The sequence below is a fragment of the Amycolatopsis sp. NPDC034160 genome, assembly GCF_055575355.1.
The window spans coordinates 1-223,124 of record NZ_JBVISU010000008.1 but is presented as its reverse complement, the minus strand read 5'-3'; the positions used below and the strand labels follow the sequence as shown (position 1 = coordinate 223,124).

The following is a 223,124-nucleotide window of genomic DNA, read 5'->3' as shown; positions in this document are numbered from 1 at the left end:
CTCCTGCGCGAAGGTGATCGCGCCCTTGACCTGATCCAGCAGGCCCTGCATCTCGGCGACCGCCGCCTGATGCGCCTTGGTGAGGGAGCCCGCCTCCCCGAACTCGCCGAACAACAGCGGCTGTTCGCTCAGGGTCAGCAGGAAGTCGTTCGGCTTCGACATCGCGTGGATCTGGGTCTCCAGTTCCCGCACGAAGTCCTTCAGAGATTCCAAATGGACGTAGTACGACTGGTCTTGCATTGATCCCGGCTCTCTCGTGATCGGCCATGCCATCGAAGGACGACTACGCGCGAAGCCGGCCGGCCGGTGCCGAGGGGGGTGAAAGCACCGGCCGGCCGACGGATGGGGATCAGCCGGCGAACAGGCCCTGGTTGCGGTTCTCCAGGCTGTGCTGGAGATCGTGGGCGTCGCCGACCTTGCCGCCGAACTGCGCGATGATCGCCACGATGTCCGCGGTGGCCTGACGCAGGCGGGTTTCGGACGCGCGGGCCGCCTCACCGGCGGAGCTGCCGGAGGCGTACCAGGTCTGGGTGATCGGCTGCAGGTTCGTGTGCAGCTGTTCGAGCTGTGAGGTGAGCGCCTTGGCCTTGGCGGCCAGCGAGGCCGAGCTGTGCTGCAGCGCGGCGAAGTTGATTTCGACGACGTCAGCCATGATTGGTGGTCCTCTCGCGGATCAGGGGTTCAGCCGGTGGATCACGGTCTGGTCGACGGTTCCGCTGACCCCGGTCAGGCTTTCCCGGACCTGCTCGTCACCCGAGTTGTAGTTCCGGTTGCTTTCGTGGACAAGGCGCGACATCGTGTTGAGCTCGTTCACGGCGATGGTCATCTTCTCCTGCAGACGGCGCTGCAGATCCCAGAACGCGACCGCCTGGTCACCCTTGTAGTTGTGCAGGGTCTGGGTCAGCTCGCTCTCCAAGCTGGCCATCGTGGTCTTGGCGTTCGACGCGGTTTCCTCGAACCCCTGGACGGCGCGCGCCATCGCAGCTGCGTCTGCCTGATATCCCGTACCGGTCATTGATGGGCCACCTCCTCTCATCTCGCTGGAAATCCCGGTGAGCACCAGGGCGCCCCTGTCTGCTCTTGTGAAGGACACGCTAGAAAAGAGGGGAGTGCGGTCAAACGGCACAACTGCCGGTCGGGGTGACGGCACTATTACCCACAGGTCGGCGGTAGGGCTTTCCCCACCCCCGATCCGGGGGAGTACGCCAGTGTCTCCGGAAGGGCCCACCGGCACCCTCGAATCCATGGTGGACAAGGGATCCAGGACAGTACTGCACCGGCCGCTGATGATCTTGGCGACGGCGATGGCGGTACTCGGGGTGATCGCGCTCGGCGGCCTCGTTTTCGACGATCGCAGCCTCGTCAACGCGCCCATCTGGCTCAAGCCGCTCAAGTTCACGATTTCCGTGGGCCTCTACGCGGTGACACTGGCCTGGCTGATCGGGCAGCTGACCCGCGGTCGCCGGATCGGCTGGTGGCTCGGCACGGTGTTCGCGGTCGGCCTCGGCCTGGACATGGTGTTGCTGTTCTGGCAGATCATCGTCCGCGGCCGGACATTGCACTTCAACCAGGCGACACCGACCGACCAGTGGATCAACAACATGGTCGCGAACGGCGCCTTCATCGGCTGGGGAGCGACCGCGGCGATCGCGATTCTCCTGTTGTTCCAGCGTCTTCCCGACCGGGCGATGAACACCGCGTTACGCGCGGGTGCCGCGTTGTCGGTGGTGGGTATCGGGATCGCGCTGCTGATGTTCGGCCCGAACGAGCAGCAGAAGGCTCAGTTCCGGGCAGGGGAGCGGCCGTCGATCGTCGGCGCCCACGCGGTCGGGGTACCCGATGGCGGGCCAGGACTGCCGGTGGTCGGCTGGAGCACCGTGGGCGGGGACATGCGGATCCCGCATTTCTTCGGGATCCACGCGATCCAGGTACTGCCTCTGGTCGCTTTCGGACTGCTCGTGCTCGCCCGGAGGCATCCGGTGCTCGAATCGGACTTCGTGCGACGGAATCTGGTTCGGACCGCGTCCGTGGGGTTCGCCGGACTGCTGGCACTGCTCACCTGGCAGGCGCAGCGGGGGCAGTCCATCGTGCACCCCGACTTCTGGACGCTGGTCGCGGGCGCCGGGATCGTGGCCGTCGTGGCGGCCGGTTCGATGCTTTCGCTCCGGGCGCGGCGGCCTATGCACCAGCTGGCGTGATCTTCACCGTACCTCCACGAAATCCACTCGGGACTTCCATCGGGATCGGATAGCTTTCGGGGCGATAAAGGGGGTATACGTGCGCAAGACACGTACTTTTCGGCGAATTCCGGGCAGACGCGCGGGCATCGTGCTCACCGCCGCGGCGGTGCTGACCGGCGGGGTGGCGTGCTCGTCGGCTTCGCCTGAAGCGAATGGCACGGCGGGTGCTTCAGCGGCTACCTCAGCGGCGCCCGAGGTGTTCGGCCCGGCGGGATATCGCGGCCTCACCCCGGGGATGGCCAAGGACGCCGCGCTGGCGGGTGGAAAGCTCGCCTCGGCACCGACGTCCACTTTGGATGGTTGTGTCGACTTCTCCTACGCCGGAGGCCCGGCACCCGACCCGGCGCGGATGAAGGCGGAGGCCGACGTCGAGGCGAAGGCCAAGGAGCTGAACAAAAAAGCCGACGAGTTGCAGGCGAATCCGGACCAAAAGCCGGTCTCGTCCGCGGCGGACAGTGCCAAGGCCGCGGAGAAGGACGCCGCAGACGCCAAGCTGTACGCCGACGCCGCGATGGCGTCGGCGGATCTCGCGACCAAGCGGGAAGAACGCGACAAGTTGTTCGTCACCGCCGGGGGTGCGTCGTTCGGCAAGGACGGGTTGCGCGAACTCGCGGCTCCTTCGGATACCAAGACGGCCGAAGGGATCGGCGCAGGTTCGTCGTTGAACGAACTGAAGACCGCTTACGACACCGAGGGGATGAAGGCGGGCGACGACGGCCGGTTCCAGGTCCCTGTCGACGGGAAACCGGACTGGGTCTACGAGTTCACCGTCAACGGTGACAAGGTCGGCTCGGTGTCGCTGGTCAACCCGAAGTCGAAGTGCGCCTGAACTTCGTGCGCGAGGAAAGGGCCGTTCGTTCGTTCTTGAACGGCCCTCTCCCGTGTTTCAGGCTGCTCGTGTTTCAGGCCCTGTGGTGTCAGACTCCCGCGGTGGTGCGGATCCAGCTGCGGCTGGCCGCGACGCTGGCGTAGTTCTGGGTGCCCTGCGGGTTCGTGCCGGAGTTGCTGCCGGTGGAGCAGACGCCGACCTGGACCCCGCCCGAGAGCTGCGGGCCGCCCGAGTCGCCGTGCCAAGCCGAACCGTTGACGCCGACGCTCGCGATGGCCTGGCCACCGTAGGCGTCGCTGCTGGTTCCGGTGATGCGGACATTGGCCGTCTTCAAGACACTCGACGGCGGGTTGGTGCCCTGCGTGCGACCCCAGCCGTAGATCTGGTTGGTGGTGCCGGTGGCCGGGTTCGCGGTGCCGAGCTTCATGTACGTCGTGTTGACCGCCGTCGTGAGGTGCAGCAGCGCGATGTCACCGCTCGGGGCGGCCTTCTGCTGGTCGACGTCGGCCTCGGTGCCCTGGCCCAGGTTGACGTTTCCGACCTTGACGTGCATGCCCGGCTTGTTGAGGCAGTGCTTCGCGGTGAGGACCCACTGCGGGGCGATGATGGTGCCGGAGCAGTTGAAACCGCCGAACGCGGTGGCGTCGTCCCAGTAGATCTGGGCGCCCCACGGCGCGGAACTCACGGTGCCGCCCCCGATGATGTCCTGGCCCGCGTTCGCGGCAGGGGTTACGGCAAGGGTCAAGGCCGCGGCGGCACCGACCACCGCTGCGACGATCTTGGACATACGCATGAATACGCCCTTCGGCCTGCTTCGGGGAGTCCGTTTCGACTTGAAACGGTTTCACCAAGTTAGGCGGCGGTAAGGGTTTTCGTAACCTACCGAAGTCGGTAACCGTTGCGAGGAAAGTAGTGGGCCGTCCGAGTGGGACAGCCGCTTCGGCGGCGGAATCTCAAGAATGGCCGGTCCCGGGGCTTTTGACGTGGACGTCCGTTGTATCCGTTTCATTGTGACCCGCCCATTCCGTGCTTCGGGGTTCGGAAGGGGTTGTCGCTCTAGGGTGTCCGGGTGACGACTCGGGTGATCGTGCTGAACGGTGGGTCCAGTTCGGGTAAGTCCGGGATCGCCCGGTGCCTGCAGAAGGTGCTGCCGGATCCTTGGCTCACGCTCGGGGTGGACACCCTGATCGACGCGATGCCTCCTTTGTCCGATGGGATCTCCTTCGCCGCGGATGGCGGGGTGGGGGTCGGCGCTGGTTTCCGGCGTCTCGAGGACGCGTGGATGGCCGGTGTCGCGGCCATGGTGCGGGCGGGTGCGCGGGTCATCATCGATGACGCGTTCCTGGGTGGTGCGGAGTCGCAGCGCCGGTGGCGGCTGGCGTTGGACGGGCTCGAGGTGCTCTGGGTCGGCGTCCGGTGCGACGGTGCGGTGGCCGCCGGCCGGGAGGTGGCGCGAGGGGATCGGGTCGAGGGTATGGCCGAGTCGCAGGCCGAGGTGGTGCACCGCGGTGTGGTTTATGACCTCGAGGTGGACACAGGGACGGCTGAGGCGTTGGTCTGCGCTCGGAAGATCGCCTCGCGGGTGAGTGAGGACGACGGCGGGAACCCGGCCACGACCACCGACGCCGGCGGTCGTCCCGCCGAACCGGTTGCCGAGGAAGGTTTCTGACGCGCGACGGGGCTTACTCGATGGCCGTAGCGCTTGGCTCATCGCCGGGTCAGGCGGCTGCTTCGGCTGGACTGTTCTCGCCGACGGGGGTCACGGTCTACCTCCGTCGCTATGTCGTCCGCTGAGTCCTTTTTGGACGTCGCGCCCGCGGAAAGCCGAGTCAGTCCGATGTGTCGTCGTCTTCGGATGGCCGGCGCGGATCGTGAAGCGGTTCCGGCGCCGCTTCGTAGGTGTGTCCGCAGGGGGTGGTGATGGTCATGCCGCCGTTGCCGGTGGGGTTGATCGACCAGCCGGGTTCTTCTTTGAGCATGTTGTGGATCTTGCAGGCGCTGTGGCAGTTGTGGCGATCGGTCTTCCCGCCGCGAGCCCAGTTGACGAGGTGGTCGATTTCGGAGAACTCGGCGGGACGGTGGCAGCCGGGGTGGGTGCATTCCCGATCCCGTGCCTTGATCAACCGCGCCAGCGAGGCCGGTGATCGATACCGGTCAGCGCCTGCTTCGAGGAGTTGCCCGGAGGCGGGGTTGGTGATCAGGCGCGACCAGGTCGAGTCCGGGTCTGAGGCGATCTCCCGCACCAGCCAGTCCGGGACCGGCCCGTACCCGGCCAGGTGTGCGGGATCCTTACGCGCGCCGATCAAGGTCAGGAAATCCACGTAGACGTGGATGTGCGCACGAGGCTTTCCGCGGCCGTCTTCGGCGAGCAGTCGCTCGGCGAACACATCGGCACGATGCTGCTCAAGGGTGCGGGACTTGTCCTGCGCCCGGCGTTCTCGGGCAGCGCGGACCAACGAGGCGTAAATGGAACTGGCGACCTCGACGGGGAGATGGCCGGACAGGGTGGACATGGTCTCGTCGTCATGTTTCAGCGAGACATGTCTCAAGGCGCGTTTCTTCGCCGCTCGTTCCCGATAGCCGTCGGGGTCGAACTTCTGCACCGCGTAACTCACCGAACTGCGAATCGCCGTCGGATCGCGATCGGCCAGCCGCTTGACCAACCATTCGTCCACCTGCGCGGCGACCTCGTCCGACACTTCCCTGGTCAGCTGCGTGACCTTGGAAGCCTTGTACAGGTCGATATCGCCTTTCTCCAGTGCTGCCAACGTGTTCGGCAATCGCGCTACCAGGGCGCACGAGGTTTCGACGAGCAGGAACGCTTGATTGCGGGAGACCGAGAAGCATAACGCCACCTCCTCGGTCACCGATCTTCGCGAACCGCCCACTGCGGCGAAATCGGCTAACGCGCGCACTTGGCGGCCCTGCGCCTGACGAAGCAGAACCTCTTCGTCGAACGCGGTGCCAAGAAGGCGAGCGGCTTTCGGATTATAAACAAGAGTTTGGGTCATGCCGATGATCATACTCGAACGTGAGTTCGATCACCACCGAGTTCGGTGACCGGATTTACGCGGAGAGTGAACGGTGAAAAATCACGCTATCTGCCACTTCGGGAGGGTCGAAGGTTCCGCGGTCGATGGCGTGTTCGAGCCGAAGCGGAGAAGGTGACGAGATTCAATCCACTGGTAGCAGCTTCGGCTTGACCCCTACAAAGGTGCAGGTACGAGGGTGGTCACAGGACGACCTCGTACCCTTGCGCGACATGGTGCGTGACGCGAGTCTTGTCGCGCTCGGTGCCTCGACCCGTTACACGCACGAGCCTTCGTCATTTCCCATCGAATACCGAGGTTCCTCGTCGAGGAGCCGGGCTTCCCCTCCTTAGTGCTCGAAGGTGACGACGCGACGAGCGTTGCCGGCCAACGCAAGGTCATTCGGGCGGCCCGCGGAACTCCTCGATGTCGTTGGCCGGATGCGTCGCCACAACCAGCGGTATCCGGCCTATCCGGTCAGCGTCGCCAACACGGCCGAGGGTGTCCGGCACATCGAGCCCCAGCTTGAAGTCTCGGTGACGGCGAAAAACACTTGGCTCAGAACGCGATTCGGTGGCACAAGCACGCCGGACACAAGATCGTCCACCGGGGTGGCATGACGCCTATGGTCAACGGCGCGTCACGCACCATCCCCGGGAGGCCGCCGGCCGTCCACCGCAGTGCAGTGCCGGTAGTCACCTGCGTGAGCACTTCGGCTCCGGCTACTTTCCTGTGGGGCTGACCTTCCATCACGGCTTGACGTCTGCTGCTGGATCTGCGTGTCGCGAGTCCGGCCGGCGAAGCGCCGGTTGGTCGGCCCCGGCGATGATGCCGCTCACCACCTGACCGGCAGTCTCGGCGAATGGGTCGATGTCAACGCCCACTGCCAGGAAGTGACGCGGCCGAACATGCTGGACGGTGCTGCCGGTCCCGGCATCCTCGATGAGCGCACCCCACTTTTGGTCTCACAGCGGCAGGACACGACCCGACCCGCACCCCGCACGCCGCAAATCGATGACGCTTTCCCAAACAGGCACTGAGCTGTGTCGTTCTCCCGCCAGTGAAGCGCCTGTGCGCGGGCTGAACCCTAGGGCAACCAATCCTCCCCTTCGGGCGTGTACGTCCTGCATGCAACAAGGGAGGCCCAGCATGACCTTACGAAGATCACTGACGTTGCTCACCGTCGCGCTCGCCGTCGCGCAAACCGTCACAGGTGGCGCGACGGCGACGGCGGAAACCGCTGGTCGACAGCGTTCCGAGGTGACGCTGTCCGCGACGTCCTGGGGGCACGTCGACTCGGCGACACCGACCACCGCCTACTTCAAGCCATCCGGCAACTCGCCGATCGGCACCTGGGACAACACGCCGCACCGCCAACGCTCGTACGTGAATTTCGACCTGAGCTCGTTGCGGGGTGCGCCGTTCACGACGGTGCTGCTGTCGGCCGGCGAGACGCACTACGTCGGCTGCGACAGCCGCGCCACCGAGGTGTGGCGGACCTCCGCCTACACCAAGCAGTCGACCTGGCAGAACCGTCCGGCGGAGCGGACACGGGTAGCGTCCAGAGGCGCCGACGGCACCTGTATCGACAACGACGCCACGTTCGACGTCACCAGTGCGGTGCGGGACGCGGTCGACCACAAGGTCCGTAACCTCACGCTGGGCTTCCGCGTCGCCGAAGCCCACGAGGCGGACCCGGCGTTCTATCGGCTGATCGAGGCCCCGGCAACGCTGCGGGTGGTCAACAACGCGCCGCCCGCGACGCCGACCGACCTCCGCACCAACGACGAACCCTGTGCCAAGGACGGCACCGGAGCGCTGGTGAGCCGTCAGCTGAAGCTGAGCGCACAGGTGTCCGACCCGGACGGTGACTCCACGTCCGGGCAGTTCACCTGGTGGCCGGTGGCGAACCCGTCGCAACGCCACACGGGTACCGGGCCGGGCAACCCCGCCGCGGTGTACCCGGACACCTCGGCCCTCGCCGACGGCACCTACGCGTGGGAGGTGTACGCACAGGACAGCTGGGGTTCGAAGTCGTCCACCGCGGCCCCGTGCCGGTTCACCGTCGACCGCACGGATCCGAACGCACCTGCCGTCGTCTCCGCGACGTACCCGGAGGGCAACGAGGGCGGCGGAGTCGGTGTGGCGGGCGAGTTCACCTTTTCTCCCAACGGTTCCACCGACGTCGTGCGGTACGACTACAACTTCGGCGCGGACACGCGGGAGATCGCCGCAGGCCCCGACGGCACGGCCACCGTCAGCTTCACGCCAACGGCCAACGGCTGGCAGTCGGTGGTCGTACGGGCTTGGGACCGGGCGGGCAACCTCTCGCTCAGCACCTTCTACTCGTTCATCGTCAAGGAGACGCGGCCGACGGTCACGTCCGGCCGCTACCCGCCGCAGGGCGGCCCGGACGGCGGCATCGGCGTGCCGGGCGTGTTCCGGTTCGCGCCGGGGATGCCGAACGTCGTGGGGTACGACTACCGGCTGGACGGCGGCGCGTCCGCCACGGTCATGGCCGGCGAGGACGGCGTCGCCGAGGTGACGATCACGCCGGCCACCGGTGGTGAGCACGTGCTGTTCGTGCGCAGCACCGACACCTCGGGCGTGAAATCGCCGGAACGGGAATACCGATTCCTCGTCGATGCGTCACCGGTGGTGAGCGGGCCCGAAAACGTCGACCTGGGCACGTCGGCCACGTATACGGCAAAACCGAGAATGCCGAACGTCGTCGAGTACGACTACTGGTTCGCGAGTGCCGAGAGTACGAAGTGGACGGTCAAGGCGAACGCCGACGGAACCGCCACGCTGCCGGTCGAATTCACCTCAGCCGACCAGAACCTGCTGCGGGTCCAGGCCCGCGACGCGTCCGGCGGGCTGACCCCGGTGACGGAGAAACGGTTGTCGCTCAACACCTGGCGACCGGCGATCGGCCACGTCGGCGACATCGGGACGGAGGGCAAAGGCGCCACGTTCACCTTCACCACCCCCATGCCGAACGCCGTGGAGTTCGAGTACTGGCTGACGGCGGACCCGGCGACCAGGTGGACCGCGCCGGTCAGCGGGAACACCGCGACGGTGAGCTACACCCCACCGAAGATCGGCGACTACGAGATGGTGGTGCGCGCGAGGAACACGGCGGGCGTGTGGTCGTCGACGGGCAACATCACGTGGAGGGTGACGAACGATCCGACGGTGACCTCGAAGGAGTTCCAGGCGAACGGGCGGGTGTTCCCCGGCAGCTTCACGTTCGAAGCCCGCCAGCCGGGCGCGATGGCGTTCGAGTACTCGTTCGACTGGGGTCCGTTCCAGCGGACAGCCGCTCAGAACGGGCGCGCCGAGCTGGCGTGGACTCCACCGCTGCCACCGGAAGGCTCGGCCTATCACAACCTGCGGGTGCGTACGGTGACCGCCGACAACGTCTCCTCGCAGGAGAACATGTACTACTTCAACATATTGAGCGCGCCGTACGTGTCGTCCAAGGAATACCCGGAAAGCACCTGGTCGGGCGGCGCCGGTGTGCCGGGGACGTTCACCTTCACGCCGGGTATGCCGGGCATCGTCTCGTACACCTACTCCGTCCGGAACGACCGGGGTGCCGTGACAGAGGACCTCACGGTGCCGGCGGATAGTGCGGGTGCGGGGACGATGACGTGGACTCCACCGAACCGAGGTATCTACTCGGTTCACGTGCGGGGCAACACGGCCGACGGCACCAGGTCGGGTGGCATCGGCTACTCGGTGTACGTCAACTGACCGCGTGACCGGCGGCCCCGCTCCCACCAGGGAACGGGGCCGCCTGCTGGCATCCCACGCGGCGACGCTATCGGGCGAGTCGAACCGCCCGAATGGGAGTCCGGCGGGCAAGCTGGCGAGGTGAACATGGAAGAAGTCAGCGCGAGGTTAGTGAGTCGCTTCGGTCCCGACGCCGAGGGTTGGCTCGCCGAAGTCCCCGATCTCGGCGCGAAACTGGCTTCTCGATGGGGTTTCGCGCTCGGGGAGATGTTCGACAGTGGAGCTTCCTCCGTCGTCCTGCGCTGTCGATGGCCGGACGGGACCCCGGCTGTCCTCAAGCTCAGTCTGGATCGGGAAGTGGTGGCCAGGCAGGAGGAGATGCTGCGGATCTTCGCGTCCTCGCGACGGACGCCCGCCGTCTTGGCCGCGGACGCGGAGGCCGGGGCGATGGTGCTGGAGGAGGTGCTGCCCGGCACCATCGCCGAAGACCTGCCGCGAGAGTCCCTGCCACAGCGCTGGGGCGAGTTGCTGACCGCGCTGCACACCGTGCCCCTGCCCGAGGAGTGGCCGTGGGATTTGCGTGGCCGGTTCGACGAGGCCTTCGCCCGGATCGGCGGAAGGCTGTCCGATCCGGTCATCGGTGCCCGGATCGGCCAAGCCGACTGGCGACGGTCGATCCAGCGCTGCGAGCGCTTGCTGGACACGCAAACGACACGGGTGTTGCTGCACGGCGACCTACACCTCGGCAACGTGCTGGACGGCGGCCCGGAACGCGGACTGATCGCGATCGATCCCAAGGCCTGCGTGGGCGATCCGTGCTTCGACGCCGTCGACTACGTGGTCGCCGGTGCCGGGCACGAAGGTGTCGAGACCCGTTGTCAGCAGGTGGCGGCAGCGTGCGGGCTCGACGGCGACCGGTTGTTCGCCTGGAGCCGGGTGATCGCCCCGATGTTCGCCATCGCGCACCTCACCTACGGCGGTCCAGAACAGGCGCTCGACGAACTACTCGCCCTGACCCGGTGAACTCAATCCTCCACCGGCTTCGTCCAAGCCACCTGGACCAGCCCCGTCCCGTGCCGCCGTGAGACCAGCACCCCGCGCCCGGCGGGCTGCGGTTCCGGCTTCACGTCCCCGAGCAGCGCGCCTTCCTCACGCGACCCGGACATCACGATCCCCGGCGATCCCAGCTCGCGGATCCGTTGCAGCACAGGCTCGAACAGCGAACGTCCGGCGCCGCCGCTGCCGCGCGCGACGACGAGGTGAAGCCCGATGTCGCGTGCCTGCGGCAGGAACTCCAGCAGCGGCTGCAGCGGGTTCCGGCCCACGGTCGCGACCATTTCGTAGTCGTCGACGAGGACGAACAGCTCCGGTCCCCGCCACCACGATCGGTTCCGCAACTGCTCCGGCGTGACGTCCGCGCCGGGAAGCCGGTTCCGCATGGCCTGCTGGCACTGGTCGATCAACCCGGTCAACGCGGTCTCGGAACCCGCGTAGCCCAGCAGGTGCGATTCCGCCACCGCGCCGAGCATCCCTCGCCGGTAGTCGGCGACCACGATCGCCGCCTCCTCCGGCGAATACTTCGCGGTGATGCCGTGCGCGATCGCGCGCAGGAGCGAACTCTTGCCGGATTCCACGTCGCCGAACGCCACGAAGTGCGGTTCCGTCGCGAAATCGAGGTACACCGGCCGCAGATTCGATTCCGCGATGCCGAGGGTGACCTGTTTGCGTGGCCCCGCCTCCAGCGAGTCGAGCGGGATCTCGGGCGGAAGCAGCCGCACGGACGGCGCGGGCTGTCCTTTCCAGGCAGCGGAAATCCGCCGGTTCAGGTCCAGCCCGCCTGCGCCGACGGTCTCCGGTCGCTGATCCGAATCGATCCGCGGGAGCGCCGCGAGAAAGTGCAGTCTGTCCGCCGTCAGCCCGCGGCCCGGCTTGTCCGCCGGGACGTTCTGCGCGATCTTGCGGTCGATCAGCGAATCCGCGGGTTCGCCGAGCCGCAGTTCGAACTTGGTGCCGATGGCGTCACGCAGCGGCGCCCGCATGCCCATCCACTGGTTGATCGAGACGACGACGTGGATCCCGAAACCGAGCCCTCGTGACGCCAGGCTGGTGATCTGCTCCTCCAGCTGTTCGTATTCCTGCCGGATCGTGGTCCAGTTGTCCACGAACAGGAAAACGTCGCCGAATTCCCTGCCTTCGGTGCTTTCGCGGAATTCCGAGCGCCGCTGGCGGAACGCGGTGATCGACTCGATCCCGTTGGCGGAGAAGAACTCCTCACGCTGTTCGAGCAAGGTCGTCAGTTCCGCGACGACCCGGCGGCAGCGCTGGGGGTCGCGCCGCGTCGCGTAGCCGGACACGTGCGGCAGCCCGGCGATCGGTGCCAGCGCGCCACCGCCCATGTCCAGGACGAACAGCTGGACTTCTTCCGGAGTATGGGTGAGCGCGAGCATCGCGGCGATGTCACGCATCAGGGTGCTCTTGCCGCTCTGCGGCGCCCCGACGATCAGCGCGTGCCCGGCGGCACCGGAGAAATCGGCCCACAGCATGTCGCGCCGCTGTTCGAACGGCTTGTCCACCAAGGCGACCGGGATCATCAGCTTGCCGTTGCCGCCCCAGCCCAGCGGACACAGACCGCGTGCGGGATCCTCGCCGAGCGGCGGCAGCAACTGGTCCAGCGTGGGTGGCTCGGCCAGCGGCGGAAGCCAGATCTGATGCGCTTCCGGGCCTTTGCCTTCGAGACGCGAGAGCATCGCCCCGATGATCGTTTCGCCGGTGCCTTTTTCCACCGGTTCTTCCGCCTCGACGGTCACCGGGATCTCCACCGGCGCCAGCGTGAACGGCATCAAGCCCAGGGTCTGCCCGTCCTTGCGTACGATCTTGCTGCGCGGCGGAAGCTCACCCGACACGTACGCGGCCTTGAGCCGGATGAGAGTGTCGTTGTCGGACTTCAGATACGCCGAACCCGGCACGGGCGGAAGCTGGTAGGCGTCCGCGACACCGAGCACCGCGCGGCTTTCCGACGCGGAGAACGTCCGCAGGCCGATGCGGTACGACAGGTGGGAATCCAGTCCGCGCAGCCGTCCCTCCTCCAGTCGCTGCGACGCCAGCAGCAGATGGATCCCGAGACTCCGCCCCAGCCGCCCGATCGCGACGAAGAGATCGATGAATTCCGGCCGCGAGGACAGCAGTTCGCTGAATTCGTCGATGATCACCAGCAACGACGGCAGCGGCCGCAGGTTGACGCCGGATTCCCTGGCCTTTTCGTAATCCCGCACCGACGCGTAGTTCCCCGCCGCGTGCAGGAGCTCCTGACGCCGCAGCAGTTCGCCGTTCAGCGCGTCCGCCATGCGGTCGACCAGCGCGAGATCGTCGGACAGGTTGGTGATGACGGCGCAGGTGTGGGGCAGTCCGGTCATCCCCGCGAACGTCGCACCGCCCTTGAAGTCGATGAGCGCGAGGTTGAGCTTCTCCGAGGAATGCGTGACGGCGAGCGCGGTGACCAGTGTCCGCAGCAGTTCGCTCTTCCCGGATCCGGTCGCGCCGATGACCAGCCCGTGCGGGCCCATCCCGCCTTCCGCCGACTCCTTGAGGTCCAGGTCGACGGGCCTGCCTTCGGGGTTGACACCGAGCGGGATCCGCAACCGGTCACGGGCCGAACGCGGTGCCCAGGTGACCGCGGTGTCGGTGTCACGCGGGTCGCCGATGCCGAGGAGCCCGGCCAGCCCGAAAGTCGCCGACATCGGCGCTTCGCTGACCACCGCCGCCCCTTGGAACAGCGGGGTGAGCATCCGGGCGAGCGCTTCGGCGGCCCCGCGGTCCAAGGTGTCCGGTGTGCCGAGGAAACCGAGCCGCTGCTCGGTGCCGTCACCGACGACCATCCCGAGTTGTTCCGGGCTCGTGTGCAGGCTGAGTATCCGTTCGGACGACGCCGAGCGCGGCTGCTCCGTGCCGATCTCCACCACCGTGACACCGAGCCTGCCCTCCTCGGCGACGAGCCGGGAGTCCCCGAGGGTGTGCCCGCCGTCCACGATCACGACGACCTGCGGCAGGTCCAGCCGGGATTCCGGCCGCCGGGTGAACGCGGGCCGGTCACCGAGGTCGGGGCCGAGCAGGTCGGCGAGCTTGCCGGAGTCGGCGTCGACGAGCCGCCGCGGACCGGCGGCGTCGGCGGCGGTGGAGGCGACGTGCGGCAGCCACTTCGCCCATTCCCAGTCGTGCAACCGGTCGTCCTTGACGCACAGCGCGATCCGCAGGTCGCCGGGTGAGTGGAAGGTCGCGAGCTGGGTCAGCAGCGCCCGCGCGGTCCCGAGCGTGTCCGGGCGGCGGCCGGAGAGCATGACCCGCGCGAACGACCGCAGCGAGACCGCGACCGGGAGTCCGTCGACCGTCGAGTAAGTGCGGATGAAGTGCTTGAGGTTCGTCGAACACACCGGGTCGAGGTCTTCGAGCGGCACGGTCTGCGGCGCCTTCAACGGCGTCGCGAGCCGCTGCGGCCCCGTCCCGATACGCACCTGCCCGAACTGCGAGTCGGATCGGCGGCGATCCCACAGCCTGCCGGTTTCGATGTACGCCCACAGATCGGCCGGATCCGGCTGCAACGCCGTCATGGCCGCGCGCTGGTTGTCCGCGATGTCGCGGACCTGGCCGCGCAGACCGGTCAGATACCGTTGGTAGTCCCGGCGTTCCTCGTTGATCTGCGCCTTCTTCGCCGCGCCGCCGCGACCGAGCGACATCACGACCATGCCCGCCATCGCGGTGAGGAACAACGCGCCGAAGATGTAGGTCATCACGCCGCCGTCGCGTCCGATGTAGACGAACGACATGGCACCCATGCCGAGCATCATCGGCATGAACATCAGCAGCTGCATGGCTCCGCCGCCAGCGCCTTTCGGCAGCATCGGCGGGGACTGCAGGACGATTTCACCGGGCTGCTCGCCCAGGGCCGGCAGGCGGTCGCGAGTGGTGCTCATCAGGGTCTTTCTGGCCGCTTGTGGGTAATCCTGCCGATCATTCTGGCCACTCGTGCCGCCCTCGCGGTGGGTACTTTTGCCGTCCGCTCGCGTCTGGTGACGAACTTACGCTGCTGGCACAGGCGCAGACGTGGGGGAACGAGAGAAGGAGAACCATGGTCGGCACGGGCGAGTACCGGGCGGAGCCCGAGGCCATGCGCTCGGCGGTCGGGAACCTGGGCGGCATCATCATGCAGGGCATCAACGTCGTCGCCGACCTCGAGCGCACCGTACTGCAGCCGACGTCGTTCGCCACGTTCGGCAGCGCGGTGGCGGCGGCCAACGCGGCCATGCAGAGCCAGCAGGTGGTCGCCGTCCGCACCCTCCTGCAACTGCTGCAGCAGATCAACGGCTTCATCAAGAGCAGCGCCGACGCCTACCAGGCCGCCGACGAGGCGGTCGCGGGTGGGTACGGCGGCCGTCCGGCGGGCGGGGCCGGGTCGGGGTCGTCGATCTGGGGGAATTCGCACGCTTCCGAACTCGCGACGCTGGCCATCAACGACAGCGCCGGCGCGAACGGGGAGCCGTCGTCGGTCGGCAACGTCCTGCGCTACCTGGGGGACGCGCGGCTCGGGCAGCTCGGTGACCACCCGATCACCGACGCGCGGTTCCAGGGTGTGTCGGACTTCAACGACTGGCTGGCCGGCGACGCCGACAACCAGGCGCGAGTCGGGGTCATCGAGGTGTACGCGGGTACGGCGCGCAACTTCGGCGACGTTCCCGGTGGGGTGCACAGCGGTGACGTCGTCGTGGTCGAACCGCTCCTGTTCTCCGACAGCAAGCCGATCATCGCCATCGCCGGAGAAGGCGGGCTGCTCTACAACCACGGAATCGTCGAAGCGGACATCAACGGCCTGGCGAAGGTCAGCGTGTACCGCCCGGCGTCCGTCTGAACTTCCGGCCTGAGGAGCGAGGTTCCATGCTGACTTACCCGAATTCCAGCGCGATGGACGCCACGGCGTCCTCGGGCGGGCCGATCACCATCCTGCCGCAGATCCTCACCGGGCAGCCGGAGCAGATCGCGAAGCACGTGCTCGAGGTGCTCAAGAAGGCCAACGAGTTCCTCACCATGTACAACGAGGTGACGAAGGCCGCCGAACAGCTGGGCAAGGTCTGGTCCGGTGGCGCGTCCGACTCGGCGCTGAAGAAGATCACCGACTCCCTGAACTCGCTCAACAAGATCATCCAGGTCGTGCAGAAGGGCGCCGAACTGCTCGGCGTCGCCGGGACGCTGATCAAGACCGCCCAGGCGGCCTACAAAGCGGTGGTCTCGGCGGTGAACCCGACGGTCGCGGGCCTGATGTCGAATCCGTGGACCTATGGTGCGGCCGTCGCGCTTTCCACCGCCACCAGTGCCTCGCTGCGCGCGTTCATCACCGCGATCGGCGCGCTGCTGAAGGCGCTCGGCGTCGTCGACCTCGCGAACCAGATCACCCAGATCGCCACCATCATCGGCGAAGTCCAGAAACTGTTCGGACACAACGACTCCGGCAATCCTTCCGCGGGCAACGCGGCCGTCTCCGGTACGCCGGTCACCAGCCCGCAGGCGCCGGGTTCGGTCGCCAGCGGTGCGGGGCAGGCCGCGATCGGCGGCACCGGTGGCGGCGCGGGCGGCGCTTCCGGTGGTGGTTCGGGCGGTGGTTCGACGCCGGGGGAGACGCCGCCGTTCACCCAGTACCGGCCGCCCGCCTTGGGCGGCAACGGCTCCCAGGGCAACTGGCCGGGTGGCGCGGACGCCTGGATTCCGGTGGACAGACCCTCCGGCGGCGGCGCGGGTTCCGGTTCCACCGGCGGATCGCTGCCGGGCGCGGGCAACGGCAACCAGGTCACCATCACCACCGATCTGAGCACCGGTCGCTCCACGGTGCAGGCGCCGGGCGGGCAGGACATCGATATCGACATCGACATGAATTACGGCGGCAAGCACTTCGAGCAGCACATCGACATCGATGCGGGAGCTGACTCACCGGCGAAGGGCAGGTAGCCGTGTGGGGGAGCGGTGTGGTCGACGCGTCGGGTGTCGTCGGTTCGATCCTGTCGAATTACCGGCGGCTCGTGGTCGAGTACCAGCAGCGGGTCACCGGTGATCCGTCGGCGCTGAACGCGTCGGCGCAGCGTTGCGGTGAGCGGGCCTCGACGGTTTCAGGCCGGGCGGACGAGATCGGCAAGGCGGCCAAGGCGCTGAACGCGTCCTGGGAGGGAGACGCCTACCTCGCCTTCGCCACTTCGGCGGCGAAACTGAGCCAAGAACTCGCCGAACTCGGCGCCAAACTGAGCGACCAGTCGAGCAGGCTCCGCGCGGGTGCGCGGGCGCTGCAGGGCGCCCGGTCCTGTGTGGACTCGATCCTCGCGCAGTTCGACCAGTACGCCGCCCAGCTCACCAGCCAGGCGCGGACGGCGAACGCGGGCGCGGTCGACGCGTTCATTTCCGCCGCCCGGCAGCTCGGTGAACGCGCCGCGCAGGCGGCGCAGGAGATCGCCGACGAACTGAGCGACGAACTCGCGCGGCTGTTCCCGCCGGAAGGCGTCGGCCGGATCGAGCACGAACTCGGCAAATGGGGCCGCGGCCCGCTGTACTGGCTCAACGGCGAAACCCTCGACGGGCGCAAACGGCCGCGTTCGCATCCGTCCTGGTTCGGCAATTCCGGCTGGAAGAAGCTCACCTGGGATGGCCTCGAAGGCACACGCGCCCCGCGTGCCGCCGACACCCCGTTCGGCAGGCCGAAGCCGGAAGGCCTGCGCGACAAAGCCTGGAACAGCACCGAGATCACCTATCTCAAGTGGAAGCAGGAACAGGACGGCCTTTCTCCGGGCTGGGACGCCAAGGTCTCTTCGCAGGGCTGGGACGTCAAGGCGTCCGGGCACGCCGAACTGGCGGCGTTCAAGGAAGAACTCGAAGAAAAGAAGCACTGGGGTGTCGCTTCGGGGAGTGCCAAGGGGACCGCGTTCGTCGGTGGTGAGGTGAACGGTTCGCTCCAGGCGGGAGCGCACGGTGTCGGCTTGCACGCCAACGCGTTCGTCGGCGGCAAGGTCGAAGGCGAGCTCGCGGGGGACGTGGCCGGTATCGGGATCGGGGGAAGCGGCACCCTCCAATATGGACTCGGGGCGCAGCTCGACGGCCAGGCCGTCTACGACGCCGGGCACCTCAAGGTCAACTTCAAGGCTGGTGTCGCGCTCGGCCTCGGCGCCGGGCTCGGCGCGAAGATCGACATCGACCTGCCGAAGATCGCGGACACCGTCGGCGAGTACGGCGGCGCGGCCGTCGACGCGGTGAGCGGCGCCGCGGGCCAGGCGGCGGACGCCGTCGGCGAGGCGTGGGACGACGCGATCACCTACGTGGGCACGTGGTGAGCGGGATGACCACGCAGGACCGGGTTTCCCTCCCACTGGGCTTCGACATCCCCGAAGGCTGGGTGCCGGTCGAGCCCGCGTCGGTCGGCGCCGACGGCGCGGTCTTCGTGGCCGTGCACTCCGGATCCGACGGAGAGTTCACCCCGAACATAACCCTGAGCGTCGGGCAACGGCCGGATCCGGCGCAGATCACCGACATCGCCGACGAGGCCGTCGAACGCCTCGGCCGGTCCATGGCCGCGCTCGAAGTGGTGCGGCGCAAGGTTATCGGTACCCCGGCCGCCCCCGGTGTGACGCAGGTGCTGCGCATCCGCACCGGTGAGGGACAGGACCTCGTGCAGACCCAGGTTCAGCTCACCGTGCCCGGCGCGCGCCCGGCCGAACGGTTGATCCTCCAGATCGTCTGCACCGCAACACCCGAGACGGCACGCCGGCTCGGCGACGACTTCCGCCGGTTCGTGGGCAGTGTCCACGTACGGCGGGATTTCCCCGTGGATGAAGGAGAAGACTCGTGACCACCGACCCCTACGCCATGCCGGACATGGACGAGTTGCTGGACCAGGTCCGCAGGCAGACCGAAGAGGTGCAGCGCATCCAGCGGTCGGTCGAGGCGATGGAGGTCAAGGCGCACTCGCGGCAGAACGAGGTCACCGTCGTGCTGCGTGGTGACGGCCGGTTCACCTCGATCGACATCGACCCACGCGCGTTGCGGCAGTACGACGCGCGCAACCTTTCGGAGATCGTGCTGGAGGCGGTCAACAGCGGGCTGCAGAAACTGGCCGAGGCCAGCAGCGCCAAATTCGCGCCCGTCATCGAGTCCGCCAAGTCGATCGAAGCATGACGGCCGCGATCGCGGGCTCCACCCGGCGCGTCACGGTGGTGACACCGAGGGCGCGTGTCGACGTGGCGCTGCCGCAGCAGAGCACGTTCGCCGAGCTGGTCCCGCAGCTCGTCCGGCTCGCGGGTGCGTCCGGGCAGGCGTCGGCCGAGCATCCGGGCTGGGTGCTGTCGCGGCTCGGCGGCGCCCCGCTGGCACTCGGGCTCACGGTCGCCGCGGCACAGGTGCGTGACGGCGAAGTGCTGCATCTGACCCCGCGGGAACGCCCGCGGGGTCCGCTGCTGTTCGACGACGTCGTCGACTCGATCGCCAGCGTCGCCGAGTCGGGTCCCGGCCGCTGGGGTCCGGCGGTGGCGCGCAAGGCGGGCATCGTCGCGTCGGTGGTGCTGCTGCTCGCCGGTGGCCTGCTGGTGCAGGCGGCCGCGTCCGGCAGTGTGCTGGCGCCGATCGGGACCGGGCTGCTCGCGCTGGTCCTCGTGCTCGGCGGTGGCGCGCTGAGCCGCGCGTACGGTGACGCGGAAGCCGGTGCCGCCGGCGCGCTCGCCGGGGTCGGTGCCGCGCTGCTGGCCGGGATGTCGATCCTGCCGCCGCATCCGCTGTTCTCGCTGTCTGCCGGGCCACTGGCCGCCGGACTCGCCGTCGTGACCGTGTACGGCGTGATCGCGGCCGTTTCGGTGGCGGACCGGCTGCCGTGGTTCGTCGCGGTGACGGTTTCCGCCGGGCTCGGCGCGATCACCACCGCCATCACCCTGCTGGCCGACGTCCGCCCGGTTTCGGCGGCCGCGGTGGTCGCCGTCGTGGCGACGGCGCTGGCCGCGGTGGCGCCGATGCTGGCGCTGCGGCTCGGCAGGCTGCCGTTGCCCCGGGTGCCTGACGACATGGACGCGTTCCGCGCCGACGAGAACCCCTCGCTCGGCGAGGACATGGTCGGCGGGACGACTTACGCGCAGGCGTTGCTGACCGGGCTGCTCGTCGCGCTCGGGCTCGTCGTGGTCTCGGCTTCGGTGGTGCTGTCCTCTTCCGGCGGGGCTTGGGAAGCGGGCTTGTGCGCGCTGCTGGGACTGGCGCTGATGTTGCGCTCGCGCGCGTTCGCCGGTCGTTCGCAGCGGGTCGTGCTCATCGGTTTCGGCGCGGCGGCCTTGGCGACCGCCGGTCTCTGGCTCGCCGCGGGCGGGCCGCGTTCCTTCGTGTTCGGCGCGGGCTGCGCCGTCGTCGTCGCGGCGGGCGTCTGCCTCACCTACGCGACGCGTGTCGCGAAAGGCCGCCGTTCTCCTTACTGGGCAAGGACTCTCGACATCATCGAGTTCCTGGTGCTGCTCTCGCTGATCCCGTTCGTCGGCATGATCGCCGGGGTCTACGAGGCCGTGCGCGGCTGACCGCCCACGTCCCGCGTTTCGTCCTCTGAATGCGGTACTTGCGACGCGCAACTACCGCATTCAGAGGACGAAACGCGGTGGTTTTACGTCCGTGGAGGGCTCCTTCCCTACCCTCAGAGAGGAAAGGAGCCCTCCGCGAACCGTCCCCTCAGTCCTCCAGCGCCAGCGGCAGGGTCCGCCGGACCGCCGCCGCGTGCCGTCCGTGCAGCGGGGTCACCGCGACCCCGCCCGGCCGCACCGGCTCCGCTCCCGGCCGTCCGCCGACCCGGATGGTCACCTCGGACTTCTCACGCCCGCCGGGAGAACGGTGCAGCGTGTAGGAAGTCGCGGTGAAGGCCGAGCCCGGTACGTGAAGATCCAGTGTGCGCGCGAGATCCCGCTCCGACCTCGGCCGGTAGCAGACCTGCGAAGCGCCGCCCCAGTCCCAGGACCGCCAGCCGTGCACCGGCGCGTCCTGACCGCTGCCGAGCGCCACGCGCAGTTCCCGCGCCACCTCGCCGGCTTCGAGCACGGTGCTCTCGAATCCGGCCTCCGCCAACGAGCCCATCAGCGCCAGCGCCGCGCAGGCGGTGCTCCGCAGCGCGCCGAGTTCGCCGCCGCCGCGCGCGAGCGCCGCGATCGGTGCGTTCTCGGGCCGGTACCGGACGGCGAGCCAGCGGACCCGGAGCACCGACTGTCCATTGGGGACGGTCCAGGTCAGCAGTTGCGCGCTGGACAACGGGATCCCGGTGCTCGCATAGGCCTCGCGCAGGATGCCGACCAGGGTGTCCGGTCCGGGTGACACCACGCCGGGGGTGAGCCGCACGATGGCAGTCCAGCCGTCGCCGACCTCGGCGACGCCGAACCGGTTGCCCGCGCGGTCGACATGCTGGCGCACCCGGACAGGTCCGGCGAGCCGGTGCAGCGGATCGGGGATCTCGCTCTTTTCACGACGCTTCAGCCGGTAACCGGCCCAGGTGAACAGCCAGCCCGCGGCGTGGCGTCCGGCGAAGCGGACCGACGTCGTCAGCACGAGGATTCCGGCCGCGACAGTGATGCTGATCCGTGCGGACTGCGGGATCCCGTCGACGGTGCAGGCCAGCAGGACGGCGATCCCGGCGATCTCCCAGAGCGCCGCCTGCAACGGACGGATCGGGAGCAGCCAGGGCAGCGGCGCCGTGCCCGCGGTGCCGCGAGCGGGCGCCTGTTCCTGGGCCGGGCGGGCCGGGGCTTCAACCGACAACGAATTCCCCTCCTCCGTGCACGAGCCCCGACGGTAGTGCCCGCTCGCGCGCGGGAGGGCGTAAAAATTACCCTCACCGCGAATCGCGGTCGGAACCTAACGTGAACACCCTCGATCGGGGCGGGTACGAACGGCGGGGGACGGGAGCGTGTGGACGCAGCGGGACCAGATCCAGGCCTACCAATTCCTTCGCAGGAGACTGGTTTCGGCATTGGTCTCGGCGGACGCCAACCATCCCGTCGCCCCGAGCCGCAGGCTGGTCATCGGGACGTTGTGCGGCCTCGGCGTCGCCCTCCTGGTCACCGCCGTGTTCGGCGTGATCGGCCTGCTGAACCCCTCCGGCGGTAAGGACTGGCTGGCGGGCGGCAAGGTGATCGTCGAGGAGGAAACCGGCGCGCGGTACATCCTCGGCCAGGACGGCGCGCTGCATCCGGTGCTCAATTACGCCTCCGCGCGGCTGATGGCGGGCGGCAACGGCGAGGCCACCGTCACCGTCCCTTCGGAAAAACTCGCGAAGGCGCCGCGCGGTGCGCAGGTCGGCATCCCCGGCGCCCCCGACTCGCTGCCCGCGACCGGCGCGCTGGTGAACACACCGTGGACGAGCTGCTCGCGCACGACGCAGGACGCGCCCGCGTCGGCCGAACCGGCGACGACGGTGCTCCTCGGCGCGCCCGCCGCCGGAATCGACCTTCCGAGGGATCAGGCCGTCGTGGTCCGCGTCCCCGAGGGCGAGCGCTATCTCGTGACGGCGGGGCGGCGCTACAAGCTCACCCCGGAAGCCGCCGCGACGCTGCAGTTCGACACCTATCCGGCGATCGCGGTGTCCTCCCGGTGGATCGGCACCGTCGCCGCCGGCCGCGATCTGGCCTACCGCGCGGTCGAGGACGCCGGGCGGACCGGCCCCCGGGTCGGCGACACCGCGACGAAGGTCGGCTCGGTGCTCGGCGTGATCGACGCGATGGCGTCGCCGGGCGACGCGACTTCGTACTACCTCGTCCACGCCGACGGCCTCGAACCGATCGGCCAGACCGCGGCGAGCCTGCTGATCAACACCCCGCAGAACGCCGGCGCCTACACCGGCGTCCCGGCGCCCGTCGAGGTCCGCGCGGCCGACGTCGCCCCGGTGCCGAAGGTCGGCACGGCGAGGGCGGGCGGGGCCGATCCCGCGGAGTATCCGGACCGGATCCCGCGAAAAGCGCCCGTTACCGGACAGTCCGTGACCTTATGCGCGCAGGGTTCTCGAATCGTTATCTCCGCACAGGTCCCGTTGCCGCAAGGTGCGAAGGCGATCCCGGTGACGGCGCGTACGGACGCGTTGGTCGCCGATGAGGTTTTCGTGCCTCCGTCGGGAGGTGCGGTGGTGACGGAATCCGGTTCCGGCACGGTGTACGTCGTGACCGACACAGGGTCGAAGTACCCGGTGGCGAGTACCGAGGCACTCGCTTCGCTCGGTTACGGCCAAGCCGAACGGCAACCGGTTCCGAATGGATTGCTGGCACTGGTGCCGCGAGGACCCGCGCTGGATCCGGCGCGGGCGGGCCGCACGGTGTCCTCGGCAGGTGGGACGGGGTGAGCGGGAACGTGCAGATGACTGAAGACAGGCCGGAGACCGACCGGGTCGACGTCGCGGTGATCGAAGACCATCCGTTGTACCGGCATGCCGTGGTCCGGGTCCTCACCGAGGCCGACGGGATCGAACTCGGCGCGGTGGTCGATTCGGTCGCCAAGTTCCACGTGCACCCGCAGCCGCCCGGCAGCGTGGTGCTGCTCGACCTCGGCCTGCCGGGGATCGCCGGGGCGGCCGCCGTGCTGCAGGTGTGCGAACTGGGGCATCACGTGCTCGTGGTGTCCGCGCAGGCGGAAGCCGAACAGGTGCTCGGCGCGATCGCCGCCGGTGCCAAGGGATTCCTGTCCAAGGACGTCGACGTCGACGAACTGCTGATCGCGATCAGGACGGTCGCGCAGGGCCGTGCCTACGTTTCCGCGGTGGTGGCCGGAATGATCATCAAGGACAACGCCGACCGGCCCGTGCCGGCCCCGGACGTCGCGCTCTCCGCGCGGGAGAAGCAGGTGCTGCGGCTGGTCGCCGCGGGCGAACGCGACGTCGACATCGCCCGCATCCTGGGTATCGGAGTCCGGACGGTCCGGGGTTATCTGGACCGGATCCGTGACAAACTCGGAGAAAGAAGGCGGGCCGGTCTGGTCCGCAAGGCCATCCAGCTCGGGCTCGCGTCTCCGTCGGAGGTGCCCGGCCCGTCGCGGCCGATCGCGCCCCGCGACGACGCGGGCGGATTCGAAGGACGCCGGTGAACGCAGACGAGCAGCAGCCGAAACGCACCACACCGATCAACGTCGGGGTGATCGAAGACCATCCGCTGTACCGGGACGCCGTCGCACGTGTCCTCACCGAAGCGCCCGACATCGCGCTGGGCGCCGTCGCCGACTCGGTCGCGCGGTTCGCCGTCCAGCAACAGCCTCCGGGCAGCGTCGTCGTCCTCGACCTGAAGCTGCGCGGTGTCCAGGACGCCGCGGCGGTCCTCGAAGTGGGCCAGATGGGGCACAAGGTGCTCGTGGTGTCCGCGCACGCCGAACAGCCCGAAGTGCTGGGCGCCATGCAGGCCGGGGCGAAGGGCTTCCTCTCCAAGGACGTCGACGGCGACGAACTCCTGCGCGCCATCCGTACCATCGCCGACGACAACGCGTACGTGTCGCCGACGCTGGCCGGAATGATCATCCAGGACAGCGAAGACCGGCACGCCGGTCCGAAGATCGTGCTGTCCGAACGGGAGAAGCAGGTCCTGCGGCTGGTCGCGGCCGGTGAACGGGATGTCGACGTGGCGGAGATCCTGAACATCAGCGTGCGGACGGTGCGGTCCTATCTCGACCGGATCCGGGACAAGACCGGGGAACGGCGGCGGGCCGGGTTCGTGCGAGTGGCGATCCGGGAAGGCCTGCTGCGCTAAAATCGCGGCCCGGAGAAGTTCACCCGCAGCGTGTAGACCGAACCGGACGCGGTGATGAACAGGTCGTTCCGTCGCGGCCCGCCGAAGGTCAGGTTCGAGCACACCTCGGGGACGAGCAGCTTCCCGATGCGCGTGCCGTCGGGCGCGAAGCAGTGCAGACCGTCGTGCGCGGCGGCCCACACCCGCCCGGTGGCGTCCACGCGAACGCCGTCGAAGCCACCGGCGTCGCAGGTCGCGAAGATTCCGCCGCCGGAAAGCCGTCCCTTGTCCACTGAGAAAACCCTGATGTGACTGGGTTTCTGTCGCGTATCCACGATGTAGAGCCGCGATTCGTCCAACGAGAACGCGAGCCCGTTCGGCCGCGAGAAGTCGTCCGCGACGATGCGCACCGAGCCGTCCGCCGGGTCGGCACGGTAGACGTGGCAGGCGCCGATCTCGCTTTCGGCCTGATGACCTTCGTAGTCGCTGTCGATCCCGTAACTGGGGTCGGTGAACCAGATCGCGCCGTCCGAGGCCACGACGACATCGTTGGGACTGTTGAACTTCTTGCCCTGATACGTCTCCGCGAGCACGGTCGTGGTGCCGTCGTGCTCGGTGCGCGTCACCCGGCGGTTGCCCTGTTCGCAGCTGACGAGCCTGCCCTGCCGGTCGACCGTGTGCCCATTGTGGAACCCGGCCGGTTCGCGGAACACGCCGACCGCGCCCGTCGTCTCGTCCCAGCGCAGCACACGGTCGTTCGGGACGTCGCTGAAGACCAGGTACCGGCCGGCGGGGAAGTAGGCGGGCCCCTCGGCCCACCGGCAGCCCGTGTGCAGACGTCGCATCCACTCGTCTCCGTTGACGCGGGCGAACCGCTCGTCGAGAACCTCGAAGTGTGCCTTGACCATGTCCATGAAGACCCCAGTGTTCGAATGAAATACTGTGATTATCATGAACCGCCGAACTTGATATGGTCAACACATGGATGACGTAGATCGCATGCTGTTGACCGAACTGCAGCGGGACGCGACTCAGGCGTACGCCACGCTCGGGAAGACGGTCGGATTGTCCGCGGGCGCCGCGCACGAACGGGTCCGCAAACTGCGGGAGCAGGGCGTCATCCGGCGCACCACCGTCGACGTCGACCCGGCCGCGGTCGGCCGAGGGGTGATGGCGTTCGTGCTGGTCGAGGCCAACTCGTGGATGGGCGATTCGCCGACCAAGGCCGCGCTGGAGGCGCTGCCGGAGGTGGTGGAGGCGCACGTCATCGCGGGTCCGGCTTCGGTGCTGGTGAAGGTGCGCACGCCGACCACCGAGGAACTGCAGGCGTCACTGCGCCGGCTGTACGCCATCGAAGGCGTCACCGGCACACAGACGATCGTGGTGCTCGAAACCTTCTTCGAGCGATCAGTCGACGCTAAAGGCGACGGTTCGCCAGCGCCCCTGTCGCCGCCCTCGCCTTCCCGCTGACCGCCGGATCGATGTCGACGACCACCATCTCCGGTCCGGCCCCCAGTTGCGCATGGACGCGCCCGAAACCGTCGGACACCGTCGAGTAGCCGATCCCGGTCGGCGCCTTCGGGTTCACCCGGGTCCCGCTCGCGGCCGGATCGGCCTGCCCGCAGCCGAGGACCCAGCAGCCGGAGTCGAGCGCGCGGGCGCGCACCAGTACTTCCCACTGCTCGCGTTTGCCTTCGCCCGCGCCCCAGGACGTCGGCACGAGGACGATGTCGGCCCCGTCGTCGGCCAGCTTCCGGAACAGCTCGGGGAAGCGGATGTCGTAGCAGGTCGCGACGCCGAACGTGACCCCGTCGACGGCGAACGTGACCGGCGCCGTCCCCGGCGCGACCGTGTCGGACTCGGCGAACCCGAACGCGTCGTAGAGGTGGATCTTCTCGTAGCCGAAGTGATGTCCGCCGCCGGTGACGAGCAGCGTGTTGCTCACGCGCCCGTCAAGCGATGGCGTGAACATGCCCGCCACGAGCACCACACCGTGCTCTCCGGCGATGGCTGCCACAGTGGACGCCCACGGTCCGTCCAGCGGCTCGGCCAGTGGTTTCAACGGGACGCCGAAGCGCGCCATCGTCGCTTCGGGGAAGACCACGATCCGAGCGCCGTCGGCCTTCGCGGCCGCCACGCCTTCGCGAATCAGCTTCAGGTTCGATTCGGGATCCTCGGCCGCGGTGAGCTGGCACAACGCGATCCGCGGCACGGCGATCTCCCTCATCGTGGGATCACTGGTCACCACCCCAGTGTGCCTGCTCGGGGCGATCCGGCCACCTCGTACCCTTGACCCATGTTGAACCGTACCGACCTGCGTGGACTCCTCCCGTCCGTTGCCGAGCTCAGGAGCACGCTCCCGCGTGCCGAGTACGACGTGGACGCGGCGCTGCATCACGTCCGGCCGGTGGTCGAGGCCGTCCGCGACCGCGGCGTCGAGGCGGTGCTCGACTACACGGAGAAGTTCGACAAGGTCCGCCCCGGCGGTGTCCGGGTGGCCGCCGGGGAGCTCACCCGCGCACTGGAAAACCTGGATCCGGCCGTCCGCGAGGCGCTGGAGGAGTCCATCGTCCGCGCCAGGAAGGTCCACGGCGATCAGCGCCGTCGGGACGTCACGACGGAGGTCGTCGACGGCGGCACCGTCACCGAGCGCTGGATCCCGGTCGAGCGTGTCGGGCTGTACGCGCCGGGCGGGCTCGCGGTGTACCCCTCGACCGTGGTGATGAACGTCGTCCCGGCGCAGATCGCCGGGGTCGGCACCCTCGTGCTGTGCTCGCCGCCGCAGGCCGCGTTCGGCGGTCTCCCGCACCCCACGATCCTCGCGGCCGCGGAGCTGCTGGGTGTCGACGAGGTGTGGGCCGTCGGCGGGGCGCAGGCCGTCGCGCTGCTGGCCTACGGCGGTACCGACACCGACGGCACGACGCTGGAGCCGGTCGACATCGTCACTGGGCCCGGCAACATCTACCTCACCGCGGCCAAGCGGCTGCTGCGCGGGATCATCGGCATCGACTCCGAGGCGGGGCCGACCGAGATCGCGATCCTGGCCGACGAGACCGCCGATCCGGTGCACGTCGCCGCCGACCTGATCAGCCAGGCCGAACACGACCCGCTCGCCGCGAGCGTGCTGGTCACCACGTCCGAGGAACTCGCGGACGCGGTCGACAAGGAACTGACCGGGCGCGTCGCCGCGACCAAGCACGCCGAGCGGGTGACGGAGGCGTTGAACGGCAAGCAGTCCGGCATCATCCTGGTGTCCACTATGGACGAGGGCATCCGCGTCGTGGACGCCTACGCGGCCGAGCACCTGGAGATCCAGACCGCGAACGCCCGGCAGGTCGCCGCCCGCGTGCGCAACGCGGGCGCGATCTTCGTCGGGGCGTACGCGCCGGTCTCGCTCGGTGACTACTGCGCCGGGTCGAACCACGTCCTGCCCACCGGTGGGTTCGCGCGGCACTCGTCCGGGCTTTCGGTGCAGAGCTTCCTCAAGGGCGTGCACGTCGTCGACTACAGCCAGGACGCGCTGCGCGAGATCGCCGGCCGCGTCGTCGCGCTGGCCAACGCCGAGGACCTGCCCGCGCACGGCGAGGCGATCACGGCGCGGTTCGAGGGGGAGCAGGCATGACCGTCGGCGAGGAGATCACGCTCGACTCGCTCCCGTTGCGGGAGGACCTGCGGGGCAAGACCCCGTACGGCGCGCCGCAGCTGGACGTGCCGATCCGGCTCAACACCAACGAAAACCCGTACCCGCCGCCGGACGCGCTGGTGGAAGACGTCGCCGAGGCCGTCCGCGCCGAGGCCGCTTCACTGCACCGCTACCCCGATCGCGACGCCGTCGCGCTGCGGCAGGACCTGGCGGATTACCTCGCCGTCTCCACGCGCGTGCTGCTCTCGGAGTCGAACGTGTGGGCCGCCAACGGTTCCAACGAGATCCTGCAGCAGATCCTGCAGGCCTTCGGCGGCCCCGGCCGGTCGGCGCTGGGCTTCGAGCCGTCGTACTCGATGCACCCGATCATCTCGGCGGGCACCCGCACCGACTGGCTCCCGGTGCCGCGCCGCGACGATTTCACCCTCGACACCGAGAAGGCGGCCGCGCTGGTGCGCGAACGTCGTCCGGACATCCTCTTCGTGACCAGTCCGAACAATCCCACGGGCGGGTCGATCCCGTTCGGAGAGCTGCGCGGGCTGCTCGAAGCGGCACCGGGCATCGTCGTGGTCGACGAGGCGTACGCGGAGTTCTCGTCGCAGCCGAGCGCCGTCGAGCTGATCGAGGAGTACCCGGCGAAGCTGATCGTGTCGCGGACGATGAGCAAGGCGTTCGCCTTCGCGGGCGGACGGCTCGGTTATCTCGCGGCCGCGCCCGCGATCGTCGACGCCTTGCAGTTGGTGCGCCTGCCGTATCACCTCTCGAAGCTCACGCAGGCCGCGGCTCGGGCGGCGCTGCGGCACGCGGACGCCACCCTCGCCTCGGTCGCCAAACTCGCGGCCGAACGCGACCGCGTGGTGGAATCGTTGCTGGGCTTGGGATTCACGCCGGTCCCGAGCGACGCGAACTTCGTCCTCTTCGGACGCTTCGCGGACGCGCCCGTGACTTGGAAGTCCTATTTGGACAACGGCGTGCTGATCAGGGACGTCGGCATCGAAGGGCATCTGCGGGTGACCATCGGGACGCCGGAAGAGAACGACGCCTTTCTCGAGGCCAGCAAGGAGGTGCCGCGATGAGTCGCGTCGGCAAGGTGGACCGCACCACCAAGGAATCGTCCATTTCGGTCCAGCTCGACCTGGACGGCACGGGGCAGGTGGAGATCGACACCGGTGTCCCGTTCTACGACCACATGCTCACCGCGTTCGGGGTGCACGGCTCGCTCGACCTGAAGGTGCAGGCGACCGGTGACGTGCACATCGACGCGCACCACACCGTCGAGGACACCGCGATCGTGCTCGGCCAGGCGCTGCGGCAGGCACTGGGCGACAAGAGCGGCATCCGCCGCTTCGGCGACGCCTGGATCCCGATGGACGAAACCCTCGCGCACGCCGCGATCGACGTCTCCGGGCGCCCGTACTGCGTGCACCTCGGTGAGCCGGAGCAGTTCAACAGCTTCACCATCGGCGGGAACTACCCGTTCGTGCTGACGCGGCACGTGTTCGACTCGCTGTCGTTCCACGCCCAGATCGCGTTGCACGTGCGTGTCCTGCACGGCCGCGACCCGCACCACATCGCCGAAGCCGAGTACAAGGCCGTGGCGCGCGCTCTGCGTGCCGCCACCGAGCCGGACCCGCGAGCGGGCGGAATCCCGTCCACGAAGGGTGTCCTCTAGAACGCGTTTCGCCCACTATTAAGGGGTAAGGCGAACGTGGCGCGTTCGGGCGGGGTGAGGGCCTGGGTGGCGTGGCGCCGCACTCGCGTGCTCAGAGACGGGTCTCGTGTGTTTGGAGCCGGATCTCGTGTGCTTGGAGGCGTAACACCCGAGTGCGGGCTCCGGGCACGCGAGTCCCGTTTCTGGGCACGCGAGTCCCGGGTTCGAGCACGCGAGTTACGCCTTCGCTCTGCTCGCCACCTTGGCGAACAGGCCCATCCACAACCACGACACGGTTGACCTTCGTCCTCTGAATGCGGTCCTTGCGTGGGCAACTACCGCATCTAGAGGACGAAACGCGGTGGTACCCGGGGGCTGGGCGTGGGCGGCCGTGTGGCAGGGTGGCCGACGTGAGTAACTCGACCATCGCCGTGCTGTTGTTCGCGCTCGGCGGCTTCCTGATCGGCGGGGTCTACGCGACCTGGAAGAGCGTCAAGTTCCTGGCCGTGATCCTGGGCATCGGCGCGCTGCTGGCGATCGGCGGCGCCATCGCCTGGCTGGCCTGAGGCCGCCAACCGGTAAATCGCGTGCGCGCCGGATCGACGGCGAGCATGCTTTCCGGCATGTCCACGAACCCGCGTTCGGTCGCCGATGTCGTCCGGCTCCAGCGAGCGGGGCGCCGCGTCAAGTTCCTCTTCTTCTGGGGCCATCAGCCCCGGCGTGACGGCACGATCGACCCGGAGTGCTTCAGCCAGTGGTGGCCCGCCCGGTTCACCGCCGACGGTGAAACATTCCCGACGGCCGAGCACTACATGATGTGGCGCAAGGCCGTCCTCTTCGGCGACGTCGAGAGCGCGGCACGAATTCTGAAGGCCCGGCATCCACGCGAAGCGAAGGCGCTGGGGCGTGAGGTGCGCGGATTCGACGAGGCGGGGTGGGAAAGCGAACGCCTGCGAATCGTTATCGACGCGTCGATCGCCAAATTCGGGCAGAACCCGGAGCTTCGTGCGTTCTTGCTCGGTACGGCCAAGCGCGTCTTGGTCGAAGCCAGCCCGCTGGACGCGATCTGGGGGATCGGGCTCGCCGCCGACCATCCGCAGGTGGAAAACGCCGAGTACTGGCGTGGGCTGAACCTGCTCGGCTTCGCACTGGGGGAGGCACGCGCGGCGCTCGCCTGAGTACGTGAAGGCCCCCTTCACTGCGTCTAGCGCGGTGGTCCCGGCAAAATCGGGAAGGTACAGGCCTGATTCTGGGCGTCGAACGGGCTTCAGTGTCCACAAGGGACACAACTTGACGAGCGGGTGTCCGGTTGGTGTTTCTATGCCTGTTTCCGCGTGGGGTCGTGAGTGTTGAGAGGTAAGGCAAACGTGGCGTGCGGTTTCGATGCTGAGGCAGCGTTGTTCCCGCTGTCGTGAAAGTCACTTTGAGGACATGTAGTGTCCCGAAAGTGGCTTTCGCGACATGAGCAGCAGCGGTCGCGGCTTCGGAAGAATGCGCCGTAGCGGTGTCGGCCACGCCACGTTCGCCTTACTTCTCAGATACGACAAACGCGGCGTGTTGCGTCTGATGTCGGCTCGCGCGGCGGTCAGTGCCCCCAATGTGGCATTGGGGACACTGACCGTCTCCAATGCCACATTGGGGACATGCCCGGCTCCCGATTCCCTGCTCGCACCGCCAGGGTGACCAGCTTCGCCAAGCCTCGACGAGGTGTTGCGAAAGTCAACGCCAGAGAACGACCCCAATCACTCACGACCCCCTCGTGAAACCGCGTAAAGCATCGGCAACGGACGCCGCGGTCGCGAAAAATGTCCTTTATGGACAGTCGAGAGTGGGTCGATCCTGATCGGGGTGTGGTGAGGTCGCGACGGTGAAGGAATGGGGACGTCGAGTGTCCCGATTCCTTCGCCGTCGATCTTCGGCGACCTGGATGCCGACGTGGATGAGCGGAGCCCTGCCCGAGGTCGTGACCGGACCTGACGTTGATCAACGGAGGATCGGGGACGCTCAACGTCCCTGATCCTCCGTTGTCGATTCCGGCATCCGCTGAACCGTCACCCTCGCGCAGTGAAGGGGGCCTTCACGTACTCACTACTTCGAGGCGTCGACCAGTTCCCGCTCGTCAGGGCTGTCCAGCTGCTTCGTGAGCTTCTCGCCTTCGACGTCGACGTCGGGCAGCACCCGGTCGAGCCACTTCGGCAGCCACCAGGCACCGCGTCCGAGCAGCGACATCAGTGCCGGCACGATGGTCATCCGGATCACGAACGCGTCCACCAGCACGCCGAAAGCCAGCGCGAACCCGATCGACTGGATCAGCGAGGACTCCGCGAGGACGAAGCCGGCGAACACGCTGATCATGATCAGCGCGGCGGCGACCACGACGCGGGAGCCGTGCCGGAAGCCGGTGACCATCGCCTGCTGCGGGTCGGCGCCGTGGACGTACTCCTCCCGCATCCGCGTCACCAGGAACACCTGGTAGTCCATCGCGAGCCCGAACAGCACGCCGATCAGCAGGATCGGCAGCATGCTCATGATCGGCCCGGTCGTCTTCACCCCGAGCAGGTCGGTGAGCCAGCCCCACTGGAACACCGCGACCACGGCACCGAACGTCGCGACCACGGAGCCGAGGAAGCCCAGCGTCGCCTTCAGCGGGACCACGACCGACCGGAACACCAGCATCAGCAACAGGAACGCCAGCCCGACGATCAGCGCGAGGTACGGCAGCATCGCGTCCGCGAGCTTCTCGGAGACGTCGATGTTGGCCGCGGTCTGCCCGGTCACCGCCAGCGACGCGCCGGTGGCCGTGCCCAGCCCCGCGTTCAAGCCACGGATGTCGCTGACGAGGTCTTCGGTCGCGGTACTGCTCGGACCACTCTTCGGAATGACGGTCAGGAGCGCGAGGTCGCCGTCCCGGTTGGTCTTCGGCGGCGTGACGATCGGACGCTCCGGCAACCCGCTGATCCCGGCCGCGGCCTGCTGGAGCGCGGCCTGCCGGTCCTTGCTGCCCGCCAGGTCGACGACGATCACGAGCGGCCCGTTCGCGCCTTCGCCGAAGCTGCGGGTGACGGTGTCGTAGGCCTTGCGCTGGGTGGTGTCCGGCGCGGCGGTGCTGTCGTTCGGCAGGCCCAGCTGCATGCTCGCGGCCGGGACGGCGACGATCGCGAGTCCGGCGATCGCGGCGATCAGCACCGGGATCCGGTGGCGGGCCACGAACTTCGCCCAGCGCTCGCCGTGCGTCGTCGCGCCTTCCTTACGGCGCAAGCGGATTTTGCCGCCTGCCAGTTTGCCGCCCGCGAAGCCGAGGATGGCGGGCAACAGGGTGAGCGCGATGACGACGGCGATGGCGACGGTGATCGCCGCGGCGACACCCATTTCACCGAGGAACGGGATGCCGACGACGGTCAGCCCCGCCAGCGCGATGATCACGGTCAGCCCGGCGAACACCACGGCGGAGCCCGCCGTGCCGGTGGCGCGTCCGGCCGCTTCTTCCGGATCGCGGCCGATCTCGAGTTCGTGCCGGTAGCGGGAAACGATGAAGAGCGCGTAGTCGATGCCGACGGCGAGGCCGATCATCAGCGCGAGCACGGGGGTGTTCGTGTTCAGTTCGAAGAATCCGGACGCCGTCGTGATGCCCGACATGCCGATGCCGACTCCGATGAGCGCGGTCAGCAGCGGGATCCCGGCCGCGAGCAGCGAGCCGAAAGTGATGATCAGGACGACGGCGGCGATGGCGACACCGATGCCTTCGGTGGCGTTCGTGGCGGGCATCGCCTGGACGGCGTCACCGCCGAATTCGACGGTGTACCCGGCGGCCTTGGTGGGGTCCGCGGCGGCCATCAGGCCCTCGCGGTCGGCGTCGGTGAGTTCGAAGCCGGGCACGCGGTAGCTGACCTGGGCCATCGCGACGTGCTTGTCCGGTGAAATGGCCTGGACCTGCAGGGGGTCGACTACTCCGGCGACCTTCGGCGCGTCCTTGAGCCCGGTGACGAGACGCGCGATCGCCGCCTTCCCCGCCTCACCGGTGATGTCACCCGGGGTCGAGATGACCACCCGCGCGGTCGCGCCACCGGCGGCCGCCTCGGGAAAGCGGTCCGCGAGCAGGTCGATGGCCCGCTGCGATTCGGTCCCGGGGATGGTCACGGAGTTCGAAAGCTGGCCGGACAGGGTCAGCGCGCCCGCGCCGAGGGCGACCAGGAGGGCGGCCCAGACCGCCGTCACCAGTGCTCGGCGCCGGAACGAGAACCGGCCAAGGCGGTACAGGAAGCTGGCCACAAGAGTCTCCCGTTCACTCGATCAGGTTCACTTCAAGCTAGCCGATCGGCTAGGGTGCGACAAGCCGATCGGCAAGTGTGTGACTAGCCGCACGGCTAGTACTGGTTTGGTCAGACGGCTACGCTTGACGTAACCTCCGACGGCTGAACGAGGAGGGATCATGGACGTCGTCCAGGCGGAGGACACCCGCACGCGACTGCTGCGCACGGCGTTGCGGCTGTTCACCGAACACGGCGTGGAAGGCACCTCGCTGCAGATGATCGCGGACGCACTGGGGGTCACCAAGGCGGCCGTCTACTACCACTTCAAGACGAAGGCGGAGATCACCGAATCCGTCGCCGAGCCGGTGCTGAGCGAGTTGGAGGGCATCGTCGACGACGCCCGCGCCCAGCGCAGCCGCGGTGCGCAGATCGACCATCTGCTGGACGGCTTCGTCGACCTCGTGGTGCGGCACCGGGCACTGGTCGCCCTGTTCTCCAGCGACCCCGGCATCGCGCGGGCGGTCGAAAAGTCCGTCCACCGCTCGGAAAGCTTCAAGAACCGGCTGCTGGAGATCCTCGCCGGACCGGAGCCGGACGTGCTGGGGATGGTCACCGCGCAGGTGCTCCTGGCCGGTATCGCCCTCGCCGGCGGCTCGCCCGAGGTCGCCTCGCTCGACGACGAGACGCTGCGCGAAACGCTCCTCAGCGTCGGCCGCAAGCTCTACAACCGCCCTCGCCGCCGTAGCTGACCGATGTGTTCAAGACAGGCGCCGCGATCCGCGCGACCCTGTCGGTATGAACATCGATCTTCAAGCAGCGGCTCGCTTCATGGCCACCCAGGCCAGGTTGCTCGACCGGCGGCGTTTCGAGGTCCTCTTCCGCGACGGCGACCCGGCGGCCGCGCTCGCCGCGCTGGAGGGCTACCGCAATCCCGACGGCGGCTACGGCCACGGGCTCGAACCGGATTGCCGCTCGGCGACCAGCCAGCCCGGCGGAGCACTGCACGCTTTCGAGGTCTTCGCCGACATCGCCCCGGTGACCAGCCCGCGAGCGGCCGAACTCTGTGACTGGCTCGACTCGGTCTCCTTGGCGGACGGCGGTGTCCCGTTCGCCCTGCCGATGCCGGACCCGTTCGGCAGCGCGCCGTTCTGGGCGAACGCGGATCCGTCGGTCTCCTCGCTCCAGATCACCGCGATCGTCGCGGTCGCCGCGCACCGGGTCGCCGCGCACGATCCCGCGGTCGCCGCGCATCCCTGGCTGGCGAAGGCCACCCGCTATTGCCTCGACGAGATCGAGAAGATCGACGAAGCACCGCACGCGCTCGTGCTCGCTTTCGCGATGAAACTGGTGGACGCGCTCGGCGACACCCGGCTGGTCGAAAAACTCGGCCGGTTCATCCCGGACGACGGTGTGGTCGCGGTCGACGGCGGGATCGAGGGTGAGGCCATGCGCCCGCTCGACTTCGCCCCGGAACCCGACGGCCCGGCACGGAAGCTCTTCGGATCCGAAGTCATCGAGGCCGATCTCCGGCGGATCGCGGGCGGGCAGCGCGAAGACGGCGGTTGGCGGGTCGACTACACCAGCTATTCGCCCGCGGCCGCGCTGGAGTGGAACGGAATGTTCACCGTGGGCACGCTGGGACTGCTGCGGGCCAACGGCCTGCTCACGCGAGACGGCGGAGGAACTCCGGGGGAGCCGCGGGGGTGAGCCAGACGCCGTTCGCGCTCACCTGGAATTCGTGGCCGGCGGCGGACATCCGCCGAGCGTCCACGGCGAGCAGAACCGGGACACCGCGCCGGGCTCCGACGGCCCGCGCGGTGTCCACGGTCGCCGCGAGATGCACGGCATGCCGCTTCATCGGCCGGAGGCCTTCACGCAGGATCGCGTCGAGGAACCGCGACACCGTCCCGTGATAGAGCACGTCGGGTGGGGTGGCGGTGGGCAGTCCGAGGTCGACGTCGACGCTGTGCCCCTGGCTGGCGCGGATCCGTAGCCCGTCGTCATCGAAGGCGAAGCGCTGTTTGTCGTTGCCCCCCACCACTTCGTCGAGTTCGGCGCGGGTGAGATTCAAGCCGTTGCGCCGCAAGGCGGCCAAGAGCGTGTCGACTTCGACCCAGCCCTCGGAGGTCAGGGTGATCCCGATGTCGCCGGGAGCGTGCCGAAGATGCCGTGAGAGCCGCTTCGAGGCTCGGATGAGGTGTTTCTTGTCCATTTCGCGTCCCAGTGACGCACATCCGGCCGCCGCGTGGCAACGGGAATTCGGAAACCGGGAATTCAGATGCCGCCCTCGGAGGCCGGGCGCAGTTTGCCGGCGCCGGGGCCGAACCGCGACATCTGGTCGTCGGCGTTGTACAGCCCGCAGCTGCGCAGGGACAGGCAACCGCAGCCGACGCAGCCGGTCAGCCTGTCCCGCAGCCGCTGCAGCGCGTCGATCCGTGCGTCCAGTTCGTCCTGCCAGCCGCGGGAAAGCCGCGCCCAGTCCGCCTTCGTCGGGGCGTGATCTTTGGGTAAGGTATCCAGTGCCGAGCTGATGTCGTCGAGGCTGAGCCCGACCCGTTGCGCGGCCCGGATGAAGGCGATCCGGCGCAGCACCGAACGCGGATACCGCCGCTGGTTGCCCGCCGAACGCTCCGAGCTGATCAGCCCTTTGTCCTCGTAGAAGCGCAAAGCGGTGTGGGGCACGCCGCTGCGGTCGGCGACCTGTCCGATGCTCAGGTGTTCAGCCAATCTCGTCACGTCGCCAGGCTAGCCTTGACTTCGACTTAAGTCGAGGTTGCACGCTCGGTGTCATGACCACCGACACGAAAACCGGTTACGAGGATCTGCCGAGGCTGATCTCGCTGATGACCGGGGACGAAAAACACCAGGCCGCCGCCGAGTCCACTGTGGACGTCCTGTGGGTGCTCTACGACCGCGTGCTCGACATCGCGCCGGAGAACTTCCGTGAGCCGGGCCGCGACCGTTTCCTGCTGTCCAAGGGCCACGGCCCGATGGCCTACTACGCGGTGCTGACGAAGAAGGGCTTCATCCACGAGGACGAACTCGCCGGCTGGACGTCGGCGGAATCGCGGCTCGGGCACCATCCCGACCGCGTGCGGCTGCCGGGCGCCGAGATCGCCAGCGGCTCGCTCGGCCACGGCCTCCCGCTGGCCGTCGGCACCGTGTTCGGTCTGCGCGCCAAGGGATTCCGTGAGGCGAAGGTCGTCACGCTCATCGGTGACGCGGAACTCGACGAAGGGTCCAACTCCGAAGCCATCGCGGTGGCTGGCCGGATCGGCATGCCGCAACTGACCGTCGTCGTCATCGACAACTCCTCGGCCACGCATGGCTGGCCGGGCGGGATCGGGCGCCGGTTCGAGGTCGAGGGCTGGGCGGTCCGCACCGTCGACGGCCGGGATCACGACGCGCTCTACGAAGCCTTCACCACACCCCATCCGGACCGGCCGCTCGCCGTGGTCGCGACCGTCGAGCGAAAGGGCTGAACCCGTGAACATGCGTGAAACGTTCCTCGAAGCCGCGGCCGAGGTGCTCGACGCCGATCCGAACGTCGCCGTCGTCCTCGCCGACATCTCCGCCGCGCAACTCGCCTTCGCCGCGCGAAAACATCCGGACCGCGTGCTCAACGTCGGTATCCGCGAGCAGCTGATGATGAGCACCGCCGGCGGCCTCGCGCTGGCCGGGATGCGCCCGATCGTGCACACCTTCTCGTCGTTCCTCGTGGAGCGGGCGTTCGAACAGATCAAACTGGACCTCGGGCACCAGGACGTCGGCGCCGTGCTGGTGTCTTCGGGCGCGTCCTATGACATGCCGACCGCCGGGCGGACACACCAGGCGCCCGGGGACGTCGCCCTCATCGACACGCTGCCGGGCTGGACCGTGCACGTGCCGGGGCACCCCGAAGAAGCACGGCGCCTGCTGCTGGAGTCCATCCCGGGTGACGGACGCGTCTACCTCCGGCTCTCCGCCCAGGAGAACGCGAAACCGCATCTGGGCGTCGGGCTGCAGACACTGCGCGAAGGCGGCCGGGGTGTCGTGGTGGCCGTCGGGCCGATGCTCGACCGGGCGATGGAAGCGACCGCCGATCTCGACGTGACCGTGCTGTACACCTCGACGATCAGGCCGTTCGACGCCGCCGGGCTGCGTTCGGCCGTCGAGGCCACCGGCGTGGGCGACATCGTGCTGGTCGAGCCCTATCTCGCGGGAACTTCGGCGCACGCGGTGTCCGGCGCGCTGGCCGAGACGCCGCACCGGCTGCTCTCGCTCGGCGTCCGGCGCGCGGCGGAAGTGCGGATCTACGGCGAAATGGCCGACCACGACCTCGCGCACGGTCTCGACGCGGGATCCATCGCCCTGTCGGTCAAGGGATTCCTCCGCTAGTTTCAGGGAATGCCCACCATCCGCCCGCTCGCGCTCGCGGTCGTCCGCCGCGGTGACGACCTCCTGGTGTTCGAAGGCCGGGACGAGGCCAAGGGCGAGACCTACCATCGCCCGCTCGGGGGCGGGATCGAGTTCGGCGAGACCGCGGCGGAAGCGGTCCGCCGTGAGCTGCAGGAGGAACTCGCGGCGGAACTGACCTCGGTCGCGCAGATCGCGGTACTGGAGAACGTGTTCACCTACGAAGGCAGGGCGGGACACGAAATCGTGTTCCTGTTCGCCGCCGAACTGGCCGACCAGGCGTTCTACGAGCGCGACGAGGTCGGCGTCGTCCTCGACGAGGGCGCACGCGTGCACTGGCTGCCGCTGGCCGACGTGGCGAGCGGCAAGGCGATCCTGTATCCGGATGGGCTCGCGGAACTCCTTTCAGCGCAGGCGTGACCGCGGGGTCGGCGTGAGTTCCAGCTGCCGCCAAGGGCGTTCGAGCCTGTCGGCGAGCCCGGCGCCTGTCCGGTCGAGAAGTTCCCGGTGTTCTTCGCCTGCCTTGGCGAACCAGACGAACACTGTTTCGTTCCAGACGAACACTGTTTCGTTCTCTCGTACGGGAAGGCGGGGGAAGGTGTTCTCGGCGGGTTCGGTCTCGAAATGGCCGAAGGTGAGCACACCGGCTTCCCGCAGCGCCGGAGCCACAGTGTCCGCGAAATACGCCGAGAATTCCTTCACCGGCCCGGTGGGATGGCAGATCGTCGCCAGCACCCGAGAATCGGGTGCGCCGTCCGGAGCGAGGAATCCCGGCCCGGACGGCCGCAGCAGCAGGACGTCGGAAGCGTCGATCATCGTCTCGTTCGCCGCCGGGCCGTGTTCGCGCCACACCGGCCCGTAGTAGAACGACTCCAGCGCGGTCCGCCTGGTCTCCATGTCCCGGAAACCGCGCAGCCACACGAACTTGTCCGGTTCGCCCGCCTCGCGGAACTGGCCGAACAAGCGCATGCCACAGGCTTCCTGCGTCTCTACGAACTCGCGTTCGAAGAGCTCGATCAGCTCGTCCCGGCGGCCGGGGTGCAGGGTGTACCGGCGCAGCTCGACGACGGACTGGAACTCGGCGAAATCGGTCATGCGGCGGACCCTAGAGGCCTGCACCGACAGTTTCGGAACGGTTCAGCGGAAGGCGGCGAGCCCGGTGACCGACTGTCCCAGCGAGAGCGCGTGCATCTCCTCGGTGCCTTCGTAGGTCAGCACGGTTTCGAGGTTCGACATATGCCGCATCACCGGGTACTCCAGCGAGATCCCGTTGGCGCCGAGCATGGCGCGCGCCGTCCTCGCGACCTCCAGTGCCGAGCGGACGTTGGCGAGTTTGCCGAAGCTGACGTGGTTGTGGTGCAGCGTGCCCGCGTCCTTGAGCCGCCCGATCCGCAGCGCGACCAGCCCGGCCCGGTTGACCTCGACGACGAGATCGGCGAGCTTGCGCTGGGTGAGCTGGAACCCGGCCAGCGGCTTGCCGAACTGTTCGCGGCTCAGCGTGTACTCCAGCGCGGACTCGTAGCAGGAACGCGCGGCGCCGACGACGCCGAACAGGATTCCATAGCGCGCTTCGTTCAGGCACGACAGCGGTCCGCGCAGGCCGCGGACCTCGGGGAACGCCGCCGATTCCGGCAGGCGCACGCCGTCGAGCACGAGTTCCGCGGTCAGTGAGGCCCGCAGCGACAGCTTGTGCTTGACCTCGTTCGCGGTGAAGCCCGGGGTGTCCGTGGGGACGACGAACCCGCGCACGCCTTCGTCGGTCTGCGCCCAGACGACCGCGACGTCGGCGACGGTGCCGTTGGTGATCCACATCTTCGTGCCGCTCAGCACCCAGTCCGAGCCGTCGCGGACCGCGCGGGTCCGCATGCTGCCCGGGTCGCTGCCTGCGTCCGGTTCGGTCAGGCCGAAGCAGCCGAGCGCCTCACCGGCGGCCATCCGCGGCAGCCACTCCTGCTTGTGCTCGTCGGTACCCCATTTGTGGATCGCGTACATCGCGAGCGAACCCTGCACCGAGACGAAGCTGCGCAGCCCGGAGTCGACGGCCTCCAGTTCGCGGCAGGCGATGCCGTAGGCGACGGCGCTGGTCCCGGCGCACCCGTAGCCCTCCAGGTGCATGCCGAGCAAGCCGAGGTCACCGAATCCCTTGGCGAGTTCCACGGCGGGCAGTGCGCCCGTTTCGTACCACTCGGCGATGTTCGGCAGGAGCTGGTCGTGCGCGTACGAGCGCACGGCGTCACGGATAGCGCGATCTTCGGCGGAGAGTTCGGCGTCGAGATCGAGGAAGTCGCGCGGATCCGGGCTGCTGCTCATGCGGTCACTCCTGGTCGGCTCGGTGGGGCATCTTCCTATGAAGAAAACCACACACGTGACCGGAGTCGGGTGTCAGCGATCGCGCCATCCGGTGGTCTTCGTCACCTGAACCGATGCCGTCGCGGTCCGGCCGGGGGCGACGCGCTGTTTCTGCGCGGGGATCAGCAGCTCCGCGAAAGTGGGGAAGGGGACACTCTCGATGTCCTCGCGCCAGGCGTCGAGAAGGCAGGTCAGGTTGTCGGCGTCCCGCATCGTTCCTCCAGAAGTGCAGGCGGTCCTGCGCCGGCCTCTCACTCGGCGTGGTTAATACCCAGAGGAGTGACGACCGAAACAAGAATCCGGAGAAAATCCGGTCCGCTAACCTGGGGCGCGTGGCTACTCCTCGTGTGGTGATCCTGGACTACGGGTCCGGCAATCTCCGATCCGCCGAACGCGCCGTCGAGCGCGCAGGCGCCGATGTCGAGGTCACGGCCGACCCCCATGCCGCGCTCGAGGCCGACGGCCTGGTCGTTCCCGGTGTCGGGGCCTTCTCCGCCTGTATGGAAGGCCTGCTCTCGGTGTCGGGGGAGAAGATCATCGGCAAACGCCTCGCCGGCGGCCGTCCGGTGCTGGGCATCTGCGTCGGCATGCAGATCCTGTTCGAACGCGGGGTCGAACACGGCGAAGAGGCCGCGGGCACCGGTGAGTGGCCCGGCACGGTCGACAGGCTGGAGGCCGACGTCCTGCCCCACATGGGCTGGAACACCGTCCGTGCGCCGGAGGACTCGCGGCTGTTCGCCGGTCTCGACGCGGACACCCGGTTCTATTTCGTGCACTCCTACGCCGCGCGGACCTGGGAACTCGACTCCGGGCTCGCCGGGCAGCAACCCAAGGTGACCTGGGCGAACCACGGCCAGGACTTCGTCGCCGCCGTCGAAAACGGGCCGTTGTGGGCGACGCAGTTCCACCCGGAGAAGTCCGGGGACGCCGGGGCGCACCTGCTGCGCAACTGGCTCGGCACCCTCGCTTAGAGTGTGCGCGTGACTTTCACGCTCCTTCCCGCCGTTGATGTGGCCGATGGCCAGGCCGTCCGACTCGTCCAGGGCGAGGCCGGCACCGAAACCTCCTATGGCAGCCCGCTGGAGGCGGCGCTCGCCTGGCAGCGTGACGGGGCGGAGTGGATCCATCTGGTCGACCTCGACGCCGCGTTCGGCAAGGGCTCCAATCGCGAGCTGCTCGCCGAGGTCGTGCGCAGGCTGGACGTCCAGGTGGAGCTGTCCGGCGGTATCCGCGACGACGCCTCGCTGGAGGCCGCGCTGGCCACCGGTGCGCGCCGGGTCAACCTCGGCACCGCCGCGCTGGAGGACCCGGGGTGGACCGCGAAGGTCGTCTCCACCTACGGCGACCGTGTCGCCATCGGGCTGGACGTGCGGATCACCGAGGCCGGGCACCGGCTGTCCGCCCGCGGCTGGACGCAGGACGGCGGCGACCTCTGGGAGGTCCTCGACCGGCTCGACCGCGACGGCGCGCAGCGCTACGTCGTCACCGACGTGAGCAAGGACGGCACCCTCCAGGGCCCGAACGTCGACCTGCTCCGCGAGGTCGCCGCCCGCACCGACGCGCCGGTCATCGCCTCCGGCGGGGTGTCCAGTGTGGACGACCTCCGCGCGCTGGCCGCGCTGGCCCGCGACGGTGTCGAGGGCTCCATCGTCGGCAAGGCGCTCTACGCGGGGGCGTTCACCCTGCCGGAGGCGCTCGCGGCCGTCGCGGAGTTCTGAGCTTTACCTCCCGGGTAATCGACGCCACGCGGTCGTTCGGTCAGGATTCCTTCCAGGACAACGAATCTGGAGGGACACCATGACCGCCTACGGAATCGCCCACCTGCGCCCGCCCGCCGTGACGGCGGAAGAGGTCTTCGAGTACCTGGAGCGGATCCAGGACACGCTGGATCCCTTCGGTGGCAAGTTCCTCGTGCACGGGGCCGCGGTGCAGGTCCTCGAAGGCGAATGGCCGGGAACGCTGGTGATGATCGAGTTCCCGAGTGCCGAGATCGCCCGCGAGTGGTACGACTCGCCCGCGTACCAGGAGATCCTGCATCTGCGGGCGGACCACATCCCGGGTGACCTGATCCTGGTCGACGGCTGCGGACCGGACCACGACTCGGCCGCGATGGCGGCGGCCATGCGGGCGGCGCAGGCCGCTTGACCGTGCGATGACCGATGGGCCTCGTGAGTGGTAATGACGGTTAGAACCGTCATTACCACTCACGAGGCTGGCGGGGCTATTCCGCGAGCTTGACCGCGATCCCCACCGTCCGGTCCTTGGGGCCGCGCAGCTTGCTGAAGAACATCGTGACCCGCCCGGTGATCCCGTATTTCCGCGCGATCACCTTGCGCACCCGTTCGGTGTCGTCGAGGTCCAGCAGCCGGGCCTCGCCCGTGACGACGGCGCCATGGGTCTTGTTACCGCGGAAGTCGCAAGCTTGGACCTCGACGCGGCCACTGTTGCGGATGCGCTTGACCTTGCCCGCTTTCCGTTCGGACCAGAACACCAGTTCGCCGCCGTCGCCCGCCACCCAGATCGGCGTCGGCACCGGGGCGCCGTTCTTGCGGAAGGTGGTGAGGACGACGTACTTCTCGGCGGCGAGCCGCTCGAATTCCGATCCCATGCGGAGAGTTTAGGGGTGCGGAACCCACGGGTTCAGGGCAGCCGGACCGCGATACCGGGGTAGTCGACGACCAGCAGGTGCTCGTCGTGGCGCAGGACGCGGGAAAAGCGAAGACCGGTGCCGTATAAGCGAAATCGCGGTCACCGATGCGCTCGTAGCGCTGCTCCAGCCGCTCCACGGCGAGGTCGCCCGCACGGACGTACGCGGCCGGAGTCTCCTCGGCCGCGCCCAAGGCGAAGCCGAGCCGATGTACCGGCGGGGTGTTCGCGAGCAGCGTGCGCCGGCTACCCGTTGCCGACCGCCCGGAGATCTCCGCGCGCCGCGTGTGCCAGGCGGCGTCGACGGCGATCGAGTACTCGACGAACCAGGCTCACGGCACCAGGACGAGCTTGCCCCGGACGTGGCCCGCTTCGCTCTCGTCCTGGGCGGCGCCCGCTTCGGCGAGCGGGTAGACCCGGGCGATCGGCAGCTCGAGTTTGCCTTCGGCGGCGAGTGCGGCGCCTTCGTCCAGTGAACCGGGGACCTGCTCGGCAGGGCCACCTGAGGTGAAGTGGACGCCGTGATCGGCCGCGTCCGGCGCGGCGATGGTGACGACGCGCTTCGGGCCGCCGGTCAGCTCCACCAGGGTGCTCAGCGAGCCTCGGCCGGAGGCGTCGAAGGACGCGTCGATGCCCTGCGGCGCGACAGCGCGTACGCGCTCTTCGAGCCCTTCGCCGTACTTCACCGGGATGGCGCCCAACGACCGCAGGTATTCGTGGTTCGCTTCGCTCGCGGTGCCGACGACGGTGAGCCCGCGCGCGACGGCGAGCTGGACGGCGATCGTGCCGACACCGCCCGCCGCGCCGTCGATGAGCAGCGTCTCGCCCTCAGCGAGGTCCAACAGGTTGAGCGCGCGATAGGCGGTGGTGACGACGACGGGCAACGCCGCGGCCAGCTCCCAGGACAACGCCTCCGGCTTGTGGGTCAGGCCGGCGGGATCCGCGAGCACGAACTCCGCGTATCCGCCGATCCCCCTGCCGAGGACCTCGTCGCCGACGGCGAATCCGGACACGCCTTCACCCACGGCGTCCACCACACCGGCGACGTCCCCACCGGGGACCGCCGGGAAGGTGGCCGGGTATACCTCGGCCATCTGCCCGGACCGGATCTTCCAGTCGATCGGGTTCACCCCTGCGGCGCGCACGGCGATCCGGACCTGGCCGGGGCCGGGCTCGGGAAGCTCCCGTTCGACGACGCGGAGAACGCCGGAGTCGCCGTATTCGGTGAACGCGATGGAGCGGTAGGTGTCCGTCATGCCGTCGACAACCTCCGCTCGCCTGTGCCTATTCCGGCGGCTTCCCCGACCAGCTGTAGTCCCCAGGAACGATCTGCAGGCTGTCGGCGATGTCGAGCAGGGTCGCGCGGTCCCGGTCGCCCGAGACGGTCAGCCACCGTCCGTCTTCGAGCTGGACGGCGATTGTTTCGTCCTGATGGCCGAGCCGCCCCTCCCGCGCCGGGAGGTACAGGCCGTCGATGCCCCTGACCTTGACGGTGACCGGTTCCGCTCCGCCCGGATCCGGCCGCTCGCCACCGATCGACGCGGTGACGACCGCGGCCGCGGCGGGTTGTCCGGCGGTGGTGGCTTCGAGTTCGGTCGTGCCCCCGCTGACCTGCATGAAGGTCTTCACCCCCGACAGCGCCAGATCGGCGGGCAGCCTGCCGAACCGCAGTGCGCCCGAGACCCGGGCGCGGTCGTCCTTGACCATCTCGTCGGCGATCCGCTGACCGACCTCACGCGGCTCCTTCACCCCGGCCAAAGTCAGGCTCAGCAGGTAGATGTCGTCGGGAGACCACGTCAGCATCGTCGCGTCGCCGTGCACCTCGGTGACCATCCCGACCCTGCCGTGCACGATGATCTGGTTCGGCGCGGGCGCGATCGTCCACGGTCCGCCCTTGTCGTCGAGCGGAGTGGTGGTCAGCTGGACCTGGCCCTGTTCGCCGCCGCTCCATTCCCTCATCTGCGGTGCGGGGTAGGGCTTCGCGCTCCGGCGGATCTCGCGGTAACCGTCGGGCAGCCAGCCGGGCTTGTAGGGCAGCACCGCCCAATCGGCGTTGCGCGGCGAGGCAGGGGTGACCGCGGTGTAGGCCCGCAGGCCGAGCGGCACGCCGAGCGCGATGATCGCGACCGCCGCCGCGACCAGTGCCAAAGCCATCTTCGGACGGCTTCGCGATCGCTGGTTCAACGCGGCGCGGATCTCGGCTCCATCGGGCGCTCGCGTCGCCAGGCGTTCGAGGCTCTCCCGGATGAGGTCCTCGGTGTTGTCTTCACTCAGTCGGGTCATTTGTGCGCTCCCGTGTGCTGAACAGGTGTGGCCGGGCCGGTTTCCCGCAGCGTGGCGAGCGCGCGCGAGATCTGGCTGCGCACGGTCGACGTCGCGCAGCGGAGCACCGCGCCGATCTCCTCGTCGGAGTAGTTCTCGTAGTAGCGGAGCACGATCGCGGCACGTTGTTTGCGCGGGAGTCTCGCGAGCCTGTCCAGCATCGCGTCGCGTTCGTCGTACTCGATGGCGTGATCGGAGACCGGCGGGCTGACCAGATCGAGGGCTTCCGGCGAGGACGGCACCACCCGGCGGACCGCGATGCGCCGTCGCCACGAGAGGTACTCGTTGGTCACCATCCGGCGGACGTAGGTCGGTGGCGAGTCGATCTTCGGCCAGCGTTGCTGAGCACGCAGCAGCACCTCCTGCACGATGTCCTGCGCCAGATACGGATCGTCGGTCAAGACGGTCGCGTAGCGCAGGAGCCCGTCCAGGCGATCCGCGACGAACTCGTCGAAGGTCGCAGGCACGTTTCCCCTTCAGCCGGTGGTCTCGACCCTAATGACGCGTGAGACCACCTGGCTGATGCATCGGGAGCGGAGCTTTCTCGGTGAGCGCGGTCACCGCAGGGCGGTCTCCAGCCGGACGAAGGCGAATCCGGTCGTCGCCAGTTCCTCACCGGCCGGATCGGTGACCGCGGGCCGCCGTTCGCCGTCGTGCACCACCAGCAGGCCATGCGGGAACAGCGGCCCCAACGCCTTGGCGGTGATCGCGGCACCGTCGGAATGCTCGACCGAGTCGGTACCGCGCCCGGCGACGATCCGGAAGTCGTACCGCGGGGAGTTGCGGCCGTTGCGGTCGTAGACCACGAACCGCGAGTCGCCCTGGCTCGACGCGACCAGCTTGTCGGCGGACAACGCCAGCCCTTCGGCGTCCGCGGTCAGCCACTCGCCGCCGAAGCCGGGGTCGGGGCCGTCGGCGACGCATTCCTCGGTCGCCTCGTCGAAACGCTGCGGCGCCCCGAACGAGCGGACCTTGTCGACCAGCTCGGGTCGGCCGAAACCGTTGCCGCTCACCGGGATCCGCCAGATCCCGACGTCCTCCTGCGCGGTGTAGAGCACGCGGTGTTCGACGTCGAGGACCGAACCCTCCAGCTGCGGGCGCTCGTCCGGTTCGCCACACGGCGACCACGTCTTCCCGTTCGGCAGCCGGAACGAGGTGGGCAGATCGATCGTGCCGATCGGCGCCGTGCCGACGGTGCCGCCCGGTTTGTCGACAAGTCGCAAAAGTGCCACGCGGGTCTCGTGCCGCCGGGTCACCGCGACCCAGCGCGCGCCGGTGCGCGGATCGCGCCCGGCGGTGAGCCCGTACGCCGTCCGCTGTTCGTCCACTTCGGACTCCGACGCGGAGAAAACCGGTGCGGCGGACGGATCCGTGACGTCCCGGAGCACCCGCGATCCGGCCGAGGCACCGGCCGGGTCGATCCGGTGGACGCGCACGCGATCCCGCCCGCGGTCGCTCACCACCGCGAGATCGCCGACGACGTCGACGTTGTTGAACCGGCCGGGCGCCGCGTCTTCGGCGGGCGCCTTCGGGGCCGGGAGCAACTGGAGTCGCCTCGCCTTCAGATCGAACGCGGCCAGCCCGCCTTCCTTGAGCGTGCCGAGGACGACACTCCGCTCCGGATGCGTGGGGTGGACCCAGATCGCCGGGTCGTCGGCGTCGGCGTTCGCCGGGTTCGCGCCCGCGTCGTCGACGAACGCCCTGGTCTGCGCCACGGGTGAGGGATCGGGGCTCGCTTCGGCCGGGGAACCGGCGAGAAGGGAGGCCGCGAGCAGAGGCAGGGGGAGGAGAGCAGCGATGCGCACGCGGGGAAGTTAGCCGTGCCGGGTGTCCGGCCGGTGAACGCCGTCGGTCAGGTGGTAACTGCGCGACGGGCGGCGGCACCCGCGTCCCGGTCCGCCCCGCCTGTGCCATTCCGCGAGCTTGGAACGCCCTTGACTACGCTTGTCCCCATGTCTGTCGCAGTCAGGGTCATCCCGTGTCTCGACGTCGACGCGGGCCGAGTGGTGAAGGGCGTCAACTTCGCCGACCTGCGCGACGCCGGCGACCCCGTCGAGCTCGCCCGCCTGTATGACGCCGAGGGCGCCGACGAGCTCACCTTCCTCGACGTCACGGCCTCCTCCGGGGACCGCGAGACCACCTTCGACGTCGTCCGCCGGACCGCCGAGCAGGTGTTCATCCCGCTCACCGTCGGTGGCGGCGTGCGCACGAACGGCGACGTCAACCGGCTGCTGCGCACGGGCGCGGACAAGGTGAGCATCAACACCGCGGCCATCGCGCGGCCGGAGTTCCTGCGTGAGGCGTCCCGCCGGTTCGGCGCGCAGTGCGTCGTCCTGTCGGTGGACGCGCGCCGGGTTCCCGAGGGGACCGAGCCGACCCCGTCCGGATTCGAAGTGACCACGCACGGTGGCCGCCGGGGCACCGGCATCGACGCCGTCGAATGGGCCGCGCGCGGCGAAGAACTCGGCGTCGGCGAGATCCTGCTCAACTCGATGGACGCCGACGGCACCAAGAACGGCTTCGACCTCGAACTGCTGACCCAGGTGCGCCGGGCGGTCCGCGTCCCGGTGATCGCCAGCGGCGGCGCCGGTGCGCTCGAACACTTCCTGCCCGCCGTCGAGGCAGGCGCGGACGCGGTGCTCGCGGCGAGCGTGTTCCACTTCGGACAGTTGAAGATCGGCGAGGTCAAGGGTGCGCTGCGCGCCGGGGGAGTCGTGGTCCGGTGATCCCGAACAAGTGGAAGGTCGCCACCGAGGTCAAGGTCGTCTGCGCGCTGCTGGTCGGACTGGGCCTGGCGTACGTGGCGATGGCCGGGATCCTCATGTTCGCGCCGTACTCCTCCGCACGGACGTTCCTGCTGCCGGGGACATCGCTGCTGCTCGGCGGGCTCGTCGTGGCCGGACTGGTGCTGAGGATGTCTTCGGCGCGGTTCGCCGGTTTCGGCGTCAGTTTCTTGTTCGCGTTGCTGCACGCGCTTTCCATGCTGGCGGCGGAACTCTTCTGGGTGAAGATCGTCTCCGGGATCCTGTTCGCCGGGTACATCTACGCGGCGGTCCTGCTCAACTCGATGCCGGTGAAACGGTACCTGCTCGGAGCCACGAATGACGCTTGATCCCGCCCTCTCTGACCGCTTGAAGCGCACCGCCGACGGGCTGATCGCCGCCGTCGTCGTCGAACACTCCACCTCGGACGTCCTGATGATGGCGTGGATGAACGACGAGTCATTGGAGCGCACCCTCACCACCCGGCGAGGGACCTACTATTCGCGCAGCCGTAAGGAACTGTGGGTCAAGGGCGAGACCTCCGGTCACGTCCAGCACGTGCGCGAAGTGCGGATCGACTGCGATGGCGATACCCTCCTGCTGCGCGTCGACCAGACCGGCCCGGCCTGCCACACCGGCACGCACACCTGCTTCGACACCGGCGAACGGCTGCTGCTGGCCGACGAGAGCGAGTAGAACCTGTGAACGTCGTCGCCAACGTCCTCGTCGGCATCGTGGCCCTGATCCACCTGTACATCGTCGTGCTAGAGATGTTCCTGTGGACCACGCCGCGCGCCCGCGCTTCCTTCGGCACCACCGAGGAATTCGCGAAGGCAAGCTCCGCGCTGGCGGCGAATCAGGGTCTGTACAACGGTTTCCTCGCCGCGGCGCTCATCTGGGGCCTGATCGCGACCGGTAGTACCGCCTGGCAGTTCAAGATCTTCGGGCTCGCCTGCGTGATCGTGGCAGGGCTCTACGGGACGGCGACGGCGAGCAAGAAGATCTTCTTCGTGCAGGTCGTCCCGGGCACGCTGGCGCTGATCGCGGTCCTGGTCGCGGGCTGACGCCGCGTCGGGCGGAAGTTCTCGCCACTTCTATGACCGGTTCTGTGTGGGGTCGCGAGTGTTGATGAGGGTTATTGAGGGGTAAGGCAAAGGTGACGTGCTGCATGCGACGTCGGCTCATGCCGCGGCCTGATGTCCCCAATGTGGCATGGGGGACGCTGACTGTCTCCAATGTGGCATGGGGGACATGTCCGCTTCCCGATTGCCTGCTCACGCCGCCAGGGCGCCCGCTGCTCGTGTCGCGAAAGCCACTTTCAGGACATGTGATGTCCCGAAAGTGGCTTTCGCGACACCTTCGGGACGCCACCGCCCAGTGCCGAAGCCTGCTGCCAACGTCTCACAGGCCCTCCCGAACACGACACCTTTGCCTCACCCCTCAATAGAACGACCCAAATCAAGAGCGGGCCGATCCGAGCCTGGAGGCCGATGTGGACGAGCGGGGAAGATTTCGGCCGTTGAACGTCCGGAATCTTCCCCGCTCGGAGCCTGCCGGAGGTCGTGACCGGATCTGACGTTGATCAACGGAGGGCTGAGCCGCCTGCTCACTTGCACGCTCGGGCGCGGCTCGCGATTGCCCCGGAGCGACGGTGAACTCGTTATCCGGAAATGCCGCTGTCCGCCGTTATTCTCGCCGAATGAAACTGGGGCGAGGGAAGAGAAGGCCGGGAAAGTCCGACCGTCGGAGAAGACGTCCGCACGTCGCTGGACGGCCTCAGTTCACTTTGGAGGGTGACGTCACCGAAAGCCATGACTCGCTGGTACACGAAGCCGTGGCCACCCCGCTGATCGGGAAACTGGCGCACTTCAAGGTGCGCGCGCTGGCGTTCACGGTGCTCTGGCTGGCTTTCTTCGTCGCCTGCCAGATAGGTATCGATCTCTCCCAGAAAGCGGCCGTGGAGCTGGCGAAGACCGGGATCCACGTGGAGGGCACGGTGGAAAAGGTCGAGCCGTCCGCCAAGCCGAACCGCCACAGGATCACGCTCATCTACCCTGCGGGCACGAAGCCGCCCACCATCGTGGTCGGCGCGGACAAGTCGCGCGGCCTCGATGTCGGGGACAAGATGTCTCTGGTCTACACGCCAGGAGATCCGACGAAGCTTCTGGCGATCGATGGATACGCCGCGGACAACCCCGACGACGACTTGCTGACTCCGCTGTCTTTCTCGGCTTTTGTGGGCATTCCGGCTTGCCTGTACGCCGCTTGGCTCTGGCGGAGCCGGTATCGCTCGGCCTTGAAGACCGGTTTGCGCGAGGCGACGGCGACCGTGCGACCAGGCTGGTTGTTCCCCAAGGTCGACGTTTATCTCGAAGGGGACTACAAACTGCTTCAAACGCGACGGTCGCTGCGCATCGCTCCCCGTTTCGAAGGGCTCGAGAAAGTCCCCGTCTTCATCGGCGGCGAAGAGACGGACATGATCGTGATCTTCCCGCGCGGACGGTTGCTCAAGGACCGGCTCCATACGGTTCCCGTGAAGGAGATCGAGCCGGACACGGACTGAGTCAGTCGATGTTCCCGGTCAGGTAGCGCTGCACGGTCGGCGCGATCGCGGTCACCAGCGGCTCGATCTCGCTCGTCGCCATGGGCTCGAACTTCGCGACGTACCGCACCAATCCCATCCCGACGAGCTGCGAGGCGCAGAGCGAAGTCCGCAGTTCGACGCGGTCCGAGCCGAGTCCGGCGATGATCTTCGTGAAGAAGTTCTGGAAGAAGCTGCGGAGCACCAGCGCGGCCTGCTCGTGCCCGGCGACGCTGCGGACGAGCGCTTGGAACACCTCGCCGCCCGCGCCGTCCCAGCGGGTGAGGAAGGTTCGCACGATCCGGCCGCCGAACTCGTCGTCGGGGCCGTTCTGCAATTCCGCGAGCAGTTCATGCGGGTCGAACGGCAGTTTCAGCACGGCTTGGGCGAACAGCCCTTCCTTGCTGCCGAACCAGTGGTTGACCATCGCCGCGTCGACCCCGGCGCGGGTCGCGATCGCCCGCACCGTCGCGCCGTCGAAGCCGCTCTCGCCGAACACCGCGCGCGCCGCTTCGATCAGCGCGGTGCGGGTGTCCTGCCCGCCCGGCCGCCGTCCCCGGCGCCGGACGGTAGTGTCTTCAGCAGCCATGGCGCCATCATGAACGGACCGGCCGCAAAATTCAACAATACTTGAATTTTGCCCCCGCTCCCGGCGCCGCCCGCCGTTGCAGCACAATGAGCGGCATGGTCAGCGCCGCACACGCCAGCCCGTCGGGGCTCGGCTCGGTCAGCCCTTCGCGCGACGAGTTCCGCGCGCTCGCCGAGGGCCGTCGCGTCATCCCTGTTGTCCGTCGCGTGCTCGCGGACGGTGAGACCCCCATCGGGGTCTACCGCAAGCTCGCCGCCGACCGGCCGGGGACGTTCCTCTTCGAATCGGCGGAGAACGGCGCTTCCTGGAGCCGGTGGTCGTTCATCGGCGTCGACAGCCCCGCCGCGCTGACCGTGCGTGACGGCGAGGCCGTTTGGACGGGCACCCCGCCGGTCGGGTTGCCCACCGAGGGTGACCCGCTCACCGTGCTGCGTGAGACCGTCGCCGCGCTCCACACCGAACAGCTGCCCGGGATGCCGCCGCTCACCGGCGGGATGGTCGGCTACATCGGCTACGACGCCGTCCGCTGGCTCGAACGGCTCCCCGAACTCGCCGAGCGCGACCTCGACATCCCGGAGCTCACCATGCTCCTGGCGACCGACCTGGCCGCCTTCGACCACCACGAGGGCACGGTCACGTTGATCGCCAACGCGGTCAACTGGGACGACTCGCCCGAGCGGGTCGACGCGGCGTACGACGACGCCGTCGCGCGCCTCAACGCGATGACCAAGCAGCTGCACGTCGCCGCCCCGGCCACAGCGGCCGTCTTCGACCGTCCCGCGCCCGAATTCACGCGCCGCCGCTCCAAGCCGGACTTCCACGCGGCCGTCGAAAAGGCCGTCGAGGCGATCAAGGCGGGTGAAGCGTTCCAGATCGTGCCGTCGCAACGGTTCGAGATCGAGACCCAGGCCGACGCGCTCGACGTCTACCGAGTGCTGCGCACGTCCAACCCGAGCCCGTACATGTACTTGTTGCGCCTGGACGGCTTCGACATCGTCGGCTCCAGCCCGGAGTCGCTGGTCACCGTCCGGGACGGCCGCGCGACCACGCATCCGATCGCGGGCACCCGCTGGCGCGGCGCCGATCCGGAAGAGGACGCGCAGCTCGCCAAGGACCTGCTCGCGGACGAGAAGGAACGCGCCGAGCACCTGATGCTCGTCGACCTCGGCCGCAACGACCTCGGCAAGGTCTGCAAGCCCGGCACCGTGCGTGTCGTCGACTTCTTCGACGTCGAGCGCTACAGCCACGTCATGCACATCGTCTCGACGGTCACCGGCGAACTCCTCGGCGACAAGACGGCCTTCGACGCGGTCGCCGCCTGTTTCCCGGCCGGGACGCTCTCGGGCGCGCCGAAGGTCCGCGCGATGCAGCTGATCGAGGAGCTGGAGCCGACCCGCAGGGCGCTCTACGGCGGCGTCGTGGGCTACCTCGACTTCGCCGGGGACGCCGACACCGCGATCGCGATCCGTACCGCGCTGATGAAGGACGGTGTCGCGTACGTCCAAGCGGGCGGCGGCGTGGTCGCCGATTCGGTGGCCGACTACGAGGACACCGAGTCGCTCAACAAGGCCCGTACCGTGCTGTCCGCCGTCGCGGCGGCGCAGACGATGATCGCGGCGGACGAACTCGACCCGGCGGGTGACCGCACTCGTGTCTGAGGCCCCGGAAGGCGCCACACCTCGGGCGAAGCCGGCCAAGCGTCCACTGTGGATCGCCGTGGTGGGGCTGCTGCTCGGCGCGGTCGCGCTGTGGGGATCCTCGCGGCTGGTGTGGTTCGCGGAGTTCCGCGACGGCGGCGTGCGCGGCACGGTGCTGTACACCGAAATCGGCACACAGCGTGCGGTCGCGTTGATTCCGCTCGCTCTGCTGGCGCTGGCGGGCACGGCGGGACTGATCGCCACCGGCGGCTGGCCACGCCGCGTGCTCGGCGTGGTACTCGCGGTGGCCGGTGTCGCGGCCGTGTGGATCGGCGTGGTCGGCGGCGCGTTCACCGGATTCGCCGACGGTCTGCCCGTAGCCCAAATGGTGGGAGCGAGGGGACTGGCGATCCTCGGGGGAATTCTCGTGACCGCGGGCGGGTTGGCAGCCATCAAGGGCGCGGGCCGGATGCCACGCCTCGGCGCGAAGTACTCGGCGCCGGCGGCGAAGAAGCGGGCCGCGAAGGATCCGGAGACCGAACTGTGGGAGGCGCTGTCCGAAGGCGAAGATCCCACGGCGACCCGGTGACGACAGCGGAATTCGCGGGTTTCGGAGATCTTTCCCGGCAAAGATGACACGGTGGGCATTCGGAGTAACGGACATACCCGGAACCAGGCCGTATTCGTGCGGGGGTTAGCATCGTTTCGGCGGGAAGGGGAAGGTTTTTGTGAGCGACCTTGCGAAGGAATCCGTGAGTACGACAGCCGGTGAGGTCCGCCGGTGAGCGTCCTCGAAGACATCGTCGCCGGCGTCCGCGCCGATCTCGCCGAGCGCGAGGCGGCTCTGCCGTTCGACGAACTGAAGAAGCGCGCGACCCAGGTCGCGCCTCCCCGAGATGTGCTCGCGGCCCTGCGCGAGTCCGGCATCGGCGTCATCGCCGAGGTGAAGCGGCGCAGCCCCTCCAAGGGCGATCTGGCCGAGATCCCGGACCCGGCCGCGCTGGCGAAGGACTACGCCGACGGCGGAGCACGCGTGATCAGCGTGCTGACCGAGCAGCGGCGGTTCGGCGGTTCGCTCGCCGACCTCGACGCGGTCCGCGCGGCGGTCGACATCCCGGTGCTGCGCAAGGACTTCATCGTCAGCCCCTACCAGGTCCACGAGGCCCGGCTGCACGGCGCGGACATGGTCCTGCTGATCGTGGCGGCACTGGAGCAGAACGCCCTGATCGCGTTGCTGGACCGGGTCGAATCCCTCGGGATGACCGCGCTGGTCGAGATCCACAACGCCGAAGAGGCCGACAAGGCACTCGAAGCCGGCGCGAAGGTGATCGGCGTCAATGCCCGCAACCTGCACACCCTCGAGGTCGACAGGGACGTCTTCTCGCGGCTGGCCCCCGGCCTGCCGATGGACGTCTTCAAGATCGCCGAGTCCGGTGTCCGCGGTCCCGGTGACCTGATGTCCTACGCGGGTCACGGCGCTGACGCCGTCCTCGTGGGCGAAGGGCTCGTCGCGTCCGGCGACCCGAAGGGCGCGCTGATCAAGCTCGTCACCGCCGGTTCGCACCCTGCCTGCCCGAGGCCTTCTCGATGACCACTGAGTACCACGAGGAACCGCACGGCAAGCACGACCCGGACGGCCGGGGCTACTACGGCCCGTACGGCGGCCGGTTCATGCCCGAGGCCCTGATCGGCGTCATCGACGAGGTCGCCGCCGAGTACGACAAGGCGAGGACGGACCCGGAGTTCGTCAACGAGTTCCGCCGTCTGCTGCGTGACTACGCCGGTCGCCCGTCGCTGCTCACCGAGGCCAAGCGCTTCGGCGAGCACGCGGGCGGCGCCCGGATCTTCCTCAAACGCGAGGATCTGAACCACACCGGTTCGCACAAGATCAACAACGTGCTCGGCCAGGCGTTGCTCACCAAACGGATGGGCAAGAAGCGGGTCATCGCCGAGACCGGGGCCGGGCAGCACGGCGTGGCCACCGCCACCGCCTGCGCGCTGCTGGACCTGGAATGCCTCGTCTACATGGGCGAGGTCGACACCGAGCGGCAGGCGCTGAACGTCGCCCGCATGAAGCTGCTCGGCGCCGAGGTCGTCCCGGTGAAGACCGGTTCGCGCACGCTCAAGGACGCGATCAACGAGGCGCTGCGCGACTGGGTCAGCAACGCCGACACCACGCACTACCTGTTCGGTACGGCGGCCGGCCCGTACCCGTTCCCGATGATGGTGCGGAACTTCCACAAGATCATCGGTGAAGAGGCCCGCGTCCAGATCCTGGAGCAGGCCGGGCGCCTGCCGGACGCCGTCGCGGCCTGCGTCGGCGGCGGATCGAACGCGATCGGCATCTTCCACGGTTTCATCGACGACCCGGACGTCCGCCTCGTCGGCCTCGAGCCGGGCGGCGAAGGCATCGAGGGCAACCGCCACGGCGCCACACTGACCAAGGGCACCCCGGGCAGCCTGCATGGCGCGATGACGTACCTGCTGCAGGACGAGGACGGCCAGACCGTCGAGTCGCATTCGATCTCCGCCGGCCTCGACTACCCGGGTGTCGGCCCGGAGCACTCGTGGCTCAAGGACTCCGGCCGCGCGGAGTATCGGCCGGTGACCGACGCCGAGGCGATGGACGCGTTCAAGCTGCTTTCGCGCACCGAGGGCATCATCCCGGCGATCGAGTCGGCGCACGCGCTGGCCGGCGCGCTGGTGCTCGGTCGCGAACTCGGTCCCGACGGCTTGATCATCGTGAACCTGTCCGGTCGTGGCGACAAGGACATGGACACCGCCGCGAAGTACTTCGGCCTGGTGGAGAACGCATGAGCGGCTTGAAAGAGCTCTTCGCGGCGACGCGCGCGGAGGGTCGCGGAGCGCTGATCGGGTACCTCCCGGCGGGCTTCCCGACGGTCGACGGGTCGAAGGACCTGCTGGCCGCGGTGATCGACGGCGGCGCCGACCTGGTCGAGGTCGGCGTGCCCTACTCCGACCCGGTGATGGACGGCCCGACCATCCAGGCCGCGTCGGTGAGCGCGCTCTCCAGCGGTTTCAAGCTCAAGAACCTGTTCGAGGTCGTCGAGTCGGTGTCGTCGCGCGGCGGCAAGGTCGTCGTCATGACGTATTGGAATCCGGTGCACCGCTACGGCGTCGACCGCTTCGCGCGGGATCTCGCCGCCGCGGGCGGGCTTGGGATGATCACCCCGGACCTGATCCCGGACGAGGCCGACGAGTGGATGGCCGCCTCCGAGCAGCATGGTCTGGACCGGATCTTCCTGGTCGCGCCGTCCTCTTCGGAGGAGCGGATCGCGAAGACCGTCGAGGCCTCTTCGGGCTTCGTGTACGCCACCGCGGTGATGGGCGTGACTGGTGCCCGTGACCAGGTCGGCGTGCACGCCGAGGACCTGGTCGCGCGGACCCGCGCGCATACCGACCTGCCGATCGGTGTCGGGCTCGGCGTCCGTTCCGGTGAGCAGGCGGCCCAGGTCGCCGGATTCGCCGACGGCGTCATCGTCGGTTCGGCGCTGGTGACAGCGGCCGCGAGCGGACTGGACGCCGTCCGGGAGCTCTCGGCCGAACTGGCCGCCGGGGTGCGCAAGACCGTCGCCCCCGCTTGATCTCATCGCGAGCCAAAGGGCCCTTCACCGCATCTCGCGCGGCGAAGGGCCCTTTCGCTATGTCTGACGACTTCGGCTCAGCACTCGGTGATGGACAGCGGCGACGAGGAGAAGCTGGTGTACCAGGTGAATCCGGCGACGTTGTTCGCGTGGTCGACGTACAGGTCCCAGCGTCGGGACACGCCATCGGGATCGGTGATGAACCCGAGCGTGCAGACGGCCGCGACGTCGTGTCCCGGGTACATCGCCTCATAAGCCCAGTCGGGCCTCGGGTAGAGATGCACCCACGTCTCGCCCTTGGCGCCGCCGGTCTTCATGCCGACGTTCCCGCACCACTGCGTCGACTGCGTCGTCAGGTAGGACGCGTAGGTGTAGCCGGTCCGCATCTGGAAGTCGTCGTAGACCAGGTTCCAGCGGACATTGCCCTGGTCGATGTAGCAGACCGTCCTGAGCGCGACGTTGCTGACCACGAGGTGGGCGGAGTCGAGGGCCGGTCTGAAATGCACCCAGGCTTCGCGGTGTTCGGGCTTCAGCGAGGTCGAGGTCCCGACCGCGGCGTTGGCCATCGGCGCGGTCGAGACCAACGCGGTCAGCACGAGCGCGGCCGTCACGAAGACGGCTTTCAGTTTCTTCATCAAGAATCCCCAGTTCGCGAAAAGCTCGTCCGGCGTGGACGAGTGAGCGTCACTTTAGAGACGACCCCGGTGCCGGACCAGCCCCTAGGGTGGGGCGCACTCGTCGATCACGGGAAGGGACGCGCCATGCCGGGACCTGGGATTCTGCCGTTCGTGGCCGAGACGCGGCTGGTGGACCACCACTGCCACGGCGTCGTCACCGGCGACCTCGGCCGGATCGAGTTCGAACAGCTGCTCACCGAGGCCGACACCGTCTCCTCGCTGGGCACGACCCTGTTCGACTCGCTGATCGGGCTCGCGGTCCGTGCCCGCTGCGCGCCGATGCTCGGCCTGCCGCCGCACGTCCCGGCCGATGGCTATCTGGCCCGCCGCGCCGAATTGGGCGCCGCCGAGGTCAACGCGCGGTTCCTGCGCGCCACCGGCACGACGGAGTTCCTGCTCGACGGCGGTTTCCTGCCGGACACGCTGACCACGACCGAGCAGTTCGCGGCGCTGTCCGGGGCCCGGGCGCACGACATCGTCCGGCTCGAACAGGTCGCCGAAGCCGTCGTGGAGTCCACCACCGCCGCCTCGTTCGCCTCGGTGTTCACCGAGGAACTGGCGAAACGCGCGACGACGGCGGTGGGGTTCAAGTCGATCGCCGCCTACCGGGTCGGCCTGGACCTGGCGGGGGAGCGGCCGACGGACGGCGAAGTCGCCGACGCGGCGGGCCGCTGGCTCGCCAGGATCGAGGCCGGCGAACCGATCCGGCTCGCGGACGAGGTGCTGCACCGGTTCCTCGTCTGGACCGGGATCGACCTCGCCCTGCCGATCCAGTTCCATGTCGGTTTCGGCGATTCCGACGTGGACCTGCACCGCTGCGATCCGCTGCTGCTCACCGGGCTGCTGCGGGCGACGCGCTCACGCGGGGTGCCGATCATGCTGCTGCACAATTACCCCTTCCACCGGAACGCCGCGTATCTGGCGCAGGTCTTCGAGCACGTGTTCATCGATGTGGGACTCGCGACGCACAACGCCGGTCACCGTGCGCCCGCGATCATCGCGGAGACAATGGAGCTGGTGCCGTTCGGGAAGTTGCTGTTCTCCACGGACGCGTTCGGGCTCGCCGAGCTGTACCACCTCGGCACCGCGCTGTTCCGGGCAGGACTGTCGGACTTCCTGTACGCGGGACTCACCGCGGACGTACTGTCCGAAGTGGACGCACGGCGGATCGCCGCGCTGGTCGGCCACCGCAACGCCGAACGGGTGTACGGGCTGGAGGGGACATGACGGAACTGGACGAACTGCAGGACCGCTGGGAGGCCGCTGTCGAGGCGGAGCTGCCGTCCGCGGTCGAGCTGCGCCACCGGGTGCACGCCGATCCTCGCGCGTCGGGGGACGAAGAGGACACCGCGCGGATCCTCGTCGAGGCGCTGGGCGGTGACGAGGGCGTCCGGGTCGCCAAGACCGGCCGAGCCGTGCTGTTCCCGGGCACCGGATCGGGGCCGGCCGTGGCGCTGCGTGCCGAATTGGACGCGTTGCCGGTCGTCGAGCGGACCAGGGTCCCGTGGGCTTCGGAGACGTCGCTGATGCACGCGTGCGGGCACGACGTGCACATGGCCGCGCTCGTCGCCACCTGCCGGGCCGCGGCCGTCGTCGGGGTGCCGCGGCCGCTCCTCGCGCTCCTGCAGCCGCGTGAGGAGACGTCGCCGTCCGGTGCGCTGGACATCGTCGAATCCGGCGTGCTCCACGAATACGGCGTCGACACGGTGATCGGCGCGCATGTCCAGCCCCGGCTCGCGGCGGGGGTGGTCTCGGCGGTGCCTGGGCCGGTCAACGCCTCCACCGACGAGTTCGACGTCGTCGTCCGCGGCCAAGGCGGGCACGCCGGCTATCCGCATCTGCTGCGGGATCCGATCCTCGCGCTCAGCCAGGTGGTGGTGAGCCTTCAGCAGCTCGCTAGCCGCCGGGTCGACCCGATCTTCGGCGCGGTCTGCTCGGTCGGCCGGATCGAGGCGGGGAGGACGGCGAACGTCGTACCGAACGAGGCCCGCCTTTCGGGCTCACTGCGGCTGATGCGGGCCGAGGACCGCGACCTCGCGCTCGAGGGGCTCGCCGAGATCGTCCACGGCACCGCGCAGGCACACGGGTGCCGGGCGGAACTGGAGATCAACCCGTGTGAACCGGTGCTGCACAACGACGCCGGGCTCACGCAGCGCGCGCACCGGCGGCTGGTCCGCACCGGGGCGGGCGTCGACACCGATTTCCGGTCGTTCGGCGCCGACGACTTCGCGCACTACTGCGGCGTGGCGCGCGGGCTGATGATGTTCGTCGGCCTCGGCGACACCGCGGGCGCGCCGAGCCTGCACGACGAGCTTTTCCTGCCGCCGGACACCGCCGTCGGGCACGTCGCGTCCGCGCTGATCGCGGGCTATCTGGCCGCCGTCGAGGGCTGACGCCCCCAAGAGGCGGCGGAAGCGCTACGGTGGCCGACGTGAATACCGCCTCGGCAGCGTTCCTCGCGACCATCCCCAGTCCCGACCAGGGCGTCTGGCATATCGGGCCGATCCCGATCCGGGCATACGCGCTGTGCATCATCGCCGGCATCATCGCGGCGATCTGGCTGGGCGAGCGCCGATGGATCGCCCGAGGCGGCACGAAGGGCACCGTCATCGACGTCGCCGTCTTCGCGGTGCCGTTCGGCCTGGTCGGCGGTCGGCTGTACCACGTCATCACCGACCACCAGCTGTACTTCGGCGAGGGCAAGAACCCGCTGAACGCGCTGAAGATCTGGGACGGCGGGCTCGGCATCTGGGGCGCGATCGCGCTGGGCGCGGTCGGCGCGCTGATCGCCTGCCGCCGCCGGGGGATCCCGCTGCCCGCGATGGCCGACGCGCTCGCGCCGGGGATCGTGCTGGCGCAGGCCATCGGACGGGTGGGCAACTACTTCAACCAGGAGCTCTACGGCGCGCACACGGACCTGCCGTGGGGCCTGGAGATCTACCAGCGCTACAACCCGATAAACCCGGACGACTTCCTCAACGGCATCGCGATCGGGCACGTCCCGCTGCCGGACAGCCCCGTGCACCCGACGTTCCTCTACGAGCTGCTCTGGAACGTCGGGGTGGCGCTGCTGGTCATCTGGGCGGACAAGAAGTTCCGCCTCGGCCACGGCCGCGTGTTCGCGCTCTACGTCGCCGGGTACACCGCCGGCCGGTTCTGGATCGAGCTGATGCGCACCGACAGCGCGAACCACATCCTCGGCCTGCGGGTCAACGTGTGGACCTCGATCCTGCTGTTCGCCGCGGCGATCGTCTACTTCGTGCTGGCCGCCAAGCGCGGGCCACGGGAGGCCCCGGAAACGCTGTGGAGCAAGGACGTACCGCGGGAAGACGCCGCTGCCTCCTCGCCTGAGGAGGCCGGGTCTTCCGAAGAGCATGCCGACGTGGCCGCGGCTCCGGACACCGTTCGGGACTCCGCCGTCGACAAGGTGACCGAGGACCCGAAGCCCGAGGCCGGGAAGTAGCCCGCTCCGCTCCTGCGCGCGTGCCATGAAAGGTCCTTTCCTTGCAAAATTTGCAAGGAAAGGACCTTTCATAGCTTCCGGTGGCGCCACCCGCGGTCAGGGAGCGACCAGACCCCGCCCCGTCACCAACGGCAGGTCCAGCGCGGTCAGCAGCCCGGGCGGCGCCGCCACCACCGCCGGGACCGCGTTGACCAGCCGCATCGCGGTCGCCTTCAGCCCGGCCGTGTTGTGGTCGCCGTCGGTGCCGAGCAGCCGCAGGTCCAGCACGTATTCGGGCTCGCCGGTGACCTGCACCCGGTAGCAGCCCTGCCCGGACGGCTGCGGCCAGTCGGGGCCGAGGTCGGCCCGCAGCCGCGTGATGTGCTCCAGCACGCACACCGGCCGCCCGCCTCGCATGCCGCGCACCTCGAACCGCAGCGCCGCCGCCGTGCCTTCCTTGATCGTGCCCGAAGCGATCTCGAACGTCTCAGGCGCGGGTAAGCGTTCGTAGACCTCCTCGACGGTGTCGAGTTCGACGTCCAGCCCCGCCGCGAGCTGCCGCACGACGCTGCCCCAGGCCAGCGACAGGACACCGGGCCGCAACAACAGCGGCAGGTCGTCCATCTCGCGGCCGAAGCCCATGATGTCGAACAAGACCTTGCCGTTGTCGTACGTGGAGTAGTCGAGGATCTCCAGGCAGCGCACCTCGTCGATCCGCTCGCACACGCCGGTGAGCACCAGCGGCAGCCAGTCGTTGGCGAAACCCGGGTCGATGCCGTTGACCCACAGCGACGCGCCGCCTTCGCGGGCCGCGTCGCGGATCGGTTCGATCATCTCCGGCGGTACGACGCCTTCGGGGTACTGGAGGAACACCGGGCTGCTCGACACCACGTTGATCCCGGCGCGCAGGAAGCGCTTCAGGTCCTCGACGGCCCCTACGAGCCTGTCATCCGCCATCGCCGTGTAGACGACACAGTCCGGCTTCAGCGCGATGAGCGCGTCCGCGTCGGTCGTCGCCGCGATCCCGAGCGGGCGCCCCAGCCCGGCCAGCTCCCCGGCGTCCACGCCCGCTTTGGCTTCGCTTGACACCCAGACCCCGGCGAGTTCGAGATCGGGCCGGGCGTCGATCCCGGCCAGCGCGTGGCGGCCGACGTTACCGGTACTCCACTGGACCACGCGCATCCGTTGTCTCCTAAAGATCGGGCAGGCCCAGTTCCAGATTCGGGGCCTGCAGTCCACCGTCGACTTCGAGGATCTTGCCCGTGACGTACCGGCCCGCCCGCGACGCCAGGAACACGACCGTGGCCGCGATGTCCTCGGCCTCGCCGATCCGGCGCAGGGGAGTGGCGGCCTCCATCCGGCCGCGCAGTTCGTCGTTGCCCACCACCACTTCGAGCGCCGAGGTCGCCACGGAGCCGACCGAGATCGCGTTCACCCGCACCTTCGGCGCGAGGTCGGCCGCGGCCAGGCGGGTGTAGTGCGCCAGCGCGGCCTTCGCCGTCCCGTACGCGGCGAAGCCCCGGCCGCTCACGCGCCCCATGACCGACGAGATGTTGACGACCGAGCCGCCGGTCGCCAGCAGTGCGGGGGCCGCCGCGGCGGTCAACGCGTGCGCGGTGGAAACGTTGAAGCGAAAGGCTTCTTCGAGGAAATCGGGGGTGGTTTCCAACAACGGGCGCGGATAGGTCCCGCCGACGTTGTTGACCACCAGGTCCAGCCGTCCGAATTCCGAGGTCGCGATCGCCGCCAGCTCGGCGGCGGCCGCCGGATCGCTCAGGTCGGCGGGCACCACGCGGGCTCGCCTGCCGGTGGCGGAGACCAGGGCCGCGACGTCGTCGAGCTGGGTTTCGGTGCGGGACGACAGCACCACGTCGGCGCCGGCCTCGGCGAGAGCGACGGCCGTCGCCGCGCCGATCCCGCGTCCGGCGCCGGTGACGACGGCGACCTGGTCGGTGAGCCGGAAACGGTCCAGGATCATGCGCGAAACTGTAACACGTTCTAGTAATGGTGCTCCAGGATGCGGAGAACGCCCGAAGTGACTAGGGTCGCCTCACCGTGTCTCTCGACATCGCGGATCAAGACATATACTTAGCGGTACGAACTACCGTGACCCCATCAGGAACTGTGTCGTTCCGGTCGTCCAGATTGTTACCCATCGGCGAGATTTCAGGCCCGCTGAATTGGTGCCGACGTGTTTCCTAGGTGTTAAAGTCGCGTCAACGAACGGGCCATCGTCGTCCCGTGCGCATTCCCCCGGCCGGCCTGTCCGGTCGCTGAGCACAGACGACGAAGGAGGTCCCTTCATGATCTTCTCCGCCATTCCCGGCAAGCAGGGTCTCTACGACCCCGAAACCGAACAGGATTCCTGCGGTGTGGCCATGGTGGCCGACGTCCGCGGGCGCCGCTCGCACGGCATCGTCACCGACGGCCTGTCCGCGCTGACGAACCTCGACCACCGGGGCGCCGCGGGCGCGGAACCGACCAGTGGCGACGGCGCGGGCATCCTGGTGCAGCTGCCCGACGAGCTGCTGCGCGCGGAAACGAGCTTCATCCTGCCCGAGGCGGACGCCGACGGTCAGCAGACCTACGCGACCGGGATCGGTTTCCTGCCCTCGGACAGCGAGGAGCGCGGCAAAGCCGTCGCCCTCATCGAGCGGATCGCCACCGAAGAGGGCCTCGACGTCCTCGGCTGGCGTGAGGTCCCGGTCGACGCCGACCGTGCCGACATCGGCCCCACGGCACGTTCGGTGATGCCGCATTTCGCGATGCTGTTCGTCGCCGCCCACGAGACCGGGGGCAGGCGTCCGAGCGGGCTCGAACTGGACCGGCTGGCCTTCTGCCTGCGCAAGCGCGTCGAGAACGAGAGCGTGACCGCGGGCTGCGGCACTTACTTCCCGTCGCTGTCCTCGCGCACGATCGTCTACAAGGGAATGCTGACCCCCGCGCAGCTTCCGCTCTTCTTCACCGACCTGACCGACACCCGGCTCACCAGCGCCATCGCGCTCGTGCACTCCCGGTTCTCCACCAACACCTTCCCGTCGTGGCCGCTGGCGCACCCGTTCCGGTTCGTCGCGCACAACGGCGAGATCAACACCATCCGCGGCAACCGCAACCGCATGCGCGCCCGTGAGGCACTGCTCGAATCGGACCTCATCCCCGGCGACCTCACCCGGCTGTACCCGATCTGCTCGGCCGACGCGTCGGACTCCGCCTCCTTCGACGAGGTGCTGGAGCTGCTGCACCTCGGCGGGCGGTCGCTGCCGCACGCGGTACTGATGATGATCCCCGAGGCGTGGGAAAACCACACCGGGATGAACGCACAGCGTCGTGCGTTCTACCAGTTCCACGCCAGTCTCATGGAGCCGTGGGACGGCCCCGCCTGTGTCACCTTCACCGACGGCACGCTCGTCGGCGCGGTGCTCGACCGCAACGGCCTGCGCCCGGCCCGCTGGTGGCGCACCGCCGACGACCGTGTCGTGCTGGCCAGTGAGGCGGGTGTCCTCGACGTGGCCCCCGAGGACGTCGTGGCCAAGGGCCGCCTCAAGCCCGGCCGTATGTTCCTGGTGGACACCGAAGCCGGCCGGATCGTCGACGACGAAGAGGTCAAGTCGGAGCTGGCCAAGGAACTGCCGTACGAGGGCTGGCTGCACGCCGGTCTCCTGCAGATCGCCGACCTGCCGGACCGCGATCACATCGTGCAGAGCCACGATTCGGTGCTGCGGCGCCAGCTTTCCTTCGGCTACACCGAAGAAGAGCTGAAGATCCTGCTCGCGCCGATGGCGGTCAAGGCGGCCGAGCCGATCGGTTCGATGGGCTCCGACACCCCGCCCGCCGTGCTGTCACAGCGTTCCCGGCTGCTCTACGACTACTTCAAGCAGAACTTCGCGCAGGTCACCAACCCGCCGCTGGACGCGATCCGCGAAGAACTCGTCACCTCGATGAGCCGGATCATGGGCCCCGAGCGGAACCTGCTCGCCCCCGGTCCGGCGTCCTGCCGTCACGTGCAGCTGCCGTATCCGGTGATCGACAACGACGAACTCGCCAAGCTGATCCACATCAACGACGACGGCGACCTTCCCGGCTTCGCCTGCAGTGTCCTTTCCGGACTGTACGAAGTGGACGGCGGAGCCGACGCGCTGGCGTCGGCGATCGAGCGGGTCCGGCGCGAGGCCTCCGAGGCGATCGCCGCGGGCGCGCGCACGCTCGTGCTGTCCGACCGCGACTCCGACCACCGCATGGCGCCGATCCCGTCGCTGCTACTGGTCTCCTCGGTGCACCACCATCTGGTGCGCACCAAGGAACGGCTCCGCGTCGCGCTCGTCGTCGAGACCGGGGACGCCCGCGAGGTGCACCACATCGCGCTGCTGCTCGGTTACGGCGCCGCCGCGGTGAACCCGTACCTGGCCTTCGAGACCATCGAGGACATGATCTCGACCGGCGGCATCACCGGGATCGAGCCGGCCAAGGCGATCCGCAACTACGTCAAGGCGCTCGTGAAGGGCGTCCTGAAGATCATGTCCAAGATGGGCATCTCGACCGTCGGCGCCTATACCGCGGCCCAGGTCTTCGAATCCTTCGGCCTCGCCCAGGATCTGCTCGACGAGTACTTCACCGGGACGTCGTCGAAGCTCGGCGGTGTCGGACTGAGCGTGCTCGCCGAAGAGGTCGCCGTCCGCCATCGCCGCGCGTACCCGGACAACCCGACCGACCGGGTCCATCGTGGACTGGAGACCGGTGGCGAGTACGCGTACCGCCGCGAGGGCGAACTGCACCTGTTCACCCCGGAGACCGTCTTCCTGTTGCAGCACGCGACGAAGACCGGCCGGGAAGAGGTGTACAAGAAGTACTCCGACGAGGTGCACCGCCTCTACCGCGAGGGCGGCGCGCTGCGCGGGCTGTTCTCCTTCCGCGCCGGTACCCGCGAACCCGTCCCGCTGGACGAGGTCGAGCCCATCGAGGCGATCTTCAAGCGCTTCAACACCGGCGCGATGTCCTACGGCTCGATTTCGGCCGAGGCACACGAAACCCTCGCCATCGCGATGAACCGCATCGGCGGCCGCTCCAACACCGGCGAGGGCGGGGAAGACCCCGAACGCCTCTACGACCCGGAGCGGCGCAGCGCGATCAAGCAGGTCGCGAGCGGCCGGTTCGGCGTCACCAGCGAGTACCTCGTGAACGCCGACGACATCCAGATCAAGATGGCGCAGGGCGCGAAGCCCGGCGAGGGCGGCCAGTTGCCGCCCAACAAGGTCTACCCGTGGATCGCCCGCACGCGGCACTCGACGCCGGGTGTCGGGCTCATCTCCCCGCCGCCGCACCACGACATCTACTCGATCGAGGACCTCGCCCAGCTGATCCACGACCTGAAGAACGCCAACGAGAAGGCCCGCATCCACGTGAAGCTGGTGTCCTCGCTCGGGGTCGGCACGGTCGCGGCGGGCGTGTCCAAGGCGCACGCCGACGTCGTGCTGATCTCCGGCCACGACGGCGGTACCGGCGCCTCCCCGTTGAACTCGCTCAAGCACGCGGGCACGCCGTGGGAGATCGGGCTCGCCGAAACCCAGCAGACGTTGCTGCTCAACGGTTTGCGTGACCGGATCACCGTGCAGGTCGACGGTGCGATGAAGACCGGCCGCGACGTCGTCATCGCCGCGCTGCTCGGCGCGGAGGAATACGGCTTCGCGACGGCGCCGCTGATCGTCGAAGGCTGCGTCATGATGCGCGTCTGCCACCTCGATACCTGTCCGGTCGGCGTCGCGACGCAGAGCCCGGAACTGCGCAAGCGGTACACCGGGCAGGCCGACCACGTCGTCAACTACTTCCGGTTCGTCGCCGAAGAGGTCCGGGAAACGTTGGCGGCACTCGGTTTCCGTACTCTCGACGAGGCGATCGGCCACGCTGAGGTGCTCGACACCGACGAGGCGATCGAGCACTGGAAAGCCTCCGGGCTCGACCTCGCGCCGATCTTCGAGATGCCGTCCGAGACCCCGTACGGCGGCGCGAAGCGGCGCACGCGGACGCAGGACCACGGCCTGGAGCACGCGCTCGACCGCACGCTGATCCAGCTCGCCGAGGCGGCGCTGGAGGACGCGCATCCGGTCCGGCTGGAACTGCCGGTGCGGAACGTGAACCGGACCGTCGGCACGCTGCTGGGTTCCGAGATCACCCGCCGCTACGGCGGTGAAGGTCTGCCCGAGGACACGATCCACGTGCTGCTGAGCGGTTCCGCCGGGCAGTCGCTCGGCGCGTTCCTGCCGAGGGGCATCACGCTCGACATGGTCGGTGACGCGAACGACTACGTCGGCAAGGGGCTTTCCGGCGGGCGGATCATCGTGCGCCCGCATCCGGACGCGAAGTTCGCCGCCGAGCGGCAGACCATCGCCGGGAACACGCTCGCCTACGGGGCCACCGGCGGGGAGATGTTCCTGCGCGGCCAGGTCGGTGAACGGTTCTGCGTCCGCAACTCCGGCGCGGTGGTCGTCGCCGAGGGCGTCGGCGACCACGCCTTCGAATACATGACCGGCGGACAGGCCGTCGTGCTCGGCCCGACCGGGCGCAACCTCGCGGCCGGTATGTCCGGTGGCGAGGCCTACGTGCTCGACCTCGACCGAGGCAAGGTCAACGAGGAGATGGTGAACCTCCTGACCCCGACGTCCGAGGACCTCGCCTGGCTCAGGAAGACCGTGCAGAAGCACTATGACCTCACACGTTCGGCCGTGGCCGCGTCGCTGCTCGGCGACTGGCCGCGTCGTTCGGCGGCGTTCACCAAGGTGATGCCCCGCGACTACCAGCGTGTCCTTGACGCGGCGAAGGCGGCGCGTGCCGCGGGCCGCGACGTCGACGAAGCGATCATGGAGGCCGCTCGTGGCTGATCCGACGGGTTTCCTCAAGTATGAACGCGAAGAGCCGAAGAAGAAGTCCAAGGAGGAACGTCTCGCCACCTGGGGCGAGGTGTACGCCGACGTGGAACCCGCCGAGCGCAACGAAAAGGTGCGCAAGCAGGCTTCGCGGTGCATGGACTGCGGCATCCCGTTCTGTCACTCCAGTGGTTCCGGCTGCCCGCTGGGCAACCTGATCCCGGAGTGGAACGACCTGGTGCGCCGTGGCGACTGGGCCGCGGCGAGCGATCGGCTCCACGCGACCAACAACTTCCCCGAGTTCACCGGGAAGCTGTGCCCCGCGCCGTGCGAGGCGGGCTGTGTCCTGTCGGTTTCGCCGCTGTCCGGCGGCCCGGTGGCGATCAAACGCGTCGAGCAGACGATCGCCGACCAGTCGTGGGAAGCGGGCTACGTGCAGCCGCAGATCTCGGAGGTCTCGTCGGGCCAGCGGGTCGCGGTCGTCGGCTCCGGCCCGGCCGGGCTCGCCGCGGCGCAGCAGCTGACCCGCGCCGGGCACGAGGTGACCGTCTTCGAGCGGGACGACCGGCTCGGCGGCCTGCTGCGGTACGGCATCCCCGAGTTCAAGATGGAGAAGAAGGTCCTCGACCGGCGGCTCGCGCAACTCCGCAAGGAGGGCACGAAGTTCGTCACCGGCTGCGAGGTCGGCGTCGACCTGACCGTCGAGGAACTCCGTGCGGGCTACGACGCCGTCGTGCTCGCGGTGGGCGCGCTGCGCGGCCGCGACGACACCACGACGCCGGGGCGCGAGCTGTCCGGGATCCACCTGGCGATGGAGCATCTCGTCCCGGCCAACAAGTACGTCGAGGGCGATGGGCCGTCGGCGGTCGACGCGGCGGGCAAGCACGTCGTGATCATCGGCGGTGGCGACACCGGTGCCGACTCGTACGGCACCGCGACCCGCCAAGGCGCGCTTTCGGTGACCCAGCTGGACCAGTACCCGACGCCACCGTCCACAAGGGACGACGAGCGCTCGCCGTGGCCGACCTGGCCGTACATCCTGCGCACCTATCCGGCGCACGAGGAGGCGGGCGAGCGCAAGTTCGCCGTCGCGGTCACGCGGTTCATCGGTGACGACGAAGGCAACGTGCGCGCGGTCGAGCTCCGGCAGGTCCGGGTCGTGAAGGACCCCGATACCGGCAAGCGCATGGTGACCCCGGTCAACGACGAGGTCGAGGAACTGCCCGCCGACCTGGTGCTGCTCGCGATCGGCTTCGAGGGCGTCGAGCACATGCCGCTGTTGGACGGGCTCGGACTGTCGCTGACGAAACGCGGAACGCTCTCGTGCGGCGCGGACTGGCAGACGTCCTCGCCCGGCGTGTTCGTCTGCGGGGACGCGCATCGCGGTGCTTCCCTGGTGGTGTGGGCGATCGCGGAGGGCCGGTCGGTGGCGAGCGCCGTCGACGCGTACCTCACCGGCGCTTCGGACCTGCCCGCTCCGGTGCACCCGACGGCGCTGCCGCTCGCCGTCGTCTGAGGCCTCGTGAGTGGTATTGACGGTAATTGAGGGGTAAGGCGAACGTGGCGTGGTTGTGGGCGGGCCTGTTCGCCGGGATAGCGGGTTGCGCGAAGGCGTAACCCGCTATCCCGTTTCTCTTGCGGGTAAGGCAAAGGTGTTGCGAGCGACGTCGGCTCGTGCCGCGGCCTGATGTCCCCAATGTGGCATGGGGGACGCTGACTGTCTCCAATGTGGCATGGGGGACATGTCCGCTTCCCGATTGCCTGCTCACACCGCCAGGGGGTGACCAGTCTCCCCAGTCCTCAAGGAGGTGTCGCCACTGCCCAGTGCCGAAGCCTGCTGCCCAACGTCTCACAGGCCCTCCCGAACACGACACCTTTGCCTCACCCCTCAATAGAACCGTCATTGCCACTCACGAGCCGGTACGACCAACGTCAGGCCCGGCTCCTCCCGAAGGTGGAGGGCCATGCTCATGCTCCGGTCCGACGCGGTAGGGCGGCCGGTCACGCCAAGCTCTCCACATGAGAAAAACGTTGGCAACACTGGCCTTTCTGCCACTTGTCGCCGTGACCCCGGTGACCGCCGAAGCGGCTCCGGCACTGAAATGGACGTCACCGTGCCCGGACTACGGCATGACGCCCTCACCGACGGCCGGGCTCGAATGCGCGAAACTCAAGGTGCCGCTGGACTACGCCGACCCCGGCGGGCGGACCATCGAACTCACCCTTTCCCGTAAAGCGAGCACCTCGCCGAAGCGCCGCGGCGTGCTGCTGATGAATCCCGGTGGCCCGGGCAGCCCGGGCCTGGCGATGCCCGCGCAACTCGCGCAGCGACAAGGACAGTCCGGCCTGCTCGACAGTTACGACGTCATTGGTTTCGATCCGCGCGGCACCACCTACAGCACACCCGTGACCTGCGATTTGACCGAGGAACAGCGTTTCATCCTCACCGGCCCGTACGCGGACGGTCCGCGCGACGTCGCCGAGAAGGCGGCGAAGTCCCGTGTGGTGGCGAAGCAATGCGCCGAGTCGAAGACGGCGGATCTCCTGCCGCAGATGACCACCGCCAACACCGCGCGCGATCTGGACCGGATCCGCGAGGCGCTGGGTGAGCGGAAGATCTCCTATTACGGCGTCTCGTACGGGAGCTACCTCGGTGCCGCCTACGCCTCGATGTTCCCGGCGCGCACGGACCGGATCGTGCTGGACAGCCTTACCGGGCCGAACGGCCTAGACGTCCGGGGGCACCAACGCTTCGCGGACGGTTTCGACGACCGCTTCGGCGACTTCACGGCTTGGGCAGCGGCGCGGGACGACGTTTACCACCTCGGGCGGACGCGGGCCGAGGTGACGGCGAAGTTCTTCGAGCTGGTGGAAAAGCGCCCAGGAATCCGAAGCGACACTTGGGGAGCCCTGTACGACGACGCTGACTTCCCGGCGCTGGCCGAGAAGTGGGCCGCCCCGTCCGCGTCGGCACAGCGGGGGCCGCTCGACGGAGACAACCACGCCGCACTCCAGCTCCAGGTGCTCTGCAACGACTCGGACTGGCCGGAAAGCGTGCGCTACTACCAAAAGGCGGTCGAACGGGCCCGCGTGACGCATCCGATGTTCGGCCCGGCCGCCGCCAACATCACCCCTTGCGCGTTCTGGCCGGTCGAGCGCCGCGAGCCGCCGGTACGGATCCACGACCGCGGCCCGTCGAACATCCTGCTGGTGCAGAACCTTCGCGACCCGGCGACCCCACTCGTCGGTGCTCGGGAACTGCGGTCGGCGCTGGGTGCGCGGGCGAGGTTCGTCACCGTGGACGCCGGCGGGCACGGCGTCTTCACCAAGGAGAACGCCTGCGGCAACGACGCCGTCGTCCGATACCTGCGGGACGGCGTCCTGCCGGGCGCCGATTCCCACTGCCCGGCTTGATCAGGAGAACAGGAAGAAGATCAAACCGATCCAGCCGAGGCCGCCGACCAGGATCCCCACCATGACCCCGGCGGCGGCTTCGGCGAAGGTGTCTTCGCCCAGCCTGACGCGCGCCCAGTACACCCAAGCCACCAGCAGGCCGCCGAGGAGCATCACCGGTCCGAGCGTGAACGCCAGCACGGTGACCGCGGCGGATTCGGGCGACGTGTATGGCGAGATCCTGAAGCTGAATCCGAAATTGATCACCCACCCCACGGCGAGAGCCACGAGCGCCGATCCGGCCAGCGTCAGCAACGACGGCCAGACCAGGTCACTGGTATCGCCGAGGACGACCGCGATCGGTACCAGTAGTGCCCAGGCAGCCGGAGCCAGGAGGTATGTACCCAGCCGGGCGAAGCCGTTCGCGGATATCCCCACGACCAAGGCTAACTCTTCCGCTCGCCGAGGGAGCAGGGGTCGTTTCCGAATGTGGCGGCCGAGAATTCACGTTCACCCCGACCAGGGTCGTCCTGGTGGGCCGAACGGGCCCATAGCCGGCTACGGATGCGGCCGAACGGTCGCTTGTACGCCCCGTAGCCAGGCAAATACTTTCAGAAAGTCGTGCAGGTCATACGGCAATTCACCGGTAGCGAAAGGTGGTATGCCATGAAAAGGACGGCTTCCCGGACGGGGATCCTGGCGGCGCTCGTGGGGCTGGCGGTGACGGCGCTGACCGCGGTCGCGAGCCCGGCACAGGCCGCGCCGGTCCTCCACGCGGGCGCGGACACCGCGGCCGAGGCGCAAGCGGTGGCGGCCTACTGGACGCCCGAGCGCATGCGGTCGGCGGTCCCGATCGACCAGTTGGTCAAGGCGCCGAACCTTTCGCTCAAGGACGTCGCGAAAGGGGAGAGCACGATCATCCAGAGCATCCCCAACGGCGGCGGCGCGTGGACCGGGGCGGGCAAGGTCGTGCAGACGGCGGGCCGGGTGTTCTTCACCATGGGAGGGCGGAACGCGTCGTGCTCCGGTGACGCGGTCACCAGCGCGAACGGCAGCGTCGTCATCACCGCCGGGCACTGCGTCAAGTACCAGGGCGCGTGGCACACCAACTGGACCTTCGCTCCCGGCTACGACAACGGCAACACGCCCTACGGCACTTGGACCGCGAAGAGCACGCTGACCACTCCGCAGTGGGAAGCGAGCGAAGACATGAACTACGACGTCGGCGCGGCCGTGGTCAACCCGCTCAACGGACAGAAGCTGACCGACGTGGTCGGCGCGCAGGGCATCGCGTTCAACCAGGCGCGCAACCAGTCGATGTACACCTTCGGATACCCGGCGGCGGCGCCATATGACGGCTCGAAACTGATCTACTGCAGCGGGACCACGTTCACCGACTTCCTGCTCACCAAGGACCACGGGATGAACTGCAACATGACCGGTGGTTCGAGCGGCGGCCCGTGGTTCCTCAACTTCAGCGAGGCGACCGGCGCGGGCGTCCAGGCCTCGGTGAACAGCTTCGGTTACACCTTCCTGCCCGGCTACATGTTCGGTCCATACTTCGGCACGGACGCGCAGAACCTCTACAACAAGGCGCAGGCCGCCTGATCACCCGAGGCCGCCCGTCCACCTTTTGGGACTTTCGTCCCGGTGGGCGGGCGGCTTTCGGCGCGGCATATCCTGGTGCCCGTGAACTGGACAGTGGACGTTCCCGTCGACACGCTCCCCGAACTGCCTCCTCTGCCGCCCGAGCTGCGCAACCGGCTCGACGACGCGCTTTCCCGGCCCGCCGCGCAGCAGCCGGAATGGCCGGACCCCGAGCTGACGAAGCGCGTACGGGGCGTGTTGGAGAGCGTGCCGCCGATCACCGTCCCCGCCGAGATCGACCGGCTCTCCGACCGGCTGGCCATGGTCGCCCGCGGCGAGGCGTTCCTGCTGCAGGGCGGTGACTGCGCGGAGACGTTCGAGTCGAACACCGAACCGCATATCCGCGCCAACCTGCGCACCCTGCTGCAGATGGCCGTCGTCCTCACCTATGGCGCGAGCCTGCCGGTGGTGAAGGTCGGCCGGATCGCCGGTCAGTACGCGAAGCCGCGTTCGGCCTCCACCGACGCGCTCGGCCTGCCGGTGTACCGCGGCGACATCATCAACTCGCTCGTCGCCAAGCCCGAACTCCGCGTGCCCGACCCCGGCCGGATGATCCGTGCCTACGCCAACGCGGGTGCCGCGATGAACCTCGTCCGCGCGCTCACCGGCGCCGGGATGGCGGATCTGCACCAGGTGCACGACTGGAACAAGGACTTCGTGAAGTCCTCGCCCGCCAGCGAGCGCTACGAGGCGCTGGCCGGGGAGATCGACCGGGGCCTGCGGTTCATGTCGGCCTGCGGCGTCACCGACGCCTCGCTCCAGTCCACCGAGATCTTCGCCAGCCACGAGGCGCTGCTGCTCGACTACGAGCGCTCCATGCTGCGGATGGACCGCGCCGACGCGACGAACCCCAAGCTGTACAACCTGTCCTCGCACTTCCTGTGGGTGGGCGAGCGGACCCGGCAGCTCGACGGCGCGCACATCGCGTTCGCCGAACTCCTCGCCAACCCGATCGGCCTCAAGATCGGCCCGACGACCACGCCCGAGCAGGCGGTGGAGTACGTCCGGCGGCTGGACCCGCGCAACGAACCCGGCAGGCTGACGCTGATCGCCCGGATGGGCAACGGCAAGGTCCGCGAGGTGCTGCCCGCGATCGTCGAGAAGGTCGAGGCGTCCGGGCACAAGGTCATCTGGCAGTGCGACCCGATGCACGGCAACACCCACGAGGCGTCGACCGGGTACAAGACCCGGCACTTCGACCGGATCGTGGACGAGGTCCAGGGCTTCTTCGAGGTGCACCGCAAACTCGGCACCTACCCTGGCGGCATCCACGTCGAACTGACCGGCGAGGACGTCACCGAATGCCTCGGGGGCGCGCAGGACATCTCGGATCTGGACCTTTCGGGCCGGTACGAGACCGCTTGCGACCCGCGCCTGAACACGCAGCAGTCGCTGGAACTGGCTTTCCTGGTCGCGGAGATGCTGCGCGGCTGACCGGTTTCCAAGCGGGTTATGAACGGGACTTTCATGGCAAATTGTGCCATGAAAGTCCCGTTCATAACATTTCCGAACCGCGTCAATGAGTGGTGTCGAGCAACCTCGCGGCCGACTTGAGGACCCCGTCCCGCAGCGATCCCACGTCCGACACGGCCGCCGCGTTCGCCTGCAGTCCGATGTGGACGAAATCACGATAGGTCGCCACCGCGATCCCGAGCGCCTGCCGCGGCGCCAGCGGCACGAACGGGTACACCCCTTCGAGCCGCGTCCCGTCGAGGGTGAGCCGGTTGGGCGGCACCGGCACCGTGGTCACCACGAGGTCGAACAGCAGCGGCGCGGCGAGTCCGGCGGCCTTGCTGCCGAGCCGGTGCAGCATCGGCGGCATCCGATCGGCGAGCAGCGGGAACGCCCCGGGGCCCCGGGCCGGGCCCGCGGCCTTGTTCCGGCCCATCTCGCGCTGGACGGCCAGCAGCCGGGCCACCGGGTCGTCGAGGCCGACCGGCAGGTCGCAGAGGTATCCGGACAGCTTGTTCCCGCCCAGTTGTCCGGCGGACCGGCCGCGCATGCTGACCGGGATGAGCGCCCGCAGGGTCCGGTCGTCGGCACGCTGGCCGCGGTTGGTCATCCATTCGCGCAGGGCGCCGGCGAGGACGGCCAGCACGACGTCGTTGGCGGTCCCGCCGTGGGAGCGGCGGATCCGCCGGATGTCCCCGGTGTCGAGCCGGACCAGGCCGAGCCGTCGTTCGGTCGAGGGCGGCGCGCTGATCGGGGACAGCGGCGAACGGGTCGCGCGGACGACCGACGAGGCGATCCCGGCGTGGGCCAGCGTCGAGCCGACGGCTTCCTTGACCGCGTCCACAGGGGAGCGTGGCGCGGGCGGGTGGGACCCGCTGTGCGCACGACGGGCAGGGCGGGGGAGTTCGTCCAGCAGGCCCGCGGCGACGGCGTACGCGCCGGCACCGTCGGTGAGCGCGTGGTGCAGTTTCAGCAGCAACGCGAACTCGCCGTCCGGCAGGCCGGTAACGAGACGCAAGTCCCACAAGGGTTTTCCGGTGTCGAGTGGCTGTCCCATCCAGCGCGACGCATAGGCGGACAGCGGGTCCGGTTCGTACAGGGAGCTGAGGTGGTGATGTGAAATATGTTCACTGGCAACGAAATCCGGGTCCTCGGCCCAGATGGCGGCGCCGGGCGGGAACAAGGCGGTACGAGGGCGCTGGCGCAGCTTCGGGATGCGCGCGGCCCGCTCGGCGAGCAACGCGGTCAGCTTGCGCGCGTGCACCTGCCCGTGCGGGCGGAAGGTGACCACCGCTCCCATGTGCATGGGCGTCGTTTCGCTTTCCAGACAAAGGAAAGCGACATCGAGTGCGCTCAGCTGACGGCCAGCCATCATGGACCTTTCCGAGGTGTTCCGGCTATGGACACAACTGCACCAGCCTGACATGACGGGCGGGTGGTCGTCATGTTTCGCGGGCGCTAACTACCGCCGGTTTCACTCGAACGATGGGATCGCGTTCGGACATGGACCACGGCTCTGCGGCAGATGGTGGACAGTCCGGTGCGGGAACTCGGTCGCGGATTGTCGGAGCGGACCGGCAGACTGCACGACCATGACCGACGAACCGAAGCGTCCCGAACCGCCGCTCACCGGTGACGAGCGCACTCAGCTGAACGGCTTCCTCGACTTCCTTCGCGCCACCGTGGTGTGGAAATGCTCCGGCCTCACCGACGAGCAGGCCCGCCGGCCGCTGGTGCCCAGCGAACTGACCACCATCGCGGGTCTGCTCGGGCATCTGACCCTGGTCGAGCAGTACTGGTTCACCGTGGTGCTCGACGGGCAGGAGGACGTCTGGAAGGAGGCGCTCGAAGTCGATCCCGACGCCGAGTTCCGGGTCGCCATGCAGACCCCGATCGAGCGGTTGATCGCCGCCTACGAGGCCGAGTGCGAGCGAAGCCGCAAGGTCGTCGCCCGGATGGGGCTGGACGACGAGGTGTCGTTCCGGGGCGACCGCAAGGTCAACGTGCGGTTCGTGGTCACGCACATGATCGAGGAGACCGGCAGGCACGCCGGCCACCTCGACCTGCTTCGCGAACTGACCGACGGACTCACCGGGGAATGAACCGACGCGGGGGGAGCGGGAAGAACCCGCTGGTCCGCTCGACGTAGGTCGCGTATGCCGGCCGGGATCGCCGCAACCCCTTCTCCAACAGAGGTTTTCCGGTGCCCTTGACCAGCGTGTAGGTCATCGCGATCGGCGCCAGCACGGTCGCCGCCCCCACCCAGCTCGAACACGCCAGCAGGTAGAGGCCCCACCACACGCACGCGTCCCCGAAGTAGTTGGGATGCCGGGTGTAGCGCCACAGCCCCCTGTCGAGCACCTTCCCCCGGTTGCCCGGATCGGCCTTGAACCGGCGCAACTGCTCGTCGCCGACGGTCTCGAACCCGAAGCCGATCAGCCACACCGCGACGCCGAGCCACGCCGTCACCCCGAACGCGTCGCCGTACATCGCGAACTGGACCGGCAGCGAGACGAACCAGAGCACCACCGCCTGGACCAGATACACGCGGACGAACAGCTTCAGCGCCGGGTTCGGGCCGGCCCGCTCGGCGATGCGCACGTAGCGCGGGTCTTCGGGCAGCCGGTGATTGCGCAGGTGGAGGTGCACGCCGAGGCGGACACCCCAAATCGCCGTCAGTGCCGCCGTGACCACGCGCAGAGCCACCGGTCCGTCCCCGAGCGGGGCCGCGACCAGCGCGACGAGCGCGAAGCCCGGCCCCCAGAACGTGTCGACCGTGTCGTATCGACCGCGCCACCGGGCGATGCCGAAGGTGACGACAACGGCCAGGAAGGTCGTGCCCGCCGTGACCGCGAGAGTTCCCCCGAGGGGCATCAGGCCCACTCCCGGGTGGCGGGCAGCCCGCTTTCGCCGTGTTCGGACGGCCGGACCGCGAGGATCTGGTCCACGCCCATGCGGTTCTCCTCGAACGCGAGCGCGCCGCCCACCAGATACAGCCGCCAGACCCGGGCGCCCGCTTCACCGATCAGCGTCACGACGTCGTCCCAGTTGGTCTCCAGGGTCTTCTCCCACGCCCGGACCGTACGCACATAGTGCTCGCGCAGCGCGTGGACGTCGCGGATCTCGAACCCGGCGGTCTCCAGCTGGCTGAGGGTGCGGCTCAGCGGCCGCATCGTCATGTCGGGGGCGATGTAGCGCTCGATGAACGCGCCGCCGCCGGGTGCCACCGCACCGCGGGACATCTGCTGCAGGACCAGCCGTCCGGTGGGCCGGAGCAGCCGGAACAGCGTCCGCGTGTACTCGGGGTAGTTCTCCTCACCGACGTGCTCACCCATCTCGATGGAGGCGACGGCGTCGAACGGCTCGTCGGTCAGCTCCCGATAGTCCTGACGGCGGACTTCGACGCGGTCCTCCAGGTCGTGCTGGGCGAGACGGCCGAGGATGTGCTGGCGCTGTTCCGCCGAAAGCGTGATGCCGACGGCGCGCACCCCGTGGTGTTTCGCCGCGTGTACCAGCAGCGAGCCCCAGCCGCAGCCGACGTCGAGCAGCCGCATCCCCGGGCGCAGGCCGAGCTTGCGGCAGATCAGTTCGAGCTTGTCCTCTTGAGCCTGTCCGAGGTCGTAGCCGTCGTCGTCGGAGATCCAGTACCCGGACGAGTAAGCCATCGACTCGTCGAGCAACAGCTGGTAGAAGGCGTTGCCGAGGTCGTAATGATGCGCGATCGCGGATTTGTCCCGGCGCAGGCTGTGCAGCCGCCCGGACAGGCGGGCCTCTTCGGCGGGCGGTTTGGGCGGCGGCCCGACGACGCCGAGGCCGACCGCGATCCGCAGCGCTTCGGCCCATTCGCGAGGGCCGAGTTCGGCGCCGCGGACGGCACCTGATCGGGTCAGTGCCCAGATCCGGCGGAATCCGTCGGCGAGATCGCCTTCGACGTCCAGATCACCGGAGACGTAGGCCCTGGCGAGACCCAATTCGCCGGGGGCGTACAGGAGACGGCGCAGTGCCCGCCGGTTGCGGAGCACCACGGTCGGGGCATCCGGCGGACCGGCGCGTACGCCGTCCCACGTACGGAGACCGACCGGAAGAGAGCCACCGAGGAGCCGCTCGACGAACGGGACCAGGCGGGACGCGGGACTGTTCGGCATAGTCGTCATTCGGCCCCGGACAGGAAAAGGATGGGTCCGACGATGCCCCCCCCGAAATCAGCCGGTCCAATCCGGCCCGGCTCCTGTTCCGAATCCCTCTCGTGCACACCAACGGTCAACGCATCGGAGTCATCGGCAGCGGCGTCGCCGGTCTCACCGCGGCCTATCTGCTGCAACGCCGCTACGAAGTGCTGCTGTTCGAAGCCGACGACAGGCTCGGCGGGCACGCGCACACCCATGACGTCCCGAGCGCGCACGGCGGCACCGTCGGCGTCGACTCCGGGTTCATCGTGCACAACGAGCGCACCTACCCGAACCTGCTCCGCCTGTTCGCCGAACTGGGCGTCGCCACCAGCGACACCGAGATGTCGATGAGCATCCGCTGTGACGGCTGCGGCCTCCAATACGCTGGTGCCAAGGGCCTCAAAGGGCTGTTCGCCCAGCCGCGCAACTTCACTCGCGGGAGCTACCTGCGGATGCTGGCCGACGTCAAACGCTTCCATCTGCACGCGAAGCGCGTGCTCGATTCACCCGAAGCGGGCGACGTCACACTCGGCGCGTTCCTCGCGATCGGCGGGTACACGAAGTATTTCGTCGACCACTTCATGCTGCCCGTCGTCTCGACCGTCTGGTCGGCCGACCGGAACGACACCTTGTCCTACCCCGCGCGGTACCTGTTCGAATTCCTGCGCAACCACGGGATGCTGTCGGTCGGCGGGTCCCCGGCCTGGCGCACCGTCGACGGCGGCTCGCGCGAGTACGTCGAGCGGGCGGCCAAGCAGCTGACCGCCGTGCACCTGTCGACGCCGGTGCGCTCGGTCAAGCGCACCGCGCGGGGGATCGAGGTCCGCGATGACGCCGACACGCGCCACCGGCTCGACAAGGTCGTCCTGGCCACGCACGCGGACCAGGCGCTGAACCTGCTCACCTCGCCGACCGCGGCCGAGCGCGAGGTCCTCGGCTCGTTCCGGTACTCCAGCAACGAGGCGTGGTTGCACACCGACACCGGTGTGCTGCCGACCACCGAATCCGCGCGGGCGGGCTGGAACTACGCGATGCCCGCCTGCGGTGCCGACAACGGCGCGGTCCAGGTGTCCTACGACATGAACCGCCTGATGCGGCTCGACGAGCCGACCGGCTACGTCGTCACGCTCAATCCCGGCACCGTCCCGGACGGCGGTTCGGTGTTGGCCAAGATGACCTACGAACATCCGGTCTACACGCCGGGATCCGTCGCCGCCCAGCGCCGTCTGCCCGAACTCGACGACGACACGGTCGCCTACGCCGGCGCGTACCACGGCTGGGGTTTCCACGAGGACGGCTGCGCTTCCGGCGTCCGCGCGGCCGAGAACTTCGGGGTGCGCTGGTGACCGTCATGGCCGTGCTCTACGACTCCACGGTGGCGCATGTCCGGCGCGCCGATCCGCCGATGTCGTTCGCCCACCGCGTCTGTCTGTGGCTCATCGATCTCGACGCGCCGCCGACGCTACCGTGGTGGCTGCGCCCCTTCGCCCGCTTCGACCCACGAGACCATTTCGCGCCCGAGGACACCTCCAGTATCCGGTCCAAAGTGGACCGCTGGCTCGCGGCACGCGACGTCGATTTGAAGGGCGGCCGGGTGCTGATGCTCGCGGGCGCGCGGATGCTCGGCCACAGCTTCAACCCGATCAGCCTCTACTGGTGTCATCGGCCCGACGGCGAACTCGAATGCGTCGTCGCCGAGGTTCACAACACCTACGGCGGCAGGCACGCGTACCTCCTGCGCCCCGACGCCGACGGGAACGCCCACGCGGACAAGGAGTTCTACGTCTCGCCGTTCCAGTCGATGGACGGCGAATACCGGATGGCGGTGCCGCGGCCGGGATCGCTGCTCTCGGTCCGGATCGCGCTCCGGCAGGGCGGGCGGACCCCGCTGACGGCGTCGCTGCGCGGCGTGCGGCGGCCCGCCACCGCCAGGTGGCTGGTGCGTCTGCTGCTCACCCGCCCGTTCATGCCGCACCGGGTCTCCGTGCTGATCCGGCTGCATGGGGTCACACTGTGGCTGAGGAAGGCCACACTGACCCCTCGCACGCCGCAGACCGCCGGAGGCAGTCTTGAAGGATGAATCGGCACGTCCACGCCGGATGTCGCCCGTTCCCGGAACGGGCGACGAACCGGCTGGGCCGACCGCCGAGGACCTGCTCGTCCGGGTCGCGAAGGGGGACGAACGAGCCTTCGACGGGTTGTACGACCGGCTCGCCGGCCCGATCCTCGGGTTGGTGCGGCGAATCCTCCGTGACTCCGCTCAGTCGGAAGAGGTCACCCAGGAGGTCATGATCGAGCTGTGGCGCACGGCCACCCGGTATTCGCCGGAGCGGGGGAGCGCGTTGAACTGGGCGATGACGCTCGCGCACCGCCGTGCCGTGGACCGCGTCCGGTCGGCACGGGCCAGTTCGGACCGCGAGGTCAAGGCGACCTTCGAGGCCGCCCGTGCCCGGCCCTTCGACGAGGTCGCCGAGGCCGTCGGGGCCCGATGGGAACGGTCGCAGGTACGCCGCTGCCTGACCAGCCTGACCGAGTTGCAACGGGAATCCGTACTGCTCGCCTACTACCAGGGATACACCTATCGCGAGGTCGCAGAGGTGCTGCAGACCCCGCACGGGACCATCAAGACTCGACTCCGGGACGGCCTGATCCGGCTCCGGGACTGTTTGGGGGTGACGGCATGACCATGCCCGAGATGCACACGCTCACCGGGGCCTACGCCGTCGACGCGTTGTCCGAAGTGGAGCGTGCCCAGTTCCAGCGGCACCTCAGCGAGTGCGCTTCCTGCGCTCAAGAGGTCCTCGAACTGCAGATGACCGCGACCCGGCTCGGCGTGGCGCTGGCCGAAGACCCGCCACCGGAACTCAAACGCCGCGTGCTCGCGCAGGCGATGGCGACCCGGCAGCAGCCGCCGAAGACGCGCTTCGAAACCGGAGAGCGCGTCAAGGGCCGCAGGCGCGCGCCGCGCTGGGCGATCGGGGCGGCCGCCGCGGCGATCGTCGGCCTCGCGGGCACCGCCGTGTTCGGCGGCATCGCCTACGAGAACCACACCCAGTTGACCGCCGCGCGGGAACAAGCGGCGCAGTACGCCCAGCGATACGAGCCCGTCGCCGAGGTGCTCTCGGCGGCCGATCTCCGGACCGGGCACGCCGACGCGTCCGTCGGGGGCGGCGGGACCGTGATGATGTCGCGCTCGAAGGACCGACTCGTCTTCATGGCGGCACAACTGGCGAAGAACGATCCGGGCCGGATCTACCAGGCCTGGTTCATGTACCCAGGGGCCGCACCGAAGCCCGCCGGGCTCATTCCCGGTGGTCAGGACGGTGCGCTGCTGGTCGCCGACGGGATCACCGGGGCCGAGAAGTTCGCGCTCAGCGTCGAACAGGCGGGGGGATCACCGACCGGAACGCCGTCGAAGGACGTCGTCATGGTCATGTCCATGCCCACCTGATCCACGCCTTTACCAGGCCGCCGTTCGCCGCCGCGACGGGGTCTCGCTCTTGCGCCGGAGAACATGTTGTGGCAAAACACCTTTGCGACACACGGCGTGGCTACTGGATTCAAGCCAGCCTGGTGCATACCGTCCTGCTTCAACGTCGGCAGTTGACATAACTCTCAATCTGAACTTCAGCTCGAGGGTTCGGCCCAGGCTCAGCGACCGGCGGGCAGCACGAGCACACACGATCAGGAAGGCGGCTCCGATGACGCCCCCGCACAACTACCTTGCGGTGATCAAGGTCGTCGGTATCGGCGGCGGCGGAGTGAACGCCGTGAACCGCATGATCGAGGTCGGCCTCAAGGGCGTCGAGTTCATCGCGGTGAACACCGACGCCCAGGCACTGCTCATGTCCGACGCCGACGTCAAACTCGACATCGGCCGGGAACTGACCCGCGGCCTCGGTGCCGGCGCCGCCCCCGAGGTGGGGCAGAAGGCCGCCGAAGACCACCGCGAAGAGATCGAAGAGGTCATCAAGGGCGCCGACATGGTGTTCGTGACCGCGGGTGAGGGCGGTGGCACCGGCACCGGTGGCGCGCCGGTCGTCGCCCAGATCGCCCGCAAGCTCGGCGCGCTGACCATCGGCGTCGTCACCCGTCCGTTCACCTTCGAGGGCAAGCGCCGCAGCAAGCAGGCCGAGGACGGCATCCAGCAGCTGCGCAACGAATGCGACACCCTGATCGTCATCCCGAACGACCGGCTGCTGCAGCTGGGCGACATCGGCGTCTCGCTGATGGACGCCTTCCGCTCCGCGGACGAGGTGCTGCTGTCCGGTGTCCAGGGCATCACCGACCTGATCACCACCCCGGGTCTGATCAACCTGGACTTCGCCGACGTCAAGAGCGTCATGTCCGGCGCGGGCTCCGCGCTGATGGGCATCGGCTCGGCGCGCGGCGAGGGCCGGGCGATCCAGGCGGCGGAGAAGGCGATCAACTCGCCGCTGCTGGAAGCGTCGATGGACGGGGCGCACGGCGCGCTGCTGTCGATCGCGGGCGGGTCGGACCTCGGCCTGTTCGAGATCAACGAGGCTGCGTCGCTGGTGCAGGAATCCGCGCACCCCGACGCCAACATCATCTTCGGGACGATCATCGACGACTCGCTCGGCGACGAGGTCCGGGTCACCGTGATCGCGGCCGGTTTCGACGCGGGCACGCCGACCCACAAGAAGCTCGACCCGTCGACCTTCGGCTCCCGGTCGAACTCGACCGCGTCCGCACAGGCGGGCCAGGTCAACGGTGGCGGGGCGACGCCGGTGCAAAGCCCGCCTTCGGGTGCCACGCCGGTTCCGTCGACCGGCTCCAACGGCTACCCGGTCCCGCCGACGCGCCCGCATTCGCCGATGCCGTCCTCCCGTAGCGGCGAGGGCAACGGATCGATGACCGGCGGGCTCCCGCAGCCCGGCGGTGGCTCGCGCGGTTACTCGCCGATCGGCTCGAACTCGACCCATGGCAGCCTGCCCGGTCGCGCCACCCCGGTGCACGACGACCCGTCGGACGACGAAGTCGACGTGCCCCCGTTCATGCGGCGGTAGCTCGCCAGTACGTTCCGTGAAGGCCTCCTTGACTACCTTGAAGGTAGTGAAGGGGGCCTTCACTCAGGTCTAGGAGGAAACGCGTGCGGGTACGGCGGGTCGTCACGACAAGGGCGGGCGGAGCATCCCGGCCGCCTTACGACACCTTCAACCTCGGTGACCATGTCGGAGACGACGCGGGTGACGTCTACGCCAACCGCAAACGCCTCGCCACCGAACTCGGCCTCGCCGAGGACAGGCTGGCGTGGATGGAACAGGTCCACGGCCGCACCGCGACCATCGTCGACGGCTCCGAGACCGCCGCGGCGGAAGCGACCGACGCCCTCGTGACGGCCGAGCCCGGTCTCGCGCTCGTGGTGCTCGTCGCCGACTGCGTCCCCCTCATGCTGGCCGATGTCGAAGCCGGTGTCGTCGCCGCCGTCCACGCGGGCCGCGTCGGCGCCCGGGTCGGCGTCGTCCCCGCCGCGATCGAGGCGATGCGCTCGCTCGGTGCGGAACCGGGCCGCACCGAAGCACTGCTCGGTCCCGCGATCTGCGGTGACTGCTACGAAGTCCCCGCCGACATGGCCGCCGACGTCGAGAAGCACGTCCCGGGAAGCGCCTGCAAAACCCGCAAGGGCACGCCGGGACTCGACCTGCGCGCCGGGCTCTGGCGGCAACTCGCCGACCTCGGTGTCGGCAAGATCGGCGTGGATCCTCGCTGTACCAACGAAGACAAGACCCTGTTCAGTTTCCGCCGCGACGGCACCACCGGCCGGATCGCGGGCATCACCTGGCTGGACGCGTCGTGAGCGACGCCCGCAAGGAGGAACTCGCGGCCAACCTCGCCGAAGTGCGGGAGCGGGTCGCCGCCGCGTGCGAGGCCGCGGGCCGGGAGCGCGACGAGGTCCGCTTGCTCGCGGTCACCAAGACCTTCCCGGCGCTCGACGCCGCGCTGCTCGCCGACCTCGGCGCGCTCGACCTCGCCGAGAACCGCGACCAGGAGGCGGGCGCGAAAGCCGAAGAGGTCGCCACGCTGCGTCCGGACGCCCGCGTCCGCTGGCACATGGTCGGCAGCCTCCAGCGGAACAAGGCGCGCTCGGTCGTGCGCTGGGCCGACGAGGTCCAGTCCGTCGACTCCGAACGGCTCGCCGACGCGCTCGCGAAGGCGACCAGGTCGGCGCTCGATTCGGGGCAACGTGATCACCCGTTGGACGTCCTCATTCAAGTAAGTCTCGATGACGATCCGAAGCGCGGGGGCATTCGGCTGAACGAACTGGGCCGGTTGGCGGAGCGGATAGTCCATGTGGGTGATCTTCGCCTCCGTGGGCTTATGGCGGTGGCCCCGCTGGGTATTGCTCCCACTGAGGCGTTCGAGAAGCTTGCTTTGGCCTCGGAGCGTCTTCGGGAAGATCACCCAAATGCCCGTGAACTCTCCGCCGGAATGAGCAATGATCTCGAGCAGGCGATCGCGCACGGCTCGACGTGTGTGCGTGTCGGAACCGCGCTGCTCGGTGGGCGCGGTTTAGCCTCGCCTTAGGGAATACCGTTTCGTCGCTACGGGGAGTGGCGGCGGAGGCGGGGGAGCACGGTGCGGGACGCGGCTAAGGCTAGGGAGAGGCATGAGCGCGCTGCAGAAGCTGAAGGCCTACTTCGGGATGGTGCCCGCGGACGAAGACGGCTATGACGCCGAGGATGGCTACCGGCGAGGTTACGCCGAAGACGATTATGACTACGACGAAGAGCCAGTTGCCCGGTCGCGGGGTGGACGTTACCGGGACGTCGACGACACTTACGACGAGCCCGTCACCCGGACTCGGTCACGCTCCGTGGTCAGCCCGGAGCCGGTGGTCCACGGGGCGCTGGCGATCGATCGCCAGCCGGAACCGGTCGCCCGGCTGCGTCCGGTCACCGAACCGGTCCGTCCGGCCGTGCGTGACCCGTTGAGCCGGATCACCACCTTGCACCCGACGAGCTACGCCGAAGCGCGGGCGATCGGGGAGCACTACCGCGAAGGCATCCCGGTGATCATGAACCTCACTGAGATGGACAACGCGGACGCGAAGCGTCTTGTCGACTTCGCGGCCGGTCTCGCGTTCGCGTTGCGCGGGTCGATGGACAAGGTCACCAACAAGGTGTTCCTTCTCTCACCGCCCGATGTGGACGTCACCGCGGAAGACCGTCGGCGGATTGCCGAAGGCGGATTATTCCTGCGCGGCTGATCACCCGGTGACCGCTGAGCGCAGCCGGATGTGATTTTGTCGACTCATCGGCATCTGTCGCCCGTCAGCTGCGTCTTTTGACGCGAGGCATGGCAGAGTGGTTACGTGAATGCTGTGTTGCTGGTCGTCTGGTACGTGCTGTTCGCTTTCTGGCTCCTGCTGACGGCACGGATCGTCGTCGAGCTCGTGCGTGCTTTCGCTCGCGAGTGGCATCCTGCCGGAGGGGTTGCGGTAACGCTCGAGACCATCTACACAGTGACCGACCCACCGGTTCGTCTGTTCAGACGAATCATCCCGACCGTACGAATCGGCGGCGTCGGACTGGACTTATCGATTATGGTGCTGCTGTTGGTTGTGTTCTTCGCGATGCAGCTGACAACGCCAGGGTGATTTTCGGGGAAGCCCGGGTGGACCTGCAGGCCATGGAGTGCGTGAGGTGATCTGATGTCGTTGACCCCCGCTGACGTGCATAACGTCGCGTTCAGCAAGCCGCCCATTGGCAAAAGGGGCTACAACGAGGACGAGGTGGACGCGTTCCTCGACCTGGTGGAGACCGAGCTTGCCCGGTTGATCGAGGACAACAACGAACTGCGGCAGCAGGTCGAGCAGCTCGACAACGAGCTCGAGACCACCCGTGGTGAGCTCGAGAATGCCAAGGCCGGTGCCGTCGGGCCGCCGCCACAGGTGCGTGACGAACCGTCGCGTCGCCTGGCGCCGGTGCCGCCGCCGCAGTCGGCGATGGAGCAGACCCAGGCTCATTCGATGGTGCCGGACAATGGGGAACCCAACGTCCAGGCCGCGAAGGTGCTCGGGCTGGCCCAGGAAATGGCCGACCGGCTCACCGCCGAGGCCAAGACCGAGTCGGACGGCATGCTCGCCGAGGCTCGGACCAAGTCCGAGCAGCTGCTTTCGGACGCGCGATCCAAATCGGACTCGATGGTGAACGAGGCGCGCACGCGTGCCGAGACCATGCTGAACGACGCGCGAACCCGTGCCGAGACCTTGGAGCGCCAGGCGCGCGACAAGGCGACGACCATGGAGCGCGAAGCTCAGCGCAAGTACACCGAGACCATGAACAACATGAACGCGGAAAAGGGCTCGCTGGGCAAGAAGATCGAAGAGCTGCGCACGATCGAGCGGGAGTACCGCACGAGGCTGCGTGGGTTCCTCGAGTCCCAGCTGCGTGAGCTCGACGACCGCGGTTCGGCCGCTCCCGCGTCGGCGTCCTCGTCGAACTCGGGGCAGTCGGCATCGTCCTCGGGCGGTGGACAGGGCTACTCGTTCGGTCCCCGCGCCGAAGCCGGCTGACGGTTCTCGGTCAACGCATGGGAACGGCCTCGGCACTCTCCGGAGGGTCGGGGCCGTTCCGCTTGCCCGTCATGTTGTAATTCACCGTGCTCTACATCGTCCTGGTACTGGTACTGGCGGCTCTGGGGCTGCTCGTCGCGGCGCTCATCACCGCGAACTCCCTGTGGGCCTGGATCTCCATCGGCCTCTCCGTGGTCGCTGGGCTGCTTCTCGTCTTCGACTGGCTGCGCCGTCGGAAGAAGCGTGCGGCCGCTCCCGTCGAAGAGACGGCCGACGACCCCGCCGACGAGGCGGCTGAATCCGAAGAGGGCGACGAAGAGAAACCCGAGGACGCCGGGCAGACCGCCCTGATGCCCACCACCGGGGAACTGGGCGACCCGGAAGAGGCCGCCGAGCCTCAGCGCAACGGTGATCCCGGTGAAGAGGAGAGCGATCCCGCGGATGTGGCGATCGTCTCCGAACTGGAGACCGCGGTCGTCGTCGTCGACGAATATCCGCGCTATCACGTGACCACCTGCGGGTGGCTTGAAACCCGCGACACCATCCCGCTCGGAATCGGGGAGGCGCGGCAGCTCGGGTTCACCCCGTGCGCGCTGTGCACGCCCGACGCGGAGATCGCCGGGCAGCACCGTGACAAGACCAACGCGGACGGCTAAGCGTCCCTGAACACCTGAGCCGCCCCGCCGACCGCGACCACGTCGGCGGCGATCATGTCGAGTACCAGGCGTTGTTCGTCGTCGGCGTCCGGCGGCACCGGGATTTCCGCCGCCTCTTCGGATCCGAGCGCGCGGGCGGCTTCCCTCACGGCGGCTGAGGCTCCTGCCGATCCAGGACGCAGCAAGAGCGACGAGGCCGTGACGGAGAGGCCACGCAAGGCTTCGGCGGCGTTCTCCAGCGCGTCACGCTGTCCGGGCGCGGGTTCCTTCGTGCCCGGTTCCGCGGCGAGTAGACCGTGCTGCGCGACAGCGGCGGCGCGGAACTCACGGCCGAGTGTCCGCGGGTCGACGTCGTCGCCGCGCAGTTTCCGCCCGACCGAGCCGAGCAGCGTGCGGGTGGCGTCGACCGCGGTGCCGAAGCGTTCCGCGGGGCCGGGTTTCGGCACCCCGGGGATCGCGGCGAAACCGAACAGCAGCGCGATGGCGCCGGCGAGGACCATCAGGAGCAGATACTCGACGAGCACGTAGCGCGGGTCGAGGTGTTTGGTCGTCGCGTTCATGCCGACGGACATCAGCACCATGCAGCCGTTGAAGATCGTCGGCCGTGTTCGCATGACGGAGAACCCGCCGAGCAGGGCCACGAGTCCGATCGGCAGCAGAAATCCTTGCGGCAGAAGCCAAAGTACGAGCGCGAGGACGATGGCGCCGCCGAGGGAACCGCCGATGCGCTGCCACGCCTTGCTGAGGCTGTCATGCCATTCCGGTTGCATGATGGCGAAGGTGGCGAGCAGGAAGGACACGGTGAGCGGGTCGCCCGGCCGGAAACTCGCGACGACGAGCGCCAGCGCCACTCCGAGCCCGCAGCGGAGCGCGTGCCGGAACTGTGGTGACTGCCAGGAAAACGCGCCGCTCAGCTCGATGCGGCGTAATTCTTCGCGGAGTCCTCTCGGAACGTCCACACGCGACTCGTCGCGCTCGGTCGCCGCCGACCGGATGGTTTCGAGGGCGTCCCACAGTGCGGTGACCAGCCTTGCCGTGGCGCCGGGCAGCTCGACAGGTTCCTTACGCCGCACCGGTTCGACGTCGTTCGGTGCTTTCGGTTTTCGGACGACGTCGGCGAGCCTGACGGCTTCTTCCTTGGCGGCGTCGAGTGTTCGGGCTATTTCGGGGTTGTCGAGGCGTTTTCCGCGGATCTCGAGCAATCCGGTGGCCGCGCGGTACCGGAACATGCCACCGAGGACCCGGCCGGTCCAGCGGCGGGGCCGGTCCGCGAGCCAGCGTCTCGCCGCGCGTTCCTGCGTTTCGGCCGTTCCCGCGGCGAGCGCGTCCGCCAGCGCCTCGCGGGTCGGCTTGGCCGGGTCCTTGGCGCCCATCAGCACTCGCAGCAGGGTCACGACCCCCACGGCGAGCGCGGGTGCGCCCAGGATTTGCCCGGCCGACGCCGTCCCGGTCAACTGGAAGCCGTAGCCGAACAAGGACGCCATCCCGAGCCCCAGCCCGACCGTGACGAACCGGGCGCCGAGCACGGGCAACAGACCGGCGACGACCACGATCACCACCAGCAGCCCGATCGCGGCCCACCGCGAGACCTCGCCCAGCAACCGGGGCACGCCGACCGCGAGGACCAGCGACGGCGCGAACCACGCCAGCAGCCGCAGATCCGCCCAAAGCGGCCCGCCGACCGCCGCGATGAGGCAGAAGAGCGCCGTCAGCGCGGCGAGGATCGCGGCGTTGCCCAGCCCCAGCAGGAAGCCGAGGCCGCTGACGCCGCCCAGGACCACCAGCAGGACGATGAGGAGTCCGGGCCCTTTCATCGGACCTCGCAGTTCGGCATACCCGTCAACCTAGAGGCGGTGGCGGGGATGGCAACTCGAGGGTGGCCGGTCTCGTGAGTGGTAATGACGGTTAGAACCGTCATTACCACTCACGAGGCGCTACGTATTCGTTCGCGATCGTTTTACCCTCTTCGCGCCGTATCGCTGGCTCAAAAATACGCACTCACCATCCGCGACGGCGGATGTTCCTTTCCAGATCGCGATATGCCGGTGCAGTGTTGTACGGCGCACCACATTGTTTTCTGGCGACACCACGGCGAAACGAAAATCGACGATCTCGTGCTCCTAGGTACCCAGCATCAGCGGCTGATCCATCACAGCGAAGGGAAAGTCGTCATCGCCCAAGGCGGACTACCCGAATTCACCGCACCCGCCTACCTCGACCCCGCCGGAACCCCGAGACGCAACACCCTGCATTCGCGGACATGAGCCGGACCGCGAATGGGCTGTATAACGACCAATACGCACGCTGAGAGGACGGCCTGAATTGTCGGCCTCCGACCGTGCCTGCGAGGTAGGCGAGCTTGCCGGTGTTCTGCCCATCGGCGACACAATAGGCCTCGGCCTCGGCCACGAGCCCGCCACGACCTGCTGTCTCCCGGAACCTCGCGCGTTCCGCCGGTGGCTCGCCGCCGACTCCGAAGACCACCAAGGCAGCGCCTAAGCGCGCAGCCGACATGACCGGTCCAGCAGCTCCCGCGCTCGCGCTGAGGGTGCCAGCCGAACCGCCTCTTCGGCCGCGTCGGCGGCGTCTTCGAAGCGTTCCATCCTCAAGTAGAGTTCCGCGAGATCGGCCCGCAGCCACCCGAGCGCGGCGGTGTTCCCGGCGGATTCAAAACTTTCGGCGCCGATGCGCAGCCGGAATTCGGCCTCCTCGAAGTCCTCGAAGGCGATGGCGAGTTTCCCGTGGGTGTACAGAATTTCCGCCTGCAACTCGTGCGGGCCACCGATCGGTTCGATCCGCTCACACACCTCCAACGCCGCCGAGGGCTCCCCGGTCATGGCGAGAATCCACGCCGCGGTCATCCGCGCTCCGGCGGCGTTCGAAGGGGAGCGGGCGCCTTCGTAGGAATCGGCGGCGAACTGGACCAATCGCAAGGCAAGCGCGGTGTCCCGTCCCAGTTTCACCACGAGGTCCCCGCAACGGCGCGCGTGGTCTCCCAGCAAGACGCCGTCATCGGTACGCGGTTTCACGTTCTCAAGTGCCGCGAGCGCGGAATCGAGGTCACCGAAAGCCTCGAAGGCTTCTGCCAACCGCAACGCGGCCCGCAGGTGTTCGTCGGGATCGTCCAACGCGGCCAAGCGTTCGACAGTCGCGCGCAGGTCGGCGAGGGCGTCGTCACCGTCGAGACACCGGTGCAGGGCGATCCGGGAGAGCACGGCCTGACGCCGGACTTCGTTCCCGAGCGCGCCGAACACCTCCGCGGCGCGCGCGAGTTCCCCTGCTCCGGCGAGCCGCCGGGCGGACAGTTCGCCTTCGGGGTGCGGAAGGAGTTCGTCGAAACGGTCCCACAGCAAGGCCGCGTGGACCGGGTCGTCATCGTTGCGCTCGGCGAGCGCCGCCAGCTCCTGCGGGGTTGTCGGGTAGAGGAGGATGGCAGGCGGGCTGATCAGCCGGGTACGCGGCGACAGCGAGTCGGCCAGATCCAGCGAATCCACCACCGGTTCCCCGGTCATGAACGCCCGGATCCGATCGCTTTGCGCGGAATTGCCGTTGCGGGCGTCGAACCGTGCCGCGATGGCCAGCGCGGCGGGACCGTGTCCCGACCCCGGACCGAGCGCGAGTGCGGCGGCGGCGTGGAAGTCCCTCTCGTCCGAGGGAAACGACCGCCAGTGGGCATGGCGCTCGACCAGCTTCCGTGCCGCCTCGGAATTTCCGGTGCGCGCACAGAATTCGACATGCCGCGCGATCGCGTCGAGGTTTTCCGGTTGGGACCAAAACGCCGAGTAGGACTGCCGGAACGCGTCGACCGCTTCCTCCAGCCGCCCTAGCCGGACGTACGGGAGCATGAGTGCGGCAAGCATCGAGTGCGGCTGCTTCGAACAGGTGTCCTCGTCGATGAGGAGCCGGGCCGCCTCCTCAAGCCTGCCTGCCTGGATCAGATGGCCGACCTTCACCCCCGCGTCGCATCTGGAGCACCGTGAACTCTCGCGCGGGGTGCTCCATCGCTCGTACTGCCGCTCCGCGCCGACGTGATCACCGAGTTCCCAAGCGATGATCAACCGGTTGTCCGGCATCGGGCCGAAAAGCCGTTCACCCTCGTCGATCGCCGCGAGGGTGTCCGCTAGCGGGACGGAAGGATCCTCGGTGAACGCGATCGTGAGGTAGTCGAACAGGTGAAGGAGATCTTCATCCAGTTCCGGATCGCGGTCGCTCGCCTCCAGGCACCACGAGAGCGGCTCGAACGCTTTCGCGGGCTCGCCGCCGAGCACGTACGCGGTCGCGAGCCGGACACGTGCCTCGTACTGATGCGCGGCCAGCCCCAGCTCGTCCACCCGCCGCGTCACCTTTTCGAGCACGGCGATCTGCCCTGCGCCCTCCCACATCCGATCGGTGACGCGGATCTGGCGCCACAACTGTTCTTCGGTGTTCATCACCCTCCTCGCCCGGCGCAGCCTAGCCACGGCGCTCGGTCACCGCCTCCGCGTTTTCGCCCACCCCGGACAATCGGGTTGCCCCCGCGCGCTACTCTTGAGACAACTGGCACCGATCCGGCCATCACCGGGGAGCCTCCGGAAGAACAGGGCCCACGCCCTCAGTAGAACCGGACGGGTACGGCCCGTCACAGCCGTCGAATGAGCGGCCCAGCCGGAACATCACCGGCCGGGCAAGCGGGGTGGTACCGCGGAACGCGCCGGAAACGGCCGTCTCGTCCCCGTGTGGGTGAAAGCCCGTACGAGAGAGACGAACCGCGAGGAGCACCGAAGATGTATCCCAAGGCACAGATGGACGGCGAGGCCGGCGTCCCGTCCCAGCCTTCGTTCCCCGAGTCGGAGAAGCGCGTCCTCGCGTATTGGGAATCCGATCGGACCTTCCAGGCCAGCATCGACGCCCGCGAGGCCGGGCACAACGGCTCGAACGAGTACGTCTTCTACGACGGTCCGCCGTTCGCCAACGGTCTCCCGCACTACGGTCACCTCCTCACCGGGTACGTGAAGGACCTGGTGCCGCGTTACCAGACCATGAAGGGCAAGCGCGTCGACCGCCGCTTCGGCTGGGACACCCACGGTCTGCCCGCCGAGCTCGAGGCGATGCGTCAGCTCGGGATCACCGAGAAGTCCGAGATCGACGCCATGGGCATCGACGTCTTCAACGACGCGTGCCGCGAGTCCGTGCTGCGCTACACCGGCGAATGGCAGGACTACGTCACCCGCCAGGCTCGCTGGGTCGACTTCGACAACGACTACAAGACGCTCGACATCACCTACATGGAGTCGGTGCTCTGGGCGTTCAAACAGCTGTGGGACAAGGGCCTCGTCTACGAGGGCTACCGCGTCCTGCCGTACTGCTGGCGCGATGAGACGCCGCTGTCCAACCACGAGCTGCGCATGGACGACGAGGTCTACGCGAGCCGCCAGGACCCGGCCGTCACGGTCGGTTTCCGCCTGGAGGGCAACGACAACGAACTCGACGGCACGTACCTGTTGATCTGGACCACGACGCCGTGGACGCTGCCGTCCAACCTCGCGACCGCGGTGCACCCGGATGTCCGGTACGTCGTCGTGGAGTCGGAGGCGCAGGAAGGCAAGCGGTTCCTGCTCGCCGAAGCGCGCGTCGCCGCGTACGCGCGCGAACTCGGCGAGGAGCCGACCATCGTCGGGCACTACACCGGTACCGAACTGCTCGGAACCCGTTACGCCCCACCGTTCCCGTACTTCGTCGGGCACGAGCACGCGCACCGCGTGCTGTCCGCGGACTATGTCACCACCGAGGACGGCACCGGTGTCGTCCACATCGCGCCCGCCTACGGTGAAGAGGACAAGGCCGTCACCGACGCCGTCGGGATCGTGCCGGTCACGCCGGTCGACGCGCAGGGCAAATTCGACGTCACCGTCGGAGACTACGCGGGACAGCAGGTGTTCGACGCGAACCCGAACATCATCAAGGATCTCAAGAACGGCACCGGTTCCGCCGGCCGCCAGGGCGCGGTGCTGCTGCGCCACGAGACCTACGAGCACCCGTACCCGCACTGCTGGCGGTGCCGGAACCCGTTGATCTACCGCGCCGTCTCGTCGTGGTTCGTCGCGGTGACCGAGTTCAAGGACCGGATGATCGAGCTGAACCAGCAGATCACCTGGTACCCGGAGAACGTCAAGGACGGCCAGTTCGGCAAGTGGCTGGAGAACGCCCGCGACTGGTCGATCTCGCGCAACCGGTACTGGGGCACGCCGATCCCGGTGTGGCAGTCGGACGACCCGACATACCCGCGCACGGACGTCTACGGTTCGCTCGACGAACTCGAGCGTGACTTCGGCGTGCGGCTGGACAACCTCCACCGGCCCTTCGTCGACGAGCTGACCCGGCCGAACCCGGACGACCCGACCGGGAAGTCCACCATGCGCCGGATCGAGGACGTGTTCGACGTCTGGTTCGACTCGGGTTCGATGCCGTACGCCCAGGTGCACTACCCGTTCGAGAACACCGACTGGTTCGAGCACCACTACCCGGGCGACTTCATCGTCGAGTACATCGGGCAGACCCGTGGCTGGTTCTACCTGCTGCACGTGCTGGCGACCGCGTTGTTCGACCGGCCGGCGTTCCGCACCTGTATCTCGCACGGCATCGTGCTCGGCTCGGACGGCCAGAAGATGTCCAAGTCGCTGCGCAACTATCCGGACGTCAACGAGGTCTTCGACCGCGACGGCTCGGACGCCATGCGCTGGTATCTGATGGCGAGCCCGATCCTGCGCGGCGGGAACCTGATCGTCACCGACAAGGGCATCCGCGACGCCGTCCGCCAGGCCGTGCTGCCGCTGTGGAACTCGTACTACTTCCTCGCTTTGTACGCGAACGCCGAGGGCGTGGAAGGCAAGTGGCGCACGGATTCGAAGCATGTTCTCGACCGGTACGTGCTGGCGAAGACGCACGAGCTGGTGACCGACGTGGAGCACGCGCTCGACACCTACGACGTCGCCGGTGCCTGTGGAGGCGTCCGTGACTTCCTCGAGGTGCTCACGAACTGGTACGTGCGCCGGTCGCGCGACCGGTTCTGGGCGGGCGAGCAGGACGCGATCGACACCCTGCACACCGTGCTGGAGGTGACGTCGCGGGTGGTGGCGCCGCTGCTGCCGCTGACCACCGAGGTCGTTTGGCGCGGGCTGACCGGCGGCCGTTCGGTCCACCTGACCGATTGGCCGAACTCGCTCGACCTGCCCGCCGACGCGGCGCTGGTGACGGCGATGGACCGGGTGCGGCAGGTGGCGTCTTCGGCGCTTTCGCTGCGGAAGTCGAACAAGCTGCGGGTCCGGCTGCCGCTGGCCAAGCTGGTCGTCGCCGCGGAGGAGGCCGACTCGCTGCGCGAGTTCACCGACATCCTGCGTGACGAGGTCAACGTCAAATCCGTCGAACTGACCACGAACGTCGCCGCGCACGGCGGCTTCGAGGTCGCGGTGAACGCCCGTGCCGCCGGGCCACGGCTGGGCAAGGACGTCCAGACGGTGATCAAGGCCGTCAAGGCGGGCGAGTGGACGACGTCCGAAAGCGGCGCCGTCGTGGCGGCCGGCATCGAGCTCGTCGAAGGCGAGTACGAGCGCCGTCTGGTCGCCAAGGGCGGCGGCGCGGCCGCGGAACTGCCCGGCGGGGCGGGGCTGGTGCTGATCGACACCGAGGTCACCGACGAGCTGGCGGCCGAGGGGCTGGCCCGTGACCTGGTCCGGGTCGTGCAGCAGGCCCGCCGGGACGCGGGTCTCGACGTCGCCGACCGGATCTCGCTCACCGTCGACGCGCCGGAAGACGTGGTCACGGCCGCGAAGACGCACGAGGAGTTCATCGCTTCCGAGACCTTGGCGACTTCGGTGGCTTACGACGCCGTCGCCGACGGCTCGGCCGGAACGGTCGGCGAAGGCACCAAGGTGACCGTGGCGGTCGCCAAGGCCTGACCCACGCGAGTGCCATGAAAGGTCCTTTCCTTGCAAATTTCGCAAGGAAAGGACCTTTCATGGCACTCAGGACAGGTCTCGCTCACTCAGGTCACGAAACGGATTCGGAAACGTCGCTTTCCCGTCCGAAGGCAGCCTTGCGCGGGGGAAATAGGCAGGCTGGCCCGAGGCGCGCGAGGGGTGCGCCGTACTGGGGGAGAGCGAGTCCATGAGTCCTGCCCGAAAACGAGGGATACTGATCGGCGCCGTGCTGGCGGTCGTCGCCATCGTGGTGGCCTCGGTGGTGTTGCTGGTCAAGGAGGATCAGGCGCCCGCCGCCACCGGCGGCCCGGAGGGCTCCGCCGACCGCGCGCAGGAGAGCCCGGCGCAGGTCGCCGCCCGTTTTCTGCGCCAGTTCGATACCGGTGACCTGACCGGTGCCCCGGTCGACGACCCCGCGGCGGGCACGGCCGCGCTGTCGGCTACCCGCGGCGCGCTCAGCGGGGCGTCGGTCAAGACGGTTCTCGGCGAGGTTCCGACGACGCCGGGGGAAGCGACCACGACTTCGGCCACCTTCCACGCTTCGTGGACCTTCGCGGGCAACAGCGTCTGGAAGTACGAAGGCAAGCTGGAGCTGGTCCGCAACGCCGGGAAGTGGGTGGTCCGCTGGGCGCCGTCGGTGATCCACCCGAAGCTGGAAGCCGGTCAGCAGCTGTCGCTCGCGTCCGTTTCGGCCAAACCGGTCGTTGCCGACCGGGACGGCAAAGCCCTCGTCGGGGGTGGCGCGGCGGGCGTCGCGCCGATCCTTCAGGGGGCGCTGTCCAAGGTCGCGTCCGAGCAGGACGGCGGCACCGGGACTCCGGCCACCGTCGCCGTGTCGCGTCTCGACGCCTCGGGTAAGCCGGTCGAGACGCTCTTCGGGCAGGCCAAGGAGACTGACCAACCGCTCGTTTCGACCCTGAGCGTGGCGTCCCAGAGCGCCGCGCAGAAAGCCGTCGACGGCTTCCAGGGTCCGGCGATCATCGTCGCGATGAAAACCTCGGGCGACCTCCTGGCGGTCGCGCAGAACAGCGCGGCCGGGAACCAGCCGAAGGCGCTCAGCGGGCTGTACTCGCCGGGGTCGGCTTTCAAGATCACCACGGCGACAGCGGCATTGCAACAAGGCGGTGTCTCCGCCGACTCGCCGGTGGCCTGCCCCGGCAGTGAGCAGATCGGGACCCGCACGCTCAAGAACGACAACGGGTTCGATCTCGGGACCGTCTCGTTGAAGACGGCGTTCGCCGCGTCGTGCAACACGACTTTCGGGCGGCTCGCCGGTCAGCTGCCCTCGGACGGCCTCGCGAAGGCCGCGAACCAGTTCGGCCTCAACGCCGACTTCGAGATCCCGGGACTGGCCACCGAGACCGGGAAGGTGGAGCCGTCGAGCAGCGGTGACGAACAGGTCGAAGCCGGCATCGGGCAGGGAAAGGTGCAGGTCAGCCCGTTGGGCGCGGCGCTGATGGCCGCCACCGTCGCGGCGGGGAAGCCGGTGGTGCCGAAGCTGTGGCAGGGGCTGGAGACCAAGGTCAACACCGGTTACCAGGCCCCGTCGGCGGGGGTGCTGAACCAGATCCGGGCGATGATGCGCGAAGTCTGCACGACGGGGACCGCCAAGTCGTTGAAGAGCAGCGGGACCGTCTTCGGCAAGACCGGGACGGCGCAGTTCGGCTCCGGCGCCGATGCCAACGGCTGGTTCGTCGGCTACCGCGGCGACGTCGCGTTCGCGGTCATGCTCGAAGGATCCAACGACTCCAAGCCCGCCGTCCAGCTGGCGGCGAAGTTCCTGGCTGGCTGACGGTTCGGTCTTCACCGAAGCGTCGGTCTTCTACGGTGAGCCGATGGAAACGATCGCCTTGGCCGAGGTCGCGGCCGTGCTCGCCGAGCCGAGCCGCGCGTCGATGTGCCTCGCGCTGCTCGACGGGCGCGCCTGGACGGTGACCGAGCTGGCGCGCGCGGCCGGCGTCGCCGCGTCGACGGCCAGCGAGCACGTGACGAAGCTGGCCGAGGCCGGGTTCGTCGCGCGCGTCAAGCAAGGGCGGCACAGCTACGTCCGGATCGCCGACCCCCGGGTGGCGGAGCTGATCGAGCATTTGGCGCAGCACGCCGCCCACCGTCCGGTGAAGGGGTTGCGTTCGTCGGTCCGGGCGCGCCGCCTCGAGTTCGCGCGGACCTGCTACGACCACCTCGCGGGGAAGGTCGGCGTCGCGATCCGGGACGGAATGCTCGCCACCGGTCTGATCGGCGAGGCAGACGGCCTGACGCTGACCGGACGAGGCCGTGAGGTGTTGGGCGAACTCGGCGTGGAGATCGTCGAGAGCCGCCGCCCGCTGCTACGCGACTGTCTGGATTGGACGGTGCGCCGTGCGCATCTGGCGGGCCGGGTGCCGGCGGCGTTACTGTCTCACGGAGTGAGTGCCGGCTGGTTGACCCGCGAGGGCAACCGTGCGGTGAAGGTCCTCCCCGCGGCGGAAGAGCCGTTCGCGGCGCTCGGGGTCGACCTGGTGGCCCTGCGGAGTCCTTAAAGGACAGTGTGTAACACAGACCGGTCGAAGCGCCGTCAAGCGGTACACGAAGGAGTGACGAGCACCGCCTCACTATTCTGAAGTCCTCACGGCGGCCGGACGGGAGGCGACTCATGGAGCAGCTTCCGCTCATCCTGGGTACCGGCGGCGCCGTCCTCCTCGTCGCCGTGATCGCCGTCCGGGTGTCGATCCGGGTCGGCCTTCCCTCGCTGCTGCTCTATCTGGGGATGGGCGTCCTGCTCGGCGAAGCCGGGTTCGGCATCCAGTTCGACAACTCCGAGCTCACCCAGTCACTCGGCCTCGCCGCGCTGGTGATGATCCTGTCCGAAGGTGGCCTCACCACCCGGTGGTCGGCCGTGAAACCCTCACTGGGCATCGGAATCGCACTGTCCACAGTGGCCGTCGCGGTGAGCATCGCGGTCACCGGCGCCGCGCTGCACTGGTTGCTCGGCCTCGATTGGCGGATGGCGTTGCTGTGGGGCGCGGTGCTCGCCTCGACCGACGCCGCCGCGGTCTTCTCGGTACTGAGATCGGCGGGGATCGGGAAGCGGCTCGTCGGCGCGCTCGAAATCGAGTCCGGGATCAACGACGCCCCGGCCTACATCGCCGTCGTCGTCCTGGCCGAGGGCGCGACGGTGGACTGGTCGCTGCCGTTGCTGGTGGTCTACGAACTCGCCGCCGGACTGGTGATCGGCCTCGCTTTCGGTTGGGGCGGCGCGCAGGCGCTGCGCCGGGCCGCGCTCCCGGCCACCGGTCTGTACCCGCTCGCCACGGTCGCGGTGTGCGTCGTGGCGTATTCGAGCGGGCAGCTCGCCCACGCGTCGGGCCTGCTCGCCACCTATGTCGCGGCACTGGTGCTGGGGAATTCGAAGCTGCCGCACCGCTCGGACACGCTTTCCTTCGCCGAAGGGCTCGGCTGGCTCGCGCAGATCGGGCTGTTCGTGCTGCTGGGCCTGTTCGCCTCGCCGAGCAGGATCCTGGAGAGCCTGGTCCAGGGGCTGGTGGCGGGCGCGGTCGTGTTGTTGCTGGCTCGTCCGCTGTCGGTGGTGCTGTCGGCGCTGCCGTTCAAGATCCCATGGCGAGAACAGGTGTTCCTGTCCTGGGCAGGCTTGCGCGGGGCGGTCCCGATCGTGCTCGCGCTGATCCCGCTGTCGTCCGGGGTGCCTGGCGCGCAGGAACTCGTCGACGCGGTGTTCGTGCTGGTCATCGTGCTGACCCTGCTCCAAGGCGCGACCTTGACCCCGCTCGCCAAGGCGCTCGGGCTGGCACAGCACTCCGAAGCACACGAGATCGACGTCGACTCCGCCCCGCTCGACGAGATGGGCGCCGAGCTGCTGCAGGTCCGTATCCATCCCGGGTCCAAGATGCACGGCGTCTACCTGGCGGAACTGCGGCTTCCGGTGGGGGCGACGATCAGCCTGCTCGTCCGCGACGGCACCGGGTTCACGCCCAACAAGAACACCCGGCTCCAGGAACGGGATCAGTTACTCGTAGTGACCACCTCTGAAGCACGTGACGGTGCCGAACGACGGCTTCGTGCCGTCGACCGGGCCGGTCGCCTCGCCAGGTGGAAGGGCGAATCCGGCCAGTAGGTCACGAACCCGTACCAGCCGTTCGTCGGTGGATCTCAGAAAATTCGTCACAGGTTATTCCTTTTTGTACTCCTTTTAGATTATTTTCCCGGCAATCCATTCCGTCGAATGGGTGAATGTCACGGGTTAGGGAGTACGCAAGGTGACGAAACTTCGTGCGCAGTTCGCCGGTCTGGGGGGCGCAACCGTTCTCGTAGGGGTGGTCCTGTCGGCACCCGCGTCGGCCGCGGGGGCGTTCCCGGCGTTCGGCTTGCCGTTCGACACCGGCCAGTCGGTCTACTCGGCGGGGATCCACTCGGACAACGGCACCTCCGGCGTGAAGAACGCCATCGACTTCAGCCCGGGAGACGAGACCGTCCGCGTTCCGCTGGCGGGCACCGTCCGGATCCAGCACTGCGACGGCGGTGACTGGGTGACCGTCGACCACGACGGCGGCTGGCGGACCGGGTACTACCACCTCGAGGGCATTTCGGTCACCGATGGCCAGCGGGTCGTCCCCGGTGACACCCTCGGCCGGACCGGGAACGCGCTGCCCTGCGGCGGCAGCAGCACCGGTGCGCACGTGCACTTCACCCTGTGGACGCTGCCCACGGCCGCCAAGGGCGGCGACTCCCGCGACTTCGGCGTCGGCGCGGGCAACTGGAACGGGCTGTCCTACGACGAGGTCTCGACCAAGGTCGCCGAGGCGTACGGCGAAGCGATCGACGGCAAGACCTTCGGCGGCTGGCAGTTCACGGCGGGCGCAGATCAGTACTCGGGTACCGCCACCGAGGTCGCCTCCCGCTCCGTCGTTTCCCTGCCCGGCCGGTTCCGCGTCTGACCTCCCGCAGGGGTTCTTCTCGCTTGCGGAGTACGTGAGCGGCGTCTCAACATGCGGGCAAGGGGTGGCTCGATCGCCGGGGCATCCGCTAACTTCGTCCGTAGGTCACGAGTGTCAGCGTCAAGCCCCGGCTAGCTGACCGGCAACCCTCCTTCCGCGGTGGGGTGCCCCGGGTGAGGACCTGGCTCGTCGCGCGGTGCGACGGGCAAGCGCGGGATCCTCGTCGGGTCCCCTGGCCCGGAGGATGACGATGACCCTCGCTCTCGAACGCACCAGCACCCCCGCCACTGTCGCGGAAACCGTTGCCCCGCACGAAATCCCGGCCGTCGCCTGCGCCGAACTGCGGGTCCCGCTGGTCACCGGCGGCGACATCGGCTACGCCAACCTCGACCACGCGGCGAGCGCCCCTTGCCTGGACAAGGTGCGCGACGCGGTCGACGAGTTCCTGCCCTGGTACGCCAGCGTGCACCGCGGCGCCGGGTTCGCCTCGCAGGTCTCCACCAAACTCTACGAGCGCACGCGCGGAATCCTGCGGAAGTTCGTCGACGCCCGATCGACCGACACCGTCGTGTTCACCCGCAACACCACCGATTCCTTCAACCTGCTCGCCCGCAGCCTGCCGAAGCACACGTCAGTCGTCGTTTTCGACACCGACCACCACGCCGCGCTGCTGCCATGGAAGGGGCCGAACGTCCGCCGGATCAAGACGCCACGCACCCGCCTCGCCGCGGTGTCCGCTGTGGACGAAGCACTCGCGGACTGCCCGCAGGGCCCGCGACTGGTCGTCGTCACCGGCGCGTCCAATGTGACCGGGGAACTGTTGCCGGTCAAGGAGATCGCCGCCGTCGCACGACGGCACGGCGCTCGGATCGCCCTCGACGCCGCGCAGCTCGCGCCGCACCGCCGGATCTCCGTGCGCGAGCTGGACGTCGACTACATCGCGCTGTCGGGGCACAAGCTGTACGCGCCGTTCGGTGCCGGTGCGCTGATCGGGCGCGCCGATTGGCTGCGCGCCGCCCAGCCGTACCTCGCCGGAGGCGGTGCGACGAAGCTCGTCACCCGCGATTCCGACGACCTCGGTGTCGTCTGGAACGCCGGCGCCGAGCGGCACGAAGCCGGTTCCCCCAACACCGTCGGCGTCTACGCCCTCGGTGTCGCCTGCGAGACGCTGGCCGGGAACTGGGAAGCGGTCGTCGCCCACGAGGACGAACTGCTGGCTCGGCTGCGGCGCGGTCTCGCCGGTGTCCCCGGCTTCGCCGAGCTGCGGTTGTTCGACGCGCCGGTCGACCGGGTCGGCACGCTGAGCTTCGTCGTCGACGGCTTCGAGCCAGGTTGGCTCGCCGCGGTCCTGTCCGCGGAGTACGGCATCGGTGTGCGGGACGGCGCGTTCTGCGCGCATATCGCGACGAAGCGGCTGATCTCCGCCGCCGGTTCGGCCGGCCAGCAGGCCCTCCGCGTCAGCCTCGGCCTCGGCAGCACCGCCGAGCACGTGGACCGGCTCGTGCTGGCGCTGCGTCAGATCGTCGCCCGCGGCGCCCGCTGGCAGTACGAGAAGCCGGAGGGCCGCTGGGTGCCGGAGAACGACCCGCGGGAGCTTCCCCCGTTCTGCGCCTGACCCACTACCCTCTGTCCGCATGGGGAACGAGCGACCGCGTTACTGGTTTCCGTTGGCGCTGCTGGGGTTCGCCCAGCTGATCGTGGTGGCGCTGTCGTTCGGCCCGCCGTGGTCGGAGGGCTGGTTCGCCTACGCGCCCGCCGGAAACGACCAGCAGTTCCTGACCCAACACCTGTATGGCGTGGAGATGAGCCGCGAAAACGTGGTCGCGTTGAACGCGTCGTTCTCCGGCGTCGGCCGGAACGACGGCTGGCTGTTCGCCGTGCTCGCGGCCTACCTCGGCACCGTGCTCTTCTACGCGATCAAGGCCAGGCGGGCGGGGAACGGCCCGCGGTGGTGGAAGGTGCTCGCGCTCGCCGTCGGCGGACTGGCCGGCATCGTGCTGGCGGATCTGGTCGGCTACTGGGAATTCGACATGGACGGCGACGCGCGGAGCGCGGTCCTGCTGTCACTCGGGCTGGTCTCGCTCGCCTGGCTGGACCGCAGCGTGCTGATGCTGGTCGTGGCCGCGGCGTTCGTGCTCTGCGCGGTCGTCCTCGCCCAAGGACAGCTCGCGCTGCTGCTGTCGTCGCTGGTCGTGCTCGCCGGGGCGTTCGCGGCGCTGCTGAGCAGGCCGAAGGCGGCCGCCGGACAGACCTGAGCACGCTCCGTGGAGAATGGGGGAGTGAGTACAGAGCCCCCCGCGCCGCAGGACGACTCCGCGGAACCGGACGCCGCTCCGGCCGAGACCGCGCCACCGTCGCCGCCGTTGCCCAAGAAGCGCGTCGCCGTGGTGTTCGCCGTCGCCGCCGTGCTGTGGGGTATCGATCTCCTCACCAAGCAGCTCGCCGTGTCCACGCTTGAGGGCAAGCAGCCGGTCGAGTTCCTCGGTGGGCTCGTGTACTTCCAGCTGGTGCGCAACCCCGGCGCCGCCTTCTCGATGGCGACCGGGCTGACCTGGGTGCTCGCGCTGGTCGCGGCCGCGGTCGTGGTCGCCATCGTCTGGCTGGCACGGCGGCTGCGCTCGGTAGGCTGGGCGATCGGCCTCGGTCTCGTGCTGGCGGGCGCGCTCGGCAACCTGACCGACCGGATCTTCCGCGCACCGGGCCCGCTGCAGGGGCACGTCGTCGACATGATCTCCGCGTTCGCGCCGAACGGGCAGGGCTGGGCGATCTTCAACGTCGCCGACTCCGCCATCTGCGTCGGCGGCGTGCTCATCGTCATCCTTTCCCTGCTGGGCAAGGACTACGACGGAACATCTACAAAGGACAAGAAGAAGGCGGCAACAGAATGAGCGCGCGCATGCTGCCCGTTCCCGACGGGCTCGACGGAATGCGCGTCGACGCGGGGCTGGCGAAACTGCTGGGACTTTCCCGCACGGTCGTGGCGGAGCTGGCCGAATCCGGAGAGATCCTGCTCGACGGCAGGCCCGCCGGGAAGTCGGACCGGCTGGCCGCCGGCGGACTGCTCGAAGTGACGCTGCCCGATCCGGCCTCGCCGATCGAGGTCGTCGCGGAGCCCGTCGAAGGTATGAAGATCCTGCACGACGACGACGACATCGTGGTGATCTCGAAGCCGGTCGGCGTCGCCGTGCACCCGAGCCCCGGCTGGACCGGGCCGACCGTGGTCGGCGGGCTCGCCGCCAGTGGGCTGCGGATCTCGACCTCCGGCGCGGCCGAACGCCAGGGTGTCGTGCACCGGCTGGACGCGGGCACCACCGGCGTGATGGTGGTGGCCAAGAGCGAGCACGCGTACACCGTGCTGAAGCGGGCGTTCAAGGAACGCACCGTCGACAAGGGCTACCACGCCATCGTCCAGGGGCACCCGGATCCGACGCGCGGCACCATCGACGCGCCGATCGACCGGCACCCCCGGCACGACTACAAGTTCGCCGTCGTCCAGGGCGGGCGGCCCAGCGTCACGCACTACGAGGTCGTCGAGGCCTTCCGTGCCGCGTCGCTCACCCAGATCAAGCTGGAGACCGGGCGCACGCACCAGATCCGCGTGCACTTTTCGGCGCTCAAGCACCCGTGCGTCGGTGACCTGACCTACGGAGCCGACCCGGTGCTGGCGCGCAAGCTCGGGCTGTCCCGGCAGTGGCTGCACGCGAAGACGCTCGGCTTCGCCCACCCCGCCGACGGGCGCTGGGTCGAGTTCGAGTCGGAGTATCCGGACGACCTGGCCAACGCGCTGCGCATCCTCCAGGACGAGAACTAGCCCTGATTCGCATTGAGAGGACTAAACGCGGTTCTTGCCCACGCAACGACCGCGTTCAGTCCTCTCAATGCGGTCTAGTCGTCGATCGTCCAAGTGATGGTGCGCTCGTCCGGTTCCGGGCGGGGTGACCACCGGACGGCGACCACGCGGGTGGCGTCCGGCAGTACGTAGACGGTGTGGCCGCCAAGAGTCTCCCCGGGCCGGACGCCGATCTTGTGCGGCGGACGCGAGGTCAGGGAGACCGGTGCCTTCGCGATCGGCTTGCCGTCGGCGGTGAGCAGTTCGAGGTAGTTGTCCGGTAGCGACACGAACGGGGTGTTCCCGCGGTTGGTGATCTCGGTGTGCACCACGACCGACCGTTCACCGGCCTCCAGCGAGTAGCCCGCCGCGCTGAACAGGTAATCCGCCGGATCCTGGACCTCGAGCAACTGGACGGCGAGCTGCTCGCCCTCCAGCCCTTGGGTCTCCATGACGTCGCCTGTCCGGCCCTTCTTGCCTTCCGGGGCCTGCCGCGGCGCGGCCTGCGGCTCGTCGCCGCGGGCCCAGGACGCGGTCTGCGGGACACCCCAGGTGCTCATCACCGGATCGGGCGGCGGCATCGGGGGCGCGAACTGCTGCGGCGGTGGACCGGGAGGACGCTGCTGAGGCGGTGCCATCGGCTGACGGACCGGGGCCGACGGCGGTCCGGGATAGCGGCCCGACGGCGTGCCGTACACGTTGTACGGTCCCGACGGCGTTCCCTGGACGTTGTACGGACCAGAGGGCGTGCCCTGGACGTTGTACGGACCGGACGGGGTGCCCTGGACGTTGTGCGGCCCGGAGTGGCCCGGCGGACGCTGTTGCTGTTGAGGCTGTGGTGGCTGCTGCGCCCAAGACGGCGGCGAACTCGCGATGGCGGCCCGCAGCCCGTTCGGGTCGCTCTCCACGCCGACGAGCAGCGGCAATCCGCTCCCGGAGAGGGCGACCAGCCGGTACGCGACCTCGCGCGGATCCATGCCGACCTTGGCCGCGAGTTCGTGCACGGCCGCCTTGCCCATGTCCGCGAGGGCGGCGAGCAGTCGGGTATCCACGGGATCGGTCACGGCCACGTCCGGGAACGCTACCGCCTCGCCTCCGGCGCCGTGCGAAGGCCGTCCGCGTGCCGCGAAACCCGGCTTCGGTAGGACGTGCTCTCCATTAGGGTCGGGGATACCGCCTCCACCGATCCCCTGGGGAACAAACATGAGCGAAGTCTCCGCCCTCGCCGACGAGTTCGTCGAAGCCCTCTTCGACGCCGAGCCGGTCATGCCCGCCTTGCAGGGCTTCCGTCCGGAATCGACCGGCCTCACCGACCTCAGCGAGGCAGCGGGAGACGCCTTCCGCGCGAAGCTGGCCGGTCTCGCCGAGCGGGCCGAAGCCCTCGGCACCGACGGACTGAGCGCGGAGGAGAAGACCACCCGGGACGTCCTGATCGCGATGGCGCGGGCGAGGATCGCGCTGCTGGATTCGCGGTTCGTCGAATTCACCGTCAGCGACCTGTTCGTCTCGCCCGCCGCCGAGGTGCTCACCGTGCTGCCGATGATGTCGGTCGGCACGGGCGCGCAGGCGGAAGCCCATCTCGGGCGGATCGCCGCCATCCCGGAGTACCTGCGCCAGGCCGCGCAGCGGCATCGTGACGGCGTGGCCCGCGGCCTGGTCCCGGTCGCCTACCTCGTCGACGCCGCCGTCGCCTACCTCGACCGTCACCTCGCCGAGCCGTCGGCCGATCCGCTGCTGCGCCAGCCCGCGCCCGACGACGACTTCGAAACCCGCCGCGCCGACCTGCTGCGCGACGTCGTCCGGCCGGCGATCGCCGAGTACCGCGAGGTGCTCGCGAAGGAGATCGCCCCGCACGGCCGTCCCGAGGACAAACCCGGCGTCTGCTGGCTGCCCGACGGTGAGCGCATCTACGCCCTGCTCGCCGAAATGCACACCACGACCGTCCGCACCCCGCGTGAGCTGCACCAGACCGGGCTCGACGTGATCGCGAGCCTCGCCGCCGAGTACCGCGAGTACGGCTCCCGCGTCTTCGGCACGACCGACCTCGCCGAGATCTTCACCAAGCTCCGCACCGATCCGGCCCTGCGCTGGTCCAGCGCCGACGAACTGCTCGACTCCGCCCGCGCGGCCATCACCAGGGCCGAGGCCGAGGCGCCGAAGTGGTTCGGCCGGATCCCGCCGCAGCCGTGGACGGTCGAGCCGGTCCCCGCCGAATCCGCGCCCGGCGCGCCCGCCGCGTACTACATGTGGCCCGCGGTCGACGGCTCCCGGCCGGGGATCTACTTCGCCAACACCCACAAGGCGGAGGAGCGGTTCCGGCACGCGGCCGAGGCCACGGCGTTCCACGAGGCCATTCCCGGTCACCATTTCCAGTTGAGCCTCGCGCAGGGACTGACCGAACTCCCGCTGCTGCGCCGGATCGGCGACTTCACCGCGTACGCCGAGGGCTGGGGGCTCTACACCGAGCGCCTCGCCGACGAGATGGGGCTGTACTCCGACGACATCGCGAAACTCGGCATGCTGACGATGGATTCGATGCGCGCCGGACGCCTGGTCGTCGACACCGGGCTGCACGCGCTGGGCTGGAGCCGCCGCCAGGCCATCGACTTCCTCACCGAGAACACGCCGATGGCGCCGGTCGAGATCGAGTCCGAAGTGGACCGTTACATCGCCTTCCCCGGCCAGGCGCTGTCGTACATGGTGGGACGGCTGGAGATCCAGCGCATCCGCGAGGAGGCCGAGCTGACGCTGGGCAGCCGATTCGACATCAAGGCCTTCCACGACGTCGTGCTCGGCGGGGGATCGTTGCCGCTTTCGGTGCTGGACGGCGTGGTCCGCGACTGGGTCGCCGGCCACGGCGACACCCCCAACGGCCTCGCCGAAGAGCTGATGGCGCTCAAGTTCGAAGAACTGCCGCTGTGGCAGTCCCTGCTCGGCCTGCCCTGTGACCACGGCGCGCTGCCCGACCCGAGCGCGGCGGCGGCGGCCGCGCAGCGCGCGTCGGCGGTCGCCATCGCCGAGCGAGCCGAAGCCCTGGCCGTGGACGGACTTTCCCCCGCCGAGGCGGTCACCCGCGAGATCGTGATCCAGCAGGCGAAGGCGGCGGTCGACCTCGTCGACTCCCGTACCGACGACATCTCGGTCAGCGACGGACTGGCTTCGCCCGCGTTGCGCGTCCTCAACGAACTCGCGATGCTTACTCTGAACGACGAGGAAAGGGTCCGGGGGTACCTGAAGCGGCTGGAAGGTCTGGGTGTCTATCTGGACGCCCTGGTCGTGCGCCAGCGCGCGGCGGCGGCCGAAGGTCTGGTCCCACCCGACTTCCTCGTCGAAGGCGGGATCGCTTACGTGGAGCGGTATCTCGGTGACGTGGCGGGTGACCCGCTGGCGCTCACCGCGTCCGTTTCCGTGGAGGGCTATGAAGCCGAACGGGACCGCTTGCTGGCCGAGGTGGTTCGTCCCGCCTACACCCGTTACCGCGAGTTCCTCGCCTCCGAGCTGCGTCCCGTCGCGAAGAGTGCCGAAGAGCCGGGGTTGTGCGCGCTTCCCGGCGGACAGGAGAAGTACGCCGCGTTGATCCGCGCGCACACCTCCACCGAGCGCACCGCGCAGGAGCTGCACGACACCGGGCTCGACATGATCGCGAAACTGGCCGACCAGTACCGCGAACTGGGTGAGAAGGTCTTCGACATTAAGGACCTCGGAGAGATCTTCGAGCGGCTCCGCACCGACCCCGCCCTGCGCTGGCGCGACGGCGACGAACTGCTCGACGCCGCCCGCGCGGCCATCACCCGCGCCGAAGCCGTTGCCCCGCAGTGGTTCTCCACCATTCCCGAGGAGCGCTGCCAGGTCGAGCCGGTCCCGCCCGCGGAGGCGCCCGGCGGAACGCTGGCGTACTACCTCGAGGCGGCGCTCGATGGGTCACGGCCGGGTACCTACTACGCGAACACCCACGAGGCCGAGCAACGCCCCAAGCACACGAGCGAGGCGATCGCCTTCCACGAAGCCGTTCCGGGGCATCACTTCCAGATCTGCATCGCGCACAAGCTCAAGGGCCTGCCGATGCTGCGCGGGCACGCCGACGTCAACGCCTACGTCGAAGGCTGGGGCCTCTACTCCGAGCGGCTCGCCGACGAGATGGGCCTGTACTCCAGCGACCTGACCAGGTTCGGCATGCTCACCCAGGATTCGATGCGGGCCGGGCGGCTGGTCGTCGACACCGGGATGCACGCGCTCGGCTGGAGCCGTCAGCGCGCCGTCGACTTCCTGGTCGAGCACACGCCGATGGCACGGGTGGAGATCGAGGCCGAGATCGACCGGTACGCCGCGTATCCGGCGCAGGCGCTGTCCTACATGGTCGGCCGCCTGGAGATCGAGCGGATCCGCGCCGAGGCCGAGGCCGCGCTCGGCGACCGGTTCGACATCAAGGGTTTCCACGAGGTCGTCCTCGGCAACGGGATCCTGCCGCTGCGCGTGCTGGACAACGTCGTGAAGGAGTGGGTGGCCGCGCAGGACCTCCCGGTCTAAGCTAAGCGAACGCTCAGTAACTTGTGAGGAGTTCGGATGAGGATCGGGACCGCGATCAGCTACGCCGGTGGTTTCGCCGACAGCGTGGCGGACATCGTCGAGCTGGAGAAGGCCGGACTGGACATCGTCTTCGTCCCCGAGGCCTACTCCTTCGACGCGGTCAGCCAGCTCGGCTACGTCGCGGCGAAGACCGAGCGGGTCCAGATCGCCTCCGGGATCTTCCAGATCTACACGCGGACGCCGACGCTGACCGCGATGACCGCCGCCGGGCTCGACTTCGTCTCCGACGGCCGGTTCACCCTCGGCATCGGCGCGTCGGGTCCGCAGGTCATCGAGGGTTTCCACGGCGTGAAGTACGACGCGCCGCTCGGTCGGACCCGCGAGATCATCGACATCTGCCGTCAGGTGTGGCGGCGGGAGAAGGTGGTGCACTCCGGCACGCACTACTCGATCCCGCTGCCACCCGAGCAGGGCACCGGCCTCGGCAAGCCGCTGAAGCTGATCAATCACCCGGTGCGGGAGCGGATTCCGATCCTGCTCGCCTCGATCGGCCCGAAGAACGTCGCGCTCACCGCCGAACTCGCCGAGGGCTGGGAGCCGATCTTCTTCCACCCCGAGAAGGCCGCCGACGTCTGGGGCGCGTCGCTGGCCGAGGGCAAGGCGAAGCGCGACCCGTCGTTGGGTGAGCTGGACACCTTCGTCGGGACGGCGCTGGCGATCGGTGACGACGTCGACGGGCTGCTGGACCACCTGCGCGGCATGCTGGCGCTCTACATCGGCGGGATGGGCGCGCGCGGCAAGAACTTCTACAACAGCCTCGCGCAGCGCTACGGCTATGAGGCCGAAGCGAAGCTCATCCAGGACCTGTACCTGGACGGGAAGAAGGACGAGGCCGCCGCGGCGGTGCCGAAGGAGCTGATCAGGGCGATCTCGCTGATCGGTCCCGAGGGCTACGTCAAGGAGCGGCTCGCCGCGTTCCGGGAGGCCGGTGCGACGACGCTGGTGGTCAACCCGCTGCTTCCCGGCCGGGAAGCCCGCGTCGCCCAGGTGTCGAAGTTGCGCGAACTCGTCGGCTAGTTCGTTCGAAGTTTTCCGACGCACTGAGGGAGTCGAAGCTCTCACCTGTATCGATACGGTATCCTCGACCTGCGCCGTCGTATCCCCGCCGTGGTCAAAAAGCGGCATCGCGGTGAGAAGAGAACGTAAAGCACGCCTGAACGGCAGGAAAATGGGCCATTATCAGGAGTGAAAGCGAGAGCTCTGGGGAATACGTTCGCGACGAAGGTGAGGTGTCCTCGCGTGCGCGGAAAGATCGGGGAACCGGCCGCCGCCGTCCTGGACGTCGGGTCGTTCAGTGCTCGGCTGGTCGTGCTGGCCAAGGGTGGGACACCGCTCGATCCGGTGCTGAGCCATCAGACGCGCCTTCGGCTCGACCGGGAACTGGACGACGACGGCAAGCTGACCCGGCGCGGCATCGACGCGGTTTCGTCCGCCGTCGAGGCAGGCGTGACCATGGCGGCCAGGCACGGCGTCGAGAACGTGTACCCGCTCGCGACCTCGTCGATCCGCGACGCCACCAACGTGAAACAGGTCGTCGGTGACGTGGCCAAGGCCACCGGCGTCAAACTGCGGTTCCTCACCGGCCGCCGCGAGGCGGAACTGGCCTACGTCGGCGCACGCCGGTGGTACGGCGCTTCCGCGGGCGGCTTGCTGGTGCTCGACATCGGCGGCGGGACCGTCGAACTCGCCGCGGGCAACGCGGAGGAGGCCGGGTTCGCGCATTCGCTGCCGCTCGGTGCCCGCTCGCTGACGCGCGACTGGATGTCCACCGAATGCCCGTCGCCCAAGGTCGTCCGGGCCATGCGCGACCACGTCCTCGACGAGGTCCGCGACGCGATGCGGGACGTGCTGCCGGAGATCCGCGATCACCGCGCCGTCGGCTGCTCCAAGGTGCTGCGGCAACTCGCCAGGCTCGCGGGCGACCGGCCGTCCCGCTCCCGGGAACTGCACCTCGACGACCTCCGCGCGTGGATCCCGAGGCTCGCGAAGCTGCCGGCGAAACGTCGCGCCGAACTGCCGGGCATCTCACGGCAGCGCTCCCACCAGGCGCTGGCCGGCGCGATCGTCGCGGAGGCGTTGCTGATCCTGGCCGGCGGCCAGGTCGCCATCTGCCCGTGGTCGACCAGGGACGGCCTGCTGCTCACCATGCTCGACGGCCTGGTCGGTCTCGACGGCAAGCCGGCGAAAGCCGCCTGAAAACTGGCGTTTCCGGCCGCGAGCGGGTACGCCGGACACATGAGGGAAAGCAAGAAGGACTTCGGGCAAGACGAAGAAGAACTCGACGACCTTCGCAAGGTCCAGCCGAAGACCGACGTGCCGAGCGCGCCCAACCGCGACATCGGCCCGCACGGGACCGAGGACGTCGACGGTGTTCCGGGCAGCGGTGAGGTGCCGGTCGAGCCCCCGGACTGAGCGATCACCCGTGTTTCGGCTGCCGCCGCACCGGAGCACGGCCCGCAGGCTGCACCGGCGCCGGGCCGGGGTCGATCGGCGGGATCGGCAGCCGCACCGGTTCCGCGGTGACGGTGAACGTCTCGCCGTGGTGCACCAGTTCCACCGACTCCCCGGTGATCACGTGGTACGTCGCGCCTTCGCCGTCGATCTCGACCTGGAACCGGGTGCCGCGGAAGGTCAGCCGGAACGCGATCCGCCGCAGCTGCGGCGGCAGGCGCGGAGCGAAGGTCAGCCGCCCGCCGTGGTCGCGCAGCCCGCCGAACCCGGCGACCGTGCCTTGCCACGCGCCCGCCAGCGACGCCATGTGCAGACCGTTGCGGACGTTGTTGTGCACGTCGTGCAGATCGGTGAGCGCGGCTTCGGCGAGATAGTCGTACGCCAGTTCGAGATGCCCGACCTCGGCCGCGATCACGGCCTGCGTCCCCGCCGACAGCGAGGAATCCCGCACCGTCCGCGCCTCGTAGTAGGCGAAGTCGCGCGCTTTCTCCTCCGGGGTGAAGGAATCCCCGCAGAGATGCAGCGCGAGCACCAGGTCCGCCTGTTTGACCACCTGTTTGCGGTAAAGGTCGAAGTACGGGAAGTTCAGCAGCAGCGGGTAGAAATCCGGGTCGGTGGCCTCGAAGTCCCACTCGTCGTGCTCCAGGAAGCCTTCGGATTGCGGATGGACGCCGAGGTCCTCGTCGTAGGGGATCAGCATCGCCTCGGCCGCCTCGCGCCACAACGCGACTTCGTCCGCCTCGACCCCGAACGCTTCGGCCACGTCCTTGTGCTGTTCGCAGATTTCGGCGGCGTAGAACAGGTTCCGTCGCGCCATCAGGTTCGTGTAGACGTTGTTGTCCGCCACCGCGGAGTACTCGTCCGGCCCGGTGACGCCGTCGATCCGGAACCGGCCCCGGCGGTCGAAATGCCCCAGCGACAACCACATCCGCGCGGTTTCGAGGAGCAGTTCTGCACCCTCGGTCCGCATGAATTCGTCGTCGCCGGTGGCGTTGAGATAGCGCACGACGGCGTCGGCGATGTCGGCGCTGACGTGGAACGCCGCCGTTCCCGCCGGCCAGTAGGCCGAACATTCCGCACCGTTGATGGACCGCCAGGGGAACGCCGCGCCGCGCAAGCCCAGCTGCACCGCCCTTTCCCTGGCTTTGTCCAAAGTGGAATGGCGCCAGCGCAGCGCGTCGCGCGCGGCGTCCGGAATGCTGTAGGTGAGGACCGGCAGGACGAAGGTCTCGGTGTCCCAAAACGCGTGTCCGTCGTAGCCAGGGCCGGTCAAACCCTTGCCCGCCAAGGCCCTCGTCTCACCCCGGGCACCCGCCTGCAAGAGATGGAAGAGCGCGAACCGTACCGCCTGCTGCAGTTCCGGGTCGCCATCGATCTCGATGTCCGAGGTCCCCCAGAAGTCGTCGAGGAACGCCTTCTGCTCGGCGAGCAGACCCTTCCAGCCGGTTTGCCGCGCACCCGCCAGCGCGGCCTCGACCTGTGCGCGCACGGCGGGCAGCGAACGCTGCGCGGACCAGCCGTAGGCCAGGTACTTGGTGATCCGCAGCCGTCCGCCCTTCGGCACGTCGACGGCGACGGTGAGCCGCGCGAGGTCGTCTTCGGCCTGGATGTGCGTGCGGACGCCGTCGGTGACGTCGATCTTGTGGTCCATGGCCGCGGCCATCCGCAGCCCGGACTGGCGGGTCTGGTGCACCAGCACCGCGCGATAGGCCTCGGCGTGGTGGAACTCCGCGACCAGCGGGGACTCCAGCGCCGCCGCGACCCGCGGATCACGCGTGTCGGACTCGATCGGCTCGTTGGCCAGCAGATCCGACTGCACCACCAGCTGGAGCTCGTCGTCGAGCGGTTCGACCTCGTACCGGATCGCGGCGACGGCACGCTGGGTGAAGGAGACCAGGCGTTCGGTCTTCACCCGCACGCGGCGCCCGGTCGGCGAGGACCACACCGTGTCGCGCGCGAGCGTGCCCTTGCGGAAGTCGAGCACGCGGTCGTGGTCGGTCGCCTGGCCGTACCGCATGTCGAGCGGTTCGTCCTCGACCAGCAACCGGATGATCTTGCCGTCCGTCACGTTGACGACGGTCTGTCCTTCTTCCGGGTAACCGTAACCGGTTTCCGCGTAGGGAAGATCGTGCTGCTCGTAGAACCCGTTGAGATAGGTACCCGGCAGACCGCGGGGTTCGGCTTCCTCCAGTGTCCCGCGCAGGCCGATGTGCCCGTTGGACAACGCGAACGCCGATTCGGTGCGCTGCAAGGCGTCGACGTCCATGCCGCGCCAGCGCAGCTCCCAGGGCGCCACCTCGTAGCCGTGGAAAAGCGGGTCGGTCACTTCTCGTCCTCCAGCAGTTCGGCGAGGTCGTCCACCACGACGTCGGCACCGTGAGCGAGCAGCTCGCCCGCTTGGTGCGCGCGATTCACCCCGACCACGTAGCCGAATCGGCCTTCCTTACCGGCCTGTACCCCCGCGAGCGCGTCCTCGAACACGGCCGCGTGCTCCGGGGGGACGCCGAAGGCCTCGGCGCCGGCGAGGAACGAGTCGGGGGCGGGTTTGCCGCGAAGACCCTTTTCGGCGAGCACGATCCCGTCGATCCGCGCTTCGACGAACCTGGTCAGGTCGGCGGCGTCGAGCACCTTCGCGCCGTTGGCCGACGAGGTGACCACGCCGATGCGCAATCCTGCCGCCTTCGCCGCCTCCAGATACCGCACGGAGCCCGGATACGGCGTGACGCCTTCTTCGTCGATGATCTTCAGGACCAGTTCGTTCTTGCGGTTGCCGACGCCGTTGACGGTCGCGGCGTCGATGTCGTCGTCGGGAGTCCCCTCGGGTAGTTCGATCCCCCGCGAAGTGAGGAAGGTTCGGACGCCGTCGGCCCTCGGCCTTCCGTCGACGTAAGAGGCGTAGTCGGCGTCGGTGAACGGGGAGAACGCGTCACCGTCGCGGGTGCGCAGGAATTCGTCGAACGTGCGTTTCCACGCTTCGCGGTGCTGGGCCGCGGTTCCGGTCAGCACGCCGTCGAGGTCGAAGAGACAGGCCGTGATGGTGTCGGGCAGACCGATCATGCCTCCGAACGCTACCCGCGCTCGCCGGTACGCGCTCGGCTCTCAGCCGGCGCGGACCACGAGCGCGACGTGTCGCGCGGCCCGGGCAAGCGGATCGGGCGACTGGCGGACCCGGCTGACCAGCAAGGCGCCTTCGAGGTTGGTCACGATGGCCGTCGCGAGGTCCTCGGCCTTGTCACCTTCGACACCGTGGGCGCCGAGCAAGTCGACCAGCAGTGTGTGCCAGGCGGCGAAGGCGTCTTCGCACGCTTTGGTGATCGCGGAGGAGGCGTGTGCCATCTCCAGTGTGATCGTGGCGAGCGGGCAGCCGCCGCGGTAGCCGTCGGCGGCCAGCGCCTCGCCCGCCTTGCGGTACCACCAGCTCACGGCGTCCTCGATGGTCTCGTTGCGCTCGAAAGCGCGGCGGACCGTCTTCGCCACGACGGTGGTGCCGAGTTCGATCGCGGCGATCGCGAGCTGTTCCTTGCCGCCGGGGAAGTGGTGGTAGGCCGAGCCCCACGGCGTCCCGGCCTGCTCGACCAGCCGCCGCCACGAAGTCGCCTGGTAGCCCTCGCGACGGAAAAGCGTCATCGCGGTCGAAATCATCCGCTCACGGGTGGTGGCCTCGGACACGTCTCCGAGCATAGCCCTTGACTAGGACGATCGTCTTGGGAAACGCTAGGACGACCGTCTTAGGAGGCAGTCATGACCCTCGATGTCACCGGCCAGACCAGGCAGAAGACCGTGACCTGGCAGGATCCGTTGCCCACCGCCCGGCTCGGCCGCGAACTGTCCGGGTTGGACTACCTGACCGGTATCGCCGAGGGCCGCATCCCGCCGCCGCCGATCTCGGCGCATTTCGGGATGCGCTGGGTGAGCGTGGCCCAGGGCGACGTCGTGCTCGCCGCGACCCCTGACGAGTCGCTGTACAACCCGATCGGCACAGTGCACGGCGGCGTCGCGGCGACCCTGCTGGATTCGGCGGTGGCGTGCGCGGTCCATTCGACCTTGCCCGTCGGGGTCGGTTACACCTCGGTCGAGTTGAAGGTGAACTACCTGCGCGCCATTTCCGGTTCGGTGGGGGAGATCCGCGCGCACGGCTGGATCGTGAAGGCCGGTTCGCGGGTGGCGTTCGCCGAGGGGGACATCCGGGACGCGGAGGGCAAGGTGCTCGCGACCGCGTCGAGCACCTGCCTGATCATCGCGCCCTAGAACATTTCGGTGCCGGGCGGAACCGGCTGTTTGACGTCCCAGTGCTCCACGATGAGCCCGTCTTCCACCCGCACGATGTCGACGACCGCCACTCCGACTTCTTCGCCCGGAGCGACCACGTGCAGGTGCACGACGACGTGATCCTCGTCGGCGATCACGCGTTTCACGGAGACGTCGGCGCCGGTCATCGGCGAATTCCGCATCGCTTCGACGAAAGCGTCACGGCCGGAGGGGAAACCAGGGCTGTGCGTGACGAAATCCGGGTGCACGTTCGCGCCCGCGGCGGCGAAGTCCTTGCGCACGAACAGGTTCTCGAAGCAGTCGACGACGATCTTCTTGGCTGTGGTCATGCGGACATCGTTTCGCTTGCCCGCGCCGCCGTCGACTACCGCGGAGGTAATGCCCGGCCTAGGCCGCGCCGACCTTCCGTTCGAAGACCAGGCCTTCGGCGGCGCGGAGGCCGACGCTGATGGCACCGGTCAGCACGCCGTCGTCGCCCAGTTCGCCCTGGACGACCGCCGGGACGAGCGGGGTGAACGAACGCAGCGCGCGGTCGATCGGGTCGAGCAGCAGATCGGCCGCGGTGCCGATGCCGCCGCCGAGCACGATCAGTTCGGGGTCGATCACCGCGGCCACCGACGCGACCGTGTACGCGAGCCTGTCCGCTTCGGCCTCGACGGCACGCAAGGCGAGTTCGTCACCGTCGCGGGCCAGCCGGAAGACCTCGCGGGCCGATTTCGCCGTGCCGAGGCCGAGTTCGCGGGCGCCGCGGACCACGGACTGCGCCGCCGTCGCCTCTTCGAGATGACCGCGGACCGGCGGCGCGTCCTCGCCTTCACCCGCCGCGTGTGACTGGCCGTAGGGCAGGTAGCCGATTTCACCTGCCGCGCCCGTCGCGCCGCGGAAGACCTCGCCGTTGACCATCACGCCCATGCCGACCCCGGTGCCGATGGTGATGCAGCCGAACACGGACGCGCCGCGCGCGGCACCACGTTCCCATTCGCCGACGGCGGTGAGGTTCGCGTCGTTCTCCACCATGAGATCCGGGCCGAGAACGCCTTCGAGTTCGTCGAGCAGGCCTGCCTTGCCCCAGCCGGGCAGGTTCGGCGCGTGCCGGAAGCAGCGTTTGGCCGGGTCGGCGACCCCGGGCGAGCCGAGAACGCGCACGATGATGTCCGCCTGGCTCAGTCCCGCTTCGCGCACTGTCGCCGCCGCCAGCGCGCCCACGGCGCTGACGAGCGCGGTACCGGAACGAGAGGTGTTCCGCTCGTCACGACGAGCGACGATGGTGTGGCCGAGGTCCGAGACGGCGACGCGGAGGTGCTCGCGTCCGATGTCGACACCGAGGACGTACCCGGCCGTGGGATCCGCCTCGTAGAGCACGGCGGACCGGCCGGTGCCGGTCGAGGTGTGCCCGGTCGCCCTGGCGAGACCGGCCGCTTCGAGGGCCAGCAACGCTTGGCTCACCGTGGGTTTCGAAAGGCCGGTGTCCTTCGCCACTTGCGGCCGGGTGGCGGGGCCGCTGCGGCGCAGGAGGTCCAGCACGGCGCGCTGATTGATCTTCCGCATCCCGGCGGGGGTGCCGACGGGCGGATTTTCTGCGCCAACCACGAGCTTCGCCTCCTGTCGAACCAAGGTGTTCCCACCAAAGTTATCCGGGTCCGGCCCGTGATGGGCAAGAAGGTTTACATTCGGTGGTTCTCGGCGACGATAAACGGATCCGGGCCGCGAAGCGCGCACGCCGCGCGCGAAAAACCGGTGATTCACTCCGGTGTCCGGGCGCATGCTCCCAGTGACCGGTAATGGTCTAGACCAAAAGGCTCAGGTTTCGTACAGGTTCCGGTCAGGCGACGTGACGGCTCGCCGGGCGCCGGAATCCCTTGTGCTGGCGAGGGCGGTCGGGGCCTTCGCCGGTTTCGTGGCCGGTTTCCGCGGTGAAGGAGCCGGGATTGTCGGCCGTCGTCGCCGGGCTCGGGAGGTTGCGCAGGCGGTGCTGACGGTGCACCACGAACAACAGGAACAGGCCGAGGACGACCAGCCCGTGGGTGAGCACCCGGCCGGCGGTGACCTGCCCCGAGACGAGGTCGCCCGCCGACAACGCCAGGAGCAGGGTGACGAACCCGGTCAGCGCCGGCAGCTGCCCGGCCGCCGCCTTCGTCCGGACGGCCGCCCAGCCGAGTCCGACGCCGACGGCGAGGTTCCACGCGCTGCTCTCGTGCGAAAGGTGTCCGACCAGGGATTCCGCGCTGTGGCCCGCGGCATGGTCCTCGACGCCCAGCAGCTGGGCGAAGGCGAGGCCGAGCTGGGCGATCGCGACCAGGGCGAGCGCGATCCTGGCGGGCCAGCCATCGCTCGGCGGGGCGGGGGTGCGGTCCAGGATGACGGCGGTGAGGTCCGGGACCGGCGGCGCGGGCCGCAGCAGGATCGTCCGGTGCAGCCGCTCCGCGCGGGCGAGCCACGACCGGCAGGCGGCGCAGCCGGCCACATGCCGGTCGACCGCCTCGGAAGGGGCGGGTTCGGTTTCGCCGTCGAGCCGGGCCGACAGGGCCTCACGGCAGGTCTCGCACTTCACGTCTCACTTGTCGGGCGCGGGCCTGCCCCGGTTCCCGGCGCGCTGCTACGTTTCTCGTATGGCCGGGCCGCGCAACCACGACGACGAGCGGGTGACCGCGCTCGCGCTCGCCGCCGCCCGCGGTGACCGGCGGGCGCTCGAGGACTGGGTGCGGGCCACCCAGGCCGACGTCTGGCGCTTCGTCGCGCACCTCGCCGACGTCGGCGCCGCCGACGACCTCACCCAGGAGACGTACCTGCGCGCGTTCGGCAGCCTGCGCCGGTTCGCCGGCCGGTCCTCGTCGCGAACCTGGCTCCTGTCGATCGCCCGGCGCGTGGTCGTCGACCGCATCCGGGCGGCTTCGGCGCGCCCGAAGCTCGCCGACGTCGACTGGGAAGCCACCGCCGAGCGACGCGGGGCGCGTCAGGCGGAGGGCGTCGCGGGGTTCGAGGACCTCGTGGAGCTACGGATGCTGCTCGACGGTCTCGACCCGGAACGGCGTGAGGTCCTCGTCCTCACCCAGATCCTGGGGCTTTCCTACGCCGAAGCCGCCGAGATCTGCGGCTGCCCGGTCGGCACCGTGCGCTCGCGGATCGCGCGAGCCCGCGAAGACCTGCTCGAAGCGGGCCGGGAGCGCGACTCCATCTAGAACGCATTTAGTCCTCTGAATGCGGTAGTTCGCACTGCCAACTACCGCATTCAGAGGACTAAATGCGGAGTGTGGTGTGGCGCGGCACACATTCGAGGGCGTTCGCTGTCACCTCGTCACACAGATGAGCCGACCTGACTACTCCGCGTTGACTAGGCCGAATGCCACTGCCTAGCGTGTCGCCATCCGACCCCAGGCCGCGCGAAGGTCCCCGCCTTCTCCGCGCGCTCTCGAAGGGATCTTCCCGATGGCCAGTCCCACCACTGGAACCCACGGTGAGGCTCCGGATTCCGGCGGCCTCGGCCGTCGCCGGTTCCTGAGTTTCCTCGTCGCCGCCCCCACCCTCACGATCGCCACGAAGATCGGCATCGACGGCTTCGCCCCCGAAGAGGCCGAAGCCGTCATCCCCACCCTGCCCGGTCCGGCCGAGATCCTCGACCTCGGCGACGTCCTGATCCTCTCGAACGCGCCCACCGCCAACCTGCTCGTGCTCGAAGTCCGCGAAGACGGCGGCGTCCGGCTGGAACTGCCGCGGACCGAGGTCGGCCAGGGCATCACGACGGCGAACGCGATGCTGGTCGCCGAGGAGCTGGACCTGCCGCTCGACCGGGTCGACGTCGTGCTCTCCGACGCCCGTTCGGAACTGCTGTTCAACCAGCTGACCGGCGGTTCCAACACGATGCGCTCGCTGTACACCCCGGTGCGCACCGCCGCGGCCGCCGCCAGGGCCCGGCTGGTCGCGACCGCGGCGAGGCAGTGGGGCGTCAACGCCGAGCGTCTGTCCACAAGGGACGGTTCGGTGATCGCCGCGGACGGCAGGCGGCTGACCTACGGCGCGCTGTCCAAACCCGCCGCCCGCGCCGACCTCGGAAAGCTCACCGTGACCCCGAAGGCGGAGTCCGCGCACAGGCTGGTCGGCACGCCGCAGTCCCGCAAGGACGCCCGCGCGATGGTCACCGGGCAGCTGAAGTACACCCTCGACCTGGACATCCCCGGTGCGAAACCGGCGATGGTCCGCCGCCCGCCGACGATCAACGGCACGGTCGCGAAGGTCAACAACGAGGCGGCCGTGCGGGCGATGCCGGGCATCATCGACATCGCCGTCATCAAGACCGGTGTCGCGGTACTGGCGGAGACCTTCGGCCAGGCGCTCGACGGCAAGAACGCGCTCGATGTCACCTGGAACGCCGGCACCGTCGACGGCGAGAACAACGCGACGATCAAGAAGAAGCTGCAGGCCGCGGCGCTGCCGTTCGTCGTCCCGCCGCTGCTGACCCAGTACGTCGACGGTGAATTCGACTTCGCCTTCGCCAGCCACGCGCCGCTGGAGACCAACTCCGCGGTCGCGGACGTCCGCGAGGACAGCGCGACCATCTGGTCCGGCCTGAAGGTCCCGATCCTCGCGAAGCAGCACATCGCGCGGGAGCTCGGGCTGCCGGAGAACAAGGTCACCGTGCACGTCCAGCAGGCGGGCGGGTCGTTCGGGCGCCGGCTCTTCTCCGACGGCGCGATCGAGGCCGCACGCGCCTCCAAGGCGTTCAAGCGGCCGGTGCGGCTGATGTGGAGCCGCATCGACGACGTGCGCCACGGCCGCGCCCGCGCCGCCAGCCACCACAAGATCCGCGCCACCTTCGCGCTCGGCCAGGTGCTCACCTTCGAGCACCGGGTCGCCAGCGTGGAGACCGACTGGGGCCACGGCCTCGGCGAGATCCTCACGGCCTTCGCCGCGGAACTGCCGGTCGGCGGCAACCTGAGCTTCGCGCAGACGGTGTTCCTGCTGACGGTGAAGTCGCCGTACAACTTCGGCGTCACCACGCAGTTGCTCAACGAGGTTCCGGTGGACTTCCACACCGGCGCCTGGCGGTCGGTGTACTCGTCGAGCACCCGCGGCGCCGAAGAGATCATGGTCGACGAGATCGCCGCGAAGCTCGGCAAGGACCCGGTGGCGTTCCGGCGGGAGTTCATCAAGAACGAGCGGCAGCGCGCCGTACTGGACAAGGTCGCCGAACTCGGCGAGTGGGGCAAGAAGATGCCCAAGGGTTTCGCGCAGGGCGTCGCGGTGCACGGCGAGTACAAGTCGTACACCGCCTGCCTGGTCGAACTCGACGGCCGCGACCCGAAGAAGCCGCGTGTCACCAAGGCGACCATCGCCGTCGACGTCGGCAAGCCGATCAACCCCCGCGGGATCGAGGCGCAGATGCTCGGCGGCCTGACCGACGGTATCTCCACGACGCTGACCGCCGGGTTGCACATCGACAAGGGTCTGCCGCTGGAGGGCAGCTACTCGCAGTTCCACTACGCGCGGCAGAAGAACTCACCGACGGACGTCAAGGTGTTCGTCATGCCGGAGACGGGCGAGATCGGTGGCGCCGGCGAACTCGGCGTGCCCGCGCCGGTCGGCGCGATCGGATGCGCCTACGCGCGGGCCACCGGCATCAAACCGCGCAGCTTCCCGATCGACTTTCCGGTCGACTTCGAGCCCTTCCCCCGCTGATCTCCCTTCCCCGCCAAGGAGTTCCGATGCCCAACTACACCTTCACGGTGAATGGGAAGACCGTCACCGTCGACGCGCCCGCGGATCTGCCCATGCTGTGGGCGCTGCGCGACAAGCTCGGCGTCCGCGGCCCGAAGTACGGCTGCGGGATCAACGTCTGCAAGGCCTGCACCAGCCACCTCGACGGCGAAGCGTTCAACCCGTGCGTGACGCCGGTGTCCGACTGTTCGGGCAAGGAGGTCACCACCATCGAAGGCCTCGCCGACGGTGACGACCTGCACCCGGTGCAGGAAGCCTGGCTGGAGCAGGACGTCGCGCAGTGCGGCTACTGTCAGCCGGGGCAGATCATGGCCGCGGTGGCGTTGCTGAAGAAGACGAAGAACCCGACCGACGCCGACATCGACGCCATCCAGAACGTTTGCCGGTGCGGCACCTATTTCCGGATCCGTGAGGCCATCAAGAGCGCGGCCGCGAAAATGTGAAATCCCGCCGGTGCGGCGAAAACCCCATGCTTTCGCCGCACCGGCGGGGCCTTTCGCCTTCGACCGGCCACGTCCGGGAAAGTCGTGTTAGATGGCGTGCCCAGGGGCTCGACGAGGTGCCCCTGCCCCGGAGGACGTCCATGCACTATCGAACCGTGCTCCGCGGAGGCTCGGCCGCCGTCGTCGCCGAACTCGCCGTCGAGGTCGAGAAGCAGCTTCCCGGGCTCATCGACAGCACTGTCGAGCAGATCCGTGCCGAGATGCCGGTGTACCGCGACGCGCAGTTCGTCTCGCTCGCCGAGCTGCGGACGTCGGTCCGGAACAACCTCGAGTTCGTCATGCGGACCCTGCGCGGCACGGAGGAACCCGATCTCGCGCAGGCCAGGGCGACCGGGCGCGCGCGGGCGTTGCAGGGCGCGCCGTTGCCGGAACTGCTGCGGGCGTACCGAATCGGGCTCACCGAGGTGTGGAATCGGTTCGTCGAACTGACCGCTTCGGAAGAGCATCAAGACCTTCGCGGGCTCGTCGCCGCGACTTCGGCGATCTGGGCGCTGATCGACGACTACGCCGAGGCGTTGACGACGACCTACCGCGACACCACCGCCGAAGTCATGCTGGCGCACCAAAGCAGACGGTCGGCGTTGGTCGAAGCGCTGTTCGCCGGCGGCGCGGCCACCGAAGGCACGCTGTGGGACATCGCGCGCGTGCTCGAACTTTCGCTCGACGGGACCTACGTGGTCGTCGCCGCGGAAACCCCGCGCGTCGGGCACGAACCATTGCCTCAGATCGAAAACCGGCTCCGCGAACGCCGTCACGCGTCCGCGTGGCGGCTCACTCCGGACCTCCAGGTCGGTGTCGTGTCGATGCGGGATCCGTCGGCGTCCCAGGTGATCATCGAGCTGCTGCGGGAGAATTCGATCGGCCGGATCGGCGTCAGCCCGGTGTTCACCGGTCTCGGGAACACCTCCCGCGCGCTGCATCTGGCGCGGGTCGCGCTTTCCAGCATGACGCCGGGAACGGCGGGAATGGTGCAGTTCAACGAATCCCCGCTCGCGGGTCTGGTCGCCAGCGCGCCGGAGGCGTCGGTGCAGTTGGCGCATCACGTGTTGCGGCCGATCCTGGACCTGCCCGGCGACGACCGGAACGTCCTGCTGCTGACGTTGCGGGCCTGGTTCGAATGCCAGGGCTCCACGAAGCTGACGTCGGAGCGGATGTTCTGCCATCCCAATACGATTCGGCACCGCCTCAAGCGGATCACCGAGGAACTGGGCCGCTCGCTGACCGACCCGGCGGACATCGCCGAACTCGGCGCCGCCCTGCGCGCGCTGCACCTGTTCCCCGACACCACGCATCTGCCCTCACCGAGGGATCCGTTGCGCTAGGTTTCCGCCATGAACGAATTCGCCATCGGCGGGGATTTGCCCGTGCACCGTCTCGGGTTCGGCGCGATGCGGTTGCCGACCGAAGCCGGTCCTCCGCGGGAGGCGTCCATCGCCTTGGCGCGCAGGGCCGTGGAGCTGGGCATCACCCTGATCGACACCGCGCACATGTACGGCTGGGGAGCCAACGAGGAACTCCTCGCGGAAGCGCTGTACCCGTGCCCGGAAGATCTGGTGGTCACCACCAAGGTCGGCGTCGTGCGGGACGGTGACGACTGGAAGTACGACGCACGGCCGGACTCGCTGCGGGTGCAGGTCGACGAAGGCCTGCGGCGGCTGCGTGTCGAGCGGATCGAGCTGCTGCAACTGCACCGTCTCGATCCGGAGACCCCGCTGGCCGATCAGCTCGGCGCGCTGCGGGACCTGCGTGACGAGGGCAAGATCGGCCGGATCGGGCTGTCCGAGGTCACCGTCGACGAACTCGCGCGGGCACGGGAGATCGTGGACATCGCGAGCGTGCAGAACCGCTACAGCCTCTTGGACCGCTCGTACGAAGCGGTGCTGGACGCGTGCGAGGCGGCCGGGATCGCTTTTCTGCCTTGGCGTCCGGTGCTCGGTGCCGCGTCGGAGGCCACCGCCGGGATCGCCGCCGTCGCCGCGGAGCTGGGGGTGACCACGGCGCAGGTCGGGCTCGCGTGGCTGCTCGCGCGGTCGCCGGTGATCCTGCCGATTCCTGGGACGGCGAGCATCGCGCACCTGGAGGAGAACTTCGCCGCCTCCGAGGTCGAGTTGACGACTGAGCAACTGGAGCGCTTGGGCTCGTGAGTGGTCCCTCAAGGAGTCCTTGACGGACCAGCGGTCAGGCGGCGAAAAGCTCCCGGGTGCGCGCCTGCTCCTCGGGCGTCCCCACCGGCATCAGGAGCAGCTCCGTCGCACCCGCGTCTTCGAGTTCGCGAACCCGCGCCCGCACGTACTCCTCGTCGCCGGCCAGCACCGTCCCGCCCGGGCCGTCGACGCGGTCGCGGGTGAAGACCGCTTGGTACGCCGGGATGTTCGCGGCCACCCCGTAGTTCTCGGCGACCCAGTCCCGCGGCCCCTCCGGATGGTCGGTGACCGAGACCAGCTGCCCGGTGACGATCCGCGGTGCCGGTCGCCCGGCGTCGGACGCGGCCTTCGTCAGGGTCGGGACGATGTACTCCGCCAGAGAACGGGCGCCGGCCCAGGTGGACACGACGCCGTCGGCGTGCGTCCCGGTGACCTTCAGCGACAGCGGGCTCAACGCGCCGACCAGGACCGAGGGCGGTTCGGCGCCGGGTGCCTCGATCGTGCCGACGGCGGTCAGGGTCTCGCCGTGGACGTCGACCTTTTCGTGGTGCAGCAACGGCTTCAGCGCCTGGAGATATTCGCGCAGGTGCCGGACGGGGCGATCGAAAGAATAGCCGTACTGGTCTTCGATGATCGGCCGGTGGCTGAGCCCGACGCCGAGGGAGACGGGCGCGCCGGTGGCCGCTTGCAACGTCAAAGCCTGTGCCGCCAAGGAGATCGGGTGGCGCGGATAGGTCGGGATCACCGAAGTGCCCAGCGTGAGTGCGGGCGCGGCCGCACCCAGTGCGGTCAAGGCTGTCAGCGCGTCCCAGCCGCCGCGCTGCGCGAGCCAGATCGCGTCGTAGCCCAGTCGCGCGGCTTCCTTCGCTTGCGCGACGACGTCACCGAAGGGAACGCCGATTTCGTCGAGGAGGATTCCGGTCCGCATCCGCGGCTCCCGTCAGTAGGCGCGCCGGAGATTGGCGCGGTCGATTTCCGCGGTCGCGCGGAAGAGGGCGATGGCGCCCGGTGCCGCCGCGCGCACCTTCGCGGCGGGTGGAGTGGCCGTCGGCTGGAAGGCGCGGGCGACGGTGTCGGCCAGCAGTCCGGCCGCGGCTTCGGGATCCGCTGTCGCCGGGGCGAGCAGGAAACCGTGCAGGACGGCTTGATACGCCGTCGCCAGGTCTTCGACGGCGAGATCGGTACGGATCAGGCCGTGTTCGGCCTGAAGCCTCAGATAGTCCAGGAACGCCTCGTGGTGCCGGGGATCCTGGTTTTCGTGGAGCTTCGCCGCGAGCTTGCCCAGCACGCCGGAGTCCGCGAGGTAGGGCGCGTGGAGCAGGGGCCTGCGCACGACGTTGAGAAACTGGGTGCGTGTTATCCGGTGCAGCAGGGTGAGTTCGGGATCGTCTTCGATCGCCTGCGCCAGGTCCTCGATGGACCGGGCGGCCTCACGCAGCATCACCGCGAGGAACAGGTGTTCACGAGTCTTCCAGTGCAAGTACAGGGTTCCCTTGCCGACGCCGGCGTGCTCGGCGACGTCCTCCACGGTCACCCGACGGTAGCCGTGCCGCAGGAGGAGATCTGCGGCGGCGTCGAGGATGCGTTCGGCGCGCTCTCGCCGATCTTCGGTCACGGAACTAGTTTATGACTGAATATGAAATTTGGTCAATCCTTCGGCGAGGGAGTTCGCCATGCGACCACCCCCAGCAGCAGCCCGATCGCCAGGATCCGCGCCGCGGCAGCATGACTCCCCGGCCGGAGAGGGCCCATTCCACGCGCCGGGCGTGGCCGACGGCGATCACCCGAAGGTGTGGCCGGACTTGACGGCCTCCACCAGCACCCGCCGCGAGTGCGCGACGAACTTCCCGTCGGTCTCGATCATCCGATGGAGTTCCGCGAGCTTGTCGCGATGACCGTCCACGGTGAACCCCGGCACGATCCAGATCACCTTCCGCAGGAAGTGCACCACCGCGGCGAGGTCGAAGAACTCCATCCGCAGTTTCGCCGGTTCCAGCCGTTCTACCCGCAGCCCGACGGCCTCCGCCTCGACGCGGAGCACGTCGGGCGTCCAGTCGCCGTAGTCCTGCGGGCCGAGGAAGAACTCCTTCAGTTCACGGACGGTCCCGGCGCCGATCTGTTGCGACAGGAAGGTTCCACCCGGTCGCAGCACGCGCGCGATCTCCCGCCACGGATTCTCGATCGGATGGCGGCTGCTCACCAGATCGAAGGACTCGTCAGGGAAGGGCAAGGGCGCGTCGTACGCCGCTTCGACCACCTTGCCACCGAGTGGCGCGAGGGTCCGCCGGGCGACCTCGACGTTCGGCGGCCAGCCTTCGGTCGCGGCGAGGACCGGCGGCGGTTTCGGGATGCCCGCGAGCACCTCGCCGCCGCCGGTCTGCAGGTCGAGACCGGCCGAAGCCGCCGCCATCCGTTCGCCGAGCAGCCGTGAGTATCCCCACGGTGGCCGTTCCTCCGTGGCCCTGCCTTCGAACCACGAGAAGTCCCAGCCTTCGACCGGGACGGCCTCTCCTTCGGCGAGCAGCTCTTCGAACGTCATGTCCGCAGTCTCGGCTGTCGGGCCGGGTGGGGCAACGCGATTTCGGGTGGTCTCAGGCGTCGGTGGACCGCTTCCACAGGTTGATGTCGGCTTCGGTGGCGTAGCGGTCGATCTCGGCCAGTTCTTCGTTGGTGAAATGCAGGTTCTTCAGCGCGCCGACGTTGTCCTCCAGTTGCGCGACGCTGCTCGCGCCGATCAGCACCGACGTCATCCGCGGGTCGCGCAGGCCCCACGCGAGCGCGAGCTGCGCCAGCGTCTGCCCGCGCCGCTGAGCGATCTCGTTCAGCGCCCGGATCTTTCCGAGGGTGTTCTTGGTGATCGTGTCCGGGTTGAGCGATTTCCCTTGGGCCGCGCGGGAATTCTCCGGGATGCCGTTGAGGTAGCGGCTCGTGAGCATGCCCTGCGCCAGCGGCGAGAACGCGATGCAACCCGCGCCTTCGGCTTCGAGGGTGTCGAGCAGTTTGTCGCCTTCGAGCCACCGGTTGAACATCGAGTACGACGGCTGGTGGATCAGCAGCGGCGTGCCCAGTTCCCGCAGGAGCCGGGCGGCTTCGGCGGTCTTCTCCGACGAGTACGACGAGATGCCGACGTACAGCGCGCGTCCGGAGCGGACGGCGGTGTCGAGCGCGCCGACGGTCTCTTCGAGCGGCGTCTCCGGGTCGAAGCGGTGTGAGTAGAAGATGTCGACGTAGTCCAGGCCCAGCCGGCCGAGCGATTGGTCCAAAGAGGACAGCAGGTACTTGCGCGAGCCCCATTCGCCGTACGGGCCGGGCCACATGTCGTAGCCCGCCTTGGTCGAGATGACGAGTTCGTCTCGGTACGGCTTGAAGTCCGACGCCAGCAGCCTGCCGAAGTTCTCCTCGGCCGAGCCGTAAGGCGGCCCGTAGTTGTTGGCGAGGTCGAAATGGGTGATGCCCAGGTCGAACGCCCGCCGCGCGATGTCCCGCTGGGTGCCCAGCGGTTTGTCGTGCCCGAAGTTGTGCCACAGGCCCAGCGAGATCGCGGGCAACTTGAGGCCACTGCGCCCGGTGCGGCGGTACGGGATGCTCTCGTATCGGCCCTCGGCCGCGACATAGGTGCTCACGAGCCCGATGCTAGCTGTCCGGACGCGTGCGAGAAGAGCGCGGCGACCGAGCCCAGGTGATCTTTGAAGGCCGAAGGGCGCTCGACCTCGAAGGGCGCGCCGATGGCGGCGAGGATCAGCACGGGCCAGTCGAAGGTGTCGACGTTCATCGTGAGACGGCAGGACTTCTCGTCGAGGGCTTCGAGCGCGCCGCCGAGGTACCGCACCGCCGCCTCGACCTCGGCTTTCGGCGCGTCGACCCGGACCACCAACGTATGCGTGGTCGGCCTGGCCTTGATCTGCGCTTCGACGAACTTCACCGCGTCCCCGCCGGGGATCTCCCGCGGCCGGTAGCGGGCACCGGTGGTGCGTGGCTCACTGAGCCTGTCGACGCGGAAGGTGCGCCAGTCCACCCGGTCGAGGTCCCACGCCACCAGGTACCACCGGCGGCCGAGTGAGACGAGCCGGTGCGGTTCGACGAGCCGCGCGGACTCCTCACCACCGCGCGCCGCGTAGTCGAACTTCAGCCGCTCGTCGTCCCGGCAGGCCTGCGCGATCACCGTCAGGCTGGCCGCGCTGACGCGGGGACCCGTGACCGCAGCCGGCGTCGTGTACGCCTGGAGCGCGTCGACGCGCCTGCGCAGCCGGGGCGGCATCACCTGGACGACCTTCGTCAGCGCCCGGACCGAGGTCTCCTCGATGCCCTCGACCGAGCCGCTCGCCGCCGTCCGCAGGCCGACCGCGATCGCCACGGCTTCTTCGTCGTCCAGCAGCAGCGGCGGCATGACCGTGCCCGACCGCAGCTGATAGCCACCCGCGACGCCGCGGCTCGCGTTGACCGGATAGCCCAGCTCACGGAGCCGTTCGACGTCGCGTCTCAGCGTCCGTTCGCTCACTTCGAGCTTGTCGCTCAGTTCGGTTCCCGACCAGAAGCGGTGTGTCTGCAGCAGGGACAGCAGCCGCAGCATCCGCGCGCTCGTATTCGCCATGAATCCAGATTCGCTCCGATTCCGGTCAGAAAGTGGCCGGAATTGACTTTAGCGTTGTCCCCATGACGATGACAGTGGACATCCCGGGCGCCGAGACCTCGGAAAACACCCTCGCGGCGACGCCGTATCGCTGGCGCTGGCCCGCGCTGTTCGTGATCCTGACCGGTTCGGTCATGGAGCTGCTCGACATGACGGTCACGAGCATCGCCGGGCCGGTCATGCGGGCCTCGCTCGGCGGTGGGACGGCGATGATCCAGTGGCTCGGCGTCGCCTACACCCTCGCGATGGTGTCCGGCCTGCTCACCGGCGGACGGCTCGGCGACATCTTCGGCCGCAAGCGCATGTTCCTGATCGGCGCGATCGGCTTCGTCGTCGGTTCGCTGTTCTGCGCGATCGCCGTGAGCCCCGAGATGATCATCACCGCCAGGGTGGTGCAGGGCCTGTTCGGCGCCGCGATGATCCCGCAGGGCCTCGGCATGATGAAGGAGATGTTCACCGGGAAGGAGCTTCAGTCCGCGTTCGGCCTGTTCGGTCCGGTGATGGGGCTCGCCGCGATCGGCGGCCCGATCCTCGCGGGCTGGCTGGTCGACGCCGACTTCTTCGACACCGGCTGGCGGATGATCTTCCTGATCAACCTCCCGATCGGCGCGCTGGCCGTGCTCGCCGCGCTGAAGTTCCTGCCGGAGTCCCGTCCCGGCGGTTCGCTGACCCTTGACATCCCCGGCGCGCTGCTCGCCACGACCGGGGCGCTGCTGATCGTCTTCCCGCTGGTGCAGGGCCGCGAGTACGGCTGGCCACTGTGGACGTTCGCGATGATGGCGGCCGCGATCGGCGTGTTCGCGATCTTCGCGTGGTTCGAAAAGCGCAAGAGCCGTCGCGGCGGTGACCCGCTGGTCGAACCGAGTCTGTTCCGCAAACGCAGCTTCCTCGCCGGGATGGCGACCGGGACGATCTACTTCGCGGCGTTCTCCGGTTTCGGTCTCGTGTTCACGCTGTACCTGCAACTCGGGCTCGGTTTCTCCCCGCTCAAGGCCGGACTGACCGGGGTGCCGATGTCGCTCGGGATGATCGTCGGGATGGGCTTGGTACAGGTGTGCGCAAACACGGCCGCAAGGTGCTGCACACCGGCGCGTTGATCATGGCCGCGGGCGTGGTCGCGCTGCTGCTGCTCCTCGGCCCGGAAACCGGTCCGTGGCTGATCGCCCCCGCGTTGCTGGTGGTCGGGATGGGCTCCGGGCTGATCATGGGGCCGTACTTCGAGATCGCGCTGTCCGGAGTGGAGCCGTCGGAGGCCGGATCGGCGTCGGGCGCGCTGACCTCGCTTCAGCAGGTCGGTGGCGCGCTGGGGATGGCGCTGCTCGGCACGGTGTTCTTCGACGCCGGAACCGCCGACCCGACCGACGCCGCGCAGCGGACCTTCTGGGTGGTCGCGGTGATGGTGCTGCTCACCTTCGCCGTCGGGTTCCTGCTGCCCAAGCGGATCCGCGACGTAGAGTCGGCCGGGTAGGCGATCGAGCTGGGAGGCCGCGTGGCTGGGACCGGGTACTTCACATCCGTCGAAGACGTGACGGCGAAGCTCGCCGACACCGGCTACCTGGCCTCCGCGGCCGTCGCCACCACGGTGTTCCTCGCGGACGCCCTCGGCAAGCCGTTGCTGATCGAGGGCCCCGCGGGGGTCGGCAAGACCGAACTGGCCAAGGCGGTCGCGGAGGCGAGCGGCTCCCGGCTGGTGCGGCTTCAGTGCTACGAGGGCGTCGACGAGTCCCGCGCGCTGTACGAGTGGAACCACGCGAAACAGCTCCTCCGGATCACCGCCGGCAAGGACGAGACGTGGGACGAAGCCCGCAACGACATCTTCGGTGAGGAATTCCTGCTGGCCAGGCCGCTGTTGACGGCGATCAAGGGTGACGGGCCGACCGTCCTGCTCATCGACGAGACCGACAAGGCCGACGTCGAGATCGAGGGCCTGCTGCTGGAGGTCCTCGGCGATTTCCAGATCACCGTCCCGGAACTCGGCACGATCACCGCCGGGCGCAAGCCGTTCGTGGTGCTGACGTCGAACGCGACGCGGGAACTGTCCGAGGCGCTGCGGCGGCGCTGCCTGTTCCTGCACATCGATTTCCCCGACGCGGCACTCGAACAGCGCATCGTGCGCCTCAAGGTGCCCGGCGTCGACGACGCGCTCGCGGCGTCGGTGATCAAGGTGATCACCGCGCTGCGGGCGATGGAACTGCGGAAGGCGCCGTCGGTAGCGGAAACCATCGACTGGGCCCGCACGCTGCTGGCGCTCGGCGCCGACAGCCTCGACGAGGACGTCGTCCGCGCGAGCCTCGGCGTCATCCTCAAACACCAGGAAGACGTCGTGAAGGCGGACGCGCGGCTGGAACTCGGCAAGGTCCTCGACTCGTGAGCGGCGTGCCGGGCAGGCTCGTCGAATTCGTGGAAGCGTTGCGGGAACACGGGATCCCGGCGGGTCCCAGTGAGACGGTCGACGCCGCCGCGGCACTCGAAGTACTGGGCCTGGCCTCGCGCGAGCAGATGCGGGAAGGGCTCGCCGCGGCGCTCGTCCGGCGCGGCGGTCAGCGCGCGGTGTTCGACGCGACGTTCGACATCTACTTCCCGCTCGGCGTCGGCGCGCCGTCGCAGGATCCCGTCGAGGATGTCGCCGCGTTGCGCGATCGGCTCGCCTCGGCACTGGCCGCCGATGACCGGACCGAACTGACGCAAGTGGCCGGGCTCGCCGTCGACATGCTGGGTGAGTACGGCAGCGGCACGGCGGGCTCCGGCGGCTGGTCGGCGCACCAGACCTTGGAACGGCTTCAGCCGCAGACGCTCGTGGTGCGGGTGCTCGAAGCGATCCGTGCGGGCGTGCAGGAGGATTTCACCGGCAGACTGGACCGCGACGACGTCCGCCGCCGAGTCGAAGGCTTCCGTGGAATGGTGCGGACCGAAGCGCGTCGAAGGGTGGCGGAAGTCCGTGGCCGGGAACGGGTTTCGCGGCACGCCGTCCCGCCCGCCGCCGACCGCGTCGACTTCCTGCTCGCCAGTCGCGCGCAACTCGCCGAACTCCGCCGCGTCGTGCAGCCGTTGTCGCGCAAACTCGCCACCCGCCTGGCCGCTCGCCGCCGACGGCACGCGCGCGGGCAGATCGACCTGCGCCGGACGTTGCGGCGTTCGCTGTCCACCGGCGGCGTCCCGATGCGGCCGTCGTACCGGCGGCACCGGCCGGGGCGGCCGGAAATCGTGCTGCTGTGCGACATGTCGGGCTCGGTGGCCGGATTCGCCAACTTCACCATGCTGCTCGTCCAGGCGCTGCGGGATCAGTTCAGCAAGGTGCGGGTGTTCGCGTTCATCGACGCGTGCGACGAGATCACCCATCTCGTCGACACCGGCGCGGCCGATCCGGAGGACCTCGGCGCGCGTATCCTCGCCGACGCCGAACTCACCCGATGGGACGGGCACAGCGACTACGGGCACGCGCTGGGGGAGTTCGTCGAGCGGTACTCGGACGCCATCGGGCCCAAAACGTCCGTGCTCATCCTCGGTGACGCCAGGACCAACGGCGGCGACCCGAATCTGGCCGCCGTACGCGGAATCGCCGCCGCGGCGCGGCATACGTACTGGCTCAATCCCGAGCGGACCGCGCTGTGGTCCACCGGGGACTCGGAGGCGCACGCCTACGCCGAGGTCGTCGAGATGCACGAATGCCGGAACGTGCACCAATTGACGCGACTGGTGACCAGGCTCCTGCCCGCTTAGGGCTTGAGTGCGGCCTTGCCGTAGGCGTCGGCGTTGCTGAACACTTCCTGCCCGTACTGGGCGGAGTTGTTGTAGGTCAGCACCGCGTTCCACCAGCCGGTGGGCTTGCCGAGGTCGCCACCCTTCGCGCACAGGTAGCGCGCCGTCGTCATCGCGGCGTCGTCGATGTTCTGCGGGTCCGGCGCGGCGCCGTCACCGTTCGCGCGGACGCCGTACCGCTTCCAGGTGGCGGGCAGGAACTGCATGGGGCCGACGGCGCGATCCCACTGCAGGTCGCCGTCGAGGGCGCCCTTGTCGGTGTCGACGACGGCCAGCACGCCGGGCGAGCCGTCGAGCGGGATGCCGATGACCGGCGGTGTCACGACGCCGTCTTCGCCGGCGCGGGAGCCGCCGTGCCGGGCGTGCTGGGACTCGGTCCGGCCGATCCCGGCGATGGTCGCCCAGGTGATTCCGCAGCGAGGCGTGGTTGACGCGGTCTTCTCGGCCGCGTTCACATACGCACGCAACACGCGCGAAGGGATGTCCGTGTTCTCCGACACCTTCGCGATCCAGGCGTCCTTCGCGGGCTCCGCGGGCAGCGGTCCGGCGTCGCCGGGGATCGCCGAACGCGGGGCGGGCTTGAGGGCGGGGACGACGAATTCGGGTTTGACCGGCACCGGCTCGCGGTCACTGATGCTGACCACCACCCAGACGGCACCGGCCACGAGGGCGCCCACGACCAGCAGCGCGAGCATCACGCAGCCACGCGGGCCGCGCTTCTTGGGCGCTGGTTGCCACTGGTCCATCAGGTCCAGTGCCGAAGGGGACGAAGCGGTCACCGGTTCCACGGTACGTGACGCTTGTGGAGAAGTTGTGAAGCCCACCGTCACCTGTGCGTTTAGTCCTCTGAATGCGGTCCTTGCGCGTGCAACTACCGCATTCAGAGGACTAAACGCGTCAGGCGAGCCAGGCGTCGATGTCCTGATGGATCGAGCGCTTCAGGTCGGCGGGCGCGAAGGACGCGTCGACGGACGCCCGGGCGAGACGCGCGAGCGCGAGGTCGTCGTAGTCGAACGCCTCCCGGGTCCGCAGGAACTCGTCGGTCAGCGTGGTCCCGGTGATCGACGGGACGTCGGTGCTGAGGGTGACCACGAGCCCGGCGTCGACCAGCCGGGGTAGCGGATGCTCTTCGAACGACGGCACGAGCCCGATCGTCACGTTCGACGACGGGCAGACCTCCAGCGCGATACCGCGTTCCCGTACCTCGGCGACCAGCGCGACGTCCTCCAGTATCCGGATGCCGTGGCCGATCCGTTCGCTGTGCCCGAGGTCGAGTGCTTCGCGGATGCTGTCCGGGCCGGCGTCCTCACCGGCGTGGTGGATCAGGTGCAGCCCGGCCTCCTCGGCCTCGTCGCAGATCCCCGCGAACGGCGCGAGCGGATATTTCTCCTCACCCGCCAGCCCGATCGCGATCACGCCGTCCGGGGCATATCGGCGGGCGAGGTCGAGGGTGCGCCGCGCGCGGTCGACCGACCGGCGGCGCGAATGGTCCAGGATCACCCGGGTGGTGAGCCCGTGCTCGGCCGTGCCGACGGAGAGTCCTTTGAGGACGGAAGCGAGCGGCATGTCCGGCTCGTCGAGCCGTTCGCCGTGCGACGCCGCCGTGAAGGTGACTTCGGCGTAGCGGACGCCGTCCGCGACCTGGTCCTCGCAGAACTCGCGCGCCACCCGTTCGAAGTCCTCCGGCCGCCGCAGGCAGGATCGCAGGAGGCCGTTGTAGTCACCGAACGCGCGGAATCCGTCGAACACGGGTTGTTCGGCGGGGACGGCGATACCGTTCGCGTCACCGAGGTCACGGAGCGTGTCCGGCCGGATGGTGCTTTCGAGATGGACGTGCAGATGGGCTTTGGGCAGCAGCGAAAGATCCCGCATGCGCTCGAACCTACTGGCTCCTCCGCCGGGTGCGCGCCCCCTTTTTCGGCCGTCCGACCAGCACCGACATCCGAAATGAGTGATTTGGCGCGTGACGGGGAACCCGATGACCACCACCGGTCGTTGAGTAGAACACCAGACGACCCCGAAGAAAGGGACCACAGTGCCTCTACTGCGGAAGTTGACCGCCCTGGCCGGCACCGCCGGGGCCGTGCGCGCCTACGTGCGGAAGAACCCCGAGAAGGTCAACAAGGTCGTGAACAAGGCCGCGACCTTCGTCGACCACAAGACCAAGGGCAAGTACCACAGCCAGATCAACGGCGCGGTGCGCAAGGTCGACGGGATGACCGGACGGCCGCCCCGCCGCCCCAACGAGCACTGAGCCGCTAGTTCTCCGCTGAGAGCGTCTCGAGGATCTGCTCGCCGTACTTGGCGAGCTTGTTCTCGCCGACGCCGCTGACCGTACCCAGCTCCTGCAGCGTGGCGGGCCGTTTGGTGGCGATCTGGCGCAGGGTCGCGTCGTGAAAGATCACGTACGCGGGCACTCCCTGTTCCTTCGCCGCCGCGGCTCGCCACGACCGCAGCAGTTCGAACACCGGCGCCGCCTCGGCGGGCATGTCGGCGGCCGCGGCCTTCTTCGTGCTGGACCGGGCCGCCGCCTTGGCCGCCCGCTCCGGCTCGCGCCGCAGCTGGACCTTCCGCTGTCCGTTCAGGACCTCGGCGCTGCCCTCGGTGAGTACGAGCGAGCCGTAGTCGCCCTCGACGGCGGCGAGGCCCTGCGCGAGCAGTTGCCGGACGACGGCACGCCACTCGGGCTCCTTCAGTTCCGTGCCGATCCCGAAGACCTTCAGCGAATCGTGCCGGTGCTGCGTCACCTTCGGCGTCGACTTGCCGAGCAGGATGTCGATGATCTGCCCGGCGCCGAACTTCTGCCGCCGCTCGTTCTGCAGCCGGACGATGGTGGAGAGCAGCTTCTGCGCCGGGATCGTGCCGTCCCAGGTCTCCGGCGGCGCCAGGCAGGTGTCACAGTTGCCGCACGGCTCGCTCTGTTGCCCGAAGTAGTTCAGCACCTGTACGCGACGGCATTCGACCGTCTCGCACAGCGCCAGCATCGCGTTGAGGTGGGCGCTCAGTTGCCGCTTGTGCGCCGCGGACCCCTCCGATGTGTCGATCATCTTGCGCTGCTGGACGACGTCCTGGAGGCCGTACGCCAACCACGCCGTCGACGGCAGCCCGTCCCGGCCCGCGCGACCGGTCTCCTGGTAGTAACCCTCGACGGACTTCGGCAGGTCCAGATGCGCGACGAACCGCACGTCCGGCTTGTCGATGCCCATGCCGAACGCGATCGTCGCGACGACGATCAGCCCGTCCTCGCGCAGGAACCGCGACTGGTGCTTCGCCCTTGTCCGCGCGTCCAGCCCGGCGTGATAGGGCACCGCCGGGATCCCGTTCTCCACCAGGAAGTCCGCGGTCTTCTCCACGGAGTTCCGCGACAGGCAGTAGACGATCCCCGCGTCACCCTTGTGCTCGGTGCGCAGCAGTTCCAGCAACTGGCGCTGCGGTGAGTTCTTGCCGACGATCCGGTACTGGATGTTCGGCCGGTCGAAGCTCGCGACGAAATGCCGCGCGTTCTCGAGATTGAGCCGGGACGCGATCTCGGCGTGCGTCGCCTTGGTGGCGGTGGCGGTGAGCGCGATCCTCGGCACGTCCGGCCAGCGTTCGTGCACCGCGGACAGCATCAGGTAGTCGGGCCGGAAGTCGTGGCCCCATTGGGAGACGCAGTGCGCCTCGTCGATCGCGAACAGCGAGATCTTGCCGCGATCGAGCAGCCGCACCGTCGATTCGACCGAAAGCCGCTCCGGTGCCAGGTACAGCAGATCGAGTTCGCCGGAGAGGAACGCGGCCTCGACCCGGTTGCGCTCGGCGTAGTCCTGTGTCGAGTTGAGGAAACCCGCGCGCACGCCGAGGTTGCGCAGCGCGTCCACCTGGTCCTGCATCAACGCGATGAGCGGTGACACCACCACGCCGACGCCGGGCCGGACGAGGGCGGGGATCTGGTAGCACAGTGACTTCCCGCCGCCGGTGGGCATGAGAACGAGCGCGTCACCGCCTGCGATGACGTGTTCGACGATGGCGTGCTGTTCGCCGCGGAAACTGTCGTAACCGAAAACCCGGTTCAGCGTTTCGAGGGCTTCCGAGGTACCGATGTCGGGGGCTGCCACCCGGCCGATTCTAGGGGCGGGGTCCGACAGTGACCGCGCCCGCGCTCCTCAGCGCGGGAAATCCCAGTCCAGCGCCCGGTTTCCGGTGACGATCGGCCGGTAGTCACCCGGCTTGGCCGTCGTCTTCGGCGGCCTTCCGGCGTTCGCGGCGGCCGCGGGCGATCTCGGTGGCGAGCGCGTCGAGCGGCCCGGTCCAGAATCGCCGGTACTGCTCCAGCCAGCCGTCGATCTCCTTGAGCGGACCCGGATCCACCGAGTACAGCCGCCGCGTGCCCTCGGCGCGGACGGTGGTGAAACCGTTTTCGCGCAGGACGCGCAGATGCTGGGAGACCGCGGGCTGCGAGATCCCGAACTCGGCGCGGACCACCGTGGTCACGTCGCCGGAACTCTGTTCCCCGCCCGCCAGCAGTTCCAGGATCCGGCGGCGCACCGGATCCCCGAGGACGTCGAACGCGTGCATCCGGCAACTATCACGGCCTGGACTTATATAAGTCAAGGTTGTAAGGCAGGGGTCACCTGGCGGTGGCATCGTGGGCGGGAGACGCAGGAAGGGGATTCGATGAAACTGGCCGAAGTAATGGCCGACGGGTTCGGCCGCGTCCAAGAGGTCGTGCACGCGGCCGTCGAGGGGCTGAGCGCCGAACAGCTGAGCACGCGCCCGGCTCCGGAGGCGAACACGATCGCCTGGCTGGTCTGGCATCTCGCCCGGGTGCAGGACGATCACATCGCCGACCTCATGGGCACCGAGCAGATCTGGACCTCGGAGGGCTGGCTGGACCGGTTCGGGCTGCCGTTCCCGGCGACCGACATCGGGTACGGACATCGCCCCGAGGACGTCGACGCGGTCCGGGTCGACTCCGTGGAGCTGCTGACGGGGTACTACGACGAGGTCCACGAGGCGACGACGGCTTGGGTGGCCGGCCTCGACGAAGCCGCTCTCGACCGTATCGTCGACGAGGCGTGGGATCCGCCCGTCACCCTCGGGGTACGCCTGGTCAGCGTCCTTTCCGACGATCTCCAGCACGCCGGGCAGGCCGCGTACGTCCGGGGACTCGTACTCCGCGATACGTAGGGCAGGTGCCGCTCCACGACGGACGACGGGGGCTCCGCGCGCGGAAACACTGGTCGCATGAGTACTTCCACAGTGCGGCGACCGCCGATGACGCTCACGCCCCGGTGGCGGAAACTCGTCCTCGTCGTCCATGTCGTCTCGTCCGTCGGATGGCTCGGGATCACCCTGGTGAACGCGGTACTGACCTTCATCTCCGTGTTCACCGACGATCCGCGCCTCCAGCACGCGGCCATCCTCATGATGGACCGGATCGGCGGCTATCTGCTGCTGCCGGCGAGCCTGCTCGCCCTGGTCAGTGGACTCGTGCTCAGCGTCGGCACGAAATGGGGGCTGATCCGGTACAAATGGGTCGCGATCAAACTGGTGCTGACCCTGGTCGCGGTGGGGCTGACCCTGTTCTCGCTGCTGCCGGGCCTGCGGGAACTGGCCGCGCTCACCGAGTCCACTGTGGACGGAGTGTTCGTCGAGATGGGACGGCGCCCGGACGGGTTCTACCCGATCATCGTGTCCACGGCGATGTACCTGACCATGACCGCGCTGTCGGTGTACAAGCCGGGCGGGAAGACGCCGTACGGGCGGCGGGTGACCGCCACGCGCGTGCGCAAGCAGGTGTCCACGGTGTCGTGAGTGGCGATTCGGGTTCTAACCCGAATCGCCACTCACGACCAACCCAGCCCGCCCCTCACCGGCAGCCTGACGCCAGAAAGTCCGTGAAGGCCTCCTTCCCTACCTTGAGAGTAGGGAAGGAGGCCTTCACGGCATGGCAGTCTAGAACCGGGCGAGCGCCTCATCGATCCGCTTCGCTTCGGAGCGCAGATCGTCCAAAGTGGCCTGGGCGGCGGTGGTCTCACCGTTCGCCGCCTCTTCCTCGAGTTCGGCGTCGGCGAGCCGCCGTCGGAGATCGTTCGCCTTCTCCGTGCTCTTCTCGGCGCGGCGTTCGGCGCGAGCGAGGTCGATTTCCGCTTGTTTGCAGGCTTTCGCGAGATCGGCGGCCTCGCGCCGGAGCCGGTTGAACTCCGCGACCCGCTTTTGTTCCCGCTCGGCCTCTTCGCGGGCTTTCGCGGTCCGCGCCTGTTCGGCCTTCGACGCGGCGTCGGCGGCGGCCTTCTGCTTCGCCTTCCGTCGATCGTCCAAATGCGACACGGTCGCGGGCTTTTCCCGTTCCGGGGCGGGTTCCCGCTTGGGCGTCGGCGTGAAGCCGCTCGTCAGCCACTGGTCGCCCGCGCTGTCCGCGCCGGTGCTCAGACGTCCGGCCAGCGCGAGCGCCGCCACTTCCGGGTCGGCCACGACGGCCTCGAGGGTCGCTTCGACTTCGCGGGCGACCGGCTCGCTCATCGAGCGTTCGTCGTGCAGGACCTGGTTCACCAGTTCCTGACGCCGCCGGGTGAGTTTGCGCAGTTCCGCTCCGGCCAGCGCCGAATGCGCCTTCCGCAGCTCTTCGCCCAGCTGTGCCAATTCCTTCAGTTCGGGGGAACCGGCCCGGCGGTTGAGGATGGTGGCCGCGAGCGTGGGCTTCCGCAGCGCACGGATACGTTCGGCCAAGGCGGCCTCGCCCGCCGCTTTGGCCTCTTTCGCCCGCTGGTTGCGCACTTTGACGAACTCGGCCGGATCGCCGGCGTAGAGCTCGTCCGCGACCTCGTCGAAGTCCATCGTCCTCCGCGGATCCGGTGGCTCAGCTGTCGGTCAGGCTCGGGAACAGGTGGCCTTGCTCGCGCTTGGCCTCCAGGTACGCGCGAGCCGAGTCACTCACCGGCACGATCGACGGCTCGCGTTTGACGATGATCCCACGGGACTCCAGTGCCTTCACCTTTTCGGGATTGTTGGTGAGCAGGGTGACCCGGGTCAAGCCCAGGCTTTCCAGCAGATCGGCGGCGGCCGCGTAGTCGCGGGAGTCGGCGGGAAGGTGCAGCGCGCGGTAGCTGGTGAAGGTGTCGGCCTGGTGCAGCTGGCTGTAGACGTACCCGCGTGCCTTGGCGAGCAAGCCTGCTCCCCGCCCCTCCTGGTCGAGGTAGATGATCACGCCGGTACCGGCGGCGGTGATCAATTCCTTCGCCTGTTGCACCTGGTCGTGGCAGTCGCAGTCGACCGAGCCGAGGATCTCGGAGTAGACGCAGCGCGAATGGATCCGGACCAGGCAATCGTCCGCCGGCTCGCCGTAGATCGCGGCCACCGGGGGATTGTCCGTGGTCGGTTCCTTGTCGAGGACCCGGACCCGGAAGCCGGTGCCACCGGTCCGGCTGAGTGAATGCTCGACGAAGAGTTGTTCAGTCATCGGTCTCGTGGCCCGGCTTCACCTGGAGGACGCGGTCGACCTGTTGCGCCAACGGCATCGAATCCGCGACCCCGCCGAACGACTGGGCCGCGGTCATGGCCGCGGTCGCCCATTCGAGATCGGACTGGTCGATCTTGCGATCCTTCAGCAGCAAGCGATGGATCAGCGCGGCGCTGAAGGCCTCTCGCGCTCCGGGGGTGTCCCGCAAGGCGGTCGGGAAGCGGGCGATGTCCGCCCGCAGATGTTCCGACCGCACCATGCAGCCGAATTCTTCGGTGATGCAGACGCCGTGCACGCCGAGCATGAGCAGGCTCGCGGCCAGCGACTCCGTCGTGATCTCGTCGCTGGCTCCCGAAAGAAGCTCGCGCAGCTCCCACTGGGTGCCGACCAGGTAGTCGATGTCGGAGAAATGTTCGTAGAGGAACTGGGGGCTGGCGATCGGCGGTGAAGGCCGGACCACGATCAGGGGCTTTTTCTCGAGGTTGCTGACCACTCGCAGCACCTCGCGGGTGGCCGCTATGGGCTGTTCGAAGGTGATGACGACGGCATCCGACGCTTCGAGGACGTTGCGCAGTGCGTGGGTGTGGAAGTCGGCCGGGTCGAGCCGGATCTCGCCTTCGTTCATCCACGGCAGCAGGACCGCGCCGCCGTTGCGGGTCATGAACACCCCGACCACCGGCGTTTTGGCGTTCGGCACCACCTTGACCAGGTTCAGCCGCATGCCTTCGGTGGTCATGTAGTCCAGCAGCATCTGGCCGGGCGCGTCGTCGCCCACCGCGGTGATCATGTGCACGTCCATGCCCAGCCGGGCGTTGGCGACCGCGTGGTTGAGGCCTTTGCCGCCGGGGTGGGTCTCGTAGGAGATCAGCGGGGTCGACGACCCGGGGGAGGGGATGTGGTCCACGACGTAGATGTGGTCGACCACGGCCGAGCCGATCACGCTCACGGTCGCCGCGCGGGTCGTGGCGTCCTTCGCGGTGCCGGGTTCGGGGAAGGCCACGTCGAGAACGGAGCTGCTGACACAGAGTTCGGCCAGCTTGGCGAGGGCGGCACTTTCGAGGGTGGACCGGAGCGCGCGCACGGTCAGATGCCGCTCCGGGATACTCACGCCGAGTAACCGGTGGATCGGCTCCCACAGCTCCACGAGACGCTCGCGGCGTTCACCGACGTCGGCCGCGTACAGGGTCTCGATCTCGGGTTCGTCGGGGAACCGCTTCGCGAGCAGGCCGAGGGAGAGGGCCATGTCGACGATCACGAGGTCTTCGGTGGGAAGCTGACCGGCGATCCTCCGCACCGCTTCCAGCGCGGCCTCGGGTTCGGATTTGTCCGTGGTGTTCACGATTTGCCGGACCACCGGGAGATCGAGGATCGGCCGGACCCCGACCTCGGTGGAGCGCAACCTTTCCGCGCTCAGTCCGGTCCGCGTTCGCAGCCTCACGAGGGCACTGCGGACACCGTCCACGCCGGGCACCGGACCACTCATCGGAAAAGATCACTCCGTTCGCATCGGCAGTTGCCATCGCGCTGGGCCTGCTGTGTGGCTATTGCCGCACATTACTCCTGGTAGTTCTCGGCGGAGCATACCGCCGAGCCCTGGTGGGTCGGTCACGACTCCCTCCAGGGTGTTCACTCCTTCGAACCAGTGTGACTCGGGGAGAGGATGGGTATCTCTCAAGTTCGTCTCTGTCAACTGCCTATATTGATTGGCAATTGACGCCTATTACCGGCAACTGCCACACTGTGCTTGCCTTCAAAGTCGGGGAGGTCGTCATGAAGCGTTCGCAAGCCGCACCACCGATCTTCATACTGCTCACCGCGCTGGTGACGTCGCTGGTCACCGCCTGTGGAAGCCGGGCGGGAGCGGCCGGGGGCGATGGCGACCGCGTCGTCCTCCTCGCCTCGGCCAGCTCGAACGAACCTCGCCCATCGCTGCCCCAGGGAATCGAAAGCCTGCTCGCGGAGGCCGCCCACAGCCGGGACACCACCGACGGGAAGAACGGCAAGGGCAGCGTCGCCATCGTGACCACAGCGGACGGTGACACCGCGCGGACTTTGCCGCTGACGCCGCGCCGGGCCAACGGCGCCGTCGAGCACGGACTGCAGCGGGAGAGCCTCATCGAGGACAACGTCCGGCGGGTCGCCGAGGCCGTCGGCGGACTTGCGGCCACGCGTTCCGGCGTCGACCTGCTGTCGGGCATCGACAACGCCGTCCGCGGCGCCGGGCCCGGGACACTCGTCGTGATCAGCAGCGGACTGTCGACCGCGGGCGGATTCGACCTGCGGCGCAGCGGGTGGCAGCTCGAACCGGCCGCGCTGGCGGCGGAACTGAAGACACGCGGTCTCCTGCCGCGGCTCCACGGCCATCGGTTCGTGATGACCGGGCTCGGCGCCACCTCGGGCCGTCAGGCGCCGCTTCCCCTGCCGACCAGGGAACGGCTCGCCGCGTACTGGCGGGAGATCTGCCGAGCGGCGGGCGCCGCCGAATGTGTCATCGACGAGACAAGGCCCGAGGAGGGGCCGCCGAACGGGAGCGTCCCCACGCCGGAGGTCCCGGTGCCGGGAATCGTCTCGGTCAGCGGGCCGGACGGGACGACCAAGACGACGTTGTCCAACGACGTCCTCGGTTTCGCCGGGGACTCGGCCGCGCTTTCTCCCGCGGCACGAGGGGTCCTGGCGGAACTGGCGTCGAGGATCGTCGTGAAGCGGAACGGGCGGCCGACGGCGAAGGTGGTCGTCCGCGGGTTCACGGCGGATCCGCCGGGATCGACCGAACAGGGCAGGGCCGAACTGTCGGCCGCGCGGGCGAACGCGGTGGCGGACGCGCTGCGGGCGGCCGGAGTGGAAGGTCCGATCGATTCGAGTGGAGGGGGGACCGCGCCAGGGATGACGGCGATGTCCGGCGGCGCCTTCGACGAAGGCGTCGCCGTGAAGATGCGCCGGGTCGACATCACGTACTGAAAAAGAGGGAGGAAACAGTCATGGACGGCTTGGACCGGATTACGCCCCATCTGCCCCAACCCCGGGTGTCGGTGGAGGAACATCACGACGACTACCAGCGGGCGGCCGCCGGGACGCGCGGGAGGCTGAGCGCGCGGATCACGGAACTGAAGCTCGCCGACGACCGCGTCCTGCGCACCCCGGTGATCGGGCCACGAGGACAGTTCATGACCGTGCACGAGGCCAAACACCGCGCGGAGATGCTGACCGAGCAGATCGACACCGACGAACTGCGCGGCAGTCTGCGGCACTACCGGGTGTCGCGGTCGGCGAAGGCGCTCACCCTCTTCGGGCTGGTGGTGGTCGACTTCCCGGTGATGCTCTGGCTGGCGAGTTCGGTGTTCAACGTCGACTGGACGAACCCGCTCGGCCTGCAACTGGTGATCAGCTTCGTGATCTCGGTGCTGGCCACCGGGGGCGCCGCGACCGCGCTGTACCACCTCGGGCACAACCAGCGCGAGAACAAGGACGACCGGCGACGGCTCACCTGGCGCACGCTGTCCCGCGGGTCGAAGCTCAGCATGCTGGCCGCGGTGGTCCTGGTGGCGCTGATCGCGGCGGTGATGTTCGTCCGCGTCTACACCGAAGGCGAGCTGAGCGGGCTCGACAGTCTCGCCTTTCTGCTGGCGGTCTTGGTCGCTTTCGTGATGCTCATTTCGGCCGCGCTGGTGTTCTGGACGGCGTTCCGCGACGGTTCGCTGGAACAGGACGATCTGCGGTGCTACAGCTCGATGATCATGCGCTGCGAATCGCTGCGCCGCGAGTACGAGGTCCGCATCGGCGAGCTGGCGGCGCAACTGCGGCGGCTCGAAGGCGAGTATCCCTTCCGAGCCAAGGTGGACACCTAGTCTGGAGGGGGGCCACCGTAGCGGATCGGCCCGCTCGGTGGCACCCGCCGGAGGCGGTGAATCCGGATTACCCGCCAGGCGATCGGACCAACCATGGATGGGCACTTTGGAGGTGGCGCGCCTCCGTCGGTGGAACAACGATGAGTACCGGGGATCCCGGATCCCAGGGAAGCCATCCGCCACTGGAGGTCCGAGTGTCCGTCACCGAACGCGTTCCCGTTGCCCCGCAAGCGAATTTCCTCGGTTCCGGACCATATCCGGAACATCGGTGGCGAGTGGTGTGCTGGTCCGTCCTCGCCGGATTCCTGCTGACGGTGCTCTGGTCCGCGCCCTTTGTGGACAGTGTGATCGGTGACAGCGTGGCCAACACCCTCCTGGGGCACAACGCCAAGGAGACCCCGATCGGCGGAGTGCTGGCCGGGACGTTCTTCGCGTTTGTCTCTGGACTCGCCGGAACGTTCACCGCCTGCAACATCGCCGCCTTCGGCGCCGTCGCCCCGCTCGTCGGGGGAGAGACCGCCGGGCGGCCGAAGTTCGTCAACACCTTGAAGCCGCTGGGCTGGATCGCGGCGGGCATGCTGACCGTTTCCGTGGTGTACGGCGTCATCGTCGCGCTCGTCGGCACCCGGATGCCGCAGTTCTCGACCGCGTCCTCGCCCGGTGGGCTCACGCCGCGCAACATCCAGTCGATGATCGTCTACGGCGTGATCGGGATCGTGTTCATCGTGCTGGGCCTCGCTTCCGTCGGCATCATCCGCAACCCGATCGCCGGTCTCACGCGCCGCTTCCCGCCCGCGCCGCTGGTCCTGATGGGAGCGCTCATCGGCGGGTTCCTGATCGGCCGTCCGTTCCCGTTGTTCCGGATCATGTTCCGCAGCGCGGCCGAAAGCCACAACGTTCTCTACGGAGCCGCCGCGTTCGCGCTGCAGTCGGTCGGCAACATCCTGGTGATGGCACTGCTGTTCCTCGTGCTCACCCACGGCACGGGTGGACGGTTGCAGCGGTGGATGCTCGCGAAGCCCACCAGGATCGCCGTGGTGACCGGCGCCGCGCTGCTGGTCGCCGGCACGTTCACCCTGCTGTACTGGGATCTGCGGGTGCTGGGCCGGACCGGGGTCATCTGGTACCCGACCATCAAGTGGTGAAAATCCGCGCCAGGACCTGCTCGACCGAATCCTGAAGGCACTTCGCCGCGTCTTCCCGCCCGGCGAGGTGCTTCAGCAGGCCTTGCTGGAACAGGCCGTCGAAGAGCGCGTACGTCGTGGACGGAGTCAGCTCCAGCGGTTTGCCGAGCAGCTCCGCGTACCGGGCGACGATTCGCCAGATCATCCCTTCGAGTGTCTCGTCGATGGCAAGGACGTCGGCCCGGAACACCTTTTCGAACAGGCTCTGGTTGCGCAGGTCGTACCAGAGCCGGTGCAACCGGGCGTCTTCGCGCAGCGTGGCCACCATCGCGCTGCTGAAGGCCAGCTTCAGTTCTTCGGCCGTTCGTGCGGTCTCGACTATCCGGTCGTACCGGGTGACGCATTCGGCCTTGTACTGCTTGACGCAGTAGGTGATCAGCTCGACCTTGTTCCGGAAGTAATAGTGCAGCACACCGTGGGAGAACTCGGAGTTCTGCGCGATCTCCCGCAGGCTCGTCCGGGCATAGCCGAGTTCGGACAACGTGACCAGTGCCGACATCGCCAGCTGCGCACGTCGTTGGTCGAACCTGTCCACCTGACGGGTTTCGTCACCGCTACGGTCCGCCACGTCGGTCACAGTCCCCGGTTCCCGTCGCCTCGGGTGCCCGCCGGCCACGAGCACGTCGTCGGAGTCTAGCGCCGGAAGGGTTTTCTTGTGCGCGACAGAATTTATTCGAGCCACTCGGTGATGAAATGGTCGCTTTCGTGGATGTGTACGGCTTCGTAAACTTCCGGTCCGATCACGGCGAACTTGTGCGGAATGTCCGCGGGTACCACGAGGACCTCGCCCGCGCCACCCTCGCGTTCGGCGGCCCCGATGGTGAACCTCGCCCGGCCACGGAGGATGACGAACGTTTCGCCGTACGGATGCCGGTGCAGTCTCGGCCCGGATCCGTCGACGTCGGACCGCTCGCGGATGATCGAGATCCCGGAGCCGATGTCGCGGCCTTCGACGTTTTCCAGGGCGTCGTCGCTCATGCCGCCACCCTAACCCCGGCCGAGGCCGGTGGGCGAGCGTGAAGGTCGCGAGTGGGTCGGGCCGTCGGAACGACCCGGATCACTCACGACACGGCACGGTTCAGAAGGGCGGCTCCGGGCTCCCGGCGGTCACCGGCGTTCGCTCCCAAGCGCCGTCCGACGGGGTGCCGGCCGAACTGCGGCCCGCCTTGTTCACCTTCGCCGTGGCATAACGCAGTGACGGGCCGATCTCGTCGACGTCGAGTTCCACCACCGTCCGTTTCTCCCCCTCCTTCGTTTCGAACGATCGTTGTTTCAACCTCCCCTGCACGATCACCCTGGTCCCTCGGGTGAGTGATTCGGTCAGGTTCTCCGCGGCCTGTTTCCAGAGTGAGCAGCGCAGGAACAGCGGATCGCCGTCGCGCCATTCCCCGCTCTCGCGGTCCAGCACGCGCGGGGTCGACGCGACCGTGAAGTTCGCGACCGCCGCACCCGACGGGGTGAACCTCAGTTCCGGGTCGGTCGTCAGATTGCCGATCACCGTGAGCACCGTTTCGCCGGCCATGGGACTTCCTCCTCGTTTCCGCGCGCGGGCCCCGACCGGGGCCCGCTGTCGCCTGGGAAGAGGAGACCACCGGGGTACGACAGTTTCTCCACGGCATGGGATGCCGGGATGTCATGAAAGGGTCTTTCAAGCAGAAAAGTGTCCTGGAATTCTCTCTCATGACATACGCGCGGCCGAGACACACGCCACGAGCCGGGAAAGCCCTTCGTCGATCCGCTCGGAACCGATCAGCCCGTAACCGATCACCAGCCCACCACGCGTTCCCCCGTACCTGGACAGGGTTTCGACGGCCACCCCGGCGCGGGCCGACGCCGTGATGACATCGTCCACAATGACCGTCGCGGGTGGAGCGACCGGCGCGCACAAATGAAGCCCGGCGCTCGAAGGCACGATCTCCAGCACGTCCCGCAGCTCTTCGCGCACGAAGGCCAGAATCCGGTCGCGTCGCGCTGAATACTCCCGAGTGGCCTTGCGGACATGCCGGGCGAGCAGTCCCTCGTCGATGAAACTCGCCATGGCGGATTGGGTGACGAGGTCGCCGTGCCAGTCCGTCAGTTGCTTCGCCTGCCGCAAGGCCGGGCGCAGCGAAGCGGGCGCGACCAGGAAACCGAGTCGCAGCAAGGGAAGCAGCGTCTTCGAGAACGATCCGACATAGAGGACGCGGCCATGGTGGTCCAGGCTTTGGAGCGGTTCGAGCGGCCTGTCGGAGAACCGGTACTCGCTGTCGTAGTCGTCCTCGACGATCACCGCGTCGTTCCGCTCCGCCCACGCCAGCAACGCCGTCCTCCTGGCGAGTGACATCGGCGTGCCGAGCGGGAACTGGTGGGAGGGCGTCGTATAGATCAAACGGGTGCCTCGGGCGAGTGCCGTGACGTCGAGGCCTTCGGCGTCCACGGGCACCTTCGCGACCCGGGCGCCGAGGGCGGTGAAAAGCCGCTCGGCCGGCGGATAACCAGGGTCTTCGACGGCGACGCGCGTGCCGGGTTCGATCAGGACCCGTCCGATCAGGTCGAGAGCCTGTTGCGCCCCTTGGGTGATGAGAACGTCCTCGCCGCTCGCCCGCACCGACCGGGCGGCGCCGATATGCCGGGCGATCGCGACCCGCAGTGCTTCGAGCCCGGCCGGATCGGCGTATCCCGAACGCGGGAGCAACGAGGGCCGCAATGCCTGACCGACCAGCCGCCGCCAGATCCGCAGCGGGAACAGGGCCGGGTCCGGGGCGCCGACACGGAAATCGAAGTCGGCCACGGACCGGTCGGCGCCGAGCGGGGACGGGAGTGAACGCCAGCGGGCGGAGGGCCGCACTCCCGCGCCCGCCGGGGCGGTGCGATCCGCCCGCGCCACGGGATCCGCGGTGACGAACGTCCCGCGCCCGACCTGCCCGCTGAGGAAGCCTTCCGCGGTGAGCCGTTCGTAGGCGACCGCGACGGTGTTGCGGGAGACGTCGAGTTCGCGGGCCAGTTCCCTGGTCGGCGGCAGACGTTCCCCGGGCGGCAGGCGTCCGTCGAGGATGCCGTCGCGGAGCTGACGGTAGATCCGCGCGGCCAGGTCGGTGTGGCCGTCGAGGCTGATGTGGAACGGCACCCGTCGAGCCTACATTGGCCCAATCAAACGGAGCGAAATTGGAACTGGGATGTGGCCAATGCGGCCGTTAACTTGACTGCATGGAGTCCACGAAACGACTGGCCTTGGCCCAGCTGATCAGCTCCGTCGGCGACGGCGCCTACTACGTCAGTTCGGCCCTGTACTTCACGTTGATCGTCGGGCTCTCGCCCGCACAGGTCGGCCTCGGCCTCACCGTGGGCTGGGCGGTCGGCTCGGTCGCCGGGATCGCGCTGGGACAACTGGCCGACCGGCGCGGGCCGAAGGGGACGGCCGTGTTCCTGGGGCTGGGGACGGCGGCCTCCGTCACCGCGTTCCTCTTCGTTGGTTCGGTCGTGGCCTTCGTGATCGCGGCCTGCGTTTACGCCTGCTTCCAATGCGGCCTCGGCGCGGCACGGCAGGCATTGCTCGCCGGCCTGGTCGACCCGGCCGAGCGCACCACGTTCCGCGCCCGGTTGCAGGCGATGTCCAACGCCGGGATCGCGACCGGCGCGGCCCTCGGCGGGATCGCACTCGCCATCGGTACGCGAGAGGCCTTCCTGACCGTCTTCGTCATCGACGCGCTCAGCTTCTTCGCGGCGGCTCTGGTCCTCCGAAAGGTGCCTTCGGTCGCTCCGGTGCCCGTGCGGGCCGGCGAACCGTCCGTGGCCGTTCTCCGCGACCGCCCGTACGCGCTGCTGGCGTTGCTCAACATGATCATGTTGCTCTACATGCCGCTGTTCAGCCTGGTCCTGCCGCTGTGGATCTCGACGCGAACCGCGGCCCCCGGCTGGCTGGTTTCGGCGATGCTGGTGCTCAACACCGCCAGTGTCGTGGTCTTCCAGGTGCGGGTGGCGCGTGGTGTGACCGGATTGCGCAGCGCCTCTCGCTACGCCCGGTATGCGGGGGCGCTGCTCTTCGTCTCGTGCTTGATCTTTTCGGTCTCGGCCATGAGCGGTTCGGCATGGACGGCGGCGCTGGTCCTGCTCGCGGGTGCCGCCTTGCAGGTGGTAGGGGAGATGGCCCAGGCGGCGGGCTCGTGGGAGATCGGCTTCGGTCTCGCGCCCGACGGCAAGCAGGGCCAGTACCAAGGGCTCTTCGGTGCCGGAACGGCCATCGCTCGCATGCTCGGCCCGGTACTGCTGACCGGCCTCATCCTGGTGGGCGGCGCGGCGGGGTGGGTCGTGCTGGGCGGGCTGTTCCTGCTGGCGGGCGCGCTCATCGGGCCCGTGGTCCGCTGGGCCGAGCGGACCAGGAGCGCCACTGCCGCTCCGGTGCTCGCCGGGGTTTGAGCACTCAGTCTTCGAGTGACCGCCGGAAATGCGCGGCGAGATCGAGTCCCGAGGCCTCTTCCGGGGTGTACCAGGCGAAGGCGTCGTGCTCGTCGGGATTGAGCACGACCTCGCCCGGCTCGTCTTCGGCGAGCGCGTACACCGTGGCGTGGATCCGCATCGGCCTGCCTTCGACGTCGTCCCAGCTGTGGGCACCGCGTTCACCGGTGATCCGCACGGTCAATCCGGTCTCCTCGGCGAACTCGCGGACCGCGGTGTCCGACGGCGGCTCGCCCGGCTCGACGGTGCCGCCCGGCAATTCCCAGTGGCCACCGAGAAAGGAACCCGGCCGCCGCCGGACGAACAGGATCTTTCCGCCGCGGCTGAGCCTGCCGTAGGCCAAGTACTTGTCCGTCACCAGCGCATCCTAAGGACTTTTCGATTGAGGACCGAACCTGTCCGCGATTACTCGTAGCGTGAGGCTCATGGAAAACACGGAGATCCGCCCCTTCCGCCTCGACCTCCCTCAGGAGCAGCTGGACGAACTGCACGCGAAACTCGACAGCGCGCGCTGGCCGGCTCCGCTCCCTGGCGACAGTTGGGACACCGGGGTGCCGGTAGCGTGGCTGCGCGGTCTCGCCGGGTACTGGCGGGACGGCTACGACTGGCGCGCCGCCGAGCGCGAGATCAACCGGTTCCCCCAGTTCACCACGGAAATCGATGGGCAGCGGATTCATTTCCTGCACGTCCGTTCGCCCGAGGCCGACGCGACGCCGCTGATCCTCACGCACGGCTGGCCTGGTTCGGTGGTGGAGTTCCTGGACGTCATCGGACCGCTCACCGACCCGAAAGCGCATGGTGACGACTCGGCGGAAGCGTTCCATCTCGTCATCCCTTCGCTGCCCGGATTCGGTTTCTCGGGCCCCGTCTCGGATTCCGGCTGGACCATGCCGAGGATCGGCCGTGCCTGGGTGGAGCTGATGCGACGGCTCGGCTACGAACGCTATGGCGTGCAGGGCGGCGACCTCGGCGCTTCCGTGTCGCCGGAGGTGGCCAGGGCGGCGCCGGACAAGGTGATCGGTGTGCACGTCAACGGCGGCCTGTCGCCGATGCCCCCGATGTCGATGTCGGAGGAGGAACGCGCGTCGCTGACCGACCTCGAACGCGACCGTCTCAAGCGGATCGAGGCCTTCATGCAGGAGGAGTTCGGCTACATCGCGATCCAGTCGACGCGTCCGCAGACTCTCGGCTACGGGCTCGTGGACTCCCCGGTCGCGCAGCTGGCCTGGATCATGGACAAGTTCCGCGAGTGGACGCATCCGCGCCCGACGCTGCCGGAAGAGATCATCGACCGCGACCGGTTGCTGACCAACGTCATGTTCACCTGGCTCACCGGCACGGCGGGCTCGTCCGCATACGTCGGCTACGCGCAGACGGAAACCTGGGGAGCCGTCGAGAAGAACTCAGGCGTACCGACAGCGGCGCTGATCTTCGCGCACGACGTCGGGATCCGGCGCTACTCGGAGGACGCGCACACGATCGTGCGCTGGACCGATGTCGACCGCGGTGGGCACTTCGCCGCCTTGGAGGAGCCCGAGATCCTGATCGGGGACGTGCGGGCATTCTTCCGGTCTCTCAAATGACGAGGACGGCCGTTTCCCCGAGGAAGCGGCCGTAATCGTCCACTTCGGACTCGAGTCCGGTGATGGCGGACCGCGAAAGCGCGGCGAAGGGTTCGACGACGACCTTCGTCCGCTTCGCGGTTCGCTTGACGCTCCAGGTCCCGGCGATCCTGCCGTCCACCAGTACGGTGGGCGCGATCATCCCGCCGCCGGAGTTGACGCGTTTCGTGTGTGCCGGGTCGAGGAGCAGAGCGCGGTCCCGGTAGCCCAGCAGACAGGTGTCGAAGGCACCGAGCAGGCGCGGGGGACAAGAGGGAGCGGAGAGATCGGTCTCCCGGAGGGCGAAGCCGCCACTGGTGGTCACGACGTCCAGTGCGTCGAAAGCCTCGCGGCAGAGACCGAGCGGGAGGCCGGACCAAGTGCTGAAGTCCTCGACCGTCGCGATGCCGTACGCGGTCAGATAGCGGTGGGCGAGTTCCGCGTGCGGGTCGGACGGCTCGTTGTCCTCGCTGGTCCACTCGTCGAGGAGAACGTACGTCGGCTCCGCTCCGCTGTCCGGGCCTCGGCAGAGCAAGCCCCGATTGGCCGCGTAAGCCAGCAGGTGGGGCGGCGCCTGTGACGTCGTGTCGAGCACGATCCCGTTGGCGGCCAAGCCCTCCACGATCTCTTGCCGGGTAAGTGCCTTACCGGCCAAGAGGTCCTGGAGATACTTCAGTGCGCGTTCGCAGAGTTCGTCGGTGAGATCCAGCTGCTTGCGCCGTCCATGGCCTGCCTGGGCGTTGCGTGGGCCGAACAGCCGGTTCAGCCAGCGGAGATCCGCTGTCGGGACCAGGTGGAGCGTCTTGCGCATCAGCCAGGTGCGGGTCACCTCACGAGACGTGTCGACGTCCGAGGCGGTCAGGCCCCGGCTGCGGGCCCGGACCGCGAGCCTGGCCGCAGGACTCGACTGCGCCTGGATCGCGGCGACCGCCCCGGTCACGGCGAATACGTCCGCGGCGGGGGCGCTGAGCAGTTGCGCGCGGGCGCGGACCGCGCGGATGTCGTCGTCGGACAGCGTCACCCGTTGACGATCTCATGGGCGTTCGCCGGTTCCGTGTGCACGACCGCCTCCGCGAGCCGCGGCAGGACCTCGCGCAGCCGCTGTTCGACGCGGTGGGCCAGGTGGTGCGCTTCTGTGACGGTCAGCCCGGCTTCGACCGACACCGCCAGTTCCGCGCGCAGGCTGTGCCCGATCCAGCGCATCCGCAGATCCCGCGTGCCGAGTACGCCGGGGACTTCGGCGGCCGCGCGTTCGGCGCGATCGACGTCGGCCGGGTCCACGGCGTCCATCAGACGGCGGAAGACCTCCTTGGCGGCATCACGCAGGACGAACAGGATCGCGACCGTGATGGCGAGGCCGACGAGCGGGTCGGCCAGCGGGAAACCGAACGCGACCCCTGCCGCGCCGAGCACGACCGCGAGCGAGGTGAAACCGTCCGTCCTCGCGTGCAGCCCGTCGGCGACCAGCGCGGCGGACCCGATCTCGCGGCCGACGATGATCCGGTACCTGGCCACGAGTTCGTTGCCCGCGAAGCCGATGACCCCCGCCGCCGCGACCACCCACAGATGCTGGACCGGACGCGGATCGAGCAGCCGCAGGACCGATTCGTATCCGGCGAGGAAGGCCGAGGTGGCGATGAGCAGGACGACGAGCACCCCGGCGAGGTCCTCGGCGCGCCCGAGCCCGTAGGTGTAACGGCGGGTGGCGGCGCGGCGGCCGAGCAGGAAGGCGATGCCGAGCGGGACCGCGGTCAGCGCGTCGGCGAAGTTGTGGATCGTGTCGCCGAGCAGCGCCACCGAACCGGTGACCAGGACGAGCGCGAGCTGGGCGACGGCGGTGACGAACAGCGCGGCGAACGACCAGATCAGCGTGCGGACGCCGCGTTTGCTCGTCTCGAGCGCGGTGTCGACGCGGTCGGCGCTGTCGTGGCTGTGCGGGGTCAGCAAATGGCGGAGGCGGCTCTTCTTCCCCGGCTGGTGGCCGTGACTGTGGCCGTGCCCGTGACCATGCCCGTGTCCGGTCATCTCACCCCTCACTGTCATGCTACCTGCGTAGTCATGCAGGTACGCAGACAGAAGGGTAACGGGTACCCTCCGGGCATGCACGAGTCGGTTCCGGATTTCGAGATGCCCACCGAGGAACAGGTCCACCTGGCCGCGGAGACCTTCCGGCTGCTCGCCGATCCGACGCGGGTCAAGGTCCTCTGGGCGTTGCTGCAGGGCGAGTCCTCGGTCGCCTGTCTCGCGGACCTGGCGGGCGCGGCGCCGACGGCGGTCAGCCAGCATCTGGCGAAACTGCGGCTCGCCGGACTGGTCAAGGGCCGTCGTGAAGGGACATTCGTCTACTACTCGGCGGCCAACGACCATGTCCGCGGGCTGCTCTCGCAGGCGTTGTTCCACGCCGACCACATCGATCGCGACATCCCCGTCGTGCACTCGACCGTGAAACCCCACCGGCCGGCGGCCCGCTGAATCCGGTTACGGTGGAGGAGTGACCCAGTCCGCGTACCCGGCCGCCCTGCGGTGGCTGTTGTTGTGCGTGGTGGCACTGGGCCTGGTCGGCATGCATCACGTCATCGCCGAATCCGGCCACGGCGCGGGACATGAGACCTCCGCCGTCGCCATGGCGGACCCGTGTTGCCCGGAGGCTCCCTCGCACGGCGACGGCGACGATGGTGGCCACAGTGGACTGCACCTGTGTCTCGCGGTACTCGCCGCGGCCGTGCTCCTGATCATCTCCTGGCTTCTCGTCCGAAGCGGACGGACCGGGGCGACGTGGCGAGCGCGAGCGGCGGGGGGTTCGGCCTCGGGGCGGGACCCGCCACGCTGGAGACCGGTGCCCGAGAGATTGTCCTTCCTTTGCGTGTTGCGGGTGTGACAGGCGGGTTCGCCCCGCCCTGCCCGAAACCGAATTGAGGAAAGAACCATGACCAGCAGGAAACTGGTCGGGGCGGCGCTCGCCACCCTGGCCTTCTTCGCCGTGCTCACCGGATGCGCCAGTTCCGACACCGCTCACAGCGGGCACGCGACGTCCACGATGAGCGCTCCCGCCCCGCGCCAGGCCGGGCACAACCAGGCCGACGTCACCTTCGCGCAAGGGATGATCCCGCACCACGAACAGGCGATCGCGATGGCCGGGCTCGTCGACGGCCACACTCGCAACGCGAAGGTCATCGACCTCGCCGCGCGGATCCAGAAGGCGCAAGATCCGGAGATCCAGCAGCTGACCGGATTGCTCAAGGATTGGGGAGCGGCGCCGTCGGGTGAGCACTCCGCGCACGGCTCGATGTCCGGCATGATGACCGAAGAGGAGCTGGCGAAACTCCGTCAGGCCAAGGACGCCGCCTTCGACCGGCAGTGGCTGGAGATGATGGTCGAACATCACGAAGGTGCGCTTGAGATGGCGAAGACCGTGCTGCGGCAGGGAAGTAATGCCGAGGTCAAGGCTTTGGCGCAGAAGGTGATCGACGGTCAACAGGCCGAGATCACCGAGATGCGGGCGCTGCTCGGCTGAGTCGGGGCGGTGGCGCGGGTCAGCCGGCCCGCGTCACCGCCTCCCGGAAATGCGCGCACTGAGTGAGGTCGTCGTGCTCACGCTTACTCGGTTGCGGGCTTTCGAAACTGTCGGTGGTCGGTTGTACGTTCTGTGTGTGGATACGTCGAACGCCACTTTGGCGCTATTGAAGGAAATTACCGAATCGGATGTGCTGGGGGAGATCAATGATTCGCTGAATGTGTTGGGGGACAAAGATGCCGTGGAGGTAGCTGTGGCGGCGTCGGAGGGGATCGCACGGTTGGAGGCGGTTCGGTTCCGCGCTATCGCGCAGTTGGCTCGGCATCGTGATGGCGTGTCGAGTGTGGTGCAGGAGGTGGCGTTCGCTTTGTCCGTTGTGGACAGACATGCGGGTTCACTGGTCGCCGCGGCGGAGGCGTTGACCACCCGGCTGCCCCGCACGCTCGGGTTGATGGACCGTGGGGTGGTGGATGGCTTCAGGGCGATGAAGGTCGCCGCGGCGACGTCGTGGCTCTCGGATGAGGACGCCCGGGCCGTCGACGCTCTGTTGGAAGAGCGGTTGGAGGGGAAGAACTCGGAGCAGATCCGGAAGGCGGCGAATCATGCGGCCATGACGGTGGACCGTGAGGGTGCTTCTCGTCGGTCTGAGCATTATCGGGCGGGCCGCCGCCTCACGGTGCGTCAGGGCGAGTCCGGGGTGGCGTCGATCGAGGTCGAGGACGGACCTGTGGAGAAGGTGAACGCCGCCTACACGCGGATCGATCGGGAGGCACGGGCACTCAAGACCGGCGACGAACCCCGCACCCTGGACCAGCTCCGCGCCGACGTCGCCCTGGACCTGTTGCTGAGTGGTCAGGGCGGGAAGGGCGAGCGGGCAGAGGTGTTCCTCTACCTGGACCTGGCGACCTATCTCGGGGTGAACGAGGACCCGGCGGAGCTCGCCGGGCATGGGCATATCCCGGCTTCGCTGGCCCGCGAGATCGCTGGTGGGCCGGATACGGTGTTGCGTCGGCTCATCACAGACCCGCTTTCGGGGCAGGTGCTGGACTTGGGGCGGGACCGGTATCGGCCCACAGCGGGGGTGGGGGAGTTCGTGCGGGTGCGGGATCGTGAGTGCCGAAGACCGGGCTGCCATCGTCCCGCGCAGGCCTGCGATCTCGACCATGTGGTGCCGTGGCAGTTCGGCGGCCACACCAACGCCGACGAGTTGAGCGACCTCTGCCGCCGCGACCATCGACTCAAAGACGAACCTGGCTGGGTTTACCGGCTTGCCTCGGACGGCACTCTCACGGTGACCACGCCGACGGGGCGGAGTTACGACAGCTCGCCTCCGTCATTGCATGGGCCCCGCGTGGCCGGGGAATCGCCGCCGTTCTGAGTGTGGGTTCCGTTGTCGGAAAACGGCGACGGCTGCTGCGGCATGGCTACGGTGGGCCGTCGCCTGCATTGCTACGAGCGCCTCCGCGATCTCAGCAACGACCGCGGTTTCGGGGCCATCGCCGGAAAGTGGCAACGGTTCGCCGTGTGCTTCGGCGAGTGTATAGGGGCTGTGGTCCGTTGTCCTGTGACCGTTTTGCGGTAACGATGGGACCGTGAGCGCAAAGACGAATTCGGTTCGGTTTATCGGCTTGCCCCTGAATGTTCTTTCAGGGTGACCACGTCGACGGAGCAGAGCAACTCCGTCGTTGCATGGGCCCGCGCGGCCGGGGAACCGCCGCGGTTCTGAGTGTGGGTTCCGTCGTCGGGAAACGGCAATGCCTTGCTGTGGCATGGCTACGGTGGGCCGTCGCCGTCACGTGCGTTGCCGCTGGTTCTGAGCTATCGCCGGAAACCGGCAACGGCCCGGCGAATGTATAGGCGCCGTGGTCTCGTTGCGCTGTGACCGTTTTGCGGTAACGACGAGACTGTTGGCGCAAAGACGAACCCGGTTCGGCTTACCGGCTTGCCTCGGATGGCACGTTGACGGTGACCACGCTGACGGGGGCGGAGCCATGACAGCTCGCCTCCGTCGTTGCATGGGCCCGCGCGGCCGAGGAACCGCCGCCTTCTGCTTCCGGGTTCCGTCGTCGGAAAACGGCCACGCGGCCGAGCTGCCCAAGAACGAACCCGCCCGCCCGCCGCACGAAGCAAACCAAACCAACCGGCCCTCAAATGGGGGTACCAAGCACGGACATGCCGAGCACCAGTTCGTTCGCCGGGTCGCAGCCGAGCAGTTCTTCGACCAGTTCGTCGCGAAGCGCCGCGGTGAAGGTGATGTTCAGTCCGAGCGCCGTCGCCAGCAGGTAGACGGTCTGGCTGAGATGACCGACGTCCATCATCAGGACTCGGTACGTCCGGCTCACCGGGTACTTCCACTGGTTCCGCTCGATGACGCTGGTGTAGATCAGCAGTACGCCGGCGTTTCGGGTCCACTGCTGATCGCCGGCGAGGGCGACCAGTTCGTCGTCGTCGATCTTGCCGTCCAGCGGTGTGAGCCCGTGCCGGAAGCCGTCGTAGTGGTAGATGCCGCGATCCAGGCCCTCGACGTTCCTCGCGTAGACGTACACCTCGGTCGGGTGCCTCGCCCCGCCCGAAGGGCTCGTCTTGAAGACATTGCCGGTGGCGGGGATGTCGAGATGCGTCTCCGGCCTGGTCGGCCGGGCCGCGGTGAGAAGTGCGCTCAAATCGCGCAGCCGTACGGGTTCTTCGCCGAACTCGCGTGTACTTCTGCGCTTGTCGAGCGCCTCGCCGAGGCCGATCGCGTTCAGCGGTTCGGGTGACGGTTCGGGCAGCGGTATCGCGTCGTACTCGCCCGACGGCCTCACCGGAGAAGGCGGAGGGCTGGCCTTCGCCTTCTCCAGCAAGGTTCTCGCGGTTGTTTCGCTGGCCGTGAACTCGGTCTCACGCAAGGATCGGGTGCCGAAGTGGAACGCCCGCGCGGACGTTCCCCAAGGGCCCCAATCCCGAAGGATTTCCTCTTCCCTCCGCTGGCGGGAAGAACCTTTGACCACCAGCACGTCGTACCGGATCATCGCTCGCGCGATACGGAGGAGCCTTTCCCCTGTCTCGGGATTCTCGTCCGCTTCACGTATCGATTCCGGTTCTCGCCAAGAACTGAACCAGCGCAGGACGCGTTCGGTTCCGTCGGCGAGTTTGAGCTGGCGATGCCCGAGGTGATCGTCCCAGATCACGTCACCATCGGACCAGTAGAGCGTTCCGCAAGAGGAAACCCTTACCAGCATCGAATGACTTGCGCCCCAGTTCCCCAGTCAGATGAATACGTTCCGAATATGCCCGGTCATTCAGTGTCGCGAGCGGAAAGGAGGGCCGCCGTGCGGCGGCGGCTCGAACCCGCCCCAGGTGCTCTGCGCCTTGTACTCCGCTTCGAGTTCGAGCAGGAACTCGTCATCGTCTTCGTCGTGCATGCGGCCGATCCTCTCCGTGAACGGTTGGTCCGGTCAAGTGAATTACCGACACCAACAGAGTACCGGAGCAGTACGACAAATTACGCCGAGTGATCGTTTAGGCGCTGTTTGAGTTCGCGAACCTCGGCGGAGTCCGCAATGCCCAGATCCGTGTACAACCGCAAAGCGAACCGGCGATGACGGTCCGCTTTCAGTCGCTCACCCAGAATGTCGAACGCGATCGCCATCTCCTTGTGCGCGATGGGCAGCATGCTGCGATTTCCGGTCGAGTCGAGTACTTCCACCGCGGTGGTGAACTGGGTGACCGCGAGTGCGGCATCGCCGAGTTCACGCGAATTGATACCGAGGGCCAAAAAACATTCCGCCTCGAGATCGGGTGATTCGTTGTCGTGAGCCAGCCGCAGTGCCTGGTCGAGTTCCGCGGCGGCCTCGGGATAGCGCCTGTTCTCGGTGTGGATCAGCCCGATCCGATGCCTGGCGCGAGCTTCGATGAGCACGCTGCCGTGGGCATGGGCGGTCTCGCGGACCCAGCCGAGGTGTTCGATCGCCTCGTCCGACTCGCCCTTGAGCCAGTGGGTGACCCCCGAATTGCCCCTGGCCCGGCACTGCATCCGCACGTCGCCGGTGGTCGCCGCCAGTTCGAACACCTCGTTGAACAGGCGGTTCGCCTCGGTGAATTCGTTGAGCCGCCACAGGGTCAGCGCGTACATGTGCAAGGCCTGGTACTCGAGGACGACGCTCCCGGTGACCCGGGCGGCGGACAGTGCGAGGGTCTCCAGTTCCCTGGCCTGGCGGTAATAGCCGCGGTTGTCGAAGTAGCGCCAGACCGACGAGCAGAACGGCACGAGGTCCGAATAGTGCTGGTGGTTGTTCATCGCGACGGCCACCGGCAGGACGTTCTGCCAGTGTGCGTCCATCCACTGCGCGGCCTGGTCGTAATCGGCGAAGGACTGTCCGTACTCGCTCTTCGGGACCTCGAGGCCGCCGCCGGACTCCTCTTCGGAATCCGGGTCGATGAATTCCATCGCGGCGGCGACGGTGCAGCGGTAGTAGTCGAACAGCCGCCGCATCATCGCTTCGCGCTGGTGCTCGGGTTCTTCCGCCAGCAGCAGTTCGCGGCCGTAACTGCGGAGAAGGTCGTGCATCTCGTACCGGTCCATCGACGGTTGTCGCAAAAGATTCACGTCGACGAGGCGTTCGGCCAGGCGGCGGGCCTCGGCAAGGTCCACTTCGGCCAGCGCCGCCGTCGAATGCAGATCGAACGCGGCACCGGGATGATGGCTCAAACGTCGGAACACCCGACGTTCGGCTTCGGTCAGGTTCAGATAGGACACTCGGAACGCGCCCGCGACGTCGCGTTCCCCGGCGGTGAGTTCGCTGAACCTGTTCCGTTCGTCGCGCAACTGCCTGGCGACGAAGTCGAGCGTCCAGGACGACCGCGCCCGTAGCCTGCTCGCCGTGACGGCGAGCGCGAGCGGAAGGTCACCGCACAGGCTCGCGACCTGGTCGGCCGCGTCGGGGGATTCCCTCCTCAGCCGGGACGGCCCGACGATCCGGCCGAGCAGGTCCACCGCGTCCGCCCGGCTGAACGGTTCCAGGGAAAGCAGTTCCGCGCCGTCGAGATCGGCTAGCCGGGTCCGGCTGGTGATCAGCACACAGCAGCTGGCCGAGCCGGGCAGCAGCGGGCTCACCTGCGCCGCGCTGATGGCGTTGTCCAGCACCAAGAGGACACGCTTGCCCGCCAGACAGCTGCGGAACAACGCCGCGCGCTGGCCGGTTCCGGCAGGGATGTCGGAACCTTGGATGCCGAGCGAGCGCAGCAGCGCCTCGAGCGCCGCGGCCGGGTCGACCGGGTCGCCGGCCGGCGAAAACCCTTCCAGGTTCACGAAGAGCTGTCCGTCGGGGAACAGCGGCGCGAGCAGATGAGCGGCGTGGACGGCCAGCGCGGTCTTGCCGACACCGGGCATGCCGTCGATCGCGATCAGCCGGGGGCCGGACAGCGAGCCGTCCCGGCCGATTTCGAGGACCGTCCGCAGTTCCTCGGCGCGGCCGCCGAACGCGGGGAGGTCCGCGGGCAGCTGGGCGGGGCGGGGGAAAAGCGCTTTCTGCGCGTCCGCGTCCTCGCGTCGCCCGACGGTGTCCGGCCCCGCCCGGAGCCCGCCGACGCCGTACCGGACCAGGGCGGCGTCCGTCATCAGTTCGGGGTCGGTGCGCAGGATCTGCTGGTGGAGCGCGCTCAGTTCGGCTCCGGGGTCGACGCCGAGTTCCTCGGCCAGCGCACCCCTGCTCCGGTCGAACGTCCGGAGCGCGTCGGCGCCGCGGCCCGCCCGGTAGAGCGCCAGCATGGTCAGTCGCTGCAGGGTCTCGCGGGTGGGATGCCAGGCGGCGAGGTCGAACGCCTGACGCGCCGCCGCGTCGGTCTCGCCGAGCCTGAGCCTGGCGCCGATGAGGAGTTCGCTGGCGGCGAGCCGTTCTTCGTCGAGACGGCGGGCCGTCTGCTCGATGGCGTCGCCTTCGAGACCGTCGAAGGCCGGGCCTCGCCAGAGCGCGAGCGCGTCCGTGAGCTTGGCCGCCGCCTGGGAGATCAGCCCGGAGGCCAGCAGTTCGGCGCCTTGGCGGTAGTCCGCTTCGAAGCGGACCGAGTCGACCGAGGCGCTGCTGGTGACGATGCGGTACGCGGAGCCGGTGGTGACCACGGCGGACCGGGCCACGCCGAGATCGTGCCGCAGGCGCGCGATCGCGTTGCTGACCTGGCGGACCGCTGTCTTCGGCGGCCTGTCCGGCCACATCGTGCCGATCAGGTACGACGCCGGGACGAGCCGGCCGGCGTTGATCAGCAGGCAGGCGAGCAGACGTTGTTCGCGACGTCCGCCGAGCCGGACGGGGACGCCGTCGACCTGGGCTTCGAGCGGGCCGAGGACGAAAAAGCCGAGCTGAGAAGGGTGGCCGGTGGGTGCGGGATCGCCGGGGGTTCGGGGCGATCCCGCCGATTCAGGTAACGGACCGGCGGTCATATGCCACTATGTCGTCCGAGACCGTGAGCGTGCTCACGCACTACCTCCCAGTCCGCTCGCCGGGTGACCGGCACCCTAACCCACCGCCGCGACCTCCAGCCAGGTCGGCGTGGGGCACGCCGTGCGGCATTCGGCCTAACGGGCGGGCGGGTGCCTGCCTTGGAACAGGTCTCATTCTACTCCCGGTGAGCCCTGAGCAGCGCGGATGCCCGCCGGTGAAGTGCCGATGTAAATCCGATGCAGGGCCTTGGAAAGCTGAAGGCACAGCTGACAGGTTCGGCGCGACGGGGCAGCGCGCCGAATCGTATGCAGGGGCTCCGCGGCGGTTGGCCTTCGTACTGGGGGTGGCCAACCGCCCTGGGAGCCCTTTCTCGTCACAGGCTCGTCTCCCTTGCCACTTGGCCGTTCCGGGTCCCGCGGCGTGTGATCGTCCGCGATTCCGGGTATCAGGGCGATGAGGAGAGAGTGAGGAGTGCCCATGCGCCCGGTCTGGAGCGGTTCGCTTTCGCTCGGTCTGGTGACGGTGCCCGTCCGGCTCTACAGCGCGGTCGAGGACCACACTGTGCACTTCCGCCAGTTCCAGCGCGGGACCGAGGACCGCATCCGGTACCGGCGGGTGAACGAACGCACCGGCAAGGAAGTCGACTACGACGACATCGTCAAGGGCTACGAGCTCGACAGCGGCGAATACGTGGTCGTCGAACCCGAGGAACTCGACGCGATCGCTCCCGGCCGGTCGAAGTCGCTCGACATCGAGAGCTTCGTCGAACTGGACGTCATCGACCCGATGTTCTTCGACAAGACGTACTGGCTCGCGCCCGCCAAAGAGGAATTCGAACGGCCGTACGCCTTGCTGCTCGAAGCGATGCGCTCGTCCGGCCGCGCCGGGATCGCGAAATTCGTCATGCGTGGCCGTGAGTACCTGGCGCTGGTCCGGTCGGGCGACGGCGTCATGGTGCTCAACACGCTGCATTTCGCCGCCGACCTGCGTGACCCCGCCGAGCAGCTGCCGGAACTGCCGGGCAAGGCGCAGGCGCGCGGCAAGGAACTCGACATGGCCCTCAACCTGATCGACGCGATGAGCGACGACTGGCGGCCCGAGGAGTACCACGACACCTACACCGATCGCGTGCGGAAGCTGATCGACGCCAAGAAGAAGGGCGAGACCATCACTCCCGCCACCGAACCCGGTGAGCCGACCAAGGTCGTCGACCTCTTCGAGGCGCTTTCGAAGAGTGTCGAGAGCGGTAAGGCCAAGAAGAAGGGCTCCGGGGGTAAGGCGGCTACAGCCAAGAAGTCTCCGGCCAAGAAGTCTCCCGCCAAGAAGGCACCGGCGCGGAAGGATCTGTCTTCGTTGTCGAAGGCGGATCTGGAGAAGCTGGCGCGCGAGCGGGACATCAAGGGGCGGTCGAAGATGACGCGCGCCGGGCTGGAGAAGGCACTCAAGGCCTCGTGACCCGGACGTCCGCCGCGGCCAGTTCGTCCGCGATGGCCTCGATCAGCAGCCCGACGTCCTTGGCCGCCGTCGCGTGTAGTCCTTCGGAAACGATCAGGACGTCGGACGTCGTGGCCGAGACCGCGGAGTGCCCGCTCTGCCGGTTCGTCCATCGCCGAGCGTGAGCCTGGCCGTCCTCGTCGGCGAAGATCACCTCGCCGGGGTTCGGATGCTCGACGGTGCCCGCGAAGGTCACGTATTTCTCGTCGCCCCGCGCGTGGCGGACTTCGAGCGAGCCGCTGATCTTCGCGACGTCGAGCACCGCGACCGGGATGGCGTACGCGACCGAAACCGCGTTGCAGAGGTCGATCACCGGGTGGATGCGGGGAAGCGTCCCTTCTTTCCGCAGCCGGCGCAGCAGCGATTCCGACGCGCAGCGGTACTGCGTCGGCTTCAGCCCCATCTTGGCGAACGCCCGGCGCCACGCCTGGATCTCGGGGAACTCCGATTCCGGGCCGTCCGCGAGCCTCCGTGCCGCCCGAGCGAGGAACTTGTCGAGGTCGACCGGTGTCTCGGGGGTGATTCCGGTGGCCGAAAGCGTGCCCGCGGCGAGGCCGGGATGCTCGGCGCGGACGTCGGGGTTGTGCTGGAGTCGCATAAGAAACCTTCTCTACTGGGTGGTGAACGCGAGTTTGGCGCCGAGTGCGGCGAAGGAACCGGCGAAGATCCGCCTCATCCAGGCGAGGACGCGTGGCCGGGAGATGACGTGGTGGCGCACTCCGGCGGCGAGGACGCCGTACACGCTGAACACCACGAATGTCGCCAGCATGAACACCCCGCTCAGCAACAACATCCGGGGGATGTAGCCGGGTTGGCCCGCCGGGACGAACTGGGGCAGGAACGCGAAGAAGAACAACGTCAGCTTCGGGTTCAGGACGTTGATCAGCACGCCCGAGGTGATCGTCCGCAGCGCCGACTTCGGTTCGGGAGCACCCTCCACGACGATCGCGTCCCGGTCTTTCAGCGTTGCCCACGCCAGGTAGAGAAGATAGGCCACGCCGAGGTATTTGATGATTTCGAACGCGACCGCGCTCGTGTGCAGCAGCGCCGCGAGGCCGGTGATCGCGGCGACCATATGCGGGATGATGCCGAGGGTGCAGGCCGTCGCGGCGATGACGCTCGCACGTCTCCCGTGGGCGAGTCCGGCGGAGAGGGTGTAGACCACGCCGGTGCCGGGCGTGGCGACCACGACCAGCGTGGTGATCAGGAAGGCGATGCTCACGCCGACCACTCTGCGCGTTCTTTGGCCCGCTGGACAGAGCCAAAGTCGTGTTACTCCAGCGGACCAAAAGTCTTGTCTGGACCACGGCGGGGGGAAGATCGTCCACGGTGTCGAGGCGGTCGGAGTCCGTCACCGGATGGGGTGGCATGATGCACGCTCGCACGTCGACGAGGAAGGCCAAGGTTTGAGCGCGCGCACCTCGCAGATGGACGACCTCCGGCTGGTGGCACAACCGAACGCCCTGTTGTGCTCCGAGCTCTTCGTCCGTCTCATCCTCTCGGATTGGTCCTTGCGGCCGTTGCTCGATCAGGGGAAGACCGCCGCCGCCCGCTTGGTGGGCGCGCTGGTCGACGCGGCCGATCCGAAGGAGCCGCCGTTCTTCACGCTGAGACTGCGGCTGCGGTCGGACGTCCTGGTCATCGAGGTCGACCACGAAGTGGACGGTCTTCCCACGCCGACGCCCGCGCCGGGGGAGCGGACGGGGGTGGCGCCGAGCGAGACCGGCGGCGTGACCACCTGGTGCGAGCTGCCACTGCCGGGTGGCCTCTCCGCCGGACAGGTGCAGCTGCCGCGCCGGGGCGACCGCCGGACGCTGGTGGACGAGCCTGTCTCCGGTGAGCCCGTCGGCGCGGACCCCGAGGTCCTCGAACGGCTTTTGTCCCGGTTGAGCGGCTGGTCCGGCTGATCCTCTGGAAGGATCCGAGGATGGGCTCGAAGCGTGTCACCACACCGGTTCTGGAGATCGAGTACGAACACACCGGTGACGCGAGCGCGTCGCCGGTGATCCTGCTTCACGGGTTCCCCTACGACGTACGGGCCTACGATGAGGTCGCGCCGGTCCTCGCGGCGGGCGGCGCCTCGGTGTACGTCCCGTATCTCCGCGGATTCGGTGGGACGCGGTTCCTCGACGACGCGACGCCCCGTTCGGGGCAACAGGCCGCGCTCGCGCAGGACCTGCTCGACTTCATGGACGCGTTGGGGCTCGAGAGCGCCGTCGTCGCGGGATACGACTGGGGCGGCCGCGCGGCGTGCATCGCGGCCGCGCTGTGGCCGGAACGCGTGCGCGGGCTGGTTTCGGTGGACGGCTACAACGTCCAGAATCTCGCCTATGCCGGGGAGCCGGCGCCGCCAGAGTGGGAACGCACCTACTGGTACCAGTTCTATTTCCATTCCGAGCGAGGCCGCCGCGGGCTCGCGGAGAACCGCGACGAGCTGTGCGCCCTGCTTTGGCGCACCTGGTCGCCGACCTGGGCAGGCGCCGACGCGGCCTTCCCGGCCAGCGCCCCCAGCCTGCACAACCCGGACTTCGTCGACGTCGTCATCCACTCCTATCGCCACCGATTCGGTCTGGTGGAAGGGGATCCCCGTTATCAGGCGCTCGAAGACCTGATCGCGAAGGAACCGGCCATCACGGTGCCGACGGTCGTGCTGGAAAGCGGAAACGACGGCGTCGGCGGCCCCAGCGCGGAGGGCGACCGCGAGTACTTCACGGGCGCGTACGACCACCGTGTCCTGCCGGGTGTCGGGCACAACGTCCCTCAGGAGGCCCCGGAGGCGTTCGCCGCCGCCGTCGCCTCCCTGCGCTAGGTCAAGGCTCCATTCCTCTGGTGAAAGGAAATTCCGTGACCGACCCCCAACCCGTGCCTCCCGTTCCGCCGGGCGCGTTTCTGCTCGAACTGGTCCCGGTGCCGGTCAGCGACATCGACCGGGCGAAGGAGTTCTACACGAAACGGCTCGGTTTCCGGCTCGACGTCGACGTGCGACCCGCCGACGGGGTCCGGATCGTCCAGCTCACACCGCCCGGTTCGGCCTGTTCGATCACCTTGACCACCGGGCTCGCGTCACTCGACATGCCGGTCGGGACCCTGCGTGGGCTGCATCTCGTGGTCGCCGACATCGAAGAGGCACGCGCCGCGCTCATCGCCAGGGGGGCCGAAGTCGGTCCGGTCGAGGACATAGGCGGCGTCTACTACGTGGCCTTCAGCGACCCTGATGGCAACACCTGGACGCTGCAGCACATGCCGTGGCGTGCGTCGTGAGCGTGATCACCCGTCCGTGTGCGTGACGAATCATGATCAAGGGTGGTCCTTCCCGTGTACGGCGCACGATCCGGGCGCCACGGACGGAGGAGGACCCGATGTCGTTGGGCGACAAGATCAGCAACAAGGCGGAAGACTTCGGCGGTAAGGCCAAGGAGGCCGCCGGCGACGCCACGGGTAACGAGGAACTGCGCACGGAGGGCCAGGCCGATCAGGCGAAGGCCGGTCTCAAGGGTGCCGTCGAGAACGTGAAGGACGCCGTCGGTGACGCGGCGGACAAGATCCGCGACACCTTCAAGAAGTAGCTGTCCTTTCCGGGCCGGGGCAGCGGATTTCCGCGCCCCGGCTCGTTTTTTTCGGGCAAGTTCAGCCGTGCAGGAGCACCGGCAGGCTGGTGAGCCGGGTGCCCTGGATGCCGCCGAGGAACCGCTGCCGGAGTCCGGCATGGGGGACGGCCAGCCGGGCTCGGGGGAATTCCGCGCGCAGGACCGACGCCACCGCCCGCAGTTCGAGGTGCGCGAGCTGGGCGCCGATGCAGAAATGCGGGCCCGCGCCGAAGGTCAGATCCGGGCCCGGTTCCCTGGCCGGGTCGGTGTTGATGCCCTGGATGTCGATGAGCACGGGGGACCTCGCGGGGAGCCGGGTCCCGGCGAGGTCGAGCTCGGTGGTCGTGAACCGCCAGAGCGTGAACGGTGCGGGCGGATGGTCTCTCAGGGTTTCGCGGACGAGGTCGTCCTCGCCCGCGGTGTCACCGTCGAGCAGCCGCGCGACCAGGAAGCCGATCGACGCGTCGGTGGTCAGTTGCCCGGCGAAGATCAACGAGAACAAGTGGTACCTCAGGTCGTCTTCGGTCGTCTCGGGCGGGACCCGGTCGCGTAGTTCCGTCGCGAGCCCGTGCCGATCCGGTGTCAGCCCGGCCGCCGCGAGGTCCGCGATCGCGGCGATGGCCTTGCCCTGCGCAGCCGGTTCCGGACTGGACATCCGGCGGCAGGCGGCCACGGCGGCGTCGAGCAGGTCGAGCGGGATGTCGAGCAGATCGAGCAGCACGGTGAGCGGGAACCGGGTGGAGAAGCCGTCCATCAGGTCGACGGTGCCCGCGCCGAGAGCCGTCAGCAGCTCTCGCGCGATTTCGTGGATCCTGCCGGATCGCGCCTGGATCCGTTTGGCGCTCAGGAGCGGGGCGTGCGCCCGTCGCAGCCGGGTGTGGTCCGGTCCGTCCAAGGTGGTGAGAGACGGCTGTTCGGCGGCCGTCTGCTCGAGTCCGGCGCGAACGGGATCCCAGCTTTCCGGGGCCGCCGCGGGGTCTTTGACGATGCCGGGGTGGGAGAGGACTTCACGGGCGAGCTTCTCCTCGGTCACGATCCACGCGCTACCGCCCGCCGGCGCGGCCACTTCGACGAGGGGACCGGCGGCGCGCAGCGCCGGGCGAACGGAATCAGGCTCGGAAATACCGCGGGTGGTCGCGGCGAACGGTTCGGGGAGCAAGATGACTCCTTCGTGAGAAAGTAGCTTCACGGTGAAGGTATATTCGAGGCCGGTAGGTTGTCAAAGCACGTTGGAGAGCCGAGGAGGACACCGTCGATGGAGGATGAGGTCGCGGCACGGAGTGCGTCCCTGCTGGACGACCTCCGGAACTTCGGGGCGAACTACACCGAGTTCACCCGGCGTTTCGCGGACTGGCTCGGCCTGCACGCCACTGACGCCGCCGCGCTGGTGGAGATCCTCTACGCCGAAGACACCGGCTCGCCGCTCTCCCCGGCCCGGCTCGGGCAACGCATCTCGCTGACCTCCGGTGCGACCACGAACCTGCTGAACCGGCTGGAGAGTCTCGGCTACGTGGTCCGGACCCGGGAGAACACCGACCGGCGGGTCGTGACCCTGCGCAGCGGCCCCGACATCCAGGGCCCCGCGCGGCAGTTCTTCGGCCCGTTCAGCGCGGGACTCGCGGCGTTGGTGGCGGAGTACCCGGCGGACGAGATCGAGCGCTTCCAGTCCTTTCTGCGACACCTGCGCTCCACAATGGACAAAGTCCTCGAGGACCAGGCCTGACGTTCTCCCCGCGTTTAGTCCTCTAATTGCGGTACTTGCGCGCGCAACTACCGCATCCAGAGGACTAAACGCGTTTCGACACGGACCAGTCCGCGGCGCCATCGGCACCGAATCCCTTCTGGACGTCATGGCAACCGCGTAGCCGGGCGTCGGGTGAGGTGGAGGCAGCTTGATGGTCGAGGGTGTGCGGACGAGTCTGCGCGAAGACGGCGGCACCGGAGCGGAGCCCGCCGAGACAAGCCTGATGCAACGGGTCGCGGCGGGCGACGAACAAGCGTTCGCCGACCTGTACGACGTCGTGTCGGGGCCGGTGTGGGGAGTGGTGAACAGGGTCGTCCGCAACGGCACGTTCGCCGAAGAGGTGACCCAGGAGGTCCTGGTGGAGGTGTGGCGGACGGCGGCGCGGTTCAAGCCGGGCAAGGGGAGCACGCTGGCCTGGGTGCTCACCATCGCGCACCGGCGGGCCGTGGACCGGGTGCGTTCGCATCAGGCGGCACTCGACCGGGACGACCGGGCGGGCAGACTCGACTTCCGGCGCCCGTTCGACGAGGTCGCCGAATCGACGATCAGCAACCTGGAGCAGCAGCGGGTGCGCCAGTGCCTGTCCGCGCTGACCGACCTGCAGCGGGAATCCGTCGTGCTGGCCTACTACAACGGCTACACCTATCCGGAGGTCGCGGAAGTGCTCAAAACCGCGCCGGGCACGGTGAAGACCCGGATCCGCGACGGCCTCATCCGGTTGCGCGACTGCTTGGGGGTCGGGCAATGACGGTCGAACCGCACACCTTGACCGGGGCTTACGCCCTGGACGCCGTCCCCGAGGAGGAGGCCGCGGCGTTCAAACGGCACCTGCGGGGTTGTTCCGCGTGCCGCCAGGAGGTCCGGGAACTACGGGAGACCGCGGCGCGGCTGGGGTCGGCGCTCGCCGCCCTGCCACCTCCGAGGCTGAGGGAAGCGACGCTGACGCAAGCCGCCCAGACCCGTCAATGGCCGCCGCTGGTCGCCGCCGTCCGGCGCGCCGAACCGGCGAAGAAGCCGTCCGTGCGGATCGCCCTGTGGGGTGCGGCCGCGGCCGCCGCCGGCGCGCTGGTATTCGGTCTGCTCACCACGAACACCGAACCGGGAACGGATCCGGCGCAACAGCGACTCGCCTCGGTGAATTCGGTGCTCACCGCTCCCGACGCCTCGACGGTGAAGGGCGGCGAGCGGGACGCGACCACGGTGGTGACCTCACGGAGTCACGGCAAGGTCGTCGTACTGGCCGGTGAGCTGCCGACGCTGGCCCCCGGCAAGGCGTACCAGGTGTGGCTCATCGGAGCGAGCGGCGCGCATTCGGCCGGACTGCTCGATCCGGATGGTCCACATCGGACTCGGCCGGTCCTCGCGGAACTGCCGGGCGGGATCGACCGGGTCGGGATCACCGTCGAACCCGCCGGAGGTTCGCGAACGCCGTCCACCCCCGCGGTCGCGATGATCCCCCTCAGCGGCTAAAGGCCGGTGAGCCGCCCGCAGGCCTGCCAGAGTTCTCGGCGCTGCGCGGCGGTTTCCCGGGTCTTGCCGACGTAATGCGTCGGCCGGGGGACGCGGTCGTGCCAGAACATCCCGTTGTACCGCCCCGGTTCCTCGGCCGCCGCGAGCCAGACGAAGGTGTCCGTCCCCTGCTCGGGGTTCCGCAGGATCGGCCGCGTCAGTTTCCGGAACGTCGGCAGCGAGGTCGCGACCCCCGGGGTGTCGGCCCAGCCGGGATGCGCGCTGTGCACGGTGACGCCGGAGCCGTCGAATGCGTCTGCCCAGAGCTCCGCCAGTACCACCTGCATCCGTTTGGTGCGCGCGTAACCGGCGGTGGGCTTGTAGTCGCCATGCAGATACTGGAGGTCGTCGGTGCGCAGCGGCTGGCCGTACATGCCGCCGGAGCTGACCCAGATCACCCGTGCCCCGTCGGCGAACCTCGGCCGGAGCGACGCGGTGAGCAGGTGCGGCCCGAGCACGTGCGTGGCCAGCATGACCTCGTTGCCCTCAGCCGTTTCCGTTCGCTCGGCGGGCATCACACCGGCGTTGTGCACGAGGACGTCGACCTCGCCGTCGAGGTCTTTCACATAGTCGCGCACGGACGAGGTCAGGCTGACGTCGCAGTGGTCGGCGATGATCCGCGAGCCGGGAGCGGCGCGCTCGATCTCGGCGCGGGCGGCTTCACCGTCGCCGCGGACCGCGATCCGGACGGTCGCGCCCAGTTTCGCCAGCCCGATGGCGGTCGCCTTGCCGAGACCGGCCTTCGCGCCGGTGACCACGGCGACCTTGCCCGCGAGCGCGTCCGGTGCCGGATCCTCGGGCCACCATCGCCGTCGCAGGTGGTGCCCGAGCCTGCTGTACCCGAGCAGAGTCCGGTCCAGCACGGTGTCGGCTGCCCTGATCACGGCGGACATGCGGTACTCCTCAGCGGATGCGGGGGCCGGCTTTGGCGGAGAAGCGGAATTCGATGGTCATCGGAAGGTTGTCGAGGTCCAGAGCCTGGCACAGCCGAGGCAGCCCCGCACCGGAGACGCGTTCGCGGATGGCGGCCAGATCGCCGTCCTGCTCGGCGCTCAGCACCACGGCCAACACCGGTGCGTCCTGGGTGCCTCCCAGCGTGGCGTGCGCGGCGTGGACACCGGCGTAGGTCGCGACCTCCGCCGCGAACGGCTCCACAGCGGTGCTCCCGGCCAGCGTGGTCCGGCCCGTGTCCTGGTCGAAACGCCAGGTGCGGGACTGGGGTTTGCGGACGGGTTGCGCGATGAGCCAGCGCAGCGTCAGCAGGCCGACGACGACCGCGGCCCCGGCGACGACGTACCAGGCCCATCCGGGCGGCATCGCCGCGACGGGCACGAGCGCGGCGCCGGGTTCGAGCAGGGGGATCCTGCCGAAATGGGTGCCGACGGCGATTACGCCGACGGCGAGCAGCACGAGTCCCGTCAACACCAGCAGGGTGCGGTTCAGCCGGGCGGGACGGTTGAGGTCGGTCATGACGCGCTCCTGGTGGCCTTGACCCGGACCCGTACGGCCGGGACGGTGGCGGGACCGAGCTGCGCGAGGCGGCGCTCGATGGCGGCGCGGACGGCGTCGGCGAGTCCCGCGGTGTTCGTCCGCCCGGTGGTCACCACCGAGACGATCCTGCGCCGCTTGACCTTCAGCTTCGCCGCCGAGACGCCGTCCACAGTGGACGCGGCGGCCCGCAGCGTCGACCGGTGACCGCGCCGGGAGGCGCCGGAGTCCGGGCCGCCTTCGAGCGGCAGCACGGTCGGCTTCCCCGGGACGATCGCGCTCACGATCAGGAACAGGCCGATCAGTGCGACACCACCGCCGGCGAGCGCGGGAAGCGGATCACTCCATCGGGTTCCGTGGAGCGTGGACGCGACGGCGTCGTAGCTGATCCACGGCTGCTCCCCGAGGATCGTCTGGACCGCGACGGTGGCGGCCAGCGCACATCCGGCGAGCACCACGAGTCCGACGAGCACGGCCGGGACACTGCGGCGAGGGCGTCGTTTCATCGGACCCTCCTCGGTGCGGATTGGGTGGAATGCAGAGCCGTGACGGTGATGTCGACCCGTGTGACGGTCAGGCCCGAGAGCTCACCGACCCGGTGGATCAGGTGCTCCCGCGCGGCGGCGGTCATGGCGGTCAGCCCCTGTCGCGGCTAGCCAGGGCCGAAAGGTCCAGCTTGCCGTCGAGGAACCGGCCGACCAGCAGGCCGAGGGCGGCGAGGACGAGTACGACGAGGAAGGCACCGAAGCCGCCGAAGGCGCCTGCCACGCCGAGAACGAGACCGGTCAGCAGGCCGAGATGAGTGGCGTTCATGAACGTTCTCCTTGCGGTAGGGCGCGCTTCGGCGCCGGTGGTCACTGGACCCGGCCGGATTCGGTGTTCTCGTCGCTTTCGTCGTCACCCGGGAGGTAGACATCGGACACGTTGATGTTGACCTCGACGACCTCGAGTCCGGTCATCTGCTCGACGGCGCCGATCACGTTGCGGCGCACCGACTTGGCGAGTTCTGCGATCGCGACGCCGTATTCGACGACGATCTGCAGGTCGACCGCGGCCTGGCGCTCGCCGACCTCGACGGAGACACCCTGCCCGGCGGACCCGGTGGCGCCCGGGATGCGCTCGCGCAACGCGTTGAACGCCCGCACGGCGCCGCCGCCGAGCGCGTGGACCCCGGTGATCTCACGGGTCGCGAGGCCCGCGACCTTTTGCACGACGGTGTCGGCGATCGTGGTGACGCCCTGCGGCGAGACGAGCGCGCTGTTCTCGGCGGGGGCGGTGGGGTTCGTCATCGCAGTCTCCTTGATTCGGATTCCGTTGCCGGTGGCGGAAGTTCGCGGGTCCCCCGGTTCGCTTCCACATCCCATAGACCCAGCCGTACGAAGATCGTCACGACCCGATCGTGTGGTCTGGATCTCATCGGCCGTGGGTATGTCCTCCAGAGCGCTGCCCCTGGCCTTCTCGGCCGCTCTCTGTTAGGAAAGGTTCCTAACTAAGCGGACGGGAGTCGACATGCGCGGACGCGGTCTTGCGGCGGCGACGGTTCTGGTGGTCTTGTGCGGGGGTTCGGCCGCGGTCGCGCAGACGACCACGGCGGAATCCGGGGCGCGGGTGGCGCGTAACATCATCTACCTCCAAGGCGACGGCCTCGGCCTTGGCCAGCGTGACCTGCTTCGACTGGCGCTCAAGGGCAAACGCGGCGAACTGGCGATGGACGGGCTCGCGGTGACCGGTCTCGTGCGGACGTCGTCGGACGACGAGGACGAGATCGTCACCGACTCGGCCGCGGCGGCCACCGCGCTGGCGACCGGGCACAAGACGCGCAACGGCGCCGTCGGCATGGACGTCCACGGCCGTCCGGTGGAAACGATCCTCGAACGGGCGAAGCGGGCGGGGAAGTCGACCGGTTTGGTCACCACCGCGCAGGTGACCGGTGCCTCGCCCGCCGCGTTCGCGGCGCATGTCCCGAGCCGGGATTCGCAGAGCGACATCGCGAAGCAGTACATCGAGAACAGCCGCCCGGACGTCCTGCTCGGCGGGGGTGAGGACTGGTGGTACCCGAAGGGGAATCCCGGTCTCTGGCCGGACAAGCCGGGAGAGGAGAGCCGCAGCCCGTACGGCAACCTCGTCGAACGCGCGCAGCGGACGGGCTACACCTACGTGCGGGACGGCGACGAACTGCGGAACACGCGGTCGAACCGGATACTCGGCCTGTTCGCGAACGAGGACATGGTCGACTACGGCCCGGACGGCGTCGGGAAGTACGCGCCACGAGTGCCGCTCCAGCAGATGGCGCGCAAGGCCCTGGACACGCTGTCGAAGAACCCGCGCGGTTTCTTCCTGTTCCTGGAGGAAGAAGGAACCGACGGGATGTCGCACGAGAACAACGCGCACGGCGTGATCGACGCGGGCAGGGCACTCGACGCCACGATCGCCGAGGTCATGCGCTTCGTCCGCGCGCATCCCGACACGCTGGTGATCATCGGCGGCGACCATGAGACCGGCGGACTGAGCATCGAGAACTACGACGCCTCCGACACTGACCCTGATCAGGACGGCCCGTTCGACGTACCGGGCTCGAAGCTCCAGTTCACTGTGGACTGGACGACGCACGACCACACCGCTTCCGACACCCCGGTCACCGCCGAAGGCCCCGGCTCCGTCCGATTGGGTGGCACGGTCGAGAACACCGACGTCTATCGCGTGATGCGGATGGCAAGCGGGCTCTGAGCGAAAAGGCCACCTCCGGGATGGAGGTGGCCTTCGCGGCTATGGCGGGGTCCGTCAGCCGATGCTCTCGACGACGGCCTCGGCCACCGCCTTCATCGTGGTGCGACGGTCCATCGCGGTGCGCTGTATCCAGCGGAAAGCGTCCGGCTCGGTCAGCCCCTGGCGGCTCATCAGCAGCCCCTTGGCCCGGTCGATGACCTTGCGGGTCTCGAGCCTGTCGGTCAGGCCCGCGACCTCGGATTCGAGTGCCTGGAGCTCGGCGAACCGGCTCACGGCCAGCTCGATGGCGGGCACCAGGTCGCGCTTGGCGAACGGCTTGACCAGGTACGCCATCGTGCCGGCGTCCCTGGCCCGCTCGACAAGGTCACGCTGGCTGAACGCGGTCAAAATGACGACCGGCGCGATCCGGTCGCCGGTGATCTTGGACGCGGCCTCGATACCGTCGAGCTTGGGCATCTTGACGTCGAGAATCACCAGGTCGGGCTTCAATTCGGTGGCCAGGTTGATGGCCTGCTCGCCATCGCCCGCCTCACCGACGACCTCGTAGCCCTCTTCGCGGAGCATCTCGACGAGGTCGAGACGGATGAGGGCCTCGTCTTCGGCCACGAGCACCCGCCGCTGGGGTGCGGCGACGGCACCATTGGCCTCGGCAGCCTGCTCGGTCACCGGGGTCCTCCTGAAGGTCGTCGGGCAGTTCGGCTCGCGGTCAGTCCGCGAACCTGAAGCCTACCGGGAACGATCCAGTCGGCGAGATGGCGTTCACCACGTCAGACGGGCGTCACACTCCGGGCCCCGCGAGAAGCGCGCGGCCGCGATCCCGTAAAGTTCACCCCGCACGCCCCCGTAGCCCAACTGGCAGAGGCAACGGATTCAAAACCCGTCCAGTGTGAGTTCGAATCTCACCGGGGGCACTCGCAGGATGCACATTCGTTCCCACCTGCGCAGCTTTGCTGCGAGGCGGTATCACCGATGGAAGTGATCGAGTCCGGGCCGGTGGGCAGGGTGGCCGTGATGGTCGCTTCGTCGGTCTTGTAGTGGACCTTGATCGTGAGCTGCGTCAGGTCGAACTGGCGGTGAAGCAGGTCTGCTGGGCGTGGCGCAGGTTGGCCTTCAGATACGGCAAGGCGTCCAGCAGGTTCGCTTGGTACAGGTTCGATGGGCGTGGGGCGTCGGCATCGTCGGTGATTCGGCTTAACGCGTCGAGGAGTGTTTTGCGCTCGTTGAACACCTCGTTGCAGCGCTGCCTGAGGCCTTGGGTGAAGGTGATGGAATTTACATTCCACGCGACGCTACGAAACCCGGAAGATGCTGCGATGGCTGCAAACCCAGCTCTCTGGGGACACAGTGGCCGACAATTCCTGCGGCTTGGTTGGCCGAGCACAGTAAGAAAGCACGGCTGCAAGATACGGTCACTCTGCTGACCATCGACGCCGGGCACTCCGGCGCCGTCAATTGCTACAGCGTCCAGGCCAGGCCGAAGGCATTCTCATGGCGATCCGGCAGATTTCCGCCGACGAGGCGTTCTCCCTGCTCGTCGAGCAGTCACAACGCGAAAACGTCAAACTCCGCGACCTCGCCGCTCGCTTCGTCGCGCACGCCATCGGAAACCAGCCCTAGAACCACAGTCCATGACCTCAAACTCTTCCAATGCGGTAGTTCTGCAACGCCGTCGCCGGTTTCCGCGACGATGAAGGTCATGACCGATGACGCGTGGCCGGGGTCCGCCAGTCCGCCCTTACTGCCGAGTTCGATGTCTTCGGCGGTGAAGCGACTGCCTGAGCTGACCCGATCCGCGATGTGGTGTACCGCGGCCGTGATCGCGGTTCTGACCGCAGGCGCGGTGACCGTGCTGTGGTGGCCGGCTACTGCCGGGCTCGCTGGCGCGGACCTGGTCAAGGCACGACTTGATGCACTGAAGATTGGGGTCGGCAGCGGCGGGGTGGTCGCGCTCTACCTCGCCTGGCGCCTGCTCGGCAGACCCGCCGCGGTTTGGCTCAGCCGGTCACGGTCACGCCCTCCGGCTGCTGGCCTACCGGCACCATGGAGACCTGTTTCGACGTGGCGGTGTCCACGATCGACATGGTGTTCGACGCGGTGTTGGTGATGTAGACGAAGCTGTTGTCCGGGGCCGCGGCTGCTCCCTCCGGCCGTCGGTTCACCGGGGAGGTGGAAGTGGTGCCCACGCCGGGGAAATTGATGACCGAAATGGTGTCGGCACCTGCGTTGGCGACGTAGACGACCTCGCGTGGTGTCACCGAGAGACCCATGGGGGCGTCGCCGACCGGAATCGTGGTGATGGGGCGGCCGGTCGTGGTTCCGACGACGGTGACCGTGTCGTCGCCGGTGTTGGCGACGTAGATCCGGTCACCGCGCGGCCCGACGGCGATACCCGCCGGGAAGCGGCCGACCGGAACGGTGCCGACGGGTTTGTTGATCCGCGTGTCGATCACCGTCACGCTGCTCCCGCCGTTGTTGGTCACGTAGATCCGGCTGCCGTCCGGGCTGGCGACCGGCGTGTGCGGGAATCGTCCGACCGGAATTTCGGCGACGGCCTTTTGCGCGGCGATGTCGATCACGGTGACCGAGTCGGAGCCGAAGTTGGAGACGTAGGCGTAGGTGGCGGTGGCCGCCACACCGAACGGTGTGTCGCCGACCGGGATGGTGGCGACGACGATCTGAGTGCGGGCGTCCAGCACGGACACCGTGTCGGATTGCTCGTTGGTGACATAAACGCGGTCACCGTTCGGCGTCGCGCCGACTCCCACCGGCCCGTCACCCACGCCTACGGTCGCGATCACTTCGCCGAGCCGGGTGTCGTACACGGTGACATTGTCCGACCCGGTATTGGCCACGAAGACGAGGACCTGCGGTGGGTAGGCGGCAGCAGGAGTCGGAACGATCAGGGCGACGACTAGCACCATTAGGGCGATGAAGCTTCGAATGGGTGAGGGGCGGACCCACCCAGGGTTGGATGTGCGCCTTCTCAAGAGAGCAGGCATGAACGGCTCCTCGATGACGAGACATACGCGCTAAGGGCAAAAGATCTGATAGCAGCCGTGTGGTGCGAGGCGGTGGCCCCTGTTCCCGCAGCTGGGACGCTGGTGAGCGTCCGGAGCGCTGCTGCTCCCGTCACCCTAACGGCCTAGGGTGCGATCTCGCTGCGTAATAGCACGAGTTCCCACACGTTGAGTGACAACGCCATCACCTCAGTGTGACAACTTGAACTCTCTGTGACGTGACTACGTTTCATTCACTCCAATCCACGAAGGTAAACACGTTGGTTCCGTTTACAGGTGGGGCGATCTCTGTCCATACGGTGGGCTTACTTCATTCTGTTTGCCGCCCACGTCGCGCATGGAGGACGGATGAGGCTGCTCTCGCAGGTCAGCGGCCGAGCTGCGGATTGGACCGATACGAGCCGTGCCCTGACGGACACGATCACGGAATGCGGGCGTTCACCATGCGCGGACCACACGAGACCTGGCAGGTGAAGCTGTTGGGCCTCCTCCGCGCTCGGCCTCAGTCCGCACCGAATTACAAAGTATTCGAGTAGGTGGTCACGAGAGAGAAACTCGCCGCAGGTGCCCGAGATGGAGCAAGGGCGGTGAGCCGGGCGAGTGCGGTATGGAAACCCTCAGGTTCCATACCGTCATGTCCAACGTTCGGCGTCGATCTCGGCGTGGCGGCTTACAGCCGAAGGTCGCCCGGCCGACGGTGGCCGAATACGGCGATATGCTGAGGCTTTTTCGCCTGTACGGAGTCTGGTGCGGAGGGCGACGTGTTGATCTGTGACGACCTCGTCGCTGGCGGCGGGGTATACCGTTGCTAGAGCTGCTGAATCTAGAGCAGAAGAAGTCTCACGGTCACTGGGTCCTCCTCGAAGTATGGTCGGGGTACGGCGGTTTGCTCATGCGAGCGGACGCGTCGGCACGGCGACGGGCGCGCCGGGTTTCTTTGCCCGCGTTGATGAGGTCCGGGTCGACCTGGTCTTGGGTGGGGTAGGGGCCGGTTCCGAGGATGCCGTTCTCGGAGTGCAACACGACGTGGACGCCGTCGGGGATGTGGTTGGGGACGAGGGTCGGCAGGCCGATGCCGAGGTTGACGTAGCTGCCGTCGGTGAGTTCGGTGGCGGCGCGGGCGGCCATCTGGTCGCGGGTCCAGGGCATCAGGGTGTTGTCCTTTCGAGGGTGGTGTGGCGTTCGATGGGTTTGTCGGTGGCTTGGTCGGTGGTGAGTTCGACGATGCGGTGGACGTAGATGCCCGGTACGTGGATCTGGTCGGGGTCCAGGTCGCCGGGTTCGACGAGTTGGTCGACTTCGGCGATGGTGACGCGTCCGGCGGTCGCGGCGAGGGTGGTGAAGTTGGCGGCGGAGCGGCGGAGGATCAGGTTTCCGTGCCTCATTCGCGGTGGAACGGAACCGGTGCGCCTCGCCGACATCGCCGGACGTACCGTCGCGACGCAGGCCGTCACCACTCCACCGGGAATCCCGGTGCTCATGCCCGGCGAGAGCACCGGCGACGCGGACGGTCCCGTGTGGCGTTATCTGCGCGCGCTGGAAACATTCGACCGGGAATTCCCCGGTTTCCCCAGTGAGACCCATGGTGTCAGCCGGGATCTCGAGGGAAGCTACTGGATCACCTGCCTGCGGTAACCACGCCGGTGACACTTAGTGTCGTGTAGTCCGTGTTGCCAAAACCACTGGATCCACAGCGGACGCAAGGCAACAGGATCACGCGACACCAGGCCGCTTGTTTCGCTGCGCATCGACGTCGTTCCAGGCGGAACGGCCCTTCAGGTCGAGTGCGGAGACTTCCGGTCAGGCGAAGCGAGCGCGCGCCGTCTGATGCGTGTACAGGCGATCCAAGCGCTGATCAGTCCGGCCGGAACCAGGATCAGCTCCCACACGAGAATCTCTCCTGGGGTGGACCCGTCGCGTCTTTCCGCCATCAACCAGGCGAGTCCGGCAAAGATCAGACCTGAGGCGAAGGTACTGAGCACTCGATGCTTCCCCGCCCAGGCGTCCACCTTCGCCGATCGTTCGGCATCCAGCCGTGCAGCACGCGGAGAACGAACCTTGATCGCGAGTTCGCGGCCGATCCAGGAACCCAACCCCATGAACCACCAGTCCTTGTCGTGACAGCCGCGCCGCGGCTTGGCAACCCCGAGTGAAAGTCATGACGTCACCTAGCTGGTACCCGCCCTGTCACTCCGGAAAACGGTGTCGCGCACACTTCCGCTCGGTGACCTGCCGTGCCTTGCCACCCCACCCTCGGACGACCCGGCAGTATCGAAATGATGCCGTCTCGCGAAGCTCCGGCGCGTCCCGGATCGAGCAGGTATGACCGAGAGTGTCACAGCCAGTGATCGCCCATGGCCATCACAACGAGTTCGGGCTGCCCCCGGACGGCGCTCGAAACACTGAAGTACCAGGGTGATCCGCTCGCCGACGCCGTCGTCACCGACCTGGTGGCCGTCGAGCGAATTGGTCGCCGCGATGGTCCGACAGGTCGTCACCGACTTGCTCGAGGTGCCGCGCTCACGTGGCTGGGACCGTGCGGTCGATGCAGGCGTACAGGCCATGCGACTGCTGGAGGACCGCAGCCGGGCGGCCACGGCGGTGCTCGACAAGGCGAGCAGTCTTCCGCTCGGCGGCAGCGTCCGCACCCTCACCAACGGCCAGTCGACCGCCTTGACCATCCCGGCCGACCTTCGGGAGAAGTGGCTCGCCGCGGGCGTCTGCCCGACCACGCCGTAGCGGACATGACACCAGGCGCAGAAACGCCGCGCTCAAGACGAACGAACAGAGCCGAGCGGCGATTCCCACGGTCGTGTCACGGAAGTCGTCGCTCCGGCCATCTTGTGGTCACTGGTTCGAGTGTATTGTGCGTGCGCGTATTGACGGGGGCGCTCGAGTAATAAACGCCGAGTCGCCGCTGGTCAGTCCCAAGTCGGTCGTCATGGCTGGATGTCCACATTGCCGGCCGGAGTTTCCTGGGGGAGGGGTATGTGGCAGTGACCATAAGACGAGGTTATGGTTTGTTTCGCGTGTGGGTCACGTTGCACGATGCGCTGACGTCAATCGTGGCAGCTCGATGGGCGATCGGAGTTGAACGCTGGGACGGATGTGGGAAGCCGGGCGACTGACCCGATGCTTGTCGGTCGTCTTCTGGCTTGTATGCTCGTTCACGGACGATAACGCGAACAATAGTGGCGCGCCAACGCTTCTCCCTTGACGGCAACGCCCCCGTCGCGTGCGGGTCCGCCCTGGAAGTGGGCCATCCTTTCGTTGCAGGCCTTCTTCTTATCGCTGAACTTGCCATTTATGACAATTGTTCGAAAATTCGTTCCGGCGTTTTTCACTCCATCGAGTCAAAAAGTGAAAGTTTAGCCTGTCAGGGGTATAAACGCAGTCTGTGGGCATCTGCTGCTGTGTCGTGACAACGGCAGGATGCGAAGATCGAATAGGAGGCAATGCCAGCGTGACCGTCGCAGAAGAGATCACCATCCTCTTGACCCGAAAATTCGGGGTGGAACCGGCCGAAGTTCGTTCCGGAGCTTCACTGCACCAATTGGGCATGGACTCCCTCGCTTTGGAAGAGTTGCGTGTGCTCCTCGAGGAGAACCTGAGCATCGACCTCGAAGACGTCCAGTTGACCTCCCGGGAGACCGTGGAACAGTTGGCCGCGGTCGTCGACGAGAAGCTCGCCGCATGACGGCACCGCGTCTCACCGCCGCAGTGACGGGTCTGGGGCTGGTCACCGCGGCGGGAGTCGGAGCCGAGATCGCTTGGCGTGGTGTGACACAACCCGGCGGCGTCAAGGGGGTGCGACACCAGGACGAACTTAGCGGTCTGTCGTGCGACTTCATGTACACCGTCGACGACCTCGACACCGTGAGCCTGCTGGGCGTACCGGCGTTGCGGATGATGGACCGGTTCTCGCAGCTCGCGGTGATCGCGGCGCGGGAAGCGGTGGCGGACGCGGGTCTCGACACCTCGGTTTGGGAGACGGATCGGATCGCGGTGGTCATCGGCTCGGCCCACGGCGGCCTCCCCTTCTACGACCAGCAAAGCACCGTCCTCGCCGAAAAAGGCGCACGCCGTGTCTCGCCCAAGCTCGCACCGATGACCACGGTGAACAGCGCCGCCAGCAGTGTCTGCATGGACCTCGGCGCGCGCGGACCGAGCTTGAGTGTCTCCACCGCATGCTCCTCGGGCACGGTCGCGATCGGCACCGCCCTGCAGCTGCTGCGCTCGGGTGCGTGCGACATCGTCATCGCGGGTGGCGCCGAATCCGTGTGCTCCCGCTTGCTGATCGCCAGTGCCTGCCAGATGAGGGCGGTGTCCACGCGCCGGGACGATCCGTCGACGGCGTGCCGTCCGTTCGATGCCGACCGCGACGGTTTCGTGGTCGGCGAGGGTGCCGGTCTGGTCGTCTTGGAGCGACCCGATCACGCCGTCGCTCGCGGAGCGCGTGTACGGGCGGGCATCGCGGGCTACGGCGCCTCCAGCGACGCCTACGCGGCGGTGGCACCGGAACCCGACGGCAAGGGAATCGAGCGTGCGCTGCGGACCGCGCTGGACGACGCGGGCGTGGCGCCGGCCGAAGTGGGCCATGTCAATGCCCACGGGACGTCCACCGTGATGAACGACCTCATCGAGGCGACCATGCTGCGCCGGGTCCTCGGCGAGGAGCCGCTGGTGACCTCGACCAAGCCGATGACCGGGCACACTCTCGGCGCGGCGGGGGGCATCGAGACCGCGTTGACCGTGCTGGCCCTGGAACGGCAATTGGTGCCGCCCACGGCGAACTTCCAGACCAGGGACATCCGCATACCGATCGACGTGGTGACCAAGGAAGCCCGGACTGCCGAGTTCGAGTGCGCGGTCAAGATCTCGATGGGCTTCGGCGGCCACAACGCCGCCCTCGTCCTTACAAAAGGCTGCTGAGCCCTGGCTCGACACCACATTCGGAGCAGAAAGTAGAGCATGCACGAGGAAGTTGTCCGTCCACTGGCGATCGGTCGGACACAGTTCAGTTACCGGTTGCTCCGGCAGTCCGACCCGCGGACCGAGCCGGTGATCGTGATCGGCGGCGGGCTCCAGGGCAGTAACGGCTGGCCGCATATGGAGGATCGGATCACCCCGATCGCGTGCCTGGTGACGGCGGACCTCCCCGGAATGGGGACGTCGGACCCGTTGCCTCCCGGTGCCGGCACCGACTTCATGTGCGCCGCCCTCGACCGGATCATCGACGATCTCGGTGTACCGCGGGTCAACCTGTTCGGGTATTCCTACGGAGCGGAACTCGCCTTCGGCTGCGCTCAGCGCAGCCCTCACCGCATCGCGCGGCTGATCCTCGGCGGAGTGGTCTCGCATACCGACGCGGCACAGAGGGAATCGTTGCGCGAGGCGGCCGACCACCTCGCGATCGGGGCGACCGAGGAGTTCGCCACGGTGGCCGCGAAAATGCAGCTGTGCCTCGATGAGAATCGCCGCATCCCGCGACGTTCCCTCGTGTATCGGTACGTGCGGCGGTCGATGCTTCACGTCGCCGTCCATGTTCCGCACGTGATGGATTACCTGCGTCGTTCCCTGATCAGCGGCCCGTCCTTCGACGGTGGCCTGTCCGGGGTGCCGGCACTGGTGTTCACTGGCGAACACGATTCCATTACCGCTCCCGAACGGCAGCGCGAGTTCGCGGCCACCATATCCGGCAGCCGGTTTCTCACGATCAAGGATTCCGACCACTGGGTCGTCCTGGAGCGCGCGGCCGACGTCGCCGATTTGACGGTCCGCTTTTTCACCGACCGCCCCTTGGAATCCGCGCCCTATGTGACCGTCATGGACCCCCTCGGGTCGAGTCGTTGATTCGCCGTCAGTTCTCAGGGTGCGGATAAGAGGGTGTCTTACGTGGTGAGTTTGTGGAGTCTCTTGTGGCAGGTGAGGGTGGCTCAGAGGGTCAGGAAGGCGAGGAAGTGTTCGGCTTTGCGTTCGTAGCGCAGGGTCAGGCGGCGGTATCCGGTGAGCCAGGCCATGGTTCGTTCGATCACCCACCGGTGTTTGCCGAGTTTGTCACCTGCTTCGATCCCTTTGCGGCGGCCGGGTGTGCCGGGCGCCGCGCGGCGTTCAGGGAACAGGTGTCTGTTCGGTGGGCGGGGTCAACTGCTGGTCGCCGCACACGCATGGATCAGGGCGAGTACCGAGACCGTCCGGTAGATCCTGCGCAAGGAGTGCGTGTCCTGGCAGGCGAACAGGACCTGGAAAGCCAGCAAAGACCCCGACTGGCCGTGTCTTCGGCGACTGCCTCGCGCGGGCTCTCGTTGAAGTGGCCAATTCTGTTCTACAGGAAGTCGCGGTCCACCGGCGAGGCCTACTTACCGTGCGCTGTGGCGAGTTCGATCTGTTCGGGGCGTCGGGTGTACTCGTGGTCCGTTTTGGCTTCGAACGACCCGGCGGCGGGCGGAGACCAGGTACCGACTGGAATCAGTCAACCGGAGGGTTCTTGGTTCGAGTCCAAGCGGGGGAGCGCAAGCCCAGGCCACGCGGCCTGGGCTTCTTCGTGTCTGGACACTAGGGGCGATTTCAATGTCGATTTTGACGTCCGTACAGCGGCCGCTACGGTCTCAGACAGTACTCGAAGGACCTGGGTCCGGACTGCGGCGGCACCGTCCTCAGCCACAACGGCAGCAAGACGATGAACGCCTCGGTCACCTTCGGGGCCACCGCCAGCGAGGCGGCGCTCCCGGCGGCGCTGAACAAGCTCCTCAAGACAGTCTTCTGCGGCAAGTGAGGAAGAACGAAACGGTCGGCGGCTAACCACCGGCCGTTTCGTCGTCGATGACCGCGAGCCGGGCGGTGAGGTCGCCGACGAAGCGGCCGATGAGAGCGCCGAACGTCTTTCGGTCCTCTTCGGACACTCACGGTTGCCCAGCGATACGACGCGGCTGTTCGGCTTGGTCGTTGGCTAGTGCAGAAGGTCTGGCGGTAGTAGCTTCCGGGACCAGGTATCGATAATGACCGTTACGTCCTCTGGAGCGTGGCGATCGACATCGGCGCACACCACGAGGAGGCCGATCTCGGCACCCGCGATCTAGTGCTGTCGCCGAGTATTCTCAACTGGCCGAATCTCACCGCACAGGTATGCGGTCCGCGGCCATCAACTATCCCGACAGAGGGCTGGAAACCCGGAACGCCCGTGATCCAGACGCACTCACACGACTCTACGGAGACACCAGGGCGAGGTTGCTCGCCGACCTTCAGCTGGAACGGTCGACGACCGAGCTGAGCACCCGCCATGACCTGTCGCCCTCCACCGTGTCCTACCCCGCATCTATGGAGAGCGCACCGCACGCCCTGTTCAGCGGCGCGGTGCTTCTTCGGCCTAATGATGCTGCCCAACTGCACCAGGCTTTCGTATCCATGCAACGACGTCCGGATCGGCCTGCGTCGGCTGTCCGAGTTCACCCGGATCGCGGTACGCCGCTGGACCATCGCAGTCAGGTGCGGTGACCGCCGTCGTATCGGGATGATCTTACGCAGCGGCCCGGTAGTGGGATCGGCGGTCAGTTGAACGTCGATTGCGCTGCATGAAATTTCACGCGGTGCCTGCGTGAGACGCCAAATGAGTACGGCAGAATTCTTTCTACGTGAGAAAGGGCTACCCAAGGTGAATTTCCACGAGAGCAGAAGCGATGACTGCAGGGCAGAAGATGACCGCTCCCAGGAAGCAGGTCGACATGTTTCGCAGCCGGCAGGCACTGACGTCTCGACCGTGGCGAACTTCGCCGCAGCAGCGATCATCAACACCTACATGACCACCCATTCGATCTTCGCCACAGTGCTCGTGGCGGTGGTCGTCCTCATCTTGGCTCTCGTGCTCGGCTGAGCTTCTCTCGTCGGGCCGGGGGCACGCTACCGAAGAAATTCGAACTCAGGTTTCACGGTGGAGCTTCCTCGCTCGCCTAGTTCTTTGACAGGGCGGAACAGGAGGGCTCGATGGCGATGGAGCGATCGGAGGCGCGGTGGATCGAGAACAGGTTGGCGGGGGCGGCGTGCCCGCACCAGACCCTGACCCGCTGGCAGGCTTTCAGCTCTTCATGGAGGAGAACTATCGGCACTTCCTCACGTCGCTGATGTACATCGGCGCGAGCAAAGAGGACGCGGAGGACGCGATCGGAGACGTCATCGTCGACATGATCCGCAAGAAGTCGTGGGGCACGCTGAGGCATCCCAAGGCGTGGGTCCGCACAGCTGTACTGCACACCTTCTACGACCGGCGAAAACGAGAGCGGCAGCGACCCGAGCGGGAGCTCAAGGGCTACCACCTCACGCCTGACTCCTACATCGACCACGACCTGGACGGCTGGGAGAGCCGGGAGTGGGTGAGTCAGATGTTGGGCGTGCTGCCAAAGGCCCAACGCGACGTCGCCGAGCTGGCTCTCTTGGCGTTCAAACCCCGTGAGATCGTCGAGCTCCTCGGCAAGAGCTCCGACGCCGTCCGCCAGAACCTGGCTCACGCCCGCAAGACTCTGAAAGAGAGTCTGGGCAAGGACTACCGGATCGATCGGGTCCAGCGCCCAGCATCAACTCCGCGGAAGGAGGGCACTCTGTGAACATCGACGATTCCCAGCGGGACGAGACGGTCGGTCAGGCCTTTGCCGACTACCTCAACCTGGTGGACAACGTAGTCGCGCAGATCAGCGACACCGACATCGCCGCCAGGATCCGCCGTGCGATGAACCACGGTGCACGCAACAGCGAACCCGTTACCGCACCCCAAGAGAGTCCGGCTCAGACGGCCTCCTCGCAGACGCGAGCCCCTGACGCAGTCGGTGAGTCGCGGCCGCGAGAAGAACCTCCTGGGCCGAAGACCGGCACCGTGTTGCCCGTCGGCACTGCCGCTCCCCGTCACGCCTGGGTCTGTCTCACTCAGAGCCGGAAAGTCAGCCATACCGCGGACAGCGTTGTGGAGGGCACAGGATCGCTACTGCTTCCCGGCGGCGACCTGAGGACGATGAGCGACGATGACCGCGAGGAAACGCGGGCCGTGGTCGAGCAATGGCGACAACTGCTGAACGCGTGCCCCGCCGGGGCGTACGGCGCGGAAGGCTCAGCGATCGTCCTGGCGACAGTGGCCACGCTGGCAGAGACCTTGATCGCGGACCGGGACGAGCACACCGCCCTCGAGCTGATCCAGGCCGTTTCCCCGCAGCTGGTCTCTCTGGGCTACTGCCACCCGGCCGGGTTCGGAGTGCGACGTGCCTGGGCCGAGGCTCTGTCCGAACTCGGCCGGTACAGGCAGGCGGAAACCAGTTTGCGCGCGCTCAGCGAGGACGAACAGCGAGCGTTCGGCTCTGCTGATCCGCGGACGACGCTGCAGTTGCACTGGGCGCAGGCCGGTCAGGGCCGGTTACACGAGGCCGACGACGGGTTCCGCGTGTTGCAGAACCGCCTAACCGAGACGCCGGGAACCGACATGCTGATGCTGCGGCATCTGCAATGCCGGCACTCCTGGCTCCGCGGACGACTCGGACTGGTGGATCAAGCGGTGAGTGACTACGCCGCCGTAATCACCAACCGCACCGACGAAATGGGCCAAGACCATGCCGACACTCTTGACACGCGGCATTCCCAGGGCAAGATCCTCGTGGTCAACGGTCAGGGGGCACAGGCGCTTCCCTTCCTGCAAGCGTTGGCCGAAGACCGCGCACGTATCCAGGGAGACCGTCACCCCGACACGCTGGAAACCCTAAAATACCTCCACCTTGCCGAGGTACAGACGGAGCCACGCGACGACCGCCTCGTGGACCGGGCGATCCGCGAACTCGTCGAGATCCACCGCATCCAGCGGGAACGACAAGGCCAGGACCACCCCTCACGGCACGACACAGCCGCATCGCTTCGCAAGCTCCTCCGCGGCGAACCGATCTCCGGCCCGCGTACACGTTCCGATCACGGACGACGAGCAGCGCCGGACGATGCCGCGCCGGCACGGGAGCGGCACGTACGCACAACAACTAACCGACTCTCGAGCAACTAGCCAGCGAGGTAGGACGAATGAAGCTTGGACTGCTCACGGCCGCTCTCGGCGACATGTCCCTGGAACAGGTCGCCGAGTGGGCACCGCAGGCCGGATACCAGGCGCTGGAGGTGGCGGCCTGGCCCGTCGGCAGCGAACACCTCCATCAGGCCGCTCACCTGGACGTGGCCGGCTTCACCACCGACGCAGCCGCCCGCGTGAAGGACTTGATGGCCCATCACGGCTTGACCATCTCCGCAGTGACCTACTGCGGCAACAACCTGCACTGTGATCCCACCGAACGCGATCGCGTCCACCGGCATCTGCGGGCCTGCATCGACGCGGCAGCACTCCTGGGCGTCCGGCATGTCACCACCTTCATCGGCCGGGACATCACCCTGCGGGTCGCCGACGACCTCAAGCAAGCCGAGCAGCATCTGCCCCCGCTGGCACGGTACGCGGCCGACCGCGGCGTGAGGCTGCTCGCCGAGAACTGCCCGATGGAAGACTGGCACCCCGACAGAGACCCAGCCAATCTGGCCTACTCGCCTGAGCTGTGGGACTGGATGGCCAACCTCGGCTTCGGCCTCGCCTACGACCCCTCCCACCTGCCCCGGCTCGGCATCGAACCACTCGACGCCCTCGAACACGCCTTGCAAGCAGGCCTCGTCGGCCACTTCCACGCCAAAGACATCGAGATCGACCAGCGGGCACGCACCCGTTACGGAGTCTTTGGCGGAACAGTCGGACGCGCCTCGCCCACCGATGCCGGATGGTGGCGATACCGCATCCCCGGCCTCGGACAGCTGGACTGGAACCGCATCATCGACACACTCCATACAGCCGGATACGACGGCGACGTCGCAGTCGAACACGAAGACCCAGAATGGAGCGGCACTCTCGACAAGACCCAACAAGGCCTCCAGATCGCCGCCCGCACTCTGCGACCCTTAGTAGTCACCGAGCCCGAGAAACCAACAGACACAAGCTCAGGCGCGGCTTCGCGCTGGAGTTCGTGGGAGGGCGTCGATCAGGAGTAGACCGTCTGCCGTCAGCTCCTTCGGCGTCGTGGCAACGTTCACAACCTCGGTGAGAGCACCGGCCGACGCTCTCACCGCTCGTAGTGCATCTGCGCGGGAACCAGCGCCCACACCACTTTCCCGGACTCTTTGGGCAATGCTCCCCACTCGAGCGACAGGTGGGTGACAAGACGAAGTCCGTGATAGCCGGAGCCGGGTCGTTCTTCCGTTCTCGCTTTCGTCCACTCGACGTCGGGGTCGTCATCGGTGACTTCGACCAGGAGGCCGCGGTCTGTACGGATGACGCCGAGTTTGCCGGGAGTGGTGGTGTGCCGGTAGGCGTTGGAGACCAGCTCGTCGACCACCAGCACGACCGCGCCCAGCGGTTCGTGTTCACTACGCCCGAAACTCAGGCAGTTCACCACCGTCGCATGGACGCGACGTAGTTCAGGGCGGTTCGACAGTTCGAGCCTGACCTCCGCCGCCCAGGAGACTCGCTGGGTCAGCCGTTCGACTTCCTGGTCGATGTCCACCGGAAGGGGCGGCTCGGCCCCGTCGTTCGCTGGATCCGGATTCCCGTTCAAGTTGGTTCCCCTTCGACTGTCGTCAAAGGGGTTTCGAGACAGCGAAGCGGATGGGTGGTGCGGGACGGCGATGTCACTCATTCGGCGAACAAAAGAACCAGCAGGTAGGCCGAATGCTTCGCCGGCGCACCGTCCACTCCGCGCGGGTAGGAGGATCAGCTTGTCAGGGTGAGGCCGACCGGCTGCGTGAGCAGCGGCGACAGGACGCGGGCTCGGCCGGTGGTCAGGTCGACGCGGACCAGGAACGGGATACCGTGTGCCCGGACGGCCGCGACGGCCTTGTAGTCGCGCGGATCGAACGCACCGGCTTTCGCGGCGCCGGCGACGTCGAAGCCGTTCACCGAGCTGATGTCCAGCCCCAGTCCGCCGATCGTGGTGAGCTGGCCGGCGTTGGGCGACACGACTGGTGTCTCGCCGGGCAGGCTGCCCTGTTTGACCAGGGTGTCGTGTTTGGAGTCGAGGCCGTAGAGCGCGGTTGAGGTCGCTCCGGCGACGCTGTTGGTGTAGCCGGACGCGGTCACGCGGGGAGTCTGAGACCGGCCCGGGTAGCTCAACGGTGTGTCGGTGCCCGCGAGCGCCCCGGTGTCGGGGTGCAGGCGGAGGTTGACGCCGCTGTCGGTCACGACCCTGATCCGGTCGACGACCGGGTTGAAGTCGAAACCGATCGCCTTGCCGCCTGAGGTGATCCGCGAACCGACCGCGGTGGCCTTGGCCGTCTTGGCGTCGATCCGGTACAGCTGCCCCGAGCCGGACAGCGCATAGAGCGCGCCGGTGGCGGGCCGGGTGTCGACGCCGATCAGCCGGTCGCCTTCGGCCAGGCCGGAGATGCGTTTCGTCGAAGCGGGCAGCAATGGCCGTTCGCAGTGGTGTCTGCTCAGGGTGCCGTTCTCGCTCAAGACGAGGATGTCGCAGTCGCTCTTCCCTGTTGGCGTGGCGGAGGCGACGGTTCCACTCGCCATGAGGGTCAGGATCACGCTTCCGGTCACCAGCGCGCGGGTGGTTCTGCGCATGTCAGCTCCTGTTGTCGAGAGGGGTTTACGGCCGGTGTATACGGCCGTGGTGTCCTTCGCGTTCATCCATTCCCGGAAAAATCGGGGATCGGCTGAACATTCGCCCTACCTGTTCCGAACACAGTTCGGCAGGAGGGACACGGAATGAGCAGATCGGCCGTTGGTGGCCTCGGCCTGACCGGGGAACACGCGCTCCGTGCGGTGTACAACGCGCACGGACCGGAGCTGTACCGGTTCGCGATGCGGCAGCTGAACGACGACGGCGCGGCCCAGGACGTGGTGCAGGAGGTGTTCTTGAGAGCGTGGCGAGCGGCGGAAAGGTTCGATCCCGAGGTGGCGAGCCTGCGGGTATGGCTGTTCGCGATCGCGAGGAACGTGATTACCGACGAAATACGCCGCCGGTCCGTTCGCCCGGCCAGGGATTTCGGTCTGGCAGATGAGCCCACCGACCCGGGCTTCGACGAGCGACGGGTCAACGCCTGGCTCGTGGAAGAGGCGCTGCGGCGGATCACCCCGGAACACCGGGTGTGCCTGGTCGAAACCCATTTGCGCGGCAGACCGTACGCGGAGGTGGCCGCCGGACTGGGCATCCCGGTCGGGACACTGCGCACGAGGTTGTTCTACGGACTGCGGGCGCTTCGCGTCGCGATGGAGGAAATGGGGGTCGAGCTGTGAATCCCGATGATCACCGCGTCCTGCGGGAGAACTTGGGCGGCTACGCGCTCGACCGGCTTGACGAACACGAACGACTCGCGATCGACGCGCATCTGTCCGGCTGTGCGGAATGCCGGTCGGAGCTGCGAGAACTGAGTCCGGTCGTGCGTGCGCTCAGCCTGGCCGATGCCGCGCAGGTCAGCGAACTCGGGGAGGTATCGGTTCCACCCGATCTCGGCGACGCGGTCGTGCGGGCGGTGGGTACGGAACAGCACCGCCGCCGGCCACGGCCCCCGCGGTGGGCCGTGGCCGCGGTGTTCGCTTTGGTCTGCGGTGCGAGTGTCGGCTGGATCGCGCATCCGGACGCACCGGCGCCAGGGCCCTTCGAAGCCGTGCCGGTTTCGGCGCAGGTTCCGGCGATCCACGCTTCCGCCAGGCTGGTGCCCCACACTTGGGGGGTCGAAATCAAACTGACCGGGACGGGCTTCGACGCGGACAAGCGTTATCGCGTCTTGGTCCTGGACGAGGCCGGGGCGCAGGCGGCCGCGGGCGAGTTCATCGGCACCGGTGCCACGGAAATGCGCTGCAATCTCAACAGTTCCGTGCTGCGCGCGAGTGCGGCCGGATTCCGGGTGCTCGACGCCGGGGGACAGGTGGTTCTCGCGTCCGACTTCTGACCCGGTGTCCCCGGGGATCGCGGAGGGGGCCGGTCGTCGCCGTGGCCATGGAGTAGAGCGACGGCGACGACCGGCGGAACGCCGCCGCTACAGCGTTCCCCAGGCGGCAGGTCGTGCTCATCCTGCCGCGTGGCTGGAGCCCGCACCCCGGATGGGCGGTGCGGGCATGGAAGTGGCCACCGCGGCTGAAGAGTCCGACAGCTGCGGCGGCCACCGTGACCGGGTCATCGACGGGGGAAGGCGATGACCCGGACGTGAGGGCTAGTTCTTGTTGGTGCCGGGGGTGAGGACCTTGTCGATGACGAAGACGGTGGCGTTCTTGGTGGGGATGTTGCCGCAGAGGATCTTGGCGCCGTTGACGGTCATGTTGTCGCCGGTGCCTTCGATCTTGACCGGTCCGCCGGCGGTGTTGAGGCTGTCGACCGAACCGGCGGTGGCGAGGCCCTTGGCGTCGTAGCGCTTGCCGACGACGTGGTACTGCAGGATCGGGGCCAGCTGGTCCGGCTTGCCCGCCAGTTCGGTGAACTTCGCGTCGCCCAGTGCGGCGAAGGCGGGGTCGGCGGGCGCGAATACGGTGATGGCTTCCTGGCTGTTGAGGGTGTCGACCAGGTTGGTGGCCTTGACCGCGGCGACCAGCTTGGTCAGCAGCGGGTTGGTCGAGGCGGCGCTGGCGACGGGCTGCGGGCCCATCGAGTCCAGCGAACCGGGCGAACTGCCCTGCGGCAGCTGCGAACAGGCCGGGCCGAACACGTCGGCGTTGGTGGTCACGCCGTCGGGCGAGCCGGTCGTACCGGAGCTGGACATCGGTGCCGAGGCGGGCGCGGGGGTGTTGCCGGCATTGCTGGATGCAGGGGCGTCGTCACCGCTGCAGGCGGACAGGGCCAGGGCGGCGACCGCGGTGAAACCGATTCCTGCGACACGAAGCTTGTTCATGAAATTCACTCCAAGATGAAGGCGGCTGGTTTTGTCCACTATGGACTGTTGTTTTTTTGTCTTCTTGCAAGGGATTCGAGGCTGTCAGTGACGCGGATTGGTCGTTCGTCGATCTTTCTCAGGCGGCGGTGAACGTGACGTTGTGCCAACCGGTCGCGCCGTCGGGAACGGTGCCCGCGCGCTGGTCGGTCTGGGTGTAGCCGGATTTGTCGGTGGCGCGGCAGAAGACCTGGTGTACTCCGGCGGGCACGTCGACTTCGGTCCACCACATCCGCCAGGTGTTCTGGTTGACCTCCCGCGAGAGGGTGGCGACCTGCCAGGGACCCTGGTCCATGCGGACCTCGACCTTGTCGATTCCGGTGTGCTGTGCCCAGGCCACGCCCGCGACCCGCACTTTTCCTTTTTGGACGTTCGCGAACCCGCGGTGCGAGTCGATCCGGGATTCGGTCTTGATGGGTGCTTCTTGCGCCCAGCTTCGCTTGAGCCAGTACGCCTGGCGTGCCGCCCAAGTGGTGACTTCGATGTCCACGACCCATTTCGTGGCTGATACGTAGCCGTACAACCCGGGCGTGACGAGCCGGGCGGGAAACCCGTGTTCGAGGGGAAGCGGCTCGCCGTTCATGCCGATGGCCAGCATCGCGCCGCGATCGCGGTCCTGTGCCGCGGCCACCGGTGTGCCCGATGTCCAGCCGTCGACACTGGTGCAGAACAGTTGCTCCGCACCGGGTTTCACGCCGGCCTCGGCGAGCAGATCGGCCAGTTCGACGCCGATGAAGTTGGACGTGGACACGTAGTCCCCGCCGACTTCGTTGGACACGCAGGTCATCGTGATGGTGCGTTCGAGCAGCGGCCTGTTCCGGATGTCGTCGTAGCTGTAGCGGATTTCGCGGTCGACCATGCCGTGCAGCCGCAGACTCCAGTCCTCCGCACGCAGCTGAGGTACCGAAAGCGCGGTGTCCACGCGGTAGAACTTGTCGTTCGGTGTCAGGAACGGCGGGGTGCCCAGTTTCGCGAAGTCGGCGTCGACCGGGATCGTCGGCGCGGTCCGCGCGGGGACCAGTTTCCCGATCGCTTCACGTGATGCCGTCGCGTCCCGCGTCGAGCTGATCAGCTGACCGCCCAGCCCCGCGGCACCGGCGCCGACCACGACACCAGCCCCGCCGATCAGGAACGCCCGCCGAGAGGTACCCGCCTTCTCCTCGGAGTCCGGCTCGCGCCATACGCGCGGGGCGATCCGGTGGAGGAAAAGGAAAACCGCGATCCCGGTGAGCAGACTGGCGAGCGGCGCGACGAGCGCGACCACCGTCAGGTCCGGACGCTGAGACACCGCGAACGTCCCGATCAGCCCGAAGACGGCGATGATCACCGTGCCTGGAACGGGCGAGCGCCGTGACAGAACTCCGGCGAGCGCTGCGGCCAGGACCATGACCGCAGCCATGCTGCCCAGCAGTACCAGCTTGTCGTAGACGCCGAAGGTACGAACCGCGAAATCCTTCAGCTCGACCGGCGTCAGGTCGATGGCGCCGTTGCCCACGGCGAGGTACGGCGACGCGTTGATGCTGATGAAACCGGCCACCAGATGCCCGATCGCCAGCGCGGCGGCCAAGGCGAGGACTCCGGTGAACGCGGCCGCGAAGAAACGCAACCGGGTTCGCTGCGGCGGCACGGGGCTCTCGGGGGTGGTCCGTTCAGGGGCGGTCATGCGCTGTCTTCGGCGCCACCGGGTCGTCGGGATTGGCCTTGTGACCACACCGACACCCGGCTTCACCCGATCGGGTGGGACAAGCTCTCCGGAAACCCATACCAATACGGACGGCGCTCGCCGACGAATCATCGGTAACAGCTCGCCCGCGGCGCAGTCCGTTCGTCGCGAAGTGCAGGCTCGGCTTCGGCCGGGAAGGACTCGTCATGGCCGCCGCGCGCGCCACCGTAATCGCCCTCCGTCCATCGCTCCATCACGCGCTCGACACCCCGCCGACGTCGGAGGAACTGCTCGGTCTTTCGGCGCGCGGTGACGAACAGGCCTTCGCGGCTCTCTATGACCGGCTCGCCGGTCCGATCTTCGGCACCGTACTTCAGGTCTGCCGATCCCGGGCCCTCGCCGAAGAGGTCACCCAGGAAGTCATGCTCGAGATCTGGCGCAAGGCCGCGAGGTTCGACCCGGCTCGCGCCAAGGTCACCACCTGGGCCCTGACGATCGCGCACCGGCGGGCGATCGACCGGGTCCGTTCCGAGCAGTCCGCCCGTAACCGCGAGGATCGGGCCGACCTGTTGGACCTGCGTCGTCCGTACGACGACGTGGCCGAAGCGGCAGTGTCCACTGAGGAACACCACTTGGTTCGCGAGGCACTGGCCGGGCTCACCGAACTGCAGCGGGAATCGATCCTGCTCGCCTACTTCCACGGATTCACCTGCCAAGAGGTCGCCGACAAGCTCGGCGTCGCCCTCGGCACCATCAAGACCCGGGTCCGTGACGGCCTGATCCGGCTGCGCGACACGGTAGGAGTAACACGATGACCACCGCCGAAGCCCATACCCTGACCGGCGCCTACGCGCTGGACGCGGTCACCGACCTCCAACGAGCCACCTTCACCCGGCACCTGGCCACCTGCTCGACGTGCGCACGAGAGGTCGCCGAACTCCGTGAAACCGCGGCAACACTCGGCGCGGCGATGACCATCGACCCCGGCGACGGCCTGCGCAGGCGGATCCTCACCGAGATCACCGTCACGCGGCAGGCACCGCCCTTGATCGAGGCGGAGAAGAACTTACCCCGGGGTTGGCTTAAACGTGCCGCTGTGGCTGCCGTGGCCGTCGCCGCCGCGGCGGCGGTTTTCGTTGGTGGCGTTACCGTCGGCACGACGCCCTCGGCTTCTGTCCCGGTCTCCGAACCTATCGTGGCGCCGGACAGGGCGGTGGTCCACGCCGATGGAACTCGGGGCGGGTCCACCATCGTTGAATTCTCCCGACAGAGCGGCGAAGCCATCATCACCGCACAAGGCCTGCCTCGACTCGATGTCCGCCAGGTCTACCAGGTGTGGCTCATCAGCTCTCGAGGCGCACAATCGGGAGGACTTCTACGGTCGGACGCCGGAACAGTCGCCGTACCCCTCGCAGCCGATGTCAGCGGCGTCGGAATCACCGTCGAGCCCGCGACTGGTTCTCCGCAGCCCACCACAACACCCGTCGTCCATGTGCCGCTAAACCTCCGGTGACGTGAGCCGAACAGCTCAGGCCGCGCCGGCTGGTCCGTCAACCGGCGGGGCCCGAGCTGCCGATCGTCCGCGGCAGACCGGCAACTTGGAGGCAGGGTGCCCGAAGTTTCATGACCCATACGCTCTGCCGCCGATCAAGGGGACCCCGTTATCCGAGGCAGGAGCGGACGGCTTTGGCGAGGTTCGCTGCCCTGGGGTCGTCGGGTCGGAAGTTCCAGAGGTTGGTGACGTAGCCGAAGCCGACACCGGCGTCGGGGTCGGCGAAGCCGATCGATCCGCCGGAGCCGGGATGTCCGAAGGCTCCCGGTCCGGTCATCGGCATCGGCGGGCATGCCCGGTGGAATCCGAGTGACATGTAAAAGGAGCGGTCGGCCGGGATGTGCAGTCCCGGGGGGAGTCCGTGCATCGGTGTCTTGTCGGTCTGGACGGCGGTCATGTTCTTCACGGTGGCCGGATTCAGCAGCCGAATACCGTCGACGGTGCTCACCGTGGCGGCGTACATCCTGGCCACCGATCGCGCGTCGGCGAGCATGTTCGCGGCCGGGAACTCCGCGGCGCGCCAGGCGCGGGAGGTGAAGTAGTCGGTGGTGGGGTCGAGGGCGCCGCCCAGTTCGCCTGCCCGGGCCTGCACGGAGCCGGGCTCCCAGAGGGCTTTGACCCACCTGGTGACGGTGTCCGCGTCCAGCCCGGTCAGGTTGATCATGCCGGCGATCAGTTCTTCCAGGGTGAACGGCGCGGCGTAGTGGATTCTGGCCACTCGGCGTTCGTGTTTCTCGGGTAGCCCGATCCAGGCGCTGAGTCCGAGCGGCCGGGCGACCTCGTCGGCGAAGAACGTGCCGAGTGACTTGCCGGTGATCCGGCGGACGACTTCCCCGACCAGGAATCCGTACGTGACGCTGTGGTAGACGTGCTCGGTCCCCGGTTTCCACAGCGGTTTCTGTGCTTCGAGTGCCCGGATGACCGGGTGCCAGGCGCATGCCTGCTCGAAGGTCAGCGGGCCGTCGACGATCGGAAGGCCGGCCTGGTGCGACAGCAGCCAGCGCACCGGAATCTCTTCCTTGCCCGCGTCGCCGAATTCCGGCCAGTATCGGGCGACCGGGGCGTCGAGGTCCAGTTCGCCGCGTTGGGCCAGCATGTGCGCGCAGATGGCGGTGGCGCCCTTTGTGGTGGACGCGACCTGGACGATGGTGTTCTTGCGCCACGGCCGGTTCGCCTCGCGGTCGGCGAGGCCGCCCCACAGGTTGACGACCTGGCGGCCGCCCACGTAGACGCTGCACGCCGCGCCGACTTCCCCGGGGCTTTCCTTGAAGTTCCGGCGGAAGACGTCGGCGACCTTGCCCCAGCCGTGCTCGACGCCAGCGCCGCTCTGGCTGTCCTCGGCCGCGCCGGCCTGCCCGGCAAGACCGACGAGCGCGCCCGTGGTCAATGCTCCGGCCAAGACTGTCCTGCGTCGAACCCGTCCCTGCTCGGATGTTCCGTCCACCATGTCGCAACCCCTTCTGGTGAAGCCTTGAGCTCGAATGACTTTGCGGGGACCACGATCGCCGAGTGCGCTGACGCGGCGCTGACACCGCCCTGACACGGCCTGAACGCCGGGTGCCTGACACGCACCGGGGCTACGCTGACCAAAGTGCCCATCGGGGACGACATCGCCGCCTTTCGCGACGACTGATCAAGCACACCACCTCGCCGCGCTGAAAACCGATCCTGGTCTCGGCTCGGTCAGCCCGCCGCCCCGCATCGGCGGCGGCGCGATCGCGCCCAGCGCCGTCGTGATGGAAAGGGCAGGTCAGCGCACGGAAAGGGAAGATCACTTCAAAGAAGTGCGAAACAAACCACGCGCATTGCCCACTGGTTCGTTGAAGTTTCGCGAGGGGGCGTATACGCTGTTGGGTGCTCTGGGAGCGCTCCCATATTGATCATCGTCGATCATCCCGAGAATGGAGTCACATCCATGCGTATGTGCAGCACCTCGAGGTCCGTTACCAGACGGCGGAGCATCATCGCACTGGTCATCGCCACGCTCGCCGGCATGTTCGTCATGGTCCCGGCGGCTTCGGCACACGGCACCATCGTTGGTCCCGCCACCCGCGCCTACCAGTGCTGGAAAGCCTGGGGCAGCCAGCACACGAATCCCGCCATGCAACAGCAAGATCCCATGTGCTGGCAGGCGTTCCAAGCCAACGCCGACACCATGTGGAACTGGATGAGCGCGCTGAGGGACGGCCTCCGCGGAAACTTCGAGGGGTCCACTCCCAATGGACAGCTCTGCAGCAACGGCCTCGCACGCAACAACTCCCTCAACACCCCGGGCCCGTGGAAGACCACCAGTATCGGCAGCGACTTCTCGATGCACCTGTACGACCAGGCCAGCCATGGTGCTGACTACTTCCGTGTCTACGTCAGCAAGAACGGGTACGACCCCGCCACCCAGAGTCTCGGCTGGGGCGACCTCGACTTCATCACGCAGACCGGCAGGTACGCCCCGGCCAAGGACATCACGTTCAACGTCCGGACCTCCGGCGCCTACCGGGGACACCACATCGTGTTCACGATCTGGCAGGCCTCACACCTGGACCAGACCTACATGTGGTGCAGTGACGTGAACTTCGGCTAGGAATCTGGCAAGCCGACCTGAATCCGGCGGCACAAGGCCGCCCCGGTGTCAGTGCCGACACCGGGGCGGCCTTGTGCCGCCGTGGTTCGGCTGTATCGAGGGCGTAGCGAAAACCGCGGACGGGGAAACCGTTGGCACTGCGCGGGTTTCCGGAGCGACCCTCTGGTCGCTTCGCGTGCGACATGCCGACTACCTCCGTTTGTCTTGTGGTGTGCACTCCACCGCCATGCCAGGGTGAGGCTGGTCAGGCGGCCGCTCAGCGAGCGGACACAGGGGAGGATCTCGTGGTGGGCGCGAAGGCGACGTATTTCTTGCCGGTGGGCGACAACGAACTCAGCATGGCGTCGTCGGGGTCGTGACCGGGTTGCGCCGTCATGCGGTGAACAAGCCGGCTCACAGCTTGAGCCGGGCTCGCGTGAGTGGCGTTTCGGAGCTGTGCAATGTAGAACATGGGTTCATGTCCGACCAGCAGCCAATCCCTCATCCCGCCCGGATGCCCGCTGCGCATGCGCCACCGCAAGCGCGGCGAGTAAGTGCCGGCTACCGGCGATGGGCCGGTGTACTCGTCTGGCTCGCGATCATCATCGCGGTTCTCATGGTGGTCGCGTTCGTGACGAGCTTTGTCCTCCTTGCGAAGGCGGACGCGGACACGAGAAACGCTGCCTACGGGTACATCGCCATCTTTCTCTGGTTCGGGATCATCGCCGCGTTCCCTGTTCTGCTCGGGGTCGCCATCCCCGGTGTGCTCATGACGCGGCGTGTGCGGCGGCAGCAACGGTCGGGGATTCCCTTTTCGTAAAGCGGCGACAGGGGTGACTCGGTGGCGCCCGTCACCACATGCTCTCGCGTCGGTTCAGGCTGACAGAGTGTCCTCGAAGGGAAAGGTCGTCAGCTGTTCTCCCGCGCCAGACCGGATCAAATACGGGTTTTCCAGTTTGACACCTTCCGTACCGTCGTCAGCGGTCACATAGCTTTCCACGCAAATGATCATTCCGGTTTCGAGTGTGCCGTTGTAGGACGGTGTCCGCGCTTCGTACGCAGGCGGAACCTGGGGATACTCGACCGACATCCCCACACCGTGCACATAACCGAAACTGTGCTTGCGATAGCCTTCGGGTGGCAGCCAGGCCCGATCACGAAATTCCCGGAAAGTCAGCCCCGCCCGCAACAGAGCGGCGTTGTGCTCCAATTGTTCGCGAGCGAGAGCGTAGAGGGTTCGTTGCGTTCCGCTTCGCCGTCCGTCACCGGCGAGAAAGGTCCGGGACACGTCGGCGTTGTAACCGAACGGGCCGATCATGTCGGTGTCCAAGCACACCAAATCCCCCGCTTCGACCTCCCGAGGTCCGGCTTCCTGGTACCACGGCCTGGTCCTCGGCCCCGAGTTCAGCAGCCGTGTCTCGATCCATTCCCCACCTTGTTCGGCGTTCACGCGGTTGAGGATGGCCCAGAGTTCGTTCTCACTCATACCAGGGCGTGAACTCGCTTCGGCCACCTCGGCGAGGGCCTCTTCCGCCACCTCCAGCGACCTGCGCATGCACGCGACCTCTTCACTGGACTTGATCATCCGGGCGCGCTCCAGCACGCTCTGGCCGTACCGCACCTCGACGCCGACGTCTTGCAGCGCGGACAGCTCCGGCACACTTGTCCGGTCGATCGCCAGCGGACCTTGCCCGTCCACCAGGTCGGCGATTTCGGCGGCCCAGCTCCTCGCCCGTTCGGCCACGTCAGGACCACCCGCTATGTGGTTGACCGCGACCGCCCGCCGCACCTCCCCGATGGTGTCCAACCCCTCGCTGAGGTGGTCGGCATCGCGGTATTCGAACAGGATCGTAGGCCCGCTGGCCGGCACATAGAGATACCGGCTCGGGAAGTGCATGGTCCACAGCTGCATGTTTCGCGCGTCAGTGGCATACCGGATGTTGACCGGGTCATTGAGCACGGCACCCGCGTAGCCCGCCTCGCTCAGCGACTGCTGAACGCGCTTCAATCGGTACGCCCGCATTCGAGCCAACTCGGCAGCCCCGGGTGACGTCGATTCGTCCTTCTCGATACGGGCCATCCCTTTCCTCTCATTCGAGGGCCCCACCAGCCCCGGGTGACCGACGGAACCCGGTCACCCGACGCTTACCCCGTTTGGCCGCCATCGATGCACGCGCGCGGGACACCTGGCCCGGGACAGACGGCCTGGCTCGGTGTCGGCTCTGACCCGGCGGCCTCGCCCTTACCCCAGAGGTAATCGACAGCGTGCTGCTTCTCGATGATCCTTTGGGCAGAGCAGGAGCACCCCACCGAGAAGACCTGGTGACCGGCATCGCCGATCACCACGTTCCTGCGATGAGACCGAGCCGGGAACCGGCTTTCCACCGAAGTGATCGGAGAAAACCCGATGCGGGTTTCGAGATTCATCCCCGCCCTCACGGCCGCCCTTCTGTCCGGTGTCATCCTGGCGACCTCGGCGAACGCCGAACCTCTTGCCCGGCAACCGGACCGGACCACGACGGAAGTACCGGCGAACGTGCGGCAGTTCGTGGACACCTACCGCGCCTGGGGACGAAACGCCCAGGATGTCGGCGCGTACTTGAACCTGTTCGTCCAAGACGGGACGGCGCGCTTGTGGGACAGCGGGCTCGAAACGCCTCGGGACTGGGCGGGAATCAAGAGCCAGATCGAGGGCGTACTCCGGTTGGTCCCGGATTATGTCTTCGTACCGGAGACCGTCACCTCCGGCCCGGACGGCAGGGTCGTTTTCATCGAGGCGCTCAACACCGGCACGATCAAGGGCAAGCCGGTCTCGTTCAAGACGATGCACCGGCTCGTCCTCGGGGATCCCGCCGCGGGCAAGGATCCCGCCCGGGTGCAGGACGGCAGGCGGTTCTGGGACCAGGTCAACATGTTCCGCCCGGTCGAAGATCCGGCGAACCCACTGCGGAACCTTTTCGAGGGAATCACCTCGTCGGCGACCGATCCGGCCCCGGCGATCCCCTTGCCGCCGCGAGTCCGGCAGCTGGCCTGGAACCAGGAGATAGCCGAGATCCTGGTCGCCGGGCTGGACGGCACGGCGGCTCTGCAGGGACCTGGCCTGAGCGCCCCGATCTCCGGCCGCCAGGCCATGACCGAATACCTGGACCGGTTGTTCGGCGCGGTTCGTGACGTCGAGCTCGAGCCGCGGGCCACCGTGTCCGCGGGTGGCACCGAATACCGGGAGTGGGTCGGTACTGCGGTGGCGCTGGGTGGCGCCGACCCGCGCACGATCTCCTTCAGCCTGGTCGAGCGGACGGTGAAAACCGCGACCGGCACGGCCTGGTCGCTGCACTTCGACACGCTGGACCTGATCGCTTCGGCCCAGACAGTGAAAGAACTGCGCGCCCGGATCTTCGGCTAGACCTCAGCCAAGGCGACCGGAACTCCAGGCGGTACTCGAAACTGGCGGGCAACCCGGCCGTCCGGGGTTGCCCGCCAGTTTCGCCGCGACCAGCGAGCTGTGCAGACGTCTGGTCGATCGAGTGATCCGCCCCACTTGGTGACGGCGGCGGCGGAAGGCGGGTTACTGCCCACGTCCGGTCTGGTCCTGTAGCCGGTCGATCAGCTCCGACGCTTCCGCTTTGGTCAAGGTCTCCGGGATCGTCTCGCCCGCCTCCTGGGCGAGAGTGTGCAGGTAGGAGCGCTGAGGCCCGGTCATCGGCTCATCACCGGTCGCCCAGTCTTCGCGGGGTTTCTCCGGGCTCGGAGTGTCGCTCGGCTGCGTGTTGTCACTCATCTGAAGTCCTTCGGCTGGGCACACGGTCGTGCGGCGGTTACCCGGTCGGCAGGGAAGGCACACCTCTGGATACGAAGGTACGCAGCGGACCCGAAAGGCTCGGGTCCGCTGCGGCGTACTCATGTGGATGGCCGCGCCCGTCGGATCCGGGGCGCCAGGCGCAACCTGCGACGCTTCAGTTTTCTGGCGGTCGACCGTGCACATCGTTCGGAATACGGGATAGCGCGAAGGCGGCGTAGCGGGCCTCGGGTCAAACTCGGACGCGCTGGAATCCATGGTGGACACTCGGACGAAAACTCCGGCGACGTCGGTGGCCCTTCCCGCCACAATGGCAGGCATGAAGGTCGAAGTCGTCGTCGCCCATCACGAATGCGCGACCCTGCGCGCCGGCGACGTGTTCTTGAAGATCGACGCCGATCAGGCGCGTACCGACATCGAGGTCGAGGCGATGACTCTGGCTCCGATCCCGACCCCGGAAATCCTGTGGCGCAAGCCGCCCGTGCTCGCGCTCGCCGCCCTTCCGGGTAAGGCGCTCGGCCGCCTCGGCGAGCCGTCGACAGCGTCGCCGTCGGCCTGGATCGCCGCGGGCGCCGCCGTGCGGCTGCTGCACGACGCGCCGCTGCCACCCCGGCCCGGCCGAACCCCCGGCGAGTTCACCTCGCGACTCGACGCCGAATGCGAGTGGCTCCTCACGAACGGCGTCCTCCCCGCCGATCTGGTGACGCGGAACCGCCAGGTCGCCGAGGCCGCGCTCCGGCCGTGGACCCCGGTGTTCACGCACGGCGACCTGCAGGTCAGCCACGTGTTCGTCGACGGTGACAAGATCACCGGCGTGATCGACTGGACCGAGGCGGCCCAAGGTGATGCCCTGTTCGATCTCGCCACCTTGACGCTCGGCCACAGGGAACACCTCGATGATGTCGTGGCCGGTTACGGCACCGAGGTCGACCTCGACGTGATCCGCGGGTGGTGGTCGTCGCGGAGCCTGCTGGGGATCCGCTGGCTGGTCGAGCACGGCTTCGAGCCGGCCGCGCCAGGCTGCGAGATCGACGTACTGAAAGCCGGTATGTGAAGCCTGTCCGAACGGCGCAGAGCCCACGTCTCCGACCACACCGCGATCGTCCGCTGACCGGCGGACGCTGACTATCCAGGGTTTGGACGTCGTGCAGTCGCCCAGTGCGGCAGTCGCACCTGAATCTCTCTGACCACGTGCCCGGCCGTGCTCGTCCAGTCCGATGTAGACGTCTCCCGCACTGCCGATCACTGCCTGCGGGATACCGCCGGCCTTCTTCGCTCTCGTCCGTGTCAAGGTGTGCGGTCGTCGTTCGGATGGCGTTCGACCGCCCGGAGGGAGACCGTCAACCGGCGCAAGGTACGGCGAGCCGCGCGCAATGCGTCCTCATCGAGGTCGGCCTCGGCTGTGACTCTTCGGCGCGAGCTTTCGCTGGCAGCCCACAGCCGGTCGAGCAACATGCGGCCGGACGGCGTGAGGCCGACCTTGGGTGACCGAGAGTTGACCGGGTTCGGATACCGCATCAGGTCGCCCGCGTTGACGAGGTCGTCGACGACACGCTGGACGCCTTGGCGCACCTGCCCGAGCCGGCGCGCGATTTCCGGCACGGCGGCCGGTTCCTCGGAGACCACGCTGAGGACGTGCCAGCGCGCGACGGTCGTCCCCTCACCGGCGGCCTCACGCTCACCGATCCGGCGACTCAGACCTGCCAGCTCGTATACGTCGGCGATCAGCAGCCTGTATTCCTCCACCGCTCGGCTACCCATTGTCTCCTCAGCGTGATCGTTTGACAGCATGTTGTCGCCAATGGCAGTATACTGTCATAGGGGAGGTGGTCGGACATGGTGCCTATCGACATGGTGCCTATCGGGGTATGGCTTGAGATCGCGCGGCAGGGACCAGTTTGGCGCGATGTCGTTCACCTGTCGTTCGGCTGTACCGTCGATGTGGAAACCCTCTATCGCCAGGCCAATCGGCGATGACGCGTTCTCGTGGTGAATCCCTGGATCGGGGTGACCAGAGCGAGTTGCTCAGGGTCGCGCGTGATGCGACGCGTCTCGCTGCGGCTCTGCCTGTGGACAGGGTTTCCACGGTGGCACTGGTCGGGGAACTGGGCTTGCTCGGGCATACTCTCAGTGCCCTTGGCGGGATGTTGGAAACTCTCGCTCGCGAGTTGGAACGACGCGCCGAGGCGGACGTACTTCGGGTGACCGAAGGTCCCTTTGTCGGGGAGCCCGCACAAGCTCTGGCTACGACATTGTTATGGGCGGCACAAGCGCGGGCCGCCACCAGGACTGGCCAGTTGGGGATAGAGAACGCGCACATAGCCGCTGCGGGCTTGGCTTCAGCGTACTGATGGTGAACAGCGCGGTTTTGCGCCACGCTGGCAAGTGAACGCATATGATTCCTCGCTCGCGAGATCGGCGACGCACTGTTCGTTCTCGTGAAACCTCTGCATGGGATGGTGGGAATGGGCGCGGTCAATGACTTGGTCGACGTGCGAGTGAATGACGCGACGGGAGAGGTTCAAGATCTGATAGCAGGTCTTTCCGAATCTCCAAGGCAAATCCCAACCGTGTATGGATACGACGAGCGCGGGTCGGATCTGTACGCGCAAATCTGCGATTTGGACACCTATTATCCATATCGCACGGAATGGGAAATGCTGTCACGCAATGTCGATACGATCTGTGATCTTGCCGAAATCAACGAAATCGTCGAATTGGGTTGCGGAACGGCCACGAAATCCGAATTGCTGCTGAAGCAGATGTCCGCGAAGTTATCAGCTCCGCTGGGATATGTGCCGATCGATATCTCCGAAGAGATGCTACGACGGACGTCCGCGAGGCTGGCGGGTTCCATCGAAGGCCTCGAGGTCTGGCCCATTGGCGGTGACTACCACAGTGGATTGAGGGTTGTCGGCGAGCGGCCGGAAGCGTCGCGATTGTTCATGTTCATGGGCAGCTCGCTGGGTAACATGAGCGAGCAGAAGCGGCGCGAATTACTGGTGAACATAAGGTCGGCGGGCAGTCGCGGCGATCTCGTGGTTATCGGTGTCGACTTCGACAAGCCTCGTTCCATGCTCGAGAGAGCTTACAATGACCCGCCTGGTTATGATCTGTGGCATAATTTCCTTGTCAACAGATTGACCTGCATTAATAGGCTATTTCATGGCGACTTCGATCCGGCGGTATTCGACAGTAGATTGACCTACAACACGGATGCCCGCCGCATGGAAGCGCAGATATGGCCAAAAGTCGACGTTGAATTCTGTCTCGCCGACTTGAACCTGCGGGGAATTATCAAGGCGGGCGAGCGTGTGACCGTCGACACGTCCCACAAGTTCGAAGTCGATGAACTCAATGACCTATTGGACGCAGTGGGTATGCGCATTATGGAGTCGTATGAGGAGCCGGCTGTGCGGTATTCGTTGCTGGTGGTGGAGATGACGTGAGGTCGCCAGCCCGAGTGAAAACGTGGATCAAAAGAGTGTGAGGATCTTTGCGATGATCACCGGCAGAACGACGCGCCGGGGTAGTGGGAAGACGATCGGGGCGCCCCTCGATCGCAAGGTGCTCCTCCTGTTGCTTGCGCTTTATGCGTGCTGGGGCTCGGCCATCCCGGCGATGAAACTGATGGTCGACACGGTGCCGCCCGTCGGCGGAGCGGCCTTGGTCTTCTTGCTCGCCGGCGTCGTGCTCGCCGTCGTCGCGCGTGGGCGTACCCGGCCCACGCGACGGCAATTGCGCAAGCTGACGGCGGCCGGCGTGCTGCTGCTGGTCGGTGGGCAAGGGCTTGCCACGGTGGCGTTGACGGCCGTGACCTCCAGTCTCGGGGCGATCCTCGCCGCGGCGATCCCGTTGTGGGTGGTACTTCTGAGCGGATTGATCGGAATCCGGGTGTCGGCCGGGTCGTGGGCTCGGCTCGTGGCGGGGTTCGGCGGCATCGTGATCGTGGTACTGACGGCGCCGGGTAGTGCGATCGGCGGGGCGCCGTGGGGGGTCGTGGCGTTTTGCGTCGCACCGATCCTGTGGGCCGCGGGAAGTTTGCTGGCGGCGAGCGTCGACCGTCCGCTGGATCGAGTGGTCGCCAGCGCGGTCCAGTTGCTCGCCGGCGGGACCGTGCTGCTAGTGGTCGCGTTGTCTCTCGGTCAGCTCGATCCAGCTCTGTGGTCGGACGTCAGCTGGACTTCGGCCGGAGCGGCGGTGTTCCTCCTCGTCTTCGACTCGCTCCTCGGCTTTATGCTCTACACGCGCCTTTTGGAGAGTGCGCCGACGTCGTTGGTCAGTACCTATGCCTACATCACGCCGCTCGTCGGCGCCGTGATCGGGGCGACCGTACTTGACGAGTCGCTCTGGGCTGGGGCGTTCGTCGGCGGAGCATTGGTGCTTGCTGCGGTCGCGGTCGAGCTGCGCGGGCGATGAAGTAGAACTCTGGCTTCGAGCTGGATTCGGAGAGCGTTCGATGGGCGGGAGAATAGCCGGTACCGCCCGTGGCAAGCTTTGCTCCTGACGTGGCCATGCCTATCACACCGGACGGTATTCCACGGGGCCGACCTCGAATTATCGGTGCCGCGGGCTTACCGCTCGGATGGTTCGTCCAGGCCGGTTAGCTGAGAGTGTTTCTTGTTGGGCAGAATTCACCACGGTCACCCATTTGCGAATTATTATGCATCGACATATCACGGATTGCGATCGTGGCGATGGTCGTGTTCGTTGTGTTTGGTTTCCCCTGTAGGTCCGGCTCGGCGGCCATCGATTCAAACCTTGATCGAATCGATGGTCCTTTGCTTTCCAGACTACGAATTCGCCAATTTGATCTTGCTTGTCGGATTCAATCTGCAGCATTCGCGAAAGCTCGAAGAAGCTGTCGTCATATCTGCTACACTCGTTCCAGTGGATCTCCTGTGATGAATGGGTGGGTTGCAGTGGCTGAGATCAGTCTCTTTTCCTTCGTTTAGCAGATGCTTCCTGGGGTACGTGTGTATGCGCCTTTCATGGATTGGTCGATGCGTTGTGTCCGGCTGATTTGGATGCTCTTATTCGAGTCAGCTGACCATAGGTGCTGTTTGCTGTCTCGTCGTGCCAAGAGCGAGGAGTTCGCGTGAAGTCGGACCACAATGTCCCGACCGATCAGGAATTATTGGAGGTGTCTGCCCTGGTGGATTCCGCGCGGCGTGCCCATGGCGACGGCGACCGCGAACTCCACCATCTGCCGGCACTGGAACAGCTGGTGCGCTCGCTCGATGAAGAGGCGCGGTTGTGCGCCGCGGGACACGTCAGGGCGAGGAAGTCGCTCGTGCGTTCGCTCGTCGAGCAGTTCGAGACCGAACGCCGGATCGCGGAGAATCCGGACCTGACCCGGCGGCGATTCCGGCCGATCATCATCACTGGGCTGCTGCGCACGGGCACCACCTTTCTGCAACATTTGCTCGCCCAGCACCCTCGGCTCCGTGGTCCGGCCTTGTGGGAGATGATGGCTCCCGCTCGTCGTGATCCTGCAAAGGAGCTGGTGGAGCAGTGCGCGGCCTACATTGCCGAGTACGACAGGATGGCGCCGGCCTTCAAGTACATCCATCCGCTTCACGTCGAACTTCCCGAAGAATGCCATCGGCTGACCGCCAATACATTTTGTGATCCGATTTTCGCGCTGCGGTACCACGTTCCACGTTATTCGGAATGGTTGGACAGTCAATCCATGGTGGCGGTGTACCGGTATCACCGTATCCAGCTGCAGGTGCTGTTGGATCGGCTTCCCGGCGACCAGGTCCTCCTGAAAGGACCGTCCCATTTGTGGTACCTGGACGACCTCGCCGAGGTGTACCCGGACGCACTGGTCGTCCGCTTGCACCGTTCCCCGGCGGTGGCGGTACCGAGTGTCTGCAACCTGACCTCCGTCGTGCGAAGGGCTAGTTCCGCGGCCGTGGACGACCGCGCGATCGGCGACTATTGGTTGAGGCGAGTCGCACCGGTGCTGGATGGCATACACCGTGAGGGCGGGCCATTCCGGCAGCCGTTGCTCGACGTGCGTTATGCCGACCTGGTGAGTGATCCGATGAAGGTCGTCGCCCGGATTTGCGCGGCCGCGGACCTTCCGCTCACCGAGGACGTGCGCGGGCGCATGAACCGCTATCTGTCCGCGAACCGCACTCGGCCCGGCTACCCGTACCGGGCGGAACAGTTCGGGCTGAGGGCCGATGCCCTGGCGGAGCGGTTCTCCGGCTATATCGAGGAATTTGCTGTTCCGAAGGAAGTCTGATGGAAGGGGAGCAACAGATGCCAGAGCCAACTCACCTGGAGCGCGCGCAGGCGCTGGTGCGCGAGGTGAACGAGAACGCAGGTACGGATCCGCTGCGGATCGGCATCATCACGCCGCTGAGCGAGCCGGGCGACGCCACGGCCGGGGAGCTGGTGACCCGCGGTGCCTGCCTTGGGGCGGAGTACGTACGAGAGCATGGCGGCGCGCGCGACAACCGGCAGATCGAACTGGTCCTTTACGACGACCAGGCGACCGCCAAGACGGAGGGTATGTTCCGGTCCGCGGCGGGTCAGATGGCCAAGCTCGCGCTGGTCGACGACGTGGTGGCCGTGATGGGGCAGTGGCACCTGCGGACCACTCCTTGGGTGGTCGACATCGCCACGAAGTACGACATCCCGATTTTCGTGGAGAACGGATACAGCGAGATCACCGCGCAGAAACGGCGCAACGTCTTCCGATCCTATTTCAGTGTGCAAGATCGCGTGCCGTTGATGCTGGACTTCGCGGCAGGGCTGGGCATCCGCAAGGTGGGGATGGTGTGTGCGGACACGGCGTTCGGGCTGCACACAGGGGACACCCTGGAAAGCTACGGCAGCGCGAAGCACGGCATGGAGTTCCATCGGATCAACTTCGAGCAGGACGGCACAACGGACTTCCCCGAACTGCTCGGCAGGATCCGGGACTACGGTCCGGACCTGCTGATCAATGGAGGTGTCGTCCGGACCAACTACCAGATCATCGAGGCCGCCGCGAAGGTTGGCCTGCTGCCCGGTACGCCGTTGATGGTGCCCTTCAGCTATCCGTTGCGGTCGAACGACTTCTGGCGTTTCGCCGGGACAAGCGGTGTCGGTGCGATGTGGCCGGCGATGCAGTATCGCCCGTCCTGGTCCGGGATGACCGAGATCGGCCGCTGGTTCACCGAGCGGTACCGGCAGCGGTATGGTGAGTTCCCGCCTGACACCGCGCTGACCCACTTCACCGACGTCACCGTCGTCGCGGCCGCAAGTCGCTCGGCTAGGTCGAGCGGCAGGGAAGACCTCATCGACGCGATGGAGGCGATGGAGTTCGCCACCTGGCGGGGCCCGATCCGCTACGAACGCGGGCCTGCCCACTGGCACCACGCCTGCCCGGAACTGGTATTGCTGCAGTACCAGGAGCATGGCCAGGGGTTCGATGAGTCGGCGATCATCTATCCGCAAGACAAGGCGACGGCGGAATACCGGTCGGCGACCGTCCTGGACACGGTCTAATGACCGCTGCCGCCGCGACGGTCGCCGACACCATGACGCGGAGCATCCTCGCCCACGACGTCGACCGTATCTTCTGCGTTGCCGGAGAGAGCTATCTCCCGTTGCTGGACGCGTTGTACGACTGCGCCGGGATCGACGTGGTGGGCTGCCGGCACGAGGGTTCGGCCGGGTTCGCCGCGCTGGCGGACGCGAAGATCACTCGGAGGGCCGGGGTATGCCTGGTCAGCCGCGCTCCTGGTGCGGCGAACGCGGCGATCGCGGTGCACGCCGCCGCCGAGGACGCGACGCCGCTTGTGGTCTTCGTCGGGGACGTATCCACCAGTGAGCTCGACCGTGAGACGTTCCAGTCGGGCCGCCCCCTCGGCGATCGGGCGAAAGCGGTGTGGACGCTGCACGATCCAGCCTCGACCGGCGAGATCGTCCGGCGAGCGTTCCGGGTCGCGGAGTCGGCGACACCGGGGCCAGTCGTGGTGTACGTGCCGGAGGACGTGTTCGACCGGGACGGCGCGGACCGACCGGCCGCGCGGTTCGAGCTGGGGCACGTGGTGCCCGGTGGGCCCGAGTTCGACACGGTGCGTGGCCTGCTCGCCTCGGCGCGGCGCCCGCTGCTCCTGGCCGGATCGGCGCTGGACACGCCTCGTGGCCGCGTTCTGCTTCGTGAAGTCGCCCAGCGGCAGGACATCGCGGTACTCACCAGCAACAAGAACCAGCACCTGCTGGACAACCGGCACCCTTGCTACGCCGGTCACCTGCACAACGCTTCCGGGCCCGCGCAGCTCGCCGAGTTCGACCGCGCCGACCTCGTCCTCGCCGTGGGGACCAGACTCGGGCAGACAACGACGAGGAAGCTGCGGTTCCCTCGCGGCCCCGAGCCTGACCAGCCTCTGGTCCACGTCTACATGGACCCTGCCCGGATCGGCAGGTACCACAAGGTCACTGTGGGGTTCGCCATGGACCCGGTGGACTTCCTCGCACAGCTCGCCGACGCCGGCGCCCCGCACCAGCCACGCGATGAGTGGCGCCGGCGGCTGCACACGATCGAACAGGACAGGGCACGCTGGGTTCCTCCCACGGATGATTCGGACTCGGTCACGGTCGGGGACATCGCCGCGGCGCTCGACGAGCTGACTGCGGGCGCTGTCACGGTCGTCGTCGACTCGGGCACCTTCACCAGCTGGACGTATCGGTACCTGCGCTTCGCCGAGAACGGCAGGCTCGTGGGTATCGACTCCAGCTCCATGGGGTTCGCGCCCGGCGCGGCGTTGGCCGTCGCGGCGCGGGACCCCGCGGTGCCCACCGTGGTGATCATCGGGGACGGCGGTTTCGGGATGAACGGTGGCGAGCTCGCCACCGTCTGTGAGCGCCGCCTGCCGGTGGTGTTCGTCGTGTCGGACAACGCGTCGCTTGGCACCATCCGGCTCCACCAACAGGGACGTTACCCGGGCCGCGAGATAGCCACCGACCTGTCCAACCCTGATTTCCACCTGCTGGCGCAGGCATACGGCGCACTCGGACTCAGCGCCGCCACGCCCGCGGAGGTGCGTACCTGCCTGGCCAAGGCGATCGACCACCCCGGCCCGTCCCTCGTCGCGGTCCGCACGAGCCGTGTGCAGCTGACCCCGGCGACGGTTCGCCGATGACCGGGTCAGCCGTGCCGACACCGCTCACGACGACCTGGAAGGCAGCCATGCGATACCACGACTCCATGCTCGACCTGGTCGGATCGACGCCACTGGTACGGCTGGGCGCGGTCGCCGATCGCTCCGGCGCGCTGGTGCTGGCCAAGCTCGAGCAGTTCAACCCCGGCGGCTCGGCCAAGGACCGGATCGCGGTCGGCATGATCACCGCGGCCGAGCGCGACGGCTTGTTGCGCCCCGGCGGCACCATAGTCGAGCCGACCTCGGGCAACACCGGCATCGGGCTGGCCCTGGTCGCCGCGCAACGCGGCTACCGGTGCGTGTTCACCTGCCCGGACAAGGTCTCGCACAGCAAGATCGCCGCATTACGGGCCTACGGGGCCGAGGTGGTGGTGTGCCCGGCGACCGTGCCGATGACCGACCCTCGATTCTATCGGAACGTGGCCGTCCGCCTGGCCGCCGAGACCCCCGGCGCCTACTGCGCCGACCAGTACAACAACCCCGCCAACGCGGAGGCTCATTACACCTTGACCGGGCCGGAGATCTGGGAACAGACGGCAGGCCGTATCACGCATTTCGTCGCCGGGCTCGGGACCGGCGGCACAGTCTCCGGGACGGGCAGGTACCTGCACGAGGTGTCCGGGGACAGGGTGCGGGTCGTCGGTGTCGACCCGGAAGGTTCGGCGTACAGCGGCGACGAGGTACGTCCGTACTACCTGGAAGGTGTCGGACAACCGAGTCTCCCAGCGGCTTTCGATCCGACGGTGCCGGACGAGATCGTCACCGTCGGCGACGCGGAGGCGATCGCCCTGACCCGTCGGCTGGCGCGGGAGGAGGGAATACTGACCGGCGGCTCCGGCGGAATGGCGGTCGCCGCGGCGTTGCGGGTGGCCGCGCGCTCGGGTCCCGACGCGGTCGTCGTCGTACTCATCCCCGACTCGGGGCGCGGATACCTGAACACGATCTTCGACGACGACTGGCTGGCCGCGCACGGTTTCACCGCTCTCGGTGACGGGGTCCCGGTGGCCGCCGCGGTCCGCCGCGACCTCCCAGTGATCGCCCCGGAAGAGCAGCTGGCGACCGCGTGGCAGTACATGCGGGACACAAAGACCGGCTATCTGGCGGTAAGTTCCGCCTCCGCGCCGGTCCGGCTACCGGAGATCAGCGGATTCGTCGCCGAACACGACATCGCGGTGCGGGTCGCCGCCGGTCGGGCTCGGTGGGACGCCCCGGTAGCCGAACACGTCATCGCCTCGTTGCCCCGTGTCGGCTGGGGACAGCGGCTGGACCTCGCGGCCGCCCGCATCGCCGAACACGGCGCCTGCGTGGTGCTGCGGGACGGCATGCCCACGGCGATCCTCGTCGCCGCCGACGTCGCGGCCGCACTCGCACCCGAACACCACCGGACAGGGAGCGCACTGTGATACACGACGTGATCGAGTTCATCGACCCGGTTCTCGGCACCAAGGGCTATCTCGCCTACAGCGGCGGACGGCAACGGCTCGCGGCCGGCGGGTGCCGGGTGCAGGCCGGTCTCGACGCGCGGACCCTGGCAACGCTGGCCGAGCGGATGGCGGTCAAGCAACGAGTGCTCGGGCTCAACGTCGACGGTGCCAAATGCGGGCTCGATCTCGACCCTGCCTCGCCGGACAAAGGTGCGGTATTGGGCCGGTTCTTCGCTTTCCTCCACGACGAACTGGCCACCCGGTACAGCATGGGGCCGGATATGGGGACCGGGTGGGCGGAGCTCAACCGGCATGCCGCGGGAACCGGCCTGCCGTCGATCAAGTACGCGGTCAAGACAGCTCAACGGCTCGACGCCGATGAGTTCGCCCGCCGGATCGCGGTACTCGAGAACCCCGTCGACGGGCTTCCTGTCTCCGCCCGCCGGGCGGGACAGGCCTTGGCCCACGCCGGTCTCGGTGCGGCGCGGGCGGCGGGGTGCGCGGGCACACTCACCGTCGCGTTGCAGGGCTTCGGCAATCTCGGCCGCGGTGCGGCCTGCGCTCTGAACGAGTACGGCGCCCGCGTGGTGGCGGTCGGCGATGAACACGGCTCCGTCGCCGCATCCGGCGGCCTTGACGTCCTCGCCATGCTCGGCAGCTCAATCGCGAGCCCTGTCCCCGTGATGCCATCCGGCGGCAGGCCCGCCGAGCTGTTCACGGTTCCGGCCGACGTGCTCATCCTCGCCGGACCGGCCGGCGCGATGAGCACCGCGCAGGCCGCGCGCCTCGCCGTTCCGGCGGTGACGGTGGGCGCGAACTGTGGACTGGACGAACACGTCGAGCGGGATTTGGAGCGGCGAGGCGTCGTGGTCATCCCGGACTTCATCGGCGGAATCGGCGGGTCCGCGTCGATGGAAGCACTGTTCGGTCCCCGGGAATGCCCGACCCCGCGGCAGGTCCTCGACGCGCTCGGTCGCCTGATGAACGATCTCCTGGCGGACATCGCCGAGCAGTCGCGCCGCCGGAAGGTCAGCTCCCGCGTCGCAGCCCTTCAGCTCGCCGCCGACCGCACCGCCGACCCGGGCACGCTGCCCTACGGCGGCTGCCCTTATCTGCGGGACTTCGCCCCCACCACCACCCACTGAACTGGAGGTGCCATGTCAGAACACTGCCGTCATGAGCGCGGTCACATAACCGACTCACTGTTCTATGGTGATCGTTACGCCACCGCCGCCAGCAGGCGGATCTTCTGCGACATCTGCCGCAAGCAGCGATGGCTCGACGTCGAGGCGGCGCTGGCGCTGAGCCAGAGCGAGCTCGGCGTGATACCGGCGGACGCCGCGGAGCGGATCGCCGCCGTCGCCGACCTCGACCACGTCGACCTCGAGCTGGTCCGGGTCGAGACGGAACGCTCCGGGCACTCGCTCGTCGGCCTGCTCCGCGCCCTGGAGGCCGCGTGCGGGGACCCCGCGGGACAGTTCATTCACTACGGCGCGACCACCCAGGACATTCAAGACACCGGTCAGTCCCTGGAGGCCCGCGACGTACTCGACACCTTGGCGCCCGCCCTTGACCGGATCATCCTCAGCCTGACCGACACCGCCGAGCAGCACGCCAGGACGATCGGGCTCGCTCGCACTCACGCCCAGCCCGCCCTGCCGATGGCCTTCGGCCTGAAGGTGGCCTGCTGGCTCGACGAGCTGTTGCGTCAGCGTGACCGGCTCACTCACCTCCGTGCGCACACTCCGACCGCGCAACTGTTCGGCGGTGCCGGAACGATGGCGAGTTTCGACGGCCTTGGCCGTGCGACGCTGGAACGGTTCGCCGACCGGCTGGGGCTCGTCGTTCCCGAACTCGGATGGCACGTCTCTCGCGACCGGGTGACCGAATTCGTCAACACACTGGCGATGATCACCGGAACCCTGGCCAGGATCGCCGACGAGATCCGCACGCTCTCCCGCCCGGAGTTCGGTGAGGTCGAGGAAGCGTGGCGGGACGGCAAGGTGGGCAGCAGCACGATGCCGCACAAGCGCAATCCCGAACGGTGCGAACAGATCGTGGTGCTGGCCAGGCTCGCCGCAGCGCAGGCCGGACTCGCCCTGACCGCGATGGTCGGCGACCACGAGCGCGACGCGCGTTCACTCCGGCTGGAATGGGCGTGCGTTCCGGACGTGTCGCATTACTGCCTCGCCGCGGCGGAGATCGCGACCGAGGTCGTCACCGGGCTTATCGTGCACCCCGAGCGCCTGGGCTCCAACGTGGAGACGGTGACCGGTCAGGTGATGTCGGAGCGGCTCATGTTCGCCCTCGGCGCGTACATCGGCAAACAGCAGGCCCACGAGTACGTCTACAAGCTCACCCAACGAGCGCGTACCGAGGAGATCCCAGTCCGTAAGCTCGCGGCCGAAGATCCGGCGATCACCGAGCGGTTCACCGACGCCGAACAGGAGTACCTGTTCGAGCCGGCCAGCTACCTCGGTGAGTCGCCGGATTTGACGATGCGGGTCGTGGAACGCGCGCGAGCCGCCATCTCGTGACGCCTACGACACAGGACGGCGTCGCGGTCGTCTCCGGGGCCGCGACCGGGATCGGCCGTGCCGTCGCCGCGCGGATCGGCGCGCACCGGGGCATCGGCGAGGTCGTCATAGTGGGGCGCCGCGCCGATCGGCTCGCGGCCGTGGCCGAGGCGCTGGGGCCGCACGTCGTCCCGGTGGCGGCCGACCTGAGTACGCCCGGCGGAGCACGTGCCGTCCTCACCGCGGTGAACGGACGCCCGGTCCAGGCCCTGGTGAACAACGCAGGCGGCAATGCCGACCCACGCCGGGTACAGGAACTGGAAGCGCTGCCCGACGCCTGGCACGCGAACCTGCGCGCCAACGTGCTCCCCGCCGTCCTGCTCACCCAGGTTTTGCTTCCCTTACTGCGCAGGCCCGGCGGAAGGATCGTCACGGTCGGGTCGGTGGCGGCGCAGCGTGGTCCGGCCACGTACGGGGGAGCGAAAGCCGCGTTGTATCCGTGGTCGACCGAGCTCGCCGCCCGGCTGGCGGGCGACCAGGTCACCGTCAACATCGTCGCACCCGGATACGTGGCGGACACGGAGTTCTACGGCGACCGGATGTCCCCTGAATTCCATGACGGCAGGGCGAGGCAGTCCCCGATGAATCGCGGGGCGACCCCCGACGAGGTCGCCGCGACGATCTGCCATCTCGCCGCCCCCGATGCGGGCTTCATCACCGGGCAGGTCGTGCAGGTCAACGGAGGTGCGCTACTGCCTCGCACCTGACGGCGCCCGGAAGCCGGCACCGCGACGGGATCGACGAATACCGGAGGAGATCTGTGCCGACCGAAACCTACGAGCTGTCCTACCTGCAGCACCTCGAATCCGAATCCGTACACATCATCCGTGAGGCCGTGGCGACCCTCGAACGGCCGGTGCTGTTGTTCTCCGGTGGCAAGGATTCGGTGGTGTTGCTGCATATCGCCGCACGCGCCTTCTGGCCGGGGGTGGTTCCTTTCCCGCTGCTGCATGTCGACACGGGTCACAATTTCGACGAGGTCATCGCTTTCCGCGACCTCACGGTAGAACGTTTCGGTGTACGGCTCCTGATCGCGAAGGTGCAGGACGACATCGACGCCGGGCGGGTCGTGGAGGATACGGGCCCGCGCCCGAGCAGGAACCGCCTGCAGACGGCGACGTTGCTTCGTTCGATCACCGAGCACCGTTTCGACGCGGTGCTCGGTGGTGCGCGCCGGGACGAGGAGAAATCCCGTGCGAAGGAGCGGGTGTTCAGCTTCCGGGACGAATACGGTCAGTGGCATCCGCGCGCGCAGCGCCCGGAGTTGTGGCGCCAGTACAACGGGCTGCATCGGTCAGGGGAGCACATCCGGATCTTCCCGTTGTCCAACTGGACCGAACTCGATATCTGGCAGTACATCGAGCAGCAGCGGATCGAATTGCCCGCGCTCTACTACGCCCATCGGCGTACCGTGCTGGCGCGCGACGGGATGTTGATGGCACAGAACGATTTCATGCCCCTGTTACCGGGCGAGGAGCTGTTCGAGGCGTCCGTCAGATTCCGCACCATCGGCGACGCGACCTGCACCGGCTGCGTCGAGTCGCTGGCGTCGACCCCTGAACAGGTCATCGCGGAGGTCGCTGCCAGCACCATGACCGAGCGCGGTGCCACCCGTGCGGACGACCGGATATCCGTGGCAGGCATGGAGGATCGCAAACGAGAGGGGTACTTCTGATGGCTCCTTTGCTCAGGATCGCCACCGCAGGCAGCGTCGACGACGGAAAGTCGACTTTGATCGGAAGGTTGCTCCTGGACTCGAAGGCGGTCTTCGAAGACCAGCTCGCCGCGGTCGAGAGCGACGCCGGGCCGGATCTCGCCGCGCTCACCGACGGCCTGCGTGCCGAACGGGAACAAGGCATCACGATCGACGTCGCCTACCGGTACTTCGTCACCGAGAAGCGCAAGTTCATCATCGCGGATACGCCGGGGCACGTGCAGTACACCCGCAACATGGTGACCGGCACCTCGACGGCGGATGTGGCGCTGACCCTGGTGGACGCACGGCACGGAGTCCTCGTGCAGTCGCGGCGGCACGCGCTGATCGCCGGTTTGCTCGGCGTCGGCCATCTGGTCCTGTGCGTGAACAAGATGGATCTCGTCGGCTGGTCGCGTAAGCGCTTCGAGGAGGTTCGCGACGACTTCCTGCGCATGGCGGCGCACCTCGAAATACCGGACCTGACCGTCATCCCCGTCTCGGCTCTGCGTGGTGACAACGTGGTACATCGCAGTACGGAAATGCCGTGGCACGAAGGGGCGCCGCTTCTCCAGCACCTGGAGGACGTACACGTCGCGTCCAACCGCAACCTCGCCGACGTACGACTGCCCGTGCAACACGTGATCCGCGACAGGCACGGGCGCCGCAGCTACGCCGGGACCATGGCAGGCGGAGTCTTGCGCCCCGGCGACGACGTCGTTGTCCTGCCTTCCGGCCTGAGTACCACCGTCGGCACCCTTCATGGTCCGGGCGGAACCGAGCTGACCGCGGCGTTTCCGCCGCAGGCCGTCGCCGTGCGGCTGGCCGACGATCTGGACGTCGGCCGGGGTGATCTACTGTGCCGTCCGCACAATCGTCCGACGACCGGGCGCGATCTCGACGCGCTCGTCTGCTGGCTGACCGACGACAGCGAGCTGTTGCCAGGGGCACGCTACCGGCTGCAGCACACGAGCCGTGCGGTGCGCGCCGAAGTGCGCGCCGTGGGGTACAGGCTGGATATCGACACTCTGAACCACGACACCACGGCGAACGCCCTCGCGCTCAACGACATCGGCCGGATCACCCTCCGGACCCAGCAGCCCCTGGACTTCGACGCCTACCGGAGCAACCGCGACACCGGAAGTTTCATCCTGGTCGACCAGACCACCGGCAACACCGTCGCCGCGGGGATGATCCTGGCCGGCGGCCGTTCCGCGACGGACATCCGGTGGCATCGCTCGGCGGTGTCCCGCGGCGATCGGCCGGGTACCGGTGGCACGGTGTGGCTGACCGGTCTGTCCGCCTCCGGGAAGTCCACCCTCGCCACGGAGCTGGAGCGCCGGCTGGTCTCCCAGGGCCGCGCCGCCTACGTCCTCGACGGCGACAACCTGCGCCACGGCCTCACCGCGGATCTCGGGTTCGTCGCCGCCGACCGGACCGAGAATGTCCGCCGGGTCGCGGAGGTCGCTCGGCTGTTCGCCGATGCGGGCGTGATCGCCATCGTCTCTCTGATAAGCCCTTACCGGGCCGATCGGGACCGTGCCCGGCGGCTACACGAAGCCGATGGGCTGTCCTTCACCGAGGTCTTCCTGGACACCCCGCTATGGGTGTGTGAACAGCGTGACCCGAAAGGGCTCTACGCACGCGCGCGTGCGCACGAGATCGTCGGGTTCACCGGCATCGACGCGCCCTATGAGGTACCAGGCGATCCCGAGCTCACCCTTCATCCGCATCGGTCGACACCGGCGGAGCTGGTAAACCGGATTCTCGAGGTAATAGCCCAGTGGAACGCTCATGTGTGACGCCCCGGGCCGCACTGGCCGGACACGTTGACCGTGCCGGGTTTCGCGGACCTGTTCGTCGCACTGGCGGCGATCGTGGTGGCGGCGCGGCTGCTCGGTGCCCTTGCCCGCCGGCTCGGCCAACCACCGGTCATCGGGGAGATTCTGAGCGGGATCCTTCTCGGTCCCACGCTGGCCGGTGGCGCGTTCACCAGGTCGCTGTTCCCGGATGAGGTGCGCCCGGTGCTCGCGGTGCTGGCTGACGTGGGTATCTGCGTGTTCATGGTCTTCGTCGGATCGCGCGTCGACCTGGGCACGATACGCGGGCGCGGCCGGATCATGTCGACGGTCTCGGCAGGCGCCATCGCGGTGCCGTTCGGTTTCGGTGTGCTGCTCGCGTTGGTGCTCGATGACCACGGCACGGCCGGCGGCCGCCTGGTGTTTGCGCTGTTCATGGGGACCGCGCTCGCCTGTACGGCGTTTCCGGTACTTGCCAGGATCCTCCGCGATCGCGACCTGCTCGACACGCCGATCGGCGCGCTCGCCTTGGCCTGCGCGGCGCTCGATGACGTGCTGATCTGGGTGTTGCTGGCGGTGGTGGTGGCGATCGCCGGGGCGGAGGCCGATCCTTGGCGGGTCCTGCTCGCGGCGCCGTTGGTCGTCGTGCTCCTCGCGGTCGTGCGCCCGGTCGCGAGGTGGTGGTTGCGACGGCACCCGATGGACGGTGTTCTGTCCGGGTGCGCCGTGTTCGCGCTATTGGCTGCAGGCGCAACGGCTTCTTCGCTGGCTACCGACTGGATGGGGCTGCACTTCATCTTCGGCGCGTTCATGTTCGGCGTCGCCATGCCGGAGGGTGGTGTGGCGTTCCTGCGCGCGCAGGTACTGCCACGCGTGGAGCGAGGCATCGAGGTATTGCTGATCCCGGTGTTCTTCGCCGGCGCCGGCTTGAGCGTCGATCTATCCACTGTGGACCTACATGGGCTGGGACAGCTTGGGCTCATCCTGGCTGCCGCTATCGGGGGAAAGGGAATCGGCGGCTACGTCGGCGCGCGAATCGGCGGCGCCCGGCGGCGGCACTCGACCGTACTGGCCATTCTGCTCAACACCCGTGGCCTGACCGAGCTGATCCTGCTGAACGTCGGGTTGCAGATCGGCGTGCTGGCCGCGGACCTCTACTCCCTCATGGTGGTCATGGCGTTGGTGACCACCGCGATGACCGGGGTATTGCTTCGGATGGTGTATCCACCCGCCGTCGCCCGCAGGGACAGTGCCGCGCTCGAAGCCACACCGGCTGAGCCGGCCACGGGTGTCGGCGGCAAGCCACCCCACAGCGGTTGCCAAGAACGACGCGTTCCCGGTCGACGTCAATGACCGATACGCGCGACGAGGTGGTCACCTCACCCCGTGGTGGCACCGCGCAGCTGATCGGGCTCGGTATCTGGTGGGTCGATGTCTTGGCGGTCATCGACTCGCTGATCGACGGCGGGCCCGCGCGGTTCCTCTGGCGCATCAGAGCCGCGGTGGCGGCATGATCGTCGAACGGAGAGCTTGAAGCGACGGCAGATGCACCGCGCCAAATATTCTGGGTCGTGGGTGGATGCCCCGGCGAACCGGGCATCCACTCACGACCACAGGTCACTTCCCTCGCCGACGTTGTCTTGGAACGACTATCCTGGAAGCTTCGAATCGATCTTGGTCAGGCGGGCGATGATGTCGTCTGTCCTGGCTTGTTCGTGGGTGAACTGTTCCCCATTGTGGTTCTCGCCTTCGACGCCTGCGGACATCCGCAAGACCCGGTCAAGGACCCGATCCCACTGCCACTGCGGAATACTCGCGAGGTTCTTGTCGGCGAGGAGTTCTTCGAGCTTGGTCAGGCGGGCGATGATGTCGTCTGTCCTGGCTTGTTCGTGGGTGAACTGTTCCCCATTGTGGTTCTCGCCTTCGACGCCCGCGGACATCCGCAGGACCCGGTTGAACACTCGATCCCACTGCCACTGTGGCACCTCGGCCATGTCTTCCCTCGTTTCATTGGCTTGGTCGACGATCCGCTCCCAGTGCGGAAGCTTGCTCATCGCGTCACGGGCGTACGGTGTATCGCCCGCTTTTCCTGTGTTGTAGCGGCTGAACGCGTCGCGCACGCTGCCGGATTTGACGTAACCGGCCAGCAGGTCGAATCCGACCCGGATGTTGATGTCCGGCCGCCAGCACCCGCCGAGCTGATCCGCTCGGTCCTGGATCCCGGGGTAGGTGAGCTGAGCGGGGCCGACCCCTTGTGCCCCACAGCGGGATCGGTTCTGCAGATAGGTGCGGTAGTTCCCCTCGGTCACCGGGCCACCGACGGGCCCGCATTTCACCGAGTCGTGCCCGTACACATTGCGTCCCCCGCCGGTTTCCTTCATGAGCATGACGCAGCCGATGGCCAGCGGTAGCCCGGCTCGATCCGCCTCGGCGACGGCGATACCGGCCACCTCCGGGAGGATTCCGCCGCCGATGATCGCGGCTTCTTTGGCGGTCATGGACCGTCGTCACCCCAGCCGTGACTGGATTCTCTCCAGACGGGCGATGATGTCGTCCGCCCTGGCCTGTTCGTGGGTGAACTGCTCCCCATTGTGGTTTTCACCCTCGACGCCCGCGGACATCCGCAGGACCCGGTTGAACAGCCGGTCCCACTGCCACTGCGGTACCTCGGCCATGTCGTCCCCCTGTCTTTTCGTCCACCACGTGGTGTTCTTGCGGGCGCCTTCCCACGAGAAACTGAAATGAACATGGTCGGTATGCGGGGAAGGCCCCGAGTACCGTGTCCAACCCCTGTCAGCGCGGTAGGCTTCCCAAATCCGGCGATTCCAGATGATGTACATGATCCCGAAACGGCGGACGAGCGCATGCTCGTTACCGTGCCTGTCCGTGGCGAGCAACCAGTTCAGCAGGTCATCGGCGATGTGCTCCTGGCCGTTGACATTGACTCCCCAGTCCCATGCCCGCCCTTCTTTATGTTCACTGTCGCCACCGGAGTCGCAGGCGCGGACGATTCCGATGTTGGTGGTCCCCCGATAGGCGCCGAGTACGAGATCTCGAAACTCCACGACGCCGGGTTTGGCGGTCGAATCACATTTCCTGAACGGCTCACTGGCGGCATAGTCGTCGATCTCCCGCCCAAAAGCCGGTGCGGGTGGTGTCATAAGATGCTCCTGTCGCTTGGATGCTTTCTTCTAGTGTCGTACCCAGGACGACGAGTCCGCCTCCCTCAAATGACGGAACCGGGGACATACCTTGGGATGAGCGCTGATGGTTCCCCCGCTCGATGAATGCGACGAAATACCGAGCGCCTACTCCGACGCGCTCCATGCCAGGAAGATGACGCATCGCCGCCAGAGTGATCTTCGGATTCCTGGTCAGCTCCCTTCGAGCACCCGTGGCGGGCACGGTTGCGGATGGACGTGCGCTGCATGACGAATATCCGCGCTCTTTCGGCGGTGCCACGCAGGTTCACCGCGGTGACCAAGGCCAGGATGCCGAGGCACAGCCACCGCGTGTACGGGAGCAGACCTGGAAATGCCGACGTCTCGCTGCGAGGGCGTTGACGAGTTCGTGACACTGAACCGGGTGAACCCGACACTGCACTGACGCGCCGGAGATCCGGGTTACCGTGGTGCCCAGCGTCCGGGGACAAGAACGCGAAACCGGTGGCGCCCGGTGTATTGAGCGCGAACACGAGAGCGTCGTGCCCGGTCTCCTCACGAGAACGACCGTGCCCGCTACGGCAAGGACACGTGGAAGTCGTCGCCCCACCTGTGGATACCGAGGGTGATGACCGGGCGGTCGCCGAAGCTGCTCGTCACACGGTCGTGACCAGCGCATACCCGGCGACGTTAGGCCAAGCGGGTTACTGTCGGACAGCGGGCGGCGTGCACGGTCCGGCCCGCGGGTGACGGGAGCTCGTGATGGCGCGGAAGGTGGCAGGCGGCCGGGGTGAAGCAAGCATTCCGGGGTGGGTGGAGCCGATGCTCGCCAAGCCGGACGGGGGGCGGCTGCGGGAGGGGCCGGAATGGGCGTATGAGTACAAGCTCGACGGCTACCGGGCGTGCATGAGGATCGACGCCGACGGCACCACGGTGCTCACCAGTCGTAACGGGATCGACTTCACCGATGAGTTCCCGAGCCTCGCCGGCGTCCTTGTCGATGCCTTGGACGGGCGGAGCGCCGTGCTCGACGGTGAGATCGTCGTCTACAACGAGGCAGGGCAAATCGACTTCGGGTTGCTGCAGGAACGCCGCGGCCGGTATCAAACCCATCGCAGCTCTGTTCGCCGTGATGAGCCGTTCGAGGACGTACCGGTCCGGTTCTTGGCCTTCGACCTGCTACAGCTCGGCGGCACGTCATTGCTGGCCGAGCCGTATGACGAGCGGCGCCGGCAGCTGACTCGGCTTCCGATGCCGGATCCGTACCGGGTGGAGGTGGTGCGCGGTTTCACCTTCACCGATTTGGCCGCTGACCGCCGGACCCCGCGACATCTGCTCGAGCACGTGGAGGCCAGTGGTCACGAGGGCTTGATCGCGAAGCTTCGCACCGCCGCCTACTCCCCGGGCCGCCGCAGTGACGCGTGGTCGAAACATCCGCTGATCCAGACGACCGAGGTGATCATCTGCGGATATCGGCCAGGACAAGGACGGATCGCCGGCCGGATGGGCGGGCTGTTGCTGGGCGCCCACGACCCCGATACCGGCGACCTGGCCTACATCGGCGACGTCGGCACCGGGTTCACCGAGGCCGAACGTGGTCGGCTGCAAGCCCGGCTCGACGCCCTCGAGCGGAAACGGCACCCGTTCGCCGTGGCGCCGCCACGGGCCGACACCGCGCGGGCGCGCTGGGTGGAGCCGGAGTTGGTGGGGGAGGTGGTGTTCCGGCAGTTCACCCGCGGTGCCGGACGCCTGAGGCATACCTCGTGGCGAGGACTGCGCGAGGACAAGAAACCCGCCGACGTGCTCCTCCCGCACCGCCCACACCCCCGTGCCGCCGAGACCACACCGCCGGGGTCCGCTCGCAGGCCCGCAGACAGCCAGGCGACGGGCGCCGCACCAGTCGATGAGCCGCTCGCGGTCGCCTCGCCGCCGACGGGACCGCGGATCACGGTGCAGGCCGGTGCTCGGCGGCTCACGCTGTCCAATCTGGACAAGCCGCTGTATCCCGATGGGTTCACCAAGGGCGAGGTCATCAACTACTACTCCCACATAGCCCCGGTCCTGCTACCGCACCTGGTCGGACGTCCGGTGACGTTCATCCGGTTTCCCGACGGGGTCGGTGGTGAACAGTTCTTCGAAAAGAACGTTCCGCACGGCGCGCCCGCGTGGCTGTCCACCGTCCGGGTCGCGCGCAGCGGCACCCGGGGGTCGACCGAGCCGATCAC

At 68.1% G+C, this 223,124-nt stretch carries 215 protein-coding genes, 1 tRNA gene, 5 pseudogenes and 1 riboswitch (1 of these 222 running past the window's edge); of the genes and pseudogenes, 136 read left to right on the top strand and 85 right to left on the bottom strand.

Annotated elements, in window-relative coordinates; translation table 11 throughout:
* From ACZ54P_RS18905 to ACZ54P_RS18895, 3 genes are all read right to left on the bottom strand, one after another.
* Positions 1 to 240: the 5' portion of a hypothetical protein gene (locus ACZ54P_RS18905; protein WP_465462828.1), read on the bottom strand. 165 nt of this gene lie to the left of the window's left edge; only the first 240 of its 405 coding nucleotides appear in the window; the start codon lies at positions 238 to 240; the stop codon falls past the left edge of the window.
* Between the two features lie 109 nt (positions 241 to 349).
* Positions 350 to 652, bottom strand: coding sequence for a hypothetical protein (locus ACZ54P_RS18900; RefSeq protein WP_005155348.1), 303 nt, complete (start codon positions 650 to 652; stop codon positions 350 to 352).
* A gap of 21 nt (positions 653 to 673) precedes the next feature.
* Positions 674 to 1,015 carry a WXG100 family type VII secretion target gene (locus tag ACZ54P_RS18895; protein ID WP_073848466.1) on the bottom strand — a complete coding sequence of 114 codons (342 nt, stop codon included), beginning with the start codon at positions 1,013 to 1,015 and terminating at the stop codon, positions 674 to 676.
* Between the two features lie 229 nt (positions 1,016 to 1,244).
* Between ACZ54P_RS18895 and ACZ54P_RS18890 the strand changes: the two genes are divergently transcribed.
* Both ACZ54P_RS18890 and ACZ54P_RS18885 read left to right on the top strand, forming a co-directional pair.
* Complete coding sequence (locus ACZ54P_RS18890) at positions 1,245 to 2,198, top strand: hypothetical protein (RefSeq protein WP_465462827.1); 954 nt, start codon at positions 1,245 to 1,247, stop codon at positions 2,196 to 2,198.
* Between the two features lie 79 nt (positions 2,199 to 2,277).
* The gene (locus tag ACZ54P_RS18885; protein WP_465462826.1) at positions 2,278 to 3,069 is read left to right on the top strand and encodes a hypothetical protein; all 792 of its coding nucleotides are present in this window, start codon (positions 2,278 to 2,280) and stop codon (positions 3,067 to 3,069) included.
* 88 nt (positions 3,070 to 3,157) lie between these two features.
* On the opposite strand, the gene ACZ54P_RS18880 is transcribed toward ACZ54P_RS18885, so the two are convergent.
* Complete coding sequence (locus ACZ54P_RS18880; RefSeq protein ID WP_465462908.1) at positions 3,158 to 3,856, bottom strand: S1 family peptidase; 699 nt, start codon at positions 3,854 to 3,856, stop codon at positions 3,158 to 3,160.
* Between the two features lie 282 nt (positions 3,857 to 4,138).
* Between ACZ54P_RS18880 and cpt the strand changes: the two genes are divergently transcribed.
* The gene (gene cpt / locus ACZ54P_RS18875) at positions 4,139 to 4,738 is read left to right on the top strand and encodes a chloramphenicol phosphotransferase CPT (protein WP_465462825.1); all 600 of its coding nucleotides are present in this window, start codon (positions 4,139 to 4,141) and stop codon (positions 4,736 to 4,738) included.
* Positions 4,739 to 4,898: 160 nt separating this feature from the next.
* Here cpt and ACZ54P_RS18870 read toward each other — a convergent pair whose 3' ends face one another.
* Positions 4,899 to 5,936, bottom strand: a complete 1,038-nt coding sequence (locus ACZ54P_RS18870; protein ID WP_465462907.1) for an HNH endonuclease signature motif containing protein — start codon at positions 5,934 to 5,936, stop codon at positions 4,899 to 4,901.
* Positions 5,937 to 7,247: 1,311 nt separating this feature from the next.
* On the opposite strand from ACZ54P_RS18870, the gene ACZ54P_RS18865 reads away from it, so the two are divergent.
* Together ACZ54P_RS18865 and ACZ54P_RS18860 are read left to right on the top strand one after the other, a co-directional pair.
* A complete protein-coding gene (locus ACZ54P_RS18865; protein WP_465462824.1) occupies positions 7,248 to 9,854 on the top strand; it encodes a DNRLRE domain-containing protein in 2,607 nt (868 codons plus the stop codon).
* 150 nt (positions 9,855 to 10,004) lie between these two features.
* On the top strand, positions 10,005 to 10,856 hold the full coding sequence (locus tag ACZ54P_RS18860) for an aminoglycoside phosphotransferase family protein (RefSeq protein ID WP_465462823.1): 852 nt from the start codon (positions 10,005 to 10,007) through the stop codon (positions 10,854 to 10,856).
* A gap of 2 nt (positions 10,857 to 10,858) precedes the next feature.
* Here ACZ54P_RS18860 and eccCa read toward each other — a convergent pair whose 3' ends face one another.
* Entirely contained in the window at positions 10,859 to 14,800 is a 3,942-nt protein-coding gene (eccCa, locus tag ACZ54P_RS18855) for a type VII secretion protein EccCa (protein WP_465462822.1), read from the bottom strand.
* A gap of 155 nt (positions 14,801 to 14,955) precedes the next feature.
* Between eccCa and ACZ54P_RS18850 the strand changes: the two genes are divergently transcribed.
* From ACZ54P_RS18850 to eccD, 6 genes are read left to right on the top strand one after another with little or no spacing between them, the layout of a single operon-like run.
* The gene (locus tag ACZ54P_RS18850) at positions 14,956 to 15,732 is read left to right on the top strand and encodes a WXG100 family type VII secretion target (protein ID WP_061983182.1); all 777 of its coding nucleotides are present in this window, start codon (positions 14,956 to 14,958) and stop codon (positions 15,730 to 15,732) included.
* Positions 15,733 to 15,758: 26 nt separating this feature from the next.
* Positions 15,759 to 16,823 carry a hypothetical protein gene (locus ACZ54P_RS18845; RefSeq protein WP_465462821.1) on the top strand — a complete coding sequence of 355 codons (1,065 nt, stop codon included), beginning with the start codon at positions 15,759 to 15,761 and terminating at the stop codon, positions 16,821 to 16,823.
* Between the two features lie 17 nt (positions 16,824 to 16,840).
* The gene (locus ACZ54P_RS18840) at positions 16,841 to 18,190 is read left to right on the top strand and encodes a WXG100 family type VII secretion target (protein WP_465462820.1); all 1,350 of its coding nucleotides are present in this window, start codon (positions 16,841 to 16,843) and stop codon (positions 18,188 to 18,190) included.
* Positions 18,191 to 18,195: 5 nt separating this feature from the next.
* Positions 18,196 to 18,705 (top strand): hypothetical protein, encoded by a 510-nt coding sequence (locus ACZ54P_RS18835; protein ID WP_465462819.1) that lies wholly within the window; start codon positions 18,196 to 18,198, stop codon positions 18,703 to 18,705.
* Complete coding sequence (locus ACZ54P_RS18830; RefSeq protein ID WP_465462818.1) at positions 18,702 to 19,031, top strand: YbaB/EbfC family nucleoid-associated protein; 330 nt, start codon at positions 18,702 to 18,704, stop codon at positions 19,029 to 19,031. Before ACZ54P_RS18835 ends, ACZ54P_RS18830 begins: the two co-directional genes overlap by 4 nt.
* On the top strand, positions 19,028 to 20,404 hold the full coding sequence (gene eccD / locus ACZ54P_RS18825) for a type VII secretion integral membrane protein EccD (protein WP_465462817.1): 1,377 nt from the start codon (positions 19,028 to 19,030) through the stop codon (positions 20,402 to 20,404). Before ACZ54P_RS18830 ends, eccD begins: the two co-directional genes overlap by 4 nt.
* Before the next feature lie 148 nt (positions 20,405 to 20,552).
* On the opposite strand, the gene ACZ54P_RS18820 is transcribed toward eccD, so the two are convergent.
* Positions 20,553 to 21,626, bottom strand: a complete 1,074-nt coding sequence (locus ACZ54P_RS18820; RefSeq protein ID WP_465462816.1) for a type VII secretion protein EccE — start codon at positions 21,624 to 21,626, stop codon at positions 20,553 to 20,555.
* 148 nt (positions 21,627 to 21,774) lie between these two features.
* Between ACZ54P_RS18820 and eccB the strand changes: the two genes are divergently transcribed.
* From eccB to ACZ54P_RS18805, 3 genes are read left to right on the top strand one after another with little or no spacing between them, the layout of a single operon-like run.
* The gene (gene eccB / locus ACZ54P_RS18815) at positions 21,775 to 23,199 is read left to right on the top strand and encodes a type VII secretion protein EccB (RefSeq protein WP_465462815.1); all 1,425 of its coding nucleotides are present in this window, start codon (positions 21,775 to 21,777) and stop codon (positions 23,197 to 23,199) included.
* Positions 23,200 to 23,213: 14 nt separating this feature from the next.
* Positions 23,214 to 23,936 carry a response regulator transcription factor gene (locus tag ACZ54P_RS18810; RefSeq protein ID WP_465462814.1) on the top strand — a complete coding sequence of 241 codons (723 nt, stop codon included), beginning with the start codon at positions 23,214 to 23,216 and terminating at the stop codon, positions 23,934 to 23,936.
* Positions 23,933 to 24,589: a response regulator gene (locus tag ACZ54P_RS18805; protein ID WP_465462813.1), complete on the top strand. Its 657-nt coding sequence runs from the start codon at positions 23,933 to 23,935 to the stop codon at positions 24,587 to 24,589. The genes ACZ54P_RS18810 and ACZ54P_RS18805 overlap by 4 nt, the downstream gene beginning before the upstream one ends.
* On the opposite strand, the gene ACZ54P_RS18800 is transcribed toward ACZ54P_RS18805, so the two are convergent.
* The gene (locus tag ACZ54P_RS18800; protein WP_465462812.1) at positions 24,586 to 25,482 is read right to left on the bottom strand and encodes an SMP-30/gluconolactonase/LRE family protein; all 897 of its coding nucleotides are present in this window, start codon (positions 25,480 to 25,482) and stop codon (positions 24,586 to 24,588) included. The genes ACZ54P_RS18805 and ACZ54P_RS18800 overlap by 4 nt on opposite strands.
* A 67-nt stretch (positions 25,483 to 25,549) precedes the next feature.
* Here ACZ54P_RS18800 and ACZ54P_RS18795 point away from each other — a divergent pair, with 67 nt between their 5' ends.
* On the top strand, positions 25,550 to 26,038 hold the full coding sequence (locus ACZ54P_RS18795; RefSeq protein WP_465462811.1) for an Lrp/AsnC family transcriptional regulator: 489 nt from the start codon (positions 25,550 to 25,552) through the stop codon (positions 26,036 to 26,038).
* Here the strand turns inward: ACZ54P_RS18795 and ACZ54P_RS18790 are convergent.
* Positions 25,986 to 26,780: a carbon-nitrogen hydrolase family protein gene (locus ACZ54P_RS18790; RefSeq protein WP_465462906.1), complete on the bottom strand. Its 795-nt coding sequence runs from the start codon at positions 26,778 to 26,780 to the stop codon at positions 25,986 to 25,988. The two genes, ACZ54P_RS18795 and ACZ54P_RS18790, sit on opposite strands and share 53 nt — an antisense overlap.
* Before the next feature lie 84 nt (positions 26,781 to 26,864).
* Between ACZ54P_RS18790 and hisD the strand changes: the two genes are divergently transcribed.
* The 5 genes from hisD to ACZ54P_RS18765 all read left to right on the top strand — a co-directional run bounded on the left by hisD (position 26,865) and on the right by ACZ54P_RS18765 (position 31,040).
* On the top strand, positions 26,865 to 28,190 hold the full coding sequence (gene hisD, locus ACZ54P_RS18785; protein WP_465462810.1) for a histidinol dehydrogenase: 1,326 nt from the start codon (positions 26,865 to 26,867) through the stop codon (positions 28,188 to 28,190).
* Positions 28,187 to 29,287 (top strand): histidinol-phosphate transaminase, encoded by a 1,101-nt coding sequence (locus ACZ54P_RS18780; protein ID WP_465462809.1) that lies wholly within the window; start codon positions 28,187 to 28,189, stop codon positions 29,285 to 29,287. Before hisD ends, ACZ54P_RS18780 begins: the two co-directional genes overlap by 4 nt.
* A complete protein-coding gene (gene hisB / locus ACZ54P_RS18775; protein WP_007029930.1) occupies positions 29,284 to 29,883 on the top strand; it encodes an imidazoleglycerol-phosphate dehydratase HisB in 600 nt (199 codons plus the stop codon). Before ACZ54P_RS18780 ends, hisB begins: the two co-directional genes overlap by 4 nt.
* 389 nt (positions 29,884 to 30,272) lie before the next feature.
* A complete protein-coding gene (locus tag ACZ54P_RS18770; RefSeq protein ID WP_167386337.1) occupies positions 30,273 to 30,428 on the top strand; it encodes a hypothetical protein in 156 nt (51 codons plus the stop codon).
* A 57-nt stretch (positions 30,429 to 30,485) separates the two neighbouring features.
* Positions 30,486 to 31,040: an NADAR family protein gene (locus ACZ54P_RS18765; protein ID WP_465462808.1), complete on the top strand. Its 555-nt coding sequence runs from the start codon at positions 30,486 to 30,488 to the stop codon at positions 31,038 to 31,040.
* A 910-nt stretch (positions 31,041 to 31,950) separates the two neighbouring features.
* Here the strand turns inward: ACZ54P_RS18765 and ACZ54P_RS18760 are convergent.
* A complete protein-coding gene (locus ACZ54P_RS18760; RefSeq protein WP_465462807.1) occupies positions 31,951 to 34,131 on the bottom strand; it encodes an MMPL family transporter in 2,181 nt (726 codons plus the stop codon).
* Between the two features lie 160 nt (positions 34,132 to 34,291).
* Between ACZ54P_RS18760 and ACZ54P_RS18755 the strand changes: the two genes are divergently transcribed.
* Together ACZ54P_RS18755 and ACZ54P_RS18750 are read left to right on the top strand one after the other, a co-directional pair.
* Positions 34,292 to 34,861 carry a TetR/AcrR family transcriptional regulator gene (locus ACZ54P_RS18755; RefSeq protein ID WP_465462806.1) on the top strand — a complete coding sequence of 190 codons (570 nt, stop codon included), beginning with the start codon at positions 34,292 to 34,294 and terminating at the stop codon, positions 34,859 to 34,861.
* Positions 34,862 to 34,907: 46 nt separating this feature from the next.
* A complete protein-coding gene (locus ACZ54P_RS18750; RefSeq protein ID WP_465462805.1) occupies positions 34,908 to 35,819 on the top strand; it encodes a hypothetical protein in 912 nt (303 codons plus the stop codon).
* On the opposite strand, the gene ACZ54P_RS18745 is transcribed toward ACZ54P_RS18750, so the two are convergent.
* A complete protein-coding gene (locus tag ACZ54P_RS18745) occupies positions 35,776 to 36,324 on the bottom strand; it encodes an RNA 2'-phosphotransferase (RefSeq protein WP_465462804.1) in 549 nt (182 codons plus the stop codon). The genes ACZ54P_RS18750 and ACZ54P_RS18745 overlap by 44 nt on opposite strands.
* A gap of 62 nt (positions 36,325 to 36,386) precedes the next feature.
* Positions 36,387 to 36,848 (bottom strand): redox-sensitive transcriptional activator SoxR, encoded by a 462-nt coding sequence (gene soxR / locus ACZ54P_RS18740; protein WP_061983198.1) that lies wholly within the window; start codon positions 36,846 to 36,848, stop codon positions 36,387 to 36,389.
* A gap of 53 nt (positions 36,849 to 36,901) precedes the next feature.
* Here soxR and ACZ54P_RS18735 point away from each other — a divergent pair, with 53 nt between their 5' ends.
* From ACZ54P_RS18735 to ACZ54P_RS18725, 3 genes are read left to right on the top strand one after another with little or no spacing between them, the layout of a single operon-like run.
* On the top strand, positions 36,902 to 37,594 hold the full coding sequence (locus tag ACZ54P_RS18735) for a transketolase (RefSeq protein WP_465462803.1): 693 nt from the start codon (positions 36,902 to 36,904) through the stop codon (positions 37,592 to 37,594).
* A gap of 4 nt (positions 37,595 to 37,598) precedes the next feature.
* On the top strand, positions 37,599 to 38,489 hold the full coding sequence (locus ACZ54P_RS18730; protein WP_465462802.1) for a transketolase family protein: 891 nt from the start codon (positions 37,599 to 37,601) through the stop codon (positions 38,487 to 38,489).
* A 9-nt stretch (positions 38,490 to 38,498) separates the two neighbouring features.
* Positions 38,499 to 38,927: an NUDIX hydrolase gene (locus ACZ54P_RS18725; protein ID WP_465462801.1), complete on the top strand. Its 429-nt coding sequence runs from the start codon at positions 38,499 to 38,501 to the stop codon at positions 38,925 to 38,927.
* On the opposite strand, the gene ACZ54P_RS18720 is transcribed toward ACZ54P_RS18725, so the two are convergent.
* The 3 genes from ACZ54P_RS18720 to ACZ54P_RS18710 all read right to left on the bottom strand — a co-directional run bounded on the left by ACZ54P_RS18720 (position 38,913) and on the right by ACZ54P_RS18710 (position 41,069).
* Complete coding sequence (locus ACZ54P_RS18720; RefSeq protein WP_465462800.1) at positions 38,913 to 39,602, bottom strand: NIPSNAP family protein; 690 nt, start codon at positions 39,600 to 39,602, stop codon at positions 38,913 to 38,915. The two genes, ACZ54P_RS18725 and ACZ54P_RS18720, sit on opposite strands and share 15 nt — an antisense overlap.
* 42 nt (positions 39,603 to 39,644) lie before the next feature.
* Positions 39,645 to 40,817: an acyl-CoA dehydrogenase family protein gene (locus ACZ54P_RS18715; RefSeq protein WP_465462799.1), complete on the bottom strand. Its 1,173-nt coding sequence runs from the start codon at positions 40,815 to 40,817 to the stop codon at positions 39,645 to 39,647.
* 72 nt (positions 40,818 to 40,889) lie between these two features.
* Positions 40,890 to 41,069: a hypothetical protein gene (locus ACZ54P_RS18710; RefSeq protein ID WP_465462798.1), complete on the bottom strand. Its 180-nt coding sequence runs from the start codon at positions 41,067 to 41,069 to the stop codon at positions 40,890 to 40,892.
* A gap of 134 nt (positions 41,070 to 41,203) precedes the next feature.
* Here ACZ54P_RS18710 and hisH point away from each other — a divergent pair, with 134 nt between their 5' ends.
* The 3 genes from hisH to ACZ54P_RS18695 all read left to right on the top strand — a co-directional run bounded on the left by hisH (position 41,204) and on the right by ACZ54P_RS18695 (position 43,001).
* Positions 41,204 to 41,827 (top strand): imidazole glycerol phosphate synthase subunit HisH, encoded by a 624-nt coding sequence (gene hisH, locus ACZ54P_RS18705; protein WP_465462905.1) that lies wholly within the window; start codon positions 41,204 to 41,206, stop codon positions 41,825 to 41,827.
* 9 nt (positions 41,828 to 41,836) lie between these two features.
* Positions 41,837 to 42,574, top strand: coding sequence for a bifunctional 1-(5-phosphoribosyl)-5-((5-phosphoribosylamino)methylideneamino)imidazole-4-carboxamide isomerase/phosphoribosylanthranilate isomerase PriA (gene priA, locus ACZ54P_RS18700; protein WP_465462797.1), 738 nt, complete (start codon positions 41,837 to 41,839; stop codon positions 42,572 to 42,574).
* Positions 42,575 to 42,653: 79 nt separating this feature from the next.
* Entirely contained in the window at positions 42,654 to 43,001 is a 348-nt protein-coding gene (locus ACZ54P_RS18695) for a DUF1330 domain-containing protein (RefSeq protein ID WP_465462796.1), read from the top strand.
* Between the two features lie 76 nt (positions 43,002 to 43,077).
* On the opposite strand, the gene ACZ54P_RS18690 is transcribed toward ACZ54P_RS18695, so the two are convergent.
* The 6 genes and pseudogenes from ACZ54P_RS18690 to ACZ54P_RS18665 all read right to left on the bottom strand — a co-directional run bounded on the left by ACZ54P_RS18690 (position 43,078) and on the right by ACZ54P_RS18665 (position 47,629).
* Positions 43,078 to 43,464, bottom strand: a complete 387-nt coding sequence (locus ACZ54P_RS18690) for a PPOX class F420-dependent oxidoreductase (RefSeq protein ID WP_465462795.1) — start codon at positions 43,462 to 43,464, stop codon at positions 43,078 to 43,080.
* Between the two features lie 169 nt (positions 43,465 to 43,633).
* Positions 43,634 to 43,696 (bottom strand): annotated as a pseudogene (locus ACZ54P_RS18685) (putative glycolipid-binding domain-containing protein); the annotation flags it as partial.
* A 138-nt stretch (positions 43,697 to 43,834) separates the two neighbouring features.
* Positions 43,835 to 44,758, bottom strand: coding sequence for an NADP-dependent oxidoreductase (locus ACZ54P_RS18680; protein ID WP_465462794.1), 924 nt, complete (start codon positions 44,756 to 44,758; stop codon positions 43,835 to 43,837).
* Positions 44,759 to 44,786: 28 nt separating this feature from the next.
* Positions 44,787 to 45,785 carry a hypothetical protein gene (locus ACZ54P_RS18675; protein ID WP_465462793.1) on the bottom strand — a complete coding sequence of 333 codons (999 nt, stop codon included), beginning with the start codon at positions 45,783 to 45,785 and terminating at the stop codon, positions 44,787 to 44,789.
* Positions 45,782 to 46,291 (bottom strand): SigE family RNA polymerase sigma factor, encoded by a 510-nt coding sequence (locus ACZ54P_RS18670; protein WP_465462792.1) that lies wholly within the window; start codon positions 46,289 to 46,291, stop codon positions 45,782 to 45,784. Before ACZ54P_RS18670 ends, ACZ54P_RS18675 begins: the two co-directional genes overlap by 4 nt.
* 90 nt (positions 46,292 to 46,381) lie before the next feature.
* Positions 46,382 to 47,629 carry a phytase gene (locus ACZ54P_RS18665; protein ID WP_465462791.1) on the bottom strand — a complete coding sequence of 416 codons (1,248 nt, stop codon included), beginning with the start codon at positions 47,627 to 47,629 and terminating at the stop codon, positions 46,382 to 46,384.
* Between the two features lie 147 nt (positions 47,630 to 47,776).
* Here ACZ54P_RS18665 and hisF point away from each other — a divergent pair, with 147 nt between their 5' ends.
* The 5 genes from hisF (at position 47,777) to ACZ54P_RS18640 (ending at position 51,149) form a co-directional block, all read left to right on the top strand.
* The gene (hisF, locus tag ACZ54P_RS18660) at positions 47,777 to 48,550 is read left to right on the top strand and encodes an imidazole glycerol phosphate synthase subunit HisF (protein WP_465462790.1); all 774 of its coding nucleotides are present in this window, start codon (positions 47,777 to 47,779) and stop codon (positions 48,548 to 48,550) included.
* Positions 48,547 to 48,936, top strand: a complete 390-nt coding sequence (locus ACZ54P_RS18655; RefSeq protein WP_465462789.1) for a hypothetical protein — start codon at positions 48,547 to 48,549, stop codon at positions 48,934 to 48,936. Before hisF ends, ACZ54P_RS18655 begins: the two co-directional genes overlap by 4 nt.
* Positions 48,926 to 49,282, top strand: coding sequence for a phosphoribosyl-AMP cyclohydrolase (hisI, locus tag ACZ54P_RS18650; RefSeq protein WP_465462788.1), 357 nt, complete (start codon positions 48,926 to 48,928; stop codon positions 49,280 to 49,282). The genes ACZ54P_RS18655 and hisI overlap by 11 nt, the downstream gene beginning before the upstream one ends.
* Before the next feature lie 5 nt (positions 49,283 to 49,287).
* A complete protein-coding gene (locus ACZ54P_RS18645; RefSeq protein ID WP_465462787.1) occupies positions 49,288 to 49,650 on the top strand; it encodes a DUF1304 domain-containing protein in 363 nt (120 codons plus the stop codon).
* Positions 49,651 to 50,459: 809 nt separating this feature from the next.
* Positions 50,460 to 51,149 carry a hypothetical protein gene (locus ACZ54P_RS18640; protein ID WP_465462786.1) on the top strand — a complete coding sequence of 230 codons (690 nt, stop codon included), beginning with the start codon at positions 50,460 to 50,462 and terminating at the stop codon, positions 51,147 to 51,149.
* A gap of 1 nt (position 51,150) precedes the next feature.
* Here the strand turns inward: ACZ54P_RS18640 and ACZ54P_RS18635 are convergent, their stop codons facing one another.
* A complete protein-coding gene (locus ACZ54P_RS18635; RefSeq protein ID WP_465462785.1) occupies positions 51,151 to 51,756 on the bottom strand; it encodes a TetR/AcrR family transcriptional regulator in 606 nt (201 codons plus the stop codon).
* 95 nt (positions 51,757 to 51,851) lie between these two features.
* Here ACZ54P_RS18635 and ACZ54P_RS18630 point away from each other — a divergent pair, with 95 nt between their 5' ends.
* From ACZ54P_RS18630 to trpA, 5 genes are all read left to right on the top strand, one after another.
* Positions 51,852 to 53,414: an anthranilate synthase component I gene (locus tag ACZ54P_RS18630; RefSeq protein WP_465462784.1), complete on the top strand. Its 1,563-nt coding sequence runs from the start codon at positions 51,852 to 51,854 to the stop codon at positions 53,412 to 53,414.
* Positions 53,407 to 53,982, top strand: coding sequence for a Trp biosynthesis-associated membrane protein (locus tag ACZ54P_RS18625; protein WP_465462783.1), 576 nt, complete (start codon positions 53,407 to 53,409; stop codon positions 53,980 to 53,982). Before ACZ54P_RS18630 ends, ACZ54P_RS18625 begins: the two co-directional genes overlap by 8 nt.
* 192 nt (positions 53,983 to 54,174) lie before the next feature.
* Positions 54,175 to 54,984, top strand: coding sequence for an indole-3-glycerol phosphate synthase TrpC (gene trpC, locus ACZ54P_RS18620; protein ID WP_465462782.1), 810 nt, complete (start codon positions 54,175 to 54,177; stop codon positions 54,982 to 54,984).
* Positions 54,981 to 56,210 carry a tryptophan synthase subunit beta gene (trpB, locus tag ACZ54P_RS18615; protein ID WP_465462781.1) on the top strand — a complete coding sequence of 410 codons (1,230 nt, stop codon included), beginning with the start codon at positions 54,981 to 54,983 and terminating at the stop codon, positions 56,208 to 56,210. Before trpC ends, trpB begins: the two co-directional genes overlap by 4 nt.
* Positions 56,207 to 56,998 carry a tryptophan synthase subunit alpha gene (gene trpA, locus ACZ54P_RS18610; protein WP_465462780.1) on the top strand — a complete coding sequence of 264 codons (792 nt, stop codon included), beginning with the start codon at positions 56,207 to 56,209 and terminating at the stop codon, positions 56,996 to 56,998. Before trpB ends, trpA begins: the two co-directional genes overlap by 4 nt.
* A 77-nt stretch (positions 56,999 to 57,075) precedes the next feature.
* Here the strand turns inward: trpA and ACZ54P_RS18605 are convergent, their stop codons facing one another.
* Complete coding sequence (locus ACZ54P_RS18605; protein WP_465462779.1) at positions 57,076 to 57,633, bottom strand: hypothetical protein; 558 nt, start codon at positions 57,631 to 57,633, stop codon at positions 57,076 to 57,078.
* Positions 57,634 to 57,759: 126 nt separating this feature from the next.
* Here ACZ54P_RS18605 and ACZ54P_RS18600 point away from each other — a divergent pair, with 126 nt between their 5' ends.
* The 3 genes from ACZ54P_RS18600 to lgt are packed head-to-tail and all read left to right on the top strand — an operon-like array spanning position 57,760 to position 61,138.
* Positions 57,760 to 58,902: an amidohydrolase family protein gene (locus ACZ54P_RS18600; RefSeq protein ID WP_465462778.1), complete on the top strand. Its 1,143-nt coding sequence runs from the start codon at positions 57,760 to 57,762 to the stop codon at positions 58,900 to 58,902.
* Positions 58,899 to 60,068 carry a M20 metallopeptidase family protein gene (locus tag ACZ54P_RS18595; RefSeq protein WP_465462777.1) on the top strand — a complete coding sequence of 390 codons (1,170 nt, stop codon included), beginning with the start codon at positions 58,899 to 58,901 and terminating at the stop codon, positions 60,066 to 60,068. The genes ACZ54P_RS18600 and ACZ54P_RS18595 overlap by 4 nt, the downstream gene beginning before the upstream one ends.
* A gap of 29 nt (positions 60,069 to 60,097) precedes the next feature.
* Complete coding sequence (lgt, locus tag ACZ54P_RS18590) at positions 60,098 to 61,138, top strand: prolipoprotein diacylglyceryl transferase (RefSeq protein ID WP_465462776.1); 1,041 nt, start codon at positions 60,098 to 60,100, stop codon at positions 61,136 to 61,138.
* A gap of 96 nt (positions 61,139 to 61,234) precedes the next feature.
* On the opposite strand, the gene ACZ54P_RS18585 is transcribed toward lgt, so the two are convergent.
* Both ACZ54P_RS18585 and ACZ54P_RS18580 read right to left on the bottom strand, forming a co-directional pair.
* The gene (locus ACZ54P_RS18585) at positions 61,235 to 62,299 is read right to left on the bottom strand and encodes an NAD(P)H-dependent amine dehydrogenase family protein (protein ID WP_465462775.1); all 1,065 of its coding nucleotides are present in this window, start codon (positions 62,297 to 62,299) and stop codon (positions 61,235 to 61,237) included.
* 10 nt (positions 62,300 to 62,309) lie between these two features.
* The gene (locus tag ACZ54P_RS18580) at positions 62,310 to 63,095 is read right to left on the bottom strand and encodes an SDR family oxidoreductase (protein WP_465462774.1); all 786 of its coding nucleotides are present in this window, start codon (positions 63,093 to 63,095) and stop codon (positions 62,310 to 62,312) included.
* Between the two features lie 325 nt (positions 63,096 to 63,420).
* Here ACZ54P_RS18580 and gltB point away from each other — a divergent pair, with 325 nt between their 5' ends.
* The 3 genes from gltB to ACZ54P_RS18565 all read left to right on the top strand — a co-directional run bounded on the left by gltB (position 63,421) and on the right by ACZ54P_RS18565 (position 71,388).
* On the top strand, positions 63,421 to 67,989 hold the full coding sequence (gene gltB, locus ACZ54P_RS18575) for a glutamate synthase large subunit (protein WP_465462773.1): 4,569 nt from the start codon (positions 63,421 to 63,423) through the stop codon (positions 67,987 to 67,989).
* Positions 67,982 to 69,490 (top strand): glutamate synthase subunit beta, encoded by a 1,509-nt coding sequence (locus ACZ54P_RS18570; protein WP_465462772.1) that lies wholly within the window; start codon positions 67,982 to 67,984, stop codon positions 69,488 to 69,490. Before gltB ends, ACZ54P_RS18570 begins: the two co-directional genes overlap by 8 nt.
* Before the next feature lie 503 nt (positions 69,491 to 69,993).
* Complete coding sequence (locus ACZ54P_RS18565; protein WP_465462771.1) at positions 69,994 to 71,388, top strand: alpha/beta hydrolase; 1,395 nt, start codon at positions 69,994 to 69,996, stop codon at positions 71,386 to 71,388.
* On the opposite strand, the gene ACZ54P_RS18560 is transcribed toward ACZ54P_RS18565, so the two are convergent.
* On the bottom strand, positions 71,389 to 71,805 hold the full coding sequence (locus ACZ54P_RS18560; RefSeq protein ID WP_465462770.1) for a hypothetical protein: 417 nt from the start codon (positions 71,803 to 71,805) through the stop codon (positions 71,389 to 71,391). It abuts the gene before it with no gap.
* A gap of 228 nt (positions 71,806 to 72,033) precedes the next feature.
* On the opposite strand from ACZ54P_RS18560, the gene ACZ54P_RS18555 reads away from it, so the two are divergent.
* Both ACZ54P_RS18555 and ACZ54P_RS18550 read left to right on the top strand, forming a co-directional pair.
* On the top strand, positions 72,034 to 72,975 hold the full coding sequence (locus tag ACZ54P_RS18555; protein WP_465462769.1) for a trypsin-like serine peptidase: 942 nt from the start codon (positions 72,034 to 72,036) through the stop codon (positions 72,973 to 72,975).
* Positions 72,976 to 73,056: 81 nt separating this feature from the next.
* Positions 73,057 to 74,448 carry a class II 3-deoxy-7-phosphoheptulonate synthase gene (locus tag ACZ54P_RS18550; protein ID WP_465462768.1) on the top strand — a complete coding sequence of 464 codons (1,392 nt, stop codon included), beginning with the start codon at positions 73,057 to 73,059 and terminating at the stop codon, positions 74,446 to 74,448.
* An 82-nt stretch (positions 74,449 to 74,530) separates the two neighbouring features.
* On the opposite strand, the gene ACZ54P_RS18545 is transcribed toward ACZ54P_RS18550, so the two are convergent.
* Positions 74,531 to 75,841, bottom strand: a complete 1,311-nt coding sequence (locus ACZ54P_RS18545; RefSeq protein WP_465462767.1) for a wax ester/triacylglycerol synthase family O-acyltransferase — start codon at positions 75,839 to 75,841, stop codon at positions 74,531 to 74,533.
* Between the two features lie 217 nt (positions 75,842 to 76,058).
* Between ACZ54P_RS18545 and ACZ54P_RS18540 the strand changes: the two genes are divergently transcribed.
* A complete protein-coding gene (locus tag ACZ54P_RS18540) occupies positions 76,059 to 76,568 on the top strand; it encodes a DinB family protein (protein ID WP_465462766.1) in 510 nt (169 codons plus the stop codon).
* On the opposite strand, the gene ACZ54P_RS18535 is transcribed toward ACZ54P_RS18540, so the two are convergent.
* On the bottom strand, positions 76,555 to 77,340 hold the full coding sequence (locus ACZ54P_RS18535; RefSeq protein ID WP_465462765.1) for a DUF1295 domain-containing protein: 786 nt from the start codon (positions 77,338 to 77,340) through the stop codon (positions 76,555 to 76,557). The two genes, ACZ54P_RS18540 and ACZ54P_RS18535, sit on opposite strands and share 14 nt — an antisense overlap.
* A complete protein-coding gene (locus tag ACZ54P_RS18530; RefSeq protein ID WP_465462764.1) occupies positions 77,340 to 78,611 on the bottom strand; it encodes a class I SAM-dependent methyltransferase in 1,272 nt (423 codons plus the stop codon). The genes ACZ54P_RS18535 and ACZ54P_RS18530 overlap by 1 nt, the downstream gene beginning before the upstream one ends.
* A gap of 101 nt (positions 78,612 to 78,712) precedes the next feature.
* Here ACZ54P_RS18530 and ACZ54P_RS18525 point away from each other — a divergent pair, with 101 nt between their 5' ends.
* From ACZ54P_RS18525 to ACZ54P_RS18475, 11 genes are all read left to right on the top strand, one after another.
* Positions 78,713 to 79,981: an NAD(P)/FAD-dependent oxidoreductase gene (locus tag ACZ54P_RS18525; RefSeq protein WP_465462763.1), complete on the top strand. Its 1,269-nt coding sequence runs from the start codon at positions 78,713 to 78,715 to the stop codon at positions 79,979 to 79,981.
* Between the two features lie 5 nt (positions 79,982 to 79,986).
* Positions 79,987 to 80,715, top strand: a complete 729-nt coding sequence (locus ACZ54P_RS18520; RefSeq protein WP_465462904.1) for a DUF1365 domain-containing protein — start codon at positions 79,987 to 79,989, stop codon at positions 80,713 to 80,715.
* A 19-nt stretch (positions 80,716 to 80,734) separates the two neighbouring features.
* Positions 80,735 to 81,319, top strand: a complete 585-nt coding sequence (gene sigK / locus ACZ54P_RS18515) for an ECF RNA polymerase sigma factor SigK (RefSeq protein WP_465462903.1) — start codon at positions 80,735 to 80,737, stop codon at positions 81,317 to 81,319.
* The gene (locus ACZ54P_RS18510; RefSeq protein WP_465462762.1) at positions 81,316 to 82,086 is read left to right on the top strand and encodes an anti-sigma factor; all 771 of its coding nucleotides are present in this window, start codon (positions 81,316 to 81,318) and stop codon (positions 82,084 to 82,086) included. The genes sigK (ACZ54P_RS18515) and ACZ54P_RS18510 overlap by 4 nt, the downstream gene beginning before the upstream one ends.
* A gap of 250 nt (positions 82,087 to 82,336) precedes the next feature.
* Positions 82,337 to 83,662 carry a cell division protein FtsZ gene (gene ftsZ / locus ACZ54P_RS18505; RefSeq protein ID WP_465462761.1) on the top strand — a complete coding sequence of 442 codons (1,326 nt, stop codon included), beginning with the start codon at positions 82,337 to 82,339 and terminating at the stop codon, positions 83,660 to 83,662.
* An 83-nt stretch (positions 83,663 to 83,745) separates the two neighbouring features.
* Entirely contained in the window at positions 83,746 to 84,453 is a 708-nt protein-coding gene (pgeF, locus tag ACZ54P_RS18500; RefSeq protein ID WP_465462760.1) for a peptidoglycan editing factor PgeF, read from the top strand.
* A complete protein-coding gene (locus tag ACZ54P_RS18495; protein ID WP_465462759.1) occupies positions 84,450 to 85,181 on the top strand; it encodes a YggS family pyridoxal phosphate-dependent enzyme in 732 nt (243 codons plus the stop codon). Before pgeF ends, ACZ54P_RS18495 begins: the two co-directional genes overlap by 4 nt.
* Positions 85,182 to 85,263: 82 nt before the next feature.
* On the top strand, positions 85,264 to 85,863 hold the full coding sequence (locus tag ACZ54P_RS18490; RefSeq protein WP_465462758.1) for a cell division protein SepF: 600 nt from the start codon (positions 85,264 to 85,266) through the stop codon (positions 85,861 to 85,863).
* A 114-nt stretch (positions 85,864 to 85,977) separates the two neighbouring features.
* Positions 85,978 to 86,253, top strand: coding sequence for a YggT family protein (locus tag ACZ54P_RS18485; protein ID WP_061983245.1), 276 nt, complete (start codon positions 85,978 to 85,980; stop codon positions 86,251 to 86,253).
* A 54-nt stretch (positions 86,254 to 86,307) separates the two neighbouring features.
* Positions 86,308 to 87,171, top strand: coding sequence for a DivIVA-like cell division protein Wag31 (gene wag31 / locus ACZ54P_RS18480; protein ID WP_037309673.1), 864 nt, complete (start codon positions 86,308 to 86,310; stop codon positions 87,169 to 87,171).
* Between the two features lie 86 nt (positions 87,172 to 87,257).
* Entirely contained in the window at positions 87,258 to 87,827 is a 570-nt protein-coding gene (locus ACZ54P_RS18475; RefSeq protein ID WP_465462757.1) for a hypothetical protein, read from the top strand.
* Here ACZ54P_RS18475 and ACZ54P_RS18470 read toward each other — a convergent pair.
* Complete coding sequence (locus tag ACZ54P_RS18470) at positions 87,824 to 89,641, bottom strand: FUSC family protein (protein ID WP_465462756.1); 1,818 nt, start codon at positions 89,639 to 89,641, stop codon at positions 87,824 to 87,826. The genes ACZ54P_RS18475 and ACZ54P_RS18470 overlap by 4 nt on opposite strands.
* A 153-nt stretch (positions 89,642 to 89,794) precedes the next feature.
* Between ACZ54P_RS18470 and ACZ54P_RS18465 the strand changes: the two are divergent.
* Together ACZ54P_RS18465 and ACZ54P_RS18460 are read left to right on the top strand one after the other, a co-directional pair.
* Positions 89,795 to 90,091, top strand: a pseudogene (locus tag ACZ54P_RS18465) (HNH endonuclease signature motif containing protein); the annotation flags it as partial.
* A gap of 58 nt (positions 90,092 to 90,149) precedes the next feature.
* Positions 90,150 to 90,326 carry an Imm21 family immunity protein gene (locus ACZ54P_RS18460; RefSeq protein ID WP_465462755.1) on the top strand — a complete coding sequence of 59 codons (177 nt, stop codon included), beginning with the start codon at positions 90,150 to 90,152 and terminating at the stop codon, positions 90,324 to 90,326.
* On the opposite strand, the gene ACZ54P_RS18455 is transcribed toward ACZ54P_RS18460, so the two are convergent.
* Positions 90,323 to 92,257, bottom strand: coding sequence for a hypothetical protein (locus ACZ54P_RS18455; protein WP_465462754.1), 1,935 nt, complete (start codon positions 92,255 to 92,257; stop codon positions 90,323 to 90,325). The genes ACZ54P_RS18460 and ACZ54P_RS18455 overlap by 4 nt on opposite strands.
* 333 nt (positions 92,258 to 92,590) lie before the next feature.
* Between ACZ54P_RS18455 and ileS the strand changes: the two genes are divergently transcribed.
* The 9 genes from ileS (at position 92,591) to ACZ54P_RS18410 (ending at position 104,524) form a co-directional block, all read left to right on the top strand.
* On the top strand, positions 92,591 to 95,761 hold the full coding sequence (gene ileS, locus ACZ54P_RS18450) for an isoleucine--tRNA ligase (RefSeq protein ID WP_465462753.1): 3,171 nt from the start codon (positions 92,591 to 92,593) through the stop codon (positions 95,759 to 95,761).
* A 208-nt stretch (positions 95,762 to 95,969) separates the two neighbouring features.
* Positions 95,970 to 97,574 carry a penicillin-binding transpeptidase domain-containing protein gene (locus ACZ54P_RS18445; RefSeq protein WP_465462752.1) on the top strand — a complete coding sequence of 535 codons (1,605 nt, stop codon included), beginning with the start codon at positions 95,970 to 95,972 and terminating at the stop codon, positions 97,572 to 97,574.
* A gap of 43 nt (positions 97,575 to 97,617) precedes the next feature.
* The gene (locus tag ACZ54P_RS18440) at positions 97,618 to 98,301 is read left to right on the top strand and encodes an ArsR/SmtB family transcription factor (protein ID WP_465462751.1); all 684 of its coding nucleotides are present in this window, start codon (positions 97,618 to 97,620) and stop codon (positions 98,299 to 98,301) included.
* A 113-nt stretch (positions 98,302 to 98,414) separates the two neighbouring features.
* Complete coding sequence (locus tag ACZ54P_RS18435) at positions 98,415 to 99,893, top strand: potassium/proton antiporter (RefSeq protein ID WP_465462750.1); 1,479 nt, start codon at positions 98,415 to 98,417, stop codon at positions 99,891 to 99,893.
* A gap of 142 nt (positions 99,894 to 100,035) precedes the next feature.
* Complete coding sequence (locus tag ACZ54P_RS18430; RefSeq protein WP_465462749.1) at positions 100,036 to 100,713, top strand: M23 family metallopeptidase; 678 nt, start codon at positions 100,036 to 100,038, stop codon at positions 100,711 to 100,713.
* A gap of 103 nt (positions 100,714 to 100,816) precedes the next feature.
* Positions 100,817 to 100,931, top strand: a riboswitch (SAM riboswitch).
* A 32-nt stretch (positions 100,932 to 100,963) separates the two neighbouring features.
* Positions 100,964 to 102,328 (top strand): aminotransferase class V-fold PLP-dependent enzyme, encoded by a 1,365-nt coding sequence (locus ACZ54P_RS18425; RefSeq protein WP_465462748.1) that lies wholly within the window; start codon positions 100,964 to 100,966, stop codon positions 102,326 to 102,328.
* Positions 102,329 to 102,347: 19 nt separating this feature from the next.
* Entirely contained in the window at positions 102,348 to 102,968 is a 621-nt protein-coding gene (locus ACZ54P_RS18420) for a hypothetical protein (RefSeq protein WP_465462747.1), read from the top strand.
* A 24-nt stretch (positions 102,969 to 102,992) separates the two neighbouring features.
* Positions 102,993 to 103,601, top strand: coding sequence for a signal peptidase II (lspA, locus tag ACZ54P_RS18415; RefSeq protein ID WP_465462746.1), 609 nt, complete (start codon positions 102,993 to 102,995; stop codon positions 103,599 to 103,601).
* Positions 103,598 to 104,524, top strand: coding sequence for an RluA family pseudouridine synthase (locus ACZ54P_RS18410; protein WP_465462745.1), 927 nt, complete (start codon positions 103,598 to 103,600; stop codon positions 104,522 to 104,524). The genes lspA and ACZ54P_RS18410 overlap by 4 nt, the downstream gene beginning before the upstream one ends.
* Before the next feature lie 74 nt (positions 104,525 to 104,598).
* Here ACZ54P_RS18410 and ACZ54P_RS18405 read toward each other — a convergent pair whose 3' ends face one another.
* Positions 104,599 to 105,612, bottom strand: coding sequence for an AsnC family protein (locus tag ACZ54P_RS18405; RefSeq protein ID WP_465462744.1), 1,014 nt, complete (start codon positions 105,610 to 105,612; stop codon positions 104,599 to 104,601).
* Between the two features lie 133 nt (positions 105,613 to 105,745).
* Between ACZ54P_RS18405 and ACZ54P_RS18400 the strand changes: the two genes are divergently transcribed.
* The 4 genes from ACZ54P_RS18400 to ACZ54P_RS18385 all read left to right on the top strand — a co-directional run bounded on the left by ACZ54P_RS18400 (position 105,746) and on the right by ACZ54P_RS18385 (position 111,541).
* Positions 105,746 to 109,069 carry a DUF885 domain-containing protein gene (locus ACZ54P_RS18400; RefSeq protein WP_465462743.1) on the top strand — a complete coding sequence of 1,108 codons (3,324 nt, stop codon included), beginning with the start codon at positions 105,746 to 105,748 and terminating at the stop codon, positions 109,067 to 109,069.
* A 36-nt stretch (positions 109,070 to 109,105) separates the two neighbouring features.
* On the top strand, positions 109,106 to 110,146 hold the full coding sequence (locus ACZ54P_RS18395; protein ID WP_465462742.1) for an LLM class F420-dependent oxidoreductase: 1,041 nt from the start codon (positions 109,106 to 109,108) through the stop codon (positions 110,144 to 110,146).
* 222 nt (positions 110,147 to 110,368) lie between these two features.
* Positions 110,369 to 111,325: a Ppx/GppA phosphatase family protein gene (locus ACZ54P_RS18390; RefSeq protein ID WP_465462741.1), complete on the top strand. Its 957-nt coding sequence runs from the start codon at positions 110,369 to 110,371 to the stop codon at positions 111,323 to 111,325.
* Positions 111,326 to 111,364: 39 nt separating this feature from the next.
* On the top strand, positions 111,365 to 111,541 hold the full coding sequence (locus ACZ54P_RS18385) for a hypothetical protein (protein ID WP_465462740.1): 177 nt from the start codon (positions 111,365 to 111,367) through the stop codon (positions 111,539 to 111,541).
* 4 nt (positions 111,542 to 111,545) lie between these two features.
* Here the strand turns inward: ACZ54P_RS18385 and ACZ54P_RS18380 are convergent, their stop codons facing one another.
* Genes ACZ54P_RS18380 through ACZ54P_RS18370 form a run of 3 tightly spaced genes read right to left on the bottom strand, consistent with a single transcriptional unit; the run spans position 111,546 to position 115,249 of the window.
* Entirely contained in the window at positions 111,546 to 113,846 is a 2,301-nt protein-coding gene (locus ACZ54P_RS18380; RefSeq protein ID WP_465462902.1) for a glycoside hydrolase family 65 protein, read from the bottom strand.
* Between the two features lie 56 nt (positions 113,847 to 113,902).
* Complete coding sequence (locus ACZ54P_RS18375; RefSeq protein WP_465462739.1) at positions 113,903 to 114,637, bottom strand: HAD family hydrolase; 735 nt, start codon at positions 114,635 to 114,637, stop codon at positions 113,903 to 113,905.
* Between the two features lie 42 nt (positions 114,638 to 114,679).
* Positions 114,680 to 115,249 carry a TetR/AcrR family transcriptional regulator gene (locus ACZ54P_RS18370; protein ID WP_465462738.1) on the bottom strand — a complete coding sequence of 190 codons (570 nt, stop codon included), beginning with the start codon at positions 115,247 to 115,249 and terminating at the stop codon, positions 114,680 to 114,682.
* A gap of 72 nt (positions 115,250 to 115,321) precedes the next feature.
* Between ACZ54P_RS18370 and ACZ54P_RS18365 the strand changes: the two genes are divergently transcribed.
* Entirely contained in the window at positions 115,322 to 115,828 is a 507-nt protein-coding gene (locus ACZ54P_RS18365) for a PaaI family thioesterase (protein WP_465462737.1), read from the top strand.
* Here ACZ54P_RS18365 and ACZ54P_RS18360 read toward each other — a convergent pair.
* The 3 genes from ACZ54P_RS18360 to ACZ54P_RS18350 all read right to left on the bottom strand — a co-directional run bounded on the left by ACZ54P_RS18360 (position 115,825) and on the right by ACZ54P_RS18350 (position 118,400).
* Entirely contained in the window at positions 115,825 to 116,178 is a 354-nt protein-coding gene (locus tag ACZ54P_RS18360; RefSeq protein WP_465462736.1) for a nuclear transport factor 2 family protein, read from the bottom strand. The genes ACZ54P_RS18365 and ACZ54P_RS18360 overlap by 4 nt on opposite strands.
* Before the next feature lie 58 nt (positions 116,179 to 116,236).
* The gene (locus ACZ54P_RS18355) at positions 116,237 to 117,439 is read right to left on the bottom strand and encodes an ROK family transcriptional regulator (protein WP_465462735.1); all 1,203 of its coding nucleotides are present in this window, start codon (positions 117,437 to 117,439) and stop codon (positions 116,237 to 116,239) included.
* 232 nt (positions 117,440 to 117,671) lie between these two features.
* The gene (locus ACZ54P_RS18350; protein WP_465462734.1) at positions 117,672 to 118,400 is read right to left on the bottom strand and encodes a zf-HC2 domain-containing protein; all 729 of its coding nucleotides are present in this window, start codon (positions 118,398 to 118,400) and stop codon (positions 117,672 to 117,674) included.
* A gap of 58 nt (positions 118,401 to 118,458) precedes the next feature.
* Between ACZ54P_RS18350 and sigC the strand changes: the two genes are divergently transcribed.
* The 5 genes from sigC (at position 118,459) to ACZ54P_RS18325 (ending at position 124,208) form a co-directional block, all read left to right on the top strand.
* A complete protein-coding gene (gene sigC, locus ACZ54P_RS18345; protein WP_465462733.1) occupies positions 118,459 to 119,028 on the top strand; it encodes an RNA polymerase sigma factor SigC in 570 nt (189 codons plus the stop codon).
* A 247-nt stretch (positions 119,029 to 119,275) separates the two neighbouring features.
* Positions 119,276 to 121,522, top strand: a complete 2,247-nt coding sequence (locus ACZ54P_RS18340) for a xanthine dehydrogenase family protein molybdopterin-binding subunit (protein WP_465462732.1) — start codon at positions 119,276 to 119,278, stop codon at positions 121,520 to 121,522.
* Positions 121,523 to 121,548: 26 nt separating this feature from the next.
* Positions 121,549 to 122,004 carry a (2Fe-2S)-binding protein gene (locus ACZ54P_RS18335; RefSeq protein WP_465462731.1) on the top strand — a complete coding sequence of 152 codons (456 nt, stop codon included), beginning with the start codon at positions 121,549 to 121,551 and terminating at the stop codon, positions 122,002 to 122,004.
* Positions 122,005 to 122,144: 140 nt separating this feature from the next.
* Positions 122,145 to 123,386: a PucR family transcriptional regulator gene (locus ACZ54P_RS18330; protein WP_465462730.1), complete on the top strand. Its 1,242-nt coding sequence runs from the start codon at positions 122,145 to 122,147 to the stop codon at positions 123,384 to 123,386.
* A gap of 9 nt (positions 123,387 to 123,395) precedes the next feature.
* On the top strand, positions 123,396 to 124,208 hold the full coding sequence (locus tag ACZ54P_RS18325; protein ID WP_465462729.1) for an aldo/keto reductase: 813 nt from the start codon (positions 123,396 to 123,398) through the stop codon (positions 124,206 to 124,208).
* Positions 124,209 to 124,242: 34 nt separating this feature from the next.
* On the opposite strand, the gene ACZ54P_RS18320 is transcribed toward ACZ54P_RS18325, so the two are convergent.
* From ACZ54P_RS18320 to ACZ54P_RS18300, 5 genes are all read right to left on the bottom strand, one after another.
* A complete protein-coding gene (locus ACZ54P_RS18320) occupies positions 124,243 to 125,136 on the bottom strand; it encodes a TIGR03564 family F420-dependent LLM class oxidoreductase (protein WP_465462728.1) in 894 nt (297 codons plus the stop codon).
* Between the two features lie 12 nt (positions 125,137 to 125,148).
* A complete protein-coding gene (locus ACZ54P_RS18315; protein ID WP_465462727.1) occupies positions 125,149 to 125,823 on the bottom strand; it encodes a TetR/AcrR family transcriptional regulator in 675 nt (224 codons plus the stop codon).
* A 165-nt stretch (positions 125,824 to 125,988) separates the two neighbouring features.
* Positions 125,989 to 126,747: a class I SAM-dependent methyltransferase gene (locus ACZ54P_RS18310; RefSeq protein ID WP_465462726.1), complete on the bottom strand. Its 759-nt coding sequence runs from the start codon at positions 126,745 to 126,747 to the stop codon at positions 125,989 to 125,991.
* Between the two features lie 52 nt (positions 126,748 to 126,799).
* The gene (gene mgrA / locus ACZ54P_RS18305; protein ID WP_465462725.1) at positions 126,800 to 127,831 is read right to left on the bottom strand and encodes an L-glyceraldehyde 3-phosphate reductase; all 1,032 of its coding nucleotides are present in this window, start codon (positions 127,829 to 127,831) and stop codon (positions 126,800 to 126,802) included.
* Complete coding sequence (locus tag ACZ54P_RS18300) at positions 127,828 to 128,799, bottom strand: helix-turn-helix transcriptional regulator (protein ID WP_465462724.1); 972 nt, start codon at positions 128,797 to 128,799, stop codon at positions 127,828 to 127,830. Before ACZ54P_RS18300 ends, mgrA begins: the two co-directional genes overlap by 4 nt.
* A gap of 62 nt (positions 128,800 to 128,861) precedes the next feature.
* Between ACZ54P_RS18300 and ACZ54P_RS18295 the strand changes: the two genes are divergently transcribed.
* The 4 genes from ACZ54P_RS18295 to ACZ54P_RS18280 are packed head-to-tail and all read left to right on the top strand — an operon-like array spanning position 128,862 to position 132,558.
* Complete coding sequence (locus ACZ54P_RS18295) at positions 128,862 to 129,935, top strand: MFS transporter (RefSeq protein WP_465462723.1); 1,074 nt, start codon at positions 128,862 to 128,864, stop codon at positions 129,933 to 129,935.
* Positions 129,893 to 130,306 (top strand): MFS transporter, encoded by a 414-nt coding sequence (locus ACZ54P_RS18290; protein ID WP_465462722.1) that lies wholly within the window; start codon positions 129,893 to 129,895, stop codon positions 130,304 to 130,306. The genes ACZ54P_RS18295 and ACZ54P_RS18290 overlap by 43 nt, the downstream gene beginning before the upstream one ends.
* A gap of 21 nt (positions 130,307 to 130,327) precedes the next feature.
* Entirely contained in the window at positions 130,328 to 131,209 is an 882-nt protein-coding gene (locus ACZ54P_RS18285) for an AAA family ATPase (protein WP_465462721.1), read from the top strand.
* Positions 131,206 to 132,558, top strand: coding sequence for a vWA domain-containing protein (locus ACZ54P_RS18280; RefSeq protein WP_465462720.1), 1,353 nt, complete (start codon positions 131,206 to 131,208; stop codon positions 132,556 to 132,558). Before ACZ54P_RS18285 ends, ACZ54P_RS18280 begins: the two co-directional genes overlap by 4 nt.
* On the opposite strand, the gene ACZ54P_RS18275 is transcribed toward ACZ54P_RS18280, so the two are convergent.
* Together ACZ54P_RS18275 and add are read right to left on the bottom strand one after the other, a co-directional pair.
* The gene (locus ACZ54P_RS18275; protein ID WP_465462719.1) at positions 132,555 to 133,376 is read right to left on the bottom strand and encodes a lytic transglycosylase domain-containing protein; all 822 of its coding nucleotides are present in this window, start codon (positions 133,374 to 133,376) and stop codon (positions 132,555 to 132,557) included. The genes ACZ54P_RS18280 and ACZ54P_RS18275 overlap by 4 nt on opposite strands.
* Positions 133,377 to 133,494: 118 nt before the next feature.
* On the bottom strand, positions 133,495 to 134,469 hold the full coding sequence (gene add, locus ACZ54P_RS18270) for an adenosine deaminase (protein WP_465462718.1): 975 nt from the start codon (positions 134,467 to 134,469) through the stop codon (positions 133,495 to 133,497).
* A gap of 163 nt (positions 134,470 to 134,632) precedes the next feature.
* On the opposite strand from add, the gene ACZ54P_RS18265 reads away from it, so the two are divergent.
* Entirely contained in the window at positions 134,633 to 134,851 is a 219-nt protein-coding gene (locus tag ACZ54P_RS18265) for an antitoxin (protein ID WP_465462717.1), read from the top strand.
* Between the two features lie 4 nt (positions 134,852 to 134,855).
* Here ACZ54P_RS18265 and recQ read toward each other — a convergent pair whose 3' ends face one another.
* The gene (recQ, locus tag ACZ54P_RS18260; RefSeq protein WP_465462716.1) at positions 134,856 to 136,691 is read right to left on the bottom strand and encodes a DNA helicase RecQ; all 1,836 of its coding nucleotides are present in this window, start codon (positions 136,689 to 136,691) and stop codon (positions 134,856 to 134,858) included.
* A gap of 103 nt (positions 136,692 to 136,794) precedes the next feature.
* Positions 136,795 to 137,151, bottom strand: coding sequence for an ArsR/SmtB family transcription factor (locus tag ACZ54P_RS18255; RefSeq protein ID WP_465462715.1), 357 nt, complete (start codon positions 137,149 to 137,151; stop codon positions 136,795 to 136,797).
* 99 nt (positions 137,152 to 137,250) lie between these two features.
* Between ACZ54P_RS18255 and ACZ54P_RS18250 the strand changes: the two genes are divergently transcribed.
* Together ACZ54P_RS18250 and ACZ54P_RS18245 are read left to right on the top strand one after the other, a co-directional pair.
* On the top strand, positions 137,251 to 137,763 hold the full coding sequence (locus ACZ54P_RS18250; RefSeq protein ID WP_465462714.1) for a mycothiol transferase: 513 nt from the start codon (positions 137,251 to 137,253) through the stop codon (positions 137,761 to 137,763).
* Positions 137,764 to 137,820: 57 nt separating this feature from the next.
* The gene (locus tag ACZ54P_RS18245) at positions 137,821 to 138,390 is read left to right on the top strand and encodes a hypothetical protein (protein WP_465462713.1); all 570 of its coding nucleotides are present in this window, start codon (positions 137,821 to 137,823) and stop codon (positions 138,388 to 138,390) included.
* A gap of 141 nt (positions 138,391 to 138,531) precedes the next feature.
* On the opposite strand, the gene ACZ54P_RS18240 is transcribed toward ACZ54P_RS18245, so the two are convergent.
* Genes ACZ54P_RS18240 through ACZ54P_RS18230 form a run of 3 tightly spaced genes read right to left on the bottom strand, consistent with a single transcriptional unit; the run spans position 138,532 to position 141,518 of the window.
* On the bottom strand, positions 138,532 to 139,413 hold the full coding sequence (locus ACZ54P_RS18240; protein WP_465462712.1) for a hypothetical protein: 882 nt from the start codon (positions 139,411 to 139,413) through the stop codon (positions 138,532 to 138,534).
* A 22-nt stretch (positions 139,414 to 139,435) separates the two neighbouring features.
* Positions 139,436 to 140,035, bottom strand: a complete 600-nt coding sequence (locus tag ACZ54P_RS18235; RefSeq protein ID WP_465462711.1) for a GTP cyclohydrolase II — start codon at positions 140,033 to 140,035, stop codon at positions 139,436 to 139,438.
* The gene (locus tag ACZ54P_RS18230; protein WP_465462710.1) at positions 140,028 to 141,518 is read right to left on the bottom strand and encodes a PfkB family carbohydrate kinase; all 1,491 of its coding nucleotides are present in this window, start codon (positions 141,516 to 141,518) and stop codon (positions 140,028 to 140,030) included. Before ACZ54P_RS18230 ends, ACZ54P_RS18235 begins: the two co-directional genes overlap by 8 nt.
* A 287-nt stretch (positions 141,519 to 141,805) precedes the next feature.
* On the opposite strand from ACZ54P_RS18230, the gene ACZ54P_RS18225 reads away from it, so the two are divergent.
* From ACZ54P_RS18225 to ACZ54P_RS18215, 3 genes are all read left to right on the top strand, one after another.
* The gene (locus ACZ54P_RS18225; protein ID WP_465462709.1) at positions 141,806 to 142,993 is read left to right on the top strand and encodes an OmpA family protein; all 1,188 of its coding nucleotides are present in this window, start codon (positions 141,806 to 141,808) and stop codon (positions 142,991 to 142,993) included.
* 20 nt (positions 142,994 to 143,013) lie between these two features.
* Positions 143,014 to 143,880 carry a hypothetical protein gene (locus tag ACZ54P_RS18220; protein ID WP_465462708.1) on the top strand — a complete coding sequence of 289 codons (867 nt, stop codon included), beginning with the start codon at positions 143,014 to 143,016 and terminating at the stop codon, positions 143,878 to 143,880.
* A gap of 194 nt (positions 143,881 to 144,074) precedes the next feature.
* Entirely contained in the window at positions 144,075 to 145,025 is a 951-nt protein-coding gene (locus ACZ54P_RS18215) for a hypothetical protein (RefSeq protein WP_465462707.1), read from the top strand.
* Here ACZ54P_RS18215 and ACZ54P_RS18210 read toward each other — a convergent pair.
* The 4 genes from ACZ54P_RS18210 to pdxR form a co-directional block, all read right to left on the bottom strand.
* The gene (locus ACZ54P_RS18210) at positions 145,015 to 145,641 is read right to left on the bottom strand and encodes a TetR/AcrR family transcriptional regulator (RefSeq protein ID WP_465462706.1); all 627 of its coding nucleotides are present in this window, start codon (positions 145,639 to 145,641) and stop codon (positions 145,015 to 145,017) included. The genes ACZ54P_RS18215 and ACZ54P_RS18210 overlap by 11 nt on opposite strands.
* Positions 145,642 to 145,733: 92 nt before the next feature.
* The gene (locus ACZ54P_RS18205) at positions 145,734 to 146,042 is read right to left on the bottom strand and encodes a cupin domain-containing protein (protein WP_465462705.1); all 309 of its coding nucleotides are present in this window, start codon (positions 146,040 to 146,042) and stop codon (positions 145,734 to 145,736) included.
* A gap of 100 nt (positions 146,043 to 146,142) precedes the next feature.
* Positions 146,143 to 146,586: a single-stranded DNA-binding protein gene (locus ACZ54P_RS18200; protein WP_465462704.1), complete on the bottom strand. Its 444-nt coding sequence runs from the start codon at positions 146,584 to 146,586 to the stop codon at positions 146,143 to 146,145.
* A 156-nt stretch (positions 146,587 to 146,742) separates the two neighbouring features.
* Complete coding sequence (gene pdxR, locus ACZ54P_RS18195; protein ID WP_465462703.1) at positions 146,743 to 148,170, bottom strand: MocR-like pyridoxine biosynthesis transcription factor PdxR; 1,428 nt, start codon at positions 148,168 to 148,170, stop codon at positions 146,743 to 146,745.
* Between the two features lie 80 nt (positions 148,171 to 148,250).
* On the opposite strand from pdxR, the gene ACZ54P_RS18190 reads away from it, so the two are divergent.
* Complete coding sequence (locus tag ACZ54P_RS18190) at positions 148,251 to 149,459, top strand: MFS transporter (RefSeq protein WP_465462702.1); 1,209 nt, start codon at positions 148,251 to 148,253, stop codon at positions 149,457 to 149,459.
* A gap of 4 nt (positions 149,460 to 149,463) precedes the next feature.
* Here ACZ54P_RS18190 and ACZ54P_RS18185 read toward each other — a convergent pair whose 3' ends face one another.
* Positions 149,464 to 149,856 (bottom strand): NUDIX hydrolase, encoded by a 393-nt coding sequence (locus tag ACZ54P_RS18185; RefSeq protein WP_465462701.1) that lies wholly within the window; start codon positions 149,854 to 149,856, stop codon positions 149,464 to 149,466.
* Positions 149,857 to 149,923: 67 nt separating this feature from the next.
* On the opposite strand from ACZ54P_RS18185, the gene ACZ54P_RS18180 reads away from it, so the two are divergent.
* Positions 149,924 to 151,081: an epoxide hydrolase family protein gene (locus ACZ54P_RS18180; RefSeq protein ID WP_465462700.1), complete on the top strand. Its 1,158-nt coding sequence runs from the start codon at positions 149,924 to 149,926 to the stop codon at positions 151,079 to 151,081.
* Here the strand turns inward: ACZ54P_RS18180 and ACZ54P_RS18175 are convergent.
* Complete coding sequence (locus tag ACZ54P_RS18175) at positions 151,074 to 152,120, bottom strand: winged helix DNA-binding domain-containing protein (protein ID WP_465462699.1); 1,047 nt, start codon at positions 152,118 to 152,120, stop codon at positions 151,074 to 151,076. The two genes, ACZ54P_RS18180 and ACZ54P_RS18175, sit on opposite strands and share 8 nt — an antisense overlap.
* Complete coding sequence (locus ACZ54P_RS18170) at positions 152,117 to 153,142, bottom strand: cation diffusion facilitator family transporter (protein WP_465462698.1); 1,026 nt, start codon at positions 153,140 to 153,142, stop codon at positions 152,117 to 152,119. Before ACZ54P_RS18170 ends, ACZ54P_RS18175 begins: the two co-directional genes overlap by 4 nt.
* 57 nt (positions 153,143 to 153,199) lie before the next feature.
* On the opposite strand from ACZ54P_RS18170, the gene ACZ54P_RS18165 reads away from it, so the two are divergent.
* The 4 genes from ACZ54P_RS18165 to ACZ54P_RS18150 all read left to right on the top strand — a co-directional run bounded on the left by ACZ54P_RS18165 (position 153,200) and on the right by ACZ54P_RS18150 (position 155,991).
* On the top strand, positions 153,200 to 153,571 hold the full coding sequence (locus ACZ54P_RS18165; RefSeq protein WP_465462697.1) for an ArsR/SmtB family transcription factor: 372 nt from the start codon (positions 153,200 to 153,202) through the stop codon (positions 153,569 to 153,571).
* Positions 153,572 to 153,590: 19 nt separating this feature from the next.
* Positions 153,591 to 153,977 (top strand): DUF6153 family protein, encoded by a 387-nt coding sequence (locus tag ACZ54P_RS18160; RefSeq protein WP_465462696.1) that lies wholly within the window; start codon positions 153,591 to 153,593, stop codon positions 153,975 to 153,977.
* A 48-nt stretch (positions 153,978 to 154,025) separates the two neighbouring features.
* A complete protein-coding gene (locus ACZ54P_RS18155; RefSeq protein ID WP_465462695.1) occupies positions 154,026 to 154,613 on the top strand; it encodes a DUF305 domain-containing protein in 588 nt (195 codons plus the stop codon).
* A gap of 136 nt (positions 154,614 to 154,749) precedes the next feature.
* Complete coding sequence (locus tag ACZ54P_RS18150; RefSeq protein WP_465462694.1) at positions 154,750 to 155,991, top strand: HNH endonuclease signature motif containing protein; 1,242 nt, start codon at positions 154,750 to 154,752, stop codon at positions 155,989 to 155,991.
* Positions 155,992 to 156,760: 769 nt separating this feature from the next.
* On the opposite strand, the gene ACZ54P_RS18145 is transcribed toward ACZ54P_RS18150, so the two are convergent.
* The 3 genes from ACZ54P_RS18145 to ACZ54P_RS18135 form a co-directional block, all read right to left on the bottom strand.
* The gene (locus ACZ54P_RS18145) at positions 156,761 to 157,783 is read right to left on the bottom strand and encodes a SagB/ThcOx family dehydrogenase (protein ID WP_465462693.1); all 1,023 of its coding nucleotides are present in this window, start codon (positions 157,781 to 157,783) and stop codon (positions 156,761 to 156,763) included.
* A gap of 111 nt (positions 157,784 to 157,894) precedes the next feature.
* Positions 157,895 to 158,017, bottom strand: coding sequence for a hypothetical protein (locus ACZ54P_RS18140; protein WP_465462692.1), 123 nt, complete (start codon positions 158,015 to 158,017; stop codon positions 157,895 to 157,897).
* A gap of 80 nt (positions 158,018 to 158,097) precedes the next feature.
* Entirely contained in the window at positions 158,098 to 161,031 is a 2,934-nt protein-coding gene (locus ACZ54P_RS18135; RefSeq protein WP_465462691.1) for an AfsR/SARP family transcriptional regulator, read from the bottom strand.
* A gap of 478 nt (positions 161,032 to 161,509) precedes the next feature.
* Here ACZ54P_RS18135 and ku point away from each other — a divergent pair, with 478 nt between their 5' ends.
* The gene (ku, locus tag ACZ54P_RS18130; RefSeq protein ID WP_465462690.1) at positions 161,510 to 162,487 is read left to right on the top strand and encodes a non-homologous end joining protein Ku; all 978 of its coding nucleotides are present in this window, start codon (positions 161,510 to 161,512) and stop codon (positions 162,485 to 162,487) included.
* Here ku and ACZ54P_RS18125 read toward each other — a convergent pair.
* Positions 162,474 to 163,124, bottom strand: a complete 651-nt coding sequence (locus ACZ54P_RS18125) for a B3/B4 domain-containing protein (RefSeq protein WP_465462689.1) — start codon at positions 163,122 to 163,124, stop codon at positions 162,474 to 162,476. The two genes, ku and ACZ54P_RS18125, sit on opposite strands and share 14 nt — an antisense overlap.
* A 12-nt stretch (positions 163,125 to 163,136) precedes the next feature.
* Complete coding sequence (locus ACZ54P_RS18120; protein ID WP_465462688.1) at positions 163,137 to 163,748, bottom strand: LysE family translocator; 612 nt, start codon at positions 163,746 to 163,748, stop codon at positions 163,137 to 163,139.
* Between the two features lie 184 nt (positions 163,749 to 163,932).
* On the opposite strand from ACZ54P_RS18120, the gene ACZ54P_RS18115 reads away from it, so the two are divergent.
* From ACZ54P_RS18115 to ACZ54P_RS18100, 4 genes are all read left to right on the top strand, one after another.
* Positions 163,933 to 164,433, top strand: coding sequence for an ATP-binding protein (locus ACZ54P_RS18115; RefSeq protein WP_465462901.1), 501 nt, complete (start codon positions 163,933 to 163,935; stop codon positions 164,431 to 164,433).
* Between the two features lie 20 nt (positions 164,434 to 164,453).
* Positions 164,454 to 165,335, top strand: a complete 882-nt coding sequence (locus tag ACZ54P_RS18110) for an alpha/beta fold hydrolase (RefSeq protein WP_465462687.1) — start codon at positions 164,454 to 164,456, stop codon at positions 165,333 to 165,335.
* Positions 165,336 to 165,370: 35 nt separating this feature from the next.
* The gene (locus ACZ54P_RS18105) at positions 165,371 to 165,787 is read left to right on the top strand and encodes a VOC family protein (protein ID WP_465462686.1); all 417 of its coding nucleotides are present in this window, start codon (positions 165,371 to 165,373) and stop codon (positions 165,785 to 165,787) included.
* A gap of 98 nt (positions 165,788 to 165,885) precedes the next feature.
* Positions 165,886 to 166,092, top strand: coding sequence for a CsbD family protein (locus ACZ54P_RS18100; protein ID WP_465462685.1), 207 nt, complete (start codon positions 165,886 to 165,888; stop codon positions 166,090 to 166,092).
* A 61-nt stretch (positions 166,093 to 166,153) separates the two neighbouring features.
* On the opposite strand, the gene ACZ54P_RS18095 is transcribed toward ACZ54P_RS18100, so the two are convergent.
* Positions 166,154 to 167,272, bottom strand: coding sequence for a cytochrome P450 family protein (locus tag ACZ54P_RS18095; RefSeq protein WP_465462684.1), 1,119 nt, complete (start codon positions 167,270 to 167,272; stop codon positions 166,154 to 166,156).
* A gap of 96 nt (positions 167,273 to 167,368) precedes the next feature.
* On the opposite strand from ACZ54P_RS18095, the gene ACZ54P_RS18090 reads away from it, so the two are divergent.
* The 3 genes from ACZ54P_RS18090 to ACZ54P_RS18080 all read left to right on the top strand — a co-directional run bounded on the left by ACZ54P_RS18090 (position 167,369) and on the right by ACZ54P_RS18080 (position 169,327).
* The gene (locus tag ACZ54P_RS18090; RefSeq protein WP_465462683.1) at positions 167,369 to 167,836 is read left to right on the top strand and encodes a MarR family winged helix-turn-helix transcriptional regulator; all 468 of its coding nucleotides are present in this window, start codon (positions 167,369 to 167,371) and stop codon (positions 167,834 to 167,836) included.
* 172 nt (positions 167,837 to 168,008) lie between these two features.
* The gene (sigK, locus tag ACZ54P_RS18085) at positions 168,009 to 168,605 is read left to right on the top strand and encodes an ECF RNA polymerase sigma factor SigK (RefSeq protein WP_465462682.1); all 597 of its coding nucleotides are present in this window, start codon (positions 168,009 to 168,011) and stop codon (positions 168,603 to 168,605) included.
* Positions 168,602 to 169,327 carry an anti-sigma factor gene (locus tag ACZ54P_RS18080; RefSeq protein ID WP_465462681.1) on the top strand — a complete coding sequence of 242 codons (726 nt, stop codon included), beginning with the start codon at positions 168,602 to 168,604 and terminating at the stop codon, positions 169,325 to 169,327. Before sigK (ACZ54P_RS18085) ends, ACZ54P_RS18080 begins: the two co-directional genes overlap by 4 nt.
* Here ACZ54P_RS18080 and ACZ54P_RS18075 read toward each other — a convergent pair.
* The 5 genes from ACZ54P_RS18075 to ACZ54P_RS18055 form a co-directional block, all read right to left on the bottom strand.
* Positions 169,324 to 170,259, bottom strand: coding sequence for an SDR family NAD(P)-dependent oxidoreductase (locus tag ACZ54P_RS18075; protein ID WP_465462680.1), 936 nt, complete (start codon positions 170,257 to 170,259; stop codon positions 169,324 to 169,326). The two genes, ACZ54P_RS18080 and ACZ54P_RS18075, sit on opposite strands and share 4 nt — an antisense overlap.
* Positions 170,260 to 170,269: 10 nt before the next feature.
* Positions 170,270 to 170,836: an alkaline shock response membrane anchor protein AmaP gene (locus ACZ54P_RS18070; protein WP_465462679.1), complete on the bottom strand. Its 567-nt coding sequence runs from the start codon at positions 170,834 to 170,836 to the stop codon at positions 170,270 to 170,272.
* Positions 170,833 to 171,360: a DUF6286 domain-containing protein gene (locus ACZ54P_RS18065; RefSeq protein WP_465462678.1), complete on the bottom strand. Its 528-nt coding sequence runs from the start codon at positions 171,358 to 171,360 to the stop codon at positions 170,833 to 170,835. The genes ACZ54P_RS18070 and ACZ54P_RS18065 overlap by 4 nt, the downstream gene beginning before the upstream one ends.
* A gap of 130 nt (positions 171,361 to 171,490) precedes the next feature.
* A complete protein-coding gene (locus ACZ54P_RS18060; RefSeq protein ID WP_465462677.1) occupies positions 171,491 to 171,667 on the bottom strand; it encodes a hypothetical protein in 177 nt (58 codons plus the stop codon).
* A 41-nt stretch (positions 171,668 to 171,708) separates the two neighbouring features.
* Positions 171,709 to 172,143 (bottom strand): Asp23/Gls24 family envelope stress response protein, encoded by a 435-nt coding sequence (locus tag ACZ54P_RS18055; protein ID WP_465462676.1) that lies wholly within the window; start codon positions 172,141 to 172,143, stop codon positions 171,709 to 171,711.
* Between the two features lie 220 nt (positions 172,144 to 172,363).
* Between ACZ54P_RS18055 and ACZ54P_RS18050 the strand changes: the two genes are divergently transcribed.
* A complete protein-coding gene (locus tag ACZ54P_RS18050) occupies positions 172,364 to 173,581 on the top strand; it encodes an alkaline phosphatase (RefSeq protein WP_465462675.1) in 1,218 nt (405 codons plus the stop codon).
* Between the two features lie 54 nt (positions 173,582 to 173,635).
* On the opposite strand, the gene ACZ54P_RS18045 is transcribed toward ACZ54P_RS18050, so the two are convergent.
* Positions 173,636 to 174,247, bottom strand: coding sequence for an ANTAR domain-containing response regulator (locus ACZ54P_RS18045; protein WP_005157321.1), 612 nt, complete (start codon positions 174,245 to 174,247; stop codon positions 173,636 to 173,638).
* 171 nt (positions 174,248 to 174,418) lie between these two features.
* Between ACZ54P_RS18045 and ACZ54P_RS18040 the strand changes: the two genes are divergently transcribed.
* Positions 174,419 to 174,492 (top strand) — tRNA-Leu (locus ACZ54P_RS18040).
* A gap of 146 nt (positions 174,493 to 174,638) precedes the next feature.
* Here the strand turns inward: ACZ54P_RS18040 and ACZ54P_RS18035 are convergent.
* Positions 174,639 to 174,809 carry a hypothetical protein gene (locus ACZ54P_RS18035; RefSeq protein ID WP_465462674.1) on the bottom strand — a complete coding sequence of 57 codons (171 nt, stop codon included), beginning with the start codon at positions 174,807 to 174,809 and terminating at the stop codon, positions 174,639 to 174,641.
* A gap of 185 nt (positions 174,810 to 174,994) precedes the next feature.
* On the opposite strand from ACZ54P_RS18035, the pseudogene ACZ54P_RS18030 reads away from it, so the two are divergent.
* A pseudogene (locus tag ACZ54P_RS18030) lies at positions 174,995 to 175,198 on the top strand (ANTAR domain-containing protein); the annotation flags it as partial.
* A 377-nt stretch (positions 175,199 to 175,575) separates the two neighbouring features.
* Here ACZ54P_RS18030 and ACZ54P_RS18025 read toward each other — a convergent pair.
* The 3 genes and pseudogenes from ACZ54P_RS18025 to ACZ54P_RS18015 form a co-directional block, all read right to left on the bottom strand.
* Positions 175,576 to 176,502, bottom strand: coding sequence for a YVTN family beta-propeller repeat protein (locus ACZ54P_RS18025; protein ID WP_465462673.1), 927 nt, complete (start codon positions 176,500 to 176,502; stop codon positions 175,576 to 175,578).
* A gap of 1,005 nt (positions 176,503 to 177,507) precedes the next feature.
* Positions 177,508 to 177,747: pseudogene (locus ACZ54P_RS18020) on the bottom strand (CoA-transferase); the annotation flags it as partial.
* Complete coding sequence (locus ACZ54P_RS18015) at positions 177,747 to 177,983, bottom strand: CoA-transferase (RefSeq protein ID WP_465462672.1); 237 nt, start codon at positions 177,981 to 177,983, stop codon at positions 177,747 to 177,749. The gene ACZ54P_RS18015 and the pseudogene ACZ54P_RS18020, both read right to left, overlap by 1 nt.
* Positions 177,984 to 178,002: 19 nt before the next feature.
* Here ACZ54P_RS18015 and ACZ54P_RS18010 point away from each other — a divergent pair, with 19 nt between their 5' ends.
* Positions 178,003 to 178,233, top strand: coding sequence for an Orn/Lys/Arg family decarboxylase (locus tag ACZ54P_RS18010; RefSeq protein WP_465462671.1), 231 nt, complete (start codon positions 178,003 to 178,005; stop codon positions 178,231 to 178,233).
* A gap of 140 nt (positions 178,234 to 178,373) precedes the next feature.
* On the opposite strand, the gene ACZ54P_RS18005 is transcribed toward ACZ54P_RS18010, so the two are convergent.
* A complete protein-coding gene (locus ACZ54P_RS18005) occupies positions 178,374 to 178,697 on the bottom strand; it encodes a hypothetical protein (protein WP_465462670.1) in 324 nt (107 codons plus the stop codon).
* Positions 178,698 to 179,013: 316 nt separating this feature from the next.
* Here ACZ54P_RS18005 and ACZ54P_RS18000 point away from each other — a divergent pair, with 316 nt between their 5' ends.
* The 4 genes from ACZ54P_RS18000 to ACZ54P_RS17985 all read left to right on the top strand — a co-directional run bounded on the left by ACZ54P_RS18000 (position 179,014) and on the right by ACZ54P_RS17985 (position 182,451).
* Complete coding sequence (locus ACZ54P_RS18000) at positions 179,014 to 179,337, top strand: hypothetical protein (protein ID WP_465462669.1); 324 nt, start codon at positions 179,014 to 179,016, stop codon at positions 179,335 to 179,337.
* A 724-nt stretch (positions 179,338 to 180,061) separates the two neighbouring features.
* Entirely contained in the window at positions 180,062 to 180,295 is a 234-nt protein-coding gene (locus tag ACZ54P_RS17995) for a phosphopantetheine-binding protein (RefSeq protein ID WP_465462668.1), read from the top strand.
* A complete protein-coding gene (locus ACZ54P_RS17990) occupies positions 180,292 to 181,530 on the top strand; it encodes a beta-ketoacyl-[acyl-carrier-protein] synthase family protein (RefSeq protein WP_465462667.1) in 1,239 nt (412 codons plus the stop codon). Before ACZ54P_RS17995 ends, ACZ54P_RS17990 begins: the two co-directional genes overlap by 4 nt.
* A 39-nt stretch (positions 181,531 to 181,569) precedes the next feature.
* Positions 181,570 to 182,451 (top strand): alpha/beta fold hydrolase, encoded by an 882-nt coding sequence (locus ACZ54P_RS17985; RefSeq protein ID WP_465462666.1) that lies wholly within the window; start codon positions 181,570 to 181,572, stop codon positions 182,449 to 182,451.
* An 83-nt stretch (positions 182,452 to 182,534) separates the two neighbouring features.
* On the opposite strand, the pseudogene ACZ54P_RS17980 reads toward ACZ54P_RS17985, so the two are convergent.
* Positions 182,535 to 182,678: pseudogene (locus tag ACZ54P_RS17980) on the bottom strand (transposase); the annotation flags it as partial.
* Between the two features lie 1,956 nt (positions 182,679 to 184,634).
* On the opposite strand from ACZ54P_RS17980, the gene ACZ54P_RS17975 reads away from it, so the two are divergent.
* From ACZ54P_RS17975 to ACZ54P_RS17965, 3 genes are read left to right on the top strand one after another with little or no spacing between them, the layout of a single operon-like run.
* Complete coding sequence (locus tag ACZ54P_RS17975; RefSeq protein ID WP_465462665.1) at positions 184,635 to 185,195, top strand: RNA polymerase sigma factor; 561 nt, start codon at positions 184,635 to 184,637, stop codon at positions 185,193 to 185,195.
* Positions 185,192 to 186,622, top strand: coding sequence for a hypothetical protein (locus ACZ54P_RS17970; protein WP_465462664.1), 1,431 nt, complete (start codon positions 185,192 to 185,194; stop codon positions 186,620 to 186,622). The genes ACZ54P_RS17975 and ACZ54P_RS17970 overlap by 4 nt, the downstream gene beginning before the upstream one ends.
* A gap of 17 nt (positions 186,623 to 186,639) precedes the next feature.
* Positions 186,640 to 187,641 carry a sugar phosphate isomerase/epimerase family protein gene (locus ACZ54P_RS17965; protein ID WP_465462663.1) on the top strand — a complete coding sequence of 334 codons (1,002 nt, stop codon included), beginning with the start codon at positions 186,640 to 186,642 and terminating at the stop codon, positions 187,639 to 187,641.
* Between the two features lie 71 nt (positions 187,642 to 187,712).
* On the opposite strand, the gene ACZ54P_RS17960 is transcribed toward ACZ54P_RS17965, so the two are convergent.
* Both ACZ54P_RS17960 and ACZ54P_RS17955 read right to left on the bottom strand, forming a co-directional pair.
* A complete protein-coding gene (locus tag ACZ54P_RS17960) occupies positions 187,713 to 188,204 on the bottom strand; it encodes an ATP-binding protein (RefSeq protein ID WP_465462662.1) in 492 nt (163 codons plus the stop codon).
* Between the two features lie 155 nt (positions 188,205 to 188,359).
* Positions 188,360 to 189,214: a DUF4394 domain-containing protein gene (locus ACZ54P_RS17955; RefSeq protein WP_465462661.1), complete on the bottom strand. Its 855-nt coding sequence runs from the start codon at positions 189,212 to 189,214 to the stop codon at positions 188,360 to 188,362.
* Between the two features lie 144 nt (positions 189,215 to 189,358).
* Here ACZ54P_RS17955 and ACZ54P_RS17950 point away from each other — a divergent pair, with 144 nt between their 5' ends.
* The gene (locus ACZ54P_RS17950; RefSeq protein WP_465462660.1) at positions 189,359 to 189,889 is read left to right on the top strand and encodes a sigma-70 family RNA polymerase sigma factor; all 531 of its coding nucleotides are present in this window, start codon (positions 189,359 to 189,361) and stop codon (positions 189,887 to 189,889) included.
* The gene (locus ACZ54P_RS17945) at positions 189,886 to 190,545 is read left to right on the top strand and encodes a zf-HC2 domain-containing protein (RefSeq protein WP_465462659.1); all 660 of its coding nucleotides are present in this window, start codon (positions 189,886 to 189,888) and stop codon (positions 190,543 to 190,545) included. Before ACZ54P_RS17950 ends, ACZ54P_RS17945 begins: the two co-directional genes overlap by 4 nt.
* Positions 190,546 to 190,806: 261 nt before the next feature.
* Here ACZ54P_RS17945 and ACZ54P_RS17940 read toward each other — a convergent pair whose 3' ends face one another.
* Entirely contained in the window at positions 190,807 to 191,478 is a 672-nt protein-coding gene (locus ACZ54P_RS17940; protein ID WP_465462658.1) for a fasciclin domain-containing protein, read from the bottom strand.
* Positions 191,479 to 191,596: 118 nt separating this feature from the next.
* Positions 191,597 to 193,180, bottom strand: a complete 1,584-nt coding sequence (locus ACZ54P_RS17935; RefSeq protein WP_465462657.1) for a molybdopterin-dependent oxidoreductase — start codon at positions 193,178 to 193,180, stop codon at positions 191,597 to 191,599.
* A gap of 206 nt (positions 193,181 to 193,386) precedes the next feature.
* Here ACZ54P_RS17935 and sigK (ACZ54P_RS17930) point away from each other — a divergent pair, with 206 nt between their 5' ends.
* The gene (gene sigK / locus ACZ54P_RS17930) at positions 193,387 to 193,995 is read left to right on the top strand and encodes an ECF RNA polymerase sigma factor SigK (protein ID WP_465462656.1); all 609 of its coding nucleotides are present in this window, start codon (positions 193,387 to 193,389) and stop codon (positions 193,993 to 193,995) included.
* Complete coding sequence (locus ACZ54P_RS17925; RefSeq protein WP_465462655.1) at positions 193,992 to 194,693, top strand: anti-sigma factor; 702 nt, start codon at positions 193,992 to 193,994, stop codon at positions 194,691 to 194,693. Before sigK (ACZ54P_RS17930) ends, ACZ54P_RS17925 begins: the two co-directional genes overlap by 4 nt.
* A gap of 148 nt (positions 194,694 to 194,841) precedes the next feature.
* On the opposite strand, the gene ACZ54P_RS17920 is transcribed toward ACZ54P_RS17925, so the two are convergent.
* Complete coding sequence (locus ACZ54P_RS17920; protein ID WP_465462654.1) at positions 194,842 to 196,131, bottom strand: serine hydrolase domain-containing protein; 1,290 nt, start codon at positions 196,129 to 196,131, stop codon at positions 194,842 to 194,844.
* 516 nt (positions 196,132 to 196,647) lie between these two features.
* Here ACZ54P_RS17920 and ACZ54P_RS17915 point away from each other — a divergent pair.
* Together ACZ54P_RS17915 and ACZ54P_RS17910 are read left to right on the top strand one after the other, a co-directional pair.
* Positions 196,648 to 197,310, top strand: coding sequence for a lytic polysaccharide monooxygenase auxiliary activity family 9 protein (locus ACZ54P_RS17915; RefSeq protein WP_465462653.1), 663 nt, complete (start codon positions 196,648 to 196,650; stop codon positions 197,308 to 197,310).
* Positions 197,311 to 197,767: 457 nt separating this feature from the next.
* Complete coding sequence (locus ACZ54P_RS17910; RefSeq protein ID WP_465462652.1) at positions 197,768 to 198,109, top strand: hypothetical protein; 342 nt, start codon at positions 197,768 to 197,770, stop codon at positions 198,107 to 198,109.
* Positions 198,110 to 198,163: 54 nt separating this feature from the next.
* On the opposite strand, the gene ACZ54P_RS17905 is transcribed toward ACZ54P_RS17910, so the two are convergent.
* Positions 198,164 to 199,369, bottom strand: a complete 1,206-nt coding sequence (locus ACZ54P_RS17905) for a M24 family metallopeptidase (protein WP_465462651.1) — start codon at positions 199,367 to 199,369, stop codon at positions 198,164 to 198,166.
* Between the two features lie 327 nt (positions 199,370 to 199,696).
* Between ACZ54P_RS17905 and ACZ54P_RS17900 the strand changes: the two genes are divergently transcribed.
* Complete coding sequence (locus ACZ54P_RS17900) at positions 199,697 to 200,692, top strand: hypothetical protein (RefSeq protein ID WP_465462650.1); 996 nt, start codon at positions 199,697 to 199,699, stop codon at positions 200,690 to 200,692.
* 162 nt (positions 200,693 to 200,854) lie between these two features.
* On the opposite strand, the gene ACZ54P_RS17895 is transcribed toward ACZ54P_RS17900, so the two are convergent.
* Complete coding sequence (locus ACZ54P_RS17895; RefSeq protein ID WP_465462649.1) at positions 200,855 to 201,067, bottom strand: DUF3072 domain-containing protein; 213 nt, start codon at positions 201,065 to 201,067, stop codon at positions 200,855 to 200,857.
* Between the two features lie 337 nt (positions 201,068 to 201,404).
* Here ACZ54P_RS17895 and ACZ54P_RS17890 point away from each other — a divergent pair, with 337 nt between their 5' ends.
* Positions 201,405 to 202,139: a phosphotransferase family protein gene (locus ACZ54P_RS17890; protein WP_465462648.1), complete on the top strand. Its 735-nt coding sequence runs from the start codon at positions 201,405 to 201,407 to the stop codon at positions 202,137 to 202,139.
* Positions 202,140 to 202,372: 233 nt separating this feature from the next.
* Here the strand turns inward: ACZ54P_RS17890 and ACZ54P_RS17885 are convergent, their stop codons facing one another.
* The gene (locus tag ACZ54P_RS17885; RefSeq protein ID WP_465462647.1) at positions 202,373 to 202,846 is read right to left on the bottom strand and encodes a MarR family winged helix-turn-helix transcriptional regulator; all 474 of its coding nucleotides are present in this window, start codon (positions 202,844 to 202,846) and stop codon (positions 202,373 to 202,375) included.
* A 677-nt stretch (positions 202,847 to 203,523) separates the two neighbouring features.
* Between ACZ54P_RS17885 and ACZ54P_RS17880 the strand changes: the two genes are divergently transcribed.
* The 13 genes from ACZ54P_RS17880 (at position 203,524) to ACZ54P_RS17820 (ending at position 219,252) form a co-directional block, all read left to right on the top strand.
* A complete protein-coding gene (locus ACZ54P_RS17880) occupies positions 203,524 to 204,534 on the top strand; it encodes an L-histidine N(alpha)-methyltransferase (RefSeq protein ID WP_465462646.1) in 1,011 nt (336 codons plus the stop codon).
* Positions 204,535 to 204,586: 52 nt separating this feature from the next.
* Complete coding sequence (locus ACZ54P_RS17875; protein ID WP_465462645.1) at positions 204,587 to 205,504, top strand: EamA family transporter; 918 nt, start codon at positions 204,587 to 204,589, stop codon at positions 205,502 to 205,504.
* Between the two features lie 679 nt (positions 205,505 to 206,183).
* Entirely contained in the window at positions 206,184 to 207,338 is a 1,155-nt protein-coding gene (locus ACZ54P_RS17870) for a sulfotransferase family protein (protein WP_465462644.1), read from the top strand.
* Positions 207,339 to 207,355: 17 nt separating this feature from the next.
* Positions 207,356 to 208,588, top strand: coding sequence for an ABC transporter substrate-binding protein (locus tag ACZ54P_RS17865; protein ID WP_465462643.1), 1,233 nt, complete (start codon positions 207,356 to 207,358; stop codon positions 208,586 to 208,588).
* Positions 208,588 to 210,228 carry a thiamine pyrophosphate-dependent enzyme gene (locus tag ACZ54P_RS17860; RefSeq protein ID WP_465462642.1) on the top strand — a complete coding sequence of 547 codons (1,641 nt, stop codon included), beginning with the start codon at positions 208,588 to 208,590 and terminating at the stop codon, positions 210,226 to 210,228. Before ACZ54P_RS17865 ends, ACZ54P_RS17860 begins: the two co-directional genes overlap by 1 nt.
* Positions 210,225 to 211,649: a pyridoxal-phosphate dependent enzyme gene (locus tag ACZ54P_RS17855; RefSeq protein WP_465462641.1), complete on the top strand. Its 1,425-nt coding sequence runs from the start codon at positions 210,225 to 210,227 to the stop codon at positions 211,647 to 211,649. The genes ACZ54P_RS17860 and ACZ54P_RS17855 overlap by 4 nt, the downstream gene beginning before the upstream one ends.
* Complete coding sequence (locus tag ACZ54P_RS17850) at positions 211,646 to 212,815, top strand: Glu/Leu/Phe/Val dehydrogenase dimerization domain-containing protein (protein WP_465462640.1); 1,170 nt, start codon at positions 211,646 to 211,648, stop codon at positions 212,813 to 212,815. Before ACZ54P_RS17855 ends, ACZ54P_RS17850 begins: the two co-directional genes overlap by 4 nt.
* A 12-nt stretch (positions 212,816 to 212,827) precedes the next feature.
* Positions 212,828 to 214,207, top strand: a complete 1,380-nt coding sequence (locus tag ACZ54P_RS17845; protein WP_465462639.1) for a class-II fumarase/aspartase family protein — start codon at positions 212,828 to 212,830, stop codon at positions 214,205 to 214,207.
* Positions 214,204 to 214,953 carry an SDR family NAD(P)-dependent oxidoreductase gene (locus ACZ54P_RS17840; RefSeq protein WP_465462638.1) on the top strand — a complete coding sequence of 250 codons (750 nt, stop codon included), beginning with the start codon at positions 214,204 to 214,206 and terminating at the stop codon, positions 214,951 to 214,953. The genes ACZ54P_RS17845 and ACZ54P_RS17840 overlap by 4 nt, the downstream gene beginning before the upstream one ends.
* Positions 214,954 to 215,006: 53 nt before the next feature.
* On the top strand, positions 215,007 to 215,921 hold the full coding sequence (gene cysD / locus ACZ54P_RS17835) for a sulfate adenylyltransferase subunit CysD (RefSeq protein ID WP_465462637.1): 915 nt from the start codon (positions 215,007 to 215,009) through the stop codon (positions 215,919 to 215,921).
* The gene (gene cysC / locus ACZ54P_RS17830) at positions 215,921 to 217,741 is read left to right on the top strand and encodes an adenylyl-sulfate kinase (RefSeq protein WP_465462636.1); all 1,821 of its coding nucleotides are present in this window, start codon (positions 215,921 to 215,923) and stop codon (positions 217,739 to 217,741) included. Before cysD ends, cysC begins: the two co-directional genes overlap by 1 nt.
* Positions 217,742 to 217,774: 33 nt before the next feature.
* Positions 217,775 to 219,091, top strand: a complete 1,317-nt coding sequence (locus ACZ54P_RS17825) for a cation:proton antiporter (protein WP_465462635.1) — start codon at positions 217,775 to 217,777, stop codon at positions 219,089 to 219,091.
* Positions 219,088 to 219,252: a hypothetical protein gene (locus tag ACZ54P_RS17820; RefSeq protein WP_465462634.1), complete on the top strand. Its 165-nt coding sequence runs from the start codon at positions 219,088 to 219,090 to the stop codon at positions 219,250 to 219,252. The genes ACZ54P_RS17825 and ACZ54P_RS17820 overlap by 4 nt, the downstream gene beginning before the upstream one ends.
* 135 nt (positions 219,253 to 219,387) lie before the next feature.
* On the opposite strand, the gene ACZ54P_RS17815 is transcribed toward ACZ54P_RS17820, so the two are convergent.
* Entirely contained in the window at positions 219,388 to 220,236 is an 849-nt protein-coding gene (locus tag ACZ54P_RS17815) for a hypothetical protein (RefSeq protein WP_465462633.1), read from the bottom strand.
* Positions 220,237 to 220,245: 9 nt separating this feature from the next.
* The gene (locus ACZ54P_RS17810) at positions 220,246 to 220,899 is read right to left on the bottom strand and encodes a VldE C-terminal domain-containing protein (protein WP_465462632.1); all 654 of its coding nucleotides are present in this window, start codon (positions 220,897 to 220,899) and stop codon (positions 220,246 to 220,248) included.
* 762 nt (positions 220,900 to 221,661) lie between these two features.
* Here ACZ54P_RS17810 and ligD point away from each other — a divergent pair.
* On the top strand, positions 221,662 to 223,124 hold a 1,463-nt coding region (gene ligD, locus ACZ54P_RS17805; protein ID WP_465462631.1), incomplete at its 3' end, for a non-homologous end-joining DNA ligase.

What these genes read in the sequence shown, in the direction of transcription:
- ACZ54P_RS18295 (WP_465462723.1), top strand. Translation starts at nt 128,862, where the DNA reads ATGACGATGACAGTGGACATCCCGGGCGCCGAGACCTCGGAAAACACC.
- ACZ54P_RS18735 (WP_465462803.1), top strand. Translation starts at nt 36,902, where the DNA reads ATGACCACCGACACGAAAACCGGTTACGAGGATCTGCCGAGGCTGATC.
- ACZ54P_RS17935 (WP_465462657.1), bottom strand. Translation starts at nt 193,180, where the DNA reads ATGACCGCCCCTGAACGGACCACCCCCGAGAGCCCCGTGCCGCCGCAG.
- ACZ54P_RS18080 (WP_465462681.1), top strand. Translation starts at nt 168,602, where the DNA reads ATGACGGTCGAACCGCACACCTTGACCGGGGCTTACGCCCTGGACGCC.
- ftsZ (WP_465462761.1), top strand. Translation starts at nt 82,337, where the DNA reads ATGACGCCCCCGCACAACTACCTTGCGGTGATCAAGGTCGTCGGTATC.
- ACZ54P_RS17910 (WP_465462652.1), top strand. Translation starts at nt 197,768, where the DNA reads ATGTCCGACCAGCAGCCAATCCCTCATCCCGCCCGGATGCCCGCTGCG.
- ACZ54P_RS18845 (WP_465462821.1), top strand. Translation starts at nt 15,759, where the DNA reads ATGCTGACTTACCCGAATTCCAGCGCGATGGACGCCACGGCGTCCTCG.
- ACZ54P_RS17915 (WP_465462653.1), top strand. Translation starts at nt 196,648, where the DNA reads ATGCGTATGTGCAGCACCTCGAGGTCCGTTACCAGACGGCGGAGCATC.
- ACZ54P_RS17895 (WP_465462649.1), bottom strand. Translation starts at nt 201,067, where the DNA reads ATGAGTGACAACACGCAGCCGAGCGACACTCCGAGCCCGGAGAAACCC.
- ACZ54P_RS18580 (WP_465462774.1), bottom strand. Translation starts at nt 63,095, where the DNA reads ATGATCCTGGACCGTTTCCGGCTCACCGACCAGGTCGCCGTCGTCACC.
- ACZ54P_RS18190 (WP_465462702.1), top strand. Translation starts at nt 148,251, where the DNA reads ATGGAGTCCACGAAACGACTGGCCTTGGCCCAGCTGATCAGCTCCGTC.
- ACZ54P_RS17990 (WP_465462667.1), top strand. Translation starts at nt 180,292, where the DNA reads ATGACGGCACCGCGTCTCACCGCCGCAGTGACGGGTCTGGGGCTGGTC.
- ACZ54P_RS18900 (WP_005155348.1), bottom strand. Translation starts at nt 652, where the DNA reads ATGGCTGACGTCGTCGAAATCAACTTCGCCGCGCTGCAGCACAGCTCG.
- ACZ54P_RS17925 (WP_465462655.1), top strand. Translation starts at nt 193,992, where the DNA reads ATGACCACCGCCGAAGCCCATACCCTGACCGGCGCCTACGCGCTGGAC.
- ACZ54P_RS18555 (WP_465462769.1), top strand. Translation starts at nt 72,034, where the DNA reads ATGAAAAGGACGGCTTCCCGGACGGGGATCCTGGCGGCGCTCGTGGGG.
- trpB (WP_465462781.1), top strand. Translation starts at nt 54,981, where the DNA reads ATGACCACTGAGTACCACGAGGAACCGCACGGCAAGCACGACCCGGAC.
- ACZ54P_RS18025 (WP_465462673.1), bottom strand. Translation starts at nt 176,502, where the DNA reads ATGGTGCTAGTCGTCGCCCTGATCGTTCCGACTCCTGCTGCCGCCTAC.
- ACZ54P_RS18090 (WP_465462683.1), top strand. Translation starts at nt 167,369, where the DNA reads ATGGAGGATGAGGTCGCGGCACGGAGTGCGTCCCTGCTGGACGACCTC.
- ACZ54P_RS17810 (WP_465462632.1), bottom strand. Translation starts at nt 220,899, where the DNA reads ATGACACCACCCGCACCGGCTTTTGGGCGGGAGATCGACGACTATGCC.
- ACZ54P_RS18365 (WP_465462737.1), top strand. Translation starts at nt 115,322, where the DNA reads ATGACCCTCGATGTCACCGGCCAGACCAGGCAGAAGACCGTGACCTGG.
- ACZ54P_RS18605 (WP_465462779.1), bottom strand. Translation starts at nt 57,633, where the DNA reads ATGAAGAAACTGAAAGCCGTCTTCGTGACGGCCGCGCTCGTGCTGACC.
- ACZ54P_RS18540 (WP_465462766.1), top strand. Translation starts at nt 76,059, where the DNA reads ATGACCGACGAACCGAAGCGTCCCGAACCGCCGCTCACCGGTGACGAG.
- ACZ54P_RS18255 (WP_465462715.1), bottom strand. Translation starts at nt 137,151, where the DNA reads ATGCACGCGTTCGACGTCCTCGGGGATCCGGTGCGCCGCCGGATCCTG.
- ACZ54P_RS18715 (WP_465462799.1), bottom strand. Translation starts at nt 40,817, where the DNA reads ATGAGCAGCAGCCCGGATCCGCGCGACTTCCTCGATCTCGACGCCGAA.
- ACZ54P_RS18680 (WP_465462794.1), bottom strand. Translation starts at nt 44,758, where the DNA reads ATGACGGACACCTACCGCTCCATCGCGTTCACCGAATACGGCGACTCC.
- ACZ54P_RS18200 (WP_465462704.1), bottom strand. Translation starts at nt 146,586, where the DNA reads ATGGCCGGCGAAACGGTGCTCACGGTGATCGGCAATCTGACGACCGAC.
- ACZ54P_RS18135 (WP_465462691.1), bottom strand. Translation starts at nt 161,031, where the DNA reads ATGACCGCCGGTCCGTTACCTGAATCGGCGGGATCGCCCCGAACCCCC.
- hisD (WP_465462810.1), top strand. Translation starts at nt 26,865, where the DNA reads ATGTTGAACCGTACCGACCTGCGTGGACTCCTCCCGTCCGTTGCCGAG.
- ACZ54P_RS17950 (WP_465462660.1), top strand. Translation starts at nt 189,359, where the DNA reads ATGAGCAGATCGGCCGTTGGTGGCCTCGGCCTGACCGGGGAACACGCG.
- ACZ54P_RS17845 (WP_465462639.1), top strand. Translation starts at nt 212,828, where the DNA reads ATGTCAGAACACTGCCGTCATGAGCGCGGTCACATAACCGACTCACTG.
- ACZ54P_RS17815 (WP_465462633.1), bottom strand. Translation starts at nt 220,236, where the DNA reads ATGACCGCCAAAGAAGCCGCGATCATCGGCGGCGGAATCCTCCCGGAG.
- ACZ54P_RS17955 (WP_465462661.1), bottom strand. Translation starts at nt 189,214, where the DNA reads ATGCGCAGAACCACCCGCGCGCTGGTGACCGGAAGCGTGATCCTGACC.
- ACZ54P_RS18385 (WP_465462740.1), top strand. Translation starts at nt 111,365, where the DNA reads ATGAGGGAAAGCAAGAAGGACTTCGGGCAAGACGAAGAAGAACTCGAC.
- ACZ54P_RS18360 (WP_465462736.1), bottom strand. Translation starts at nt 116,178, where the DNA reads ATGACCACAGCCAAGAAGATCGTCGTCGACTGCTTCGAGAACCTGTTC.
- ACZ54P_RS17875 (WP_465462645.1), top strand. Translation starts at nt 204,587, where the DNA reads ATGATCACCGGCAGAACGACGCGCCGGGGTAGTGGGAAGACGATCGGG.
- ACZ54P_RS18535 (WP_465462765.1), bottom strand. Translation starts at nt 77,340, where the DNA reads ATGCCCCTCGGGGGAACTCTCGCGGTCACGGCGGGCACGACCTTCCTG.
- ACZ54P_RS18110 (WP_465462687.1), top strand. Translation starts at nt 164,454, where the DNA reads ATGGGCTCGAAGCGTGTCACCACACCGGTTCTGGAGATCGAGTACGAA.
- hisI (WP_465462788.1), top strand. Translation starts at nt 48,926, where the DNA reads ATGACGCTTGATCCCGCCCTCTCTGACCGCTTGAAGCGCACCGCCGAC.
- ACZ54P_RS18340 (WP_465462732.1), top strand. Translation starts at nt 119,276, where the DNA reads ATGGCCAGTCCCACCACTGGAACCCACGGTGAGGCTCCGGATTCCGGC.
- sigK (WP_465462656.1), top strand. Translation starts at nt 193,387, where the DNA reads ATGGCCGCCGCGCGCGCCACCGTAATCGCCCTCCGTCCATCGCTCCAT.
- ACZ54P_RS18695 (WP_465462796.1), top strand. Translation starts at nt 42,654, where the DNA reads ATGACCGCCTACGGAATCGCCCACCTGCGCCCGCCCGCCGTGACGGCG.
- ACZ54P_RS17890 (WP_465462648.1), top strand. Translation starts at nt 201,405, where the DNA reads ATGAAGGTCGAAGTCGTCGTCGCCCATCACGAATGCGCGACCCTGCGC.
- ACZ54P_RS18235 (WP_465462711.1), bottom strand. Translation starts at nt 140,035, where the DNA reads ATGACTGAACAACTCTTCGTCGAGCATTCACTCAGCCGGACCGGTGGC.
- ACZ54P_RS18205 (WP_465462705.1), bottom strand. Translation starts at nt 146,042, where the DNA reads ATGAGCGACGACGCCCTGGAAAACGTCGAAGGCCGCGACATCGGCTCC.
- gltB (WP_465462773.1), top strand. Translation starts at nt 63,421, where the DNA reads ATGATCTTCTCCGCCATTCCCGGCAAGCAGGGTCTCTACGACCCCGAA.
- ACZ54P_RS18445 (WP_465462752.1), top strand. Translation starts at nt 95,970, where the DNA reads ATGAGTCCTGCCCGAAAACGAGGGATACTGATCGGCGCCGTGCTGGCG.
- ACZ54P_RS18225 (WP_465462709.1), top strand. Translation starts at nt 141,806, where the DNA reads ATGAAGCGTTCGCAAGCCGCACCACCGATCTTCATACTGCTCACCGCG.
- ACZ54P_RS17905 (WP_465462651.1), bottom strand. Translation starts at nt 199,369, where the DNA reads ATGGCCCGTATCGAGAAGGACGAATCGACGTCACCCGGGGCTGCCGAG.
- ACZ54P_RS18630 (WP_465462784.1), top strand. Translation starts at nt 51,852, where the DNA reads ATGGTCAGCGCCGCACACGCCAGCCCGTCGGGGCTCGGCTCGGTCAGC.
- ACZ54P_RS18795 (WP_465462811.1), top strand. Translation starts at nt 25,550, where the DNA reads ATGGATGACGTAGATCGCATGCTGTTGACCGAACTGCAGCGGGACGCG.
- ACZ54P_RS18165 (WP_465462697.1), top strand. Translation starts at nt 153,200, where the DNA reads ATGCACGAGTCGGTTCCGGATTTCGAGATGCCCACCGAGGAACAGGTC.
- ACZ54P_RS18745 (WP_465462804.1), bottom strand. Translation starts at nt 36,324, where the DNA reads ATGGACAAGAAACACCTCATCCGAGCCTCGAAGCGGCTCTCACGGCAT.
- ACZ54P_RS18325 (WP_465462729.1), top strand. Translation starts at nt 123,396, where the DNA reads ATGAACGAATTCGCCATCGGCGGGGATTTGCCCGTGCACCGTCTCGGG.
- ACZ54P_RS18420 (WP_465462747.1), top strand. Translation starts at nt 102,348, where the DNA reads ATGGGGAACGAGCGACCGCGTTACTGGTTTCCGTTGGCGCTGCTGGGG.
- ileS (WP_465462753.1), top strand. Translation starts at nt 92,591, where the DNA reads ATGTATCCCAAGGCACAGATGGACGGCGAGGCCGGCGTCCCGTCCCAG.
- ACZ54P_RS18310 (WP_465462726.1), bottom strand. Translation starts at nt 126,747, where the DNA reads ATGACGTTCGAAGAGCTGCTCGCCGAAGGAGAGGCCGTCCCGGTCGAA.
- ACZ54P_RS18330 (WP_465462730.1), top strand. Translation starts at nt 122,145, where the DNA reads ATGCACTATCGAACCGTGCTCCGCGGAGGCTCGGCCGCCGTCGTCGCC.
- ACZ54P_RS18520 (WP_465462904.1), top strand. Translation starts at nt 79,987, where the DNA reads ATGGCCGTGCTCTACGACTCCACGGTGGCGCATGTCCGGCGCGCCGAT.
- ACZ54P_RS18890 (WP_465462827.1), top strand. Translation starts at nt 1,245, where the DNA reads ATGGTGGACAAGGGATCCAGGACAGTACTGCACCGGCCGCTGATGATC.
- ACZ54P_RS18320 (WP_465462728.1), bottom strand. Translation starts at nt 125,136, where the DNA reads ATGCGGACCGGAATCCTCCTCGACGAAATCGGCGTTCCCTTCGGTGAC.
- hisF (WP_465462790.1), top strand. Translation starts at nt 47,777, where the DNA reads ATGTCTGTCGCAGTCAGGGTCATCCCGTGTCTCGACGTCGACGCGGGC.
- ACZ54P_RS18055 (WP_465462676.1), bottom strand. Translation starts at nt 172,143, where the DNA reads ATGACGAACCCCACCGCCCCCGCCGAGAACAGCGCGCTCGTCTCGCCG.
- ACZ54P_RS18780 (WP_465462809.1), top strand. Translation starts at nt 28,187, where the DNA reads ATGACCGTCGGCGAGGAGATCACGCTCGACTCGCTCCCGTTGCGGGAG.
- ACZ54P_RS18065 (WP_465462678.1), bottom strand. Translation starts at nt 171,360, where the DNA reads ATGAAACGACGCCCTCGCCGCAGTGTCCCGGCCGTGCTCGTCGGACTC.
- ACZ54P_RS18435 (WP_465462750.1), top strand. Translation starts at nt 98,415, where the DNA reads ATGGAGCAGCTTCCGCTCATCCTGGGTACCGGCGGCGCCGTCCTCCTC.
- ACZ54P_RS18490 (WP_465462758.1), top strand. Translation starts at nt 85,264, where the DNA reads ATGAGCGCGCTGCAGAAGCTGAAGGCCTACTTCGGGATGGTGCCCGCG.
- add (WP_465462718.1), bottom strand. Translation starts at nt 134,469, where the DNA reads ATGCGGGATCTTTCGCTGCTGCCCAAAGCCCATCTGCACGTCCATCTC.
- ACZ54P_RS18585 (WP_465462775.1), bottom strand. Translation starts at nt 62,299, where the DNA reads ATGCGCGTGGTCCAGTGGAGTACCGGTAACGTCGGCCGCCACGCGCTG.
- ACZ54P_RS18380 (WP_465462902.1), bottom strand. Translation starts at nt 113,846, where the DNA reads ATGGACGTCGACGCCTTGCAGCGCACCGAATCGGCGTTCGCGTTGTCC.
- ACZ54P_RS18155 (WP_465462695.1), top strand. Translation starts at nt 154,026, where the DNA reads ATGACCAGCAGGAAACTGGTCGGGGCGGCGCTCGCCACCCTGGCCTTC.
- eccCa (WP_465462822.1), bottom strand. Translation starts at nt 14,800, where the DNA reads ATGAGCACCACTCGCGACCGCCTGCCGGCCCTGGGCGAGCAGCCCGGT.
- ACZ54P_RS18595 (WP_465462777.1), top strand. Translation starts at nt 58,899, where the DNA reads ATGACGGAACTGGACGAACTGCAGGACCGCTGGGAGGCCGCTGTCGAG.
- ACZ54P_RS18865 (WP_465462824.1), top strand. Translation starts at nt 7,248, where the DNA reads ATGACCTTACGAAGATCACTGACGTTGCTCACCGTCGCGCTCGCCGTC.
- ACZ54P_RS18395 (WP_465462742.1), top strand. Translation starts at nt 109,106, where the DNA reads ATGAGGATCGGGACCGCGATCAGCTACGCCGGTGGTTTCGCCGACAGC.
- ACZ54P_RS18005 (WP_465462670.1), bottom strand. Translation starts at nt 178,697, where the DNA reads ATGGGGTTGGGTTCCTGGATCGGCCGCGAACTCGCGATCAAGGTTCGT.
- ACZ54P_RS18750 (WP_465462805.1), top strand. Translation starts at nt 34,908, where the DNA reads ATGAACATCGATCTTCAAGCAGCGGCTCGCTTCATGGCCACCCAGGCC.
- ACZ54P_RS18440 (WP_465462751.1), top strand. Translation starts at nt 97,618, where the DNA reads ATGGAAACGATCGCCTTGGCCGAGGTCGCGGCCGTGCTCGCCGAGCCG.
- ACZ54P_RS18835 (WP_465462819.1), top strand. Translation starts at nt 18,196, where the DNA reads ATGACCACGCAGGACCGGGTTTCCCTCCCACTGGGCTTCGACATCCCC.
- ku (WP_465462690.1), top strand. Translation starts at nt 161,510, where the DNA reads ATGCGCCCGGTCTGGAGCGGTTCGCTTTCGCTCGGTCTGGTGACGGTG.
- ACZ54P_RS18510 (WP_465462762.1), top strand. Translation starts at nt 81,316, where the DNA reads ATGACCATGCCCGAGATGCACACGCTCACCGGGGCCTACGCCGTCGAC.
- ACZ54P_RS18690 (WP_465462795.1), bottom strand. Translation starts at nt 43,464, where the DNA reads ATGGGATCGGAATTCGAGCGGCTCGCCGCCGAGAAGTACGTCGTCCTC.
- ACZ54P_RS18675 (WP_465462793.1), bottom strand. Translation starts at nt 45,785, where the DNA reads ATGACCCGACTGAGTGAAGACAACACCGAGGACCTCATCCGGGAGAGC.
- ACZ54P_RS18070 (WP_465462679.1), bottom strand. Translation starts at nt 170,836, where the DNA reads ATGACCGACCTCAACCGTCCCGCCCGGCTGAACCGCACCCTGCTGGTG.
- sigK (WP_465462903.1), top strand. Translation starts at nt 80,735, where the DNA reads ATGTCGCCCGTTCCCGGAACGGGCGACGAACCGGCTGGGCCGACCGCC.
- ACZ54P_RS18240 (WP_465462712.1), bottom strand. Translation starts at nt 139,413, where the DNA reads ATGGACTTCGACGAGGTCGCGGACGAGCTCTACGCCGGCGATCCGGCC.
- ACZ54P_RS18565 (WP_465462771.1), top strand. Translation starts at nt 69,994, where the DNA reads ATGAGAAAAACGTTGGCAACACTGGCCTTTCTGCCACTTGTCGCCGTG.
- ACZ54P_RS18015 (WP_465462672.1), bottom strand. Translation starts at nt 177,983, where the DNA reads ATGAGGCACGGAAACCTGATCCTCCGCCGCTCCGCCGCCAACTTCACC.
- ACZ54P_RS18545 (WP_465462767.1), bottom strand. Translation starts at nt 75,841, where the DNA reads ATGATGGCTGGCCGTCAGCTGAGCGCACTCGATGTCGCTTTCCTTTGT.
- ACZ54P_RS18050 (WP_465462675.1), top strand. Translation starts at nt 172,364, where the DNA reads ATGCGCGGACGCGGTCTTGCGGCGGCGACGGTTCTGGTGGTCTTGTGC.
- ACZ54P_RS18300 (WP_465462724.1), bottom strand. Translation starts at nt 128,799, where the DNA reads ATGGCGAATACGAGCGCGCGGATGCTGCGGCTGCTGTCCCTGCTGCAG.
- ACZ54P_RS17855 (WP_465462641.1), top strand. Translation starts at nt 210,225, where the DNA reads ATGACCGGGTCAGCCGTGCCGACACCGCTCACGACGACCTGGAAGGCA.
- sigK (WP_465462682.1), top strand. Translation starts at nt 168,009, where the DNA reads ATGGTCGAGGGTGTGCGGACGAGTCTGCGCGAAGACGGCGGCACCGGA.
- hisB (WP_007029930.1), top strand. Translation starts at nt 29,284, where the DNA reads ATGAGTCGCGTCGGCAAGGTGGACCGCACCACCAAGGAATCGTCCATT.
- ACZ54P_RS18245 (WP_465462713.1), top strand. Translation starts at nt 137,821, where the DNA reads ATGAGTACTTCCACAGTGCGGCGACCGCCGATGACGCTCACGCCCCGG.
- ACZ54P_RS18470 (WP_465462756.1), bottom strand. Translation starts at nt 89,641, where the DNA reads ATGAAAGGGCCCGGACTCCTCATCGTCCTGCTGGTGGTCCTGGGCGGC.
- ACZ54P_RS18170 (WP_465462698.1), bottom strand. Translation starts at nt 153,142, where the DNA reads ATGACAGTGAGGGGTGAGATGACCGGACACGGGCATGGTCACGGGCAC.
- ACZ54P_RS18375 (WP_465462739.1), bottom strand. Translation starts at nt 114,637, where the DNA reads ATGATCGGTCTGCCCGACACCATCACGGCCTGTCTCTTCGACCTCGAC.
- ACZ54P_RS18765 (WP_465462808.1), top strand. Translation starts at nt 30,486, where the DNA reads ATGTCCACGAACCCGCGTTCGGTCGCCGATGTCGTCCGGCTCCAGCGA.
- sigC (WP_465462733.1), top strand. Translation starts at nt 118,459, where the DNA reads ATGGCCGGGCCGCGCAACCACGACGACGAGCGGGTGACCGCGCTCGCG.
- ACZ54P_RS18720 (WP_465462800.1), bottom strand. Translation starts at nt 39,602, where the DNA reads ATGACCGATTTCGCCGAGTTCCAGTCCGTCGTCGAGCTGCGCCGGTAC.
- ACZ54P_RS18180 (WP_465462700.1), top strand. Translation starts at nt 149,924, where the DNA reads ATGGAAAACACGGAGATCCGCCCCTTCCGCCTCGACCTCCCTCAGGAG.
- ACZ54P_RS18335 (WP_465462731.1), top strand. Translation starts at nt 121,549, where the DNA reads ATGCCCAACTACACCTTCACGGTGAATGGGAAGACCGTCACCGTCGAC.
- eccD (WP_465462817.1), top strand. Translation starts at nt 19,028, where the DNA reads ATGACGGCCGCGATCGCGGGCTCCACCCGGCGCGTCACGGTGGTGACA.
- ACZ54P_RS18755 (WP_465462806.1), top strand. Translation starts at nt 34,292, where the DNA reads ATGGACGTCGTCCAGGCGGAGGACACCCGCACGCGACTGCTGCGCACG.
- ACZ54P_RS18220 (WP_465462708.1), top strand. Translation starts at nt 143,014, where the DNA reads ATGGACGGCTTGGACCGGATTACGCCCCATCTGCCCCAACCCCGGGTG.
- ACZ54P_RS17885 (WP_465462647.1), bottom strand. Translation starts at nt 202,846, where the DNA reads ATGGGTAGCCGAGCGGTGGAGGAATACAGGCTGCTGATCGCCGACGTA.
- ACZ54P_RS17900 (WP_465462650.1), top strand. Translation starts at nt 199,697, where the DNA reads ATGCGGGTTTCGAGATTCATCCCCGCCCTCACGGCCGCCCTTCTGTCC.
- ACZ54P_RS18230 (WP_465462710.1), bottom strand. Translation starts at nt 141,518, where the DNA reads ATGAGTGGTCCGGTGCCCGGCGTGGACGGTGTCCGCAGTGCCCTCGTG.
- ACZ54P_RS18810 (WP_465462814.1), top strand. Translation starts at nt 23,214, where the DNA reads ATGACTGAAGACAGGCCGGAGACCGACCGGGTCGACGTCGCGGTGATC.
- ACZ54P_RS18125 (WP_465462689.1), bottom strand. Translation starts at nt 163,124, where the DNA reads ATGCGACTCCAGCACAACCCCGACGTCCGCGCCGAGCATCCCGGCCTC.
- ACZ54P_RS17985 (WP_465462666.1), top strand. Translation starts at nt 181,570, where the DNA reads ATGCACGAGGAAGTTGTCCGTCCACTGGCGATCGGTCGGACACAGTTC.
- ACZ54P_RS17940 (WP_465462658.1), bottom strand. Translation starts at nt 191,478, where the DNA reads ATGAACAAGCTTCGTGTCGCAGGAATCGGTTTCACCGCGGTCGCCGCC.
- ACZ54P_RS18075 (WP_465462680.1), bottom strand. Translation starts at nt 170,259, where the DNA reads ATGTCCGCCGTGATCAGGGCAGCCGACACCGTGCTGGACCGGACTCTG.
- ACZ54P_RS18850 (WP_061983182.1), top strand. Translation starts at nt 14,956, where the DNA reads ATGGTCGGCACGGGCGAGTACCGGGCGGAGCCCGAGGCCATGCGCTCG.
- ACZ54P_RS18140 (WP_465462692.1), bottom strand. Translation starts at nt 158,017, where the DNA reads ATGCACGACGAAGACGATGACGAGTTCCTGCTCGAACTCGAAGCGGAG.
- cysC (WP_465462636.1), top strand. Translation starts at nt 215,921, where the DNA reads ATGGCTCCTTTGCTCAGGATCGCCACCGCAGGCAGCGTCGACGACGGA.
- ACZ54P_RS18060 (WP_465462677.1), bottom strand. Translation starts at nt 171,667, where the DNA reads ATGAACGCCACTCATCTCGGCCTGCTGACCGGTCTCGTTCTCGGCGTG.
- ACZ54P_RS18725 (WP_465462801.1), top strand. Translation starts at nt 38,499, where the DNA reads ATGCCCACCATCCGCCCGCTCGCGCTCGCGGTCGTCCGCCGCGGTGAC.
- ACZ54P_RS17965 (WP_465462663.1), top strand. Translation starts at nt 186,640, where the DNA reads ATGAAGCTTGGACTGCTCACGGCCGCTCTCGGCGACATGTCCCTGGAA.
- ACZ54P_RS17820 (WP_465462634.1), top strand. Translation starts at nt 219,088, where the DNA reads ATGACCGATACGCGCGACGAGGTGGTCACCTCACCCCGTGGTGGCACC.
- ACZ54P_RS18635 (WP_465462785.1), bottom strand. Translation starts at nt 51,756, where the DNA reads ATGGCTGCTGAAGACACTACCGTCCGGCGCCGGGGACGGCGGCCGGGC.
- ACZ54P_RS17860 (WP_465462642.1), top strand. Translation starts at nt 208,588, where the DNA reads ATGACCGCTGCCGCCGCGACGGTCGCCGACACCATGACGCGGAGCATC.
- ACZ54P_RS17865 (WP_465462643.1), top strand. Translation starts at nt 207,356, where the DNA reads ATGCCAGAGCCAACTCACCTGGAGCGCGCGCAGGCGCTGGTGCGCGAG.
- ACZ54P_RS18410 (WP_465462745.1), top strand. Translation starts at nt 103,598, where the DNA reads ATGAGCGCGCGCATGCTGCCCGTTCCCGACGGGCTCGACGGAATGCGC.
- ACZ54P_RS18895 (WP_073848466.1), bottom strand. Translation starts at nt 1,015, where the DNA reads ATGACCGGTACGGGATATCAGGCAGACGCAGCTGCGATGGCGCGCGCC.
- ACZ54P_RS18425 (WP_465462748.1), top strand. Translation starts at nt 100,964, where the DNA reads ATGACCCTCGCTCTCGAACGCACCAGCACCCCCGCCACTGTCGCGGAA.
- trpA (WP_465462780.1), top strand. Translation starts at nt 56,207, where the DNA reads ATGAGCGGCTTGAAAGAGCTCTTCGCGGCGACGCGCGCGGAGGGTCGC.
- ACZ54P_RS18880 (WP_465462908.1), bottom strand. Translation starts at nt 3,856, where the DNA reads ATGTCCAAGATCGTCGCAGCGGTGGTCGGTGCCGCCGCGGCCTTGACC.
- ACZ54P_RS18250 (WP_465462714.1), top strand. Translation starts at nt 137,251, where the DNA reads ATGAAACTGGCCGAAGTAATGGCCGACGGGTTCGGCCGCGTCCAAGAG.
- ACZ54P_RS18400 (WP_465462743.1), top strand. Translation starts at nt 105,746, where the DNA reads ATGAGCGAAGTCTCCGCCCTCGCCGACGAGTTCGTCGAAGCCCTCTTC.
- wag31 (WP_037309673.1), top strand. Translation starts at nt 86,308, where the DNA reads ATGTCGTTGACCCCCGCTGACGTGCATAACGTCGCGTTCAGCAAGCCG.
- ACZ54P_RS18455 (WP_465462754.1), bottom strand. Translation starts at nt 92,257, where the DNA reads ATGAACACCGAAGAACAGTTGTGGCGCCAGATCCGCGTCACCGATCGG.
- ACZ54P_RS18100 (WP_465462685.1), top strand. Translation starts at nt 165,886, where the DNA reads ATGTCGTTGGGCGACAAGATCAGCAACAAGGCGGAAGACTTCGGCGGT.
- ACZ54P_RS18530 (WP_465462764.1), bottom strand. Translation starts at nt 78,611, where the DNA reads ATGCCGAACAGTCCCGCGTCCCGCCTGGTCCCGTTCGTCGAGCGGCTC.
- ACZ54P_RS18600 (WP_465462778.1), top strand. Translation starts at nt 57,760, where the DNA reads ATGCCGGGACCTGGGATTCTGCCGTTCGTGGCCGAGACGCGGCTGGTG.
- ACZ54P_RS18800 (WP_465462812.1), bottom strand. Translation starts at nt 25,482, where the DNA reads ATGGACATGGTCAAGGCACACTTCGAGGTTCTCGACGAGCGGTTCGCC.
- ACZ54P_RS18710 (WP_465462798.1), bottom strand. Translation starts at nt 41,069, where the DNA reads ATGCGGGACGCCGACAACCTGACCTGCCTTCTCGACGCCTGGCGCGAG.